This window comes from Sinomonas terrae, assembly GCF_022539255.1.
GTDB lineage: Bacteria > Actinomycetota > Actinomycetes > Actinomycetales > Micrococcaceae > Sinomonas > Sinomonas terrae.
Window position 1 is genome coordinate 1932404 of sequence record NZ_JAKZBV010000001.1, and the last position, 230686, is coordinate 2163089.

General features: G+C 67.4%; 214 protein-coding genes and 6 pseudogenes (2 of these 220 cut by a window edge). 135 read left to right on the forward strand and 85 right to left on the reverse strand.

What is annotated here, in order from left to right:
* On the reverse strand, positions 1–31 hold the 5' end (the start) of the coding sequence (locus L0M17_RS22255; RefSeq protein WP_255731819.1) for a hypothetical protein. Its footprint begins 98 nt before the window's first position; only the first 31 of its 129 coding nucleotides appear in the window; its start codon is at positions 29–31; its stop codon lies beyond the left edge, outside the window.
* 138 nt (positions 32–169) lie between these two features.
* On the opposite strand from L0M17_RS22255, the gene L0M17_RS09015 reads away from it, so the two are divergent.
* A complete protein-coding gene (locus L0M17_RS09015; RefSeq protein ID WP_241053630.1) occupies positions 170–1057 on the forward strand; it encodes a fumarylacetoacetate hydrolase family protein in 888 nt (295 codons plus the stop codon).
* Complete coding sequence (locus L0M17_RS09020; protein WP_241053632.1) at positions 1057–1860, forward strand: SDR family NAD(P)-dependent oxidoreductase; 804 nt, start codon at positions 1057–1059, stop codon at positions 1858–1860. Before L0M17_RS09015 ends, L0M17_RS09020 begins: the two co-directional genes overlap by 1 nt.
* Before the next feature lie 144 nt (positions 1861–2004).
* On the opposite strand, the gene L0M17_RS09025 is transcribed toward L0M17_RS09020, so the two are convergent.
* Both L0M17_RS09025 and L0M17_RS09030 read right to left on the reverse strand, forming a co-directional pair.
* The gene (locus L0M17_RS09025) at positions 2005–2709 is read right to left on the reverse strand and encodes a FadR/GntR family transcriptional regulator (RefSeq protein WP_241053633.1); all 705 of its coding nucleotides are present in this window, start codon (positions 2707–2709) and stop codon (positions 2005–2007) included.
* Positions 2710–2830: 121 nt separating this feature from the next.
* Positions 2831–4585 carry an L-lactate permease gene (locus L0M17_RS09030; RefSeq protein WP_241053634.1) on the reverse strand — a complete coding sequence of 585 codons (1755 nt, stop codon included), beginning with the start codon at positions 4583–4585 and terminating at the stop codon, positions 2831–2833.
* Positions 4586–4798: 213 nt separating this feature from the next.
* Here L0M17_RS09030 and L0M17_RS09035 point away from each other — a divergent pair, with 213 nt between their 5' ends.
* A complete protein-coding gene (locus L0M17_RS09035) occupies positions 4799–7684 on the forward strand; it encodes an FAD-binding and (Fe-S)-binding domain-containing protein (RefSeq protein ID WP_241053635.1) in 2886 nt (961 codons plus the stop codon).
* Positions 7685–7819: 135 nt separating this feature from the next.
* Here the strand turns inward: L0M17_RS09035 and L0M17_RS09040 are convergent, their stop codons facing one another.
* Positions 7820–8002 carry a hypothetical protein gene (locus L0M17_RS09040; protein ID WP_241053636.1) on the reverse strand — a complete coding sequence of 61 codons (183 nt, stop codon included), beginning with the start codon at positions 8000–8002 and terminating at the stop codon, positions 7820–7822.
* Between L0M17_RS09040 and L0M17_RS22905 the strand changes: the two are divergent.
* The 7 genes and pseudogenes from L0M17_RS22905 to L0M17_RS09070 form a co-directional block, all read left to right on the forward strand.
* Positions 7977–8039 (forward strand): annotated as a pseudogene (locus L0M17_RS22905) (hypothetical protein); the annotation flags it as partial. The gene L0M17_RS09040 and the pseudogene L0M17_RS22905 overlap by 26 nt on opposite strands.
* Before the next feature lie 47 nt (positions 8040–8086).
* Positions 8087–8569 carry an enolase C-terminal domain-like protein gene (locus tag L0M17_RS09045; protein WP_241053637.1) on the forward strand — a complete coding sequence of 161 codons (483 nt, stop codon included), beginning with the start codon at positions 8087–8089 and terminating at the stop codon, positions 8567–8569.
* A gap of 325 nt (positions 8570–8894) precedes the next feature.
* Complete coding sequence (locus L0M17_RS09050; protein WP_241053639.1) at positions 8895–9503, forward strand: hypothetical protein; 609 nt, start codon at positions 8895–8897, stop codon at positions 9501–9503.
* Positions 9504–9722: 219 nt separating this feature from the next.
* Positions 9723–10481, forward strand: coding sequence for a hypothetical protein (locus L0M17_RS09055; protein ID WP_241053640.1), 759 nt, complete (start codon positions 9723–9725; stop codon positions 10479–10481).
* Between the two features lie 67 nt (positions 10482–10548).
* Positions 10549–11316 (forward strand): class F sortase, encoded by a 768-nt coding sequence (locus L0M17_RS09060; protein ID WP_241053641.1) that lies wholly within the window; start codon positions 10549–10551, stop codon positions 11314–11316.
* Between the two features lie 51 nt (positions 11317–11367).
* Positions 11368–11811, forward strand: a complete 444-nt coding sequence (locus L0M17_RS09065) for a cupredoxin domain-containing protein (RefSeq protein ID WP_241053642.1) — start codon at positions 11368–11370, stop codon at positions 11809–11811.
* 147 nt (positions 11812–11958) lie between these two features.
* The gene (locus tag L0M17_RS09070) at positions 11959–12141 is read left to right on the forward strand and encodes a hypothetical protein (protein WP_241053643.1); all 183 of its coding nucleotides are present in this window, start codon (positions 11959–11961) and stop codon (positions 12139–12141) included.
* Positions 12142–12189: 48 nt separating this feature from the next.
* Here L0M17_RS09070 and L0M17_RS09075 read toward each other — a convergent pair whose 3' ends face one another.
* Positions 12190–12459, reverse strand: coding sequence for an Rv3202a family protein (locus tag L0M17_RS09075; RefSeq protein WP_241053644.1), 270 nt, complete (start codon positions 12457–12459; stop codon positions 12190–12192).
* Positions 12460–12633: 174 nt separating this feature from the next.
* On the reverse strand, positions 12634–13191 hold the full coding sequence (locus tag L0M17_RS09080; protein ID WP_241053645.1) for a GNAT family N-acetyltransferase: 558 nt from the start codon (positions 13189–13191) through the stop codon (positions 12634–12636).
* Positions 13192–13346: 155 nt separating this feature from the next.
* Here L0M17_RS09080 and L0M17_RS09085 point away from each other — a divergent pair, with 155 nt between their 5' ends.
* From L0M17_RS09085 to L0M17_RS22690, 3 genes are all read left to right on the forward strand, one after another.
* Positions 13347–13949, forward strand: a complete 603-nt coding sequence (locus tag L0M17_RS09085; RefSeq protein ID WP_241053647.1) for a TetR/AcrR family transcriptional regulator — start codon at positions 13347–13349, stop codon at positions 13947–13949.
* Positions 13946–15223 carry a glycosyltransferase gene (locus L0M17_RS09090; protein WP_241053648.1) on the forward strand — a complete coding sequence of 426 codons (1278 nt, stop codon included), beginning with the start codon at positions 13946–13948 and terminating at the stop codon, positions 15221–15223. The genes L0M17_RS09085 and L0M17_RS09090 overlap by 4 nt, the downstream gene beginning before the upstream one ends.
* Positions 15224–15383: 160 nt before the next feature.
* Positions 15384–15572, forward strand: a complete 189-nt coding sequence (locus L0M17_RS22690) for a cysteine hydrolase family protein (RefSeq protein WP_308196846.1) — start codon at positions 15384–15386, stop codon at positions 15570–15572.
* A gap of 144 nt (positions 15573–15716) precedes the next feature.
* Here the strand turns inward: L0M17_RS22690 and L0M17_RS09100 are convergent, their stop codons facing one another.
* The 3 genes from L0M17_RS09100 to L0M17_RS09110 all read right to left on the reverse strand — a co-directional run bounded on the left by L0M17_RS09100 (position 15717) and on the right by L0M17_RS09110 (position 18966).
* Entirely contained in the window at positions 15717–16325 is a 609-nt protein-coding gene (locus L0M17_RS09100; RefSeq protein WP_241053649.1) for a DUF2510 domain-containing protein, read from the reverse strand.
* A gap of 195 nt (positions 16326–16520) precedes the next feature.
* Positions 16521–17954, reverse strand: a complete 1434-nt coding sequence (locus tag L0M17_RS09105) for an APC family permease (RefSeq protein ID WP_241053650.1) — start codon at positions 17952–17954, stop codon at positions 16521–16523.
* A 34-nt stretch (positions 17955–17988) separates the two neighbouring features.
* Positions 17989–18966 carry a GlxA family transcriptional regulator gene (locus L0M17_RS09110; RefSeq protein WP_241053651.1) on the reverse strand — a complete coding sequence of 326 codons (978 nt, stop codon included), beginning with the start codon at positions 18964–18966 and terminating at the stop codon, positions 17989–17991.
* Between the two features lie 83 nt (positions 18967–19049).
* Between L0M17_RS09110 and L0M17_RS09115 the strand changes: the two are divergent.
* A pseudogene (locus tag L0M17_RS09115) lies at positions 19050–19847 on the forward strand (EamA family transporter); the annotation flags it as partial.
* Here the strand turns inward: L0M17_RS09115 and L0M17_RS09120 are convergent.
* From L0M17_RS09120 to L0M17_RS09130, 3 genes are all read right to left on the reverse strand, one after another.
* Entirely contained in the window at positions 19793–21898 is a 2106-nt protein-coding gene (locus L0M17_RS09120) for an FAD-binding monooxygenase (protein WP_372498059.1), read from the reverse strand. The pseudogene L0M17_RS09115 and the gene L0M17_RS09120 sit on opposite strands and share 55 nt — an antisense overlap.
* Positions 21899–22009: 111 nt before the next feature.
* Complete coding sequence (locus L0M17_RS22695; RefSeq protein WP_241053653.1) at positions 22010–22807, reverse strand: IclR family transcriptional regulator; 798 nt, start codon at positions 22805–22807, stop codon at positions 22010–22012.
* A gap of 127 nt (positions 22808–22934) precedes the next feature.
* Positions 22935–23378 carry a DUF1801 domain-containing protein gene (locus L0M17_RS09130; protein WP_241053654.1) on the reverse strand — a complete coding sequence of 148 codons (444 nt, stop codon included), beginning with the start codon at positions 23376–23378 and terminating at the stop codon, positions 22935–22937.
* Positions 23379–23597: 219 nt separating this feature from the next.
* On the opposite strand from L0M17_RS09130, the gene L0M17_RS09135 reads away from it, so the two are divergent.
* Positions 23598–23924 (forward strand): CHY zinc finger protein, encoded by a 327-nt coding sequence (locus L0M17_RS09135; RefSeq protein ID WP_241053655.1) that lies wholly within the window; start codon positions 23598–23600, stop codon positions 23922–23924.
* A gap of 116 nt (positions 23925–24040) precedes the next feature.
* Positions 24041–24919: an aldo/keto reductase gene (locus L0M17_RS09140; protein ID WP_241053656.1), complete on the forward strand. Its 879-nt coding sequence runs from the start codon at positions 24041–24043 to the stop codon at positions 24917–24919.
* Here L0M17_RS09140 and L0M17_RS09145 read toward each other — a convergent pair.
* The 4 genes and pseudogenes from L0M17_RS09145 to L0M17_RS09160 form a co-directional block, all read right to left on the reverse strand.
* A complete protein-coding gene (locus tag L0M17_RS09145; RefSeq protein WP_241053657.1) occupies positions 24883–25578 on the reverse strand; it encodes a cyclodeaminase/cyclohydrolase family protein in 696 nt (231 codons plus the stop codon). The genes L0M17_RS09140 and L0M17_RS09145 overlap by 37 nt on opposite strands.
* 78 nt (positions 25579–25656) lie before the next feature.
* A pseudogene (locus L0M17_RS09150) lies at positions 25657–26708 on the reverse strand (zinc-binding dehydrogenase).
* 138 nt (positions 26709–26846) lie between these two features.
* The gene (locus tag L0M17_RS09155; RefSeq protein ID WP_241053658.1) at positions 26847–27119 is read right to left on the reverse strand and encodes a hypothetical protein; all 273 of its coding nucleotides are present in this window, start codon (positions 27117–27119) and stop codon (positions 26847–26849) included.
* A gap of 93 nt (positions 27120–27212) precedes the next feature.
* On the reverse strand, positions 27213–27377 hold the full coding sequence (locus L0M17_RS09160) for a hypothetical protein (protein WP_241053659.1): 165 nt from the start codon (positions 27375–27377) through the stop codon (positions 27213–27215).
* A 341-nt stretch (positions 27378–27718) separates the two neighbouring features.
* On the opposite strand from L0M17_RS09160, the gene L0M17_RS09165 reads away from it, so the two are divergent.
* Positions 27719–28672: a beta-ketoacyl-ACP synthase 3 gene (locus L0M17_RS09165; RefSeq protein WP_241053660.1), complete on the forward strand. Its 954-nt coding sequence runs from the start codon at positions 27719–27721 to the stop codon at positions 28670–28672.
* A 66-nt stretch (positions 28673–28738) separates the two neighbouring features.
* Here L0M17_RS09165 and L0M17_RS09170 read toward each other — a convergent pair whose 3' ends face one another.
* Together L0M17_RS09170 and L0M17_RS09175 are read right to left on the reverse strand one after the other, a co-directional pair.
* Positions 28739–29779, reverse strand: a complete 1041-nt coding sequence (locus tag L0M17_RS09170; protein WP_241053661.1) for a YihY/virulence factor BrkB family protein — start codon at positions 29777–29779, stop codon at positions 28739–28741.
* Between the two features lie 14 nt (positions 29780–29793).
* A complete protein-coding gene (locus L0M17_RS09175) occupies positions 29794–31176 on the reverse strand; it encodes a M20/M25/M40 family metallo-hydrolase (protein ID WP_241053662.1) in 1383 nt (460 codons plus the stop codon).
* Between the two features lie 87 nt (positions 31177–31263).
* On the opposite strand from L0M17_RS09175, the gene L0M17_RS09180 reads away from it, so the two are divergent.
* Positions 31264–31869, forward strand: a complete 606-nt coding sequence (locus tag L0M17_RS09180; protein ID WP_241056379.1) for a TetR/AcrR family transcriptional regulator — start codon at positions 31264–31266, stop codon at positions 31867–31869.
* A gap of 96 nt (positions 31870–31965) precedes the next feature.
* Here the strand turns inward: L0M17_RS09180 and L0M17_RS09185 are convergent, their stop codons facing one another.
* The 6 genes from L0M17_RS09185 to L0M17_RS09210 form a co-directional block, all read right to left on the reverse strand.
* The gene (locus L0M17_RS09185; RefSeq protein WP_241053664.1) at positions 31966–32673 is read right to left on the reverse strand and encodes a hypothetical protein; all 708 of its coding nucleotides are present in this window, start codon (positions 32671–32673) and stop codon (positions 31966–31968) included.
* A gap of 62 nt (positions 32674–32735) precedes the next feature.
* Positions 32736–33815: a LacI family DNA-binding transcriptional regulator gene (locus L0M17_RS09190; protein WP_241053666.1), complete on the reverse strand. Its 1080-nt coding sequence runs from the start codon at positions 33813–33815 to the stop codon at positions 32736–32738.
* Positions 33816–34206: 391 nt separating this feature from the next.
* On the reverse strand, positions 34207–34761 hold the full coding sequence (locus L0M17_RS09195) for a recombinase family protein (protein WP_241053667.1): 555 nt from the start codon (positions 34759–34761) through the stop codon (positions 34207–34209).
* Complete coding sequence (locus L0M17_RS09200; RefSeq protein WP_241053668.1) at positions 34755–35132, reverse strand: HepT-like ribonuclease domain-containing protein; 378 nt, start codon at positions 35130–35132, stop codon at positions 34755–34757. The genes L0M17_RS09195 and L0M17_RS09200 overlap by 7 nt, the downstream gene beginning before the upstream one ends.
* Entirely contained in the window at positions 35129–35419 is a 291-nt protein-coding gene (locus tag L0M17_RS09205; RefSeq protein WP_241053669.1) for a nucleotidyltransferase family protein, read from the reverse strand. The genes L0M17_RS09200 and L0M17_RS09205 overlap by 4 nt, the downstream gene beginning before the upstream one ends.
* Before the next feature lie 424 nt (positions 35420–35843).
* Positions 35844–36962 carry a YihY/virulence factor BrkB family protein gene (locus L0M17_RS09210; RefSeq protein WP_241053670.1) on the reverse strand — a complete coding sequence of 373 codons (1119 nt, stop codon included), beginning with the start codon at positions 36960–36962 and terminating at the stop codon, positions 35844–35846.
* A gap of 176 nt (positions 36963–37138) precedes the next feature.
* On the opposite strand from L0M17_RS09210, the gene L0M17_RS09215 reads away from it, so the two are divergent.
* From L0M17_RS09215 to L0M17_RS09225, 3 genes are read left to right on the forward strand one after another with little or no spacing between them, the layout of a single operon-like run.
* The gene (locus L0M17_RS09215) at positions 37139–38182 is read left to right on the forward strand and encodes a hypothetical protein (protein ID WP_241053671.1); all 1044 of its coding nucleotides are present in this window, start codon (positions 37139–37141) and stop codon (positions 38180–38182) included.
* Positions 38183–38202: 20 nt separating this feature from the next.
* The gene (locus tag L0M17_RS09220) at positions 38203–38667 is read left to right on the forward strand and encodes a phage holin family protein (RefSeq protein WP_372498007.1); all 465 of its coding nucleotides are present in this window, start codon (positions 38203–38205) and stop codon (positions 38665–38667) included.
* Positions 38664–39260 (forward strand): DUF3618 domain-containing protein, encoded by a 597-nt coding sequence (locus L0M17_RS09225; RefSeq protein WP_241053672.1) that lies wholly within the window; start codon positions 38664–38666, stop codon positions 39258–39260. The genes L0M17_RS09220 and L0M17_RS09225 overlap by 4 nt, the downstream gene beginning before the upstream one ends.
* Positions 39261–39357: 97 nt before the next feature.
* Here L0M17_RS09225 and L0M17_RS09230 read toward each other — a convergent pair whose 3' ends face one another.
* Positions 39358–40641 carry an APC family permease gene (locus L0M17_RS09230; RefSeq protein WP_241053673.1) on the reverse strand — a complete coding sequence of 428 codons (1284 nt, stop codon included), beginning with the start codon at positions 40639–40641 and terminating at the stop codon, positions 39358–39360.
* Positions 40642–40750: 109 nt separating this feature from the next.
* On the opposite strand from L0M17_RS09230, the gene L0M17_RS09235 reads away from it, so the two are divergent.
* From L0M17_RS09235 to L0M17_RS09245, 3 genes are all read left to right on the forward strand, one after another.
* A complete protein-coding gene (locus L0M17_RS09235; RefSeq protein ID WP_372498008.1) occupies positions 40751–41668 on the forward strand; it encodes a cation diffusion facilitator family transporter in 918 nt (305 codons plus the stop codon).
* 40 nt (positions 41669–41708) lie between these two features.
* Positions 41709–42044 (forward strand): YnfA family protein, encoded by a 336-nt coding sequence (locus L0M17_RS09240; RefSeq protein ID WP_241053675.1) that lies wholly within the window; start codon positions 41709–41711, stop codon positions 42042–42044.
* Between the two features lie 92 nt (positions 42045–42136).
* Positions 42137–44425 carry an alpha-L-rhamnosidase gene (locus tag L0M17_RS09245; protein WP_241053676.1) on the forward strand — a complete coding sequence of 763 codons (2289 nt, stop codon included), beginning with the start codon at positions 42137–42139 and terminating at the stop codon, positions 44423–44425.
* A gap of 102 nt (positions 44426–44527) precedes the next feature.
* On the opposite strand, the gene L0M17_RS09250 is transcribed toward L0M17_RS09245, so the two are convergent.
* Entirely contained in the window at positions 44528–45277 is a 750-nt protein-coding gene (locus L0M17_RS09250; protein WP_241053677.1) for an SDR family oxidoreductase, read from the reverse strand.
* Between the two features lie 167 nt (positions 45278–45444).
* Entirely contained in the window at positions 45445–46842 is a 1398-nt protein-coding gene (locus L0M17_RS09255) for an MFS transporter (protein ID WP_241053678.1), read from the reverse strand.
* A 1420-nt stretch (positions 46843–48262) separates the two neighbouring features.
* On the opposite strand from L0M17_RS09255, the gene L0M17_RS09260 reads away from it, so the two are divergent.
* Positions 48263–49072, forward strand: a complete 810-nt coding sequence (locus tag L0M17_RS09260; RefSeq protein WP_241053679.1) for an IclR family transcriptional regulator — start codon at positions 48263–48265, stop codon at positions 49070–49072.
* 466 nt (positions 49073–49538) lie between these two features.
* Here L0M17_RS09260 and L0M17_RS09265 read toward each other — a convergent pair whose 3' ends face one another.
* From L0M17_RS09265 to L0M17_RS09305, 9 genes are read right to left on the reverse strand one after another with little or no spacing between them, the layout of a single operon-like run.
* Positions 49539–50579, reverse strand: coding sequence for an NAD(P)-dependent alcohol dehydrogenase (locus L0M17_RS09265; RefSeq protein WP_241053680.1), 1041 nt, complete (start codon positions 50577–50579; stop codon positions 49539–49541).
* Between the two features lie 21 nt (positions 50580–50600).
* Positions 50601–51758: a pyridoxal phosphate-dependent aminotransferase gene (locus tag L0M17_RS09270; RefSeq protein ID WP_241053682.1), complete on the reverse strand. Its 1158-nt coding sequence runs from the start codon at positions 51756–51758 to the stop codon at positions 50601–50603.
* Positions 51755–52666: an NAD(P)-dependent oxidoreductase gene (locus tag L0M17_RS09275; RefSeq protein ID WP_241053683.1), complete on the reverse strand. Its 912-nt coding sequence runs from the start codon at positions 52664–52666 to the stop codon at positions 51755–51757. Before L0M17_RS09275 ends, L0M17_RS09270 begins: the two co-directional genes overlap by 4 nt.
* Positions 52663–53460 (reverse strand): aldo/keto reductase, encoded by a 798-nt coding sequence (locus L0M17_RS09280; protein WP_241053684.1) that lies wholly within the window; start codon positions 53458–53460, stop codon positions 52663–52665. The genes L0M17_RS09275 and L0M17_RS09280 overlap by 4 nt, the downstream gene beginning before the upstream one ends.
* 13 nt (positions 53461–53473) lie before the next feature.
* Positions 53474–54604, reverse strand: a complete 1131-nt coding sequence (locus L0M17_RS09285; RefSeq protein WP_241053685.1) for a M24 family metallopeptidase — start codon at positions 54602–54604, stop codon at positions 53474–53476.
* A gap of 30 nt (positions 54605–54634) precedes the next feature.
* On the reverse strand, positions 54635–55312 hold the full coding sequence (locus tag L0M17_RS09290) for a 4-carboxy-4-hydroxy-2-oxoadipate aldolase/oxaloacetate decarboxylase (RefSeq protein WP_241053686.1): 678 nt from the start codon (positions 55310–55312) through the stop codon (positions 54635–54637).
* Complete coding sequence (locus tag L0M17_RS09295; RefSeq protein ID WP_241053687.1) at positions 55309–56364, reverse strand: 5-oxoprolinase subunit C family protein; 1056 nt, start codon at positions 56362–56364, stop codon at positions 55309–55311. The genes L0M17_RS09290 and L0M17_RS09295 overlap by 4 nt, the downstream gene beginning before the upstream one ends.
* Positions 56358–57083, reverse strand: a complete 726-nt coding sequence (locus L0M17_RS09300; RefSeq protein WP_241053689.1) for a 5-oxoprolinase subunit B family protein — start codon at positions 57081–57083, stop codon at positions 56358–56360. The genes L0M17_RS09295 and L0M17_RS09300 overlap by 7 nt, the downstream gene beginning before the upstream one ends.
* A gap of 24 nt (positions 57084–57107) precedes the next feature.
* Positions 57108–57890 carry a LamB/YcsF family protein gene (locus L0M17_RS09305; RefSeq protein WP_241053691.1) on the reverse strand — a complete coding sequence of 261 codons (783 nt, stop codon included), beginning with the start codon at positions 57888–57890 and terminating at the stop codon, positions 57108–57110.
* 127 nt (positions 57891–58017) lie between these two features.
* Here L0M17_RS09305 and L0M17_RS09310 point away from each other — a divergent pair, with 127 nt between their 5' ends.
* The 14 genes from L0M17_RS09310 (at position 58018) to L0M17_RS09375 (ending at position 72073) form a co-directional block, all read left to right on the forward strand.
* Positions 58018–58950 carry a LysR substrate-binding domain-containing protein gene (locus L0M17_RS09310; protein ID WP_241053692.1) on the forward strand — a complete coding sequence of 311 codons (933 nt, stop codon included), beginning with the start codon at positions 58018–58020 and terminating at the stop codon, positions 58948–58950.
* A gap of 86 nt (positions 58951–59036) precedes the next feature.
* On the forward strand, positions 59037–60068 hold the full coding sequence (locus L0M17_RS09315) for a 2-hydroxyacid dehydrogenase (protein ID WP_241053693.1): 1032 nt from the start codon (positions 59037–59039) through the stop codon (positions 60066–60068).
* Between the two features lie 8 nt (positions 60069–60076).
* Positions 60077–60784, forward strand: coding sequence for a GntR family transcriptional regulator (locus L0M17_RS09320; protein ID WP_241053694.1), 708 nt, complete (start codon positions 60077–60079; stop codon positions 60782–60784).
* Between the two features lie 96 nt (positions 60785–60880).
* Positions 60881–61633: an SDR family NAD(P)-dependent oxidoreductase gene (locus tag L0M17_RS09325; RefSeq protein WP_241053695.1), complete on the forward strand. Its 753-nt coding sequence runs from the start codon at positions 60881–60883 to the stop codon at positions 61631–61633.
* Positions 61626–62582, forward strand: coding sequence for a sugar phosphate isomerase/epimerase family protein (locus tag L0M17_RS09330; RefSeq protein WP_241053696.1), 957 nt, complete (start codon positions 61626–61628; stop codon positions 62580–62582). Before L0M17_RS09325 ends, L0M17_RS09330 begins: the two co-directional genes overlap by 8 nt.
* Entirely contained in the window at positions 62583–63371 is a 789-nt protein-coding gene (locus L0M17_RS09335; protein WP_241053697.1) for an SDR family NAD(P)-dependent oxidoreductase, read from the forward strand.
* A complete protein-coding gene (locus L0M17_RS09340) occupies positions 63364–64098 on the forward strand; it encodes an SDR family NAD(P)-dependent oxidoreductase (RefSeq protein WP_241053698.1) in 735 nt (244 codons plus the stop codon). Before L0M17_RS09335 ends, L0M17_RS09340 begins: the two co-directional genes overlap by 8 nt.
* Before the next feature lie 19 nt (positions 64099–64117).
* Positions 64118–65158, forward strand: a complete 1041-nt coding sequence (locus L0M17_RS09345) for a zinc-binding dehydrogenase (RefSeq protein WP_241053699.1) — start codon at positions 64118–64120, stop codon at positions 65156–65158.
* Positions 65159–65426: 268 nt separating this feature from the next.
* On the forward strand, positions 65427–66743 hold the full coding sequence (locus L0M17_RS09350; RefSeq protein WP_241053700.1) for an MFS transporter: 1317 nt from the start codon (positions 65427–65429) through the stop codon (positions 66741–66743).
* A gap of 47 nt (positions 66744–66790) precedes the next feature.
* A complete protein-coding gene (locus L0M17_RS09355; RefSeq protein ID WP_241053701.1) occupies positions 66791–67666 on the forward strand; it encodes an ABC transporter ATP-binding protein in 876 nt (291 codons plus the stop codon).
* Complete coding sequence (locus tag L0M17_RS09360; protein WP_241053702.1) at positions 67663–68478, forward strand: ABC transporter ATP-binding protein; 816 nt, start codon at positions 67663–67665, stop codon at positions 68476–68478. The genes L0M17_RS09355 and L0M17_RS09360 overlap by 4 nt, the downstream gene beginning before the upstream one ends.
* Positions 68475–69512, forward strand: a complete 1038-nt coding sequence (locus L0M17_RS09365) for an ABC transporter permease (protein ID WP_241053703.1) — start codon at positions 68475–68477, stop codon at positions 69510–69512. Before L0M17_RS09360 ends, L0M17_RS09365 begins: the two co-directional genes overlap by 4 nt.
* 1 nt (position 69513) lies before the next feature.
* Positions 69514–70440, forward strand: coding sequence for an ABC transporter permease (locus tag L0M17_RS09370; RefSeq protein ID WP_241053704.1), 927 nt, complete (start codon positions 69514–69516; stop codon positions 70438–70440).
* The gene (locus tag L0M17_RS09375) at positions 70433–72073 is read left to right on the forward strand and encodes an ABC transporter substrate-binding protein (RefSeq protein WP_241053706.1); all 1641 of its coding nucleotides are present in this window, start codon (positions 70433–70435) and stop codon (positions 72071–72073) included. Before L0M17_RS09370 ends, L0M17_RS09375 begins: the two co-directional genes overlap by 8 nt.
* Before the next feature lie 62 nt (positions 72074–72135).
* Here L0M17_RS09375 and L0M17_RS09380 read toward each other — a convergent pair whose 3' ends face one another.
* The gene (locus L0M17_RS09380; protein WP_241053707.1) at positions 72136–72579 is read right to left on the reverse strand and encodes a universal stress protein; all 444 of its coding nucleotides are present in this window, start codon (positions 72577–72579) and stop codon (positions 72136–72138) included.
* Between the two features lie 215 nt (positions 72580–72794).
* On the opposite strand from L0M17_RS09380, the gene L0M17_RS09385 reads away from it, so the two are divergent.
* Positions 72795–73058, forward strand: coding sequence for a hypothetical protein (locus L0M17_RS09385; RefSeq protein WP_241053708.1), 264 nt, complete (start codon positions 72795–72797; stop codon positions 73056–73058).
* A 116-nt stretch (positions 73059–73174) separates the two neighbouring features.
* On the opposite strand, the gene L0M17_RS09390 is transcribed toward L0M17_RS09385, so the two are convergent.
* The 5 genes from L0M17_RS09390 to L0M17_RS09410 all read right to left on the reverse strand — a co-directional run bounded on the left by L0M17_RS09390 (position 73175) and on the right by L0M17_RS09410 (position 77434).
* Positions 73175–73726 (reverse strand): gluconokinase, encoded by a 552-nt coding sequence (locus L0M17_RS09390; RefSeq protein WP_241053709.1) that lies wholly within the window; start codon positions 73724–73726, stop codon positions 73175–73177.
* 383 nt (positions 73727–74109) lie between these two features.
* On the reverse strand, positions 74110–74859 hold the full coding sequence (locus L0M17_RS09395) for an SDR family oxidoreductase (protein ID WP_241053710.1): 750 nt from the start codon (positions 74857–74859) through the stop codon (positions 74110–74112).
* Positions 74860–74920: 61 nt separating this feature from the next.
* A complete protein-coding gene (locus tag L0M17_RS09400; RefSeq protein WP_241053711.1) occupies positions 74921–75934 on the reverse strand; it encodes a 5-oxoprolinase subunit C family protein in 1014 nt (337 codons plus the stop codon).
* Entirely contained in the window at positions 75931–76653 is a 723-nt protein-coding gene (locus L0M17_RS09405; protein WP_241053712.1) for a 5-oxoprolinase subunit B family protein, read from the reverse strand. The genes L0M17_RS09400 and L0M17_RS09405 overlap by 4 nt, the downstream gene beginning before the upstream one ends.
* 1 nt (position 76654) lies before the next feature.
* Positions 76655–77434: a LamB/YcsF family protein gene (locus L0M17_RS09410; protein ID WP_241056382.1), complete on the reverse strand. Its 780-nt coding sequence runs from the start codon at positions 77432–77434 to the stop codon at positions 76655–76657.
* 221 nt (positions 77435–77655) lie between these two features.
* Between L0M17_RS09410 and L0M17_RS09415 the strand changes: the two genes are divergently transcribed.
* Together L0M17_RS09415 and L0M17_RS09420 are read left to right on the forward strand one after the other, a co-directional pair.
* A complete protein-coding gene (locus tag L0M17_RS09415; RefSeq protein ID WP_241053713.1) occupies positions 77656–78585 on the forward strand; it encodes a LysR substrate-binding domain-containing protein in 930 nt (309 codons plus the stop codon).
* Positions 78586–78729: 144 nt separating this feature from the next.
* Positions 78730–78951, forward strand: a complete 222-nt coding sequence (locus L0M17_RS09420) for a hypothetical protein (protein WP_241053714.1) — start codon at positions 78730–78732, stop codon at positions 78949–78951.
* Positions 78952–79088: 137 nt separating this feature from the next.
* Here the strand turns inward: L0M17_RS09420 and L0M17_RS22910 are convergent.
* The 3 genes and pseudogenes from L0M17_RS22910 to L0M17_RS09435 form a co-directional block, all read right to left on the reverse strand.
* Positions 79089–79298: pseudogene (locus tag L0M17_RS22910) on the reverse strand (hypothetical protein); the annotation flags it as partial.
* Positions 79299–79372: 74 nt separating this feature from the next.
* On the reverse strand, positions 79373–80056 hold the full coding sequence (locus tag L0M17_RS09430; RefSeq protein ID WP_241053715.1) for a 4-carboxy-4-hydroxy-2-oxoadipate aldolase/oxaloacetate decarboxylase: 684 nt from the start codon (positions 80054–80056) through the stop codon (positions 79373–79375).
* Between the two features lie 92 nt (positions 80057–80148).
* A complete protein-coding gene (locus L0M17_RS09435; protein ID WP_241053716.1) occupies positions 80149–81357 on the reverse strand; it encodes an aspartate transaminase in 1209 nt (402 codons plus the stop codon).
* A 197-nt stretch (positions 81358–81554) separates the two neighbouring features.
* Between L0M17_RS09435 and L0M17_RS09440 the strand changes: the two are divergent.
* Positions 81555–82612: pseudogene (locus L0M17_RS09440) on the forward strand (L-idonate 5-dehydrogenase).
* 12 nt (positions 82613–82624) lie between these two features.
* On the opposite strand, the gene L0M17_RS09445 reads toward L0M17_RS09440, so the two are convergent.
* Positions 82625–83425: an IclR family transcriptional regulator gene (locus tag L0M17_RS09445; RefSeq protein ID WP_241053717.1), complete on the reverse strand. Its 801-nt coding sequence runs from the start codon at positions 83423–83425 to the stop codon at positions 82625–82627.
* 71 nt (positions 83426–83496) lie between these two features.
* On the opposite strand from L0M17_RS09445, the gene L0M17_RS09450 reads away from it, so the two are divergent.
* From L0M17_RS09450 to L0M17_RS09480, 7 genes are all read left to right on the forward strand, one after another.
* Entirely contained in the window at positions 83497–84522 is a 1026-nt protein-coding gene (locus tag L0M17_RS09450; RefSeq protein WP_241053718.1) for a 2-dehydro-3-deoxygalactonokinase, read from the forward strand.
* Positions 84519–85124 (forward strand): 2-dehydro-3-deoxy-6-phosphogalactonate aldolase, encoded by a 606-nt coding sequence (locus L0M17_RS09455; RefSeq protein WP_241053719.1) that lies wholly within the window; start codon positions 84519–84521, stop codon positions 85122–85124. Before L0M17_RS09450 ends, L0M17_RS09455 begins: the two co-directional genes overlap by 4 nt.
* Positions 85125–85149: 25 nt before the next feature.
* The gene (dgoD, locus tag L0M17_RS09460; protein ID WP_241053720.1) at positions 85150–86298 is read left to right on the forward strand and encodes a galactonate dehydratase; all 1149 of its coding nucleotides are present in this window, start codon (positions 85150–85152) and stop codon (positions 86296–86298) included.
* Between the two features lie 23 nt (positions 86299–86321).
* Complete coding sequence (locus L0M17_RS09465; protein ID WP_308196913.1) at positions 86322–86678, forward strand: SDR family NAD(P)-dependent oxidoreductase; 357 nt, start codon at positions 86322–86324, stop codon at positions 86676–86678.
* Between the two features lie 119 nt (positions 86679–86797).
* Positions 86798–87727: a tyrosine-type recombinase/integrase gene (locus L0M17_RS22700; RefSeq protein WP_241053722.1), complete on the forward strand. Its 930-nt coding sequence runs from the start codon at positions 86798–86800 to the stop codon at positions 87725–87727.
* Between the two features lie 115 nt (positions 87728–87842).
* Positions 87843–88322 (forward strand): hypothetical protein, encoded by a 480-nt coding sequence (locus tag L0M17_RS09475; protein ID WP_241053723.1) that lies wholly within the window; start codon positions 87843–87845, stop codon positions 88320–88322.
* A gap of 246 nt (positions 88323–88568) precedes the next feature.
* Positions 88569–89381: a G1 family glutamic endopeptidase gene (locus tag L0M17_RS09480; RefSeq protein ID WP_241053724.1), complete on the forward strand. Its 813-nt coding sequence runs from the start codon at positions 88569–88571 to the stop codon at positions 89379–89381.
* A gap of 83 nt (positions 89382–89464) precedes the next feature.
* Here the strand turns inward: L0M17_RS09480 and L0M17_RS09485 are convergent, their stop codons facing one another.
* The gene (locus tag L0M17_RS09485) at positions 89465–89602 is read right to left on the reverse strand and encodes an IS3 family transposase (RefSeq protein ID WP_241053725.1); all 138 of its coding nucleotides are present in this window, start codon (positions 89600–89602) and stop codon (positions 89465–89467) included.
* 186 nt (positions 89603–89788) lie between these two features.
* On the reverse strand, positions 89789–90796 hold the full coding sequence (locus L0M17_RS22705) for a Tn3 family transposase (RefSeq protein WP_241053726.1): 1008 nt from the start codon (positions 90794–90796) through the stop codon (positions 89789–89791).
* Between the two features lie 67 nt (positions 90797–90863).
* Here L0M17_RS22705 and L0M17_RS09495 point away from each other — a divergent pair, with 67 nt between their 5' ends.
* Positions 90864–91277, forward strand: coding sequence for an SDR family oxidoreductase (locus L0M17_RS09495; RefSeq protein WP_308196914.1), 414 nt, complete (start codon positions 90864–90866; stop codon positions 91275–91277).
* Here L0M17_RS09495 and L0M17_RS09500 read toward each other — a convergent pair whose 3' ends face one another.
* A complete protein-coding gene (locus L0M17_RS09500; RefSeq protein ID WP_241053728.1) occupies positions 91278–93269 on the reverse strand; it encodes an APC family permease in 1992 nt (663 codons plus the stop codon). It lies immediately after the preceding gene.
* A gap of 302 nt (positions 93270–93571) precedes the next feature.
* Here L0M17_RS09500 and L0M17_RS09505 point away from each other — a divergent pair, with 302 nt between their 5' ends.
* Entirely contained in the window at positions 93572–94564 is a 993-nt protein-coding gene (locus L0M17_RS09505) for a hypothetical protein (RefSeq protein WP_241053729.1), read from the forward strand.
* Between the two features lie 191 nt (positions 94565–94755).
* Positions 94756–94929, forward strand: a complete 174-nt coding sequence (locus L0M17_RS09510; RefSeq protein ID WP_241053730.1) for a hypothetical protein — start codon at positions 94756–94758, stop codon at positions 94927–94929.
* Positions 94930–95031: 102 nt separating this feature from the next.
* On the opposite strand, the gene L0M17_RS09515 is transcribed toward L0M17_RS09510, so the two are convergent.
* Positions 95032–96066: an NAD-dependent epimerase/dehydratase family protein gene (locus L0M17_RS09515; protein ID WP_241053731.1), complete on the reverse strand. Its 1035-nt coding sequence runs from the start codon at positions 96064–96066 to the stop codon at positions 95032–95034.
* Between the two features lie 128 nt (positions 96067–96194).
* Here L0M17_RS09515 and L0M17_RS09520 point away from each other — a divergent pair, with 128 nt between their 5' ends.
* The 6 genes from L0M17_RS09520 (at position 96195) to L0M17_RS09545 (ending at position 100263) form a co-directional block, all read left to right on the forward strand.
* Positions 96195–96737, forward strand: coding sequence for a DedA family protein (locus L0M17_RS09520; RefSeq protein ID WP_241053732.1), 543 nt, complete (start codon positions 96195–96197; stop codon positions 96735–96737).
* Positions 96734–97552 carry a thioesterase family protein gene (locus L0M17_RS09525; protein ID WP_241053733.1) on the forward strand — a complete coding sequence of 273 codons (819 nt, stop codon included), beginning with the start codon at positions 96734–96736 and terminating at the stop codon, positions 97550–97552. Before L0M17_RS09520 ends, L0M17_RS09525 begins: the two co-directional genes overlap by 4 nt.
* Before the next feature lie 2 nt (positions 97553–97554).
* Positions 97555–98313 carry a lipoate--protein ligase family protein gene (locus L0M17_RS09530; RefSeq protein WP_241053734.1) on the forward strand — a complete coding sequence of 253 codons (759 nt, stop codon included), beginning with the start codon at positions 97555–97557 and terminating at the stop codon, positions 98311–98313.
* Between the two features lie 67 nt (positions 98314–98380).
* A complete protein-coding gene (locus L0M17_RS09535) occupies positions 98381–98614 on the forward strand; it encodes a hypothetical protein (protein ID WP_241053735.1) in 234 nt (77 codons plus the stop codon).
* Positions 98607–98948 carry a type II toxin-antitoxin system PemK/MazF family toxin gene (locus tag L0M17_RS09540; protein ID WP_241053736.1) on the forward strand — a complete coding sequence of 114 codons (342 nt, stop codon included), beginning with the start codon at positions 98607–98609 and terminating at the stop codon, positions 98946–98948. Before L0M17_RS09535 ends, L0M17_RS09540 begins: the two co-directional genes overlap by 8 nt.
* Before the next feature lie 58 nt (positions 98949–99006).
* Entirely contained in the window at positions 99007–100263 is a 1257-nt protein-coding gene (locus L0M17_RS09545) for an MFS transporter (protein ID WP_241053737.1), read from the forward strand.
* Positions 100264–100278: 15 nt separating this feature from the next.
* Here the strand turns inward: L0M17_RS09545 and L0M17_RS09550 are convergent, their stop codons facing one another.
* Positions 100279–101961, reverse strand: a complete 1683-nt coding sequence (locus L0M17_RS09550) for a sensor histidine kinase (RefSeq protein ID WP_308196848.1) — start codon at positions 101959–101961, stop codon at positions 100279–100281.
* Between the two features lie 175 nt (positions 101962–102136).
* Between L0M17_RS09550 and mgtA the strand changes: the two genes are divergently transcribed.
* From mgtA to L0M17_RS09580, 6 genes are all read left to right on the forward strand, one after another.
* Positions 102137–104857 (forward strand): magnesium-translocating P-type ATPase, encoded by a 2721-nt coding sequence (mgtA, locus tag L0M17_RS09555; protein ID WP_241053738.1) that lies wholly within the window; start codon positions 102137–102139, stop codon positions 104855–104857.
* Positions 104858–104969: 112 nt separating this feature from the next.
* On the forward strand, positions 104970–105140 hold the full coding sequence (locus L0M17_RS09560; protein ID WP_241053739.1) for a hypothetical protein: 171 nt from the start codon (positions 104970–104972) through the stop codon (positions 105138–105140).
* The gene (locus L0M17_RS09565; RefSeq protein WP_241053740.1) at positions 105137–105835 is read left to right on the forward strand and encodes a cytochrome b N-terminal domain-containing protein; all 699 of its coding nucleotides are present in this window, start codon (positions 105137–105139) and stop codon (positions 105833–105835) included. Before L0M17_RS09560 ends, L0M17_RS09565 begins: the two co-directional genes overlap by 4 nt.
* Entirely contained in the window at positions 105832–106545 is a 714-nt protein-coding gene (locus L0M17_RS09570) for a hypothetical protein (protein WP_241053741.1), read from the forward strand. The genes L0M17_RS09565 and L0M17_RS09570 overlap by 4 nt, the downstream gene beginning before the upstream one ends.
* A 17-nt stretch (positions 106546–106562) precedes the next feature.
* Positions 106563–106796 (forward strand): hypothetical protein, encoded by a 234-nt coding sequence (locus L0M17_RS09575; protein ID WP_241053742.1) that lies wholly within the window; start codon positions 106563–106565, stop codon positions 106794–106796.
* A 67-nt stretch (positions 106797–106863) separates the two neighbouring features.
* Positions 106864–107337, forward strand: coding sequence for a pyridoxamine 5'-phosphate oxidase family protein (locus L0M17_RS09580; protein WP_241053743.1), 474 nt, complete (start codon positions 106864–106866; stop codon positions 107335–107337).
* Positions 107338–107346: 9 nt separating this feature from the next.
* On the opposite strand, the gene L0M17_RS09585 is transcribed toward L0M17_RS09580, so the two are convergent.
* The 3 genes from L0M17_RS09585 to L0M17_RS09595 all read right to left on the reverse strand — a co-directional run bounded on the left by L0M17_RS09585 (position 107347) and on the right by L0M17_RS09595 (position 109431).
* Positions 107347–107976 (reverse strand): MBL fold metallo-hydrolase, encoded by a 630-nt coding sequence (locus L0M17_RS09585; RefSeq protein ID WP_241053744.1) that lies wholly within the window; start codon positions 107974–107976, stop codon positions 107347–107349.
* The gene (locus L0M17_RS09590; RefSeq protein WP_241053745.1) at positions 107976–109070 is read right to left on the reverse strand and encodes an S-(hydroxymethyl)mycothiol dehydrogenase; all 1095 of its coding nucleotides are present in this window, start codon (positions 109068–109070) and stop codon (positions 107976–107978) included. The genes L0M17_RS09585 and L0M17_RS09590 overlap by 1 nt, the downstream gene beginning before the upstream one ends.
* Before the next feature lie 100 nt (positions 109071–109170).
* Positions 109171–109431 (reverse strand): mycoredoxin, encoded by a 261-nt coding sequence (locus tag L0M17_RS09595; RefSeq protein ID WP_241053746.1) that lies wholly within the window; start codon positions 109429–109431, stop codon positions 109171–109173.
* Between the two features lie 196 nt (positions 109432–109627).
* On the opposite strand from L0M17_RS09595, the gene L0M17_RS09600 reads away from it, so the two are divergent.
* Complete coding sequence (locus tag L0M17_RS09600; RefSeq protein WP_241053747.1) at positions 109628–109972, forward strand: hypothetical protein; 345 nt, start codon at positions 109628–109630, stop codon at positions 109970–109972.
* 13 nt (positions 109973–109985) lie between these two features.
* Here the strand turns inward: L0M17_RS09600 and L0M17_RS09605 are convergent, their stop codons facing one another.
* The 7 genes from L0M17_RS09605 to L0M17_RS09635 form a co-directional block, all read right to left on the reverse strand.
* Complete coding sequence (locus L0M17_RS09605) at positions 109986–111962, reverse strand: APC family permease (protein ID WP_241053748.1); 1977 nt, start codon at positions 111960–111962, stop codon at positions 109986–109988.
* Positions 111963–112108: 146 nt separating this feature from the next.
* On the reverse strand, positions 112109–112786 hold the full coding sequence (locus L0M17_RS09610; RefSeq protein ID WP_241053749.1) for a response regulator: 678 nt from the start codon (positions 112784–112786) through the stop codon (positions 112109–112111).
* Between the two features lie 10 nt (positions 112787–112796).
* Complete coding sequence (locus L0M17_RS09615; RefSeq protein WP_241053750.1) at positions 112797–115316, reverse strand: DUF4118 domain-containing protein; 2520 nt, start codon at positions 115314–115316, stop codon at positions 112797–112799.
* Between the two features lie 45 nt (positions 115317–115361).
* On the reverse strand, positions 115362–115943 hold the full coding sequence (gene kdpC, locus L0M17_RS09620; RefSeq protein ID WP_241053751.1) for a K(+)-transporting ATPase subunit C: 582 nt from the start codon (positions 115941–115943) through the stop codon (positions 115362–115364).
* 24 nt (positions 115944–115967) lie between these two features.
* Complete coding sequence (kdpB, locus tag L0M17_RS09625; RefSeq protein ID WP_241053752.1) at positions 115968–118169, reverse strand: potassium-transporting ATPase subunit KdpB; 2202 nt, start codon at positions 118167–118169, stop codon at positions 115968–115970.
* The gene (gene kdpA, locus L0M17_RS09630) at positions 118166–119806 is read right to left on the reverse strand and encodes a potassium-transporting ATPase subunit KdpA (protein ID WP_241053753.1); all 1641 of its coding nucleotides are present in this window, start codon (positions 119804–119806) and stop codon (positions 118166–118168) included. The genes kdpB and kdpA overlap by 4 nt, the downstream gene beginning before the upstream one ends.
* A gap of 360 nt (positions 119807–120166) precedes the next feature.
* Positions 120167–120913 carry an SOS response-associated peptidase gene (locus L0M17_RS09635; RefSeq protein WP_241053754.1) on the reverse strand — a complete coding sequence of 249 codons (747 nt, stop codon included), beginning with the start codon at positions 120911–120913 and terminating at the stop codon, positions 120167–120169.
* Positions 120914–120977: 64 nt separating this feature from the next.
* Here L0M17_RS09635 and L0M17_RS09640 point away from each other — a divergent pair.
* The 6 genes and pseudogenes from L0M17_RS09640 to pdxS all read left to right on the forward strand — a co-directional run bounded on the left by L0M17_RS09640 (position 120978) and on the right by pdxS (position 129555).
* Positions 120978–124426, forward strand: a pseudogene (locus L0M17_RS09640) (DNA polymerase III subunit alpha).
* Positions 124427–124567: 141 nt separating this feature from the next.
* Positions 124568–125302, forward strand: coding sequence for a response regulator transcription factor (locus L0M17_RS09645; protein WP_241053755.1), 735 nt, complete (start codon positions 124568–124570; stop codon positions 125300–125302).
* Positions 125205–127226, forward strand: a complete 2022-nt coding sequence (thrS, locus tag L0M17_RS09650; RefSeq protein ID WP_241053756.1) for a threonine--tRNA ligase — start codon at positions 125205–125207, stop codon at positions 127224–127226. Before L0M17_RS09645 ends, thrS begins: the two co-directional genes overlap by 98 nt.
* A 1-nt stretch (position 127227) precedes the next feature.
* Positions 127228–127866 (forward strand): HIT family protein, encoded by a 639-nt coding sequence (locus L0M17_RS09655; RefSeq protein ID WP_241053757.1) that lies wholly within the window; start codon positions 127228–127230, stop codon positions 127864–127866.
* Positions 127856–128476 (forward strand): phosphatidylinositol phosphate synthase, encoded by a 621-nt coding sequence (gene pgsA, locus L0M17_RS09660; protein ID WP_241053758.1) that lies wholly within the window; start codon positions 127856–127858, stop codon positions 128474–128476. Before L0M17_RS09655 ends, pgsA begins: the two co-directional genes overlap by 11 nt.
* 116 nt (positions 128477–128592) lie before the next feature.
* Positions 128593–129555, forward strand: a complete 963-nt coding sequence (gene pdxS, locus L0M17_RS09665; protein ID WP_255731832.1) for a pyridoxal 5'-phosphate synthase lyase subunit PdxS — start codon at positions 128593–128595, stop codon at positions 129553–129555.
* 212 nt (positions 129556–129767) lie between these two features.
* Here pdxS and L0M17_RS09670 read toward each other — a convergent pair whose 3' ends face one another.
* Positions 129768–130490, reverse strand: a complete 723-nt coding sequence (locus L0M17_RS09670) for an 8-oxoguanine DNA glycosylase OGG fold protein (RefSeq protein WP_241053759.1) — start codon at positions 130488–130490, stop codon at positions 129768–129770.
* A gap of 208 nt (positions 130491–130698) precedes the next feature.
* Between L0M17_RS09670 and L0M17_RS09675 the strand changes: the two genes are divergently transcribed.
* Positions 130699–131601 (forward strand): Wadjet anti-phage system protein JetD domain-containing protein, encoded by a 903-nt coding sequence (locus L0M17_RS09675; protein ID WP_241053760.1) that lies wholly within the window; start codon positions 130699–130701, stop codon positions 131599–131601.
* A gap of 318 nt (positions 131602–131919) precedes the next feature.
* Here L0M17_RS09675 and L0M17_RS09680 read toward each other — a convergent pair whose 3' ends face one another.
* Positions 131920–132246, reverse strand: coding sequence for a hypothetical protein (locus L0M17_RS09680; protein ID WP_241056529.1), 327 nt, complete (start codon positions 132244–132246; stop codon positions 131920–131922).
* A complete protein-coding gene (locus L0M17_RS09685; protein WP_241053761.1) occupies positions 132191–133441 on the reverse strand; it encodes an alpha-amylase family protein in 1251 nt (416 codons plus the stop codon). Before L0M17_RS09685 ends, L0M17_RS09680 begins: the two co-directional genes overlap by 56 nt.
* 65 nt (positions 133442–133506) lie before the next feature.
* Here L0M17_RS09685 and L0M17_RS09690 point away from each other — a divergent pair, with 65 nt between their 5' ends.
* The 3 genes from L0M17_RS09690 to L0M17_RS09700 all read left to right on the forward strand — a co-directional run bounded on the left by L0M17_RS09690 (position 133507) and on the right by L0M17_RS09700 (position 135979).
* Complete coding sequence (locus L0M17_RS09690; RefSeq protein ID WP_241053762.1) at positions 133507–134172, forward strand: TetR/AcrR family transcriptional regulator; 666 nt, start codon at positions 133507–133509, stop codon at positions 134170–134172.
* 936 nt (positions 134173–135108) lie between these two features.
* The gene (locus L0M17_RS09695) at positions 135109–135375 is read left to right on the forward strand and encodes a PadR family transcriptional regulator (RefSeq protein ID WP_241053763.1); all 267 of its coding nucleotides are present in this window, start codon (positions 135109–135111) and stop codon (positions 135373–135375) included.
* Positions 135376–135400: 25 nt separating this feature from the next.
* The gene (locus L0M17_RS09700) at positions 135401–135979 is read left to right on the forward strand and encodes a hypothetical protein (RefSeq protein ID WP_241053764.1); all 579 of its coding nucleotides are present in this window, start codon (positions 135401–135403) and stop codon (positions 135977–135979) included.
* Between the two features lie 259 nt (positions 135980–136238).
* Here L0M17_RS09700 and L0M17_RS09705 read toward each other — a convergent pair whose 3' ends face one another.
* Together L0M17_RS09705 and asnB are read right to left on the reverse strand one after the other, a co-directional pair.
* Positions 136239–138251: a M3 family metallopeptidase gene (locus L0M17_RS09705; RefSeq protein ID WP_241053765.1), complete on the reverse strand. Its 2013-nt coding sequence runs from the start codon at positions 138249–138251 to the stop codon at positions 136239–136241.
* Positions 138252–138318: 67 nt separating this feature from the next.
* Complete coding sequence (asnB, locus tag L0M17_RS09710) at positions 138319–141009, reverse strand: asparagine synthase (glutamine-hydrolyzing) (RefSeq protein WP_241053766.1); 2691 nt, start codon at positions 141007–141009, stop codon at positions 138319–138321.
* A gap of 132 nt (positions 141010–141141) precedes the next feature.
* On the opposite strand from asnB, the gene pdxT reads away from it, so the two are divergent.
* The 9 genes from pdxT to L0M17_RS09755 all read left to right on the forward strand — a co-directional run bounded on the left by pdxT (position 141142) and on the right by L0M17_RS09755 (position 151412).
* On the forward strand, positions 141142–141822 hold the full coding sequence (pdxT, locus tag L0M17_RS09715) for a pyridoxal 5'-phosphate synthase glutaminase subunit PdxT (protein WP_241056385.1): 681 nt from the start codon (positions 141142–141144) through the stop codon (positions 141820–141822).
* Between the two features lie 2 nt (positions 141823–141824).
* Positions 141825–142580, forward strand: a complete 756-nt coding sequence (locus L0M17_RS09720) for a YebC/PmpR family DNA-binding transcriptional regulator (protein WP_241053767.1) — start codon at positions 141825–141827, stop codon at positions 142578–142580.
* Between the two features lie 41 nt (positions 142581–142621).
* Positions 142622–143206, forward strand: coding sequence for a crossover junction endodeoxyribonuclease RuvC (gene ruvC, locus L0M17_RS09725; protein WP_241056386.1), 585 nt, complete (start codon positions 142622–142624; stop codon positions 143204–143206).
* 129 nt (positions 143207–143335) lie between these two features.
* Positions 143336–143983 carry a Holliday junction branch migration protein RuvA gene (gene ruvA, locus L0M17_RS09730; RefSeq protein ID WP_241053768.1) on the forward strand — a complete coding sequence of 216 codons (648 nt, stop codon included), beginning with the start codon at positions 143336–143338 and terminating at the stop codon, positions 143981–143983.
* Positions 143976–145076 (forward strand): Holliday junction branch migration DNA helicase RuvB, encoded by a 1101-nt coding sequence (gene ruvB, locus L0M17_RS09735; RefSeq protein ID WP_308196849.1) that lies wholly within the window; start codon positions 143976–143978, stop codon positions 145074–145076. Before ruvA ends, ruvB begins: the two co-directional genes overlap by 8 nt.
* A 162-nt stretch (positions 145077–145238) precedes the next feature.
* Positions 145239–145676 (forward strand): preprotein translocase subunit YajC, encoded by a 438-nt coding sequence (yajC, locus tag L0M17_RS09740; protein ID WP_241056387.1) that lies wholly within the window; start codon positions 145239–145241, stop codon positions 145674–145676.
* A 69-nt stretch (positions 145677–145745) separates the two neighbouring features.
* Positions 145746–147539, forward strand: coding sequence for a protein translocase subunit SecD (gene secD / locus L0M17_RS09745; RefSeq protein WP_241053769.1), 1794 nt, complete (start codon positions 145746–145748; stop codon positions 147537–147539).
* Positions 147539–148543 (forward strand): protein translocase subunit SecF, encoded by a 1005-nt coding sequence (gene secF, locus L0M17_RS09750; protein WP_241053770.1) that lies wholly within the window; start codon positions 147539–147541, stop codon positions 148541–148543. Before secD ends, secF begins: the two co-directional genes overlap by 1 nt.
* A gap of 583 nt (positions 148544–149126) precedes the next feature.
* The gene (locus L0M17_RS09755) at positions 149127–151412 is read left to right on the forward strand and encodes a RelA/SpoT family protein (RefSeq protein ID WP_241053771.1); all 2286 of its coding nucleotides are present in this window, start codon (positions 149127–149129) and stop codon (positions 151410–151412) included.
* A gap of 5 nt (positions 151413–151417) precedes the next feature.
* Here L0M17_RS09755 and L0M17_RS09760 read toward each other — a convergent pair whose 3' ends face one another.
* The 3 genes from L0M17_RS09760 to L0M17_RS09770 all read right to left on the reverse strand — a co-directional run bounded on the left by L0M17_RS09760 (position 151418) and on the right by L0M17_RS09770 (position 154404).
* Positions 151418–152047, reverse strand: a complete 630-nt coding sequence (locus L0M17_RS09760; protein ID WP_241053772.1) for a type IV toxin-antitoxin system AbiEi family antitoxin — start codon at positions 152045–152047, stop codon at positions 151418–151420.
* 120 nt (positions 152048–152167) lie between these two features.
* On the reverse strand, positions 152168–153604 hold the full coding sequence (locus tag L0M17_RS09765) for a DUF349 domain-containing protein (protein WP_372498060.1): 1437 nt from the start codon (positions 153602–153604) through the stop codon (positions 152168–152170).
* Between the two features lie 29 nt (positions 153605–153633).
* Positions 153634–154404 (reverse strand): peptidylprolyl isomerase, encoded by a 771-nt coding sequence (locus L0M17_RS09770; protein ID WP_241056388.1) that lies wholly within the window; start codon positions 154402–154404, stop codon positions 153634–153636.
* A 129-nt stretch (positions 154405–154533) separates the two neighbouring features.
* Here L0M17_RS09770 and hisS point away from each other — a divergent pair, with 129 nt between their 5' ends.
* The 16 genes from hisS (at position 154534) to nusB (ending at position 171969) form a co-directional block, all read left to right on the forward strand.
* Positions 154534–155880 carry a histidine--tRNA ligase gene (gene hisS / locus L0M17_RS09775; RefSeq protein ID WP_241053774.1) on the forward strand — a complete coding sequence of 449 codons (1347 nt, stop codon included), beginning with the start codon at positions 154534–154536 and terminating at the stop codon, positions 155878–155880.
* Between the two features lie 122 nt (positions 155881–156002).
* A complete protein-coding gene (gene aspS, locus L0M17_RS09780) occupies positions 156003–157820 on the forward strand; it encodes an aspartate--tRNA ligase (RefSeq protein WP_241053775.1) in 1818 nt (605 codons plus the stop codon).
* Positions 157821–157850: 30 nt separating this feature from the next.
* The gene (locus L0M17_RS09785) at positions 157851–159332 is read left to right on the forward strand and encodes a replication-associated recombination protein A (RefSeq protein ID WP_241053776.1); all 1482 of its coding nucleotides are present in this window, start codon (positions 157851–157853) and stop codon (positions 159330–159332) included.
* Between the two features lie 191 nt (positions 159333–159523).
* A complete protein-coding gene (rpsD, locus tag L0M17_RS09790; RefSeq protein ID WP_043121199.1) occupies positions 159524–160147 on the forward strand; it encodes a 30S ribosomal protein S4 in 624 nt (207 codons plus the stop codon).
* A gap of 294 nt (positions 160148–160441) precedes the next feature.
* Positions 160442–160822, forward strand: a complete 381-nt coding sequence (locus L0M17_RS09795) for a DUF948 domain-containing protein (RefSeq protein ID WP_241053777.1) — start codon at positions 160442–160444, stop codon at positions 160820–160822.
* Between the two features lie 118 nt (positions 160823–160940).
* Positions 160941–161153: a hypothetical protein gene (locus L0M17_RS09800; protein WP_241053778.1), complete on the forward strand. Its 213-nt coding sequence runs from the start codon at positions 160941–160943 to the stop codon at positions 161151–161153.
* Between the two features lie 127 nt (positions 161154–161280).
* Positions 161281–163971 (forward strand): alanine--tRNA ligase, encoded by a 2691-nt coding sequence (gene alaS, locus L0M17_RS09805; RefSeq protein ID WP_241056389.1) that lies wholly within the window; start codon positions 161281–161283, stop codon positions 163969–163971.
* A gap of 9 nt (positions 163972–163980) precedes the next feature.
* Complete coding sequence (ruvX, locus tag L0M17_RS09810) at positions 163981–164559, forward strand: Holliday junction resolvase RuvX (protein ID WP_241053779.1); 579 nt, start codon at positions 163981–163983, stop codon at positions 164557–164559.
* 329 nt (positions 164560–164888) lie between these two features.
* Positions 164889–166568, forward strand: coding sequence for an endolytic transglycosylase MltG (gene mltG / locus L0M17_RS22710; protein ID WP_241053780.1), 1680 nt, complete (start codon positions 164889–164891; stop codon positions 166566–166568).
* Positions 166565–167458: a shikimate dehydrogenase family protein gene (locus L0M17_RS09820; protein WP_241053781.1), complete on the forward strand. Its 894-nt coding sequence runs from the start codon at positions 166565–166567 to the stop codon at positions 167456–167458. The genes mltG and L0M17_RS09820 overlap by 4 nt, the downstream gene beginning before the upstream one ends.
* Before the next feature lie 26 nt (positions 167459–167484).
* The gene (gene aroC, locus L0M17_RS09825) at positions 167485–168684 is read left to right on the forward strand and encodes a chorismate synthase (protein WP_241053782.1); all 1200 of its coding nucleotides are present in this window, start codon (positions 167485–167487) and stop codon (positions 168682–168684) included.
* Positions 168681–169250 carry a shikimate kinase gene (locus L0M17_RS09830; RefSeq protein ID WP_241053783.1) on the forward strand — a complete coding sequence of 190 codons (570 nt, stop codon included), beginning with the start codon at positions 168681–168683 and terminating at the stop codon, positions 169248–169250. The genes aroC and L0M17_RS09830 overlap by 4 nt, the downstream gene beginning before the upstream one ends.
* Position 169251: 1 nt before the next feature.
* Positions 169252–170355 carry a 3-dehydroquinate synthase gene (aroB, locus tag L0M17_RS09835; protein ID WP_241056390.1) on the forward strand — a complete coding sequence of 368 codons (1104 nt, stop codon included), beginning with the start codon at positions 169252–169254 and terminating at the stop codon, positions 170353–170355.
* Positions 170352–170864, forward strand: coding sequence for a tetratricopeptide repeat protein (locus L0M17_RS09840; protein WP_241053784.1), 513 nt, complete (start codon positions 170352–170354; stop codon positions 170862–170864). The genes aroB and L0M17_RS09840 overlap by 4 nt, the downstream gene beginning before the upstream one ends.
* A gap of 131 nt (positions 170865–170995) precedes the next feature.
* Positions 170996–171559, forward strand: coding sequence for an elongation factor P (gene efp / locus L0M17_RS09845; RefSeq protein WP_043121181.1), 564 nt, complete (start codon positions 170996–170998; stop codon positions 171557–171559).
* Positions 171559–171969 carry a transcription antitermination factor NusB gene (gene nusB, locus L0M17_RS09850; RefSeq protein WP_241053785.1) on the forward strand — a complete coding sequence of 137 codons (411 nt, stop codon included), beginning with the start codon at positions 171559–171561 and terminating at the stop codon, positions 171967–171969. Before efp ends, nusB begins: the two co-directional genes overlap by 1 nt.
* Before the next feature lie 31 nt (positions 171970–172000).
* Here the strand turns inward: nusB and L0M17_RS09855 are convergent, their stop codons facing one another.
* A complete protein-coding gene (locus L0M17_RS09855) occupies positions 172001–173179 on the reverse strand; it encodes a PrsW family intramembrane metalloprotease (RefSeq protein WP_241053786.1) in 1179 nt (392 codons plus the stop codon).
* Between the two features lie 162 nt (positions 173180–173341).
* Between L0M17_RS09855 and pyrR the strand changes: the two genes are divergently transcribed.
* The 13 genes from pyrR (at position 173342) to L0M17_RS09920 (ending at position 188554) form a co-directional block, all read left to right on the forward strand.
* Positions 173342–173995 (forward strand): bifunctional pyr operon transcriptional regulator/uracil phosphoribosyltransferase PyrR, encoded by a 654-nt coding sequence (pyrR, locus tag L0M17_RS09860; protein ID WP_308196850.1) that lies wholly within the window; start codon positions 173342–173344, stop codon positions 173993–173995.
* Complete coding sequence (locus L0M17_RS09865) at positions 173992–174963, forward strand: aspartate carbamoyltransferase catalytic subunit (RefSeq protein ID WP_241053787.1); 972 nt, start codon at positions 173992–173994, stop codon at positions 174961–174963. The genes pyrR and L0M17_RS09865 overlap by 4 nt, the downstream gene beginning before the upstream one ends.
* Positions 174960–176324 carry a dihydroorotase gene (locus L0M17_RS09870; RefSeq protein ID WP_241053788.1) on the forward strand — a complete coding sequence of 455 codons (1365 nt, stop codon included), beginning with the start codon at positions 174960–174962 and terminating at the stop codon, positions 176322–176324. The genes L0M17_RS09865 and L0M17_RS09870 overlap by 4 nt, the downstream gene beginning before the upstream one ends.
* Positions 176321–176854 carry a PH-like domain-containing protein gene (locus L0M17_RS09875; protein WP_241053789.1) on the forward strand — a complete coding sequence of 178 codons (534 nt, stop codon included), beginning with the start codon at positions 176321–176323 and terminating at the stop codon, positions 176852–176854. Before L0M17_RS09870 ends, L0M17_RS09875 begins: the two co-directional genes overlap by 4 nt.
* Before the next feature lie 3 nt (positions 176855–176857).
* Positions 176858–178054, forward strand: a complete 1197-nt coding sequence (carA, locus tag L0M17_RS09880) for a glutamine-hydrolyzing carbamoyl-phosphate synthase small subunit (protein ID WP_241053790.1) — start codon at positions 176858–176860, stop codon at positions 178052–178054.
* A complete protein-coding gene (carB, locus tag L0M17_RS09885) occupies positions 178054–181389 on the forward strand; it encodes a carbamoyl-phosphate synthase large subunit (protein WP_241053791.1) in 3336 nt (1111 codons plus the stop codon). The genes carA and carB overlap by 1 nt, the downstream gene beginning before the upstream one ends.
* 1 nt (position 181390) lies before the next feature.
* Positions 181391–182275, forward strand: coding sequence for an orotidine-5'-phosphate decarboxylase (gene pyrF, locus L0M17_RS09890; protein ID WP_372498061.1), 885 nt, complete (start codon positions 181391–181393; stop codon positions 182273–182275).
* Positions 182276–182403: 128 nt separating this feature from the next.
* Positions 182404–182721 (forward strand): integration host factor, actinobacterial type, encoded by a 318-nt coding sequence (gene mihF, locus L0M17_RS09895; RefSeq protein ID WP_241053792.1) that lies wholly within the window; start codon positions 182404–182406, stop codon positions 182719–182721.
* 139 nt (positions 182722–182860) lie between these two features.
* A complete protein-coding gene (gmk, locus tag L0M17_RS09900) occupies positions 182861–183469 on the forward strand; it encodes a guanylate kinase (protein WP_241056393.1) in 609 nt (202 codons plus the stop codon).
* Positions 183470–183510: 41 nt separating this feature from the next.
* Entirely contained in the window at positions 183511–183783 is a 273-nt protein-coding gene (gene rpoZ, locus L0M17_RS09905) for a DNA-directed RNA polymerase subunit omega (RefSeq protein WP_308196851.1), read from the forward strand.
* A 13-nt stretch (positions 183784–183796) separates the two neighbouring features.
* Positions 183797–185092, forward strand: a complete 1296-nt coding sequence (locus tag L0M17_RS09910; RefSeq protein ID WP_241053793.1) for a bifunctional phosphopantothenoylcysteine decarboxylase/phosphopantothenate synthase — start codon at positions 183797–183799, stop codon at positions 185090–185092.
* A gap of 76 nt (positions 185093–185168) precedes the next feature.
* Positions 185169–186401 (forward strand): methionine adenosyltransferase, encoded by a 1233-nt coding sequence (gene metK / locus L0M17_RS09915; RefSeq protein ID WP_241053794.1) that lies wholly within the window; start codon positions 185169–185171, stop codon positions 186399–186401.
* Positions 186401–188554, forward strand: coding sequence for a primosomal protein N' (locus tag L0M17_RS09920; RefSeq protein WP_241053795.1), 2154 nt, complete (start codon positions 186401–186403; stop codon positions 188552–188554). Before metK ends, L0M17_RS09920 begins: the two co-directional genes overlap by 1 nt.
* Before the next feature lie 33 nt (positions 188555–188587).
* Here L0M17_RS09920 and L0M17_RS09925 read toward each other — a convergent pair whose 3' ends face one another.
* The 4 genes from L0M17_RS09925 to L0M17_RS09940 are packed head-to-tail and all read right to left on the reverse strand — an operon-like array spanning position 188588 to position 192440.
* Entirely contained in the window at positions 188588–189709 is a 1122-nt protein-coding gene (locus tag L0M17_RS09925) for a glycosyltransferase family 4 protein (protein WP_241053796.1), read from the reverse strand.
* Positions 189706–190656 carry an alpha/beta fold hydrolase gene (locus tag L0M17_RS09930; protein ID WP_241053797.1) on the reverse strand — a complete coding sequence of 317 codons (951 nt, stop codon included), beginning with the start codon at positions 190654–190656 and terminating at the stop codon, positions 189706–189708. Before L0M17_RS09930 ends, L0M17_RS09925 begins: the two co-directional genes overlap by 4 nt.
* Positions 190656–191489: an aldo/keto reductase gene (locus tag L0M17_RS09935; protein ID WP_241053798.1), complete on the reverse strand. Its 834-nt coding sequence runs from the start codon at positions 191487–191489 to the stop codon at positions 190656–190658. The genes L0M17_RS09930 and L0M17_RS09935 overlap by 1 nt, the downstream gene beginning before the upstream one ends.
* Before the next feature lie 36 nt (positions 191490–191525).
* Positions 191526–192440 (reverse strand): sugar-binding transcriptional regulator, encoded by a 915-nt coding sequence (locus L0M17_RS09940; protein WP_241056395.1) that lies wholly within the window; start codon positions 192438–192440, stop codon positions 191526–191528.
* A gap of 201 nt (positions 192441–192641) precedes the next feature.
* Here L0M17_RS09940 and L0M17_RS09945 point away from each other — a divergent pair, with 201 nt between their 5' ends.
* The 6 genes from L0M17_RS09945 (at position 192642) to L0M17_RS09970 (ending at position 202475) form a co-directional block, all read left to right on the forward strand.
* Positions 192642–194432: a glycerol-3-phosphate dehydrogenase/oxidase gene (locus L0M17_RS09945; RefSeq protein ID WP_372498009.1), complete on the forward strand. Its 1791-nt coding sequence runs from the start codon at positions 192642–192644 to the stop codon at positions 194430–194432.
* Positions 194425–195942 (forward strand): glycerol kinase GlpK, encoded by a 1518-nt coding sequence (gene glpK / locus L0M17_RS09950; protein ID WP_241053799.1) that lies wholly within the window; start codon positions 194425–194427, stop codon positions 195940–195942. Before L0M17_RS09945 ends, glpK begins: the two co-directional genes overlap by 8 nt.
* Positions 195943–196150: 208 nt before the next feature.
* Positions 196151–198646: a leucine--tRNA ligase gene (leuS, locus tag L0M17_RS09955; RefSeq protein ID WP_241056397.1), complete on the forward strand. Its 2496-nt coding sequence runs from the start codon at positions 196151–196153 to the stop codon at positions 198644–198646.
* Between the two features lie 34 nt (positions 198647–198680).
* Positions 198681–199691, forward strand: a complete 1011-nt coding sequence (locus L0M17_RS09960; RefSeq protein WP_241053800.1) for a DegV family protein — start codon at positions 198681–198683, stop codon at positions 199689–199691.
* 148 nt (positions 199692–199839) lie between these two features.
* Entirely contained in the window at positions 199840–200676 is an 837-nt protein-coding gene (locus L0M17_RS09965; protein ID WP_241053801.1) for a helix-hairpin-helix domain-containing protein, read from the forward strand.
* Positions 200677–201599: 923 nt separating this feature from the next.
* Positions 201600–202475 (forward strand): ComEC/Rec2 family competence protein, encoded by an 876-nt coding sequence (locus tag L0M17_RS09970; protein WP_241053802.1) that lies wholly within the window; start codon positions 201600–201602, stop codon positions 202473–202475.
* A 36-nt stretch (positions 202476–202511) separates the two neighbouring features.
* On the opposite strand, the gene L0M17_RS09975 is transcribed toward L0M17_RS09970, so the two are convergent.
* Both L0M17_RS09975 and L0M17_RS09980 read right to left on the reverse strand, forming a co-directional pair.
* Positions 202512–203684, reverse strand: a complete 1173-nt coding sequence (locus L0M17_RS09975) for a serine hydrolase domain-containing protein (RefSeq protein ID WP_241053803.1) — start codon at positions 203682–203684, stop codon at positions 202512–202514.
* Positions 203685–203734: 50 nt separating this feature from the next.
* A complete protein-coding gene (locus tag L0M17_RS09980) occupies positions 203735–204103 on the reverse strand; it encodes a hypothetical protein (RefSeq protein WP_241053805.1) in 369 nt (122 codons plus the stop codon).
* A 122-nt stretch (positions 204104–204225) separates the two neighbouring features.
* Here L0M17_RS09980 and L0M17_RS09985 point away from each other — a divergent pair, with 122 nt between their 5' ends.
* Positions 204226–205422: a S53 family peptidase gene (locus L0M17_RS09985; protein WP_241053807.1), complete on the forward strand. Its 1197-nt coding sequence runs from the start codon at positions 204226–204228 to the stop codon at positions 205420–205422.
* Positions 205423–205503: 81 nt separating this feature from the next.
* Here the strand turns inward: L0M17_RS09985 and L0M17_RS09990 are convergent, their stop codons facing one another.
* Entirely contained in the window at positions 205504–206274 is a 771-nt protein-coding gene (locus L0M17_RS09990) for a hypothetical protein (RefSeq protein WP_241053808.1), read from the reverse strand.
* Positions 206275–206420: 146 nt separating this feature from the next.
* Between L0M17_RS09990 and L0M17_RS09995 the strand changes: the two genes are divergently transcribed.
* Positions 206421–206699, forward strand: coding sequence for a DUF2277 domain-containing protein (locus L0M17_RS09995; protein ID WP_241053809.1), 279 nt, complete (start codon positions 206421–206423; stop codon positions 206697–206699).
* Between the two features lie 43 nt (positions 206700–206742).
* On the opposite strand, the gene L0M17_RS10000 is transcribed toward L0M17_RS09995, so the two are convergent.
* The 3 genes from L0M17_RS10000 to L0M17_RS10010 all read right to left on the reverse strand — a co-directional run bounded on the left by L0M17_RS10000 (position 206743) and on the right by L0M17_RS10010 (position 209737).
* On the reverse strand, positions 206743–207945 hold the full coding sequence (locus L0M17_RS10000; protein WP_241053810.1) for a globin domain-containing protein: 1203 nt from the start codon (positions 207943–207945) through the stop codon (positions 206743–206745).
* Positions 207946–208043: 98 nt separating this feature from the next.
* Positions 208044–208574: a DivIVA domain-containing protein gene (locus tag L0M17_RS10005; protein WP_241053811.1), complete on the reverse strand. Its 531-nt coding sequence runs from the start codon at positions 208572–208574 to the stop codon at positions 208044–208046.
* On the reverse strand, positions 208571–209737 hold the full coding sequence (locus tag L0M17_RS10010) for a globin domain-containing protein (protein WP_241053812.1): 1167 nt from the start codon (positions 209735–209737) through the stop codon (positions 208571–208573). The genes L0M17_RS10005 and L0M17_RS10010 overlap by 4 nt, the downstream gene beginning before the upstream one ends.
* Positions 209738–209982: 245 nt before the next feature.
* Here L0M17_RS10010 and holA point away from each other — a divergent pair, with 245 nt between their 5' ends.
* Positions 209983–211011, forward strand: coding sequence for a DNA polymerase III subunit delta (gene holA / locus L0M17_RS10015; protein WP_241056398.1), 1029 nt, complete (start codon positions 209983–209985; stop codon positions 211009–211011).
* A 76-nt stretch (positions 211012–211087) separates the two neighbouring features.
* On the opposite strand, the gene rpsT is transcribed toward holA, so the two are convergent.
* On the reverse strand, positions 211088–211348 hold the full coding sequence (gene rpsT, locus L0M17_RS10020; protein ID WP_241053814.1) for a 30S ribosomal protein S20: 261 nt from the start codon (positions 211346–211348) through the stop codon (positions 211088–211090).
* 316 nt (positions 211349–211664) lie between these two features.
* Between rpsT and lepA the strand changes: the two genes are divergently transcribed.
* Both lepA and hemW read left to right on the forward strand, forming a co-directional pair.
* The gene (gene lepA, locus L0M17_RS10025; RefSeq protein WP_241053815.1) at positions 211665–213518 is read left to right on the forward strand and encodes a translation elongation factor 4; all 1854 of its coding nucleotides are present in this window, start codon (positions 211665–211667) and stop codon (positions 213516–213518) included.
* Positions 213519–213573: 55 nt separating this feature from the next.
* Positions 213574–214824, forward strand: coding sequence for a radical SAM family heme chaperone HemW (hemW, locus tag L0M17_RS10030; protein ID WP_241053816.1), 1251 nt, complete (start codon positions 213574–213576; stop codon positions 214822–214824).
* 75 nt (positions 214825–214899) lie between these two features.
* Here the strand turns inward: hemW and L0M17_RS10035 are convergent, their stop codons facing one another.
* Complete coding sequence (locus L0M17_RS10035; RefSeq protein ID WP_241053817.1) at positions 214900–215304, reverse strand: DUF4870 domain-containing protein; 405 nt, start codon at positions 215302–215304, stop codon at positions 214900–214902.
* A gap of 50 nt (positions 215305–215354) precedes the next feature.
* Positions 215355–216248 (reverse strand): DUF3097 family protein, encoded by an 894-nt coding sequence (locus tag L0M17_RS10040; protein ID WP_241053818.1) that lies wholly within the window; start codon positions 216246–216248, stop codon positions 215355–215357.
* A gap of 202 nt (positions 216249–216450) precedes the next feature.
* On the opposite strand from L0M17_RS10040, the gene hrcA reads away from it, so the two are divergent.
* Genes hrcA through L0M17_RS10055 form a run of 3 tightly spaced genes read left to right on the forward strand, consistent with a single transcriptional unit; the run spans position 216451 to position 219385 of the window.
* Positions 216451–217464, forward strand: a complete 1014-nt coding sequence (gene hrcA / locus L0M17_RS10045; RefSeq protein ID WP_241053819.1) for a heat-inducible transcriptional repressor HrcA — start codon at positions 216451–216453, stop codon at positions 217462–217464.
* A 12-nt stretch (positions 217465–217476) separates the two neighbouring features.
* On the forward strand, positions 217477–218607 hold the full coding sequence (gene dnaJ / locus L0M17_RS10050) for a molecular chaperone DnaJ (protein ID WP_241053820.1): 1131 nt from the start codon (positions 217477–217479) through the stop codon (positions 218605–218607).
* A 1-nt stretch (position 218608) separates the two neighbouring features.
* The gene (locus L0M17_RS10055) at positions 218609–219385 is read left to right on the forward strand and encodes a 16S rRNA (uracil(1498)-N(3))-methyltransferase (RefSeq protein ID WP_241053822.1); all 777 of its coding nucleotides are present in this window, start codon (positions 218609–218611) and stop codon (positions 219383–219385) included.
* Between the two features lie 20 nt (positions 219386–219405).
* Here L0M17_RS10055 and L0M17_RS10060 read toward each other — a convergent pair whose 3' ends face one another.
* Entirely contained in the window at positions 219406–220338 is a 933-nt protein-coding gene (locus tag L0M17_RS10060; RefSeq protein ID WP_241053823.1) for a GerMN domain-containing protein, read from the reverse strand.
* 219 nt (positions 220339–220557) lie between these two features.
* On the opposite strand from L0M17_RS10060, the gene L0M17_RS10065 reads away from it, so the two are divergent.
* From L0M17_RS10065 to L0M17_RS10085, 5 genes are all read left to right on the forward strand, one after another.
* The gene (locus tag L0M17_RS10065; protein WP_241053824.1) at positions 220558–221634 is read left to right on the forward strand and encodes a PhoH family protein; all 1077 of its coding nucleotides are present in this window, start codon (positions 220558–220560) and stop codon (positions 221632–221634) included.
* The gene (gene ybeY, locus L0M17_RS10070) at positions 221631–222104 is read left to right on the forward strand and encodes an rRNA maturation RNase YbeY (RefSeq protein ID WP_241053825.1); all 474 of its coding nucleotides are present in this window, start codon (positions 221631–221633) and stop codon (positions 222102–222104) included. Before L0M17_RS10065 ends, ybeY begins: the two co-directional genes overlap by 4 nt.
* The gene (locus L0M17_RS10075; RefSeq protein ID WP_241053826.1) at positions 222101–223426 is read left to right on the forward strand and encodes a hemolysin family protein; all 1326 of its coding nucleotides are present in this window, start codon (positions 222101–222103) and stop codon (positions 223424–223426) included. The genes ybeY and L0M17_RS10075 overlap by 4 nt, the downstream gene beginning before the upstream one ends.
* Entirely contained in the window at positions 223419–224408 is a 990-nt protein-coding gene (gene era / locus L0M17_RS10080; protein WP_241053827.1) for a GTPase Era, read from the forward strand. The genes L0M17_RS10075 and era overlap by 8 nt, the downstream gene beginning before the upstream one ends.
* Before the next feature lie 66 nt (positions 224409–224474).
* Positions 224475–225941, forward strand: a complete 1467-nt coding sequence (locus L0M17_RS10085; protein ID WP_241053829.1) for an LCP family protein — start codon at positions 224475–224477, stop codon at positions 225939–225941.
* A gap of 108 nt (positions 225942–226049) precedes the next feature.
* On the opposite strand, the gene L0M17_RS10090 is transcribed toward L0M17_RS10085, so the two are convergent.
* Positions 226050–228017, reverse strand: coding sequence for a M13 family metallopeptidase (locus L0M17_RS10090; RefSeq protein ID WP_241053830.1), 1968 nt, complete (start codon positions 228015–228017; stop codon positions 226050–226052).
* A gap of 273 nt (positions 228018–228290) precedes the next feature.
* On the opposite strand from L0M17_RS10090, the gene leuA reads away from it, so the two are divergent.
* Positions 228291–230045 carry a 2-isopropylmalate synthase gene (gene leuA / locus L0M17_RS10095; protein ID WP_241053831.1) on the forward strand — a complete coding sequence of 585 codons (1755 nt, stop codon included), beginning with the start codon at positions 228291–228293 and terminating at the stop codon, positions 230043–230045.
* A 69-nt stretch (positions 230046–230114) separates the two neighbouring features.
* Positions 230115–230686 carry the 5' portion of a DNA repair protein RecO gene (gene recO, locus L0M17_RS10100; protein ID WP_241053832.1) on the forward strand. Its footprint extends 226 nt past the window's final position, so 572 of the gene's 798 nt are visible here — the first part of the coding sequence; its start codon is at positions 230115–230117; the stop codon falls past the right edge of the window.

The following is a 230686-nucleotide window of genomic DNA, read 5'->3' on the forward strand; positions in this document are numbered from 1 at the left end:
CGGCCTGCTTGGGGGCGGTGATGAGGCTCATTCTGAGATGCTCCGAGATCGTTGGGGGACGAGGATGTTCCCTCGACAGCTAAACATCGGATGTATGACTTGTCAATCAAGGCGAAGTGGCAGAATACTGATCATTGAATCGCGCATACCTCTGATGTCAGGAGAGTCCATGAAGTTTGCAAGACTCGGCGAGCCGGGCGCTGAGCGCCCCGCCGTCCTCGCCCAGACGCAGGATGGCGTAGAGCGCACCTACTGGCTGGACTCGCTCACAGGCGACATCGACGGCGCTTTTCTCGCGGCGGACGGGGTGGGGCGCACCCGGGCATCCCTTGCTGCAGGCGAGCTCGTGGAAGCGCGTGAGGGGGCAGGCCTGCGCATCGGGTCTCCCATCGTCAGGCCTCAATCGATCGTGTGCATTGGCATGAACTATGCGGCGCATGCTATCGAGTCCGGCGCCGAGCCGCCCTCAATTCCCGTCGTCTTTCTCAAGCCGTCCAACACGGTGGCCGGCCCTTACGACGCCGCCCCGATCCCGCCGCTGAGCTCGAAGTACGACTGGGAGGTCGAACTGGGCATCGTGATCGGCCGCCCCGCGAGCTACCTTGCCGATCTTGACGAGGCTGTCGGCTGCATCGCTGGCTACGTGGTTGCCAACGACCTCTCTGAGCGCGAATACCAGCTTCCAGGAGCTGGCGGGCAGTGGACGAAAGGCAAGTCGCTGCCCGGATCCACGCCCCTCGGTCCGTGGCTCGTCCCAGCCGATGAGGTCGACCCTCGGAGCCTCCGGCTGCGTAGCTGGGTCAACGGAAGCGCCCGGCAGGACTCCACCACGGCCGATCTCATCTTCGACGCAGCGTCGCTTGTGCACCACTGCAGCCAGTACATGCTCCTCGAGCCAGGGGATGTGATCCTCACCGGCACCCCGGAGGGCGTCGCCCTCTCTGGCCGCTTCCCGTACCTCACCCAAGGAGACGTGGTCGAAGTGGAAATTTCAGGACTGGGACGTCAGCGGCAGGAGTTCTACCGCGCCCGTGCGGCGCGGGAGGCTTTGGTCTGATGCTTGAATTCGAAGGTCTCAAGGCCATTGTCACGGGTGGAGCGTCCGGGATCGGCGACGCCGTGGTGCGACGGCTCTTGGATCTCGGCGCGGCAGTCGCGGTCCTCGACCTGCAGCCCGAAGCAGCGGCGAACTCAGCTCTCGGCTTCCGCTGCGACGTCTCAGACGATGCCTCCGTTGTAAGGGCAGTCGCAGAGGCAGCAGAAGCGCTGGGCGGGATCGACATCGTCGTCAACAACGCGGGAGTGGGCGCGCAGGGGACCATTGAGGCGAACCCCGACTCAGAATGGCATCGCGTGTTCGACGTCAATGTGATCGGGATCGTGCGGGTGACGCGCGCGGCTTTGCCGTACCTCCGCACATCAAATGCAGCCGCAGTGGTCAACACCTGCTCCATTGCCGCAACGGCGGGACTTCCCGAGCGAGCACTTTACTCTGCCTCCAAGGGAGCCGTCCTGTCCCTGACGCTCGCCATGGCCGCAGACCATATGCATGACGCCATCCGCGTCAACTGCGTCAACCCGGGAACAGCAGACACGCCATGGGTTGGACGACTGCTCGACTCCGCACCCGATCCCGCGGCTGAGCGGAGGGCCCTCAATGCGCGGCAGCCGCATGGCCGCCTCGTCACCGCCGAAGAAGTGGCGGGAGCTATTGCGTACCTCGCAAGTCCCCTGTCAGGCTCGACGACCGGCACCTCGGTTGCTGTCGACGGCGGAATGCAGGGCCTCCGACTCCGCCCGAGAGAACAGGCTGGCACTACTCAAGAACCCCTCGTCGACGCATCCAACAGGAGGAACTGATCGTGCCGTCGGCTCGGCAGGAGCGCTAGAGCCGCGTCCGTTCCCGACCTTGTTCCGACGCCGATTCATGCCCCTGACGGCGTGTCGGACGGCGAGCCGCGGTTCGGCCTGAGGAAAGAAGGTCGGGAACGAGCGACGGCGAGGTCAGCTGGCGTGGCGGTAGAACCAGTCGATGTGCTCGTGGACGAGGCGGGCGGCGAGTTCGCCGTCGCGCGCTTCGACGGCCTCGAAGATCCCGCGGTGGTGTTCTCGGAGCACGTGGACCATCTGGTCCCAGGTGCCCCGGCTGGTCACGGCCTCGTCGATGAACTCGCTGATCGCCCCGCGCATGGAATCCATCATGGTGCTCACGACGGCGTTCCCTGCCAGGCTGCTCAGGGCGACGTGGAACTGGGCGTCGAGGAGCGTGAAGACCTCCGGGGAGAGGGCGTCGTCGTCCATTGCCTCCAGGAGGCGGCGGGCGTCGTCGAGCTGTTCCTCGTCCCACGGGGCCACGGCGGCGTGCTCGAGCGACCACGTTTCCATCATGATGCGCGCTTCGACCACGTCTTTGAGTGGAAGCCGGTGGCTGGCGACGTGCATCCGTAGCGCGCCGCCGAGGGCAGACGACGGGTCGGAGACGATGACCGTCCCCGAGTTGGGCCCGGACCCGGTGGCCGAGCGGACCACGCCCATGACCTCGAGGGAGCGGATGGCACCGCGCACGGAGCCGCGTGAGATCCCGAACTGTTCGGCGAGGGCCCGTTCGCCGGGCAGCCGGTCGCCGAGCCTGAGCTTCCCGGATCGCAGGCTCTCCTCGATGTGGCGAAGGACCGCATCATGGGCGCGGCCGGAGGCAGATTGGGGCATGGGTCCATCCTGCCGCACGCGCAGGGGATGAGGCGCGGGCGCCCCCGCATGGGTAGCGCGGGCGCCCCCGCATGGGTGGCGCGGGGCGCCCGCAACGGCCATCGCCGTGCCTGTGCGTCGGCTACGGGAGCATCCACCCCAGGACGGGGGTGGACTGCAGGAACACGATGCAGCAGAAGGCGAGCAGCATGCCCAGGCTCCACCAGATGACCTTGCGCAGGATGACCCCCTCCTGGCCGTCCATGCCGACTGCGGTCGCGGCGATGGCCAGGTTCTGCGGGCTGATGGCCTTGCCGACCACGCCTCCGGTGGTGTTCGCCGCCACCAGCAGCGACGGGTTGATCCCCGCGTGCTGGCCGGCGGTCTGCTGGAGGGTTGCGAAGAGCGCGTTCGCGGAGGTGTCCGATCCGGTCACGGCTGTGCCGATCCAGCCCAGGATCGGGGACAGGAACGCGAAGGCGGCGCCCGTGCCGGCCAGCCAGACCCCGATGGCGACCGTCTGGCCGGAGAGGTTCATGACGTACCCGATCGCCAGGACCAGGACAATGGTGAGCGCAGCGAAGCGCATCTTGGTGAACGTGTGCCAGAGCTCGGCGAGCGCGTCGGAGACCTTGAGGCGGAACCGGCCGCCGTCGTCCTTGAGCGAGTACACCACCGTGACCACCAAGCCTGAGATCAGCAGGAGGGTGCCGGGGCCGGAGAGCCACTGGAAGGCGTAGACGGTCGAGGAGACCGGCTTGCCGTCGCCGCCGAGCAGGGCCGAGTGCAACACCGGCCAGGGGATCTTGATGTCCGTGGCAGCGAGGGCGGCGGGCAGGTCCACTCCGAGGCGCCACAGCTTTGAGGCGGCGAACACGGCGATCACCAGGGCGTAGGGGAAGAGTGCCATCCAGACGCGGGCACGGCTCACGCGCCCGCCCTCGGCGCCAGAGGACGCGGCCGGGAGGAACCCCGGGCCGCCGGCCCGGGACGCACCGGCGGGGGAGAGGACGCGAACCCCGGTCGCTTCCGCCCGGCCGGGCACCAGGAGGAGGCGTTCGCGGGCGGCCTCGGCTCCGCGCGGCGCCCAGAACCGCAGGAACAGGATCACTGCGCCAAGGCTCGCCAGCGATGCCACGATGTCGGTGAGCTCGTAGGAGAAGTAGTTCGAGCACAGGAACTGGACCACCGCGAAGGCGACGCCGGTTACGAGCGCAGGCGCCCAGGCGTCGCGCAGGCCCCGCACGCCGTCGACGATCAGCAGGAGGACCAGGGGGACCAGGAACGCCAGCAGCGGCGTCTGGCGCCCCACGATCGCCCCGATGTGCTCGGCCGGAAGGCCGGTGAGCCCGCCGGCGGTGGTGATCGGAATCGCGATTGCGCCGAACGCGACTGGGGCGGTATCTGCCACGAGGCACATGGCAGTCACCCGCAGCGGCCTGAACCCGATCGACATCAGCATCGTCGCGGCGATCGCGACCGGCGCGCCGAAGCCGGCGAGTGCCTCAAGGAGGCCTCCGAAGCAGAAGGCGATGAGGATGGCCTGGATGCGGGGATCGCCGCCTCCGAGGCGGTCGAAGACCCCGCGCAGGTCCTCGAAGCGTCCGCTGCGCACGGTGAGCTGGTACAGCCAGACGGCGGTGAGCACGATCCAGAAGACGGGGAACGCGCCGAACACCGCCCCTTCGGAGGCCGCCAGGCCCGCGAGGCCGACCGGCATCCGGTAGGCCACCACTGCCACGGCGAGGGCGGCGAGCAGGGCGAACGCGCCCGCGACGTGCGCCGAGGTCCGCACGAGTGCGAGCAAGACGAAGAAGGTAACTAGCGGGATCAGTCCGATCAGGGCCGAGAGGGCGACGCTGCCGGCCACCGGGTCGGTCACGGGGGTGAAGGTCATGCAAGCTCCTGGGTGAACCGCGGCATCCTCGCCAGCGGGGTGTGGTTGGACCATTGTGGTACGACCATGTAAGCTACCACACGTTTCCGGCTTCGCTGTGACGTCACCCACAGCCGACTTGGCCGGATGTGACGAGCCCGAGGGGCGCCGTCGTGCTGCCGGCCTGCACTTGGCCGGCCCGCTGTTTCCCCCTCCCGAAGGAAGGACTTCCCCATGATGCTGCGCACGAGGACGGGCGCGGGCCCGGGTCCGACGGGGAATCCGCAGGGGAGCGACGGCAGCGTGGCCGAGCTCGCCGATGAGCTCGCCGCCGTGCTCGGCGCCTCGGCGGTGTCGGCAAGGCCGCTCGACCTGCATGCCAGAGCGCACGATGCATCCCACTACCTCCTCGTCCCGAGCCTGGTCGCTGCGCCTCGGTCCGCCGAGGACGTGGCAGCGGTGCTGGGAGCCTGCTCACGCCACCGGGTGCCCCTGACGTTCCGCTCAGGCGGGACGAGCCTGTCAGGGCAGGCGGTGACGGCAGGCGTCCTGGCCGACACGCGCCGGAACTTCGGCTCCATTGAGGTGCTCGATGACGGCGGGGCCGTCCGGGTCCAGCCCGGAGCCACGGTACGGGCCGTCAACGCCCGACTTGCCCGCCACCGTCGCGCTCTTGGCCCCGATCCGGCCAGCGAGATCGCCTGCACGATAGGCGGCGTCGTGGCGAACAATTCCTCGGGCATGCACTGCGGGACCGAAGCCAACACCTACAGGACCCTGAAGTCGATGCGCTTCGTCCTGCCCTCGGGGACCATCGTCGACTCGGCTGCCCCGGACGCGTCCAGGGAGTTCGCCGCCCGAGAGCCGCAGCTGCACGAGGGACTGCTGCGGCTGCGGCGCAGCATCCTTGATTCGTCCGATGCGGTGGCGAGGATCAGGCACCAGTTCTCGATGAAGAACACGATGGGCTATGGCCTCAACGCCTTCCTCGACTACGAGGACCCGCTGGACATCTTCGTCCACCTCGTTGTCGGCTCCGAGGGCACCCTTGCGTTCGTGGCCGAGGCCGTGTTCGAAACGGTCGAGGTCAAACCCCACATCGCTGCCGGGCTCCTGGTCTTCCCTGGCGTCCACGCTGCGGCCAGGGCCGTCCCGGAGCTGATCGCGGCAGGCGCCGAGACAGCGGAGCTCATGGACTCGATGTCGCTGCGCGTCTCCTCGCACTTGCCGGGCTGCCCGGAGCAGATCCGGACCTTGGATCTGCCCGACCCCGCGGCGCTCCTGGTCGAGTTCGCCGCGGCCGACGCCGAGGAGCTTGCGGAACGGTCCCATGCAGCCGAGGCCATCTTCGCGGGGCTCGGCCTCGCGCGCCCCATGGCGATGACCCGCGATGCGGGTGAGCGGGCAGCGCTGTGGAAGGTCCGCAAGGGCCTGTACTCGACGGTGGCGAGTGCCCGTCCCTCGGGTACGAGTCAGCTCCTGGAGGACATCGCCGTGCCGGTACCGGCCCTGGCGCAGACCTGCCACGACCTGGCCGGGCTCCTCGCCCGCCACCGGTACCGGGACCCGGTGATCTTCGGCCACGCCAAGGACGGCAACCTCCACTTCATGCTCAACGAGGACTTCGGCGACGGAAGCAAGACCAGCCGGTACGAGGCCTTCACCGAGGACCTCGTGGACCTCGTCCTCGGCGCAGGCGGGACGCTCAAGGCCGAGCACGGCACGGGCCGCATCATGGCCCCCTACGTGCGGCGCCAGTACGGCGACGAGCTCTACGCGATCATGCGCGAGCTCAAGCAGCTCGTCGATCCCCTCGGGATCCTCAACCCGGGCGCGGTCCTCTCTGACGAACCCCGCTCCTACCTCGAGCACCTCAAGGTCACGCCGACCGTGGAGGAGGAAGTCGACCGCTGCGTCGAATGCGGGTACTGCGAGCCTGTGTGCCCCTCGCGCTCGCTCACCCTCACCCCACGCCAGCGCATCGTCCTGCGCAGGGACGCCGCACACGCCCGTGCACAGGGCAACTCCGCCCTCGCGGAGCGGATCCTAGACGGCTACGACTACGAGGGAACCTCCACCTGCGCCGTCGACGGCATGTGCGGGACCGCCTGCCCCGTCGGCATCAACACCGGAGACCTCGTGCGCCGCCTCCGCGCCGAGGCCGCCGGGCCGATCGAGTCCGCAGCCTGGGCGGGTGCCGCGCGCGTCTGGGGCCCTGCCTCCCGCCTCGGAGGGGTGGCACTGAGCACGGCCAAGGCGCTCCCGAGCGGCCCGATCGAGGCAGCAACCCGCGCAGGGCGGAAGATCTTCGGGGAGGAGCTCCCGCAGTACGACGGCGGCCTGCCCGGCGGAGGCGCCAGACGCCCGCAGCGGCGCGATCCAGACGCCGAGGCAGTGCTGTTCGCCGCCTGCATCGGCACCATGTTCGGTCCAGAAGAAGGAGGCCACCCAGGGGGAGCCTCGGGCGCCTTCCTCGAGGTCTGCGACCGCGCTGGCGTCCGGTTGCGAACTCCCGAGGGGCTGGACTCCATGTGCTGCGGCACGCCCTGGAAGTCCAAGGGCATGCGATCCGGCTGGGAACACATGCGGGACCTGGTCGCACCTGCCCTTATCGAAGCGAGCGACGGCGGCCGGATCCCGATCGTCGTCGATGCCTCCTCCTGCGCCGAGGGCCTGGCGACCCTGCTCCAGACCGCGGCCGACCAGACCCCCGGGCTGAGGATCGTGGACGCCATCGAGTTCGCCGCCGGCCTCCTGCCCCGCCTCGAGGTGCACTCGCCCATCCCCTCGGTGGCCCTCCACCCCACATGCTCGAGCACCATCGCCGGAACCGCCCCCTCGCTGGCCCTGATCGCCGAACACATCGCGGACGAGGTCTACACACCGGTCGAAGCCGGCTGCTGCGCCTTCGCGGGGGACCGAGGCCTCTTGCACCCCGAACTCACCGAGAGCGCCACCAAGCCCGAAGCCACCGCGATCGACGCCGCGGAGCGGCAGCGGGGAGCCCTCTTCTCCGCCTACGCATCCTCCAACCGCACCTGCGAGATCGGACTCACCCGAGCCACCGGGCGGCCGTACCGCCACATCCTCGAACTCCTCGCCCGCGCCACACGGCCCTGACCCTCAGACGCTGTTCCGTCCCCGCCGTCGCGCCACGCCGTCGCGCGGGGGAAGGGGGAGTCCTTGCCCTGATGGTCAATGGAGGCCCTCTTCAAGGGGAGTCCTGATGGACCGTCTGGCCGTGGCCGGTTGGGTTCAGAGGAGCTTCTCGATGAGGGCGGCGGCCTCCTGCGCTTTCGGGGCGAGGGAGACGACGGCGGAGGGTTCGGTGAGGATGGTGACGCGGGCCGCCGAGGACAGCGGCGGAAGCCGGACCGCCGACCTCAGCGACGGGCTGCAGGTGCTAGAGCAGATCCGGGACGAGGTCGGCACCGGCATCAAGGTCTACCTCGAACTGCACTCTCAGTGGACCACGGCCGGAGCCGAGCGCCTCCTCCGGGCAGTCGAGCCCTTCGACATCGAGTGGGCGGAGGACCCCGTCCGCTCAGACCGCCCGAGGCCCTCGCGGCTCTCAGGGAACAGACCCCGATCCCGATCGCCGGCGGGGAGAGCGTCGGCACGGGCCAGCTCGGATACAGGTCGCTGTTCGAGCAGAAGGCCTTCGACGTCGCCATCCTGGATCTGGGCTGGTGCGGGGGCATCACGGCAGGCACCGCCATCACCGCCTTGGCCGACTGCCACGGGCTCACGGTCGCCCTGCACGACTGCACCGGACCTGTCTCGCTCGCGGTCGCCGCCCACCTGGCCACCACCGCCCCGAACATCCAGGTCCAGGAGGTCGCCAGGGCTTTCTACCACGGCTGGTACCCCCAGATCGCCCTCGGGCTGCCGGACCTCGATCACGGTCGCCTGTCCCTCACCGGGGCACCCGGTCACGGCATCGAGCTCAGGGACGAATGGCTCCAGCACCCCGGAACCTCCCGGAGGAAAACGCTGCTCGCCTGACGCGCGCGGTTCGCCTGGTTCGCGGACGACGGTACTCTCCCTTTGGGTCTGACTGGCCCGAATGTCGCCTCGAACGCCACGCGCTTCCCGGGCTCGAACGCGGTGACGCGTACGTCCGCGGATACGCTGCGACCGCCGGGTCCAGCGACGGTCTGCTCGTACTCCGTGGATGCTGCGCCGAACCGGGGGCTGCTCCAATCCGCCGCGGGCGCGGCTCCGAACCATGTGCAGCAGGGCCCGAGCCACCCGCGAGCCGGAGGTCGCGCGGGCAGCGAAAGGCGTCCTTGCTGCACGTGCAGGCAGGACTGGGGAGAGGCGGCTGAGGATGGGCAGGGTTCGGACTGGGAGGCTGGCCCGCGGGTTCCTGGCGCTGGCAGGCGTGGTGCTGATGGCGAGCGGCTGCGCCGCCGGGGAGGCCTCCGGGCCCACCCCGCCTTCCGCAGCCCCGTCGTCCGAGGCGCTCACCGTGCCGGCGCCTGCCGGGGCCTCTGAGCCGGGGGCCGCGACGCCGCCGTCGGAGGCGACGATGGTGTGCGGGGAGGAGATCAGGGGACGGATCGCCCAGATCCTGGCCTTGCCCTCCGTCCCGGCTCCCTCGTCCTCGTGGGCCGGGGGCCTCTACACGTGCTCCTACCGCCTTCCGGGAGGGCTCCTGGTGCTTTCCGTGAAGGAATCCGAGGATCCGGCCGCGGCCCGCGCCTACGCCACTGCCGCAGAGGGGCGCCTGCCCGGGGCGGTCCCGATCGAGGGGCTGGCCGCTCTGGGGCTTCCCGCCTACGGGAGCCCGGCCGGGGCTGTGGTGTTCGCCAAGGACAGCTTCACCCTCACCGTGGACGCCACGGGCCTGGGCGGGACTGTCGGGCCCCAGGGGATCTCCCGTAGCTCCTTCGCTTACCAGATCGCCACCGACGTGCTGGCCTGCTGGAGCGGATGAGCGCCCGCACCCGGAACCCCATTGCCTGCTGGGCAGGGGGTGCTGGAGCACCGTGCCGGGGCCCGCGGAAAGGGGCCCAGAACTTTTCCCGGCCGGAAACCAATCCGTGATCCGGACTGCACCGAATACCCCGTGCCGGACAGCTCCTGGGCCCGGCGACCGGCGCCGCCCGAGCGGGCAGCGCGAGAACGAGAGCACGATTCGAAGGAGAACACCGTCATGAAGAAGTCTGCTCTGCTGATCGCCCCGGCCCTCGCGTTCGGGGCCCTGGCCCTGTCAACGAACCCCGCCATGGCCGCCGACAGCGCCATGTACCAGGCCAACCTGGCCTCGATCAACGGCTCGAACGCCTCGGGGACGGTCATGGTCTCCCTGAACGGGAACCAGGCCACGGTGACCGAAAAGGTCTCCGGGCTGGCCGCGACGTTCGGCGGCAAGCCGTACCCGCACGTGCAGCACATCCACATCGGCGCCAAGGGCCAGTGCCCCGGCCCGTCCGCCGACACCAGCGGCGACGGGGTGATCAGCACCACCGAGGGCGCCCCGTTCTACGGCGCGATCGGGGCGACGCTCTCCACCAGCGGGGACACCAGCCCCGCCGCCGGGACCGACCTAGCCGTGGCCGGGATGGGATCGGACTTCACCTACCAGCGCACCATCACCCTGGACGCGAAGACCCTGGCATCGCTGCAGTCGGGCACCGCGGTCGTGGTCGTGCACGGCCTGGATCCGGCGACCCTGCCGGCGGCGGCGCAGAAGGAGCCCAGCGACCTCGTCCCGTCCCTGCCCCTGGCCGCGACTTCCCCGGCCCTGTGCGGGACCCTGGCTGCGATGCCCGCGGGAGCTCCCGGCACCGGGATCGCCACCCCGGCCCACCAGCAGGGCCCCGATGCCGGCCTGATCGCAGCCGGAGCAGGGCTCCTGGCCGCGGCCGGTGGAGTCTATGCTCTCCGGCGCCGCGCGACGGCGAAGGGCTGAGGACCGTCCCGCAGCAGGCGGAGTAAGGCCCAGACATGACCACGACCGCAGGAGGAGGCCGCAACCGATGAGAGCACCCGACCCCGCGCGGAATCGGCGCGCTCCCCTCCTGTCGGCCTTGGCCGCGCTGCTGCTGGCCTTGGGGCTGGGAGTGACCGGTCTCGGCCTGGCCCACGGCGTCCCCGCCGCGGGCCAGGCCCCCGCACCCCCCACCGCCGCAGCCGTACCCTCTGCCGTACCCCCGGCAGCAGGCCCGGCAGGTGGAAAGCAGGGCCCGCCGTCGTCTGCTCCGGCGTCGTCCCCGGCCCCCTCCGACCCGGCACCCTCGGCCCCGGCTCCCTCGGCCCCTTCCCAGTCGGGTCCGGTGCTGCCGGCGTCGGCGCCGGTACGGCTCCAGGCGCCCTCGATCGGGGTCGATACGCCCCTGATCGCACTCGGCCGCCAGCCCGACGGGGAAGTCGCCGTCCCCCCGGGCGCGCCGGGTTCCCCGGCTGGCTGGTATACCGGTTCCGTCGCCCCAGGGGTCACCGGCTCGGCGATCATCCTCGGGCACGTGAACGCGATTGGCACCCCAGTGGGGGTCTTCTACCGCCTCCATGTGCTTGCTTCCGGCGACCAGGTCACCGTGATCCGGGCAGACCGCACCGCGGCGGTGTTCACCGTGGACAGGGTGGACACCTACCACAAGGCCGCCTTCCCCACCGTGGAGGTCTACCGCAACGCCGACCGGCCCGAGCTGCGCCTGATCACCTGCGGCGGGTACGACCCCGCCTCCGGGGAGTACCTGGACAACACCGTCGTTTACGCCCACCTCACCTCCAGCCACCCCGCCTGAACCCCGCCGGCCAGGGCACGGCCGGCCAGCCCCCATCCTGGAAGGGACACCATGAGCCTCATCCGAGCCCGCGGCCGCCGCTTGGCCGCCGTGGCTTTCCTGACCGGCGTCGCCGCCCTGGGCGCCGCGGGCTGCTCCGCCCCCGGGGAGGGCGGACCCTCCACCGCCCAGGCCTCCCCGGCCCATGGCCATCCCACAATGGACCCCGGGATGGCCATGGGGACGCCGACCGGGAACGGCATGCCCGCGGCCGCCGTGACGATCCACATTCGTGGCTCTGCCTACTCCGACCCGGGCCCCGTCGCCCCCGGCGCCACGGTGACCGTGATGAACATGGACTCCCAGACGCACACTGTCACCGCAGACGACGGCTCCTTCCACGCCGTCGCCGCCCCCGGCGAGTCCGTGGCCTTCACCGCCCCCACCATGCCCGGCACCTACCCCTACCACTGCGAGTACCACCCCGGGATGCACGCAGCCCTGACCATCCAATGAGCACGGGCCCCGGCCCTGGGGCCGGCGGCCACCGGCGGTATGCAAGCGGAGGATTGGGGGGCGTGACCGGGCACGGGCACCGACGCCGACGGGCCGACGGCGTGCGCGAATCTAGGCCCTTCCGGACCGCGAACGAAGGAAAGGCCAATGGCCTTCGTGTCCATCCACACCATGGACGGGGACCCCGAGGAGCTCCTGCACCGTAAGGAAGCCGCAATCGACCCGGTCGTGGACGAGTTCGCGACCGCCTGCGGGGCCCTGCTCTCGATCACAGGAGGGGCGTCGGAGCCGCGGGGCTGCTCGGCACCGTCGCTGCAACGGCGGACCTAGGGCTTCGACCCGGGCCGAAGGCTGCGGTCGACGGAATGCGTGCGCGGGCTACTCCTCGGCCTCGCGGCCGGGCAAGGGAGGGTATTCCTCGTCCTCGTCCTCGGGCAGCGCGGTGGCCTGCTCGAGCAGGTCCGCCTCGGGACCTTCGACGTCCGCGATGGAGGGGGAAGTGCCCTCACCACCCTGCAGGGGCATCTGCTGCTCGAGATAGTCCGACTCGGGGGCTTCTGGGGGACGCGGACCGGCGGGGCCCGTCTGGGCCGGCCAGGCCGGAGTGCGCTGCTCCTGGGCGTCGGCTTCGGGCACCTTGTCGCTCATGCTCTGCCTCCTCGAGCTTGAAGGAATCGGGCATGCCCCAGCTTCCACCAGCACCCCGGTCGGCGCAAACCCCGAATCGAGTGCGCGCGCCGCCGATGCAGATGGCGTCGTCGCCGCCGCGACGATCGGCCGACTCTCGGCGTCTTCGCCCCGGGAGGGGATGCCGCACTGCTCCTAGTCGCGGATCGGCCACTCGGCGGGGCCACGTTCGTCGCGGGCGAGAAGGGCAGCAATCCAGCAGTCCTGTCGTCCAGAGCCAAGCCGGATCCCTTGCCGGAGGATGCCTTCTAATCTGAATCCGAGGCCCTCCGCCACGCGTGCCGAGGCGAGGTTCCCAACGGCAGCGCGCCATGCGATGCGAGCGAGGTCTAGCCCTTCAGCGGCGAAGCCGAAGTCCACCACCGCCCTTACTGCTTCCGCGGCATAGCCCCTGTGCCGGGCGTGTGCAGCGAGCCAATAGCCGATCTCGGCTTCATCCTCATTCACTCGCAGGCTCGTCATCCCGGTCAATACGCCCCCAGACCGGATTGCCCAGGTCAGCTCGTTCCCGGCTTCCCACGCCGCGGCGGCGTATTCAATGAAGCGAACCGCGTGCTTCCGTTCGTACGGATGCGGGAGGGGGATGAACCGCGCAATCTCTGGATCCTGACAGGCTTCAAAGATCGCCTGTTCGTCCCCCTCCTCGGGGGCGGACAGGTCCAGCCGCACGGTTCGAAGCACGTTGGGCACCATGGGTTCACCATACTGAGGGCGAAAGCCGCGGGGCCTGGGATTTCATCGAGCCCCGGAACTCTGGCGCGGCCTGAGCCCCCGAGGATGGCGTCAAGACGTGGAATGGCGAACCCAGGGTCTGGTGGTTCAGGTCAATTGGAGTTAGTCTTACTGACATGAAATCTCCGCCTTCGTCCCGGAGCTACGTGATGACGAAGCGGGCCGAGTCCGCCGCCGCCACTGCTGAGCGGATCCTGGACGCCGCGGCAGGCGAGTTCGCGGACGGCGCCCCCGTTGCGAGCATCACGCTCGACGCCGTAGCCAACCGCGCCGGGGTGAGCGTCCAGACCGTTCTACGCCGTTTCGGCGACAAGGACGGGCTCTTCGCCGCAGCCGCCGAGCGGCAGGCGACCAGAGTGGCCTCGGAGCGGGACCCGGCCGTGCCGGGGGACCTCGAAGGCGCCATCGAAAACCTCGCCGAGCACTACGAAAGAGACGGACGTCTGGCCCTGCGGCTGCTCGCAGAGGAGGCGTCGTCGCCCTTCATGGCGGCGGTCACGGGCGCTGGCAGGGCCTACCACCGGTCCTGGTGCGAACGCGTGTTCGCGCCCTCTCTCGACGGGCTGGAGGGTGCCGACCGCCGGCGCCGTCTGGCCCAGATCGTCGCCGTGTGCGACGTCTACGTGTGGAAGCTCCTCCGGCTGGACGCCGGGCTGAGCCCCCATGCGTATCGCGAGGCGCTCCTCGAACTCCTCGAGCCCCTGATCCGGAGGCCATGATGTCACGCATACTCGCCTATACCTCGCCCGCCATGGGCCACCTCTTCCCGCTCATGCCCCTCCTGCTCGAACTGCACGCCCGCGGCCACCGCGTTCACGTGAAGACCCTCGCCTCCCAAGTCGGGATGGTGCGGGCCCAGGGTCTGGAGGCCGAGCCGATCGACCCGCGCATCGAAGCGGTCCGCATCGAGGACTACGCCGCGAAGGGGCCCGTGCAGGCGCTCTCCGCGTTCGCCCAGGCGGTCTCCACGAGAGGAGCATTCGACGCCCCCGATCTCCTTGCGGCTGCCGATACGGTCGGTCCAGACGCGGTGATCGTCGACATCAACGCTTGGGGCGCGCTGTGCGCCGCGGAGGCCCGGGGCGGAGCTTGGGCAACGTTCAGCCCCTACACGCCCTCACTCCGCTCGCGCTCGGTTCCGCCCTTCGGCCCCGGCCTCCCACCCATGCCGGGACCGCTCGGCACGGTGCGCGACGCCGTCGTCCGTCGGCTCACCATCGGCGCGGTCGAGAAGGCTTTCATGCCTCGCCTCACACAGCTACGAGCCCGGCAGGGCCTGGGCCCCGTGCTGGACACGGACGAATTCTTCCGCCGCACGTCCCTGCTCTTGGTCATGACCTCGGAACCGTTCGAGTACCCGCGCACCGACTGGGAAGACAATGTGCGGCTCATCGGGGCACTGCCCTGGGAGCCGCCCGTCGCGGCGCCGGACTGGGTCAGCGATCCCGGCGAGCCGTTCGTGCTCGTCACGACCTCCTCCGAGTACCAGGCCGATGAGGCGCTGGCCCGGGCCGCGGTCGAGGGCCTCGCGGGCGAGCCGTACCGCGTCGTCGTGACGATGCCGGCTGGGGTGGCGGACCTCGGGGCGCTGCCCGCCAATGTGCGGCTGGAGCGGTTCGTCCCGCACGGGCCCGTCCTCGCACGCTCCGCGGTTGCCGTGACCCACGGCGGGATGGGTGCGACCCAGAAGGCACTCAGCGCCGGTGTCCCGTGCGTCGTCGTGCCGTTCGGACGGGATCAGCTGGAGGTGGCGGCGCGAGTCCGGCATGCGCGCGCGGGTGTGCGGCTCGCCAAGGGCAGGCTCACTCCGCACGGGTTGCGCGATGCGGTCGGCAGGGCGGCAATGATGGCCGACGGCGCCCGGCGCGTCGCGGCGGGCTACCGCGCCGCGGGCGGGGCCGGAGCCGGGGCGGACGAGCTCGAGTCGCTCCTTCGTAAGAGCCCGCGCAGCTCAGAGTCGGAGTCGACTCTGAGAAGCCCCGACGGGCCCTGAGAGCCCAGCTGCTCCTTCACGCACCTGGACTTCCTGACGGACGGCGCCGCATGACCACTTTGCAGGAGCGGCCGAACACCGCGTTGCTCGTTGTCGATGTGCAGAACGGCGTCATGAGTGACGCCTACCCCAGCTCCAGACCGCCGAGGGCGAGGCGCAGGTGCGCAAGCGCTTCGGCGACGCCTTCGAGGCCACTGACCTGGAGGACGTGCTCGCGCGCCAGAGCATCGGGCACCTTGTCCTCGTCGGCGCGCAGACGGATGCCTGTATCCGCTCGACCGCCCACGGGGCGTTACCCGAGGCTACGACGTCACCCTGGTCCGCGACGCACGCACCACGGAAGACCTGACGCCCTGGGGCGCCCCAGCCCCCGACCTCGTCATCTCCCACACCAATCTCTACTGGAGCTTCCAGACGGCTCCCGGGCGCACGGCCGCCGTCGTGCCGACCGCCGAGCTCGACTTCACCTGAGCCGGCCGCGGACGTCTTCACGTCAGGTCGAAATCGGATTGGAGCCTGAAGGGAGCATCTCGGCCATCTTGATTCCAACCACGACGACGGCGATGGCTGCGGTTGCGATGACTGCCCAGACGGGCGCGAGGCCGCGGGGCCGAGCGACCTTGCGCACGACCACGGACCGGCCGATCACATAGACCGCTGGCGCGAGGAAGGCCCACGCCCAGTTGAAGGGCCGCACGACCCCTTCGGACCCCAGTTTCTTCCAGTCGACGTACGCGAACCCGAGGCAGAGCACATACGAGAGCAAACCCATGACGAGCATCAGGAAGTACACGGGCGTGAAGACCGAATTCAGCTCGAGCATGCGGATCTGCTGACTGCCGCTCACGAGAGTCCGGTAGCTGAGCGTCGGCTTCCAGACGAGTTCGAGAAAGACGTTCGCGAGCGGCATGAGGGCTACGAGCCAGATCGCCCAGTTGTACACGGCTGCCCCAGGGCGCAGCGATGGCCTTCCTCTGGCACCTCGTGGGGATGTCTGAGGCTGGCGGAAGTCTCCCCACGAATTCCCGTCCCACCATCGCAGCTGCCCCCGAAGCTCCGGTGCGGGGTACCAGCCGGGAGGGAGCGATGACGAACCGGTCACCCTTGTACCCTCGGGCGGCCACCCACTGCTTGATTCCACTAATGTCCCCCCAGATTCCGAGTGAGTTGCGAGCCGTTGCGCTCGCCGGTACGGGCGATCCTAGACGACGGCACGCTCCGACATGGCGCGGGAAATGCAAGGATTTGCCAAGGATGGGGGGAAGGCCTTCGAAAGGAAGGCAAGTCCCCAACACCGCTATGTCAGCGTTTCGCGCGCTTGGCGACGGCGGTTGAGGGCACCGACGAGCAGGAATCCTGCGGAGATGGCAAGAGGCGCGAGCAGGAAGGGGCCAGTGGGGATCAGGAGCAGCGCGACGGCGACGGTGGCGACGAACGAAAGCCACCAGCCGCCGGAGCGGCGCGGCAGGAGACGCAGACCGGAGGAGAGGGCCACGAGATAGACAGGAACCTGCGATCCGGCGCATACGGCAACAAACCAGCCCGTGTCGATTGGCTCAACCGTCGCGAGGGTGAGCCCCACAGCGGTGAGGAACGCAGGTATCCCGACGGCGAGCCGATGGTCGCGTGTGGGCGGCTGCGGGGCCACATCGGCGAGGAAGTGCCGGCCGAGGCGCCGAAGGCTGATGAGATAGGCGGAGGCGTTTGCCAGGGAGAGCAGGGCCGCCAGGACGGCGGCGACGGCCGACGCAGCGGGACCGACTGCTGCGCGCAATACTTCGGCGACGGGCGCCTCGGTGCTGCCGGCGTAGGGGCCGAGCACCAGGATCTCCGGCATCGCTACGCACGCGTAGAGCACGACCACGATGATCAGGGTGAGCGCAATGACCCTGGACAGCCGAGCAGAGGGCGGCCTGAGCATCGATGCGAAATTCGTCGACGCTTCCCAGCCAGTGAGCACCCACATGAGGACGAGCAGAGCGGGCAGGATCGAGCCTGCCCCGTTCGGCGCCAGCTCCCCGATCCCCGCCGGGCGCCACTGCGGCGCGGAGGCCGCCGCGGCCCCGACGATCAGCAGCATGAGCGATCCCGTCAGCACCAACGACAGCGTGGCGCTCGAGCGACCCCCGGCTATCGATGTCGCGACGGCGACCGTGGCGATCAGCCAGGCTGCCGCGAGGGTCGTCGTGCGCCCACCACCGATGGCCGCGCTCACGTAGGAGCCGCCGATCAGTGCCAGCGCCGGCACACCGAGAGGGACGCCGAGGAAGAACCACGCCGAGACCAATCGGCCGGCGAGTGGCCCGAACGCTGCGGAGACATAACTCTGGATGCTCCCGGCGGAATCGCCGCCGTTGCCGCTAGCCGCCCTGTGGATGAAGACGAACGCGAATGCGGCGGGCACGGAGACGGCAAGGAGGATGGCGATGGCCACCAGCGACAGCGGGCCGGCGATCCGCGCCGCCGTGGCGGGGAGGGTCAGGATGCCCGGCCCGATGACCGCGCTGACGTAGAGCGCGACGCCGGCGGCCGTCCCCAGACCGCGGGCAGCAGTCGTGGTCGATGCGATGGTGAGAGTTCCCTTCGGGATGGTGGTGCAGAACGGAGCAGCGTCTCGGCGATGAGCCGGTATGAGACGATCGCCGGGGCCGCATGGGTCAATACCAGTGCAGCCGGATCCGTAGGCCGCGACAAGCGGCATAGATGCCGACATCCGAAAGATCTGCGCCACGAACTGGAGTCAGCGCTCGTGGAACTCTCTTCGTTCAGCTGGCCGTGGTGCCCGCATGCCGGAACGTTTCGCGATACGCGCCGGGCGAGGTGTGGAGGTGTTGGGCGAAGGCCTGGCGCATGCTCGTGGCGGTGCCGAATCCACTCCGGGAGGCCACCTGTTCGATGGAGAGCTCCGTGCTCTCGAGGAGCTGCTGTGCCCTCCTCACGCGCTCGGCGATCAGCCACCGGCTCGGGGTGAGTCCGTGTTCGCTCTGGAAGCGCCGGATGAGCGTGCGGCGGCTTACCCGGGCCTGTCTGGCGAGATCAGCCAAGGTGATGCGCTCCTGCAGGTTGCCGCGTGCCCACTCGAGCGTCGGGCCCAGCCTCGAACCGTTCGGGTCGGGGACCGGCACAGGGACGAATTGGGCCTGATCGGCTGCCCGGTGTGGGGGCACGACAAGCCTTCGTGCGAGCTCGTTCACCACGGCGGCACCATGGTCACGGCGCACGAGTTCGAGGCAGAGGTCGATCGCGGCCGCGGTGCCCGCCGACGTGAAGATGTTGCCTTCGGCCGTGTACAGAACGGCAGGGTCGACGTCGACGAGCGGATAGCGCCGCTTGAGCCTGTCCGCGTACATCCAGTGGGTCGTTGCGCGGCGTCTGTCGAGCAATCCGGCCTCGGCCAGGGCGAACGCTCCCGAACAGAGTCCGACGACGCGGGCACCCCGTTCGTCGGCGGCGCGGAGCGCGTCCACGAGGTCCGGAGACGGTGGCTCGTCGACGTCCGCGAAGGCCGGGACGATGACCGTGTCCGCCGTGGCCAAGTCCGCCAGCGACCCTGCCTGCGGTGCGAGGAAGCCGGAGGCAACCGAGGCGTCGGGGACGGTTGCGCACAGGAGGACTTCGTAGGCAGGCGAGATCAAGTCCGGGCGTCTCGCACCGAAGATCTCGCAGGGGACGGCGACCTCGAACAGCGGGGCGTCGGGCATGATCACGACGCCCACCCGATGGGCGGCGGATTCCTTGTGCATGTAGTCCATGGTGCCATCCAGGAGTGCCTTCCTTCCGTGGCGCGATTCTTTTGCCTCTCGGCACCACCGCCGATTGCCCTGAGATGCTCAAACGAAAGAATGGACCGGTGAAACCCCAGCATGCCGCCCTCGCTGTCCTCGTCGCCGTCATCTGGGGAGTGAACTTCGTCGCGATCGAGGTTGGGCTTCGAGACGTCCCGCCGCTCGTCTTCGTCGCGCTGCGGTTCGCGCTCGTAGCCGTTCCGGCCGTGTTCTTCGTCCCGAAGCCCGCGGTCTCGTGGCGCGTGCTTGCCGGGGTGGGCCTGTTCATGAGCGCGGGCCAGTTCGGCCTCGTCTACCTCGCGATGCATCTGGGGATGCCTGCAGGCCTGGCCCCGCTTGTGCTGCAGAGCCAGATGTTCTTCACCATCCTCCTCGCCGCCGCGGTGCTCAAAGAGCGGCCGACGACGGCGCAGCTCCGCGGAGTCGGTGCCGGGGCAGTCGGCCTCGTGCTCGTAGCGTGGGGGAGGGGCGCCATCGCGCCTCTCGGGCCGCTCCTGCTCGTCGTGCTCGCGGGCCTTTCGTGGGGCGTCGGCAACACGATCGCGAGATCCGCCAAGGGCGCCTCTGGGCTGGGCCTGGTGGTGTGGTCCGCTCTCGTCGTCCCTGCGCCGCTGCTCGCGCTCGCCGCAATCGTCGACGGGCCGCCCGCCGTCGTCGGCTCCTTCGCGCACCTGACGCCGGAAGCGTGGCTCAGCACGCTCTTCACCGTCGGCCTCTCGTCCCTCGTCGGCTACTCCGCCTGGAACTCGCTGCTCGGGCGGTACCCAGCGGCCGCCGTCGTGCCCTACACGCTGCTCGTGCCGCCGGTGGGGATGGCCGCCGCGTGGCTCGCTTTCGGTGAGCTGCCCCAGCCGCTTGAGGTGGGCGGCGGCGCGCTGCTTCTGGCGGGAGTCGTGACGACGCTGCACAGAGGCGCCCGATCGCCCCGTCTACACAAATCAGAGCTGTCGGGCAATCGCCGCTGAACCAGCATCGTCTGGGCGAAGAAGTTCCCGAGTTCCTGGTGGGCATCCAGGGGCAGGACGGCTGCGACGTACTGGTCGGGGCGTACGACGACGACTGCGCCGCGGGCGCGGTCGATGCCTCGGGCGTCGAAGATGTCCTGCCCGGGGGTGGGGTCGGGGGTGAACATCTTCTCGTAGTCGACGAGCCTGAAGGGGCCCTTGCGGGGCGTGAGGAACTGCGGCATCGTCCCAATCTCGAGGGTGTGGTGGTCCTGCTGGAAGACGGCCCGAACATCGAACACGGCATCGGAGTCCGCGCCCTCCGGGGTGAAGAGCCGGACCGGGGAGTGTTCGGACTCGGCGAGGAAGGCGCACAGCCGGGCGAAGCCGGATTCGGGGGACTGCGGGTCGTCGGCGTCGGCGAAGGCGTAGATCCGCCATCGTCCGTCGGCCTCGGCCACGTGGCCCAATCCGAGGGGCTTCGCGTCGGCCAGCCGGATGACGGGGGCGGAGTGGAAGCGCTGGCCCACGGGGAACCCGGTGGCCAGCGACTGGTGCTCGCCGGAGCCGGTGAGCGGGCCGGGGGCGTACTCGGTGGCGAATCCGGCGGTGAATCGGCCTCCTTCGGTGAACAGGCGTTGGCGCTCCTGTGCGTCGATGCCGCCAGCGCCCGGGGAGTCGGGGTCTTTGGGCTTGGCGGCCATCGCGGTGGACCAGCGCAGGTCGAAGTCGATCAGCTCCTGGGCGACTGCGCGGCGTTCCTGGGCGTAGGTGTGCAGCAGCGATTCCGGGCTGCGTCCCTCGAGGACCGCGGCGAGCTTCCAGCCGAGGTTGAATCCGTCCTGCATGGAGACGTTCATGCCCTGGCCGGCCTTGGCCGAGTGGGTGTGGCACGCGTCCCCGGCGATGAATACCCGTGGGCTGCGGCTGCCGCGCTCGGATTCGGGCACGTCGTCGAACCTGTCCGCGATGCGCTGGCCCACCTCGTACACCGACCACCAGGCGATGTCCTTCACCTCGAGCGTGTAGGGGTGAAGGATCCGCTGGGCGGCGCCGATGAGGGATTCGGGGGTGAACCGGGCGCGGGCGTCGCGGTCGCCGGGGTCGTGGTCGCCCAGGTCCACATAGAGGCGGACGAGATAGCCGCCCTCACGGGGGATGAGCAGGATGCTGCCGCCGTGGGCGGACTGGATGACGGACTTGAGGCGGATGTCGGGGAAGTCGGTGACGGCGAGGAGGTCCATGACCCCCCATGCGTGGTTTCGGGCGTCCCCCCGCAGCCCGATGCCGAGAGACCTCCGCACGGCGGAGCGTGCGCCGTCGCAGCCCACCACATACTTCGCCCGCACGACGACGTCCCTCGCCTCGCCGTCGTCGGCCGCGCCGCCGGTCCGCCGGAGGGTGGCCTTGACGGGGTGGTCGCCGGCGGGGAGGACCTCGATGGCGGTGGCCTCCATGCCGTAGTCCGGCTCGAGCCGGGAGGGGCTCTTGCGCATGTGCTCGAGGAGGTAGTCCTGCATCCGGGCCTGGTTGACGATCACGTGGGGGTACTCGGACAGGCCGTCGGCGACATCCTGCACGCGGCCCGTGCGCATCAGGCCCCCCTCGGGGGCGGGGCTCCAGAACGTGGTCTCGTTGACCCAGTAGCCCTCGCGCACGAGCTTCTCGGCCAGGCCGAACGCGTTGAACATCTCCACCGTCCGGCACGCCACCCCGTCCGCCTGCCCGAGCTCGAGAGGGCTCGTCCGGCGCTCGACCACCCTCGTCGTGATCCCGGGGAACTGGGCCAGCTGCGCTGCGAGCACCAGGCCCGCGGGGCCGGTCCCGACCACCAGCACGTCCACCTCCTCCGGCAGCTCCCCGCTGCCCGCGGGAGGTCGGGCCGAGGGGGCCGCGGGGCGGATCTCGGGGTCGCCGGGACGGTAGCCGTCAAGGTAGAACTGCACGAATGCTCCTAAGCCGCTCATCGGCCGACACTGGCCACTCGCATCACGGTAGGGGTCGGTGGCGAAGTGGAGCCAGCGCATTCTGTACAGAAGAATTTATACGACGGTCTTCTAACGGGCGCCCGAGAGCTGTTCAACTTCCAGCGCCGCTGCGATCCTCGTGGAGCATTCGCGGAGGGCGGAGTGCGTTTGCGGCGTATTCAGGGACTCCGCGCGGGAGAGCGGGGCGCTGAGGGAGATTGCGAGCCAGGCTGGTTCTGCGGAGCCGCGGATTGCCATGCCGATCGCGGCGATGTCGGGTTCGGTCTTGCCGACGTTGAGGGCATAACCTTGCGAACGGACGTTCACAAGCTCCTCTTGGAGCGCCGCCATCTCGTGGGTGGCGAGACGGTCGCCCTCGGTCTGAGCTGCCTGTCCGGAATAGAGCCGCCGCAGGGCCTCGTCGTCGAGGGTCGCAAGGATGGCCTTGCCGCCCGAGGAGAGCCGGGCGGGAAGGACTGTTCCCGTCCGGTCGCCCACGCGCAGCAGATGCGCAGACTCCACGCTCGTAAGAAAACGTACGCTGCTCCCAAACCGCGCCATGAGGTTCGCTGTCTCCCCGACGGCGGCTCGGAGTTCTTCCAGGTACGGATGTGCGGCAGAGGCGATTTCCTGCAGACGGCCTGAACGTGGGATGCCGTGCAGGGCCGGGCCTGCGGTATAGAGGCGTGATTCGTTCTGGAGCGCGAAGCCGCGGTACATGAGGGTTGCGAGAAGCCTGTGGGCGGTCGAAGGTGCCACATGGAGGCGTGCGGCGGCCTCGTTGACGCGAAGCTCATCCCGCTCCTGCAGCAGGAGGATGAGCTGCAGCGCCTTGTCCACGGACTCAATCGCGTACGCAGGCTTCTTCACAATCTCAAAGTTCTGCACAGCAGAATCTTACACATCCGCCCAACAATGTAGGCTCCTCTTCCTCGTTCCTGCCGCGCGGGCGGGTTTGTGTTGTCCGAGGAGGTCAGGCGCGGCTGGAGGCCTTTCGGGACCGCGAGGCAAGGCACTAGGGGGCGGATTCGCCGATAGCCTTGCGCACCACCGCCTCGATCGCTTCTTCGTCAGACGGCGAGATCTCTGTGATCGCAAAGGCGGTCGGCCACATGGTTCCCTCGTCGAGCCGCGCCGCATCGAAGAACGCGAGATTGCCGTATCGTGCTTTGAACTTCGCCCGCTCCTGGTAGAAGAGGATGATTTTGCCATCTTTATCGGCATAGCCGGGGCTGCCGTAGAACAGCTTCGGGACCAGTGATGGTGCAGCCTTGCTGACGATCGCATGGATGCGCTCGGCATTCGTCTTGTCTGGTTCATCGAGCGAGGCGATCTTGTCGAGCACCGACTTGAGGGCCTCCGCCGCGTTTTCCTGCGCCTTGAGTTCCTTGGCACGCTGCTTCATTGCCGCACGCTCTTCGGGAGTGAATTGAGGGGCGGACTGCTTGGATTGGGCCATGCATCGATCATCGCCCCAACGCAGCCCGGGGCGCTTCTTCAAACCTGCTTGATAACCAACGAAGCCAACTGAAGAGGACCCCCCAAAACATGCCTCTGGGGCAGCAGGGACGCCGGGTTCGTCCGGTCTATAAAGCCAGCAGGGAAGGACCACTAAACACCGGCGCATAGTGGGGTTGCTACAAAGCGGCCGCGCACTGCGCAGCGTAGCGTTCTTCCGGTGAGCGCGTCGACGAGGATCTTCGGCAGCACCGTGGACGACGAAACCCGGTGTATCCACTACCGCACGGCCAAAGATGTCATTGCCATCAAGTTCAAATGCTGTCTCCGCTACTACCCCTGCCATCTCTGCCATGGCGAGGACGCAGACCATGAGACGCAGACGTGGCCCAGAAATCAGTGGGCAGAGCTGGCGGTGCTCTGCGGCGTGTGCAAGAGCGAGATGGCCGTCCAGGCCTATCTGGCGACGACCTCATGCCCGAATTGCGGCGTTCCGCTCAACGAACGATGTGCGGCCCACAGACACCTCTACTTCGACACGAAGTGAAACACGCGGACCCGTCCGATCCGAGGGTGGGACTTGGAGGACCTCCCTCGCCTTCTCGAGTCGGCATACGGTTGACGGGTTGTTCCACAACCGAGCGTGAAGGGGTTAGCGGAGATATGCAGCAGCGCACCATCGGGAACGTGCCAGTCAGCGCCGTCGGGCTCGGCGGGATGCCGATGTCAATCGAGGGACGCCCAGACGAGAAGCAAGCCATTGCGACAATCCACGCCGCTCTTGATGCAGGGGTGACCCTGATCGATACAGCTGACGCGTATCACCTGCCCGGACAAAACGAAGTCGGCCACAACGAGGAGCTCATCGCCAAGGCGGTCCGCTCCTACGGCGGCGATGCTTCCCGCGTGATCATCGCAACGAAGGGCGGTCACCTCCGTCCTCAGGAAGGCCCCTGGGCACAGAATGGCGACCCGGCCTATCTCAAGGAAGCGGCCAAGGCCTCCGCTCGGCGTCTTGGCGTCGAAGCGATCGATTTGTATCAGTACCACCGGCCGGATCCGCAGGTTCCCTATGCGGAGTCAGTCGGAGCACTTGCCGAACTTCTCGACGAAGGCGTTATCCGTATGGCCGGCATCTCGAACGCGAATGTCGACCAGATCAAAGAGGCGCATGAGGTGCTCAGCGGGCGGCTGGCTTCGGTCCAGAATCAATTTTCACCGAAATTCCGTTCGAGCGAACCCGAGCTCGTCCTATGTGCCGAGATGGGAATTGCCTTCCTCCCTTGGAGCCCCCTTGGCGGAATATCATCGGCGCCAGATCTGGGTTCGCTCCATGACGAGTTCGCCGCTGTTGCGCAGACGCACGACGTGTCACCGCAAGTAGTCGCCTTGGCCTGGGAACTGGCGAAAGCCGACGTCGTTATCCCCATACCGGGCGCCTCGCGCCCAGAGTCCATTCGCGACTCGGCCTCCGCCCCCGAACTCGAGCTGGCCCCGGAGGAACTTCACCGACTGGACTCGGTTCCCCTCTCATCACGCTGATCGGCGGCGGCCGTGGGGGCGGCACGGTGATCGATGCTGGCGGTCAGTGTGTCAATACGGTCAAGCGCATCGTCGAACCGCCTGACAGTCGACCACAGCTCTGCGTGCTGCTCCCGAACCTCGTCGAGGTCTTTACCCCCCGAACGGAGCGAAGCGAGGTCGAAGCTGACGTTCGTGCGAGCGCCCGCAAGCGCAGCCCGAAGGGCGCCGAACGCGACGACGACATCAGAGACCAAGGCAGGATTGCCATGCAACGCGAGCCATGCGAGAGGGTCCAGGGCATCAAGGGCCAGCTCGCCGAGCACCGCGGACGACTTGGCCGCGTTCAGGGATGCGGCGCGTATGGCTTCCTGCCGTTCCGGGCCCCGTTCCAGACGGAATGCCGCACCGAAGGCCCGCGACGCCGAGGCATCTTCGTCCGCCAATCGGAGGGCAGCCTCGCGCAGCGACTGCGCGCGCATCCGGATCCTCTCGACTTCCATGGGGTCGCGTTCGTCCGCCTCGCTATAGCCGGCAACCATGGACATCAACGAGGCAGCGACGGCCAGCATCAGCCCCGTGCCCGCGCCGCCGCCGGGCGAGCCAGTGGATTGGGCCAATGCCCTCGTCCATTCTTCAACCGTCGAGCCATGGGTGCTGACCGCGTGGGAATCGTTCACGCCCTCAGTCTGCCCGTACGGGCTGCGCCGACACGACGTCGCGTTGCCTGGTCGGACTCCTGATGCCCTGCCTCCTGGCTAGGCCGTGATGACCACCTTGAGTGCATGCTCGGAAGCGGCGTTGGCAAAGGTGCCGTATGCCTCGGTGATTTGGTCGAAGGTGAATCTGTGCGTGACGAATTTGGAGGGATCGATCTCGCCGCGTGTGATCTTCTCGAGCAGGGCCGGAGCCGTGGTCGCATTGACCAAGCCAGTCGTGATGGTGATGTTGTTGATCCAGTCCCGGTCAATGGGGAACTCGACCGGCTTTCCGTGGACGCCCACGTTCGCGACGCGTCCGCCGGGGCGGATCGAGTCGAGTGCCGTTGCGAACGTAGCCGGGAGGCCGACCGCCTCAATGGCGACGTCGACACCAAGGCCGTCCCAGCTGAGCCGCTTGAGTTCGACAGGGACGTCGACTCCGGCGCCTGCGGTCACTGTCTGGGTTGCCCCGAACTTCTTGGCCTCCTCGAGCCGATACTCGTTTCCGTCCACGGCGATGACTTCAGACGCACCTGCCGGCCCGGCTGTCATGATCGCTGCGAGGCCCACCGGTCCCGAACCGATCACGGCCACGACGTCGCCCTGCTTGACACCGCCGTACAGGACCCCGATCTCGTAGCCCGTAGGCAGGATGTCGCTCAGCATCACACCCTGCTCGGCAGAAACGCCCGCGGGGAGGGGGATCAGGCCATGATCCGCGAACGGCACCCGGACATATTCTGCTTGCGTGCCATTGATGAGATGGCCGAAAATCCAGCCGATGCCACCGAGGGTCTGGCAGTGCGAGGTGAGGCCCGAACGGCAGAAGCCGCATTGCATGCATTTGCTGATGCACGAAATGATGACCCGGTCCCCGACTTTGATCTGGGTGCATTCGGGACCGACCTCGGTCACGACCCCCACCCCCTCGTGGCCAAGGTTCTTCCGTCGGTCACGGCGGGGACATCTCCCTTGAGAATGTGCAGGTCAGTGCCGCAGATCGTCGTGGTCTCGACTTTGACGATGGCATCCGTCGAATCCTCTATTGCTGGATCGGCTACGTCTTCCCAAGCCTTCTGGCCCGGGCCGTGATAGACGAGTGCCTTCATGGTCGAACCTCCTGGCGCGCAACGGATCTCGGGTAAGGCAGGACGAGGAGCCAAGGTGCCTCAAGCTCATGATCGGCAAGCGGCACGTTTTGCGATAGAGGCCGGACGTTTCGCAGTAGGGCCGGAGGTCAACGAGGCTCAGCCTGCCACGTCGCTGTACGACCTCCAGATGAAACGCGCGAGGAAGAATCCAAAAGCGCCGAGCACCACTCCCGCAAGCACCTTGCCCCAATCCGGCCCATACGGATCGAGGAGCCCAGGAAGGGCGAACATCGCTATGCCCTCAGCGCAGATCACAGCTCCGGTTCCCGTTGCGAGGGCCCGCGCAGCCTGCGGCTGGGAGCTGCGGAGCCGCCACGACCCGACCCCCAAGGCCACGATTGCGGCAACCCCAATAATGATCGCGGCCACCGTCATGACTCGGCGCTCACTTTGACGGATGGGTCAGCGGTGCCAGATCGGTCAGCGGCGCCTTCCCGCGCTCGTGGGCCGCAGCACGCTCCACTAGACGGGGACTTCGCGCAGCTGCAGGTGGTCGCCGCCGTCTTCGACCGGGCTTTGGCCGCACGAGTACACGAGCAGTTTCATCGGGCCCTTGAGCCCTGCGAACTGATGCACCGCCACGACCTGCATCGGCCGCCCGCACACGCACGTCATCTCGGGATCCATATTCAGAGCGTACGCCGGGGTCAGCGAGCGAGGTAGGCCGGGCTACCCCATCCCTTGGATGCCGGCCCGTCCCTTGGAGGACGACGACGAAAGCCGCCCCGCGCCGTCGTCGACCCTTTCGCTCGGTGCGCCTTCCGGAAGGCCCGATCGGAGCGATTAGCCGTACCCGAAACGGCGGTGGAGGGGATTAGCCCTACCCGAAATGGCGGTGGAGGGGAATAGCCGTACCCGAAATGGCGGTGGAGGGGAATAGCCGTACCCGAAATGGCGGTGGAGGGGAATAGCCGTACCCGAAACGCCGGTGTCGGCCTGTGACGGCGAGGGTCAATACGATGGTCAACATGGATCAGCGTTCACTGAGGGGCTCGGCCCTCAAAGGCCTTGGGCACTACCAGCCCGAGAACATTGTCACCAACGACGATCTGGCCCGGAGGGTCGAAACGAACGACGAGTGGATACGCACTCGCACGGGTATTCGGGAGCGACGGATCGCCTCTGATTCCGAGACCGTCGTCGACATGGCGTCGGCCGCTGCTCGAATGGCGCTCGCAGACGCGGGAATCGATGACGTTTCGCTCGTCGTGGTCGCCAGCACGACCTTGATGGATCGAAGCCCGAATTCGGCTGCTCGGGTCAGCGCTCAGCTCGGCTTCTCCGGTCCCGCCGTGCTCGACATCAACACGGCCTGCTCCGGATTCGAATACGCCCTCGCGCTCGCCGATCAGGCCATCAGCATGGGGACCGCCGAGCACGCGCTCGTGATCGGGGCCGAGAAGCTCTCGAGCGTGACCGACTGGACTGATCGACGAACGTGCGTGCTGACGGCCGACGGCGCCGGCGCCGTCGTCCTCGGCCCCTCATCCGAGCCGACGATCTCTCCCGTGGTGTGGGGGTCCGTTCCCGGGATGCTCGAGGCCGTCGTGATCGACAAGGAGACTCAGCTCTTCTCGCAGGATGGCCGCAGCGTCATGCGGTGGGTGCTCACCGAAGCGGCGGACCAGGCGAAGCGCGTCCTCGAGCGAGCCGGGCTCAGTCCTGCGGACATTGACGTCTTCGCGTTCCACCAGGCGAACCTTCGGCTCATCGAGCCGCTCGCGCGCGCCCTCGGGGTCACGGACAAGCAGGTCTTGATCCGGGACATCGAGGAATCGGGCAACACTTCGGCAGCGAGCGTTCCGCTCGGACTCTCGAAGGCCTGGCATCGGGGCGAGCTCCCGCGTGGCGGGCGCGCCTTCCTCTTCGGGTTCGGGGGCGGCTTCACCTTTGCTGGCCAAGTCGTGACGCTGCCCGAGTAGGCGGAGCTTAGGCCGCCGAACTGTGGGGGAGCAGTGGTTGGGGGAGGGGCCCGGAAGATGCGCGAATCAGCTATCCTCGCGCGTTTGCGGCCCTTCCTCCGGGCTGTCTGCTGATTCCTTGCCGCCCGGTTGGGCGGCTTCGTCGGGGGATCGCTCCCCGAAGGTGACATCGATCCGCTCGAATCCCTTCAAGCGCTGTGCCTTGGCCTGCCGGGTGTAGGACTTCCGGTCGCCGGCCGTGAGGTCCACTTGATCGGTGAACGGTGTGAGCAGGGCGCGCGGATGGAGCCGGTCGACCCGGACGACGTTCGCCTCGACGCACAGGACGATGGCGACCGCCGCGAGGTAGAGGAAGGCCAGCAAGCCGAGGACGACGGCGAACACACCGTTCATTTCGCTGGCCCGCCTGACGACCTGCGCGACATAGATAGGCCCCAGGGACTGCAGGAGTTGCCACGCGATGGCGGCACCGACTGCGCCGGGGAGGACCTGCCTGACGGTGAGGGGACGGACCGTGCCGATGCGGAAGGCGAGGATGAACGCCCCAGCATTCACCGCAATCGACAAGGCCAGGAAGACCGCTCGGCCCGCAGCACCGAGGGCGTCCGCGTAGCCTCCGAGGGCAGAGAGGACGGTGGTGCCGATCAGGGCCAGGCCAACGGTGCCTAGCAGGAGGAGGCTTCGGCCCCGGGACTTGATCGGATCCGGCCGGCTGTTGCGGGGGATCGACCATGCGGTGTTCATGGCGTGCTGGATCGCCTGAGCGACTCCGATCCCGCCGTAGAGAGCACCGAGGATTCCGATGACGACGCCGACCGTCCCCCCGCCGAGCCCCTTCGGCTCGGACAGTTGGGTGCCGATGACCGGGAACTCGGTGAGCGCCGACGTCATGATTTGGGTCTGGAGCTCAGGGTCGCCGGAAAGCACGAAGCTGAGCAGCGTCGAGAGCAGCAGAAGCAGTGGGAACAGCGACACGAAGGCGTAGTACGTGATCAGCGCGGCGAGGAACGGTCCCTGATCGTCGAGGTACTTGTAGAGCACGGCCAGGGGGTATCCGAGCCACGGATGCCTCTGCTGCAGCGTGTCGAATCGCCCGACCGATCCCATCGTCAGCCTCCGTCCTAACGCTCGTTGAGCTTGGACAGGAGCAGCACTTCCGCGAGGATCGAGCGCCGCAGTTCGTCGAGGTGGACGGATTCGTCTTCGCCGTGGGCCCGCGAATCCGGGTCCTCGGCGCCGGTGATCAGGATCTGGGCCTGCGGGAAGTGCCCGGCGAGCGCTGAGACGAGCGGGATGGAGCCGCCCACACCAACCCTGACGGGAGCGGATCCCCATGCCTCCTCCATGGACCACAGCGCGTCGCCGACTGCTGGGGACGAAAGGTCTGCGGCGTACGGCATGCTCGCCCGCCCGGACGTGACCGTCACTTCGGCCCCGGCGGGCGCGTGCATCCGCACATGCCGGCGGATTGCATCCATAGCATTCTCCGGGCTGTCGCCCGGCGCGATGCGGAGGCTGAACTTCGCCGTGGCCGTGGGTACGAGGGTATTGGACGCAGTGGCCACGGCGGGGGCGTCGAGGCCGATGATGGCGAGCGCGGGCTTCGTCCAGAGCCTCGAGGTGATGGTCCCCGTGCCCGCGAGCCTCACGCCCGGGGGGACCGACGCATCGGCCCGGAAGGTTCCCTCGTCGATGTCCCTCTCGGCAGTGTCGGCCGAGATCAGGCCCTCGATGGCGACAGCACCCGTCGCGTCGTGGAACGTTGCGAGGAGCTTGGCGAGCAGTGTGACCGCGTCCAGGACGGGACCTCCGTAGGTCCCCGAGTGGAGCCCGTGGTTGAGGGAGCGGAGTTCGATCGTTCCGTCGACGAGGCCGCGGAGGCTGGTAGTCAGGGCGGGCACGCCGATCTTCCAGACTCCCGAGTCAGCCACCACAATGATGTCGCTCTTCAGGAGCGCCGCATGCTCTGCCAAGAATGCACCGAGCGTTGCCGAACCAGATTCCTCTTCGCCTTCGATGAAGAGAGTGACTCCGAGACCGAAACGGTCGCCGAGAACGTCGGTGAGGCAGCGGAAGGCCGCGAGGTGGGTGACGATCCCGGACTTGTCGTCCGCTGCCCCCCGACCCCACAGCCGGCCGTCTCGTTCCTCAGGAGTGAACGGCCCTGAAGTCCAGAGTGCGGCGTCGCCCGGGGGCTGCACGTCGTGGTGGGCGTAGAGCATCACCGTGGGCCATCCCGGCTTGGGCAGGCGACGGGCGACGACGGCGGGTGCGCCAGAGGCGCCGTCAGGCCCTTTTGCCGAGAGGATTTCGATGTTGGGGTATGCGGACGACTCGGCGAGAGCCGCGACAAGGCCTGCGCTTCGAGCGAGGTCCGCGGGGTCGAATTCTGCCCAGGCGATTCCTGGGACCGCGACCAGTGCCTTCAGCTCATCGATCGTGCGGGCGAAATCCGCGTCGACTTTCTCGCGGAGCTTCTGTACGGGCACACTTTGAGAGGCCATGCGGTTCAGCCTAACTGCGCAGCAGGATCTGTTTGGGATATCCGGCCGCCGTTGATTCGCCTTTGAATTCTTGGGTAAGTGGCGGACATGGCAGGGAAGGACCGCGCTCAGGCGCCACCGAAGCCGGGCGCCCGGCAGCGGATCCTCGATGTCTCCTTTTCGCTGTTCGCCGAGCGGGGCATCCGGGATGTAGGCGTCGACGAACTCATCGAGCGTTCTGGCGTAGCCAAGGCCACTTTCTACAAGTATTTCCGCACCAAGGACGATCTCGTTCTGGCCTACCTTCAGCGCTGGTATGAGGAACGCAGTGCGGCGATCGACGAGGCCGTCAGACGCCACAACGGAAGCGAGACGCCTGCCCTCCTTGCCGTATTCGACGTCTTCGACGAGTGGTTCCGCCAAGGGTCCTCCGAAGTGAGTTCATTCCTGCACGTCCTCATGGAGATGGGGCCCGCCCATCCCCTCGGAAAAGCGAGCCTGGAATACCTTGCACGCACCCGCGAGCAGCTTGCGGGCATCGCACGGAACGCCAAGCTCAGTGACCCGGACGGGTTCGCATGGTCCTGTCACATCCTTCTGAAAGGCGCCATCGTCGCGGCAGCAGAGGGCGATCTGGATGCAGCCGCTCGTGCACGGCACATGGCCGCCCTTCTCGTCGCAGAGCGCCGCTCACCAGTGCACGAGGCCGATTGACCTTTCGGGGCCAACACCATTTCGTAGTCAGCCCAACATGATTTCGTGGCAGCGTCGCCGTAGCCCGGTGCGCCTGCGGCCCCGTTCAGGACATTGTCAGGGCCCGTCGGCGCCCTTCGGGACTTCGTACTCCCAACCTGTCTGGGGCTCTTCCTGCAGGCTCGTGTAGTAGATGCGCGTATCCGGATCGGGATGGACGAGTGCGAGACCGACTGAGTGGCCGAGGAAGGCAGGGTCGAGGCACAGCACCTTGCCTGCGGCGATGGTGGAGAAGGGCGCTGGCAACGGCGCTTCGACGTCCGAGCTGACGGCACCGAAGAGGACTCCGTATCCGGCCCGACTGTAGAGGTCTGCGGCCGAGTGCAGGAGGGCCGCGCCAGTTCGGGAGGACTCAGGAACGGTCATCCTGAGGACCTCGGCGGCGAAGATCAGGCTGAGCCGTTCGAGCTGAGTATGGCCGTGGAATGTGTACGGCTGTCGGAACGCCCGTACGGCAGGTGTTGCAACGAGGCTTCCGAGGGGCTCGCCGTCGGGCGCCAAGGCGATGAGCGCTGCGGAGACCGACGACAGGGCCGCGTTGTAGCCCTTGGCGTGGGCGGCAGCGAGCGTTTCGTGGAACCTCTGGGGGCCCGCTGCGGCCGCATCGAGGGATGTCGAAAGGCCTCCTTCGTCGAGGGCCCACGCGAGTTGGGGCGGAAGCGGCCCGAGAACCTGGGGATACCGTTCCGCGTCGTCGGGGACTGCGCGCCTGATGCGGACCGGGCCGAGCGCTTGAGCGGGACTAGAAGCGAGGGCGGAGGCCATGGGGGTCCTTCCGAGGAATGGCATAGGGCTTGCGGCAGGCTGGCAGCGAACTTGGGCCCGGGCTACGCCGGGCTTCCCGAGACCGGCCTGGAGCTCGTCCGGACGATGAGCTGGGGGAGGAGGAGGTTCGGGCCCTCCGTAACGCCGGAGGCTCCGTCGAGCTGGGCGAAGACGCTGCCCAGAGCGCAGCTCACCGCCTTCTCGATCGGCTGGCGTATGGAGCTGAGACCAAGGGCGGCGGCGGTGGGCGTGTCGTCGAAACCGACGACGGCGGCCTGACCGCCTCCCGCTTGGACGGCGCTGAGAGCGCCGATTCCGAGCGAGTCCGAGGCGCAGACGAAAGCCGTCGCTCCAGTGGCGAGGAGTCGAATGGCAGCATCGGCGCCTGCCAGAATCCCGTCCGGCTGCTCCGAATCAAGGGACTCGAGTCGGTCGGAGCCGATCCCGGCTTGGCCGAGGGTCTCTGCCCATCCGCGCCGTCGTTCGTCGCCCGTCTCGGATCCTTTTGGCCATCCGAGGAAAGCGATCTCGCGGTGGCCCAGGCCGAGGAGGTGGCTCGTGGCCTCTGCCGTGCCGGCCGCGCCATCGACGTCGACCCACGCGTGGCCTTCGTCTTGGGTTGGCACCTGTCCATGGCCAGAGCCTTCGTCGGACCAGGGGCGGCCGAACACGGAGAAGGGCACCCCGTGTTCGGTGAGCCATTGATAGCGGACATCGCCACGGTGCGTTTCGATGAGGATGAAGGCGTCGACAGCCTGGGCTTGGATGAGCCTTGAGAATTGGCTCAGCTCTGCCTCGTCTGAGTCCGCCGTGTAGAGCATGACGCGATAGTCCCGGCGTTCTGCCTCCACCGAAAGGGCATGGAGGAACGTGTCGAGGACCGCGCCGCCGATCCCGTCTCGGACCGGATCGAGCCTGTACGCGAGGACGCCGGAACGAGCGGTGCGCATCTGGCGTGCCGCTGCGCTGCGGACGTATCCCGTCTCCGCGATGGTGGCGAGGACCTTCTTCAGCGTGTCCGGCTGGAGTCGTTCAGGATTGTTGAGCGCATTGGACACCGTCTGGCGCGAAACTCCGGCCAGGAGCGCGACGCTAGAGACCGTGGGCCGGGAAACGACCGGCGATGGGCCTTCTCCGTTCACGCTTTGCTTCCGTCCCTCATTGGATCTTTCTGATCGTTCAACCCGTGCATCTTACTGGCGGATTTGATTGATCAAACACGCGATTCATCAATGTTCCGCGGTAGCGGTCAGTGTGTCAAGGATCACATCCCGATCCTCTCAGTGGGCGCACGTCCGATGGGCAGGCGCGGGTGCATCCGGGGAGTGAGGGGCTCGATTCAGGGCCACCGCGATCCTTCACCTCGATACGCCGGGGGGATGACGTAGCTCTCGGGGCGAGGGACCATTTCTCGGGATTGTTGATCTGGCCTTCCTGTTCGATTCAGAAATTGATCTTGCATCCCCGTTGACCCTCGCATCAGCTGATTCGCGGGTCACGGTCAAATTGTGAATGGCCCGAACGATCTCGTTCTCAACGGTCGGTGGCGGGGAGCCATCGGTAGAGGGTCGGGACAGAGACACCGAGGTTCTTGGCGACTTCGCGTGGTGGTGTGCCCTCGGCCAGCAGGGTCCTGGCGGATCTGATCTTGGAGGGTGTCATCTTGGGCCTGCGGCCCGGGGTGCGTCCGTTGCGGCGGGCGACTTCTAGGCCGGCACGGGTTCGTTCGGCGATGAGCTCGCGTTCCATCTCGGCCAGGGACGCCATGAGGTGGAAGAAGAACTTCCCTGCCGGGGTTGTGGTGTCGATCTGGTCGGTGAGGGAGCGGAATCCCGCCCCCATCTCGGCGAGGGTCTCAGTGAAGGCGATGAGGTGCTTGACGCTGCGCCCGAGGCGGTCGAGTCTCCACACGACGAGGGTGTCGCCTTCCCGGAGCTGGTCGAGGGCTTTCTCCAGGCCAGGCCGGTTGGCCTTCGTGCAGCTGGCGGTGTCTGTGAAGACCTTGGCGCATCCGGCGGCGTTGAGGGCCGCTTCCTGCATCACGGCGTTCTGGTCGGTCGTGGAGACCCGCACATAGCCGATCAGCACGGCGGGCTCCCGCCGGCATCGGGTTGGACCGGGACGTCCTCGAGCTGGGACAGGAGGTCCGGGAGGGCGGTGGTGACAGTGTCCCAGACGAGGTCGAGGTTGATCTCGAAGTAGCCGTGGGCGATGCGATTGCGCATCCCGCGCATAGCCCGCCAAGGCACTTCGGGATGCGCCTCGGCGTAGCCGGGGTAGGTGTCCATGATCTTCGCCGCGGCCTCACCGACGATGACCAGGCTCATGACCACGGCCTGCTGGGTGCGGCGGTCGCGGCCGAACCCGTCCCGGTCCATCCCGGCGGTGAAGTCCAAGGCGTCCTGTGCGGCCTGGCCGATGTGCTCCAGGTAGTCTTCGAGCCGGTTCGCCCGGCTCATACGGGCCGGGCCTCGGCGATCACCCTGGCGCGGAACTTCTGCGGGAGGTCGGCCGGGGTCAGGACGTCGACGTGGACGCCGAGGAGGTCCTCGAGCTCCTCGGCCAGGGCCCCCAGATCGAACAGGGTCGCCCCGGGCATCGCGTCCACGAGCAGGTCCAGGTCCGATCCGTCGTGGTCGGTCCCGTGGAGAACGGAGCCGAACACGCGCGGGTTCCCTGCCCGGTGGCGGGCGGGGGCCTCGCGCACCGCGGCGCGCCGTGCCTCGAGCGCGAGCGAGGGCCTCACCGCACACCTTCTTCCCCATAGCCGTTGGTTCTCGTTTCCCATTGCGATGGTAGTTTGCCGAGAACAGGGTTTCAAGAAAGGGTTGCGAGAATAGGGGACCCTAGGGGTCTCCGCGGGGAGCCTATGCCAGGGGCCGGGTTCTCTTGAGCCTGCCCAGCAGGGCGTGGAAGCGGTGGTGCTCCAGCTCGGTCTCGCCCCGGCCCCGGTGGGCCGAGTACGGGGCAGTGGCGAGACCCGGCGCGAGTACGCCTGCGAGCTCGAGGAAGCCCTCGGACTGATGACGTTCCTGCGCAGCTGGGGCGTGCTCCTGCCCAGTGCCGGCGTTGCTCGACTGCGGGCCGCCCGGCTTGCGGGGAGGCGGGCAGCAGACGCAAATACGCGCCCGGGGGTCGCTGTGGGGGACAGCTCCACACCGGACGCGCAATTAATTGTATGGCTGTTCTGCTTGTTCTGTCGCCTGCGGAGCTTCCTCTCCATGAGAGTGCCGCAGTTCGCGCGCGTAGTGGATGTCCTTTTCGACCTGCTCCTCGCGCTTTTCGATCTTGTCCGTGGACTTGGGCGGGAGCTGGATTGACTCTTCAGCGGGAATTCCGGCCTGGAGCTCTCGGCCCCGCTCGACCTCTGCGTCGAATTCCGCGCCGAACAGGAGCGACATGTTGAGCAGCCAAACCCACAGAAGCAGGATGATGACGCCACCCAGCGCCCCATAAGTCTTGTTGTAATGGCCGAAGTTGCCCACGTAGAACCCGAAGCCGAGCGTGGCGAGGGCGAAGATGACAAGCGCGATCAGCGATCCCATGCTCATCCACCGGAACTTGGGCTGGCGCACGTTCGGCGTGAAGTAGTAGAGGACTGCGATGAGGCCAATGACAAGCGCAATGGCGACCGGCCACTTGACAATGTTCCAGACCATTACGGTCGCTCCGCCGAGGCCGGCTGCATTCCCGACCGACTCGGCGACAGGGCCGCTGAGCACGAGGATCGCGGAGATAATCGACACCACGATGACTGCGACCACGGTGACCGCAAGCGTGGTGCCGCGGAGGCGGATGAAGGGACGCCCCTCGTTGATTTCGTAGACCCGGTTCATGGCCCGCCCGAAGGCCCGGACGTAGCCCGAAGCCGACCAGATGGCGCCAACCAGGCCGCCGATGAGGGTCAGGCCTGCGGCCGGGTTGTGGGCGAGGTCTTCGATGGGCTGGCGGATGGTGTCCGTGGTTGCGCCGGGCGCCACGCTCTGGACGATATTCATCATCCCGCTGACCGTGTTCTCCGCCTGCCCGAAGAGTCCGAGGAGCGACACGATCGCGAGGAGCGCGGGGAAGAGGGCGAGGATGCCGTAATACGTGAGACCCGCCGCGAGATCCATGCATTGGTCGTTGGTGAATTCTCGCAGGGTCTTCCGTGCGATATACCGCCATGAGGGCTTGGTGACGTCCTGTGGCCGCCGCGGCTTGCGAGCGTCGTTCGGCGGGGGCGCCTTTTCTGCCTTTTCCCAAGTGCTCTCGCGCTTCGCGCTCTCCCGCGTGTCATGCCGACTCAAAGTGAACTTCCTTCCCCGGATGCGATCGCGCTTCTCCCCAAAGGGATGCTGTCGCTTTGCTGCCCCTAAAGCGGCCGATCAAACCCCTGAAGCGGTAAGGCAAGGAATTGTGTGTGCTCCTCAACCACGGGTATCAGCCCGGCACCACAAGCACACCGAGTCGAGAGGAACCCACGATGGTCGATTTTCCATCGAACGGTCCCGGCACACCGCTGGGTGCCCCAGGAAGCAGCTCGCCCACCTCGCAGAGTTCCACTGCGGAGACGGCGAAGGATGAGGCTCGCGGAGTCGCCCAAGAAGCGGGCGCCTCGGCGAGCGCGGTCGGGCAGACGGCAAAGGACGAGGCGACGAATGTCGCCCGTGAGGCTCAGTACCAGGCCAAGGACCTCATCCACCAGAGCCGGCAGGAGCTCATGCAGCAGGCGTCCGCTCAGCAGGATCGGGCGGCCGAAGGTCTCAGGTCCCTTCACGAAGAGCTCAGCTCGCTTGCCTCGAAGAGCGACAATCCGGGCGTCGGGACCGATCTGGTCCGTCAGGCAGCGCAGAGGGCAGGCGCGTTCGCCGATTACCTCGGCCAGCGTGATCCCGGTTCGCTCGTCAACGAGCTCAAATCGTACGCGCGGCGGAAGCCGGGCACCTTCCTCGCTCTCGCGGCAGGAGCCGGTCTCCTCGCTGGGCGTCTGACTCGCTCGCTCGCCGCCGGCGCATCGAACGACGGCGGGGGGCAGCCGGCAGCCAGGGGGACCTCGCCGGAGGCCTACCCCGCGGGCCACGGCTATGCGGCTGGCACCACAGGTGCCTACTCAGGCACGACGGGCGCTTACCCGGGCACGACGGGTGCTTACTCCGGAACGAGCGGGGCCTACCCGGCCGGCGCCGGAACTCCGGGGAGCGGCGTTCCCGTGTCACCGGACGTGGAGCCTCCCGTCACCCCCGTGCCAGGGGGAATCGAGCCAGCCGTCCCGGGCTACGAACCGCGGCCTGACGGATACGGCCAGTCGAACACGGTCGAGCACTCGGCGTGGGACGAGGGTGCGGTCCAGGAGGGCGCTATCACGAGCAGTGCCGCGTATGGCGCTCCTCCAGGCGCGCGGCATGCGACCGCTCCCGGTGCTGACCTCGCGGAGAGCGATGAAGGCGGCCTCTTGGGCGAGGACGCGGATCCGGTGACGGACGAGATTCCGCCGGTTCCGCGCCAGGACCGGGGTGAGCTGCGATGAGCCACCCGTATGAAGCTCCGGTGGGCGGCACGCCTGGCTACCCGCCGCCGTCGTCCGCGGCCTCAGGTTCCCCGCCCACCCCGCCGGCCGAGGAAAAGGCTGCGAGCACCTCGATTGGCGACCTCCTGAGCGACGTGACCCAGGACCTCTCGACGCTCATGCGCCAAGAGCTTGCCCTCGCGAAAGCCGAGGCGACCCAATCCGCGAAGCGGGCCGGGCGTGGGGCGGGAATGTACGGGGGAGCCGGCATCGCCGGTCACTTCACGCTCCTGTTCCTCTCCCTCGCTCTCATGTGGGCGCTGGGTGCCACCGCGATAGGGCTGGGCTGGTCCGCCGTGATCGTGGCCGTCATCTGGGCGATCATCGCGGGCATCCTCGCGGCCCGTGCCAAGAAGGACCTCCAGTCGGTCAAGGGAATGCCCCGTACCGCCGACTCCATGAAGAAGATTCCGGAATCCCTCAAGCCGAGTGAGGAGCCACGATGAGTGAGAATCCCGACGCCATCCGAGCGGACATCGAACAGACCCGACAGAGGTTGGGCTACGACGTCGATGCAGTCGCCGACAAAGTCACCCCTTCGCACATAGCGCACCGCCAGACCGAGCGGGTCAGGGGCGCAGTCTCCGGGGTGAAGGACCGCATCATGGGCACGGCCGAAGACACGACGGACAGTCTTTCGGACGCTGCCGACAGCGCGCGCGGAGCGCTTTCGAACGCGGGCGACTCCATGGGGCAGGCCAAGCAGAAGGTGACCCGGAAGGCTCAGGGCAATCCGCTCGCCGCCGGTCTCATCGCGTTCGGTGCAGGCCTCCTGGTCTCGTCGCTCATCCCGCCGAGCCAGAAGGAGCAGGAACTCGCCCAGACGGTGAAGGAGAAGGCTGAGCCCGTGACTCAGCAACTCTCGGACGCTGCATCCGAGGCTGCCTCCCACCTCAGGCAACCCGCCCAGGAAGCGGTCCAGTCAGTCAAGGAGACGGCAACGGAAAGCGCCCAGAACGTGAAGCAGGAGGCGCAGCATCAAGGCGCTTCGGTGCAAGACCGCGCCCAGGAGGCGCAGGAGAACCTGCGCCAGAGTTGAGCCTCGCTTGGAGCGACGGGCGGTTCCCCTCGGGGAGCCGCCCGTCGGCGTGTCTAGAGGGATCGCAAAACCCGGCGGGCCCCCGAAACCCTGACGGCTACCGCGGGTTTCGGGCGGTGCCCGAGGCCTCGCGCCGCACACGCTGGCCTATGAGGCGGTAGACGATGCCGACGGCGAGGACAACGAGGCCTGCGACGATCGAGGGCAGCGGGAGGCACCCGGCCAACGCAACGCAGCCGATAGCCCCCAGGATCTGGAGGACCTTGGGGTACAGCCGGTGCCCGTGATCCTGTGTGAAGGCCGAGGCGTTTGCCACGAAGTAGTAGAGCAGAACGCCGAACGAGGAGAACCCGAGGGCCCCCCGGAGATCCGTCGTCACCACGAGGATGCATACGACGACGGCGAGGACGACTTCGGCGCGGTGCGGCACGTGGTACCGGTCGTGGACGGCAGCGAGCCAGCCGGGCAGGTCCTGGTGGCGGGCCATCGCGAGGGTGGTCCGGCCGATGCCCGCGGTGATCGAGAGGAGAGACCCGAGCGTCGCCGCGGCTGCCCCGAGCCGAACGATGGGCGACGCCCACACGGAGCCGCCCGCGGTGACCACGTCGGACAACGGGGCCGAAGAGGCGGCGAGCCTGTCCGGGCCGATGGTGAGAAGGCTCGTGAGTGCCACCGCCGCATAGACCACGAGGACGATGGCGAGCGCAACGATGATGGCGCGCGGGATGGTCCGCTGGGGTTCTTTGACCTCTTCGCCCATCGTCGCGATGCGGGCGTAGCCGGCGAATGCGAAGAACAGGAGCGCGGCCGCCTGCAGGATGCCGTACCAACCGCGGTCGAGCAGGCCCGTGGTGAGCGTCGATGGCTGCGGGTGCCCTTGGGCCAGCCCGAGCACGACGACGAAAGCGAGCACCACGAGGACGGCGGCGGCGAGCACTTTCGTTGCATTCGCCGTCCGGGTGACGCCGACATAGTTGACGGCCCCTACCGCGAGGACCGCGAGCACGGCGACAGGCTTCTCCCAGCCGGCCGGGGCGGCATAGGCCGCGAACGTTATCGCCATCGCGGCCGCACTCGCAGTTTTGCCGATCACGAAGCTCCACCCGGCGAAGAATCCCGGCCACTCGCCGAGGCGCTCCCGTCCGTACACGTAGGTGCCGCCCGACGTTGGGTATTGCGTCGCGAGCTGGGCGGAGGCCGTTGCGTTGCAGTAGGCGACTACGCCAGCGATCGCGAGCCCGATCACCAGCCCGGCCCCCGCCGAGACGGCCGCAGGGGCGAACGCGGCGAAGATACCGGCTCCCATCATGGACCCGAGGCCGATGGCGACGGCATCGAAAGTGCCCAGACGCCGCGCGAGTTCCCCCTGTTCGCTTGTCACACATGCTCCTTGAGGTATCTGGCTGTTGCTCTACTTTGTAGCAGTCGTCGCACGGACACTTCCCCTCGGGTACCTTCGAAGACATGAAGGTCCTCGAGGTGTACGCGGCGTGAACGATCACTCGCACGCGCATGACGTCGACCCCGTGAAGGACCGCAGACGGCTGCTGACGGTGTTCACGGTGACGGTCGTGATCATGGTGGCCCAGGTCATCGGTACCGTACTCTCCGGGTCGCTCGCCCTGCTCGCTGATGCCGGGCACATGTTCACCGACGCCTCCGGTCTCCTGATTGCCCTCATCGCCGCCTCGCTCGCGCTCAAGCCCCGCACTCCGGAGCGGACGTGGGGCTACCGGCGCGCGGAGATCCTTGCCGCTGCGCTGCAGGCCGGCCTCCTTCTTGTGGTCGGCGCCTTCGTGCTCGTCGAGTCCGTCCGCCGGCTTGTCGAGCCGCCCGAGGTGGGATCGGCGGCGATGCTGTGGTTCGGCGTCATCGGCCTCGCTGGAAACGTCGTCTCGATGGCCGTCCTCGCCTCGAGCCGCCACCGGAGCTTCAACCTCCGGGCGGCGTTCCTGGAGGTCCTCAACGACGCGCTCGGGTCTGTCGCAGTGATTGTCGCTGCTGCCGTCATCGGCCTCACCGGTTGGACCCGGGCTGACGCAGTGGTGTCGCTCCTCATCGGTGTGCTCATCATTCCGCGCACCCTGCGCCTGCTGAAGGACACGGCGGACGTGCTCCTCGAGTCCACCCCGAAGGGCTTGGACCTGCGGGCCGTCCGCGAGCACATCCTCGCGCTCCCGCATGTGCTCGACGTCCATGATCTCCACGCGAGCCTCGTGGGTTCCGGGACTCCCGTCATCACGGGGCACGTGACGCTTGAGGACCGCTGCCTGACCGACGGCCACGCCCAGGCCATTCTGGCCGACCTGCAGAAGTGCGTCGCCGAGCACTTCGAGCTCGCGGTCGAGCATTCGACCTTCCAGCTCGAGACCGCGGCGTACCGGGACCGGGAGCACATCCACCACTGACATCCCGCGCTTCTCTGCGGGCAACTGGGATGATCAGCCGGTGAACATCCTCAGATCCTCGGTGTTGTTCGTGCTTGCCGCGGTCGCGGAGATCGGCGGCGCGTGGCTCGTCTGGCAGTCCGTGAGGGAGGGGAGGCCCTGGTGGTGGGCCGGCCTCGGGATGCTCGCCCTCGGAACCTATGGCTTTGTCGCGACCCTGCAGCCGGACGCGCATTTCGGCCGCATCCTCGCAGCCTACGGCGGAGTCTTCGTCGCTGGATCTCTCGTATGGGGAGTTCTGTTCGATGGCTACCGGCCCGACGGGTGGGACATCTCCGGCGCGGCGATCTGCTTGGCCGGGGTGGCCGTCATCATGTTCGCCCCGCGCGGGAGCTGAGCCGCGAGCACCGGATGTGATTTGGGTCATGCTAACGTGAAGCCACGCTCGTGAATCGGTTCAAATCTCTTCGCTGACAACGGAGGCGCCCCTTGGGTTCTTGGCATTCCCGCTTCATTTCACCCGATGCCGGGTTCGGCGGTGCCCCGCTGCTGCGCGGCGAGTTCCGGCTCGAGGAGGGCCACGGGGAGGTGGTCTCGGCGAGACTGTTCCTCTCAGCCCTCGGGGTGGTGGAGGCGTTCGTGAACGGGGTCCGGGCCTCGGAGGACGTCCTGACGCCGGGCTGGTCGTCGTACGAGTGGCGGGTGCGCTACGCGGAGCTGGATGTCACCGAGCTGGTCCGAGCCCCCATGGTCGGGTCGTCGGTGGTTCTGGGCCTCGCACTGGGCAACGGCTGGTACGGGGGCCGGCTGACCTGGTCCGGCGGGTCGGCGTTCTACGGAGACGAGCTGGCTGGGTTCGCGGAGCTGAAGGTCCGCTTCGCGGATGGGCACGAGCAGGTGTTCGGCACGGACGGCTCGTGGACGGCGGGCCCGTCGGCGACGACGGCGAACGACCTCTACGACGGGCAGTCCATCGATGCCCGGGCGTACGACGACGCCTGGCTGGCCCCCGGGTTCGCCTCGCCGGAGTGGGCTGGCGTGCACGAGCTCGAGGACGACCTGGCCCGGCTCGAGCCGTACGTCGGCCCGCCGGTGCGGCGCCAGCAGGAGCTGGTGCCTGTGAAGGTGTGGGAGTCGCCGTCGGGGAAGGTGCTGGTGGACTTCGGGCAGAACCTCGTGGGCTGGGTCCGCACCGAGGTGACGGGGCCGGAGGGCTCGGTCGTGGTGCTGCGGCATGCGGAGGTGCTTGAGCATGACGAGCTCGGGACGCGGCCGCTGCGCTCCGCGGAGGCGACGGACCGGTTCACGCTCTCGGGCGGGGCGGACGTGTTCGAGCCGACGTTCACGTTCCACGGGTTCCGGTACGTGGAGGTCGAAGGCTGGCCGGGCGGCCTCGAGGGGCTGAAGGCCGCGGTGTCGGCCGGCAGTGGGCTGACCGCCGTCGTCGTCTCCTCGGACCTGCGGCGGATCGGCCGGTTCGAGACGTCGGAGCCGCTGGTGAACCGGCTGCACGAGAACGCGGTGTGGGGGATGCGGGGGAACTTCGTGGACGTGCCGACGGACTGCCCTCAGCGTGACGAGCGCCTGGGCTGGACCGGCGACATCGCGGCGTTCGCCCCGAGCGCGTGCTTCCTGTTCGACTCGCGGGACTTCCTGCGGGACTGGCTGCGGGATCTGGCCCTCGAGCAGGAGCACCAGGACGGCATGGTCCCGTACGTGGTCCCGGACGTGCTCAAGTACGTCGAGAACCACAAGGAGTTCGGCGCCCCTGACACGACTGCGCTGTGGAGCGATGCCTCGGTGTGGGTCCCCTGGGCGGTGTGGCAGGCGTACGGGGATCGGCGTGTACTCGAAGAGGCCTTCCCCTCGATGACGTCCCACGCGCGCCGTGTGCGCGGGAAGCTCTCCGAGAACGGCCTGTGGGACACCGGGTTCCAGTTCGGCGACTGGCTCGACCCCGACGCCCCACCCCACGCACCGGCAGAGGCGAAGGCGGACACAGGGGTCGTCGCGGCCCTCTGCGCCTACCGCACTGCCGATCTCGTCGCACAGACCGCGGCCGTGCTCGGCGACCCGGAGGCCGAGGCCGAGTTCCGGGAGATGGCCGAGGAGATGCGGGCAGCGTTCACCCGGCACTGCCTCCACGACGGGGTGATCGAGAGCGACTGCACCACCGTGTACGCCCTGGCGATCGTCTTCGGGATCCTCGGCGGGGCCGACCGGGAGTTCGCGGGACGGCGCCTGGCCGAGCTCGTCGAGGCCTCCGGCTACCGGATCTCGACCGGCTTCGCCGGCACCCCGTTCGTCACGGACGCCCTCACGGCCACCGGGCACCTCGATACCGCCTACCGGCTGCTGCTGCAGACCGAGAACCCCTCGTGGCTGTACCCGGTCACGATGGGCGCGACGACGATCTGGGAGCGCTGGGACTCCATGCTCCCCGACGGGACCATCAACCCCGGCGAGATGACCAGCTTCAACCACTACGCCCTCGGCGCGGTCGTCGACTGGCTCCACCGCACCGTCGGCGGCCTCGCACCCCTCGAGCCCGGCTACCGGCGCATCCTCATAGCACCCCAGCCCGGCGGCGACCTCGAATGGGCCGAGACCAGCCTCGAGACCCCGCACGGCCTCGCCTCGGTCCGGTGGGAGGTCGCCGACGAGAAGCTCCACCTCACGGCCGTCGTCCCCGAGGGCGCTGAGGCGGTCCTGCGTCTGGCCGGAACCGACGACGAGATCCTCGGGGCGGGCAGCCACAAGCGAGAGGCCGCCCGCTGAGACCTCGAGCGTCTAGGGCGTGCAGCCAGAGCAGCCAATCCTGCCGCACCCGCAGACGCCCATCACCACGATGTGCAGCGTCGCTTCTGTCAGGTTCACCAACTAGCGCCGGTCGAAGGTGAGGCCGCCGGGGACTTGGAAGGTGGGCATGATCTCGATCATGCCGATGTTGACGTGGCGTGGGGTCTCGATGGCGTAGTCGAGGGCGTTGACGATGTCGTCGGTGGTGAGGGACTCGTAGCCTTCGTAGTACGTCTGCCAGGCCTCCTCCATGGCCTCGGGGGAGCCGCCGAGGTTGCGGCCGAAGATCTCGGTCTCGACGCGGCCGGGGCAGATCTCGGTGACGCGGATGCGCTTGCCGACGGTGTCGTTGCGCAGCTGGCGGGAGATCTGGTGCACGGCGGCCTTGGTGGCGTGGTAGGCGGTGTGCCCGTAGAAGTTGTAGAGGCCCGCGATGGAGCTGATGTTCACGATGTGGCCGAGGTCGCGTTCGACCATTCCGGGCAGGGTCAGGCGTGTGAGCTGCAGGAGGGCCCGGAGGTTGACGTCGATGATCTCGTCGAGGTCCTCCTCGGTGGAGTCGAGGATGTTCCCGGGCCGGGAGACCCCGGCGCAGTTGACGAGGACGTCGACCTCGAGGGTGCCGAGCGCGGAGGCCAGCGCCGCCGTGTCGGTGAGGTCGAGCGCGTGGGGGACGGCGCCGGTGCGGTCCGCGAGCTCGGTGAGCCGGTCCTCGTTGCGGGCGACGGCGTGGACGGCGAGCCCGCGCTTGGCGAGCCGCTCGGCGATCGCGGCGCCCATCCCGGTCGAGGCTCCGGTCACGAGGGCGGTCTTGTAGTCAGCGAAGGGCATCGGTTCTCCGGGGAAGGACGAGGCTGTGCGCCAACGGCACGGCCAGATGGTCTGGTGTGGTCGGAAGCTGCGGCGGTGTCAGGGTGGTGACTTGAGCGGTCACTACCCTGACACCGCCGCAGCCGCACTGGTGGAACTGCTTGCGGGCTCGGACGGGCGACAGCCCGTCAGTCCACTGTGCGAGGCTTGGCAGCGAGATCGGAGGTGGCCCTGGTTGGGAGCTCGATCGCGGCAGTGATGACGGCCTTCTCCCGCTCGCTCTGCTGCACCTCGTCGAGCTCCTTGAGGGTGTACTTTCGGGTCTCCTTGCCGGTGAGCGCCGAGACCCCGGCGAAGAGCATGAACCCGATTGCGACCATGGACGGGCCGACCCAGTCCTTGAGGTTCGCTCCCGCGAGTGCTGTGGCGAGGACGGGGCCGATGACGCCCGAGATGGCGAAGCCGATCTGGGTGCCGAGGGCGAGCCCGGAGACGCGCAGCCGGCCGGGGAACATCTCGGCGAAGAACGAGGGCCAGGACGCGTTCACCATGGAGTAGAAGAGGGAGTAGTTGATGATGCCGAACAGGAAGATCAGTGCCCAGTTGCCGGTCGTGATCGACCAGAGGTAGGGCGCCATCGTGATGCCGACGCCGATCGTTCCGCTGAGGAACATCGTCTTGCGGCCGACCTTGTCCACGAGGAACCCTGCCAGGGGGGTGATCGCCAGGGCGATCACGGCCGAGACCGTCGTCGTCAGGAGCATGGTCGGCTTGTCCAGCTTGTACCCGGACGTTCCGAAGGCCACCGAGAAGGTCTGCATCATGTAGCTCGTGCCGGCGATGAGTGCGCAGAACACGATCCGGAGCACCGCGCGCCAGTGGAAGCGCAGGAGGTGTCGGAGCGGGGCGACGTTCGCCTTGGCGCGCTGGGCCTCGACGAACTCCGGCGGCTCCTGGACATGGCGGCGGATCAGGTAGGCGACCACCACCACGACGGCGGAGAACCAGAATGGAAGCCGCCAGCCCCAGGACAGCAGCTGCTGCGAAGGCATCGCGGCGATCGGGATGAAGAGCAGCAGCGTGAGCAGCGTGCCCGAGGATGCGCCCAGGGTCGTGAAGCTCGTGATGAACCCGCGGCGGCGATCTGAAGAGTGCTCCAGGCTCATGGTGATCGCGCTGGGCTGCTCGCCGGAGAGGCACAGCCCCTGGATGACGCGGATCGCCACGAGCAGGATCGGGGCAGCGGCACCGATCTGGGCGTACGTCGGCAGGCAGCCGATCAGGAAGGTGCACCCGCCGATGCCGAACAGCGTGATCATCATGACGAACTTGCGGCCGAAGCGATCGCCCATCGGCCCCAAGATGAGAGAGCCGAGGGGCCGCACGGCGTAGCCGACCGCGAAGGTGACCAAGGACAGCAGCACGCTGATGCCCTGAGGCAGCTGGGGAGAGAAGAAGAGGACGTTCAGGATCAACGCCGACGCGGTGCCGTACACCGCGAAGTCGTAGTACTCGAGCGTGGTGCCAATCCAGGCCGCGACTGCCGCCCTGACCGGGGTCTTCTTGGGAAGTATGGTTTCAGTCATTTCGTCTCCATTGGCGATGGGTGACCAGCGGCCCGCCGGTAACGTGGGCTGCGAAAAGAGATCTCCAGTGGAATGTCCGGTCGGCCCTGGTGTGGGCTCTCTCGCCTGACGAGTGTGTGCTTGTACGGCCTTGCGGACTGGTCTCGTCTTCAAAGTAGCGTTTGAGGTGTTGGTCACACAAAGACAGCTTTTGTGTTCCTACATAGCGATCTTTTATGGCAGGGCTGCGAACAGCGTTTCAATCCAATTTCGCTTGTGCTCCGCGGACCACGAGCCGATGTCCGGGGAGACCCTCAAGAGGCAGTTGCTGTCCCGCTAGGGCAGGGACGCCCCACCTGAGCTCGATCTGGACGACCTCCGTGCGAGAGCCTTATCCCGTCACTTCACTTTCATCTTATTCAGCGCCAATTACGCTGCCTACCATTGAGCTGCAGGCCGATTTGTCATCAGCGGACTCGCCAACGCAGCGCAAGGAGGCCTGGAATGAACAAGACCACCAATGCTGGGGGACAGATCGCGGGCAGTGGGGAGACCCAGTAAAGAGAAGTAGAGAAGAGGGGCGTCCCCGGCCCCACTGCTTCTCTTCCCTCCTGCTGGTTTCAGCGCCCGACGGGGTGTCCGGCCCGCTGGCCTTCAAGACATCGCGGGATCGTGAGGCGCCACTGAGCCGGAGGTCCGAAGCGCACGGCCGGGAGTCCGGGCCGGCACCCGCCTCGACAGCCAACCTTCCCGTCAATCCCTGAACCGGAAATCAGCTTCGACCGCTGAGTCGCACAGAGGCAAATCAGCAATAGTCCCGCGCGATTGCCGAACCATCGAGTGGCGGGTAGGGGGAGGGATGAGCGCAGGGGCCCTCTGCATCAGGCGGAGCAGACGGGTGTTCGGCGTCTCTGTGGGGACCTGCGCCCCGTATCGCCGGACCGGCGCCAGGGGGCGCGGGTCTTGTGCGGGTGGCGGCAGGAAAGGCCGGGGCGACACGCGATCCATAGCGCGGGCTTATCGGAACACTCGGTTTTGATCTTGTTCAGTTTCAGGCTGTCCTGCCTACGATTGTCCGACAGGCCATTTCGAAGGTCCGCGATCACACTCCAGTAAGCGCAAGGATGCCCTGAAATGAAGAAGATCAGCCAGGCCAGCTGGAATTTGAGGAAGCCCAGGAATCGGACCGTAGTCCCTACGGGATCGCATTGTCCAGTAACTGGGCTTTGGCGTCCGGTCGGTTCATCGGCTGAACCGGGTTTCGTCTTTGAAGGAAGCGTTATGCCGACGAACGCGGGAGAACGGACACAATGGCAGCTTGTCGAGATTCTCCGGAATCGGCTTGATGTGACCCATTGAAAGTGTCATGTCGTGCGTGAAGTGACGGGGAAGAAGCGGTTCGGCGGTCTGTGGCGGCCCCTCGGACCTGAGAGTGGGTGGAATGCGGGAATCCGACCGCTCGATTGAGTCGAGCCCGGCCGCCGCAGTCACTCGCGGGATCGAGCTGCTCGAGTTCCTGGCGCGCAGTCATGGACCGCTATCGCTGGCGGACCTCGCGAAGGGAATCGGCGCGGCCCGCTCGTCCACAAGGAACGTCTGCATTGCCCTTGAAGCCGGTGGGCTCATCCAGCGCACGGACGGCGGCTACCTGCTGGGTTGGCGGCTGGTCGAGCTGGGCGGGGCGCACCTCTCCTCCTTCGATCAGATCCGCGAGTTCTACCGCGCGTGTTCCGAGTCCCCGCTACTGGGGCACGAATTGGTCCAGGTTGCGGTGTTGGAGGGCTCCACCGATGTCCTCTATGTGGCACGGCACGAGGGACGCGCGCCGCTCCAGCTCTCTGCAGGCTTCGGTGACCGCTTCCCGGCGGCGCTCACCGCCGTCGGCCAGGCCCTGCTCGCGCTCCTCGGCGATAGGGAACTCGGTCATCGCTTTTCGGATACGCGCGTCTTTGAAGCGGGGACGCAGTGGAGGGTGCGGAACCTCGAGCAGCTCGTTGTGCGGCTCGGCGAAGTACGGGCGCGCGGCTACGCCGTCGATCACGGCGGAGTCCACCCCGCCGTGACCGGCATCGCCGCTGCTGTGCCTGGGCCAGGCGTGCCGCGCTTTGCAGTCGGCGTCTCCCTGATTGGGATCCGGGCAGATGGTGAAGATCTGGCCCAGTATGGGAAGGCCGTGAGGACGATGGCAGCGCAGATGGCTCTGCCGACTGGGCGGATGTCCAGAGCTCCTCGCCTCCAACGGCCCACCTGAAATGCTGCTTGAGCGGAACGAAGCAGCGGACTGGAGCATGTCCCCAGCTTCCGGCCAGTCTCGTCGCCCCCGCCCTTGCGGCTGTCGGACCGATGCGAGGCATGGAGCCCCCGTTGTTCCGCCGACCCTCCAGCGCGGGCCCCACCGTGGACAGCGACTTCGGCGCTGGGCCCTCCTGCAGGCGCTGAGCGGGCTTGGTCGGCTGAAGCGAGCGGGCTCCCTGCGCTCGTGAAGCGTGGGAGCCATCGCGGGATGCAAGGCTCTTTCGCCTCGCACTCATCGTGCCCACCGGGGCCTCCCGAGGGACGCGGGACTGGCGATCGATCCCAGGCCCCGCATCCCTCCTCGACGGCGGAACCGTAGGCCCTTGGTGCCTCCCGGTCCCGCGGCGCTTCGCTCCCTGGAGCCCGCCACTTGCCGCGTCACCCGTTCTCTGCTTCGACGGCCGGCACCAAGCCCGGGCTGACTAGAGCGTCGAGGTGTCGATGACGAACCGGTAGCGCACGTCGCTGGCGATGACCCGTCCCCACGCCTCGTTGACCTTCTCGGCTGGGATGACTTCGACTTCTGCACCGAATCCGTGCTTGGCGCAGAAGTCGAGCATCTCCTGGGTCTGGCGGATCCCGCCGTTCTTGGTTCCGGCGATCCGGCGTCGGACCCTGTGGAGGGACAGCGGATGGAATGTCATCGGTTTCTCGGGCAGTCCCGCGAGGACTAACGTGCCGTCGAGTGCGAGCAGCCCGAGGTAGGCGTCGAGGTCGAGGTCGGCGGATACCGTGTTGACGATGAGGTCGAAGCGGCCCTTGAGGTCCTCGAAGGCGCTGGTGTCCGAGCTCGCGTAGTAATGGTCGGCTCCGAGCCGGAATGCGTCGTCCTGCTTCTTCAATGACTGGCTGACCACGGAGACCTCGGCGCCGAGGGCGTGGGCGATCTTTACCCCCATGTGCCCGAGGCCGCCCATGCCGATGATCGCGACCTGCTTGCCGGGCCCGGCGCCCCACATCGTGAGCGGCGAGTAGAGCGTGATGCCCGCACACAGGAGCGGCGCGGCGACGTCGAGCCCGAGCGAGTCGGGGATGCGGACCACGTAGTTCTCGTCGACCGTGATGTGGGTGCTGTAGCCGCCGGCTGTGGGGAGGCCGTCCCGCCCGATGGAGTTGTAGGTGGGGATGTTCCCCTTGCAGAACTGCTCCCCGCCGTCCAGGCATGCCGGGCACTCCCGACAGGAGTCGACGAAGCAGCCGACGCCGACGCGGTCGCCGACGGCGTGCTTGGTGACCTCGGTGCCGACCGCTTCGACGACGCCGGCGATCTCGTGGCCGACGACGATGGGATAGGCGGGGCTGCTGCCCCACTCGCCGCGGGCGATGTGGATGTCCGAGTGGCAGATCCCGGCGAACCTGATGGCGATGAACACCTCGTTCGGGCCGGGCTCCCGCCGCTCGATCGTGGTCGGGACGAGCTCTCCGTCGGCGGAGGGCAGGGCGTAGGCGTGCGCTGTGGGCATTGGGGTTCTCCTTGGAAGTGGTCAGAGGCTTGAAAGGCCGGCGGCCAGGCGCTTGATGCCCTCGGTGATCTCCTCCTCGCTCGCGGCGTAGGAGAGACGGATGTGCTGTTCGCCGTGAGCGCCGAACTCGCTGCCCGGGCGCACTGCCACGCCAGCGGAGCGGAGGCGGCCCACGAGGTCCGATGACGGGATGTCGGCGTCGTAGCGTGGGAAGAGGTAGAACGCGCCCTCGGGGGAGCTCGCTGCGAGGCCGGGGATCCCGGCGAGGCCTTCGAGCATGAGGGCGCGCCGACGACGATAGGCCGTGAGCATGCGCCGCACGTCGGCCTCGCCTGTCCTGAGGGCAGCGAGGGCGGCGAACTGGTTCACTCCGCCCACCGAGCCGTTGAAGGTGGCGTGGACGCGGGAGGCCGCCGCGATGACGTCGCGTGGTCCCCACACGTACCCGACCCTCCAGCCGGTCATGGCGTAGCTCTTCGAGAATGTCTGGCAGTAGACGGTGCGGCCGCGGAGGCTCGGGACTCCGAGCGCCGACGTGAACGGCTCGGGCGTGTACACGAGGTCGCTGTACGCCTCGTCGGATAGCACGAGCGTGCCGGTTCCGGCCAGCATCTCGCCGAGGGCGTCGAGCTCGGCGCGGGTGTGCACGATCCCGGTCGGGTTCGAGGGGTTGCAGAAGACGAACATCCGGGCCCCCCCGAGCGCGTCCTCGAGGGCGGCCAGGTCCCAGTGCAGGTCATCCCGGAGCGGGACGGGGACGCATTCGCCGCCGGCCATGCTGATCAGGTCCGAGTAGAGCGAGTAGGTGGGGTCGGGGATGACCACATTGTCGCCGGGATCGACGACGCCGAGGATCACCGCGGCGAGGCCTGCGGTGCCGCCCTGGGTGACGAGGACGTCGGCCGGCTGCAGCTCCTCTCCGGCCTGGGCGGAGAGCTTCTCCGCGAGGGCCTCCCGGAGGGCGGGTTCTCCGGCGAGCGGCGAGTAGTGGGTCCTCCCGTCGTCCAGGGCGCGGACAGCGGCGCCGCAGATCTGGGCGGGCGTCTCGAAATTGGGCTCGCCCATGGCGAGGGAGACCAGGTCCGGCGTCGACTGCGGCTGCTGGACCCTCCTCGAGGTGCTTTCGATGCGGAGCACCGATTGGGAGGGGTGGAAGCGCAACTCCTCGTTGACGGTCATTCGGGTTCTCCTCGTTTCGATCTGAACAGTTCCTGGACGACTGAATGGTCCTTGTGGCCGAGGCCCAGGGCAACGGCCGTTTCGAATAGCGAAGCCGTTTCCCGTGTCACGGGGAGTTCGGCTCCCAGACGGTTCCCGAGGCTCAACGCGTACCGGAGGTCCTTGAGCTGGTTGACCGCGCTCCCGCCGGGTTCGTAGTCCCTTCTCAGGAGCTTTCCGGCCTTGAGCTCGAGGACGGCGCTGCCCGCGAGTCCGCCTCTGAGTACCTCGACGAGCTTTTCCTGGGAGAGCCCGGCACGCCGTGCGAGGTCGAGCGATTCGGCCAGGGCGACGAGGGTCCCTGCGACGACGATCTGGTTGCAGAGCTTGGCCGCTGAGCCAGCCCCCGTTGGCCCCATGTTCTGGACGGTCGAGGCGAACGTCCCGAAGAGCGGGCGCAGCGCGGCGAAGTCCTCCGGGTCGGCACCGACCATCAGGCTCAGGGTGCCGGCCCGGGCGCCGGCGTCCCCTCCGCTCATGGGGGCGTCGAGGACGCGGATGCCGTACGACGCCATCCGCGCCGAGAGCGAATGGACCTTCTCCGGGGAGGTGGTGCTCAGCACGACGAGGTACCGCGTGCCGTTGCGGGCCCACTCCTCGAGGACGCGCGACGGGGTCAGGTCGGTCAGCTGGTCGATGTCCGGGAGCGCGGAGATGACGACGTCGGCGGCGAGGTCCGCGGGATTCGCCGCAACCTTCGCGATCCCTTGGAACTCCTGGGCCGTGGCCGCGGTCCGGTTCCACACCTCGAGGGCGTACCCGTGCTCGGCGACGTGCCGCGCGATCGGGGCGCCCATGGGGCCGAGGCCGATGAGCGCCACTCTCCCCGCCCCGGCACCCAGCGTGCGCGATTCCGCTGCGCTCGTCATTCGAGTTCGCTGAGCGCGTCGAGGGCGTTCATCTCGTCCTCGGACAGCGTGAACCGCATGACGTCGAGATTGCTGAGCATGCGATCGCGGTGCGCCGACTTCGGGACCACGGCAACGCCGTGCTGCACGTCCCACCGGATGATGACCTGGGTGGGCGTGGCCCCGTGGGCCTGGGCGGTCTCCGTCAGGACAGGGTCGTCCAGTCGGGCGCTGCGCAGCGGGCTGTGGGCACCGACGACGACGCCGCGCTCACGGCACGCCGTCAGGTACCGTTCGCTGAAGTGGACCGGGCTCCACTGGAGCTGCGCCACCTCGGGGTATTCCCCGGTCTCCCTCTTGAGCGCGTCGAGGAGCCGGATCTGGTAGTTGCTCACGCCGATCGCCCGAACGAGGCCTTCCTCGCGGGCACGGAGGAACTCCCGCCAGCTCCCAGCGCCGGGGCTCCCGCCGGGAGGCCAGTGCATCAGCCACAGGTCCACATACTGGGTCCCGAGCGCTTCGAGGCTCTGCTCGAGGGTCTTCCGCTCGAAGCCGACGGCGTCCGGCGGGAGCTTCGTGGTAACGAAGATCTCCTCGCGCGGAATGCTGGTCTGGCGGAGGGCCTCGCCGACGGCGTCCTGATTCTGGTAGCGGGTGGCCGTGTCCACGCTGCGGTAGCCGAGGTCCAGAGCCTGGAGGATGGCGTCGGTGGCCTCCTGGCCGCGCAGTGGGTGCGTTCCGAATCCGATGAGGGGCATCGTCGCGCCTCCCGCCAGGGTGACGGTGGGGGTTGCGGTGGAAAGTGCTTGGGTCATTTTGCCTTCCCTGTCAGTGGAGCTCTATGAGGCGCATCGGAACGATGTTCAGCCGCTCGTTCCCGCGCTCCGTCACCAGGACGGTTGTCTGGTACACGACGCCGGGGCCCTGTTCTCCGGCGAGAGCGGTACGGACCGACAGCGCCATGCCGGGCTCGAGAACCTCCTCGGAGCCCGCCGAGAGCAGGGGACGCCCGACGCCGGCGCCGACCGAGTAGCCGATCACCGGATCGAGGCGGTCCGGCGAGACGGTGCCCTGCAAGGCCTGCCGGTGGGTCGCGAAGACCTCGTCAGCGCGGACGCCCGGACGGATGGCCTCGAGCGTGGTCTCGGTAGCGTCGGAGAGGGCCTCGGCGAGGCTGCGGAGGAGCGGCCCGGGCGCCTGGAAGACGATCGTGGTGCCTGCCGCGCCCGTGTAGTTCTCGCTCAGCGGGTAGAGCGCGAAGGGCAGTGGCTGGCCGGGATCCAGGGCGCCGGTCTCCACGTGCCGGCCGAGGAGGGTTGCGATGCTTCCCGCCGGACAGTAGCCGGCGCGCGTGACGCCGGCGACGTGCTCGAGCGGGGACCAGGCCTCCCCGCCCCCGGCCCGCCGGAGGGAGCGGTCGACGTTGCGGACGATCTCGTACACCCGCAGCTCGGGGGTCATCCTGTCGACGACGGCCGTGTAGCCGATGTCGGCGAGGTCGGCGGCGGCACGAAGGCGACGGATCTCGTCGTCGTCCTTGATGCGCATGGCCGCGCGGAGGACTTCTTCTGCGGCAATCCGTGCGGCCTCGAATGTCTGGACGCCTCGTTCCGCAGCGATGCGCGAAGACGTCGGGAGGCCGGAAATGTGCATCCGGAGGACGGAATCGCGGCGCTCCTCGGCGTCCTCGCCGAGGGGCCAGAAGTCAGTGAGGCCCTGGTAGCCGCTCGCCGCGATCTTCGGCTGGTCGGCCTCGGAGGCCAGGAGCGCGGTGTTCCCTCCCGGTCCGAGGATGAGGACCGTTCCGGGGGCGGTGAAGGAGCGGATGTTCAGGTCGGCGAGGTAGGCGATCGCGCTCGGGCTCGTGACCGCGAGCACGTCCGCACCGGCGGCCTCCAGATGCGTGGCGGCGCGGCGGACGCGGCGCTGGAGGGGGGAGAGTGTCGTGGTGGAAGTCATCGGTACCAGTCCTGTCGTCGGGGAAGGGGTTCAGTCCTCTACGAGCAGGCCCTTGGCCTTGAGCTTCTCGGCGAGGCCGTGGAGCTCGATGACGGTCTTGCCCCCGGCGCGGTGCTGGGCCATGATCTCGGCCTCGTGGTCCTCGCGTGCCTTGCAGGCGCGGATGACGTCCTCTGCCTCGTCCGGGCGGATGACGACGATGCCGTCGGCGTCGCCCTTGAGGATGTCGCCCGGGTTGACGGTCTGCCCGCCGATGGTGATCGGGAAGTTGACCGGTCCGAGCGTCTCCTTGACGGTGCCCTCGATGCACACCGAGCCGGAGAAGACGGGGAACCCGAGCCCGATGATCTCGGCGCTGTCGCGCACGCCCGAGTCGGTGACGAAGGCCGCCAGGCCCTTGGACTGGCACGCCGTCGCGAGGACCTCGCCGAACGACCCCGACTGCTCGAGCTCGCCCGCTTCGACGATCACCACATCGCCCGGCTGGGCGTAGGAGATCGCGACCTGGACCATGATGTTGTCCCCGGGCTGCGCCTTGACGGTGAACGCCGGCCCGCAGAAGGACATGCCCGGGTGGAGGGGCTTCAGGCGGTGGGAGAGTGCTCCCTTGCGTCCCTGGGCCTCGTGGATGGTGGCGGAGGAGAAGGCGCCGAGGCGTTCGACGACGTCACTTGCGGGCCGGTCGAAACGGGTGCGGACGTGGATCATTGGGGCCTGCTTTCTGCTGGTTGCGGTGGAGTGGGAAGTGGTGGGTCGCACGGGATGTGGGCCTGTGGTGTGGCGGGGAGCCCGACGCCGAAGGTCCTCACGCCGTGGGCGGCGAGGACCTCCCAGCATCGTTCCCGGAGCCGCGCGATCTCGAGGTGCTGCTCGAGCTGGCGCAGCGACGCCTGCTCGAGCGTCGTCGGGCGGAAGCGGACGCGCTGGCCTGGCCTTGCCTGCGCGATCGCATCCAGGGCGGGGAGGGTGAGCACGGCCAGGACCGGGTAGCCGGCGGTCACACCGCGCCCGCGGTGCAGCACGAGCAGCTCTTGGGTCGAGGGGACTTCGACGGCTCCGACGGGGACGCCGCGGGAGAGGACCTCGCCCGTGGACACGCGCTCGGGGAGGCGGCCGGCGAGGCGGAGGCCCACGTGGTTGCTGCGCGGGCTCACGACATACGGTTCCTCGAAGAGCCGCGAGGCCGTTTCTCCGAATTCTCCGATGTCCGGGCCGTCCGTCACCTCGATGAGCAGCTCCTGCTCGATCCGCCGGGCGATCTCGCCGAGCCGGAGGAGGGGAAGGTCCATCGACGGGTTCCTGAGCGGAGCTTGGCTGAGGTTGCATGCGAGGCGCTGGCCCTTCTCGAGGCGCAGGCCGAAACCGATCATGCTGTCCGGCGCGCAGCTGCCGAGCAGGAGGGGGACGGTGAAGGAGCCGTGGACCGCGAGGTAGCTCCGCAGACCCACCGTGCACGGGTCGATGGTGACGATCTGTCCGGTCTCAACCGAGACTGGGGTGTGGCCGGGGGCCGTGTATCCGTCGATCCGAATGCTCCCGCCCGCTCCTGTGACCGCGAAGAGCAGGTCCGTCTCGGCAGCGAACGAGAACCTGCTCGCGGTGATTTCCAGGAGGGGTGCGTTCTCATGGTTGCCCACGAGGATGTTCGCGATGCGCGCCGAATACTGGTCGAGGGCACCGTTCACGGAGAACCCGAGCGGGGGCGCCTGGAACCGGCCGAGATCCGTGACAACCGTCATGCCCGGAGTGAGGATCAGCATTCGTCCACCAGTTCCCCGAGTCTGATCCCGACGAAGTCGTCCCATTTGCTCGGAGCGATCGCACGGAAGCGGATGAAATCGCCGGGGCGGTAGGGGACGAGGGTGGCGCTCTCTCGGTCCATCACGTCCACGGGGGAGAGCCCGATGAGGCGCCAGCCGCTCGGGGCTGCGACCGGTCCGACCACCCCCTGCGAGCCGGCGACCGAGATCGCGTTCGGGGGTACCTGCAGGCGCGGGTCGGGAAGCCTCGGGATGGGGCGGGAGAAGGCGGGGCCGTCGATCATGCACGAGGCTGCGGGGCCGCCGAGGCAGCGCACCACGTACTCCTGGGCCGTGTGCAGCGCGACAACGTCTGCTTCGCTGACGTTCAGGTAGTCCGCTACCCAGCCGAGGTCGGGGCCCTGCTCGCCGCCGTACACGACTGGGAGGGTGAAGTGGCGCGGCCGGCGATGGGCCTTATTCCTGCCCGGCCTGTCGCTGAGCGCGTCGCGGAGGATGACGTCGAACAGGGCCGAGAGCATGGGGAATGTCTGGCGGGAGGGGTCGAACTCGACGAGCAGCGAGTCATAGGTGGGCACCACACCGTACACGCCGGGGACCGGGCGCGCGCCGATCCATTCGGCGATCCTGTGCACGGCCTCCCACTGGTGTTCGGGCGCGGCGTCTTCGACGAGGACGCGGAAGGCGGCTTCGCCGCAGGGAGCCAGACGTGTCTTCATGGTGGCCTTGTGCCGGAGCGGCTCTCAGGGCGCGGTGAGGGCGTTCGCCCCGGCCAGGGGGGCGATGGTGACGCCCGCGTCAACGAGGGCCTTCCTGACGCGACGGGCGACGGCGACGGCGTCGGGGCCGTCTCCGTGCAGCAGCACCGAATCGGTCGTCACGGCCAGTTCCTTCCCGGTGCGGCTGACGACGACGCCGTCGCGGACCATCCGGACCGTGCGCTCCACGATCGCGTCAGTGTCGTGGATGACGGCGTCCGGCTCACGGCGGGGGGTGAGGGTGCCGTCGTCCTCGTAGTTGCGGTCGATGACCCCGACCAGGCCGATCCTGATCCCGCGGCGGGTGGCGGCGTCGACGACGGCGCCTGCCTGGGTCAGGACGACCATCGAGGGGTCTACCTGGGCGACGGCCTGGACCATGGCCTCGGCGTAGTCCTGGCGGGTGATCACGAGGTTGCCGAGGCGGCCGTGGGGGCAGAGGTGGGTCACCGAGGTGCCGTGGGCGGCGGCGAAGGCCGAGAGCGCGCCGAGCTGGTACATCACATCCGTGCGTACCTCCTCCGCCGTGAGGTCCATGGCACGGCGGCCGAAGCCGACGAGGTCGGGGAAGCTCGGGTGCGCTCCGATGCTCACTCCGCGCCGGACGCATTCGCCCACGATGCGGTCCATGACCCGCGGATCGCCCGCGTGGAAGCCGCACGCGACGTTGGCCGAGCTGACAATATCGAGGAGAGCGTCGTCGTCGCCCATCGTGTAGGCGCCGAAGCTCTCGCCGAGATCGGCGATCAGGTCAACTGTGGCGGTCATCGAGGCTCCTGTACGGTGCGGGGGGTGATGCAAAAACCGTACGTTCGGTCGCCAGCCTGCGCTAATATGCGTTTCGCATAGATGTATATAGCTGCCTTATGGCAGGCCTCAAGAATCGGAGTATTTGATGGAAACGCGGCGTCTGCGGTATTTCGTGACAATCGTCGACAGCGGAACGATCACCCGCGCCGCCGAATTGCTGCATATTGCGCAGCCAGCGCTGAGCCAGCATGTCTCTGCTTTGGAATCCGAATTCAAGCAGCAGCTGCTCCTGCGCAGCCGAAGGGGAATTGTCCCGACCGCGGCTGGACGGTCGCTGTACCGCTATGCCCAGAGCATTCTCCGTCTCGAGAACGAGGCACACCACGAAATCGACTCGGAAGTCTCGAGCCCCTCGGGCACGGTCACGATCGGCCTCGCGACCTACAGCCTGGCCTCGTCCCTCACGATCCCGATCCTCCAGGCAATCCGCCTGCGGTACCCGCGGATCGTCATGCGCATCGTCGAGACGCTCACGGTCATCCACAGCCAGGCAATCCGCATGGGCCAGATCGACGCAGCCCTCGTCTATGATCCCGGGCCGATCCACGGAGTCAATTTCGAACGCATCTCGACTGACCCGCTGGTGCTCATTTCGGCTGCAGACCTCGAGATTCCGGGCGCGACTGAGGATTCCGTGCCGGTCCCGGCACTCGCGGAGCTCGAGTTCATCCTCCCGAACCGCACCCACACCCTGCGAAGCCTCATGGAGCAGACGCTCAGCCGCGCCGGCCTCGAGCTCAAGGTGGTGGTGGAGATGGAACACAGCCGCCCGCTCGGCGACGCGGTGGGGTTGGGGCTCGGGGTCACGGTTCTCCCACTCCCGGCGGCCGAGGCGAGGTTCGCAGGGGAGGGGTTCCGGCTCCGCCGCATCACCGACCCGGGACTGACAGCCGGATTTGCCCTCGCGACGCCGGACCACGAGGCCACCTCCGCCGCAGCCGACGTCGTCGTGCAGACCCTGCGGGAGATGCTCCTGGGGCCCGACAGCCCTTGGACCACCCCGGCCGGGACCGAGTGAAACCTGGGGGTTGACATCTCAGCCTCCTTCAAATTCTATATAATATTGAATCGCCTCGCTGGGGGCACGGAACGGACAGGGAGCCCATGGCGTATCGAGTCGCAGTCACGAAGGGCTATGCCGAAGAGGATGGCAGCACCATCTTCGGAGACATCGGACTGACCCGCCTGACGGAGTCCGGGCTCGAGTGGAAGGTCCTGCCCGAGAAGACCGGACACGTTGTCGCGGACCAGCTCGAGGGCTTCGATGCTGTGCTGGTCCTCGGCGCCGAGCGCGTCGACGACGCGTCGCTGCCCGCCAGCGGACAGGTGCGGCACATCGCCCGCTTCGGAGCCGGCTTCGATGCCGTCGACGTCGAGGCGTGCTCACGCCGCGGGGTGCTCCTGACGAACTGCCCCGACGCCGTCCGGCGCCCGGTGGCCGACTCGGCGATCGCGATGCTCTTCGCGCTGGCCCACAACCTCGTGGCCAAGGACCGGCTCGTCCGGGAAGGCCGCTGGGACGAACGCGCCGCGTGGCGCGGCTCGGGGCTCGACGGTGCAACCGTCGGCATCGTCGGCCTCGGCGGGATCGGCCTCGAAACCGCCCGGCTCGTCCGCTCGCTCGGCCTCCGGACCGTCGCCTACAACCGCTCCGACCGCCGTCGGGAGGCCGGGGCCCTCGGCGTCGAAGTCCTCCCACTCGATGCGGTTCTGGCGCAGAGCGACTACCTCATCATCACAGTCGCCGCGAATGCCGGGACCCGCCACCTCATCGGAGAGCATGAGCTCTCGCTCATGAAACCCACGGCACGCCTGATCAACCTCGCCCGCGGCAGCGTGCTCGACGAAGAGGCCCTGACCCGCCGCCTGACGGACGGGCGCCTCGCCGGCGCCGGGCTCGATGTCTTCGAGCGCGAGCCGCTCGACCTGAACAGCCCCCTGACCAGGATGGACAACGTCATCCTCGCGCCGCACTCCCTGTGCTGGACGGACAGCTTCACGGCCGCCGTCTCGGGAAGCGTCATGGAGTCGATCATCGACGCGAGCCGAGGCCTCATGCCGCGGAACGCCGTTAACCCCGAAGCCTGGGCCGGGCGTCTCGAGCCTCAGGAGGCCGCGACAGGGGGTGTCGGATGATAGACCACATGAACCGACGGACCGTCCAGACCAGCTCGCGGCCTATCCGCAGATCCGGACTGCGCGAAAGCGTCTACGAGTCGATCCTCGAGATGCTCGTCGAGGGCGAGATCGCGGAGGGCTCTCCCCTCCGCGTCGAGGCCCTCGCCCAGCTCCTGGAGGTCTCGCCCACCCCGGTCCGCGAGGCCCTGGTGCAGCTCGAGGCGACAGGACTCGTGACGTACGTTGCGAACAGGGGCTACACCGCCGCCCCGCACCTCTCTGCCGACGAGAAGACGGCCATGATGGACGCCCGGCTTGTCCTGGAGGTGGCCGCAGTCCGCCGCGCCGCCGAACTCGGAGACCCCTCGGTTCCCAGCCACCTCCGTGCGCTCCTCGCGGGCCAGCGCGAGGCCGCCTCGCGCCTCGACGGACCGGACGGGGAGCAACAGAGGGACGCGCTCCGCGATTACCTCAGGATCGACCATTCCTTCCATGACGGAATCCTGCACGGGTGCGGCAACCACTTCCTGTTCCGCCTCGCCTCCACCCTCGACGCGCAGGCGCAGAGAATGCGGCAGTCCTTCCTCAACGGCATCCCGGATGCCGAGGATGTCCTGGCAGAGCATTCCGCGATCGCCGACGCCATAGCTTCGGGGGATCCGGATGCCGCCGAACAGGCGATGCGTGACCACCTCAGCCGCGTCCTCAGCCTCTCGCTGAGCCAGGCAGACTGACCGAGGCGGACTGCCCGGGCGGACGGGGCCAGGCCAACTCGGCCCAAGAGCGTCGGGGCCCAAGATTGTATAGATTATCTAATTCGAAGGAGAATCATGGCAGGCACAGCCGTCATCACAGGCGCCGGTTCGGCGCGGGGGATCGGCGCCGAGCTCGCCCGGAGGCTTGCGAAGTCCGGGTGGGACCTCGGGCTCCTCGACATCGACGAGAGCGCGGTCAAGGCACTCGCCGGCGAGATCGAGTCGGCCTCCGGCGTGCGTGCGCTCGGCGTCGGAGCGGACATCTCGGACGAGGCCGCAGTCGACGAGGCGATCGGCAGGTTCGAGCAGGAGCTCCCCGAGATCCGGGCCCTCGTCAACAGCGCGGGCGTCAGCTCGCCGGTCGCGTTCCTCGACCTCGACCTGGCCACCTGGGAGCGCGTCATGCGCATCAACGCCACGGGCACGTTCGTCATCACCAGGCGCGTGGTGCCCGGCATGATGGCGCGCGGCTACGGGCGGGTGGTCAGCCTGGGCTCGACCGCCATGCAGAACGGAGGCGGCACGTTCAGCAAGTCCGCCTACGCAGCCTCGAAGGGGGCAATCGAGGCCTTCTCCCGGGCACTCGCCCTCGAGATCGCACCGCAGGGCGTGACCGTCAACGTCATCGCACCGGCCACGATCGACACCGACATCATGGGCGGTCCCATCACCGAGGACCGCAAGCCGAAGTTCCTGGCCCAGCTCCCCGTCGGCCGCATCGGCACGCCCGGCGAGGTCGCCGCGCTCATCGAGTTCCTCCTCGGCGAGGAGGCCGGCTACATCACGGGCTCCACCTACAACATCAACGGAGGCCTCCGCATTGGCTGAGGACAGCCTGACCCCCAGCGCCGACTGGACCATCGCCGCGGCGATGCTCCAGTTCCCGGGCGTGACGCCCGACGGCGTTCCCGTCGCCGAACTGTCCTCTGAGGCCTGGCGGGAGCAGCTCCAGCCCGTCGTCGAGGCGGGCTTCACCGCCGTCGAAGTCTCCACGTCGTGGATCAGCATCGGCGACCTTCCGCCACGCCGCCTCGCCGAGCTGCGCCAGGTCCTGGCCGACGCCGGCCTCGAGGTCCCCGGCATCTCCGTGGTCCGGCGAAGCGTCATCCACCCGGAGCGGGGCGGGGCGAATCTGGCCCTCGCGCACCGCACGATCGACGCCGCCGCGCCCCTCGGCGTCCCCGTCGTCTGCCTCGGACTCCATGACGAGCTCCTCGCAGACCCGAAGCAGGCGACGTGGTTCTGGACCGTACCCGGTCCCGAGCGCCCCGTCGACGCAGAGGCCTACGGGCTCGCGGTGCGCCGCTACCGCGAGCTCGCCGAGCACGCCTCGGCCGTCGGCGTCGAGCTCTCCCTCGAGCTCTACGAGGACACGTACCTGGGAAGCGGGAAGGAGGCAGTGAGGTTCCTCGAGGACATCGGGCACAGCGCCGTCGGCCTCAATCCCGACGTCGGCAACCTCATCCGCCAGCAGCGGCCCATCGAGAACTGGCGCGAGACCTTCGCGCTCACCCTCCCGCACGCCAACTACTGGCACATCAAGAACTACGCCCGCCTCGAAGATCCCTCCCGAGGCCTGGTGCTCACGCACCCGACCTCGCTCGAACTCGGCATCATCGACTACCGCGAGATGGTCCGGGCTGCGACCGCCCACGGATTCAGCGGGGCCTTCGTGGTCGAGCACTACGGGGGCGACGGCCTGAGCGTCGGCGCCTCGAACGCCGAATACCTACGCAGCGTCCTTCCGGCGCGCACGATTTCCGAAGTGGAGAAGTAGATGGTCCTCCCCCCATACCCCGCCGCCCCATTCCCCCAGGACCGGACGGCCATCGTCACCGGCGCAGCGTCGCCCCGCGGCATCGGACGCGCCACAGCGCACCGGCTCGCGCGGCAGGGCTGGGCTGTCGCCGTCGTCGACCTCGACCGCGAGGCCAGCGAGAAGGTGGCCCTGGAGATCCAGGAGCAGCACGGCGCGGATGCCCTCGGAGTCGGCGCTGACATCAGCGACCGCGCCTCGGTCGACGCCGCGGTCGCGGAGATCGCGGCCTCGCTCCCGCAGGTCGTGGGGCTGGTCAACAATGCCGGGATCAGCTCCCCGGTCCCGTTCCTCGAGGTGAGCGACGAGGAATGGCGCCGCGTGATCGACGTCAACCTCAACGGGACCTTCCACATCACCCAGGCCGCAGTGAAGATCATGGCGGAGCACAGAGTGGGCCGGGTCGTCAACATCTCCTCCGCCTCCGCCGAGCGCGGCGGCGGGGTGTACGGCCGGGCGGCCTATTCGTCATCGAAGGCGGCCCTGCTCGGGATGTCCCGCACTCTCGCCCGTGAACTCGGACAATACGGGATCACCGCGAATTCCGTGGCACCGGGTTCCATCGACACCGACATCATGGGCGGCCGCCTGAGCGACGAACGCAAGGAATTCCTGCTCCAGGAACTTCCCGTGGGCAGGATCGGAACGGTCGACGACGTCGCTAACGTCATCGAATTCCTCCTCAGGGAGGAATCGGGCTACCTCACGGGCGTGACCTACGACGTCAACGGAGGATCCCACATTGCCTGACTTCAGCGCAGACCTCAGCGGGCAGACCGCCGTCGTCACCGGCACCAGCTCGGGCATCGGCCGCGCCGTCGCCGAGCTCTACCTGCGGAACGGGGCCGAGGTCATCGGCATCCAGCGCCGCCCCTCCGGCATCTCGCATGAGCGCTATCGGGACGTGACGGCGGACTTGGCGGATCCGGGCGAACTCGCGGACGCGACGCGGTCCATTCTCGAAAATGAAAGCGTGGACATCCTCGTGAACAACGCGGGCATCAATATCCGGCACAGATTCGAGGAATTTCCCGTCGGCGATTGGGACCAGGTGCTGCAGATCAACCTCCGCACCGTCATGGAGCTCATCCAGATCTTCGGCAGGCCCATGCTCGACCGCGGCCAGGGCACCGTGATCAACATGGCCTCGATGCTGTGCTTCTTCGGCGGCTTCACGGCCTCCGCCTATGCGGCATCGAAGGGCGCCGTCGGCCAGCTGACGAAGTCGATCGCCAACGAATGGGCTCCCCGCGGCGTCAACGTCAACGCCATCGCCCCGGGCTTCATCGACACCGAGATGAACGTCGCGCTCCTGGCCGACCAGACGCGGGAGCGGCAGATCCGTGAGCGTATCCCGGCCGGCCGATGGGGGCGCCCGGAGGACATCGCCGGCGCCGCCCTGTTCCTCGCCTCGGGCGCGGCCCGCTACGTCCACGGCGTCGTGCTGCCCGTCGACGGCGGATACCTGGCGCGCTGAAACGAAGGGAAGTCAATTCATGAAAGCAGTCATTGCCCACGGGGAAGGCGACCTGAGAGTCGAACCTGTCGACCCCGTCGCCGCAACTCCCGGTAACGTCCTTGTGCGAGTCGTCTACGGCGGGATCTGCGGATCGGACCTCCACTACGCCAAGGACGGCCGGAACGGCGCCTACGTCATCAAGACGCCACTGACCCTCGGCCACGAGGTGGTCGGGGTCGTGCATGAAATCGGGCCAGCCGCGGAGACCAGCCTCGGCATCGGGGCCCGGGTGGCGATCCATCCGGCCCGCCCGACGCCCCTCCCCGGCGGAGTCCACGGCGCGGGCTTCCACCTCATCGCCGGCGGGAGCTATCTCGGCAGCGCCTCGACCGACCCCCACACCCAGGGCGGCTTCGTCGAACTCCTCGCGGTGGCTCCCGAGCAGCTCCGCGAACTGCCGGAGCAGCTTCCGCTGCGCCGCGCTGCCCTCGCCGAGCCCCTTGCCGTCGCACTGCACGGCATCGGCCGGCTCGGGGAGCGGGTCCACGGGGCGAACGTCCTGGTCAGCGGCGCAGGTCCCATCGGCTGCCTCGCGATCATCGCGCTCCGCGCCGCCGGTGCGGGCCGGGTCGTGGCCGCCGACCTCCAGGAGCTTCCCCTGCAGGTCGCGCGCGAGGTGGGGGCCGATGACGTCGTGCGCCTGGGCACAGGGGAGCGGATCGAGCCGGGCGGCTTCGACGTCGTCCTCGAGGCCGCCGGAGCGGTGCCCTCGCTCGTCGCCGCGCTGGACGCCGTTCGGCCCGGCGGGGCCGTCCTCCAGCTCGGCATGCTCCCGGCAGGGCCCCTGCCGATACCGATGGCCGGGCTCATCGCCAAGGAGGTCACCCTCTTCGGATCGCAGCGTTTCGACGTCGAGCTCGATGCGTCGGTGGAATTGCTGGCCAACGACCCGCGGGCCGAGGCCGTCATCACCCACGTGTTCGGGATCGACGATGCGCAGGATGCATTTGCCTGCGCTTCGGACTCGTCCCGTTCGTCGAAAGTGCTGATCAACATTTCCGAGGATCCGGAGAAATAGGCCGGGGTTCGAATTAGGGTCGAAACCGAATAACGACAAGGAGCGACGCGGCGGTGGAATGCGTGGCGTCGCTCCTTCCTGCCTATCTGAGCCCTGACGGGCGGGATTCCGCGCCTGAAGGTCAACATAAGAATCCCGTTGGACGCCATGTGAAACGGCTATCGAAACCCCTCTTGATCCAAAGTGAGGTGTCTCACAGTATTTATTCAGGTCCTCCTGAATGGAGCGGGCGGACGGTCCCCACCATCCCTAATCTGAGGAGTGCTCCATGTCCCAAACACAGGAAACAGCATCCGTTGAGCGTATTGAAATCCGCTCGATCAGCGCGAAGTCGGTGATTGCCGGCCTCTCCGGGATTTTCGTCGAACTCTATGACAATGCCATCTACGGGTTCCTGGCGGGTACTCTCGCCCTCGTGTTCTTCCCCAGCAGCAACCCGTCGACGGGCATGCTGCTTACCCTCGTGGCATTCGGGATCCCGTTCTTCATCCGCCCGCTCGGAGCTGCAGTCGGCGGCCACTGGGGCGACAAGATCGGGCGCCGTCGGGTCCTCATCGCCCTCGTCACTACGATGTGCGGCGCCACCGGCCTGATCGGCGTCCTGCCCAGTGCCGCAAGCATCGGAGTCGTCTCGCCCATCCTCCTGGTCGTCCTTCGCTTCATCCAAGGCTTCTCGATGGGCGCCGAGACCGGAAACGGCAACTCCTACCTCTCGGAGAACGCCCCCCAGAACAAGCGTGGCCAGGTCGTCAGCTACGCGAACGCCGCAACATTCATCGCGATGATGATCGGTACGCTCTTCGCAGCCGCACTGACCGCCGGGCTCGGGAACTCGGCCATGACCGCCTGGGGCTGGCGCCTCCCATTCCTGATCGCGTTCCCGATGGGGCTGGCGGCACTGTGGGTCCGGTTCAGCGCGGGTGAGTCGCCGGAGTTCGAGAAGGTCGAGACGGACGGGCTCGTGGTCCGGAACCCACTGTGGGAGGCCTTCGCGAGCAGGGACGCTCGCCGCGGCATGCTCCTGACCATCCTGCTCCCGCTCTTCAACAGCTCCGGCTACTTCATCCTGTTCATCTACATGCCCAGCTTCATGACGTCCCAGCTCAAGTTCAGCGCGGTGCAGGGCCTCGTGGTGACGGGCGTTGCGCTCCTGGTCGGTTCGATCACCTCGCTCATTTCAGGGTGTCTGTCCGACCGTTTCGGACGCAAGCCACTCCTGGCCGGTTCGGCTGGCCTCATGGTCATCGGCGGTTTCCCCTGCTATTACCTGCTTACGCAGAAGTCCATTGGCCTCGCCCTGCTCGGCGTCGTGATCATGTCGGTCATCTTCTCGGGGACGTTCGGCGTCGTCCAGACGGCGATGACCGAGCTCTTCCCCACGCGCATCCGGACGGCGGCGTACGGCTTCGGCTACAACATCGGCACTGCGATCTTCGGCGGCGCGGCGCCCGCGGTCATCGCGGCCCTCATCGGACTGACCGGCAGCATCTGGGTCCCGGCGGTCTACCTCGTCGTCACGTCCGCCGTGGCCTGCGTCACCGCGCTGAAGATCCGCGAAACCGCCTTCCTCCCGCTGCCCGAGTAAGGAAGCAGTCCGGCAGTGATTCCGCCCCTGTCAGAGAGGACAGACCAGTGAATCGTCCTGCAGAACAAGCGCAGAGCGGCGGTGAAGCGATCGCAGTGGAGGGGTTCACGGTCGCCTACAGGACAGAGTCCGGCCTGGTTCCCGCCGTGTCCGACGTCTCCTTCGCCTTGAAGCGCTCCGAGCGACTGGCGGTCGTCGGCGAGTCGGGCTCCGGGAAGACGACTCTGGCGATGGCGATCGCCGGCCTGCTCCCGCACGAGACCGCCCGGGTCGACTACGGCGTCGCCCGGGTGGCCGGACGCCCCGTGGACATGAGCGCGAGCCGGAGCGTGATTCCGGTCCGGCACGAAGGCGTCTCGATGATCTTCCAGGACGCGATGACCTCGCTCGACCCGGTGGCGACGATCGCCCACCAGTTCCGCTCGGTCCTCGACGCCCGCGGACTCCGGCGGTCCCAGGTCCGGGCCGAATCGGTCGGGTGGATCGAGAAGGTCGGCATCCCGAACCCGGAGCGCGTCCTCAAGCTCCATCCCTACGAGCTCTCCGGCGGGATGCGGCAGCGGGTGATGATCGCCCTTGCGATGTGCAGCAGGCCGGCCGTGCTGATTGCCGACGAGCCCACCTCGGCCCTCGACATTGTCGTCAGCAGGCGGATCATGGACCTCCTGCTCTCGCTGGCGGTGGAGCTGGGGACGGCCGTCATCGTGATCACGCACGACATCGACCTCGCGCGCAAGTACACCGACCGGATGCTGGTCCTGTACCACGGCGAAGTCCAGGACCTCTGCGACACGGACAGCCTGACGAGCGCGGAACGCTCGGCGTACACGAGAGCACTGCTCGACTGCGTGCCCCGGCTGCAGGACTACGACCGGGAGTCACTGCCGACCCTGACCCGCAGCATGGAGAGGGCGGCGTCGTGACATCGGACGACGGGGACTTCGAGCTGACCCTCGCCGCGGTCCGGAAGGACTTCGGCCGAGGCCACCGCAGGATCACGGCCGTCCAGCCGGTCGATCTGAGCCTGGACGCGCACTCCGAACTCGGGGTAATCGGAGAGTCGGGCTCCGGCAAGTCGACCCTGGCCCGCATGATCGTCGGATTGGAGCACCCCACCAGCGGGCTGATCTCCTACCAGGGCCGATCGGTTGCCCAGTGGCTGTCGAGCCGCGCAGGCCGCATCGCCTACCGGCAGCAGGTCCAGTACGTCGCGCAGGACACCACCTCGTTCGACCCGCGCCAGACCTTCTTCGAATCCGTCTCGGTCCCGCTGCGGATCCTCCGCGGCGTCAGGGGGCGCCAGGAGATCCGGGAGCGCCTGGACGCGATCGCCGATGACCTCTCGCTCGACCCGACGCTCTTCTCCCGGTACCCCCACCAGGTCTCCGGCGGCCAGCGGCAGCGCTTCGCGCTCGCCCGCTCCCTCGTCGTCGAACCGCGCCTCCTGATCTGCGACGAGGTGGTCTCCGCCCTGGACGTCTCGGTGCAGGGGGCGGTCCTGAACCTGATCAAGCGGCACGTGGCCCGGCACCGGATGGGCCTGATGTTCGTCGCGCACGGGCTCCCGGCCGTGACCTTCATCAGCTCGGAGCTCCTGGTCATGAGGAACGGCGAGGTGGTCGAGCGGGGAGCCGTCGACCAGGTCGTGAACGAGCCGCAGCACCCTTACACACGCGAGCTGCTCGACGCCTACGTGGACTCGTCGAGCCCCCAACGGCGGGAGGCCGCATCATGAGCTGGTACCGGGCAAACCGTTGGTGGGTGCTCAGGCTCGCCCGCCTTCCCCTGGACATCTTCGTCTTCGGCACCATCGCGTTCTTCCTCGTCAGGCTGCTGCCGGGCGACCCGGTCAGCGTCGCGCTCGCCTCCCGCTCCGGAACCGTGACAGCGGAGTCCATCGCGGCCGTGCGAACCCAGATGGGACTCGACGGGACCGTGTGGGACCAGCTCGTCAGGTTCTGGGGCGGGCTCCTTCATGGAGATCTCGGGCACTCGCTCGTGACCGGCGCTCCGGTGGTCAACGAGGTGTTCTCCCGGCTCCCCTCCACCATCGAGCTGATCTTCCTGGGCCTGGTCGGAGCGTTCGTACTGTGCCTCGTGCTGGGGTTCCTGTACCTCCGCTTCGCGAACAGGGCCCTGCGGGCCGGGATAAGGGTCTACGCGTCCTTGGCCACCACGGTGCCGGTGTTCGTCGTCGCCATCTTCCTCATCGTCATCTTCTATGTGGTCCTGGATTGGCTTCCGGCGCCGTTGGGCAGGGTCTCGGGAGTGCTGCCGGTCGTCACGGGCTTCCCGCTCCTGGACGAGGGGCTCACCGGGAGCTGGGACATGTTCGGGCAGACCCTCGTGCAGTACATCATGCCGGTCGGGGCGATGGTGCTGACCTACACCCCGAACCTGCTCACGCAGTTCATCGGGGGCCTGGACCGCGAGCTGGTCCAGCCGACCACCCGGTTCCAGGTCGCGGCGGGGGTGCCCCGCAGGTGGATTTTCTTCAGCGTGTTCCGGCGGTCGCTCTCGAGCGTCGTGGTGGTGTTCGGGCTATTCTTCGGCTCCCTCATCGGCGGCGCCGTCACGATCGAGAGCCTGTTCGGGTTCGGCGGGATCGGCGCGCTCGGCGTCCGTTCCGTCCAGTCGGTGGACTTCACCGCGCTCCAAGGGTTCCTCGTCGTCGTCGCCGTCTGCCTGGTCGCGATGCTCATCGTCGACCTGGTGAACATGTGGCTCGACCCCCGCCGCCGGCCCGGCATCGAAAGCGAGGCGAACTGAGATGGCAGAGACCCTGATTGCCAAGCCCGTCCAGGCCCCCCCGGAACGCCCGAGCCGAAGGCGCGCCGGCTGGGTCCGAGCGGCGCTGGCGTTCCTGCCCCTGGCGGCGGTCCTGGCCGTCGCCGCCTTCGCCCCCCTGATCGCGCCCTTCGACCCCGTCAGCACCGTGGACGCCTCCCGCCTGCCGCCCTCGCCCCAGCACCTGTTCGGGACGGACTCCGTAGGCATGGACGTCTTCTCCCGCTGCGTCTACGGGGCGCGCGTCGCCGTCCAGTTCGGCATCACGGTGGCCCTCAGCAGCACGATCGGCGGGATCCTGATCGGGACCTTCATCGGCCTCTCCGAGAGCAGCCGGGGGATCGCGGGCTGGGTCGGACGCCTCCTGAACCAGATCAGCGACTACTTCATCGCCATCCCGTCCATCATCCTCGGCATCGTCGTCGTCGGGATCATGGGCTCCTCGGACTTCGCTCTCACCGTCGCCATCACGCTCTGCCTGATCCAGGCCACGATCAAGCTCACAAGGGCCGAAGTGCTCAGGGTGCGCCGCGAAGCGTACCTCGAGGCGGCCAAGCTCGCCGGCGAGAGCCCGCTGCGCTCCGCGCTCGTCCACGTCATCCCGAACTCGATCGGCCCCGCGATGCGCAACATGCCGCTCGTCTTCGGCAACTGCGTGATCATCCTCGCCAGCCTCGGCTTCATTGGCGTCGGAGTCAAGGCGCCCACCCCCGAGTGGGGCTACATGATCTCCTCGGCCCTGTCCTCGCTCATGCTCGGACGCTGGTGGCCCGCGGTCTTCCCCGCGATCTTCGTCGCCCTCTCAGTCCTCTGCATCGCCTACTCGTCCCGGGCGATCCCACAGGTTTGGCCGTATCTGTCGGCCAACATCAAGAAGCGGTATCGCTCCGAAAGGAAGAGTCGTGCCTAAGAAAAATATGATGGGAGCCCTCGCCGCAGCCGCCGCGGTCGCCCTCACTGCCGCAGGCTGCACCAGCCACGGCCCCAGCGGAGGCGGCAGCGCTGCCGCCAAGAACTCGCTCACGGTCGCCGTCGCGGCCACCCCGACCAGCTATGACCTCGACGGCTCGTTCGCTGCCTCGAACGAGAACTACACCATGTGGTCCCAGACCCAGATCGGCCTGCTGAACTACAAGACCACCACCAAGAACGGCGTCGTCACCACCGATTTCACCCACTTCGAAGGGGCCCTCGCCGACAAGGACAACCCCTACACAGTCAGCGACAACGGCCAGACCTACACCTTCCACCTCCGCAAGGGCGTGCTCTCTCAGGCCGGCAATCCCTTCACCGCCCAAGACGTCTACTGGTCCGTCCAGCGCAAGCTCAGCGACCGCGGTGTCGGGCTGACCCAGATCAGGAACTACTTCAACTCGATGGACCAGATCCAGATCGTCGACGACTACACGATCGCCTTCCATCTGCACAACGCAGGGAACGACAACGTCTTCCTCCCGATCTTCACCGGCCAGACAGGGCGCATCTACGACAAGACCGAGATGCTCAAGCACGCCACGAGCTCCGACCCCTGGGCGGTGAAGTGGGCGGCGCAGAACACGGGGTGGGGCTACGGCCCGTACACCGTCAGCTCCGTGACGCAGGGCCAGCAGCTCGTCCTGAAGGCGAACCCGAACTATCCCGACGGGCACCCCGCGTTCACGACCATCACGATGAAGGTCGTCCCTGACTCCGGCACACGCGCCCAGCTCCTCTCCTCCGGCAACGTCGACGTCGCCGAAGCCCTCGCACCCAGCGACCTGAGCTCGATCAAGGACTCGCCGAAGGTCCAAGAGCCCAGAGTCGACCACCCCATCGAGTTCGACGACATCTCGCTCGTCCAGAACAAGGCTCCGTTCGACGACAAGCTTGTCCGCCAGGCGTTCAACTACGCCATCCCGTACGACAAGATCATCAGCCAGGTCTACGAAGGCTTCGCCGTGCCCAGCCCAGGCTGGTTCACCCCCACCATGGGCGTCCCGGGCCTCTCTACCCAGCCCGCCTACACCTATGACGTGAACAAGGCCAAGGCCCTGCTCGCCCAGGATGGGAAGACGAACGTCAACGTCACCCTCTCCGTCTCCAACGCGATCCCCGACATCGTCGACACGGCGATCATGATCGGCTCCTACGCCAAGGCCGCTGGCTTCAACGTCACCGTGAACCAGCTCAACCCGGCCGACTTCGCCACCGGCCGCCTCAAGCAGACCCTCCAGGCCCTGATCGCGGCCAACCGGGTCCAGGTCCAGGTCCCATCGTTCGTGAACAACTTCTTCCTCCCCGGAGACCCGAGCAACAGCGGCGCCTTCGTCCCCAACCCCCAGTGGCAGTCGCTCCTGTCGGCCGCGATCAACGCCGGCCCCGGCACCAGCGAGCAGGCCGCCCCCTACTGGCAGAAGGTGAACGACTACATCAACCAGGACGCAAGCCAGCTCCCGATGCTCTACAAGCAGCCGAACCAGGCCTACAGCAAGTCCCTGGAGAACATGTCCTACCGCTACGACAGCACCGTGGACTACAGCATCCTCAAGCCCGCAGGGAGCTGACCGACAGGGCGTGATGGGTGGTCCCCCAGAATCCAGGACCACCCATCACGCCGCCCGTTCCCTCAGTCGGCGTCGCCGGTGGTGTTCACAATGTAGACATCGCAATCCGCTCCGTGCGCCACGCTGTTCGCGATGCTCCCCAGAATCCTTCCGATGCCCCGCATCCGTCGGTTCCCCACCACGACCAGCCGCGCCCGAAGGCGCTGCGCCTCCGCGAGGATGGCGTCGGCTGGCTTGCCGCGCCATGCGGCAGAAGTGACTTCCCCCGAGCCCCCCGGCCACCCCAGCGACGCGACCACATCCCTGGCCACTGCCTCCGCCCTCGACGGTCCGGACACGATCCATCTGTCGCTGCCGACCCCGAATTCCTCGGTGCGGTCGTCCTCGAAGGCAGTCACGACGTGCAGCCTCGCGCCGAATGCAAGGGCGATCTCGGCGGCGGCCTGTGCAGCGCGGAGGGCGGTATCGCTGTTGTCCACGCCGACGACGACAATGTTCTCTCCCATCAGATCCCTTCTCCCTGGGCTCGTCAGGCTCCCTTCTGGGCAGCCCCACTCGGGCACAGCCCAACGTTCCCCGAGTTGACCCTACTCTCAGGGCCTTTCTCGTCGGCCCAAATATCGTGCAGGATCTTCGGCGACGAGCGGCGACGCCCATGGGAAGCCTCCACGCCATCTCGCCGGCATGGCCTTCAAATCGAATGTGCCGACCTTGTAGCCGGGTGTTGGATCACCTGGGCGACGGCCGTCGCCGGCCAGCGCTCGGCCATGAGAGCGAAGGAGGCGCGTCCGCGCTCCCACAGCTCCGCGACGGAGATCGGCTACTGGGCGCGGAGGAGCTCGATGAACTCGTCGGCCATGCGGAGGAGTTCGGCCATCTCCTCCAGCGCGAAACCCTGCGGCTTCATTCTGCGATCGGCATCAGACGGGTGAAGTCGCGCTCCGTGTACAGGCGGAACCCGCCCTCCGTCCGGCCGAAGGCTTGAGTCCGGAAACCTCGGTGTATGGAATGCGCAGCCCGCTTGGGCACCACTGTAAGAGAAGCCGACAGGCCAGATGGGCGAGTGGGATCGCCGTGGTCACCTCCCTCCTGTTGCAAGGCTCAGGAGCCGAATATGCCGGATGCGGTTGTGAACGGCTCGGCAGTCACCCACGCTGAGGCCTCTTTCGCAATCCAGGCCGGCGCCTGGGCAATGTCGAGTTGGATTCCGGGTTCGTCGGAGCCGAGAGGCTCAAGGATAGCGAGCTGGGAATCGAGGAGCGAGAGAGGCATGAAGTGCCCCGGGCGGGATGCCATGCGGTCCGCGAGCAGCTCGCGGGTGCCGTGCAGGTGAACGAACAGGGTCTGCGGGGCAGCAGAGCGGATGAGGTCCCGGTAGGACCGCTTGAGTGCGCTGCAGGCGATGACGAGCGGTCGGTCCGAGGAGAGCAGCCGGCGTCCGACCTCCCGGAGCCACGGCTCGCGGTCGCCGTCGTCCAATGGGATGCTGGCCGCCATCTTGGCGACGTTGGCCGCGGGATGCAGCTCGTCGCCGTCGAGGAAGGCGCCGCCCACCTCACGGGCAAGCAGCGCGCCGACCGTGCTCTTGCCGCACCCGCAGACGCCCATCACCACGATGTGCAGCGTCGGGTCGGCGTTATTGCTCCCAGTCATATTGCTCCTGCCTTGAAAATCAACTGCAGCTCCAGCCGACCTGCCGTGGTGTCGCCGCAGCCTGCTGTGAACACTCTCGGGTGGAACACCTGCCATTCCCTGCAGATGCATCTCGTCGTGAATCCAATCGCGTAGGCCCGGGCGTTCAGAAGCTGCCGGCGCGCAGCGGGCGCCTGCACAACCTGCTCCTTGGACGGGTCTCCGGCGGAGCCTGGTCCCGGGAGCCCCTGCCGATAGCGGTACTTTCCGCCGCGTTCCTGATTCCGGCGCGCTTGCGCTTCAATCCCGCGGGCTATGCCACGCCTCCCGTTGTCGAGTCGGTCGCGACGCCACGGCCGAAGCAGCTGTACGCAATTGAACAGGGGCCTCGGCCGTACGCCGCGTCAGCGGCGGTCGAAGGTGAGGCCGCCGGGGACTTGGAAGGTGGGCATGATCTCGATCATGCCGATGTTGACGTGGCGTGGGGTCTCGATGGCGTAGTCGAGGGCGTTGACGATGTCGTCGGTGGTGAGGGACTCGTAGCCTTCGTAGTACGTCTGCCAGGCCTCCTCCATGGCCTCGGGGGAGCCGCCGAGGTTGCGGCCGAAGATCTCGGTCTCGACGCGGCCGGGGCAGATCTCGGTGACGCGGATGCGCTTGCCGACGGTGTCGTTGCGCAGCTGGCGGGAGATCTGGTGCACGGCGGCCTTGGTGGCGTGGTAGGCGGTGTGCCCGTAGAAGTTGTAGAGGCCGGCGATGGAGCTGATGTTCACGATGTGGCCGAGGTCGCGTTGGGCCATTCCGGGCAGGGTCAGGCGGGTGAGCTGGAGGAGGGCCCGGAGGTTGACATCGATGATCTCGTCGAGGTCCTCCTCGGTGGAGTCGAGGATGTTCCCGGGCCGGGAGACCCCGGCGCAGTTGACGAGGACGTCGACCTCGAGGGTGCCGAGCGCGGAGGCCAGCGCCGCCGTGTCGGTGAGGTCGAGCGCGTGGGGGACGGCGCCGGTGCGGTCCGCGAGCTCGGCGAGCCGGTCCTCGTTGCGGGCGACGGCGTGGACGGCGAGCCCGCGCTTGGCGAGCCGCTCGGCGATCGCGGCGCCCATCCCGGTCGAGGCTCCGGTCACGAGGGCGGTCTTGTAGTCAGCGAAAGGCATCGGTTCTCCAGTTCAGGGGTTGAGGGGACGACGGTGAGGCCGCAGGGAGGTGTCCACTGGTTCAGCCGCACGCGGCGGCAGGCAGGTCCTGCCAGCCGGCCGGGCGGTGGATGCCCAGGAGACCGAAGACCGTGGCAACGGATTGCCGGAGGGTTTCGAGTTGGAGCATGGAACGGCGGTAGGCCGCTGTTGCCTCGGTTACCGTCGTCGCCCTGAAGCGGATCCTGTCGCCCGGGCGTGCTTGGGCGAGGACATCGAGCCCGAGGCTCGTGGCGACTGCTAGGACAGGATAGCCCGCCGTCACTCCGCGGCCTCGGTGGAGTATGAGGAGCTCCTCGCGCGAGGGCACCTCGATCGCGCCGACTGGGACTCCACGGGAGAGCACCTCGCCCGAGGTGACCCTCTCGGGCAGGTTGCCGCCCAGCCGGAGCCCGATGTGATTGCTCCTCGGGCTGACCGTGTACTCCGAACTGAACAGGAGATCTGCCGAGTCACCGAATTCGGCGATGTCGGGCCCATCCGTCACGTCCACGAGAGCCTCACCTCCCGATGCCGGGCGCTGGACCCCCAGACGGAAGAGGGGCATGTCGTAGAACGGTTGGCGGAAGGCCGGAACGGGCCGCTGCACGCTCAGTGCGGTTCCTCCGGTGAGGCGTACGCCGAAGCCAACCACGCTGTCCGGCGCGCAGCTCCCGAGGAGCCTCGGCACCTCGACGGAACCGTGGACGGCGAGGTAGGCGCGGAGGCCGCCCCGAATCCCGCGGACGGCGACAGGCTCACCTGCCGCGACGGAGACGGGCTCCCACTGTGGATAGGAACGTCCTCCCACCGTAAGCTCCGCTGCGGCGCCCGTGACGGTGATCAGGAGATCAGCCGTCGTCGTCATCCTGAAGTCGAGCGCGGTGAGCTCGAGCAGCGGTGAGTTGTCGTCGTTGCCGACCAGGATGTTGGCTGCCCGTGCGGAGTACTGGTCGAGGGCGCCGTTCACGGGCAGTCCAAAGCGCGGGCCGCGGAACCGCCCGAGGTCCGTTACGACGGTGTTCCCCGCTTGCTGCACGATGATTGTGCCGCTCACGATGCCGCCTCCATCCGTGTCCCCGATCGGGCCTCGAACTCGCGTTCGGTGATGGGACGAAAGCGGATCGTGTCGCCCGGGCGGTACGGCACGAGGGGATCCCTCCCGAGATCGAGGAGGGAGAGCGGCGTCTGGCCGATGACCTGCCATCCACCAGGCGCGACGGCCGGCGCGATGACGGCCTGCCGGCCCGCCACCGACACGGCTCCGGCGGGGACACTGAGGCGGGGATCCTTGAGACGGGGAACCGGAACCGGGAAGTCGGGGCCGTCCATCATCGGCGAGCCGGCAGGCGCTCCGAGGCAGCGGATCACGTAGCTCTTGGTCGCATGGAGGCGCACGACCTCCTCGGCCGAGATCCCTTCGAGTTCGGCGACTGCCTCGAGATCGGGGCCGAAGGTGCCCCCGTAGACCACTGGAACGTCGAAGTGGCGGGAGGAGGCGCCATCGTCCCCGGAGAGCCCGAGCTGGCGGATACCGAGGTTGACGAAGGCTCGGACCTGGCGCGCCGACACAGTCAGAGCGTCGAATTCGACGAGCACGGAATCGTAGGTGGGAACAGCGCCGTGGAGGCCTTCCGCGCCGCAGGTTTCGAGCCAGTCCGCAAGGCGGTGGACCGTGCTCCAATTCTGTTCGGTGTCGGTGGAGACCGCGACGACGCGAAGGGCTGCGTCTCCGGACTCGAAGACGTCGATCGGGGAGGGCACGAGAGGAGGCATCTCAGACCACCGGATGCTGAGCTGCCAGGACGTCCGCAACGGGCGCGATCCGGACGCCGGCGGCGGTCAACTCGCTGCGGATGAGCCGGGCGAGGTCGACGGCGCCGGCATTGTCGCCGTGCAGGAGCACGGTGTCCGCCCGGATCTCAAGGTCCGAACCCGAAACGGTGGCGATCCTGCCCTCGCAGACCATCCGGACGGTGCGCTCCACAATGGCGTTCGGATCGTGCAGGACGGCGCCAGGGAGGCCCCGGGGCACGAGGGTGCCGTCTTCTTGGTAGGCGCGGTCCACGATTCCGACCAGCGCCACGCGGAGGCCACGCTCGCGCGCAGCCTTCGCGAGCTCGCCTTCTTGGGCGACGACGATGAGCTCGCCGTCCACGCCTGCCGCAGCGTCCGCCACCGCTGCCGCATAATCGGGACGCACGGCAACGAGGTTGCCGAGCCGGCCGTGGGGCGCGATGTGGGACACGCGGGAGCCGTGGGAGGCCGCGAACGCCGAGAGCGCACCGAGCTGGTAGATCACGTCGTTGCGGACTTCGCCTTCGGTGAGATCCATGGCCCGCCGACCGAAACCGCGGAGGTCCGGGAAGCTCGGATGGGCGCCGATGCCCACCCCGCGGGCCACGCACTGCGCGACCGTGGAATTCATGATGTCCGGATCGCCGGCATGGAAGCCGCAAGCGATATTCGCGCTCGAAACGATATCCAGAAGTTCTGAATCGCTGCCGATACCGTAGGCGCCGAATCCTTCTCCCAGATCCGCCACGAGATCGATCATCGGGTTCACGTGCTTCTCATTTCATGAGCTGGTGCCGCAGGAATTCTTATTCCACGCCCTGCATTTAACAGGGCCATCAAAGGACCGGTGTGATCCGCGTAATAAACTTAGCGTTCGAGGGCTCAGTCACGCAAAGACATGATCCCTGTCCCGGCATATGCTTGGCTTATGACGGTTGCTCTGCGGAGCAAGTGCAGCTACGGCGGTGAAGGGCGGAGACGGTGGACACGCGAAAGCTCGAGTACTTCGTGAAGATCGTCGATTCTGGCAGCATCACGAAGGCCGCCGCGGCCCTCCACGTGGCGCAGCCCGCCCTGAGCCAGCAGGTCTCCGCCCTCGAGAAGGATCTCAAGCAGCGGTTGTTGATCCGGAGCAAGCAGGGCGTAGAGCCCACCGCAGCCGGCCATGCGCTCTACCGTCACGCCCAGACGATCCTGCGGCTCGTCGACGAGGCTCGCCAAGACGTGGCGACGTCGGGCGATGCCCCGTCCGGCCGCGTTTCCATAGCCATCGCGCCATACAGTATGGCCTCGAGCCTGGCTCCCCAGATCGTCGGCGAGGTGAGGCGTCGGTACCCGGATATCATGCTGCACCTCACGGAGATCGTGGGCGGAGTGCTGAGCGAGGCCATCAAGAACGGCAAGCTCGACATGGCCCTCATCTACGAACCGGGGGAGATCCGCGGCGTGCGGTTCACCACGATGATCGTCGAGGACCTCTACGTCGTGACGAACCCCGAGGTTGAGCTTGAGGTCGACGCCAACGACGCCGTTTCCTTGCGCGAGGTGGCAAAGCTCGACTTCTTCCTGCCGGAGAGCAACCACACGATCCGTCAGCTGGTCGACAAAGCCCTTGCCGAACAGGGGCTCTCCCTCCGGCTTGCGGGCGAAGTGGAGTCCGTGCCCTCCTTGTGGCGCCTCCTCCGCGCGAATCTGGGGGCGACGATCCTGCCGAGGTCGGCAGCGGATGCTCTCTTTCCAGACCAGAACTTCAGAGTGCACCGGATCATCGAGCCCGCACTGCAGTGCAAGATTGCGCTCTGCACGGCGGATCATGAGCCTATGTCGGAGGCGGCCTCAGCCGTGCTCATCCTGCTAAGGGACATGGTCAAGGCTCAACTCCTCGCACACTACGGTTCCGACGCCGTCTGAGTCGAGTGGCCGATCCATAGCATCGGCTTATCAAGGCACTCCAGTTTGATCTTATTCTTCCGCGATTGCGCTGCATACCATTGAGTTATCGGATCAATTCCATAGACCGCCAGAGCCTGTTCTAGCAGCGCAAGGAAGCCTGAAATGAAAAAGATCAGCCACACCAGTTGGAATCTCCGGAAGTCGCACGAGGTCATTGCGTCCACCGGATCGCATTGCCCCGCCAACGGGCTGTGGCAGCCCCTCGATTCTTCGGTCGAACCGATGTTTGTCTTCGAAGGGAGCATTATGCCGGCGCATGCGGGTGGAAGTGTGGAGTGGATGCTCGTGCAGACCACGAATAGGATCCTCGAGCACTCGCTGTAAGCGAGCACTCGTTGTAAGAAATTGGAGTTTCGGAGGCTGAAGGGCGCCTTGCCCGAGCAAGGCGCCCTTCAGGTGCCTAGACTCCCCGGACCCCGTCCAGGAACTGCTGCGTGCGCTCCTTGAGCCCCTCGAGGCGTTACGTCGTTCTTCGCATACACGGCACGGCAGAGCTCGCACAGGACGGACCGGTTCTTCCTGGCGCCGCCCTCTGGCGCGCGCAGCAGGACCGAAGTGAACTTTGAGGCCTCGGAGCGACTGGCGTTGATGAAGGACGAGCGTGGCCATGAAGGCCGCCCCGCAATCCGCGGCACTGTGCACGCTGTGGGTGCGCATGCTCGACTCCTCATCCCCAAGGACCGTGCCTCGAGAGAAACGTGAAAGCTGATTTCCAGCCTTCCTAATCTAGTGCATCGACGCCGGTCTACTCCTCGACCAGCAGTCCCTTGGCCTTGAGGACCTCGGTGAGCTTGCACAGCTCGATCGTCGTTCCGCCAGCGTGGTAGGCCTTGATGAGTTCATCCTCCGCGTCCACGCGTGCCTGCGAGAGCTTGATGACATCCTCGGCTTCCTCCAGTCGGACGACGACGACGCCGTCCGCGTCCCCGCGGAGGATGTCGCCCGGGTACACGATCTCGTCGCCGAAGACGATCGGGTGGTTGATAGGGCCGAGCGTCTCCTTGACCGTTCCCTTGATGGAGATGCTGCCTGAGAACACGGGGAGCCCAAGATCGATGAGGTCCGCTGTGTCCCGGACCCCTGAATCGGTCACCATCGCGGCGATCCCCTTGGCCTTCATGGCGTTCCCGAGGACGTCTCCGAACGTGCCCGCCTCAGGGAATTCGCCGGCACCGACGAGGACGACGTCGCCGCGCTGCGCGTAATGGATCGCCACCTGGAGCATGAGGTTGTCACGCGGAGCGCAGCGCACGGTCACCGCGGGGCCGCAGAAGGACATGGAGCGGTCGATCGGCTTGATCCGCGAGCTGAGCGCTCCTTTCCTTCCCTGAGCCTCATGGATAGTCGCCGACGAGAATTTCGCGAGGCGCTCGACGACGTCCTCGGCGGGGCGCTCGAATTTTGTCTTGACGTGGATCAGCTGTTCCATGGTTCTCTCTTTGTGGATGACTCGAGGCTTTATGGAAGGCTCGAGGCGTTATGGAAGGGTCACGGCCTATGGATTGGTAGAGGCGTTATGAATTAGTTGAGCGCGCGCACGGCTTTGTCGATTGCCTCCACACCCGCCTTGATTGTTTCGAGCGAGGTCGCAAAGGAAATTCTGAAATAGGGGCCGAGACCATATGCCGAGCCTGGGATCACGGCCACCGACGCGGCGTCGAGCAGGTACAGGACGAAGTCCTGGTCGTCTTCGATGAGAGCCCCGCCAGGCGTCGTCTTTCCGATTGCGCACGCACACCTCACGTAGGCGTAGAACGCGCCGTCGGGGGAGGTGCAGGAGAGGCCGTCGATTGCGTTGAGACCGGCGACTGCGGCGTCGCGGCGTTCGCGGTAGGCGTTGACGCAATCGGCCACGAAGCTTTGATCGCCTGTAAGTGCCGCTGCGGCCGCGGCCTGGCTGATGGAGGAGGGGCAGGATGAGATCTGGGACTGGAGCTTGTTGATCGAGGCCACCAGCGCCGCGGGCCCGAGCCCGTAGCCGAGTCGCCATCCGGTCATCGCATAGGCCTTCGAGACGCCGTTGACCATGAGGATGCGGTCGCGGAGCGCTGGTGCGGCCGCGACCAGGCTCGCAGCTCGCCCCGTCCCGAAGTAGATCTCGTCGTAGATCTCATCGGTCAGCACCTGAACGTGGGGATGCTCCGCAAGAACGGCTGCGAGGGCCTCGAGCTCGCCTTCCGTGTAGACGACGCCAGTCGGATTCGAGGGAGTGTTGAGCACGAGCCACTTGGTGCATGGGGTAATGGCGGCTGCAAGGGCCGCGGGCGTCAGCTTGAAGTCCACCTCGTCTCCGCACGCGATGATGACCGGGCTGCCATCATTGGCGAGGACCATGTCGGGGTACGAGACCCAGTAGGGCGCCGGGATGATGACTTCGTCGCCTTCATCAAGGGAGGCCATGAATGCGGTGAAGATGACCTGCTTCGCGCCGCCTGCGATCGTGATCTGGTTCTCGCCGTAGGTTGCACCAGTACGGCTTTCGACGTGCTGGAGGATCGCGGACCGCAATTTCGGGGTCCCAGTGACCGAGGTGTACTTCGTCTCGCCGGCCTCCATCGCTGCGATGGCGGCCTGCTTGACGTGCTCGGGGGTGTCGAAGTCCGGCTCGCCGACCGTGAGGTCGATGATCGAGCGCCCTTGGGCCTTGAGCTCTCGGACTCGGGCTGCAGCGAGGACGCTCGCCGATTCCTTAATACGCGTGACCCGTGAAGCCGGCTGATATCCGGACATATCTCCTCCAGAGACGTGGGTAGAAGTCTAGAACTTCTCTCGAGCCTAGATAACCGATGGCGCTTCTGGATAAGACGTATATCAGGTGGGCGGATAAGAAGGTCTTATGACGTTCAACCGGCGTCGTCACCGTATGATTTTTAGGGCAAGATAACCCCCGAATTCTTGGTTCAATCATTCGTCGAAGAGAAGAGACAATGGCACATCCCAGTCACGGTGGCGTGCGCGCCGTCGTCGCCCACGGACGAGACGATCTGCGCGTCGACGTTCTCGACGAGCCGGCCCTCGGCCAGAACGAAGCCCTCGTGGCCATCGAACTCGGCGGCATTTGCGGCTCGGACCTCCACTACTGGCTGCGCGGGGCTGCGGGAGAGTCGATTCTGCGGGAGCCGCTTGTTCTGGGCCACGAAGTCATCGGCGAGTAGTGCGGGCGGCGGAGGATGGAACAGGGCCGCGTCCGGGCATTCGCGTCGCCGTCCATCCCGCGACCAAGGGGCCAACAGGCGGTCCGAGGTTCCCGTCCGACCGCCCGAACCTCTCGCCCGGTGGGACGTATCTTGGCAGTGCGGCGACGCATCCGCATCGGAACGGTGCCTTCGCGGACCTCGTCGCACTTCCCGCGCGGATGCTGCGTCCCATTCCCGACGGACTCGACCCGCGATCGGCAGCGCTCATCGAGCCGTTGAGCGTCGCGTGGCATGCAGTGAACCGGGCGGGCGACGTGCGCGGGAAGCGCGTCCTCGTGGTCGGGGCGGGCCCCATCGGCGCGCTCGTCGTCGTCGTCCTCGCGCACCACGGGGCGCGCGAGATCGTCGTCACGGATCTCTTCGATGCGCCCCTCGAACGCGCCGCGGGGCTTGGTGCCCATCGGAGCGTGGTCGCGACGGAGGCGGGGGAACTCGAAAGCCTCGACGCCGACGTCGTCATCGAATCCTCAGGAAGTGCGCCTGGGCTGCGCACGGCCATCAGGGCGGCCACTCGGGGAGGGCGCGTCGTCATGCTCGGTCTCCTGCCGCCTGGAGACCAACCAGTGCTGGTCTCAACGGCGATCGCGCGGGAACTCGAACTCGTCGGCTCGTTCCGCTTCAACGACGAGATCGACGAGGTGATCGCGGCTCTCAGCGCCGGGGAGATCGACCCCTCGCCAGTCGTCACGCACGTGTTCGGCGTCGACGAGGCGCTCGAGGCGTTCGCCACCGCAAGGGATGCCTCGGCATCTGGGAAGGTGCTGCTGCGGTTCGGCGCCGAGGGGTAGCCCTGCGCCCGCTCACCCGCTGTAGCCGAGTGACCGCGAGATGGATCGGGCGGCCTTCTGGACTACGGGGACGAGACCGCGCATCCGCTGGGCAGGCATGAAGGGCTTTGTCGCGGAAACACTGACGGCGGCGACCACCTGGCCGCCCGCGTCGCGAACAGGGGCAGCCACGCACCGGATCCCGGGCTCATTCTCTTCGAGATCCATCGCGGCGCCGTGTTGGGAGTACTCGTGCATTCGGCGGAGGAAATCCTCGACGGGACCGCCGTCCCCGGAGTGCTCGGCCTCGTAGAGCCTCTGCCAGTCGTCGCCGCGGTCGAGGATGAGGGCTTTGCCGATGCCGGTCCGTGTGAGTGGCATGCGGTGCCCGATTCTCGACCGCATCTCGGCGCCGCGCGTGCCTTCGATCTTGTCGAGGTACAGAACCTCGCCGCCGTCCACGATCGCAAGGTGGACGGTGTCCTGGACCTTCTCGGCGAGCTCTTCCAGGATGGGCCGCGCGACGACGGGCAAGGGGTTCTGGTGGAGCGCCTGGAAACCGAATTCGATGAGCGTTGGCCCGAGGGCATAGTCGCGCCCAGCGGCGACCCGGAGGTACCCGTACCGATCGAGCAGCTGGACGAGCCGGTGTGCCGTGCTGCGCCCGATCCCCGTCGCCTCAGCAACGCTCTTGAGATCGTGGGCGCCCTGGGCTACGGCTCGAACGACGTCGAGCCCTCTCGCCAGCGTCTGCGTGCCGGGCGGAAGCGACGGTTCGGCATCCCGCGCGAGCGGGCGGTTCTCTTGCGGCGGCAGGCCGGCATCGTGGGACACGTCCCTAGTTTACATCCCTATATCTGGGATGTAGTTCGACATGCTGGGACGAGGGGAGAAGACTTCCGAGCATGATCGAAATCCCTCCGCGCATGGTCGGCCTCGACTGGGGCACCACTTCCTGCCGGGCGTATCTCCTCGGCGAGGGCGGGGCCGTGCTGGACCGTCGGCTCGACGGTCGCGGGGTCCTCGCACTCTCTCACTCGTCCGAGAACCGCACTGCGGCCTTCGAACAGGAAATCGAGGGCCTCTGCGGAGATTGGCTGCGCCGCGACCCCGGGCTTCCGCTTGTCGCCTGCGGAATGGTCGGCAGCAACCAGGGGTGGGCCGAGGCGGACTACCGTCACCTCCCCGTGGACCTGACCGAACGACCGGAGTCCCTCACCGAGGTGCCGACCTCCCTGGGCTCGCTCTTCATCATCCCCGGCCTGTTCAAGGATGGAAAGGTTGGGAGCCCGAGCGAGCATCCGGACGTGATCCGCGGCGAGGAAACCCAGCTCCTCGGGGCGCTCCCCTCTCATGCGGAGGGTACAGACGACGACGGCGCGCGCTCACCCGCCGTCGTCGTCCTTCCCGGGACCCACACGAAATGGCTCCGCCTCGACGGAACGCTCGTCTCCGACTTCGTGACGACGATGACCGGCGAGCTCTTCGGCCTCGTCATGCAGCACAGCATTGTCGCGCGGCTCGCAGAGGAACCATCCGCTCCTGATATGGACGCCTTCGACCGGGGTCTCGACGTCGCCTTCTCCGCGGCCGGCCCGCTTCCTGCCCCTCCGACCGATATAGCGACCTCGCTCTTCTCCGCCCGGACCCTCGTCATGGCGGGAGAGCTCGAGCCGGCAGCCGTCAAGGACTACGTCTCGGGACTCATGATCGGGGCTGAGGTCGAGCGGTTCGCGCGCTGCTGGATCGGGGAAGAGGACAGGGCGGGCGGCCCGATCACGGTCTGCGCCAACGCCCAGCTCGGAAAACGATACGCGCGGGCACTGGAGCGAGCCGGCATCGCCTCGGCACTCGCGCCCGAGGACGCAGTGGTCGCAGGTCTGTGGCGCACCGCCGTCGCTCTGGGGCTCATCGAGAAGGAGAATTCATGACCACCGGACTCGTCGCCATCCTGCGCGGCATCACACCTCCCGAAGCCGAAGCGATCGGCCGCGTGCTGTATGGCGCCGGCTTCCGTTACGTCGAGGTTCCCCTCAACTCCCCGGATCCCCTGGAGTCCATCAAGCTCATCCGGGCCGCCCTGCCCGAAGACTGCGCGGTGGGCGCGGGGACCGTGCTCACGGTGGGGCAGGTCGAACTCGCGAAGGAGGCGGGCTCGGACATCATCGTCTCGCCGAATATGGATCAGGAAGTGATCCGGACAACGGTCGGGTCCGGGATGCGCAGCTACCCGGGAGTGGCAACCCCGAGCGAGGCGTTCGCGGCTCTCGCGGCGGGGGCGACGGCACTCAAGCTGTTCCCGGCGGATTCGGTCGGGATCGGCGGCATGCAGGCCTGGCGGCCGGTCCTGCCTGCGGGAACGGAAATTTTGCCTGTCGGCGGGATCTCGTCCTCGAACCTCGGCGAGTGGGTCGCCGCCGGGGCTGGCGGAGCCGGCATCGGCTCGACCCTCTACAAGCCAGGCCGCAGCGCCGAGGACGTCGGCCAGCGCGCAGCCGAGCTCATGGCCGCTTGGCGCGACGCCACCCGCTGACGGAATCAACTTCACTAGGAGAATCATGAAAGTCACGTCGTTGACGACGTACACCGTCCCCCCGCGCTGGCTCTTCCTCAAGATCGAGACCGACGAGGGCGTCACCGGCTGGGGCGAGCCCGTCCTCGAGGGGCGCGCGGCCACTGTCGCAGCCGCCGTCGAAGAGCTCGCCGACTACGTCGTGGGGCAGGATCCACGGAACATCGAGGACCTCTGGACCGTCATGTACCGCGCTGGCTTCTACCGCGGTGGGCCGATCATGATGAGCGCCATCGCCGGTATCGACCAAGCCCTGTGGGACATCAAGGGCAAGGCGCTCGGCGTTCCCGTCCACGAACTGCTCGGCGGCAAAGTCCGGGAGAGCATCCGCACGTATTCGTGGATCGGCGGGGACCGCCCTGGTGAGACGGCCGCGGCGGCCCGGGCCGCCGTCGACCGCGGCTTCACGGCCGTCAAGATGAACGGCACCGAAGAGCTGCAGTACATCGATACGTGGGACAAGGTCGAACGCTGCCTCGAGAACGTACAGGCGATCCGGGAGGCGGTGGGACCCAACATCGGCATCGGCGTTGACTTCCACGGGCGCGTCCACAAGCCCATGGCCAAGGTGCTCATCAAGGAGCTCGAGCCGTTCAAGCTCATGTTCATCGAGGAGCCGGTGCTCTCCGAGCATGCAAGCTCGCTGCTCGACGTCATGCGGAACACGCCCACTCCGATCGCCCTGGGGGAGAGGCTCTACTCCCGCTGGGACTTCAAGGAGATCCTGGCCACCGGTGCCGTGGACATCATCCAGCCGGACCCGTCGCACTGCGGGGGCATCACCGAAGCCCGGAAGATCGCGAACATGGCTGAGGCGTACGACGTAGCCCTCGCGCTGCACTGCCCGCTTGGCCCGATCGCGCTCGCTACGTGCCTGCAGATCGATGCCGGCTGCTACAACGCGTTCATTCAGGAGCAGAGCCTCGGGATCCACTACAACACGTCCAACGATCTGCTCGACTACGTCACCGACCCGTCCGTCTTCGACTACCAGGACGGCATGGTGAAGATCCCGGGCGGCCCGGGTCTCGGCATCGACGTGAACGAGGAGTACGTCGTGGAGCGGGCGGCCGAGGGTCATCGTTGGCGGAACCCCGTGTGGCGGCACAAGGACGGCTCGGTGGCCGAGTGGTAGGGGCGCCGGCGGTCGGCGCACGCGTGCTGTGGGTCACGGGCGGAGGCAGTGGAATGGGTCGCGCCGCCGCCGTTGCTGCAGCGGCTTCAGGCTGGAAGGTCGCCGTCAGCGGACGGCGCCCCGACGCCGTCGCCGCCGCGGCCGACGACGTTCGGCAGCAGGGCGCGGAGGCGCTCGAAGTTCCGGTCGACGTGCGGGATGCGGGGGCGCTCCGGGAGGCCCATGACCGGATTTCCGGAGCATGGGGCCCCGTGAACGGCCTGGTGGTCTCTGCCGGCCTGAACGCTCCCCGCCGTTCCTGGTCCGACCAGTCGATGGACGAGTTCGCAGACATTGTCGACACGGGGGTCGGGGAGCAGGCTCGCGAAAAGTGGCGCTAAGGAGTTACGGCAGATAGTGGCATACTATCTGCCGTAACCCGCGAATCGTCCTGCCGCGGCGACGGTCCCGCGCACGGGAGAGTCTGGAAACTATCTGCCGTAGAGTGGAAGGCGGTCCGGTGGGATCGGTGGGCACGCTTCCGGCCCGGGCGGCCGGGGTCCGGTTGGCGGACGCGGTGAGGGTATTCCTCGGCACGATCTCGGCGGCGAACACGCGCCGCGCCTACGCCGCGGCGCTGGATCGGATGGTACGCGACTTCGGCGCGGACGGCGATGTCGGGCTGTTGGACCCCGACCGGGTGTCGGGATGGTTCGACTTCGTGTGGGGCGGCAAGGCACCCAAGACGTACAACCTTCGGCTCACCGCGGTGTCGACGGCGTGCGCCTACTGGCGCGATCAGGAGTGGCTGACCGGCGATCCGGTGTCGCGGCTTCGGGCGCGGCCGACCGCTCCGGACAACAGCAGGGCTATGACCGCCGCCGAGGTCGAGGAGCTGCTGGGCACGGCCGCGCCGCTGCGGGAGCAGGTGTTCTGGTCGATGCTCTACGAGTCCGCCGCGCGGGCGGGGGAGATTCTGAATCTCGACATCGAGGATCTGGACACCGTGAACCGGTGCGCGACGGTCACCCGCAAGGGCGGCGCCCGGGACGTCGTCGACTGGCAGACCGGCACCGCGCGGCTGCTGCCCCGGCTGATGGCCGGCCGGAAGAAGGGACCGCTGTTCCTGACCGACCGCAAGGCCAAGCCGTCGATCGCCAAGGCCGACACCGACGGCTCGACCGGCCGCGCCCGCCTTTCCTACCGCCGCGCCGCGGCGCTCCTCGAGGAGCACACCGCCGGGATGCGACGCGGACCGTTCACGCTGCACCAGCTTCGGCACTCGCGGTTGACCCACGCCGCGGAGAAGGGCGCGTCCACGCCGATGCTGATGGCGTTGAGCGGGCACACGTCGGTGCGCAGTCTGGTGAAATACGCGAAGGTGTCCGCCGAGGCGCTGGGGCGCTGGCAGGCCCAGACGGATCCCGCCGCGCGGCGGCACTCGCGCTGAGCGCCGTTTGGGGTGGATTGAGAAAACGGAGAGCGGAGTACGGTAATCGGGTCCTACCACGGACATCCCTGCGGGGAATAGATCGCCCTCCGCCCCGCGCGGTACATTCAGGGATGTGCAGCGCGCTCTCCGAGGTTCCGTAGCCGCCATCGTGCTAGGCCTGCTCCTGACCGGATGCGGGTCATCCAACGCCGGGCAATCTACCGGGTCGCCCGGCGTCAGCGACATCACAGCCACCCCGGTCCCGAGCACGTCCCGCACCCCGCTCCTCCTGTGCGGGCACGACTACTTCGGCGCGATGATCCCGTACGTGGTGGACGCGACCTCATCGGATGCGATCACCATCCCGGCGAACGAGAAGATCGTCCTGCGCCTCAGCGACGACTGCGCCAACGGCGCTGCAGTGCAGGTGGCGCCCGGCTCCGCATTGTCGCTCAGCGAATACTTCCCGGACCAGAATCATCCCGTGGCCGCCTGGGCCAGCTCGCCGGCTGGCGACTCCACTCTCAAACTCACATCGGCCACTGGGCAGGTCAGGACGGTGACCGTACGTGCAGGGTCGGGTGTCACCAACTCCAGCCCCGCAGGTCCTTAGGATGGGAGCGACAACCGCTTCTGGCAGTTGTAGGCGGCCAAGACAGATTCTCAGGATCTTGTAAACAAATGGTCATTGACCTTACGGATCCTGTCAGATATTTTCACGGTCGTGAGATCCAAACGATGGATATACGCCTTTGCTGCCGCCTGCCTTGCGATGGCCGGAAGCCTATCAGCAGGCGCTAGCGCCGATGCCGCGGAACCCTCACCGGTAACGCATCAGGTATCGAACTGTGGCCGTCCGATGACGGTCACATCTCCTTCCTCCCCGGGGGCGGAACTCTCACCGACTCAGGCGGGCGCTCCAGCGCACTCGCCGATCTTCGCCAAAGCCGCCCAACTCCACGTCAGGTGGCTGCCCAAGGTCGACTGCAAGGAAGTCGCCGTCCACAGCCCCAAGGTTCCTCCCAAGACGGCCGCCACACCTTCCGGGAACTGGTCCGGATATGCGGCCTCAACATCTGCACCGAACTACGCGCAGGCCGAGTGGACCGTCCCTGCCGTGACGGAGAACGGCAGCGAGCCCGCCTACTCCAGCATCTGGCCCGGGATCGGCGGCATGGACCAGACGAATGAGCTGATTCAGGACGGCACCGAGCAGGACGCCGCAGCCAACGGACAAACCACTTACTTCTGGTTCGAGCTGTACCCCATCGAGAACCAGATGGAGATCACGAACCTCGTTCCAAACGTGGGCGACGACGTTGCAACCGACATCTACTGGGCGAACGGAACGGCAGACTTCACCCTCTGCGACTACACCCAGAACACCTGCGTGACAGGGTCGCAGTCTTCGCCAGCGCCCGGGAATACAGCCGAGTGGATCGTGGAAAGGACCTCGATCAACGGAACGCTTCCCGACCTCGCGAACTTCAACCTGGTCAACTTCACGAATTCCTACTACGACGTCGATGCCATGGGCAATGTCGAATACACCCCCGCGAATGGCGGAGATTCGGTCTTCATGCAGGACTCCGCCGGCTACACCATGGCCTACCCAGGCAGCCTTTCGCCGGATGGCACTTCGTTCACCGACTACTGGGAGTCATACAACTAGGGTTCTGAGCAAGCCTCAGTGATCGAGGAGGAGGGCCGGGTTTCTGAACTGGTCCCCGATAGTTGGACTGGCCAAATAGGATTCTAGGCCGCGAGGGCCTGGGCACGGTATTGCACCGGGCTCAGGCCCTCGAGCTTCGTGGAGATTCTTTCGGTGTTGTACCAGTAAGCGCAGCCAGACCGAATTCTCAGTCCAACTTCCGGGGAGCAGTTCAGTTTCATGGCCCTCCTCCTCCAATATCGCGGTGCGTGCGGGCTCTGGGATGGGCATCGAGCGCCGGAGAGCGGCGCTCTTGCGGGAGGTCTGTGAACGCGTCCGCGGTGTCGTCGGCCTGTATGCGGGCAGACCACGTCGGCGGCTTCGGTTCCGGAACGGTCCACCGCGGCAGCGCCGCCAGCTCGACTCGCCTATTCGTCCTCGGCGGCGTCCAGGTCGCGTAGCGGTCGGTGGACTCCGCCGAGGTCGGGCAGGTGGAAGCTGTAATGCCCGTCGATGCCGATGTGTGCGCGCACGAACGCCGACAGTCGCTCGACGTCGGCGTCGAGCACCGGGTAGCCCCCGGCACGCAGCGCTGCGAGGGCCCGGTTCTCGTAGACGGTGTTCCACACGACGATGCAGTTGAGCACCAGACCCAGCGCCGAGAGCTGGTCCTCCATGCCCTCGTAGTAGGCGCTGGTCATCTCGCCCTTGCGTCCGTGGTAGACCGTGCGCGCCAGGCCGTGGCGTCCTTCGACCAGGTTGGCCTGGGTCTTGCCCTCGCGCCGGTAGGGTTCGTCGTCGGCCAGGCGCAGGATGTGCAGGGTCTTGAAGATCCGCCCGAAATGGGCGATGGCCTGTCCCAGCCCGGTCGGCTGTCCGTCGCACGAGATCATCCGAGTGACCTCGTGCGCGGACACCTCGCCGACGTGGATCGACACCGCGATCCGGCACATATCATCCCAGTGCGCGGCGATCTTGGCCGTGTCGATCACCCCGCGCGCCGCCTTGTCCAGCGGCCCGTAGTCGCCGAAGATCGCCTTCGGGCCGTCCCCGGTCATCCACGCCTGATCAACGATCCATGCCGACAGTTCCGACTCCACCTCGCCGAAGGACTTCAGCCCGTACGCCTGCTGAATCTCGCGGGAGTGCTCGAATCGAGTCTCCCGCCGGTCAAGGTACCGCTTGACGCACCACGGGTCGGCGATGTCCAGTTGCTCGGCCAGGTACTCCACCAGCTGCGACGGAACACCGAGAGGGTCGGGTAGGAACATCCCCAGGTGACGCACAGTGACGACCTGAAGAGCGAAGCCCAGGCGGTTGTAGTCGCGCCGCCGCGCAGCAATCAGCCGCCGATCCTCGTCATCGAGGTAGCAGTAACGCTCCAGCTCCTGCCGAGACAACGTGCCGAACCGCCCGTAGCCGCCCTCATCAGTCACAGCGCTATGAAATCACTGCCTGCCACGACGACGCTCGCAGTTCGCTGCCTAACGCCACTTTTCTCAGATCTGCTCCCCATGCCCCGACACGAACCTCACGGGCGTAGCGCGCGTCGTCGACCTCGTTCTGCCGGGAATGAGGTCGGCCGGCGAAGGGAACATCGTGGTGGTCTCGTCGCGCTCGGCATGGCGATTCTCGCCGGGCGCCGGCGCGGCCTACATGTCGAGCAAGGCCGCGCTCGGCATGCTCGTCGCCTCGGTGAACGACGAGGAGGGCGTCAATGGGATCAAGGCCTGCCACCCGTGCCCGGGAGACGTGGACAGCGACTTCCTTGACCTTCGACCCAACGTGCCCGGCGATGAGCAGCGCGCATCGATGCTGAGCCCCGAGGACGTCGCGCGGTCGGTCCAATTCGTGCTTGAGGGCCCGCGCCACGTGCGCATCGACGAACTCGTCATCACGCCTGTGGGCCAGAGGTAGTCAGCCGACGTGGATCCGGGGCCGAAGCGCCGGATCGGGCTCGTTCTGGCGGATGATCTCGCGGACGACGGGCGGCGTATCGCCCCGCCCCAGCAGCAGGTAGCGCATGAGGTGGGCGAGGGGATTGCCCTCGGACCATTCGAAGTGTGCCTGCGGGATGGCTCCCGTCGCGTCCCGCATCGCGAACAGGATGGCTGCTATCGCATTGGGCGCCGCCGGGCTCGACGTCCGCAGGACCCGGTGGCGCCCCGCCACCTCGACGCCGTGCACGTTCAGCGTCCCACTGAAGTCGGACGGGTCCGCGATCTCGACCTCGAGGAACAGGACGTCGGCACCGCCCGGCACAGGATTCAGCTCGCGCTGGGACGCCTCCTTCGCGGTGTACTCCGCTTCGTCCTGGGTCTGAGGGCGATTGGCGATGATGTCGAGCCGGCCGTCGTATTCGAGTGACTCCACGATGAAGCGCCGCGCCTCGTCGTCGAAGAGGATGCGGTCCGCGCGGAGCTCGGTCGTCCGGCTCACCCGCGAGACGAGGGAGACGATGATGATCCCGGCGACGAACATCGCCGAGATGCTCAGTCCGTCAGGCTTCTCGATGATATTGGCTCCCAGCGCGTAGAGCAGGATGAGGCTCAGGATGGAGAAGGCGACGGCGGCGCCCTTCTGACGACGCCGTCCGGCGGAGATGCTCACGGCAATCGCGCCGGAGACCATCATGGCGAGGATCCCGGTCGCGTAGGCGCCGGCTTGGGCGTTGACGTCCGCGCGGAACACGAGCGTGATGATGACGCTGATCGCCGTGTAGACCAAGACGACCGGGCGGATGTGGCGCGCCCACTCTGGGGCCATGCCGTAGGACGGCAGATAGCGAGGGACGATGTTGATGAGCCCTGCCATCGCCGAGGCCCCCGCAAACCACAGGATCAGCACGCTGCTGATGTCGTAGACCGAGCCGAAGATGGGGCCGAGGCTCACGTGGGCGAGATACGCCAAGGCCCGCCCGTTGGCAGGAGCTCCCGGCTGGAATTCCGCCGGAGGGATGAGCAGGGTCGTCACGAGGCTGCTGCCGATGAGGTACGCGCTCATGATGACCGCAGCGGTCGTCAGGAGCTTGCGAGTGTTCCGGATGCGGGACTCGAGCCTCTCCTCCGGTGCCGAGCCTTCCGAGGCAACGAGGGGCATCATGCTTACCCCGGTCTCGAACCCGGAGAGCCCAAGGACCAGAAGCGGGAAGGCGAGGACCGACGTTCCGAGGATTCCCACGGGTCCGCCGCCCGAGGCGCGGGCGAGCGCTTGACCCCAATTGCCGACGACGACGGTGGGGTTGGCGAGGATCTGGGCGACCCCGACCCCGATCACCACAGCGTTCAGGATGAGGAACACCGCGACGAGCGGGATGGCGACCGCAACGGCCTCGGTGAAGCCGAGCAGGAACACCCCGCCGAGGATGAGCAGCAGGACGAGGGTGATCGTGACCGCTTGGCCATCCAGGAAGCGGGGCAGCAGGGGGTTCTCGACGAGGTGCACGGAGGCGTCTGCCGCGGACAGGGTGATCGTGATGATCCATGACGTCGCTACGAAGCCCAGCAGGACGAGGACGAAGATCTTCCCCCGCCAGAACGGCAGGAGGTGCTCGAGCATCGCAATCGAGCCCTGACCGTGCGGGCTCTCCTTGGCCACTCGCCGATACATGGGGAGCATCCCGATCAGGGTCAGGGCAACGATGAGCAGGGTCGCGATCGGGGAGAGCGCGCCGGCGGCGAGGGCGGCGATTCCGGGGAGATACGAGAGGGTGGAGAAGTAGTCGACGCCTGTCAGGCACATGACCTTCCACCAGCGTTGCTGGCTCGACTTGTCCTCGGGAGACTCGGGGCCTGCCGGCTGATGGACGCGCTTCTCCAGCAGCCACTGCTCGAATCGACCGCGTGTGCCTTGCTTACGCACCCGGCCGGGCACGCTCTCCGGCATGGAATACCGCACCGGTGCGCTCATCGCTCCTCCTTCAAGGCCCTGGAACCTCGGCATGCGCGTCTCGTGGGGCGCCCGTACGGGCACCCACACGGAATAGTTCCCGCTTCTGCGGAAGAGAATCAGCCCGTATAGTTCCCGCTTCTGCGGAAGAGAATCAGCCCGTATAGTTCCTGCTTCTGCGGAAGAGAATCAGCCCGTATAGTTCCTGCTTCTGCGGAAGAGAATCAGCCCGTATAGTTCCTGCTTCTGCGGAAGAGAATCAGCCCGTCTCAATAGGTGAGGTCTTCGGAGCCTCCGCGCCGACCGGCGCCTATGCTGGCCCCATGGATCTGGCCGCCGAAGCGTCGGAGCTCTATGCCTTGCTACCGGGCGAGTTCACGGCGACCCGGAACGAGCGGGCGAAGGCGGCGAAGGCAGAGGGGAATGCCTTGCTTGCCAAGCAGATTGGACGCCTCCCGAAACCGTCGACGGCGGCGTGGGCCGTGAACATGCTGGCCCGACGCCGTGCGGACGAGATCGGCAATGTTCTCGATCTCGGCGAGGAGCTGCGACGCGCCCAGGACGAGCTGGATCCCGCAAGCATGCGCGAGCTGGGCCAGCAGCGGCACCGCCTCCTGAGCGCCGTCGTCCGTGAGGGGCGCTCGGTGGCGGAGGAACTGGGGGTGGGCATCAGCGATGCCGCCGCCTCCGAAATGGAACAGACGCTGCGAGCGGCCATGGCAGATCCGGACGCTGCTGCCGCCGTCCGCAGCGGTCAGCTCGTCCGCACACTCTCGAGCAATGGCATCGAGCCGGTTGACCTCGCAGGTGCCGTCGCGGTTCCGGGGGCCCTCCCCGAAGGGGACGGCAGACGCTCCGGGGCAGCCGAGAAGCCAGCCAAGGGCGGTGCGAAGGATGCCGCGAAGGAGGCGGCCGAAGGCGCCGCAAAGGGCGCCACGAAGGAGGCGGAGAAGAGTGATCGAGAGTCCGAGCGGCGCGGCGAGGAAGCTGAGAGGCGGCGTGCCGAGGAGGCCAGAGAGCGTGAGCGCCAGGAGGCGCAGACCGAGCTTGAAGAAGCCGAGCGCGGGGCGGAGCAGGCAGCGGCGGAACTGGCGGAGGCAGAGCGGAGCGTGTCCGAAACAGCCGCGCGGCGCGAGGGAATCTCGAAGGAACTCGACGACCTGCGCGAACAGGTGGCCGAACTGGAGGTTCAGCTCGAAGCCGTCGAACGCGAAGCGGGCTTCGCGGAGCGCGCGCGGAGGCTTGCATCGCGACTCGCCGAGCAGGAGCGTCGAGCGTTGGATCGGGCGCGCGAGCGGCTCGACCGGCTTTCCTGACCGGCGGGAGGTGACCGCTGGACTCAGAACGTCACAAGGCCTGTGCCATCCATCACAAACGGCACGTGCGGGGGCTTGTGCATGGCAAAGTCGATAGTGCCGCGCTCAAAGAGGAGCCGGTGCCAGGTGCGAAATCGTCCACTAAGAGGCGGCCGCGCACCGGCCACGACCATCAAAGAAGGCAAAGGCGCATGAGCTTTGATAGCCACTCGGTAACCCTCAAGATCTGGGACCCCGCTACCCTCGACCACACGCTGGATGCAGCTGTCACCCATGTCTCGACCAAGTCAAGCGCTCCCCGCGAGCGGGTCAAGGTAACTCGGAGCGGGCCGGACACGTTCACCGTCGGTCTTTCCGAGGACTAGTCCCGGAGCCAAGACACAGATTCAAAAGGCGGAAGGCGGGGCGGCAATTGTGCCGTCCCTCCTTCCGCCTCTCAGGGTTCCGGGCAGAGTCCAGCAGCTCGCTCACTTGATTGCCGACTGCTGGCCAGGCCTCAGGGAGGGCGAGGCCTCGACTCCGGATGCTTCCTGCATCCCGCCGAGGACGGCAGCGATCGCTTCCTGTGACGTCCGCCGCGCTTCCCAGCCGAGCTCCTCGCGTGCGCGGCGGGTGTCCATGACTGGCACCTGGAGCGCCATGTCGATCCACCCGGGGTCCGAACGTTGGAGTCGAAGCTGCCAGGAAGCCCAGGCAAGGCTCCGCAGGGCGCCCTTGGGGATCGGGATCGAGCTGCGAGCGCCGACGACGGGCGGGAGAGTTGTGCTGTCGAGGACTGGTTCGGCGGCGATGTTGAACGCGCCCCTCGCGCCGGAGACGAGCGCGAGGCGGTAGGCCTCCGCGACGTCGTCCGCGTGGACGGCCTGGAAGACCATGCCCGGGGGCATCGGCAGGATTGGTGGGCGGAGCCTCGCCACCTGTACGGGGATGAACGGCCCAAGGAAGAATCGCCCGACCTCGGAGGCCTGACCCGACTGGAAGATGAGGCCGGGCCGCAGCCGTGCGATGGCCATCTCCGGGTGGGCCGCCTCGACGTCGTCGAGCAGGCGCTCGACCGCAGCCTTGTGCCGGCTGTAGTGGGACGTATGGATGCCGCCGGTGGGCCACTTCTCGTCGATGCGGCGGTCCTTGGGAGCCGGGCTGTAGGCGCCGACTGAGGACGCATACACGATCTGGCGGACACCCGCCGCTACGGCTGCGTCGAATACGTTCGAGCTGCCGGTGACGTTTGTGGCGAACAGTTCGGACTCGCGGTGGTTCGGTTGGATGAGCCAGGCGAGGTGGACGACGGCGTCGCAGCCCGCGAACGCCTCCTTGAGCTGCGCTTGGGCGGCGGGAGCGCTGATGTCGACGGATCGCCACTTCGCGTGGCGATAGGGCTCCGCGCCTGCATCCGGCGTGCGGCGCTCGATGCCGATGACGTCGTGGCCCCCCTCGGCGCCGAGGCGTCGCAGCAGCGCGGTTCCGACGTTTCCTGTGGCTCCCACGATGGCGATGCGCATGTGCGTGCTCCTTCGGAATCGGTGTTCTCCCCTTCTCCTGCCCAGTGCGAGGGCGGGCAAGCAACCGAAAGCGGGGCCGGACCTCGACTAGACTGGCTGTTCAGTGCTGTCGCGAGGAGGGGGAGAGGGTGTCGCTCGATCAGCTGCTCGAGCTGCCCTTCGAAGCCGCAGTCGCGGCCCTGTTCGCCATCGTCCTGTGCCGGACCAACGGCACGTACTGGCTCGGGAGGGGCCTCGCCGCCGGCTACGGAAAGACAAGATGGGCGAAGCGCTCGCGCCCCGGACGGCTCGCCCGTGCCCGTCGGCTCATCGAGCGCTGGGGACCGTTCGCCGTCGTCCTCACGTTCCTGACCGTCGGGCTCCAGACGACAGTGAACCTGGCCGCCGGGATGGCCCGCATGCCCCTCCGGTACTACATCCCCGCGACGGTTGTCGGGTCTGCCGCGTGGGCTTTCATCTACGCCACGGTCGGTCTCGCCGCCGTCGAGCTCGTCTTGGAGAATGCCCCGGCCTCGCCCTGGGCGTGGGCGCTCGCCGGCGCGGTGCTGGCCGCCGTCGTCGTCCGCTTTTCGCTTGCAGTGCGCCGCCGCGGGAAGTCCGCGGAAGCGGATGCCGTTAAGGTTGACGAGGCGCGCGAGGGCGCTGCGCCGGAGGAAAGGAACACCACGTGACAGAGACGCAGGAGGCGAGCGAGCAGATCGAGCTCGCGCAGGGCGACTTCTATTACGAGGACCTCGGTGGCGGCCGGTACCGGTCCACCATTCATGCCCAGGGCGCATGGAACGCGCACGAGCAGCACATGGCGCCCCCGTCCGGACTACTCGCCCACGCCCTTGAGCTCCACGAGCCACGCGAGGGCCTCCGGATCGCACGGATCAGCTACGAGATCCTCGGCCTGATCCACGCAGGGGACTGCGAGGTCACGACGGAGACTCTGCGGCCCGGCCGCACCATCGAGCTCATTCAGGCCGAGCTCTCGACCAAGGGCCGCGCCGTTATCCGCGCAACGGCCTGGCGTCTCGCCCAGAGCGACACGTCTTCCGTCGCAGCCATCGAAGATCCGCGGATTCCGATGCGCGAGGACTGCGAGCGCTGGGACGGGACGACTGAGTGGCCAGGCGGGTACATCCGCTCGCTCGAGATGTATCAGGCTCCGGATCACCGCTCCGGCAATGGGACGGTGTGGATCCGCACCCCGTACCCCCTGATTGATGGAGTCACGAGCCCGGATTGGGTGCGCCTCATGGGCCTCGTCGACACCGCGAACGGGATTGCGACCCGCGTCCCGCCGGGACCCGGGAGCTGGGCCTTCCCGAACGTCGACCTTCAGATCCATCTCTACCGGCAGCCGTCAGGCGAGTGGCTCGGGATCGACAACGCCGTCTCGTTCGGTGCCGATGGCATCGGCCTCACTTCCTCGATTCTGCATGACGACGACGGCCCGTTCGGCCGGGCGGAGCAGATCCTCACGATCCGGCGGACCTGAGCATGGCTGTCTGGAACGACGGCACAGTAGCGCCGCTCGCGATCATCGAGGACCGTGACACGAACGACGCCGCGGCGCAGCTCGCACGAGCGGCGGAGATCCTGGACGAGGTCAAGCGCGGACTGCGGGGACCGACCCTGCGTCTCTACCGGCCGCGCCCGACGATGGCGTTCGGCCAGCGGGACACTCGCCTTGCGGGCTTCGAGGCCGCGCGCGCTGCGTCCTTTTCCCGGGGCTTCGAGCCGGTCGTGCGGAAGGCTGGCGGGCGCGCCGCGGCGTATCACGAGGGCACGCTGATCGTGGACCACATCGAGCCCGCAGCAGAGGCGATGGTGGGACACCGGCGCCGCTTCGAGGTGTTCGGTGAGCTTTACGCGGACGTCCTCCGGAGCATCGGCGTCGACGCTCGGGTCGGGGAAATCCCGGGCGAATACTGCCCGGGCGAGTACAGCGTGCACGGGGTTCCGGGGGAACGGACGACGGCGGGGGGGTTCGTCATGCCCGCAGGTCCCGTCAAGCTCGTGGGGACGGCGCAACGCGTGGTCGCAGGAGCTTGGCTCTTCTCGTCCGTCTTCGTGGTGAGCGACGCGGCGCCCGTCCGCGAGGTGCTCACCGACGTCTACCGCGCACTCGAGCTGCCGTTCGAGCCGACCACCGCGGGCGCGGCGGACGACCTCGTCCCCGGCCTCACGGTCGACGACGTCGAGCAGTCACTCCTCGCGATGTACGCCGAGCAAGGCGCCCTCGCGGCCGCGCTCTGACCGGACTGACGCGGCGACAGACGCGCAGTTCCGATGCTGAGGTATCCCGATTCCGTATACTTCGGGTATGGCCGTCACAACGATCAAGGTCACGACAGAACTGCGTGACCGCATCTCGAGCGATGCCCGCAGTCAGCACCAGCCGGTTGGGCAGTTCTTGGCGTCGCTGCTCGACGACTGGGAGCGTCGTCAGCGTATGGAGGAGCTGGCCCGCTCGATCCAGTCGAGTCCGCCAGATGAGGCCTATTGGAGCGAGTTCGCGGCGTTCGATGCCATCAGCTCCGGCCTCGACCGTGAGTGAGCTCGTTCGGGGATCAGTCATCTGGGCCGCGCCGGACCCTACCGTCGGCCGAGAGCAGTCGGGCCGGCGTCCGCTCGTTGTGGTGGCGTCCGACGCCTACCTTGCAACAGTGACCGAACTGGTGCTCGCGGTGCCAGTGACAACGACGGCCAGAGGCTGGCCCAACCACATCCCGCTCACCGGTCCGACCGGTCTGCAGGAAGCGTGCTTCGCAATGACCGAGCAGATACGCGCAATCTCTCGGGCGCGGATCGACAGGATCGCTGGCACAGTGGACAGCGGGACGCTCGTCGGGATCGACCTGTGGCTCCGCGATTTCCTCGGCTTGCACTGACAGAGGTGGTGGTCGGTGAACTCTGCGCTTTCGGATCCATCTGTGAGAAAGGCGACCCTTGGCACCCCTGACTGAGCGATCGAACCGTCTCGGCCCGGTCGGCTTCGTACTCGCGTTCGGGATCGTGAGCATGCTCGCCGACGTGGTCTACGAGGGAGCCCGCTCGATCACCGGACCGTTCCTCGCCACTTTGGGCGCGTCGGGAGCCTTGGTCGGTTTCGTCACGGGCTTTGGCGAGGCCGTATCGCTCGTGCTGCGCCTGGGCACGGGGCCCTTGGCTGATAGGACCCGCCGGTACTGGCCCCTCAGCATCTCAGGGTATGTCATCACGATTGTTGCGGTGCCCATCCTCGCGTTCGCGCAGACCCTTTGGCAGGCCTCCGTCCTCGTGGTCGCCGAAAGGTTCGGCAAAGCGGTGCGAACGCCTGCCCGCGACACGATGCTCTCGCACGCCGGCGCCGTCATGGGGCAGGGTAAGGCCTTCGCGGTCCACGAGGCACTCGACCAGTCCGGAGCCTTTGCGGGGCCCCTGCTCGTTGCACTCATGGTCGCAGTGTCGGGCTATCAAGCAGGGTTCGGGATTCTCGCCATTCCCGGTGTACTGGCATTGGTCGCGGTTCTGTGGGTCCGTCGCGCCGTGCCCACACCGGAGCGCTACGACCACGAGCTGCCAGAGCGCCCTGATCAAGCGGACGGCGGTCAGCCAGACGCAGGGCAGCCGCCAGCACTGCCCCAGCCAGCCAAGAGCCCTCTGCCCCGCCGGTTCTGGTGGTACAGCGCCTTCACGGCCGCCTCGATGCTCGGCTTCGCGACCTTCGCTGTGATCTCGTACCACCTCGAGGTGCGCCGGGTTCTTCCGGAGCCGCTGATCCCCGTGGCCTACGCAGTGGCGATGGGCGCAGCCGCCCTTGCCGCTCTCGGTTCGGGCGCCCTCTACGACAGATTCGGACTGGGCGGCCTCCTCATCGCTCTCCCGCTCGCGGCCGCAGTACCGTTCCTGTCCTTCAGCACCGATCCCACGCTCGTCTGGGTTGGCGCTGCCGTGTGGGGGGCGGCCATGGGCATGCACGAATCGACTCTTCGCGCCGCCGTCGCGGACCTCGTGCCCAGCGCTCGCAGGGGGACGGCCTATGGCACCTTCACAGCGATCTACGGCGTCGCATGGCTCGCCGGCTCGACCATTATCGGGGCGCTCTACCAGACCTCGATTACGGCCGTCGTCGTCTTCACCCTCGCCACCCAAGCGCTGGCTCTGGTTCTCATGATCCCGCTCCTGCGGGGCGGGCGCCGGGGCCTCAAGGGGTCGGCGGGCTGAGGGGGCGCATGGCCGCTAGTGGGTGGGTGGGAGTGGGATCCGCCAGCGCACCGTGGTTCCGCGCTCCGAGGTCGACTCGATGACGCAGTCGCCTCCGAGGGACTCTGCGCGATGGCGCATGTGGTCGAGTCCGCTGACTCGTCCGGGGTTGTCGAAGCCCTGTCCATCGTCCTCGACAAGGACTTCGAGGGCTGCGGCCTCCGCGGCGAGGGAGACAGTGAGATTGGCGGCGCCCGAGTGCTTGACGGCGTTGCTCACCGCTTCGGAGACGACGGCGAGGACTTGACGCGCTATGGGCGAGGGGATGTCGTCGACCCGGCCGGCAATGTTGAACCGCGGAACGACGGATGCGTCGCGGACGGCCCCGGTCACGAGGTCCACGAGGGCACGCGAGAAGGCCTGTTCGCCAGGCTTGGTTCCTTCCCCCAGTGAATAGATGGTGCTGCGGAGCTCTCTGATGCTCGCATCCAGTTCGTTGGTGATGGCGGCGATCTTCGCTTCGCTCCCGGAACCCGCTGTAAATCCGCGGAGGCCCTGAATGCTGAGACCGACCAGGAACAGGCGCCTGATGACCAGATCGTGGAGGTCAAGGGCTATGCGATCACGGTCGAGCCCGATTAGCACCTCTTCCCTCCGGCGGCGCGCTCGGTTCAGGCCGAGGGCGAGGCCCACCTGCGAGCCGAATACCACCGCCGACTCCAGATCGGTCTGGCTGTACTGGCCGGTACCCGCCCGGCGGGCCAGGAGGAGGATCGGCCCCTGCTGGCTCGCATGCCCCAGTGGAATGACGAGAACATCGCCGAGCTTCTCGGCAGTCCCCCCATCGAAGAGGGCCGAAGGATCGTGTATGAGCACGGGTCGTCCTTCTGCCACGGCGTTGGCGAGGGCCGGCGGGCTGGGCAGGCGGGCACCCTGCGGGAGAGCGAGGTCACCCACAAATGACTTAGCCGAAAGGAAGCCCTCGTCCCCACGGTCCTGATCCGCCATGATCGCAAGGACCGACTCGGAAGCCTGAAGCGCCCATTCGGCGACCAGATCCAAGTCTTCTTCAGGAGCCCTGCCGCCGTTGGAGATGAGCTCTTCGCTCGTGGTCATTCCCGCCTCTAGCCACCGTTGCCTCCGCCGGCTCACGTCGTAGAGCCGCGCGTTCTGGATGGCGACCCCGGCTGCGGCGGCAAGGGCAATCGCGAGTTCTTCGTCCTCGACCGTGAAATCCTGTCCGTTCGCCTTCTCAGTGAGGTAGAGGTTGCCGAAGATCGCCTCCCTCACCCGAATGGGGACGCCGAGGAAGGTCTTCATGGGCGGATGGTTCTCAGGGAACCCGACGGAGACCGGATGCTGGTGAAGGTCGTGCAGCCGCAGGGGCTTGGGGTCCCGAATGAGCTGGCCCAAGACTCCGTGGCCCGTCGGGAAATCGCCGATCAGGCGCACTTGGTCGTCGTCGATCCCCACGGTGATGAAATGGCTGAGCCTTTGATCCTCGCCGAGCACCCCGAGCGCGCCGTACTGGGCTCCGACAAGCTCGCAGGCGGACTGCACGACCCGTTCGAGTACCGATTGGAGCGAGAGGTCCTCGGCAATCGAGATGACCGCGCCTATGAGGCTGTTCATATGGTCTTGGATGCGGACGAGCTCTTCGGCGCGCTCGACGAATTCGCGCAACAGGTCCTGGACCCGTCTGGGCATCTCGCCAGACACTGGACCTCCATTCGCCGCCGTTCCGCGGCTGTGCCGCCTCGGAGCCCTTCCATTGTCATGGGGAGAGCCATCTGCTTGAAAGGCGCAAATGATGTGAGCCTCCGCTAGCAGGCAGAAGCCCCCTCGTTCCGAATCACGGTCCCGCGCCGTGACACTTGGCCGTAGAGTGTGCCTCGTGAGCGTCCAGACCTCCCCGGCGCTGGTTCAGATACCTGCGGCGCGCGCTTCGGCGATGACAGGCGCCGCCGTGTTGGGCGCACTGGGCTCCACGCCCTCCGGACTCGGCGAGGCCGAAGCCGCGCAAAGACTCGCACTCGGGGCGAACGTCCTCGAGGCAGGCCGGGTCAGCTGGCCGCACGTGCTTGCCCGCCAGTTCGCGAGCCCCCTTCAGGCTCTTCTCGTAGCAGCAGCAGCGATGTCCTTCTCGACGGGCGATCGACTCAACGCGAGCATCATCGTGGCGATCCTCGTCGGGAGCGGTCTGCTCGGCTTCGCGAACGAGATCCGGGCAGAGCGCACGGCGGCGGATCTGCATGAGCGGATCAGCCACACGGTCGTGGTGCTCCGCGAAGGCAAGGAGCGCTCGCTCCCGGTGCGCGAACTCGTCCCCGGGGACGTCATCCGTCTGAGCCTGGGCAACATCGTCCCCGCGGACGGTCGCCTCCTCGAGGCCATCGATCTCGAGACGGACGAGGGCGTCCTCACCGGAGAGTCCTCTCCCGTCGAAAAGGATCCGACGCCCGTCGCCGAAGGCTCCAGCCTCGGCGACCTCACAGACTGCCTCCTCATGGGAACCGTCGTCCACGCGGGCTCGGCGCGCGCCGTCGTGACCGCCACCGGGAACGCCACGGCCTTCGGACACATCGCCGAGGGGCTCGCCCAAGGCCTGCCGGAGACGGCCTTCCAGCGGGGCCTCAAGGAGTTCTCCATGATGCTCCTGTGGGTCGGCGTTGCGCTCACGGCCGGGATCTTGGCCGTCAATCTGCTCCTCGCGCGGCCGTTCCTCGACTCGGTCCTGTTCTCCCTCGCCATCGCCGTGGGCATCACGCCCCAGCTGCTCCCCGCCGTCGTGAGCACGAGCCTCGCCGCCGGTTCTCGACTCCTCGCCAAGGACGGCGTGCTAGTCAAGCGGCTCCTTGCGATCGAAGACCTGGGCAATCTCGACGTCCTAGTCACGGACAAGACCGGGACCCTGACAGAGGGCAGGATCGGCTTCGAGGAGGCACAGCCTGCCCACGTCGACGAGCCAGGATCCTCCGAACGGCTCGCTGAGCTCGCGGTGCTGTGCTGCGAGGCAGATCCGTCTGAGCCGGGGGCCTCGGGCGCCGGGCAGAATCCGATCGATGCCGCCCTCTGGGAAGCGTTCCCGGAGCTGCCTGCCCGCCTCGCAGCCCGACGGCGCCTCGGCCTCCGCCCCTTCGATCACGAGACCCGGGCCATGGAGACGCTCGTTGACTGGGATGGAGGAAGCGGCCCGCTGCGCATCCTCAAGGGCGCGCCGGAGGCGGTCCTCGAACGCTGCGCCGACGTCACGAATGAGGCTCGACGGCGCCTTGAGGACCTGTTCCGCCGTGGAGCGCGCGTGGTGGCGGTCGCGAGCGGCCCCGACGCAGGTCCTTTCCGTCTCGAGGGCTTCCTGAGCTTCCTCGACCGCCCGAAGGCCGACGCGCGGGATTCGCTGGACCGGCTCGCCGCCTTGGGCATCGAGGTCAAGATCGCCACCGGGGACAATGCACTTGTCGCCGAGCACGTGATGTCCGTTCTCGGCATGACGAGCGGCGGCGTTCTCACCGGGGTGCAGGTTGCTGCGATGGACGACGACGAACTCGCCTCCGCGGCGATCGGCGCCAAGGCCTTCGCCCGAGTCTCGCCGGAGCAGAAGTCGCGCATCGTCACCGTGCTGCGGCGCACCCACGCTGTGGGGTTTCTCGGCGATGGCGTCAACGACGCCCTGGCGCTGAACCGAGCCGACGTCGGAATCTCCGTGGACAGTGCCGCCGACGTCGCAAAGGACGCTGCCGACGTCGTCCTCCTTGAGAAGGACCTCGGTGTGCTCGCCGACGGAGTGGTCGGCGGCCGGCGCATCTTCGCGAACACCATCAAGTACCTGCTCATGGGCACAAGCAGCAACTTCGGCAACATGTTCTCCGCCGCCGCAGCGAGCGCCTTCCTGACGTTCCTCCCGATGCTGCCCGGGCAGATCCTCCTCAACAACCTCCTCTACGACTCGAGCCAGCTGGCCATTCCGACGGACAAAGTGGACCAGGACCAGCTCAGAAAGCCTGCTCACTGGGACATCGCCCTGATCCGGCGCTTCATGGTCGTCTTCGGCCCTGTGTCGTCGCTGTTCGACTTCACGACGTTCGGGCTCATGCTCGGCGTCTTCCACGCGGCCCCCGAGGAGTTCCGGGCGGGCTGGTTCGTGGAATCGCTCGCGACGCAGACGCTCATCGTCTTCGCGATCCGCACGCGGCACATCCCGTTCTTCAGAAGCGCAGCGTCGAGGGCGCTCACCGCGAGCGTCATCGCCGTGGTCGCCATCGGAGCGGCCATTCCTTACACGCCGTTCGGGACGGTCATCGGCTTCAGAGCGCTGCCGGCCCTGTTCTTCCTCGCCCTTGTGGGCATGGTCGTCCTGTACCTCGTTCTCGTCGAGGTGGCGAAGCACTTCTTCTACCGGGCGGCAGACCTGCGCGCTGTCCGAGAGCAGGCCGCACGGGACCGGGCTGCCCGCGAGCAGGCAGCCATCCAAGGGGTTCCGGCAGGTCCGACGATTCCAGCTCACGCAGTCCATGCCTCACACGCACGGGTACACCGGCGGGCCGTGCCGTTCCTCGTGCACACCGGGCGCGCTCGCGTGCGGCGGGCAGGCGGCGTGGCGGGCGGCCGGCGCTGAGCCAGACCGCGCTGAGCCTGATTCCGCTGGGCCTGACCCCGCTGAGCCAGACCGCGCTGACGCGGGCCCAAGGGCTCTAGCTGAATTCGCCCCGCGCGTACACGATCATGTCGTGTATCCGTCAGCAGTTCGGGCGGCGGCCTCGATCGCGGCCCAAGGCATCTTCCTCGGATGGGGACCGTTCACCGTTCAGCTCGGGAACTTCCTCGTCATCGTCGCGATGGTCGTACTGTTCGTCGCGGCGCTCTTCCTGCCATTTCCCGGAGGACGGGGCCGGAAATGAGCGCCGAGCAGAGCGGCGGCCGCATCGTCTCCTGGACCGGACGTCTTCGGGAATGGTCGCTTGAGAAGCTTCCGCCCGAGAAGCTTCTCCCCGAGAACCAGCCGAGCTACGTCGCCTCCTGGATCTACGTCTTCGGCATGGCGTCGATCGCGGCGCTCGGCTACGTGATCGTCTCCGGGTTCGTCCTCGCCCTCAACGGGCCCGTCTGGTACCACGTCTCCGCCTTCGGGCATTTCATCAACAGCACGCACCTGTGGAGCGTCGAGCTGTTCTTCATGTTCATGGTCATCCACTTGTGGGGGAAGTTCTGGATGGCCTCGTGGCGCGGTGGCCGGGCCCTGACCTGGATCACAGGAGTGCTCGCGTTCGTCGTGTCGATCGTCACGGCGTTCACGGGCTACCTCCTCCAGACGAACTTCGACTCCGAGTGGATCGCCTTCCAAGCCAAGGATGCGCTCAACGCGGTCGGGATCGGGGCCTGGTTCAACGTGGACGATCTCGGTCAGATCCTCATGTGGCACATCGTCCTCTTGCCGCTTGGGGTGGGGGCCGTCGTCGTCATGCATGTGCTCCTGGTGCGGGCGCACGGCGTCGTCCCTCCTCTCGAGGCGGCTGAGACGGACGCCCAGCTGCGCGACATTCAGCTGCGCGATGCCGCCGGGACCTTCGAGACGGGGGAGGGGGATCTGTCATGACCACGATCTCCCGGCGGCCCACGTCTGGCCGCGAACAGCCGAAGCGCAGCCGAGACCTCGACCGGGAACCCTGGCGCGGTGCGGTCCGCGAGTACGACCTCGTCAAGGAGCTCGTCTACGCACTCGTCGTCGTGGGCCTTCTCACCGTCGGGCTCGCCGCCGTCGTCGGCTCCCCGGACGACGCACCGGTGACGCTCAAGCAGTGGGCGACGACGGCGCCGTCGGATTTCGTGGCGACGGCAACCGCCGAGCTGGGCGGGACGAGCGATACCGCCCAGTATGGTCCGCCCTACAACTCGACCCAGGGGGCTAGCCAAACCCTCGGGTCCATCGACCTACAGAGTCTTTCAGGGGTCCGCCGGCCCATCGACACGGCGCAGGACTTCGTCGTCGGGCCTCTCGAGAAACTCCCGCAGCCGCCCGCCGCCCTCGCCGTGTGGAATGCCGCGAACGACGCCCAGCGCGCTGCGTGGACGTCGGCCTACTCGGACGCCCTCTCCAAGGCGCCCGACGGCGATCCCGCCAAGGTCGCCCCCGGCGACTACGGGCCGGTTCCGGCCTTGGATTCTGCGCTGCTCGCGATGGCGCAGAAGGGCACGCTCGAGGGCGCGCTCGACGGCGGCACTCAGGCGGGGCTTGACCGCACCAAGAGCGTGCTGTTCCTCGGGGACGGTGCGTACTTCCGGCGCTTGCCGACAGCCAGCATCTGACCGGCGACCAGTGGGGAATGATGAACGAGACGGGGAACTACCCCGGCCAATCGTGGCTCTGGCTCTTCTCGTTCTGGTACCAGATCCCGCCGTTCAACGGCCTCGCGAACGCGGATCTGGTGATCGTAGGGATCATGGTGCTGCTCACGCTCGCCCTCATGCTGCTGCCTTTCATCCCCGGGCTCCGCTCGATCCCGCGGCTGCTCCCCGTCCATCGGCTCATCTGGCGGGATTACTACCGGCGGCGTTGAGGATGGGCCCGGAGAATAGGGCATTGAGCCCGTTCCTGCAGTGACCCGCCAGACCTACACTGTCGCCATGACAACCCAGCCCATGCGATACCCGAAGGTGCAGGAGCTCTCGAGCGAGGAGTGCTGGGCCAAGCTCCGCACGATGGTCCTCGGGCGGTTGGCGATCGCGGGCGAGGAACATCCTGAACTCTTTCCGATCAACTATGTGGTGGATCGAGGCACCGTGGTGTTCCGGTCCGACCCCGGGACCAAGATCGCCGCATCACTCGACAGGGCCCGCGTTGCCTTCGAGGTCGACGCCTTCGACCCGGCTACGAACGAAGCCTGGTCGGTGATCGTCAAGGGCGGCCTCGAGCCTGTCCTCGAGACCGCCGAGATCATCGATGCGTTGACGCTTCCTCTGTTCCCATGGCAGCACGGCGCGAAGGCCTTCTTCGTGCGGATCGTCCCCGTGGAGCTTTCCGGCCGCCAGTTCGTCGTCGCCGACCCTGGCCATTGGGCCTCCCAGCTGATGGGCATCCGTCCGGCGTCCGAGGAGTAGTCGGGCGCTTCAGTGCCCCCGGTCTATCCATTCCTGCAGGTGGGGGGCCTCGGCCCCGATCGACGTCGAATCGCCGTGGCCCGTGTTCACCACCGTCTCCGCAGGGAGCGTCAGGAGGCGCTCGCGGATGGAGTTGATGATGGTTGGGAAGTCACTGAACGAACGCCCCGTCGCCCCGGGGCCGCCTTGGAACAGCGTGTCACCAGTGAACACGGTGCCGAGGGCGGGGGCGTGGAAGCTGACCGAGCCGGGGGAGTGGCCGGGCGTATGCAGGGCCACGAGTTCGGTGCCCGCGATCTCGAAGCGCTGCCCGTCGGAGATGTCGGAGTCCGGACGGCTCTCGGGATAGACCGCCTCCCACAGCATCTGATCCGCGGGGTGCAGGTAAACCGGGGCGCCGACGCGGTCCGCGAAGTCCCGCGCGTGCCGGATGTGGTCGTCGTGGCCGTGCGAGAGGAGGACTGCGGTGACCGTCCGCCCGTTCACCGCCTGGGCGACCCGGGCGGCGTCGTGCGCGGGGTCGATCACGGCGGCGCTCTCATTATCGCCGACGATCCACACGTTGTTATCGACATCCCAAGTGCCGCCGTCCAGGGAGAACGTCCCCGAGGTGACGACGCGCTCGATCCGCACAGCCATCAGAGCTCCACCACCGAGCGGAGGGCTTCGCCGCGGTGCATCTTCTCGAACGCGGCCTCGACGTCCCCGAGGCCGATCCGCTCGGTGACGAAAGCGTCGAGGGGGAGGCGGCCGAGCTTGTACTGGTCGACGAGCATGGGGAAGTCGCGGCTAGGGAGGCAATCGCCGTACCACGAGGACTTGAGCGAGCCGCCCCGTCCGAAGACGTCGAGGAGCGGCAGTTCGAGCGTCATCTCTGGCGTCGGGACGCCGACGAGCACGACTCGGCCGGCGAGGTCCCGGGCATAGAACGCTTGCTTGTAGGTTTCCGGGCGTCCGACGGCGTCGATGACGACATCGGCGCCGAAGCCGTTCGTGAGCGCCCGGATCGCCTCGACAGGGTCCTGCTCGCGCGAGACGACGCCATGGGTCGCACCGAGCTTCTTGGCGGTTTCAATCTTGGCGGGGTCCAGATCGACGGCAATGATCGTCGTCGCCCCCGCGAGCTTGGCGCCCGCGATGGCCGCGCAGCCGACCCCGCCGCACCCGATGACGGCGACCGATTCGCCGCGCTGAACGGCACCCGTGTTGATGGCCGCACCGATTCCGGCCATGATGCCGCAGCCGAGCAGGCCGACCGCCGCCGGGTCAACGTCGTCGTCGACCTTTGTGCACTGGCCCGCGGCGACGAGGGTCTTCTCGGCGAAGGAACCGATGCCGAGGGCCGGTGAGAGCGGGGTTCCGTCCTGGAGGGTCATCTTCTGGGTGGCATTGTGGGTTGCGAAGCAGTACTGCGGCTGGCCCTTTTTGCAGGCGCGGCATTCGCCGCACACGGCACGCCAGTTCAGGATCACGCGGTCGCCCGGCTTGAGATCCGTGACGTCCGGCCCCACGGCACTGACGACGGCGGTCGACTCATGGCCGAGCAGATACGGGTAGTCGTCGCCGATGCCGCCGAGCTTGTAGTGCAGGTCAGTGTGGCAGACGCCGCACGTGAGCACGTCGACGAGAGCCTCGCCCGGACCCGGATCGGGCACCAGAATCGTCTCTACAGTCGCCCGCGCGCCCTTCTCGCGGACAACGACGGCCTTCACTTCGTGAACAGTCTGGGCCATGAAAAAACCTCCGGTGGTTCCCCGACAGATGACGGTGCCATGATGGCTTTGCCATCCTACGGGGAGCCACCAGAGGTGACGTAAATCACTCAGGGAGCGGTCAGGCTCCGAGCTTCTCCTTCACCTGGGCTGCAGACGGGTTCGTCGCGGCCGTGCCGTCTGGGAAGATCACCGTCGGGACGGTCCGGTTGCCGCCGTTGAGCTGCTCCACGAGCTCAGCCGTGCCCTCGACCTCCTCGATGTTGACCTCCGTGTAGCCGATGCCCTGGGCATCGAGCTGCTTCTTCAGGCGGTTGCAGTACCCGCACCATGTGGTCGAGAACATCGTGATTGTGCCGTCGGAAGGGGTGAAGTCGGTCATGGGTGTACTCCTCGAGCGGTTGGGTCTTCCGAATCGGAAAACGGCCTCTGACCCTCAAGTATTCCGGACCGCTGCCGAAGATCCTGACGAAGCCTTTACGCGCCGGGATCTGTACGCGCAATGCTGCGGGCGCGACACTGCACCCAATTAGAGCTCCCAACCACTAACCGCCCCTGGATCTGCCGGAGAAAAGGCGATGAAGTTCCACGGACTGAACGATCCACGACGGCCAGCCGTGCACTACGAAGCCCTGCCCGCTTCCTCGCCCGGCGCAGGCGACGCGGTCGAAGGTGACCTGCTCCGAGGCCTGGATGGCTATCTGTTCAAGGACGCGGAGGGACAGCGGTGGTGGGTCATGTTCTCGTCCCAAGAGGGCCAGATCCTCGCGTGCGCCAACGTAGACGACGAAGAGGAAGAGGAAGTGCGCGTCCTCGCGCGCAACGTGAGCCGAGCGAAAGCCGAAGAAGCCTTCCGTCAGTTCCCGCCCAGCTCGCTCGAAGAGGCCGCCCTGCTCGCCGAGGGTCTCGAGGAAAAGCCCTGAGGCCTCGGCTCACCTACCCGACGTGGACCCACGGCCGCTGTGTGACGTCGGGGACGGCCTGACGCAGCACTTCACGCGTGACGGGTGCAATTTCGCCTTCGCCGAAGAACATGAAGCGCAGCAGATTCCGAACAGGGTTGCCTTCGGTCCAGCGGAAATAGATGTGCGGCATGAGGCCGGTGACGTCTCTGATGTGCAGCAGGACTGAGGCGATCGTGTTGGGGACGACAGGCCCGTGAACCTCGAGGATGCGGAACCCGTGGCGCATGATGCCGTGGACCTCCAACGCCGTTTCGAAGTCCGAGGAATCGTCGACGATCACTTCGAGGAAAAGGACGTTGTCCCCGAGCGGAAGGTGGCTCACTTCGCTGACCGTCTGCAGCTTGTGGCGATAGGCCTCGCCTGTCAGCCTGAGCGGTTCGTGCGCGATGATCTGCAGCGGTCCCGAGTCGGCTTCGGCGACGAACTCGATGGCCTTCTCGTCGAAGTGGATACTCGTCGCATGCAGTTCGAAGGAGCGCTTGGCACGTGAGAGGAAGGAGATCACGATGATGCCTGCGATGAAGATCGCCGCAATCTGGATGCCTTCGGGGCGCTCGATCATATTCGTCAGCGTGGTGTAGACGAAGACCGCCGCCACGATCCCGAACCCCACAGTGAGCCTGCGCTGCTGCCGGCGCCGAGCTGAGAGGGTCACCGCGACGGCAGCCGAGGTCATGAGTACGAGGACGCCGGTCGCGTACGCCCCGCCCTGCGCATCGACGTTCGCGTCGAAGATGAGTGTGATGAGGAACCCGACCCCGGTGAAGACGAGGACGAGGGGCCGCGTGGCCTTTGTCCACTGCGGCGCCATGCCGTAGCGGGGGAGGTAACGGGGGACGAGGTTCAGCAGTCCCGCCATCGCCGAGGCCCCCGCGAACCAGAGGATCGCGATCGTGCTCAGATCGTAGACCGTGCCGAAGGCGACGCCCAGGTATTCGTGGGCAAGGAGGGCGAGGGCGCGTCCGTCGGCCGCGCCGCCCGGCTGAAACTCCTTCTGCGGGATGAGGACCACGGAGGTGAAGCTGCTCGTGACGAGGAAGGTGCTCATGATGAGGGCCGCGGCGGTGAGCAGCCGCTTCGCGCCGCGGATGCGTCCGGCGGGATGCTCTTCGGTGTCGCTCGCATCGCCGTGGATCTGCGGCATGACCGCCACGCCTGTCTCGAAGCCCGACATGCCGAGGGCCAGCTTGGGGAAGACCAGGAGGGCGACGCCGACGATCAGCGCGGGATTGCCGTGGGACGCGGTCAGCCCCTGCCACCAGTCGGCCACCTGGATTGGGTGAGTGAGGGCCTCGCCGAGCGTGAAGACCACCAGAATCGCGTTCAGGATGAGGTAGATGCCCACGAGGACGACGGCGACGCCGATGGCTTCCTTGAACCCCCGCAGGAACACCGCTGCCAGAAGGGCGAGCAGGAAGAGGGTCACGACAATGTTCTGCCCTTGGAGCCAACCCGGTGTGAGCGGGTTGGCGATGAGGTGCGCGGCCGCATCCGCTGCCGAGAGCGTCATGGTGATCATGAAGTCCGTGGCGGCGAAGCCGAGGAGGGCGAGCACGAAGAACTTCCCGCCCCAGCGGGGCAGCAGGCGTTCGAGCATCGCGATCGACCCGGAGCCGCTGTGGCTCTCCACCGAAACCCTCCGGTAGACGGGGAGGGCCCCGAAGAGGGTGACGGCAACGAGCACGATCGTCGCAAGTGGGGAGAGCAGGCCGGCCGCGACGACCGCAATGGCCGGCGCGTAGCCGAGTGAGGAGAAGTAGTCGACGCCGGTCAGGCACATGACCTGCCACCACGGATGCTTCTTCTCGTGTTCTCGGGGAATCGCGTGGGGACCCTGATGGAGGGCCTGCGTCTGATGGAGGTCATGCAGCAGCCAGGCCTTGAACGAACGGCCCGGCGTGGCTCTGGTTGGCCTCGGCTCAGCGGGAGGCCGACTCAAGGTTGTCATCGCGTCTTCCTTATCGTTGCCCTGCACCTGATCGCCGACTTGCACACACTGCGATGGCTGAGACGATAACGCGACTGGCCGGGCGCATTACAGCGCATTTACGGAACCCTTACGAGCAAGTGCAGATGCGGCTGATCTTCCGCCCCTTAGCTGGTCTCGAACCTGTACCCGCGTCCCGACTCAGTGATGAGGTGGCGCGGATTGGCGGGATCGCTCTCGAGTTTGCGCCGCAGCTGCGCCATGTAGACCCGGAGGTACTGTGTCTCCTCCCCATACGCAGGTCCCCAGACCGTCTGCAGGAGCTGCCGCTGGGTGACGAGCTTCCCACGATTGGCAACGAGCATCTGCAGGACGCCCCATTCCCGAGGCGTGAGGTGGACGCGTTCGCCCTGTCGGGTGACGGTGGCAGCCCCCAGATCGACGAGTAGGTCACCGGCATCGATCAGTCCGTCGGTCGGGGCGTGGGCAGAGCGGCGTTCGACGGCGCGGAGGCGGGCGAGCAACTCGTCGAGCCCGAAGGGCTTTGTCACGTAGTCGTCCGCGCCGGCGTCGAGGGCCTCGACCTTGTCCGTCGAGCCGTGGCGGGCCGAGAGCACGACGATTGGCAGGTCGGACCACCCCCGGATTCCTCGGATGACTTCGGCGCCGTCCAGATCAGGGAGCCCGAGGTCCAGGACGAGCACGTCAGGAGGCGTGGAAGCGGCGAGACGCAAGGCCTCCCTGCCGCTGGCCGCGACGATGACGGCGTAGCCTTCGGCCCGGAGGTTGATCTGGAGCGCTCGCAGGAGCTGTGGCTCGTCGTCCACCACGAGTACGCGCTTCACGGTCGCCTCCTTAGTCCCGCGGCCCAGCGTACAGAGGCATGCGGATGACCATGGTCAGGCCTCCGCCCGGAGTGGGTTCGGCGCCGAGTTCGCCGTCCATCGCCTCGATGAAGCCTTTCGCGACGGCGAGGCCCAGGCCGATGCCGGGTCCGGTCCCTTCGTCGCCCAGACGCTGGAACGGTTGGAACATCGCCATGACACGTTCGGGCGGAACTCCGCTGCCGTGGTCGACAACCCGCAGTTCACTCACTGGTCGGTCTCCGATGCTCGGCGCCAGGAGGCCTCCGGTCGTCGCGACGATGACGACGTCGCTGTTCGGCGCATATTTGACCGCGTTCTCGACGACGTTGGCGAGGGCCCTGACGAGCAGGCCGCGGTCGCCGTCGAGCGCGGGGAGGTTCGGGGCCAGATCCACCCGGACGGCATCAGGCGGCAGTTCGGACAGGACCTCAGACACGACGTCCAGCCACGTCACCGGTTCGTGCAGAACCGACACGGCCGCGCTATCGATACGGGACATGTCGAGGAGATTCGCGACAAGGTTGTCTAGCCGGTTGGAGTAGGAGTCGATCGTGTCGAGCATCTCTGCATGCTCCTCGCGCGTCATCTTGTCCCGCTGGCGCTTGAGCGCCGTGACGGCGAGGCGGATGCCGGCGAGCGGAGTGCGCAGGTCGTGGGAGACCGCCCTCAGGATGGAGGTCCTGATGCGATTGGCTTCGCCGAGCTTGACCGTCTCCCGGAGGCTGAGTGTGAGCTGCTGGCGTTCGAGCAGCGCGGTGAGGTGGGCTTCGAACGCAGAAAGGAGACGGCGCTCGCGCCCGCTGAGGGGGCGTCCCTTCCACACGAGCGACTGCTGCGCGTCCAAGGGATCGGCACCGTCGGCCTCTTCTGGGCGCGCGGGGGCATCGCCGCCAGCGCTGGCTCGGACCTTCCATGTGCCGTCACTGGCTGAGAGCAGGCTGACGGCGTCGAGCTGGAACTCGGCCCGAAGCTGCTCGAGGAACTCGTCCGCGCTCTGGTCGCGGGCGAGAGAGCTGCTGGCCAGTTCGCTCAGCGTGCTCGCCTCAGCCCGCGCGGCCACTGCATCCCGGGACCGTCGGGACGAGACGCCGACGACGAGGGAGAACGCGACTGCGACGGCAAGGAATGCCAAGAGGGCGAAGAAGTTCTGCGGATCATCGATGGTGAGGGTGCCGACGGGCGGCGTGACGAAGTAGTTGAGCAGGAGCGAGTCGAAGACCGCAGCGACGACCGCAGGCCAGAGCCCACCGATGAAGGCGACGAGGACGACGGCGCAGAGGTGCGCGAGCACGTGGGTCGTGAGGTTGAGCTGGGGGAACGGCAGGAGCGCCGCCGTCATGAGGATCGGGACGACGAACGCGAGGATGTACCCCGCGATCGCTCGGTTACGCCCTAGGAGGGGCGTGAGCCGGAGGCGAGGTCCGCGCCCGGCGAGCGGGTGGGTCACCATATGGACGTCGATCTCGCCCGAGTCGCGCACGACGGCGCTGCCCACCCCTCCGCGGCCGAGGAACTGCTGGAGCCGGTTGTGCCGGGAGATGCCCACAACGATCTGGGTCGCATTGACGCTGCGCGCGAACTCCAGCAGCGTCGACGCGATGTCGTCTCCCGCGAGTTGGTGGTAGCTGCCGCCGAGGTCCTCGACGAGCCGACGCTGCGCGGTGAGGGACTGCTCTGTGCCTTCGGCGAGGCCGTCCGGGGTGCGTACGTGGACCGCGAGGAGATCGCCGCCACTCACGCGGGAGAGGATCCGCGCGGCCCGGCGGACGAGCGACTCGCCCTCAGGGCCTCCGGTGAGGGCGACGACGACGCGTTCACGAGCGGGCCAGGTCTCGTCGATCCGGTGCCGTTGGCGGTACTCGGCAAGCCCCTCCTCGACCCGGTCGGCAAGCCAGATGAGCGCGATCTCTCGAAGTGCCGAAAGGTTGCCCAGCCTGAAGTAGTTTGCGAGGGCTGCGTCGATCTTGTCCGGCGCGTAGACGAGGCCGGAACTGAGCCGCTGGCGCAACAGTTCGGGTGGGATGTCCACAAGCTCGATCTGGTCGGCCTTGCGCACGATTGCGTCGGGAATCACCTCCTGCTGCCGGGTCCCCGTGATAGCCGCGACGACGTCGTTGAGGGACGCGAGGTGCTGGACGTTGACTGTCGTGAGCACGTCGATGCCAGCCTCGAGGAGCTCGTCGACGTCCTCCCAGCGCTTGGCGTGGCGGCTGCCGGGAGCGTTGGTGTGGGCGTACTCATCGACGAGCGCCGTGTGCGGCCTCCGGGCCAGAACCGCGTCGATGTCCATCTCGGGGAGCTCCGTGCCGCGGTAGTCGACGGCTCGCAGCGGCACCGTCTCGAGCCCTTCGACGAGCGCGGCCGTGGCGGCCCGCCCGTGGTCCATGACGACGCCGACCACCACGTCCGTCCCGGCCCCGGCGAGGCGGTGGGCCTCCTCGAGCATGGCGTAGGTCTTCCCGACGCCGGGTGCAGCGCCGAGGAAGATGCGCAGGCTCCCGCGGTCCATGCTCCCGATTCTTCCGCTATTCCCGGGCTTTCTCTCTCATGCGCACTACTTCAGCCTCGCGGCGATGGAGAGGTTGAGCCTGGTGGTGTTGACGGCGGGCTGGCCGAGCGTGCTCAGGACGGGGTTGCCCGTTGCGCCTGCGACCAGCTGCTGGACCTCGGCAACACTCAGACCGGTGGCCCTGGCCACGCGCGGCACCTGCAGCTGGGCGTAGGACGGGGAGATGTCCGGGTCGAGCCCGGACGCGGAGGCCGTGACCGCGTCCAGCGGGACCTCGGACGCGGGGACGCCTTCGCGGGCGGCGACCGCGGCGCGGGCGCTGGCTTCGGACTTGGCCAGGGCCGGGTCGTCGGGGCCGAGGTTCGAGGCGCCCGAGGTCGTGGGATCCCACTTGACGGCGGAGGGCCTCGGGAAGAAGAACCTGTCCTCCTTGGCGGGGACCGTCTGGGCGATGAGGGTGGATGCGGCGGGCTGCCCGTTCAGCTGTGCGATCGAGCCGTTGGCCTGGGCGGAGGCGATCGCTTGACCGACCCCGAACATGACGAGCGGGTACAGCACTCCGAGAACGAGCGTCGCGACCAAGAGGAACCGGAACGAGGTGCCGAGCTGGCGGAGGTAGGCGGTCACGGTCTTTGCGTTCCTTCCGGATGGTCAGTGCAGTCCCGGCACGACGGCCAGGACGAGGTCGATGATCTTGATGCCTACGAACGGGGCGATGATCCCGCCGAGCCCGTAGACGAGCAGGTTCCGGCGCAGGGCCTGCTGGGCGCTCACCGCCCGGTAGCGCACGCCCCGCAGGGCGAGCGGGACGAGCAGGACGATGATGATCGCGTTGAAGACCACAGCGGCCAGGATGGCGCTCTTCGGGCTCGTCAGGCCCATGACGTTCAGCAGGCCCAGGCCGGGGAAGACCGCGGCGAACAGGGCGGGGATGATGGCGAAGTACTTGGCGACGTCGTTCGCAACGGAGAACGTGGTGAGCGAGCCGCGGGTGATGAGCAGCTGCTTGCCGATCGCGACGACGTCGATGAGCTTGGTGGGGTCGGAGTCGAGGTCGACCATGTTGGCGGCCTCCTTCGCCGCCTGAGTGCCCGAGTTCATCGCGACCCCTACGTCGGCGGCGGCGAGGGCAGGGGCGTCGTTGGTGCCGTCGCCCGTCATGGCGACGAGCTGGCCGGCGTTCTGCTCCTGACGGATGCGGGTGAGCTTGTCCTCGGGGGTGGCCTCGGCCAGGAAGTCGTCGACGCCGGCTTCCTTCGCGATCGCGGCGGCGGTGAGCCTGTTGTCGCCGGTGATCATGACGGTGCGGATGCCCATGCGGCGCAGGGCGGCGAAGCGGTCCGCGATGCCGGGCTTGACCACATCGGCCAGGTGCACGGTTCCCAGCACCCGCGGCCGGCTGCCCTCGCCGTCGTCGACCGCCACGACCAGCGGGGTGCCGCCGCCGCCGGCGATCGCGTCCACATCGTCGCGCACGCCCGCGGGCAGGTCTCCGCCGAGCTCGCGAACCCAGTGGGCGACGGCGGAGGCGGCGCCTTTGCGGTAGCGGCGGTGGCCGTCGTCGAGCCCGCTCATCCGGGTCATCGCTGTGAACTCGACCGCTGTCACCTGGCCGTCGGTGCGGCGGTAGAGCTCGTCCAGACTGGGGCCGGGGGCGCCGCGCTCGGCGGCGAGGTCCACGATCGAGCGGCCCTCGGGGGTCTCGTCGGCGAGGGAGGACAGGCGCGCGGCCTCGATGAACTCGCCCTCGGGAACCCCGGGGGCGGGGAGGAACCCGACGGCGCGGCGGTTGCCGAAGGTGATGGTGCCCGTCTTGTCCAGCAGCAGCGTCGTGATGTCCCCGGCGGTCTCGACCGCCCGGCCACTGGTGGCCAGGACATTGTGCCGCACGAGGCGGTCCATCCCGGCGATGCCGATCGCGGGCACGAGGGCGCCGATCGTGGTGGGGATCAGGCACACCAGCAGGGCCACCAGCACCACCGGCGAGGGGATGGCGCCAGCGAGGTTCGCGAACGGCACGAGGGCCACCGTGACGACGAGGAACACGATCGTCAGGGCGACCAGGAGCACGTGCAGGGCGATCTCATTCGGGGTCTTCTGCCGCTCCGCGCCCTCGACGAGGGCGATCATGCGGTCGATGAACGTCTGCCCGGGATCCGCCGTGATGCGAACCACGATCCGGTCCGAGATGACCTTCGTGCCCCCGGTGACGGCTGAACGGTCGCCTCCGGATTCGCGGACCACGGGGGCAGACTCGCCGGTGATGGCGGACTCGTCGACCAGGGCCAGGCCCTCGGTGATCTCGCCGTCCGAAGGGACGACGTCGCCGGCCTCGCAGACGACGAGGTCGCCCTTGCGGAGCTCTGGGGCGGGAACGCTTTCCTCGGCCGGGTGGGCAGAGCCCGTCCCGGCTTTGAGCCTGCGGGCTAGGAGCCCCTGCCGGCCGGCCCGCAGGCTGTCGGCTTGGGCCTTGCCGCGGCCCTCGGCGAGGGCCTCGGAGAAGTTCGCGAACAGGACGGTCAGCAACAGCCAGAGGGTGACGACGACGCTGAAGACGACATCCGGGCTGTTCTGGCCGATCTGGATGATGCAGGCGATCGCCGAGACGAGCGTGCCGACGAGCACTGTGAACATGACCGGGGAGTGGCGCATCTGCCGTGGGTCGAGCTTGGCGAACGACTCCGGGATCGCGGCGAGGATGAGCTCGCGGTTGAACGCTTTCTGGACCCTGCCCTGCTTGTAGGCGTGGCCGGACAGCTCCGTCACGCGCGGGGCAGGCGCATGAGCGGGGCGGGCGGCCGCGGGCTCGGGCTGCCCAGGGGCCGGGCGGCGAAGGTCGTGGGACGTGCTCATCTGATGGTTCCCTCTGCGATGGGCCCCAGTGCCAGGGCCGGGAAGTAGTTCAGGGCGGTGAACAGGACGGTGACGGTGCCGAGCAGCCCGGCGAACAGGGGCCCGTAGGTCGGCAGCGTGCCGGGCGAGGGCGGGATCGGCTCTTGGCGGGCGAAGCAACCGGCCAGCGCCAGGACCAGTACCATGGGCAGCACCCGGCCGAGCCACATAGCCACGTTCATCAGCGAGGAGATGACCGGGTCGGTGGCGCTGAGGCCGGCGAAGGCCGAGCCGTTGTTGTTCGCCCCCGAGGTGAACGCGTAGAGCAGCTCGCTGAACTGGTGCGGTCCCTGGGACGGGGCGTCCGCGACGACAGATGGGATCAGGACCGCCGCGCCCGTGAGCACGAGCACGAGGACTGGGGTCACCAGCAGGTACAGCGCCGCGAGGGTCATGTGCCCGGCTTGGACCTTCTTGCCCAGGTACTCAGGGGTCCGGCCCACCATGAGCCCACCGAGGAAGACGGCCACGACGGCCAGGATCAGCATCCCGTAGAGGCCCGATCCGACCCCTCCCGGGGCGATCTCGCCGAGCATCATGTCGAACATCGCCATGCCCCCTGCCAGGGGTGGAAGGGAGTCGTGGGCGGCATTGACGGCGCCGGTGGAGGTCAGCGTCGTGGCGGTGGCGAAGATCCCGCTCGCGGCGGGGCCGAAGCGCTGCTCGAGGCCCTCGCCCAAGGTCGGCCATGCCGCCATCGCCCAGGCCATGCACCCCTCGGCGAGGAGCCAGATCGCGCCCATGACGGTCAGGACGGTGTAGCCCTGCCTCCGGCTCCTCACCATGCGCCCGAAGGTGTACGGAAGGGAGAACGGGATGGCGAGAAGCAGGAACACCTCGAAGATGTTCGTGAAGGCGTTGGGGTTCTCGAACGGGTGGGCGGAGTTCGCGTTGAAGTATCCGCCCCCGTTCGTGCCGAGCTCCTTGATGGCCTCCTGGCTCGCGACGGGGCCGCCCGGGATGGCCTGGGAGACGCCGGTAACGGCGTTGTGCATGCCGGTTGGCCAGAAGTCCTGCACGACACCGGCCACGACGAGGACGGCGGCGGCCGCCGCTGCGAGCGGCAGAAGGACCCTGAACGTGATCCGGGTCGTGTCGACCCAGAAGTTCCCCAGCGAGTCGGTGCCCTTGCGGGCGAAGCCGCGGATGAGGGCGAAGGCCACCGCGATGCCCAAGGCGGCGGAGACGAAGTTCTGCACCGCGAGGAACGCCATCTGGATCGCGACCCCGAGGGTCGACTCGGGGACGTAGGCCTGCCAGTTGGTGTTCGTGACAAACGAGACGGCGGTGTTCATCGCCACCCAGGGGTCCACCCCTGCGGTCTGGCCGCCAGAGAGGAGCGGCTGGAGGCGCTGGGCCAGGTACAGCAGGACGACGCCAGCGGCCGAGAGCGCGACCATGCTGCGGGCGTAGCCCTTCCACGTCTGCTCGCTGTCCGGGTTCACCCCGGTGGCTCGGTAGATCCAGCGCTCGAAGCGCAGATGCCCCCCGTCTTCCGCGGTCCGGGCGAGGTATGCCCCCAGGGGGCGGTGCACCGCTGCCAGTGCGACGACAAGGACCGCGATCTGCGTGATGAATGAGAGGACGCTGAACTGCATGGCCTACCTGCCTCCCGGACGGAACAGCTGGTCCACCAGATAGACGCACACGGCCGGGGCCAGCAGTCCGAGCAGCGCCCAGGCGACCATCCCAGAACTCATGCCCGGTCCACCAGCTTCGAAAGCGCCGAGACGCACCACATCACGAGACCAGCCAGTACCAGAAAGATCGCCACGACGGCCAGATCGGCCATGACACACCCCTTCCGCCAGGACTGCACCCTGCAGGTCCTTACGGCAACAGTGAATCTCCCGGACGGCGGCACCCCGGACGTCTTGACCCGTTCCTAACGCCGCCGATTGGTTTCTTAGCGGAGTCTTTGCGCGAGCGGCGCCGGAGCCGTCCTCGACGGCTCCGAGTCAGTTGAAAAGGCTCTTCTGACCCTCAGGCTCGGCCGGTGCGATGAGCTCGGGGCCGTTGTTCTGCACGCTGTTGACGAGGCTGCTGACCACCCTGGGCACGAGGTGCGGCTCAGGAATCGCGTCGATGAGGCTCCGGACGTCGCCTTCGGCGGTGATCTCTGGGTTGAGCCAATCGGCCCAGAGGTCCTTGGGGATGATGAGCGGCGTGCGGTCATGGATGTGCCCGAGCGTGTCCGACGCGGGGGCCGTGATGATGGTGCAGGTCCGCAGCCAGCGGTTTGGGTCGTCAGCGGCCGCTGCGGGATCCGGCCAGTTCTCGAACAGCGCAGCGAAGGCGAGCAGGCCTTCGCCCGGCGCGTGCAGATAGTTCGGGATCTTCGTCAGTTTCCCCGCGGTCTCTTCCTTCTGCCATTCGTAGTACCCGTCCGCCGGGACGAGCGCGCGGCGGTGCGATGCCGCCTTGCGGAACGAAGGCTTCTCCGTCACGGTCTCCCGGCGGGCGTTGATGAGCCTTGCGGCGCCCTTCGTGTCCTTCGCCCACGAAGGCACGAGTCCCCACCGCGCCGTCACGAGCTTGCGCGAGAGGTCCTTCGTCTCGCGATCGCGTCGCTCCAAGACGATCGGGACCGGGTCGGTCGGGGCAACGTTGTAGGAGGGCTCGAGGGGCTCGGCCAGGGTCTCATCGACGTCGAACTCCGCAACGAGGTCGCCCACCGCCCGGGCCATGACGTATCTGCCGCACATGCGGCCCATTATTCACCGTTCATAGGAACCGTGGGCGGGGCTTACACTAGCCGTGTTCGAAGATATGTTCGATGCAGGAGCGGTCCCCGTGGCAGAAGAGTTCACCCATCTGCACGTCGCGAGCGCGTTCAGCGCCCACTACGGCGTCTCGTGGCCCGAGGACCTCGCGGCCGCCGCGCTGGCCGATGGCGCGAGCGCGTTGGCTTGCACGGATCGAGACGGCCTCTACGGGGCAGTCAAGCACCTCGCCGCATGCAGGGGCGCGGGCATAGACCCCATCGTGGGCGTGGATCTTGCGGTCCTCGCCGAGCCGGACGACGACGGCGGAGCGCACCCGGGTGCCCCGAAGCAGCGGCGGGGGGCCGCCGGCGTGGCGGGCCGCGTCGTCGTCCTTGCCCACGGCCATAACGGAGGGGCAGGCTGGAAGGCGCTGTGCCGCCTTGTCTCGGACGCCCATGCCCACGCGAGCGGCAAGGCGAACAGCCCCGTCCCGGTCGGCGTCCTGCGCTCCGAACTGGCCGCACGATGCGTCGATCCGGACACGGGGCGTCCGGTCCTCACGGTGCTCATCGGACCAGATTCGGACGTGGGCCGGGCAATGTCCGGGCGTCGCTTCCTGCGGCCGCGGACCCTCTTCAGAGAATGGCTCGACGCCATGCCCGTCGGGGTCCTCACGGTCGAACTCGTCACGCACCTGAGTGCGCCCGGCCAGCCCCTCGGCACGAGCCATGCGGTCCGCATGCTGCGCCTCGCGAGCGAGCACTCGGTTCCGGCGATCCTGACGAATGCCGTGCGCTACGTCGAGGAGGACGGCGCTGCAACCGCCGACGTCCTCGATGCCGCACGCACGCTCACCCCTCTTGAGCGGCTCGGCGTGCCCGGTGATTCCCGCATGTCCCGCCCGACTCTGCGCTCCAGCCGACCGGCCAGGGCTGGCTCAAACCCGCGGCACTCATGCATCAGCTGGGCCGCGAGATCATCCGAGCGGCCGGACTCGGCACTCAGGACCTCGCGAACCTCCTCGGGAACACCGAACGCATTGCCGACCGCTGCCGCCTCGACCCGGCTGGCGACGCCGGCTGGGGTCAGCCCGTGGTCCCGGAGGCCGCCGTCATCGGAATCGCGGGCGAGCCGTATCAAGAGCTCGCCGAACGCTGCCGGGCCGGGATTGCAAGGCGCTTTCCGGGCCTCTCGGGGGACGGCGAGGAGCGCGTTCGGCGGCGGCTCGACCATGAGCTGCAGATCGTAGGCAACCTCGGCTTCGCGTCCTACTTCCTGACGGTGGCCGAGGTCGCCGAGATGATCCGGGGCATGGGGGTCCGCTCAGCCGCACGCGGCTCCGGGGCCTCGAGCCTCGTCAACTATCTGCTCGGCATCAGCCACGTCGATCCCTTGCGGCACGATCTCATCTTCGAGCGCTTCCTCTCCCGCGACCGTTCGACGCTTCCCGACATCGACATCGACGTCGAAAGCGCCGAACGGCACAACGTCTACCGCCGCATCTTCGAGCGCTTCGGGGCCCAACGAGTAACGCTCATGAGCATGCAGAACGGCTACCGCGCTCGCGGCGCCGTCCGGGATGCAGGGCTCGCGCTCGGCCTCGACGAGGGAGAAATCGGCGACATCGCGAAGCAGCTGTGGCGTTTCTCGGCGAGCCATTTCCGCGAGGCGCTCGCCGAGAAGCCCGAGCTCCGCGAGTTCTCCGCCCAGGTCGGCAAGGACCAGCAGCTCGAGCTGCTCGTGGACCTTACCGAGCGGCTCGACCGGCTCCCACGGCACATTTCGATGCACCCGTGCGGTGTGATCCTGGGCGACGCCCGGCTGCTTGACCGTACCCCCGTCCAGCCGAGCGGGATGGGCCTGCCGATGAGCCAGTTCGACAAGCACGATATGGATCCGATGGGCATGCTCAAGCTCGATGTGCTCGGCGTGCGGATGCAGAGCTCGATGGCCTTCGCCGTGAAAGAGGTTGAACGGATCGAGGGGACGGCCATCGACCTCGACGCGGTGCCGCTCGACGACGAGCCGACGTTCGAGCTCATCCGCTCGACGCACACGCTGGGCTGCTTCCAGATCGAATCGCCCGGCCAGCGTGAGCTCGTGGGGAAGATGGCGCCGCGCGAGTTCAACGATCTCATCATCGACATCTCGCTGTTCCGTCCGGGGCCCATGAAGTCGGACATGGTTCGGCCCTTCCTCGAGTACCGCCACGGCTTCGCCCCAGAACGCTACCCACATCCCGACATGAAGCCGTTCCTGGCCGAGACGCACGGGGTCACCGTGTTCCACGAGCAGGTTCTCCGAACTTTCGACCTCTTCACCGGCTGCGGCCTCGCCCACGCCGACGAGCTCCGCCGGAAGCTCGGGAACGCCGCCCTCGAGCCGGAGGTGGAGGCCTTCTTCCGCACCAACGCGAAGGCGAAGGGCTACGCCCCGGGCGTCGTGGACGCTGTCTGGGACACCCTCAAGGCCTTCGGCAGCTTCGGATTCTGCAAAGCGCATGGTGCGGCGTTCGCCGTGCCGACCTATCAGTCCGCATGGCTCAAAGCCCATCATCCCGAGGCCTTCCTTGCGGGGATCTTCGAGCATGACCCGGGGATGTACCCGAAGCGGCTGCTCGTCGCCGAAGCGCGACGCATGGGCATTCCGATCCTGCCCGTGGACATCAACGCGAGCAGCGACGAATACCGGGTCGAACGCATCGAGTTCGGGCCCGACGCAGGGAAGCTCGGGATCCGGCTCACACTCAAGGGGATCTACGGCCTCTCCGAGGCCGAGCTCCGTCGGATCGTGGGCGGCCAGCCTTATGCGTCGATTGCAGACCTCCGGGACAGGGCACGGCTCACGCGAGCGAGTGTCCGCCGGCTCGCTGAGCTCGGCGCCTTCGATTCCCTGCACAGGGAGGCGCGGTCCCAGGGCAGCCGGGCCGACCTCGTGGCGCACCTTGCGCAGCTTTCACCGCGGCCGTCGTCCAGGCGGAACGAACCCATCGAGGGGCAGCTCTCCCTCGACATCGGAGACGTGGAGCTTTCGAACCTCCGGGCCGAGCTACCTGAACCAGGGCTCGAGGAGAAGGTGCGGCGCGAGCTCGATCTCATGGCGGTCGACGCGAGCGCCCATCTCATGGACAGTCACCGGCCGCTGTTGCAGAGGCTCGGGGTGACGACGGCGGAGCGTCTCCTTGGTCTGCGGAACGGAACCGAGGTCCTCGTGGCCGGCGTGCGCGTCGCAACCCAGACGCCGCCCATGCGGGGCGGCAAGCGGGTGGTCTTCATCAGCATCGACGATGGGACGGGATGCGTCGATTCGGTCTTCTTCGCAGAGGCCCAGGAGAACGCCGGCCCGCTTCTGTTCGGCACGAGGCTCCTCCTCATCCGAGGCCGCACCCGCCGCACGGGACCCCGAGGGATCAGCCTGAGCGCGGACATGGCCTGGGACTTGGCCGGACTCGAGCGCGTGCTTGACCCGGCCAACCCCGTCCTGCCGGAGCCGAAGCGCACCCCCGCTGCTTGATGCCTTATGACCGAGCGGGTGCAGACTTCGGAGCGAGGTCCCACTCGGCGTCGTCCATCCGGAGTACTGCGACCGCGACTGCCACGCAGCACACGGCCGACCATTCCCAGGGGATCGCCTGCGAGCGCAGTCAGGATGTCCGTGATCGATCCCGCGCTGCAGTCGTTGAGCCCCAAGGACCAGACGAGGGCATCCGTGTTGACCGTCGCTGCGGAGAGCGCCCACGCCCAGAGGGCGAGAGCTGTACCGATGGTCCCGAGAAGGGGTGCGCCTGGCGCGCCACGTAGCCAAGGCCCAGCGTTCCACGTAGCAGGCGGACACTTCGCCTACCTCCTGAAGGACAGAGTCCTCGACGTCGATGACTTCCTTGACGTTCTCGAGCGCGTGCGGGCGGGTGGGACCGCCCTCGACCCCGAGGTCGTTGTCGAACTCCTTGCTGCCGCTCGGGCCGACACGCGCCTGGCCCGCTTGACGCCACGTGAACGGGACGTCCTCGTGCTCATGGCGGAGGGCCGGACAAACCTGGGCATCGCCCGCCGGCTCGTCCTCACCGAGCGGACTGTCGAGACCCATGTGAGCAGCATCCTTTCGAAACTGGGCCTTCCGGATGGCGAGGGCGATCACCGCCGCGTGCTCGCCGTCGTCGCCTATCTCGACTCCCGTCCGGACACGCATTGGCGCACGGGAGGCCGCGCCGTTTCCGATAGTCTTGACGATGGCTGGCTGTGGTCCCCGTATGCCACAAGCTATGAAGCCGAGAGATCAAGAGGAGACGCCCGTGTCAGATGCCCAGCAGATCACCATTTACGTAGACGGCGAGGAGCGGACCGTCACGCCGGGCACCACGGGAGCCGACCTCTTCGAGGGCCGCCGTGAGATCGTCGTCGTCCGGGTTGACGGCGTCCTCAAGGACCTTGACCAGCCCATCCCGGCGATGGCGGTTGTCGAGGGCGTCGACATTGCCTCTCAGGACGGGCTCAACGTCCTGCGGCACTCGACCGCCCACGTTATGGCGCAGGCCGTCCAGCAGCTCCGCCCCGACGCCAAGCTCGGCATCGGCCCCTACATCAAGGACGGCTTCTACTTCGACTTCGACGTCCAGGAGCCCTTCACGCCCGAGGATCTGCGGACTCTCGAGAAGATGATGCTCAAGATCGTCAATCAGAACCAGCTCTTCCGCCGTCGGGTCGTCACCGAGGTCGAGGCTGGGGCAGCGATGGCGAACGAGCCGTACAAGCTCATCATTCTGGGCGCGAAGGACAACCAGTCCGAAGGCGCGGAGAAGGAGGGCGCGAACGTCGAGGTCGGCGTCGGCGAGATCACCATCTACGACAACATCGACCGCAAGACGGGCGACGTCGTGTGGTGCGATCTCTGCCGCGGGCCGCACCTGCCGAACACGAAGCTCATCTCGAACGCGTTCGCCCTCACCCGCTCCGCAGCGGCCTATTGGCTCGGCAGTGAGAAGAACAAGCAGCTCCAGCGCATCTACGGCACGGCGTGGCCTACAAAGGAAGCGCTCAAGGAGTACCAGGAGCGCATCGCCGAGGCGGAGCGTCGCGACCACCGGAAGCTGGGCGCTGAACTGGACCTGTTCTCGTTCCCCGACGAGCTCGGCTCGGGCCTGCCGGTCTTCCATCCCAAGGGCGGCATCATCAAACGCGAGATGGAGGACTACGTCCGCCGCCGGCACATCGAAGAGGGCTTCCAGTACGTCGGGACGCCGCATATCTCGAAGGATGGGCTGTTCCACACTTCGGGCCACCTCCCGTACTACGCCGACACCATGTTCCCGCCGCTCCACGTCGACGAGGAGCGTGACGAGGAAGGAAACATCGTCAAGCCCGGGCAGGACTACCGCCTGAAGGCGATGAACTGCCCCATGCACAACCTCATCTACCGTTCGCGCGGCCGCTCGTACCGCGAACTGCCGATGCGGCTCTTCGAGTTCGGGCATGTGTACCGCTACGAGAAGTCGGGCGTGGTGCACGGCCTGACGCGTGTCCGCGGCTTCGCCCAGGACGATTCCCACTCGTATGTCACGAAAGAGCAGGCTCCCGACGAGGTCAAGCACCTTCTGAACTTCATCCTCTCCCTCCTGCGCGACTTCGGGCTCAACGACTTCTACCTCGAGCTCTCGACCCGCGATCCTGAGTCGGACAAGTTCATCGGCACCGACGAGCAGTGGGAAGAGGCCACGGCGGTTCTCGAGCGCGTGGCCCGCGAGACCGGCCTCGAGCTCGTTCCGGATCCGGGTGGGGCGGCGTACTACGGCCCGAAGATCTCGGTCCAGGCAAGGGACGCGATCGGCCGTACGTGGCAGATGTCCACCGTGCAGTACGACTTCAACCAGCCCGCACGGTTCGGCCTCGAGTACCAGGCTGCAGACGGGACGCGCCAGGAGCCCGTCATGATCCACGCCGCGAAGTTCGGCTCGATCGAACGCTTCCTCGGCGTCCTGACGGAGCACTACGCGGGGGCCTTCCCCGCGTGGCTCGCTCCCGTCCAGGTCGTGGCCATCCCGGTCGCCGAGGCCTTCAACGACTACCTGTACGACGTCGTCGCCCGCCTCAAGAAGGAAGGCATCCGTGCCGAGGTGGACGCCTCGAGCGACAGGTTCCCGAAGAAGATCCGCACGGCAAGCAAGGACAAGGTGCCGTTCGTGCTCATCGCCGGGGGCGAGGATGCAGAGGCCGGGGCCGTGTCGTTCCGCTTCCGTGACGGAAGCCAGGACAACGGGGTGCCGGTCGAAGAGGCGGTCAAGCGCATTGTCGAGGCCGTGCGGACGAGGGCTCTCTGATATGGCCGAGCCCACGGGCGCTCAGGATCAGGGGGCGCGATCAGTCACCGACGTCGAAGGATCAGACAGCGACGTGACGGATTCGTTCGAGCTGCCCGGAACGCCGGATGCCTTCGGGCGCCTGTGGACTCCACACCGCATGGCCTACATCAAGGGTGGACAGGGCCAGTACAAGGACAAGGAGTGCCCGTTCTGTGCTGCGCCGGGGCGGAGCGACGAAGAATCGCTCATCGTGCACCGAGGCAAGACCTGCTACGCCATCCTCAACCTGTACCCGTACAACCCCGGGCACATCCTCGTCTGTCCATACCGCCACGTGGCCGACTACACCGACATCTCGCGGGAAGAGACGGAGGAGATGGCTACGATGACGCAGACGGCCATGCGAGTGATCCGCAAGGTCGCTCGTCCCCACGGCTTCAATCTCGGGATCAACCAAGGCGATGCCGGGGGTGCCGGGATCGCAGCCCATCTCCACCAGCACGTGGTGCCCCGATGGGGAGGGGACGGCAACTTCCTGCCGATCATCGCCCAGACGAAGCAGATCACCCAGACTCTGGATGAGACGAGGGGCCTCCTCGCGGAAGCTTGGCCCGAGGACGGGGTGCTCGTGGAAGGAAAGGGCGCGGGTGCTCAATAGACACGCACGGGCGCTGTTCACGCGGCTCTTCACCCCGCTGGCCAACGCCCTGCTCCGCGCGGGGATCTCGCCGGACTTCGTGACCTTCGTCGGGACCGCCGGCGTCAGTGCCTCGGCGCTGATCCTGTTTCCGCTCGGCCACCTGTTCTGGGGCGTCGTGGCGATCACCGTGTTCGTCTTCTCGGACGTCCTCGATGGGATCATGGCGCGCCTCACGAACCGGAAGGGCCGTTGGGGAGGCTTCCTCGACTCCACCCTCGACAGGGTCCAGGACGATGCAATCTTCCTGGGGCTCGCGCTCTGGTTCTACGGCGGGGGGCACGACGGCGGAACTGGCGCCCTCGCCGTCGTCTGTATCCTCCTCGGAAATCTCGTCTCGTATGCCCGCGCGAAGGCGGAGTCCCTCGGATACGAGGCAAACGTTGGCATCGCTGAGCGCGCGGAGCGGCTTGTCTCGGTGCTGGTCGTCGCAGGCCTGTGCGGCCTCGGCCTCCCGACTCCGTTCCTGTTCTGGACCCTCGCGGTCCTTGCCGTCGCGAGCGCAGTGACGATCGTCCAGCGGGTGGTCGCTGTCCGCTCTCAGACGAGGGCGGAGTCCGGCTCGGCCTGACGCCGGTGAGCCTGTGCAGTCGCCTATCCCGGCCTTGCTGCGACTGTTGCGTCGCACCGATCACATCCCTGCTCGTGCGGCGATAGACTGGGAGCCACCCCAAGGATTTCCCTGTCATGACGGCCGGATCCCTCCGACCGTCCGCCAGCAGCCAAAAGAAAGACGAGCACGTGTCTACTGAAGCAAATTCCTCGGCACCGACCACCGGCAGTGACCGCGTCAAGCGCGGGATGGCGGAGATGCTCAAGGGCGGCGTCATCATGGACGTCGTCAACGTCGAGCAGGCGAAGATCGCGGAGGACGCCGGCGCCGTAGCCGTGATGGCCCTCGAACGCGTCCCCGCGGACATCCGAGCCCAGGGCGGGGTCTCCCGCATGTCGGACCCGGACATGATCGACTCGATCATCGAGGCCGTCTCGATCCCGGTCATGGCCAAGGCCCGCATCGGGCACTTCGTCGAGGCCCAGGTCCTGCAGTCCCTCGGCGTGGACTACATCGACGAGTCCGAGGTCCTGACGCCGGCCGACTACGAGAACCACATCGACAAGTGGCAGTTCACCGTCCCGTTCGTGTGCGGTGCGACCAACCTCGGCGAGGCCCTGCGCCGGATCAACGAGGGCGCGGCCATGATCCGCTCCAAGGGCGAGGCCGGCACCGGCGACGTCTCCAACGCCACCACCCACATGCGCAAGATCCGCGCCGAGATCAAGCGCCTGACCACCATGGCCGAGGACGAGCTCTACGTCGCCGCCAAGGAGCTTCAGGCCCCGTACCAGCTCGTGCGCGAGATCGCCGAGACCGGCAAGCTCCCGGTCGTGCTGTTCACCGCCGGCGGCATCGCGACCCCCGCCGACGCGGCGATGATGATGCAGCTCGGCGCCGACGGCGTCTTCGTCGGCTCGGGCATCTTCAAGTCCGGCAACCCCGCCCAGCGCGCGGCCGCCGTCGTCAAGGCCACGACCTTCTTCGACGACCCAGACATGATCGCCAAGGTCTCCCGCGGCCTCGGCGAGGCCATGGTCGGCATCAACGTCGACGACATCCCGGCGCCCCACCGCCTCGCAGAGCGCGGCTGGTAAACGCTGGTAAGCGAGGCGATTCAGGCCCACGCCGCCATTGTTTGGCAGCGTGGGCTTGTTCGTTTCGGCGCTGCGGTCGGGACTGATGCCGTGGTCCAAGATGGGTGTCCATCGACGCTCGGGATGCCTTGGTGCAACCGGACGCTCCATCCGAAGCAATTAGCGCGATTCAATTGGAGGACGAACCAGCTGACACGGTCTAGCAGGGAGCCCTAGCTTCCGTCGTCGCCGGAGAACAGGGCCCGCTCGATCTCATCCGGCCAGACCTCAGACTTGGAGCGGGCTGTTTCCTCGTTTGCCCACCTTGCGAGCAGTTCGCAGTAGCTTACGTACGTGTCCGTGTACCAGTTGTAGCTGTAGCTCGGACCCGAGTGAGGGAGTGACGTCCACCCTGCCTGGGCCAAGCGGCTGGCCACGCGGGCGTCGAGGATGAGGCATCGCGTACCCGTAGTGCCCTCCGAAGCGAAGTAGAGGAATTTTGTGAAGAATGCAGGCCCAAGGCCTGCGATCTGTCCGCCACCGCGTCGGATGAGCGAGCTGTAGGCTCCTGCGGGATCGCCGTCGAGTGCCAGCTCGGTCGCGCGCTTGAGAAGGGCCACGTTGCGCGCCCGGTCTGCAGGTCGTGCGAAAGACTGAATCCTCTTCTCATTCCCGCGCTGGCTAGCGCCGGTTCCCCAGGCCAGTACGTGCCAGAGGAATGTGAGCACGTCGTCTTCCGCAGCGAGAGGGGCAGAGGCGGCCCGCCCCAGCTGAAAGAGGTCGCCGCGCGTCAGGCGGCCAAGCTGACCGTGTTTAAAGACCTGCACCATCTGATGCAGCCCGTGGCTCGCAAGTCGTGAGTTCCACCAATCCACGCCAACGGTCTTTGCATCGAACCCGTGGTCGAGAACGTAGCTCTCTCGTGCGCCGATCCGGCGACGTATGCCGCTGGGCATCTCAAGATATGTGGGCGCTCACACGCCCGAGCATACGTGGACCGTAGCGCGCTTGAGACGATTTGGGCCCCTCTGAGGTTCTGAACCTCGAGGAGAGCGATCCAGAGCCCAGCCATGCAAGGCATTCCTGCCTAACCTCCGGTGAGAGCGAGGTCCACACGACCGCGAGGATTTCCCAGAATGTCAGCTGCAGAACCACCGGGCCGGCGTGCAGGCGCTCACCGGCCTCGACGACCTCGGGCTGCTGCCCGGCCATGCGCCACGCATTCACTTCACCTACCTCGACCCCGATCACCGCGCGGCCGGTAAGCGTGTGAACGACTCGGCGACCGTCGGCGACAGCTTCACGGCCGCCTATCTGCCCGATATCGTCGTTATCTCCGAGAACAAGGACACCGCCATCCACTTCCCGCCGCTCACCCGAGGCGTCTCGGTGGAGGGCGTCGGCAAGGGCGGGAAGACGCCAGCGGCGTTCGTGTGGATCCGGGAAGCGCCGGTGGTCATCTACTGGGGCGACATCGCCCGCGACGGCTTCGAGATCCTGAACGGCTACCGGATCGACTTCGATCGAGACATCGATTCGATCCTGATGGGCCCAGAGACGTGCGAGACTTACGAGGAGTTCGGCACCGACTACGACCAACACTGCAGGCTGCTCGAGCCCGGAGATCCGAAGCCGGTGGATCGGCTCCACGATGACGAGCGGTCCGTGTACCTCTGCATCCTGAACGACGGGCATGCAGGTCATCGAAGAGTTGAGCAGGAGCGGCTCCCGCTTAGCGTTCATCTGAAGCCGACCGTCGTCGTGCGGGAGGGCTGGCTTGTCGACCCAAGCGACTTCGTCGGCGACGTCGTTCTCGACGAGGTCGGTCCTCCGGGCGTTGACGTCGCCCGTTATCTGAACTACCACGAGGACCCGGGCGGGCTTTCGCAGGCGCTGGGGAGGAACGCTATCGAGAGCGTCCAGCAGGTCGCCATACCGCTCCCTGAGGCCTCGGACGGTCACTGGGTGAAGATGGCGGCCCCGGTCCTCGAGGGCGCTTCCGATGCCCCCGTCCCGGCGGCTGGCAGGCTGGCCCGATTCATGCCGCCGTCCTCGCCGCGTCAATGAGGGGGAGGATCCAGTGCGATGGGCTCGTCAGGCGAGCGGTCTGGCCGGCCTGGTCCTGGATCCTGCTCGCGCGCTGACGGCGCTCGACGGCTGGGATCGCCAGCAGGTGTAAGACGTTTCACCGCAAAGGCTCCCGGGCGCACCTTGGTCTGTCCGGAGAAGGAGCCCGGCATCGGCCGCGTCGGACCTCGACCGGAAGGAGAGCGAGGCTCGACTCGCCGCTGCCGAAGCAGAGGTCCGGAACCTGCGCCGGCAGCTCGACGAGGCGGAGGACGCTTGAATCCGTTGGTTGCTGCACGAACCGGTGCTGGATGCCCCTCAATCATCCCAGCGGCCCTGTGTCCGAGCAGCGAACTCCTCTCGGGTAAACGACTCGACACCGAACTCTGAGGCTTTCGCGCGGACGGCCTTGTCGTTCGACACGATGATCCAATTCGGGCCGAAGAGCTGGTCGGCGGTTTCCTGCATCCCGTCTAGGGCGCAGGCGACGAGTAGCGGGTCGGCTCCGCCCTTGTTCGCGTAGAGGTTCACGAGCGCCGTGTCGTCCTTTGGCACAGTGGCCATGACGGTCCGGAGGAATCCCCCGGGATCACGGGAATGCGAACAGGCGGCCTCCCTCCCTGCTATGGACAGCTGCTCGGGCACGATCAGTGAGGTCGAGTTCCACGCGCAGCGAGTCGCTGCCGTCGGACGCGACGGTCTCGTAGACGTACCGCTCGTTGGTCAGCTCCCGGACATGCGTGCGAGCCGTGACAAGCCACGGATGGCGTCGCCGGATCCCGATGAGGTTCTGGTGGATGCCCATCAGCCAGTATCCCCAATCCGCGAGGCCGTTCGGATCCGTCGGGAAGGCCGGACGTATAGCATCGTCGCCGCCGACACGGTCCTCTTTGACTCCGACGAATCCCTGTTCATCGCCGGCATAGATGGAGGGTATTCCGCCGGCGGTCATCAGCACGACGAGCGCAAGGACCGCGCCATCCGTGCCCACCTTGCTCGCGATCCGGGTGACATCGTGGTTCCCGACAAATGTCTGCGGGACGAACGTGTCGAGCATGCCGTTGTGGCGATCGAGCGCCCAGTCCAGCTCGAAGAAGTTCCGGTCGAGGATGCTGCTCCAGATCGCCTTCCAGAGCTCGTACTGGGTGACTGAGTCGACACCCGACTCCCGCACAATGCCACCGTAGTCTCCGTGGATGACCTCGGCCGCGAACCAAGTCTCGGGATATTCGGCGCGAACCGCGGGCAGGACTCTGGCCCAGAAGCGCGGATCGACTGTGTAGGCGGCATCCAGACGCCATGCGTCGATGCCCTTCGACAGCCAGAAGCGCATCACGTCGGCAACGTAGTCAGCGACATCCGGGTTCCTGTGATTCAACGCCACCAGGGAGTCATGACCCTCGAAGGTGGCGAATTCCGGAACGTCGCCCGCCCAGCTGATGTCGAAGAATTCCGCATATCGGCTCTTGCGTCCGTTCGTCCGCACATCGACCGCGAACGGATGGTCCCGGCCGACATGGTTGAACACGCCGTCGAGCATGATCCGAAGGCCCCGCCCGCGGGCCGCCCCAATGAACCGGTCGAAGCTTTTCAGGTCCCCGAGCCGGGGGTCGATCTGGAAGTGGTCGGTCGTGTCGTACCCGTGCGTCTGGGACGCGAAGACGGGACCGAGCAGCAGACCGGAGGCACCCAGCTCCACCGCATAGTCCAGCCAGCCGGACATCCCCTGCGCGCGGCCAGGATCTGCGTCTGCCTGCGCGCGGTCGCGGATCGGCGCGCCCACGAACCCGAGCGGATAGAGGTGCCACCACACGCAGTTACGAACCCAGTCCAAGTCCATCCAGTCTCCCTAGTGATTCAGACTCACTAAGATGGAGTCTAACGGCGGTGAGATAGGATCGCAAAGTGGTTCGCAGGGACAGGCATCCGAGGCGTCGCCTCGACCCGGAGGAGCGCCGCGAGGCCATCCTCGAGGCCGCAAGGCTGGCTTTCGCGGAGGCCCCCTACGATCAGGTGGCGCTGTCCCGAGTGGCAGCGGACGCCGACGCCTCCGAGGCCCTCGTGCTGAAGTACTTCGGCAACAAGGCCAGGCTCTACACGACCGTGGTCGAGCAGGCGATCGAGGACCTTTCTGCCAGACAGCGCGAAGCGCTCGCCGCCATCCCTCCCGATGCGACGCCCGGCGACCGTCTCCGTGTCGCGCTCGACGTGTACTTCGACCATATCGCCAGCCATCCTTCCGGCTGGGCTGCCCCGTTGCTTCCTGTGCATTCCGAACCCCACGAAGCAGCAGCGGTACGGGCGAAAGCGAGAAGCGAGTACGTCCAGCGGTTACGGCAGCTTCTGGCAGCTCCGCGGGGGCGCGAATACGACTACGCGCTCCGGGCCTTCTACGGTTTCCTCGACGCCGCGTGCTTGCACTGGGTGGGCGTGGGCTGCCCGCCAGCAGACCGGGGCATCATCGCCTCGGCCGCGATCGGCGCTCTTCAGGGGGCGTTGGGCGACATCGGTTCCGATCAGCGGGCGCAGACCGTGGAAGGCCCGTCTGCTTCAGCAGATACCCCTTATTGAAGCGCGCCTGGGCCTGGACGGGGCCTCCGAGTGGAATGTGCGCAGCGGCTGCGGTGAAGTGTGCAGTCAGTGCTGGCAAGAGGGTCTTGATCGCCTGGTGCTCTATGCGCCTCGGTCCTGAGCTCGCCGCTGGTCGGTGGATGCAGCAGCTCATGGAACTTGCTGATTGGTGATGGGCGTCCGGTTGCGATGTCCAGCGCCTCGCCCATGTTCTCGACGAAGGCCTTGGTGCGCTCGAACGTGGCTGGGCTTCCTGCATGCATGTTGGGCTGCATGGTGACTCCGCCGTGAGGTCAAGTTGCTACGGCTCGCCTGGATTCCGTGCCCGGCCTCGTTGATGTGCTCGGGGTCCAGGGAGATGGCCTGTAGAAGTACCACCCGCTCTTTCCCTCGCCCTCATCATCGAGTTTGGCTCGTGTGAACTGGCGGAACTCGACAGTCTATGAACAAGTGATGATCGCAGTGGAATGGGCCTGTTTGTGTTGAATTCGCAGGCAGTTTTTCCTCGTAAACGAACGCAAAACGTGTACATTACATACACCCCCGGGAGCCGGGAAGACTATGTGCTGAACGGCTCCAAGGGCGCTTCCCTGATGGCCAACGCCGCCGTCCTCATCCTCTATCTGATGAATCAGGACGTGATACGGATGGAGCTCGTGCAGGGTCCACCGGTTGTCAATCTTGGACCACGGGATCAACGTCGACGACATCCCGGCGCCCCACCGCCTCGCAGAGCGCGGCTGGTAAGTAGAGCCCCTACGAAAAGGACGCCACGGACTTGCTGTCCGTGGCGTCCTTTTCGCTGCAAGGGATCATGATGCTTTTGCATGAATCGCCGGCTCGACGCTCGCAGCCTCATCAAGACACTCCTGCTGCACCTCGGACGGGTACAGGGAACTCCGATTCTTCGTCTGTTCCTATATGTATAGTTTGAGCATGGGCACCTACCTGCGCCTCACGCCAGCGCTTCGGTCGGTTCTGACTTGCTTCCTCGAGTCGGACGGCGCGCAGTGGGGGCTCCTGATCTCCTCCAAGTCAGGGAAGCCCACTGGCACCGTCTACCCGCTGTTGGAACGGCTGGAGAGAGCCGGATTCGTTACTTCATTCTGGGAGGACGAAACGGGGCGTCCGGGTCCGCGAAGACGTCTCTACTCCCTGCTTCCTGAGGGCCGCGAATGGGCGATGGAGCGACTCGGACGATGATCGCGGAGAAGGCTGAAGGGACATTGTGAGCAACTCGGATGACCAGATTCGGCGGGCCATCAGGCACACTCCGGTGGACGATCGACCACGCTATGCCGAAGAGTGGCAGCGCGATCTGAACGAGGCCAAGGCGCGTGGCCCGGCCGCCGAGACGGAAGCCGGCCGCGGGGCGCTGCGGATGGCTGCACACCTCAGGGAGCGTTGGCTGGGCAGGCTGCTCCTGGGTGGCCTGGGACCGGTCCGGGCAATTCTCGGATGGGCCATTCTGGCAACTGTGGCTCTCGCCGCATTCCTGTTGGGTAACGTTGTGGTCCTCCTGGGTCTGGTCGCATTCATCGTGACCGCGCTTATCCTGGCCAGGGCCGGTGCCCATACGACGTGGAGCTACGCCGCGATGGTGCTGTCGGTCGTCCTCGGCACGGCCGCTGCAGCCTATGTCTGGTGGGTCCTAGGTGCGAAGATCGACGCGGCCGATGCCATGACGCCCGAGCCAGAAGCCGCCCGTTTCGGTGGGACGGCTCTGGTCGTGGTCGGGCTGAGCGTGCTGAGCTTCATCGTCTCTGTCATCTTCGCCGGGGCAAGGGAAGCCAGGATCGATCGGTAGAAGCGCAAGGAATGAGAACGGTGCCCGTGGGTCGTCGCCGCGGGCACCGTTCATTGCCGACTGCTAGTCAAACCAGCGGGCTCCGCCGGGATTGCAGCTGGACCGGCAAGTGACGCTGGCCCGCAGCATCAACGTCGACGACATCCCGGCGCCCCACCGCCTCGGCGAGCACGGCTGGTAAACGGCCCGGATCGGCCTCGAGATGGCGACGCCGGCCCGCGCCTGAGGAGTTCAGGTGCGGGCCGGCGTCGTTCTGGATTCAGGCGAGACCGCGGCGCGCGAGCAGCGGAGCGACGTCAGCGTCCCGGCCGCGGAAGGCACGGAACGAGTCAAGCGGATCCCGTGAGAATCCACGGGAAAGGAGTTCTGCGCGGAACGTCTCGCCGTTCGCCCGCGTCAGTCCGCCGTTCTCCTTGAACCATTCCACCGTGTCTGCGTCGAGCACCTCACTCCAGATGTACGACCAGTAGCCCGCGGCATACCAGCCACCGGCGAAGATGTGCTGGAAGTAGCCCGTGCGGTAGCGGGGAGGAACGAGAGGAACGTCGACTCCAGCACCCGCGAGGGCGCGCGCCTCGAACTCGAGCACGTCGCCGGGATCGTCGCCGGCAGCGAGCCCATGCCAGGCGAGGTCCAAGAGGGCCGCTCCCAAGTATTCCGTCGTCCCGTACCCCTCTCCCCAGAGCTGTGCGGCGTCGAGCGCCTCAATCTGGGAGGCCGGCAGCGGCTCGCCTGTCTCGTAGTGGCGCGCGTAGTTGGCGACGACTTCGGGCCAGAGCAGCCACATCTCGTTGACCTGTGAGGGGTATTCGACGAAATCACGTGGCACATTCGTCCCGGAGAACTTGGGGTACTCGACGTCAGAGAGCAGCCCATGAAGCGCGTGGCCGAACTCGTGGAAGGCGGTACGGGCCTCATCGAGGGTGAGGAGCGCCGGCTCTCCGGGAGCGGGCTTCTTGATGTTGAGGTTGTTGATGACGACCGGCCGCTCGTCGGTGGCCCGCGCCTGCTCGACGAGGGCGTTCATCCACGCCCCGCCCCGCTTTGTGGGCCGGGCGAAGTAGTCGCCGAGGAACAGCCCGAGGCCTGAGCCGTCGGCGTCGAAGACCTCCCAGACACGAACGTCTTCGTGGTAGCCCACCAGGTCGGTGCGTTCCTCGAAGCGGAGCCCGTAGAGCTGGCCGGCCGCGAAGAACACCCCGTCCTTCAGGAGCCGGTCGAGCTCGAAGTAGGGCCGGAGCGACTGCTCGTCGACCGCGTACCGTTCGCGCCGGACCCGGGCCGAGTAGAAGGCCCAGTCCCAGGGCTCGAGGTCATGCCCTGCCGTCTCTGCCAGGATCTGGGCCTCCGAGGCGGCGTTACGCACGGCCGGGGGAGTGAGCTGCCCGAGCATGGCGTGAACGGCCGCGCCCGAGGGCGCAGTCTGATCGTCCACGGCGAGGTCCGCGAAGCTCGCATACCCGAGGAGTTCCGCCTTCTCGGCGCGCAGGCGCACCATCTCGCGGACCAGGCCGAGGACGTCGGTGTCGCCGCCGGAGCTGCCACGCGCGATCGAGGCTTCGAAGATGCGGCGGCGGAGGCCACGGCTCTCGAGGACGGCGAGCACGGGCTGGACTGTCGGCTGGATGAACGTGATGAGCCATCCGCCGTCGTGCCCCGCAGCGCGAGCGGCCTGCTCCGCGCTCGCCCGATCGTCGGCGGACATGCCAGCGAGCTCGTCCTCGTCAGTGACGAGGACCGCAGCCCTGTTGATCCCCCTCGAAACGCGCTGGCCATATTCGGTGCCAAGCCGCGTGAGCTCCGCGTTGAGCTCACGAAGCCGGCTCTGCCCGGCGTCGTCCAAGTCCGCTCCAGCGCGACGGAAGTCATTGAGCCACTCCGCCACGAGCCTTGCAGATTCCGGCTCGAGCCCTGAGGTGTCGATAGCGGCAAAGCGATCCCGCAGCGCGCGGTTGAGGAGGATCGCGTCGTCATGGGCGCTGAGCTTGGGCATGATGTCGGTCTCGAGCGCGCGGATCGAGTCTGTTCCGTGGGACGAGACCATCGTCGTGAAGGAAGCGACCGCCCGCAGGAGCGTCTTGCCTGAGCGTTCGAGGGCCACGGCCGTGTTCTCGAACGTAGGCTCCTCGGAGCTTCCGGTGATGGCATCGATCTGCGCAAGCTGTTCCGCGATCCCAGCATCGACCGCTTCCGCATAGTGCGCATCGGTGATCTCGGCGAACGGAGGGAGGCCGTAGGGGAGCGTGCTGGGAACGAGGAGCGGATTGGTCATGAAAGGAGCCTTTCACGCAGTGCGGCCCCGGGCAAGGACCCGGGGCCGCAGTGGTGTTAGGCGGCAGTCAGTCCTGGGCGAACACGAGGGACATGGGGGTGGCCTGTGACCCTTGGCCCTGCGGATTGTCCTTGAACATCCCTGCGATCGTCTCCTTCGGCAGCTCTGTGTCGTGCCCCATGACGACGACGCCGAGGTCGTTCGCATCCATGATGGCGGTTCCGCCGAACGAGGCGACAGCCTCGGCCGGGAGCGCCGCGCGGATCGCCGCGCTGAGGGAGCGGGCGACGCTGTCGGGATCCTTGGGCGCGAGCTTCACCGAGTTGCTGGCGGCCCCGAGGCTGTAGGGGGTGGCGCCGTCGATCGCGTTGATGTTGTGGCCCACGACGTCGTAGAAAACGCCGCTCTTGCCCTGGACCTTCCCGACCACGGACGCCGCTGCGGCCTTGGCGATGAGCGGCAGGCCGACCTCATTGATCGCGATCTGCATCGACCAGGGGCTCCCGAGGCCGATCCCGGCCGGCGTACGGGTCACGAACTTGCTCAGGACGCGGGCCGCGGGGGAGACCTCGATCTCCCAGACGGGGAACGAACGGCCCTGCGTGATGGCGACGATCTTCTCGCTCACCAGCAGGTACCAAGGGTGCCCTTCCACCGCCTTCCGCGCGTCCTCCGGGGCCTCGGAAAGCCCACTGAAGAAGCGGTCCACGTAGCCGGTCACGGCAGGAGCAAGCTCGGTCGAGCGAGCGAAGACGTCCGTCTGGAGGGGGTAGCGGCGGAACGTGCGGTCAGCCGAGACGATGTCGAGCTCCTTGCCCGGATTGGCCTCGTAGTCGCTCTTGCCGGCCTTGACGTCGGCGGGCGCCTCGTCCTTGTCGATGAACTCGCGGAACCACAGCTCCACATTCAGGAGGCGCCAGAAGATCATCGTGTCGGCGTCGTTCTTGCCGTTGAGGTACTCCTCGAACGCCGTGAGGACCTGCTCGCGGTCCCAGTAGGGGCGGTTGTAGAAGGAGTTCGACATGAAGACCTTGTAGATCCGCTCCTTCATGAGCTTGAACCACTCCGCCTCGGGAGTCGTGAAGCCGATCTTGTTGCGGCGGTTGCTGATCTTCTCGGGAAGGAGGCCGCGCGTCGCGTCCCGCAGCACGCGCTTGTTCCAGCCCTCCTTGAGGATCGCCTCGTCCGAGAGGCTGAACAGGTACTTCACGACCTCCTTGTCGAGGAACGGCACGCGCCCCTCGAGCGAGAAGCGCATCGTGTTCTTGTCCTCGTAGCGCAGGAGCGAGGGAAGCGACTTCTCGAAGAGATCGTCGATGAGGCGCAGCTTGAGGTTTGCGGGGATGTTCCCGAACGACTCGCCGCCGAACTTCTGCGCCCAGTCCCGCTTGAGGAGCGTGCCCATCGAGACGGTCTTCTTGCCACTGGCCATTCCCCTTAGGCGGAAGCGGCCGAGGCGGTAGAAGATGTCGAGGCTCGACGACGACTCCTTGGCGAGCGTAGCGAAGTCGCCTTCGTCCTTGAGCTGGCGAAGATAGGCGAAGTAATAGGGGATGTAGCCCGCCATCATCTCGTCTGCACCCTGGCCGTCGAGGAGGACGGTGACGTGCTTGCTGGCCTCTTTCATGACGCAGTACTGCGCGTAGGGGCCGGAGGAGATGATGGGCTCCTCCATGGTCCGGACGAAGTCGACGAGGTCCGCGTCGAAGCTCTCGGGCGTCGGCTTGATCTTGTGTGCCTCGATGCCGCCGCGGCAGACCGCGATCGCCGCGTCCGCGTAGGCCTCTTCGTCGTTGATGGCGTTAGGGAACACGGCACTGAACGTGTTCTGCTTCGCGCCAACGGCCTCAAGGCCTTCCGCGTTCTCCTGCATGAGGCGGTTGATGGTCACGACGACGGCGGAGGAATCGAGGCCGCCCGAGAGCGCGCTGCCCACAGGAACCTCAGAGTTGAGCCGGATCCGGATCGCTTCCGTGAAGCGGCGGCGATACTCCTCGACGACGTCGGGCGTGTACGGCGTCTTGATCTGGGCGAGCTCCTCGAGCTCTTCACGAAGGCGTGTGTAGCTCGAGATGCGGAAGCGCCCGGTGGCGAGCTCGATCGTCATCATCTCGCCCGGGAGAAGCTTCTGCACTCCATCGAAGAACGTCTCGGCGGTATCGTCGTGGATCCGGAATCGCAGATACCGGTACAGGATGCGCTCGTTGGGCTTGGCCTCGATCTTCCCCGACGCGAGAATCGGCTTGATCTCGGAGGCGAAGAGCAGCTGCGGCTCGCGCTCGGTCCCCGCATTGGCCCAGTAGAGCGGCTTGATGCCGAAGTGGTCGCGCGCGAGGACGAGCCGGCCGAGTCGCCGGTCGAGAATCGCGAGGCCGAACATCCCGTTGAAGCGGTCGAACGCCTCGGTGCCCCACTCCTCATAAGCCTGGAGGACCACTTCCGTGTCGGACACCGTCAGGAAGGTCCGGCCGAGGTCCTCGAGCTCCGCGCGCAGCTCACGGTAGTTGTAGACCTCGCCGTTGTAGACGAGGACGGTCTCGCCGTCCGCGCTGATCATCGGCTCCTGGCCGTGGGCGCGGTCAACGATGGCAAGACGGCGGTGAGCGAGACCGACGCCGCCGTGGCCCTCCGAATCGACGAGGGGATCATCGATGAAGTAGCCCTCGCCGTCGGGGCCGCGGTGCTGGATGCAGCTGTTCATAGCGTCGAGCAGAGCCTGATCCTGACCGAACCCGTAGTAGCCGGCGATACCGCACATCGTGCAATCCTCAATCTGTTGTCGTCACACGGTCCGCCGTCCATGCTACCGGCGCGGCCCTGCTGACCCGGGGCCAGCGCGTTCCTGACGCGGCTCGGGTTCCGCCGCGACTAGACTGGATGGGTGAATTCGCTGCCCACTCCCGCTTTGGATCCAACAGCCGAGACGGCGCCGCGTGTCGGCGTCCTCGCGCTGCAGGGCGACGTGCGCGAGCACCTCGCTGCTCTCGAGTCCCTCGGGGCGCAGGCAGTCAAGGTGCGCCGCCCCGAGGAGCTTGAAGCGGTTGACGGCCTCGTGGTGCCCGGAGGGGAGTCGACGACGATCGACAAGCTTGCGCGGGCGTTCGGGCTCGCCGAACCGCTTCGCAAGAAGATCGGGGAAGGCTTTCCCGTCTTCGGTTCGTGCGCGGGGATGATCCTGCTTGCGGACGAGATCGCCGATCCGGCCGAGGACCTCACGGGCGCGCCGCAGGAGACGTTCGGCGGCCTGGACATCACGGTGCGGCGCAACGCGTTCGGGCGGCAGCGGGAGTCCTTCGAGACCGACCTCGACTTCAAGGACATCGACCAGTCCGGCGGACCTGTGCACGCGGTCTTCATCCGCGGCCCGTGGGTCGAGCGGGTGGGTTCTTCGGTCGAGGTACTCGCCGAGGTCGATCCAGAGCACGCGTCCCACACGGCTACGCTCGGTGGCCGGTCTAGAATTGTGGCAGTCCGTTCAGGAAACCTGCTCGCGACATCGTTCCACCCCGAGGTGACGGGCGAGCGGCGGGTCCATGAACTTTTCATTCGCATGATCAAGGGAGAAGCGTAGGCATGTCCGGCCACTCCAAATGGGCGACAACGAAGCACAAGAAGGCTGTCATCGACGCCAAGCGTGCCAAGGCGTTCGCCAAGTACATCAAGACGATCGAGGTTGCGGCGCGCCTCGGAGGCCCTGACCTGTCCGGCAACCCCGCCCTCGACCTGGCTGTCTCCAAGGCGAAGAAGAACTCGGTCCCGAACGACAACATCGACCGTGCCATCAAGCGCGGTGCGGGCCTGACCGGCGAGGCCATCGAGTACACCGAGATCATGTACGAGGCCCGCGGCCCCCAGGGTTCGGCGCTGCTCATCGAGTGCCTCACCGAGAACCGGAACCGCGCCGCGGCGGATGTCCGCCTCGCGGTCACCCGCAACGGTGGCAGCATGGCCGATCAGGGCTCCGTGAGCTACTTGTTCACGCGCAAGGGCGTCGTGAGCCTTCCGAAGAACGGCCTCTCCGAGGACGACGTGTTGATGGCGGTCCTCGACGCCGGCGCTGAGGAGGTCAAGGACGCTGGCGAGAACTGGGTGGTCTACTCCGAGCCGAACGACCTCCAGGCCCTCCGTGACGCGCTCAACTCCGCCGGGATCGAGTACGACACCGATGAGGCAGAGTTCGTGCCGTCCATGGAGGTCGGACTCGAGACCGACGCCGCCCGCAAGTTCGTCCGGCTCGTCGATGCGCTCGAGGATCTCGACGACGTCCAGAATGTCTACACGAATGCGGACATGAGCGAGGAGGTCATGGCGGCCCTCGAGGCCGAGTGACCTCCACCGTGGCATCGACTCACGGGGCCGAACCCCCTCAGCTGCGCGTCCTCGGCGTTGATCCGGGCCTTACCCGGTGCGGGCTGGGCGTCGTCGACGTCGCACGCGACCGTCGGGCGACGCTCGTCGGCGTCGGCGTGGTCGGGACCAGCGCCCAAGAACCGCTTGATGCCCGCCTTCTCCTCATAGCACGCTCTATCGACGAATGGCTCGATCGCTATGAGCCCGAGGTCGTCGCCGTCGAGCGGGTCTTCTCGCAGCTGAACGTGAGCACTGTCATGGGTGTTGCCCAGGCATCGGGCATCGTCATCGCGGCCGCTGCGCGGCGGGGCATCCCCGTTGCCCTGCACACGCCTTCCGAGGTCAAGGCCGCGGTCACGGGCAGCGGCCGGGCCGACAAAGCGGCGGTCACGCGCATGGTCACCAAGATCCTGCGCCTTGAGACTTCGCCCCGCCCGGCTGACGCCGCGGATGCGCTCGCGCTTGCCCTCGCCCATGCGTGGCGAGGGGCGGCACCAGGCTCGCCCTCAGCGGTGGGAAGGACGACGGCGATGACCGCCAACGCATTGACGCCGGCCCAAAGGTTGTGGGCAGAAGCGGAATCTAGGGCTCGTCGGAAGACCTAGCTGAGTGGGGAGCGCGGAGAAATGGCCAGCGGCAGAGTCGAAGGCGCGCCGACGCACCTCGCCTTTTCTGTCACCCAACCCCGGTAACTTGTTCGTAGATATGTTCGGACGGCAGAAGGAGCCCTCACCGTGATCAGCTTCCTCCGTGGCGCGGTCTCCCATGTGGGGCTCGGATCGGGCGTTATCGATGTCGGGGGAGTCGGCATGGCGTTCTCGGCCACGCCCCAGACCCTCGCCGGCCTACGAGTGGGCGAGGAAGGGACCGTCCATACGCTCATGGTCGTCCGCGAGGATTCGCTCACGCTGTTCGGTTTCGCCTCGCCCGAGGAACGCGAGGTCTTCGAGGTGCTGCTCGGTGTCGCAGGCGTGGGGCCTCGACTGGCCCTCGCGGTTCTTGCAGTGCACAGCCCAGAGGCAGTGCGCGTCGCGGCCCACTCGGAAGACGCGAAGGCGTTCACGAAGGTTCCGGGCATCGGCCCGAAGGTCGGCGCTCGCCTCGTCCTCGAACTCAAGGGCAAGCTGGTGCCGCTCGGAACAGGTGGTGAGCAGGCGCCGTCGTCCGCTGGACCCGCCGGGGCGGCGTGGAAGCCCCAAGTGGTTGAGGCGATGACCTCGCTCGGCTGGTCGGAGAAGGACGCCTCGTCAAGCATCGAACGGGCGCTCGAGGACCAGCCGGACCTCGCGGAAGCAGGGAACGTTCCGGAGATCCTGCGCGCCACGCTTCGCTGGCTGGGGCAGGGCGCGAGGACTCCTGTGAAGTCAGGCGCTCGTGGCTGAGCCGTCCCTCGTCGCGAGCGGGGAGGAGCCGGAAGAGCGGGCGATCGAGGCGGCCCTGCGGCCGAAGCATCTCGACGACTTCGTGGGGCAGCAGCGCGTCCGGCGGCAGCTCTCGCTCGTGCTCGAGGCGTCGCGGCTGCGGGGGCGGAGCGCGGACCATGTGCTGCTCTCGGGGCCGCCTGGTCTCGGCAAGACGACGCTCGCGATGATCATCGCGGCGGAGATGAATGCTCCCTTGCGGATTTCCTCGGGGCCAGCGATCCAGCACGCGGGCGACCTGGCTGCGATCCTTTCCTCGCTGTCCGAGGGCGAAGTCCTCTTCCTCGATGAGATCCACCGCATGTCCCGCCCGGCCGAGGAAATGCTCTACATGGCGATGGAGGATTTCCGGGTCGATATCGTCGTGGGGAAGGGTGCCGGTGCGACGGCAATTCCCTTGGACCTGCCTCCCTTCACTCTTGTCGGCGCCACGACGCGAGCAGGGCTTCTGCCTGGCCCGCTCCGCGACCGGTTCGGTTTCACGGGCCACCTCGAGTTCTATTCCGTGGAAGAGCTCGAACTCGTGTTGCGCCGTTCTGCCGGGTTGCTCGATCTGCGCGTCACGTCCGCGGGGTTCACCGAGGTCGCCGGCCGCTCGCGCGGAACCCCTCGCATCGCGAACCGCCTTCTGCGGCGTGTGCGGGACTGGGCCCTCGTCCACCGCATCGAGCAGATCGATGCGCGAGCTGCGGCAGCCGCTCTCGACATGTACGAAGTGGACGCGAAGGGCCTGGACCGGCTGGATCGCGGGGTCTTGTCTGCACTCGTGACCAAGTTCGGGGGAGGGCCCGTTGGTCTTTCGACGCTGGCTATCGCGGTGGGCGAGGAGCCCGAGACCGTCGAGACGGTGGCAGAGCCCTATCTGGTCCGCGAGGGGCTCATGGGGCGCACGCCTCGAGGGCGGATCGCGACACCGGCCGCCTACGAGCACCTTGGGCTTCCGCTTCCTCCTGACGCGGCGTTCGCCTACAGCGCAACCCTGTTCGGGCCCGGATCGGCCCCCGCGAGTGAGGATGACGCCAACGACGGCGAATTCCTCGCCGACTGGGGCTGAGACACCGCGCGCCTGACGGGAACTCTTGGGGACGCTTACCCGTAGACTGAGATAAGACATCCTGCACGGCGGGACGTCATGCCGTGCCCGGAAACAGCCGGGTCCGACGCGCACTCCTAGGCAGCGCGTCCCAGCAACAGATTGGACTCAGCCATGGACTTGATGACCATCCTCCTGCTTGTCATCTTCGCGTTCTTCATCTTCACGATGTTCCGACGCAACAAGAAGGCACAGGCACAGCAGGCCGAGATGCGCACGAAGTTCGTCCCCGGCGTCGAGGTCATGACGAACTTCGGTCTCTTCGGCAGGATTCTGTCCGTCGACGACGCCGAAAACAAGGTCGTCCTCGAGCTCTCTCCCGGCGCGACCGCAACGGTCCACCGTCAGGCCGTCTCGAAGGTCGTGGAGCCGCATGTTCCCGCGGAAGGCGAGGCGACCCAGACCGAGATCGGTGCTGAGGCTCCCGGCTCCGAGCCCAGCCTCGAGGAGCGCCCGGCACCGCGCCCCGAGATCCAGCGCCCCGAGGTCCAGCGCCCCGAGGCGCAGCTCCACGAGACGCCTGAGCAGACCCTGCGGCGTCTCGAAGGCGAAGGCAAGTAGGGCATTTCGCCTCCCCCGCGCGCGGGGCGACCGCGCGCGGGTTTCGTTTCCATCAGGAGTAAGGAACTCATGGCACGTTCCCGCAGCAAGCGGCCGGGAGTCAGGACGCTCATCTGGCTCGTCGTCCTGTTCGTCGCCCTCGTTTCGGTGCTCGGCGGCGGTGCCATCGCAGGTCAGGCCTCGTGGGCGCCGAAGCTCGCGCTCGATCTCGAGGGCGGGACGCAGATGATCCTCTCCCCGAAGACCACGAGCGGCGGCGCCGTGAATCAGGACCAGCTCAATCAGGCCGTCCAGATCATCCGCCAGCGCGTTGACGGCTCGGGTGTGTCCGAGGCGCAGATCAGCACGGAATCCGGGCGGAACGTCGTCGTGAACCTCCCCGGCATCCCGTCGGCTCAGACACGCCAGCTCATCCAGGCCTCGGCAGACATGAATTTCCGTCCGGTCCTGACGGCCGGGAATCCGGGCGCCGTGCCCCAGAACCAGCTCGTTCCGGACAATCAGCTGCCGAACCCGACCGCTGCGCCGAAGAACGCCAGTGATACCAACTGGATTACCGCCGCCCTGTACAAGCAGTACGAGGCGCTCGACTGCACGAAGCCGCAGAGTGAGTCGACGCAGCGCTCGGATCCCTCGAAGCCGCTGGTCACGTGCCAGCCTGCCGCGAACGGCAATCCGGCGGTGAAGTACATTCTGGGTCCCGTCGAGATCCCCGGTTCGGACATCTCCGGTTCGACATACGGTCTCGTGCAGGGCCAGCAGGGCGCTGTGACCAACCAATGGGCCGTGAACATCCAGTTCAACGCAGACGGCACGAAGAAGTTCAAGGACGTCACGCAGCGGCTCAACAGCTTCTACAGCGCAGCGAACAGCACGGGCAGCTCTGACCCGAGGGCCCAGTTCGCGATCGTGTTGGACGACAAGGTGCTCTCAGCGCCGCAGGCCCTCGCGGTCATCACGGACGGCAATCCGCAGATCACGGGCAACTTCACCCAGCAGACGGCTCAGACGCTTTCCGACCAGCTGCGCTTCGGTGCCCTCCCGATCAGCTTCGACATCCAGAGTGAACAGCAGATCTCCGCGACACTCGGGACCCAGCAGCTCGAGATGGGTCTTCTCGCAGGCATCATCGGCCTGCTCCTCGTGGTCGTCTACTCGCTGTTCCAGTACCGTGCGCTCGGCTTCGTGACGATCGCATCGCTCGTCGTCGCCGGCCTGCTGACTTATCTTGCGATCAGCATTCTCGGCTGGACGGAGAACTACCGGCTCTCTCTCGCCGGTGTCGCAGGCCTCATCGTGGCTATCGGCCAGACGGCGGACTCGTTCATCGTCTACTTCGAACGGATCCGCGACGAGTTGCGGGAAGGCCGGGGCCTTGTTTCTGCGGTGGAGAACGGCTGGCGTCGCGCAAAGCGCACGGTCCTCGCCTCCAAGGCCGTCAACCTGCTCGCCGCCGTCGTGCTCTATTTCGTCGCGGTCGGCAACGTGCAGGGCTTCGCCTTCACACTCGGCCTCACGGCGATCGCCGACCTCCTCGTGGTCTTCATGTTCACCCATCCGACGCTCCAGGTCATCGCTCGGACGAAGTTCTTCGGCGAGGGCCACCGCTTCTCCGGCCTCGACCCAGTCCAGCTCGGCGCCGTTCCGCTCTACCGCGGCGCGGGCCGTCTGAGGGAGGCCTCCGCGGCGGCCCAGTCGTCGCTCAAGCCGAAGAATGCGGCAGCTGCGCGTGAGGCGGGGCGCCGCATGACGATCGCGGAGCGCCGGGCAGCCGAAGCCGAGGCAAAGGGCGAGGGACAGGCGGATCTCGCTGCCGCAGGCAAGAGCACCCAGCGCAACGAGCGCTCCCAGGAGGAGAACTGATGTCGACGACCACCCTCGCCCGCTTCGGCAACGACCTCTACTCCGGCAAGCGCTCGTACGACTTCGTCGGCAAGAAGAAGCTCTGGTTCATCATCGCCGGCATCGCGGTGCTCATCGCAATCGTCGTGCCGATCCTCCGCGGGGGATTCAACCTCAGCATCGACTTCCGGGGCGGATCGCAGTTCACCATCTCGGCGGCAAAGACGAACGATACGTTGCCGGGCGAGAACGCTGTCCACGCCGTGGTAGCGGGCGGCGCCCCGCAGGTGACGACCGTCGCCGGCAACACGATTCAGGTCCAGACGGATCAGCTCTCCGAGGCACAGGCCCAGCAGCTCAGGGACAAGCTCGCGACTGCGTACGGCGTGAACCAGAACAATGTGACGTCGACGTTCATCGGCCCGACCTGGGGTGCTGACGTGACGAATCAGGCCATCATCGGCTTCCTGGTGTTCGTCTTGCTCGCGGCAGTCCTCATGGCGCTCTACTTCCGAACATGGAAGATGTCTCTCTCGGCGCTGAGTGGCATGCTCGTGACGATCTTCATCACCGAGGGCGTTTACGCGATCAGCAACTTCGAGATCAGCCCGTCCGCGATCATCGGCTTCCTCACGATCCTGAGCTACTCGCTCTACGACACGGTGGTGGTGTTCGACAAGATCCGCGAGAACACGGCCGACATCAAGACGTCCTCGCGGAGGACGTTTGCGGAAGAGGTGAACCTCGCGGTCAACCAGACCTTGGTCCGTTCCATCAACACGATGATGGTGGCGGTCCTGCCGGTCGCCGCGATCCTCTTCATCGGCGCTGGGCTCCTCGGGGCCGGTACGCTGCGCGACCTGTCGCTCGCCCTCTTCGTCGGCATCCTCGTCGGAACTGCAGCCACGCTGTTCATCGCGGCACCGATGTACGCGGCGCTTCGCCAGCGGGAGCCAGACCTCGTAAAGCAGGCCGAGAAGGTTGCTGCCAGACGGGCGTCCGCTCCCGCGACTGCCGCGGTCTAGGGACATCGACAAAGCGAACGACGACGGCTCGAGCCGCTCCCTCAAGAAGGGGACTTGCTCGGGCCGTCGCCGTAGGGGCCGTTCCCGTATGCAATTGAGCAACCGCTCGGAAGCCCTCGGCGAACACGTGTCTCGCGGGGGAATGGGCGCGATTCTTCCCGATGTTGCGACAGGCATAGACTGAATTAATCCTCTTACCCTTCAGGAGGCTCGCGTGGAGGAGCGCCCGACGCCCGTTCCGGCCCGGTCCGGCGCCCCGCAGTCAGCGGGGTCGGCTGGCAACGGCCAGCCGGAGCTGGTTCGCGCCCAAAGCCAGTCTCCTGCCCAGGGGGGCCAGTCTCCTGCGCAGCGGGGCCAGTCTTCTGCGCAGGGGGGCCAGTCTCCTGCGCAAGGTGGGTCGTCGTCGTCGGCCGCTCCCGCCGCGTCCGCCCCGACGGCATCAGCTACAGCTTCCAACTCTGCAGCTTCCAACCCAGCAGCTTCCAACCCAGCAGCCTCGGGCTCTGTGCCCTCCAGCCCAGGCCCGGCCGGCGCTGGTCCGCGCACAGCGTTGGCACCACCGCGGCCGCCCGCTGACTCTCCGGTGGGAGGGAATAGTCTCCTGGAGCGCCCTCTGCTGGGCCGGCGGGATCGTACCTTTTCGCGGCTGGCGCGGCTCACCGGCCGCAGCGTTGCGGCGCACTCGCCGATCCTCGAGCCCTTGCTCCGCACGGTCCGCGCCAACAACCCACGCGAGGACTTCGACCTCATCACGCGCGCCTATGAGGTAGCGGAACGTAGCCATCAGGGGCAGAAGCGGAAGAGCGGCGACCCGTACATCACTCATCCCGTGGCCGTGGCGACCATTCTCGCGGAACTCGGCATGACGGGCACGACCCTCGCCGCAGCCCTCCTGCACGACACGGTGGAGGACACGACCTACACCCTCGACCAGCTCCGCAAGGACTTCGGTCCCGAGGTCGCGATGCTCGTGGATGGCGTGACGAAGCTCGACAAGGTGCAGTTCGGCGACGCCGCGCAGGCCGAGACCGTCCGCAAGATGGTCGTGGCCATGGCGAAGGACATCCGCGTCCTCGTCATCAAGCTCGCCGACCGCCTCCACAACGCTCGGACTTGGCGCTTCGTGTCGCCCGAGTCCTCGGCGCGCAAGGCCCGGGAGACCCTTGAGATCTTCGCGCCACTGGCCCATCGCCTCGGCATGAACACCATCAAGTGGGAGCTCGAGGACCTTTCGTTCGCGGCCCTCTACCCCAAGGTGTACGAGGAGATCGTGCGCATGGTGGGTGCGCGGACCCCTGAGCGGGAGAAGCAGCTGGGCGTGATCCGCGACCAGATCGCGGAAGACCTGCGCGGAGCCAAGATCCGTGCCGAGGTTACCGGACGGCCGAAGCACTACTACTCGATCTATCAGAAGATGATCGTCCGCCAGAAGGAATTCGACGACATCAACGACCTCATGGGCGTCCGCATCCTCGTGGACTCCGTGCGGGACTGTTATGCAGTGCTCGGCGCGATGCACGCGCGCTGGAACCCCCTTCCGGGCCGGTTCAAGGACTACATAGCGATGCCCAAGTTCAACATGTACCAGTCGCTCCACACGACGGTCATCGGCCCGAACGGACGGCCGGTCGAGATCCAGATCCGTACCCACGAGATGCACCGCCGGGCCGAATACGGCGTCGCGGCGCACTGGAAGTACAAGGACCAGCCGAACCGCAACTCCCATACGCCTACGGGCAAGGCTGCCGAGATGGGCTGGCTTCGCTCGCTTGTGGACTGGCAGCAGGAGACGTCGGACCCGGGGGAGTTCCTCGATTCGCTGCGGTTCGAGATCAATGCGAAGGAAGTCTTCGTCTTCACCCCGAAGGGCGAGGTCATGGCCTTGCCCGCGGGTTCGACTCCGGTCGACTTCGCCTATGCGATCCACACCGAGGTGGGCCATCGCACCATCGGCGCGCGCGTCAACGGCAAGCTCGTTCCGCTCAACAGCGAACTCAACCACGGCGACGTCGTCGAGATCTTCACGTCGAAGGCCGAAGGGGCGGGTCCAAGCCAGGACTGGCAGAACTTCGTCAAGAGCGCTCGGGCCCGCAACAAGATCCGTCAGTGGTTCAGCAAGGAACGGCGCGAGGAAGCGATTGACAAGGGCAAGGAGCTGCTCACGCGCGCGATGCGCAAGCAGAACCTCCCGCTTCAGCGCCTTCTGAGCCACGACACGCTCCTGGCAGTCGCGCAGGAGTTCAGGTATCAGGACATTGCCGGCCTGTATGCCGGGATCGGCGATGGGCACGCGTCGGCGCAATCCGTCGTCGAGAAGCTCGTCGACAGCCTTGGGGGCGCGGCCGGTACCGCAGAGGACATTGCCGAGACAATCGCCCCCACGACCTCTGCCCCGCCGAGGTACTCGGATTCGGGCATCATCGTCAAGGGCGTGGACGATGTCTGGGTGAAGCTCGCGCGCTGCTGCACTCCTGTGCCGCCCGATCCGATTCTGGGCTTCGTGACCCGCGGTTCCGGGGTGTCCGTCCACCGAACGGACTGTACGAATGCGGCGGGGCTGCGCGCGCAGTCCGACCGCATCGTCGAGGTGTCGTGGGCACCGACGCAGTCGAGCGTCTTCCTCGTCGAGATCCAAGTCGAGGCGCTCGACCGTAAGAGCCTCCTCTCGGACGTCACGCGGGTGCTCGCCGAGAACCACGTCAACATCCTCTCGGCCCACGTCCATACGTCGAGCGACCGTCTGGCCATCTCGCGGTTCGCGTTCGAGATGGGCGATCCGAAGTACCTCAACCACGTCCTGAGTGCCGTGCGGCGTATTGACGGCGTCTTCGACGTCTACCGCACCACGGGAAACCGCCGCCGGACCTGAGGCCTTCACCGGCTGCCGGAATCTGCAGCAGCGAGGCGTGCAAGGAGATCTCGGGCCCGCTGCTTGTGGGGTTGGCGGGGCAGCGTCTCAACGGCCCTCCGGACGAGTGAGGAAGTGAGCCCGAGCCCGGGCTGTCCTAGCAGTCGCCTCAGCGTCTGCGCGGCGAGTGTGCCCTCCGAGTGGACTGCGATGTCGACGGCGGTGCGCAGCGGGCTCGTGACGAGAATCGCCCCGAACTCGCTGATGTCGAAGTCGCCCAAGACCACCTCGTGGACAAGGGCACCGTGCCCTCGGCCCGTCGACGAGAGCCGTCGCGGTGCCGGAACGAGCAGCACGGGCGCTGGCGGCGCGGGTGCGCAACCGTAGATCCAGGCCGCAGACATCCGGCCCACGACCGTCCGTCGCTTGAGGCGCGCGTTGAGCATGGCAGCGAGGCTAGCTGCCCTCAGCTCAGGGGTCGGCGTACTCGTGGCCGGGGCGTAGCTGTCGCCGACGAGTTGCTGGAGTACCCCGTCGTTCGCCATGGCTTGGAGTTCTGAGCTCGTGAACGGCCGGCCGGGCACGAGGATCTGGGGGAGCCGGCCAGCGGGCAGAGGCCGTGAAGACTTCGGCAGGGGGACGAGGGCGTGGCGCATGGAAGCCATCATGCCTGTTGGCGCAGGGTGATGAGCGCCCGAAGAGGCCGCATGTGGATAACGTGCGAAAGCCCCGGCCTCCATCCTCGTCGAATGGGGGCCGGGGCCTCTCAGATCAGGTCAGCCGAGCTCGCTCGCGGAGCGCCGAAGCGTCTCGAGCCAAGACTCGCGGGCCTCAAGCGCCTCGCGCGCTCTGGCCGCCTCCCGCGCGTCGCCGGAGGACTCGGCGCGGGTGAGCTCGTCCCGGAGGCTCGCGATCGAGGCTTCAAGCTGCGAGAGCGCCGAGTCGGTGCGGGCCTGGATCTCGGGGTCGGTCCGGCGCCAGTTTTCGTTCTCCGCGTGCTGGACGGCATCCTCGACCTTCCGAAGGCCCGCCTCCATCCGGCCCATGTCCGCGCGGGGCACCTTGCCCGCCTCCTCCCAGCGGTCACGGATCGACTGCAGCGCGCGCTTGGCCGCGCTTACATCCGTGATGGGAAGCAGCTGCTGGGCCTCGGCAAGGAGCGCTTCCTTGACACTCAGGTTGGCCGCGAACTCCCTATCGACGGCCTCGTTCGCGGCCTGACGCGCCTCGAAGAACACGTTCTGAGCCGCGCGGAAGCGCGTCCAGAGGGCGTCGTCCTCCTTGCGGTTGGCTCGCGGTGCCGCCTTCCACTCGTCCATGAGGCGGCGGTATTCGCCTGCAGCAAAGCCCCAGTCCGTGGAGGTCTGAAGCGCCTCGGCCTCGGCGATGAGCCGCTCCTTGACAGCCTTCGCCGCAGCGTTCGCGCTGTCCAGCTGGGAGAAGTACGCCCTACGGTGGCGGTCGAATTGCGTGCGGGCGGCGCGGAAGCGCTTCCAGAGGGAGTCTTCAGCAGCGCGGCCAAGCCGGAGACCAGACTTCTGCGACGTCTTCCACGCCTCGAACAGCTCGTTCATCCGGGCGCCGCTCGTCTTCCACTGAGTCCGCTGAGGATCCTGCTCTGCGATCGATTCAGCCTCTGCGACGATGGCCTCGCGGTTTGCCAGTTCCTCTGCCCGGGCCTTCTCATGGGCGGCCTTCTGCTCGGCCTCGGCTTCCGCGACCGCGGCGTCGAGGGCGTCGAGCCGGGCCTCCGCCGCGCGGATGTCACCGACCATCGCGCGCTCTGTGAGCTGGGCGCGCAGATGGCCTGACGCCTTGCGCACGTCGCCCGCTGCGGCATGTGACGAGACACGCTGCTCGAGGAGCAGGATCTGTGCGAGCACGTCTTCGAACTTGCGCGCGAAATACGCGAGCGCCTCGTCCTCGGACACCCCCGGGTACTGTCCGACCGAGTGCTCTTCGCCGTCGACCGTCAGGAACACGTGGCCATCTCCCTCGACGCGGCCCCATTTCCGGGCCTCGGCGAGATTGACCGCTGCGGGAGCCGCTGGAGCGGTGGGGGCAGCCGCCGGTGCGGGCGAAGGCACCGGACTCGGCTTCGCCTTGGCGAAGGCCGCCGGCGAGGGAACGGAGGGAACGGGAGCAGCCTGGGGGGCTGCGGCGTCGTCGGGTTGCTGACTTTCGGTCACCGCTAGAAGTCTTTCGCTTGTGATGGACTGGAGTTACGGGCGTAGCCCGCGGCTTAGTTCAGTGTGAATGAGTCTATCGTGACTGGGGTCACCGGGGACCCGTCATCCGCGGAGGAGCCGCCGGGAGCGACGCCCGCCGCCGCGATCTTCGTGATCACGTCGAGGCCGGACGTCACATGGCCGACGACGGTGTAGCCGCCCGCGGAATCGTTCGGGAACGTCGAATCCTTGTAGGCAATGAAGAACTGCTGACCGTTGCCGTAGGCATTGTTGGAGGTGCGGGCGACGGCGATCGTCCCCGCAGGGTACTTCTGGTCCGCTGGCGTGTTCTCGAGAGGGCCCCACGTGTACGTCGGGTCCGACTTGCCCGTTGCGTCCTCGGCACCGCATTGGAGGATCGACGCCGTCGAACTCGTCGTGAGCCGGTGGCACACGCGCCCCTTGAGCGTGCCCTTGTCCGCGAGCGACTTGAAGACTGCGGCGGCCTGTGGCGCCTTCGTCCCGTCGATCTGGACGCCGACAGTGCCGGTGTTGAGCACGAGGCTGCCGGTGAAGGTCTTCCCCGCCGCGGTGCTCGCCGCCGGGATGCCGGGAGCATTTGTCGCCGCAGCTGACGGCGTCGCCGACGCGCTGGCCGAGGCCGACGGCGATCCAAGCCCGGCTTGGACGGCAGCGTACTGCTCGGCGGTGGGATTCGACGCAAAGACCGTCGCCTGCAGGACGCCGGCCAGCGCGAGCGCTACGACGAGGGCGGTCGCTGCGATGATGTTGTCGCGGCGGCGACGAGCCTGCTGACCGCGCCGGAGGGCCCGCTTGGCCTCCATGAGCTGCACGCGGCGGCGCACCTCCTGGGCGCTGCGTTTTGGCACGCGGACCGACCTCCCTGGCTACCGCATAAACTTGGGCATCAGTCAGTCTACGCACGCCGTTCGCACTCAAGGAGCATTGACCCCATGGCACGTACCGCCTCGCTGTCCGGATTCCCCGAGTGGCTTCCGCAAGAGCGACTGGTGGAGCTTCATGTGCTCGACACGCTCCGGAAGACGTTCGAGCTCCACGGCTTCTCGTCGATCGAAACGCGCGCGGTCGAAACAGTGGGTCAGCTGCTGCGCAAGGGCGAGATCGACAAGGAGGTCTACGGCCTCAGCCGCCTCCAGGACGACGAGGACGCCGCAAGCAAGGCAGACGCAAACGCCCTCGCGCTCCACTTCGATCTGACGGTCCCGTTCGCGCGCTACGTCGTGGAGAACGCCGGCTACCTGGCCTTCCCCTTCCGCCGCTATCAGATTCAGAAGGTCTGGCGCGGCGAACGCCCGCAGGAGGGACGCGCCCGCGAGTTCACGCAGGCAGACATCGACGTGGTCGGTGACGGCACCCTGCCCTTCCGTTACGACGTCGAACTCGCCCTCGTCATCGTCGAAGCCCTCTCAGCGCTTCCGATCCCGCCGTTCCGTCTCCGCGTCAACAACCGCAAACTCGCCGAAGGCTTCTATCGCGGAATCGGCCTGACCGATACCGCTGGGGTGCTACGCAGCATCGACAAACTCGAGAAGGTCGGGCCCGAGCGTGTCGCCGAGCTCCTCCACGAAGAACTCGGAGCGACCCCCGAGCAGGCCAAGGCGGCACTCGAACTCGCCTCGATCCGCACGGACGACACATCATTTGTCTCGCGGGTGCGTGATCTCGGCGTACAGGACGAGCTGCTCGAGGAGGGACTCAATGAGCTCGAGCAGGTAATCGGCGCAGCGTCCGGGGTGGCGCCCGGGACCGTAATCGCGGACCTCAGCATCGCGCGCGGACTCGACTACTACACGGGCACCGTCTACGAGACCGTCCTCGTAGGCCACGAGCACCTGGGCTCGATCTGCTCTGGGGGGCGCTACGACGCCCTCGCGACGAAGGGCAATCGCAAATTCCCCGGCGTCGGCCTCTCGGTCGGGGTCACCCGGCTCGTGAGCCGGATCATCGGGGCCGATCTCGCAGCCGCCACGCGGTCCGTTCCGACGGCGGTCCTCGTTGCCCTCGCCGATGACGATTCGTGGTCGAGCGCGCAGCTGGTTGCCGCCCAGCTCCGATCGAGGGGCATCGCGACGGAGGTGGCCGCGAGCGCCGAGAAGTTCGGCAAGCAGATCAAGTACGCCGACCGGCGAGGCATTCCGTTCGTCTGGTTCGCGCATCACGACGGCACCCACGAGGTCAAGGACATCCGTTCGGGGGAGCAGGTCCCTGCCGATCCCTCGTCTTGGGCTCCGCCAGCGGAGGACCTCGTGCCGCAGATCCGTCCGAAGCAGGACAGGTAGACTTTCAGGGATATCCGACAGGTCCAGCATCCCGCCGTCGACGCACCCCATGGGCCAGCGGTACGGACGGCACGTCCCGGTCCTGACCGCATCGAAGACCAGAACTTCTGAAGAGGAGCGCCGTGCTGCGCACACATGACCTCGGTTCCCTCCGCGCCGAGCACATTGGACAGACCGTCACGCTTGCCGGTTGGGTGGCCCGCCGCCGCGACCACGGCGGGGTGGCGTTCGTCGACCTGCGGGACGCCTCCGGCGTTGCCCAGATCGTCGTGCGCGAGGAGGAGGTCTTCCACGGGCTGCGCAACGAGTTCGTCCTCCAGATCGTCGGGACGGTCGAGAAGCGTCCCGAGGGCAACGAGAACCCGCACCTCGCAACCGGCGAGATCGAGGTCATCGCGGACCGTGTGACCGTCCTCAACACCGCCGAGCCGCTGCCGTTCCAAGTGGATGAGCACGTAGAGGTCGGCGAGGAGGCCCGCCTGCGGCACCGGTACCTCGACCTTCGCCGGCCGGGGCCCGCGCGCGCGATGCGGCTGCGCTCGGACGCAAACCGGGTGGCCCGTGAGCTTCTGCATGACGAGGGCTTCGTGGAGGTCGAGACGCCCACGCTCACCCGGTCGACTCCGGAGGGTGCCCGTGACTTCCTTGTGCCTGCGCGCCTTGCCCCGGGTTCGTGGTACGCGCTCCCGCAGTCGCCCCAGCTGTTCAAGCAGCTGCTGCAAGTCGGCGGCATCGAGAAGTACTACCAGATCGCCCGCTGCTACCGCGACGAAGACTTCCGCGCCGACCGTCAGCCTGAGTTCACCCAGCTCGACATCGAGGCGAGCTTCGTCGAGCAGGACGACGTCATCGCGCTCGGCGAGCGCATCGTCGCCGCGATCTGGAGGCTCATCGGCGTCGAGGTCCAGACTCCGATCCGCCGCATGACCTATGCGGAGGCGATGGCGAAGTACGGCTCGGACAAGCCTGACCTGCGCTTCGGCCTCGAGCTGACGGACCTCACCGAGTTCTTCAAGGACACGACATTCGGCGTGTTCAAGGCACCGTACATCGGCGCCGTCGTCATGCCGGGGGGCGCCTCCCAGGCACGCCGCACGCTCGATGCCTGGCAGGAGTGGGCCAAGCAGCGCGGTGCGAAGGGCCTCGCCTACGTCCTCTTCAAGGAGGACGGCGAGCTCGCCGGGCCGGTCGCGAAGAACCTCACCGATGCCGAACGCGAGGGCCTGGCCGAGGCAGTCGGCGCGAAGCCGGGGGACTGCATCTTCTTCGCTGCGGGTGAGCAGTCGCCGTCGCGCGCACTGCTCGGCGCGGCACGGGTCGAAATCGGCCACCGGACCGGGCTCATCAACCCCGACGACTGGGCCTTCGTCTGGGTCGTGGACGCGCCGCTCTTCGAGCCGTCGGAGGCCGCTGTCGCTTCCGGCGACGTCGCTCTCGGCTACTCCGCCTGGACCGCGGTGCACCACGCCTTCACGTCACCCAAGCCCGAGTTCCTCGACACGTTCGATCAGGATCCTGCGAGCGCTCTCGCCTACGCCTACGACATCGTCTGCAACGGCAACGAGATCGGCGGCGGCTCGATCCGTATCCATCGGCGCGACGTGCAGGAGCGCGTGTTCAAGGTCATGGGCATCGATCAGGAGGCTGCGCAGGAGAAGTTTGGCTTCCTCCTCGAGGGCTTCAAGTACGGCGCCCCTCCGCACGGTGGGATTGCGTTCGGCTGGGATCGGGTCGTCGCGCTGCTCGCGGGGGTGGACTCCATCCGCGAGGTCATCGCGTTCCCGAAGACGGGCAACGGCTACGACCCGCTGACGGCGGCTCCCGCGCCGATCACCCCGGAGCAGCGCAAGGAGGCGGGCGTCGACACCAAGCTCGATCCCGCCAAGGAGCCTGCGGGCAACCCGCCGCAGAAGCCGGTGGGGGAGAAGGCGCGCGCCTGACTGTCGCCCCAGCGGCGTAGCGTAGTGCTGATGGAAGATCTGTTCGGGCTCGAGTCGGTTGACGACGGCGGAGTCGACCGCGTGCGCGAAGTCGAGTCCGGGTCCAGAGGACGTGAGGACCGGGCCGAACGCGCACGGCGTGAGGCGCAGCGGAGCCCGCTCGCGGTGCGGATGCGCCCGAGGAGCCTCGACGAGGTAGTGGGCCAGCAGCATCTGCTGGGCCCAGGCTCGCCTCTGCGCCAGCTCGCGGCTGGCGCGGAGGCATCGGGCGGCCCCACCGGTCCTAGCTCGGTGATCCTGTGGGGACCGCCCGGCACCGGGAAGACGACCCTGGCCCACGTGATCGCGCGCGGTCCCGGCCGGAAGTTCGTCGAACTCTCGGCGATCACCGCCGGCGTCAAGGATGTGCGCCGGGTCATGGACGAGGCGCTCACCGCACGGGATCTCCACCGCATCACAACCGTCCTGTTCCTCGACGAGATCCACCGCTTCACGAAGGCCCAGCAGGACGCACTGCTCCCGGGGGTCGAGAACCGTTGGGTCGTGCTCGTCGCGGCGACGACAGAGAACCCCTCGTTCTCTGTCGTTTCCCCTCTTCTCTCCCGGTCCCTGCTCCTGACCCTCCAGCCGCTTACCGAGGACGACATCCGCGGACTCCTCGAGCGCGCGGTGGAGGATCCGCGCGGGCTGGGCGGCGCCGTCGCCCTCTCCGAGGAAGCGTCGGAGCACCTCGTGCGGCTCGCCGGAGGCGATGCCCGCCGTGCTCTCACCGCGCTCGAGGCTGCCGCTGCGGTCGCCTTGGACGAGGCGGCTCGAGAGGGACAGGTCGGGGAGCGGGAAGGAGCCCACGACGACGAAGGCGGCAGAGGCGCGCCCGTCACCCTCGAGGTGCGCCATACGGAGAAGGCCCTCGACGTGCATGCGGTCCGCTACGACCGCCAGGGCGATATGCATTATGACGTCATCAGCGCCTTCATCAAGTCCATCCGGGGCTCCGACGTCGACGCAGCCCTGCATTATCTGGCGAAGATGGTCGAGGCGGGGGAGGACCCTCGTTTCATCGCCCGACGCATCATCATCTCTGCCGCCGAGGACATCGGCATGGCCGATCCAACCGCTCTGCAGACAGCTGTCGCCGCGGCCCAGGCCGTGCAGCTCATTGGGATGCCGGAGGGGCGGATAGTCCTGGCCGAGGCGGTTGTCCATCTCGCCACGGCGCCGAAATCGAACGCCTCCTACATGGGGATCAATGCTGCGATTGCAGACGTGCGAGCCGGCCGCGGCGTCGGGGTTCCCGCCCATCTTCGGGACGCCCATTACGCGGGCGCGCAGCGGCTCGGCCATGGAGCCGGCTACGTCTACTCGCACGACGCCCCGCACTCGGTCGCGACCCAGCAGTACCCGCCCGACGATCTCGTCGGCAAGGACTACTACGTACCGAGCGCCAACGGAGCCGAGCGGGACATCGCCGCGCGCCTCGAGCGGCTGCGATCGATCGTCCGGGGTTCGTGATAGGCTAGTTCACCGTCTGGCACGTCGCGTGTCTGTTTCTTCGCTACGGCGTTTCTCCTGCACAAGATGTCTTGTGCAGGGTCATGTCCAGCGAAGGCAGCGCGGATGGCAGCTGATGGCAGCAACGGGCCGAAGCTCTCCCACCTGGAGGCCAGGATTCACGCAAGCCGTTGCACTACGAAAGGACACACGTGTCGAGCACTCGTGCCCGCCGTCAGACGCGCCTCTCGCGCTCTCTCGGCCTCGCCCTCACGCCCAAGGCCGCCAAGTACATGGAGCGCCGTCCGTACGGCCCCGGTGAGCATGGCCGCGCCCGCAAGAAGCAGGACTCGGACTACGCCGTCCGCCTCCGCGAGAAGCAGCGTCTCCGCGCGCAGTATGGCATCCGCGAGGCGCAGATGACTCGCGCCTTCGAGGAGGCCAAGCGCACCAAGGGCCTCACCGGTGAGAACCTCATCGAGCTCCTCGAGATGCGCCTCGACGCCCTCGTGCTTCGTGCAGGCTTTGCCCGCACGATCGCCCAGGCCCGCCAGCTGGTTGTGCACCGTCACATCACGGTCGACGGCAAGCGCGTTGACCGCCCGTCATTCCGGGTGAGCGAGGGCCAGCTCATCGGCGTCCACGAGCGTTCCGAGACCATGGCGCCCTTCCAGGTCGCCGCGGCCGGCGCCCACCGTGACGTCCTCCCGGCCGTCCCGGGCTACCTCGACGTCAAGCTCGAGGCCCTCCAGGCACGCCTCGTGCGCCGCCCGAAGCGCACCGAGATTCCCGTGACCTGCGAAGAGCAGCTCGTCGTCGAGTACTACGCGCGCTGATTCCACTCGAGGTCCGAGGGGCATCGACCCCTCGAGCCGATTAGCAAAGGAGCCCGCGGCCGGGAGCGCCGCGGGCTCCTTTGCGCCCGCGCCCTACGTCTCGTCAACACCCGCGCGCCCCACGCCCCTTCGACGCCCGAGCGCCCCACGCCCGCGCCGTCACCGTTTGCGCCGTCACGTCCGCTGGGTGCGACCCAGCCAAGGTGCCGGCGCAACGCCATGGGCAGGCGCCTGCGGACGCCCGCTGTATGGTAGCCAAGGACGCCGTCCCGGCTGTCCCGTTAGGAGGAACCTGTGTCCGGAGCCGACATCGCCGGCCTTATCGCTGCCGGTGTGTTTGCTGTCCTCGTCGCGCTGCTCGCCGTGCCGATCATCAAGCTCGGCCGGGTATTCGACGAGCTGCGCGCATCGATCCGGACGCTTGCCGATGGTGCCACGCCGCTCATGGACGAGGTGACCTCGACGGTATCGACGACCCACGAGCAGCTCAAGAAGGTCGACGGGATCGCGGCGAACGTCTCCGACGCGACGGCAAACGTCTCCGCCCTCTCGTCGCTTGTCGCCGCGACGGTCGGTTCCCCCCTCGTCAAGGTCGCCTCCTTCACCTACGGCGTCCGGACCGCGTGGGCCCAGCGGGGCAGTACAGCGAAGCCATCAGGCCGCCGGAGCCGTTAGGCCCAGGTCATGCGTCCGGGTCATTGGGTCCGGGCCATTGGGTCTGGCCCATTGGGTCTGGCCGTCAGGTCCGGACTTCAGCAACCACAAAACCACCAGAGAACGAACGGGGCATGGCATGAGGAGTCTGATCTGGCTCTCCCTCGGACTGGCCGTGGGAGCGTTGGCCTACCGGGCAGCGCAGCAGCTGCGCGACGAGCCCCGGTCCGGTGGTCTCAATCGGGCTGCAAATCGCCTTGCCGACAGTACGGCCCACTTCGCGGAAGACGTCCGGCGGGCCATGGCAGCGCGGGAAGCTGAGCTGCGCAACGCCCTGGGCATAGAGGCCTGAGCGCGTCCGTTCGCGGCAAAGCGGTCGTACAGGGCACAATGGAACGTTGCGGCGGGAAGCCTGCCGCGCCCACACCGATCCGTAGAGACGCAGTGTGGACAATTTCGGAAGGGTTGAACAACTGGCCATGAAGTCGCACGAGATCACTCGACGCTGGGTCGACTACTTCGTCAGCAAGGGGCACACGGCGGTGCCCTCGGCGTCGCTCGTCTCCAGCGATCCCTCGCTGCTCTTCACGGTTGCGGGCATGGTCCCGTTCATTCCCTACCTGACAGCTCGGGAAGAGCCGCCTTACCCTCGCGCCACGAGCGTTCAGAAGTGCATCCGCACGGGTGACATCGAGGAGGTCGGCAAGACCGCCCGGCACGGCACGTTCTTCCAGATGTGCGGCAATTTCTCCTTCGGCGATTACTTCAAGGAAGACGCCATCAAGTTCGCCTACGAACTGCTGACCAAGAGCGTTGACGACGGCGGCTACGGCCTTCCAGCGGAGCGCCTCTGGGTCACGGTGTACGAGGAGGACGACGAGGCCGAGCGGCTCTGGCTCGCCAATACGGCCATTCCAGTCGAGCGCATCCAGCGGATGGGCAAGAGCGACAACTACTGGTCGACCGGCCAGCCTGGCCCCGCCGGTCCCTGCTCCGAGATCTACTACGACCGCGGCCCTGCCTACGGCGTCGAGGGCGGGCCCGCGGCGGACGACAACCGGTACATCGAAATCTGGAACCTCGTGTTCATGCAGTACCAGATCGAGAACGTGCGTTCGAAGGTCGAGTTCGACATCGTCGGTGAGCTGCCCAAGAAGAACATCGACACGGGCCTCGGCATGGAACGCCTTGCGATGATCCTCCAGGGCGTCGAGAACATGTACGAGACGGATCAGGTGCGCCCCGTCATCGACAAGGCTTCGGAGCTCTCGGGCAAGGAATACACCTCCGCCGAGACCGACGCAGACCCGCACCACGCCGACGATGTGCGGATGCGCGTGGTCGCGGACCACGTCCGCTCGGCGCTCATGCTCATCGCCGACGGCGTCACCCCCTCGAACGAGGGCCGCGGCTACGTGCTGCGCCGCCTCATCCGCAGGGCCGTCCGCGCTATGCGGCTGCTCGGCGTCGAGAAGCCAGTCCTTCCCGAGCTGCTGCCTGCCTCGCGGGACGCGATGAAGGGCGTCTACCCGCAGGTCGAGAAGGACTTCGACCGCATCAGCCGCATCGCCTACGCGGAGGAGAAGGCGTTTCTCCGGACGATCGCCGCGGGCACGACTCGGCTCGAAGAGGCGGTCAAGGTCTCGCAGGCGTCCGGAACCGCGCTCTCGGGGGAGGAAGCCTTCACCCTGCACGACACCTACGGATTCCCCATCGACCTGACGCTCGAGATGGCCGAAGAGGCGGGAGTCCGGGTCGATGAGGCTGGCTTCCGCTCCCTCATGGAGGATCAGCGCAAGCGGGCACGGGCCGACGCGAAGGAGAAGAAGAGCGGCCACGCCGATCTGACCGCGTTCCAGGATCTGCTCGCCGAGGGCCCCACAGTCTTCACGGGCTACACCGAACTCGAGGGGGAATCGCGCATCCGCGGCCTCCTGTCCCACGGCTCCCAGGTCAACCGCGTGCAGACCGGCTCCGAGGTCGAGATCGTCCTCGAAGAGACGCCGTTCTACGCCGAGGCAGGCGGCCAGGCCGCGGACACCGGGCTCATCAGCGGCGACGGCTTCGTCGTCGAGGTGCTTGACGTGCAGCGACCGGTCAAGGGCCTCAGCGTGCACAAGGGCATCGTCCGCGAAGGCGAGCTGCCCGCGGACGCGCTCGTGCGCACCGCCGTCGACCGCGAACGCCGTCACGCCGCGGAGCAAGCGCACACCGCGACCCACCTTGTCCACGCAGCGCTGCGTCAGATCCTCGGCCCCGAGGCTGTCCAGCGCGGCTCCTTCAACAAGGCTGGGTACCTCCGGTTCGACTTCGCCTGGGGCGAGCAGCTCAGCGGTGCCTCTCGGAGTGAGATCGAGGAGGTCGCGAACCTCGCGATCCGCGACAACTTCACCGTGAACACCTCCGAGATGCCCCTCGCTGAGGCCAAGGCCGCGGGAGCCATGGCTCTCTTCGGCGAGAACTACGGTTCGCGCGTTCGCGTCGTCGAGATCAACGGACCGTGGTCGATGGAGCTGTGCGGTGGGACGCATGTCGATTCCACCGCGCTCATCGGCTCGCTCACACTGCTCGGCGAGCAGTCCGTGGGCTCGGGCAACCGGCGCGTCGAGGCTTTCGTCGGTCTTGATGCCTTCCGCCACCAGGCTGCGGAGCGCGCACTCGTGTCCGAGCTCACCGAGATGTTCAAGGTTCCCTCCGCACAGCTCACTGAGCGCATCAGCTCCACCCTTGGCAAGCTCAAGAACGCTGAGAAGGAAGTTGAGCGGCTCCGCAAGGAGAAGCTGGCAGCCTCGGCCGCGGCCCTCGTCGGCACGGCGAAGGACGTCGCCGGAGTGCGGCTCATCACGCACGACGCCGGCGAAATCAGCTCGGCCGACGAGCTGCGGGGTCTCGCGCTCGATCTCCGTGGACGCCTCGGCACCGGCGCATCCGCTCCGGCTGCGGCCGTCGCGGTGGCCGGCGTCGCGAACGGGCGGCCGGTCGTTCTCGTCGTGACGAACGAGGCGGCTCGAGAGGCTGGCGTCAAGGCCGGTGCCCTCGTGCGGACCGCGGCCGCCGTCCTCGGGGGCGGCGGAGGCGGCAAGGACGACGTCGCGCAGGGCGGCGGCACGGACGCTTCCAAGGTCGTCGAGGCCTTGAGCGCCGTCGCAGCGGCCGTGGCCGCCCGCTGAGGGAGGCAGATGTCCTTCGGAATCCCTGACCCGCAGCCCCCGGCTGATCGGCAGCCCCCGGCGTTCGGCCGCGGGGTGCGGCTCGGCGTCGACGTCGGCACCGTCCGCGTCGGCCTCGCAGCCTCCGACCCGGACGGGATTCTCGCCAGTCCCGTGCGGACGCTCACCCGGGACCCGAAGAAGAACTTCGACGTCAGACTGGTCGCGCGCGAAGCAGTCGAACGAGGCGCCGTCCAAGTGTTCGTCGGCCTTCCGCGGGGACTGAGCGGATCGGAGTCTGGTTCGGCTGCGCTGGCACGCAGCTTCGCTGGCCTCCTCGCCGACCGGCTCGCCATGGACGGTTCAGGGTGCGAGGTTCGGCTCGTCGATGAGAGGTTCAGCACAGTCGAAGCACACCGTAATCTTCGCTCGGCTGGCCTGTCTACGCGAGACCACCGTAAGGTAGTGGATCAGGTGGCCGCTGTCGGCATCCTTGAGCATGCCCTGAACCTGCTCAAGAGTGGCCGTGGCGAAACCGGAGAACTTGTGCCGCCCGCGGCGGAGCACGGTGGGGGGATCCGCCGAGACGACCCGAACAGGAGTGCGTAGCCAGGATGGACCCTCAGGACCATGAGACCCGGCCCACGTCTGACCGGCCTCTGACCCGCCGCGAGCTCAGGGCCCGCGAGCGTGCAGTGACCGAGACCCAGCAGCGGAAGTCTGGAACGAATCCGACGCCGCAGTCCTCGGTGCGGCCCACCGCGTCCCCATCTCGGCCCGCGTCCACAGTGCCGACCCCGGAGAACCCCGACGTTGAGCCGGCTTCTGGCAGCGATCGGGGTGCGAGTGATGCTCGGCCCGCATCGAGCCCGTCCCGGGATACGGCTCCGCGCTCACGCCCGCGCACCGGCCGAACCCTCGCTGACTGGCCTGCGCCGGTGCCCGCCTCGTCCAGCCACCTCGCTGTGAAGGGCGAGCCCGTGTACGAGGCTGAGGAGCGCGTGGCGCGAGGCCTTCGGCGGCCGACGAACCCCACTGGCGGCAGCGATGCCCAGACCACCCGCTTTCTGCCCGCCGTCGACCCGAGCGCTCCGAGCGCCCGCAGCGAGGCACCGGAATCTCCCACTTCGAGCACTGCCCCCGGTGCGACATCGGCAGGGCCCCAAGCGCCCCGCCTCGCGGCCACGGGTTCAGCGGCTCCGTCCGTCATCAAACGGGCCGAAGCGGTCCGAGCCACCGCGCCGCAGGAGGCCACCTCTCGGGCTGGATCCGACGCTGAACGCCCGGGCACCGGCATGTGGGACTCCGAACCCAAGGAGGGCCTCGACGGGCGCCATCGGAATGCTGCGCTTCGGCACCAGGCAGGGTCGAGCGTCGACGTCGCCGATCCAGCACTGCAGCTCTCAGACACTGGAGCCCCAGGTGCCGGAGCCCCAGTCGGTGAGCCTGATGTCGTCGCAGCCGCCGATGCGCTCCTAGGCCAGTCGCCTTCGCCCGTCGGTCCGGAGGAGTCGACCGTCCATCAGGCCGTCTTCGCTTCTGCCGAAGTGGTCAAGGCCCCCCGGCGCCGCTCTCGGCAGTTCAAGGCGATCGTCTCGATGACCGTCGCGCTGGCGCTCATTGTCGGTGCATGCTTCCTCGGCGCGGCCGTCCTGCGCCCGTTGCTCGGTATGGACAAGGTCAGCGACTACCCTGGTCCTGGATCCGGACAGGTCAGCATCACAGTGCAGCCGGGATCCGGGCCGCGCGCGGTTGCTGACGAGCTGCAGAAGGACGGCGTTGTCGCGGACGCTGATACCTTCCTCAACGCCTTCACAGCCACTGGCGCCAGCCTCCATCCGGGTGATTTCACGTTCAAGAAGCAGATGAAGTCCTCGGATGCGGCGTCGATCCTGGCGGGGAACACGGCTCCGGTGATCTACTTCGCGCTCAGCGCGGGCATGCGGGTCACGGACTCGCTGGCGACGATCGCGCAGGCGGCAGGGCTGAACCCGAACGACCTGAACGCGCTGAACAGCCAGCCGCAGCAGTTCGGCCTTCCGCCGCAGGCGAAGAGCCTGGAGGGCTATCTGGCGCCGGGGGAGTACAAGTTGCCGGTGGGGACCTCGGCGAAGGACATCGTTTCGAAGCTGGTCTCGACCACGCTGGACGAGCTCAAGGCCGACGGCATCACGGACCCGACCAAGCAGTACCAGGACCTGATCGTGGCGAGCATCGTCCAGGCCGAGGGCGGGCGGGCCGACTACGGCAACGTCGCCGGCGCCATCTACAACCGGCTCAAGCCCAACGACCAGACCAACGGGCTCGTCCAGTCCGACGCGACGGTCACGTACGGGCTGGGGACCAAGACGGTCCAGCTCACGGACGCGCAGAAGGCCGATGCGAGCAACCCTTACAACACGTACGTGCACCCGGGGCTCCCGCCCGGGCCGATCGGCTCGCCGGGGGCGAAGGCGGTCGCGGCGGCGGCGCATCCGACGGCGAACAACTACCTCTACTGGGTCACGGTCAACCTCGACACGGGCGAGACGAAGTTCGCCTCGACCTACGCCGAGCACCAGGCGAACGTCGCCCAGTACCAGCAGTGGTGCACCGCCAACCCCGGGAAGTGCCAGTGACCACAGGCAGGCGTCGGGCAGCCGTCCTCGGCCACCCGATCGGTCATTCGCGTTCGCCGGCGCTCCATAGCTCCGCCTACGCGGTCCTGGGCGAGGACATCGACTACGGCTCGTTCGACTTGGTGCCGGAACAGCTCGGCGACTTCGTCGGCGATGTCCGTTCCGAAGACGGCTGGTGCGGACTTTCCGTGACGATGCCGCTCAAGGCGGCACTTGTGGGCTGGATGGACCGGCTCGAAGGCAACGCTGCTCTGCTCGGAGTCCTCAACACCGTCACCTTCGAGCGGGTTTCGGGGTCGCTTCGCCTTGTGGGCCACAACACCGACGTCGCCGGCATTGTCGAAGCGTTCCGCCACGCGGGCGTTGAGCGGGCCGTCGCTCCCGTTATCGTGGGCGCGGGCAACACGGCCCTGGCGGCGGTCGCCGCGATCGCCGAGCTGGGCGCGACCTCGGCTCGCTTCCTCGTTCGTGATCCCGCCCGCGCAGACGAGGCCGTGAGCCTCGCCGAGCGGCTCGGTCTCGCGGTCTCCCTTGAGGCAATCGACCGGGGAGCGCCAACGCTCGCCGCGGCCGACGTCGTCGTGAGCACGCTCCCACCCCGAGCCGCCGACGCCTTGGCGGCCGAGCTGGCTTCCCGTTACGAGCTGGCCTCTCCTTCTGCCGACGACGGCCATCCCGGCGTCCTGCTGGATGTCGCATATGACCCGTGGCCGAGCCAGCTCGGCGCGATGTGGGAGGCGCGTGGCGGGCGAGTGCTGCACGGGCTCGAAATGCTCGTCTACCAGGCAGTCGAGCAGATAGTCCTCTTCACGGGACGCGAGGACGCACGGAGCCTCGACGTCATAGATGTGATGTGTAACTCAGTCGGCCTTCCGCAGCGAGCTCGCTAGCGGGGGCACATGGCAGGATGGATGGCATGTTGCGTTGGTTGACCGCCGGGGAATCGCATGGTCCGGCACTCGTGGGGATCGTCGAAGGGCTTCCGGCAGGGGTCGAGCTGACCAGTGAGGACGTACGCCGAGCCCTGGCGCGTCGTCGCCTCGGGTACGGACGTGGTGCCCGGATGAAGTTCGAGCAGGACGAAGTGACGCTCGTCGGCGGCGTCCGGCACGGACTCACCCAAGGCGGCCCCGTCGCGATCCAGGTGGGCAACACGGAATGGCCCAAGTGGGAGCAGGTCATGTCGGCCGATCCCATCGACCCGGACGTGCTCGAAGGCGTCGCCCGGAACGCGCCCCTCACCCGGCCGCGTCCCGGCCACGCGGATTTCACGGGCATGCAGAAGTACGGCTTCGACGAGGCACGTCCGGTGCTCGAGCGTGCCTCGGCTCGGGAGACCGCCGCGCGCGTTGCGCTCGGCACTGTTGCTGCCAACTTCCTCCGTCAGCTCGGGATCGAACTCGTGAGCCACACCACGCAGATTGCCGGGGTCGCGGCACCCGAAGACGCGCCGCTTCCGCTGCCCTCGGACGTCGACGCCCTCGACGCCGATCCTCTGCGCTGCTTCCATGCTGAGACGTCGACGGCGATGGTCGCCGAAGTGGACGCCGCCCACAAGGAGGGCGAAACCCTCGGCGGCGTCGTCGAGGTGCTCGCCTACGGCCTCCCGCCGGGCTTGGGGAGCTACGTCCACTGGGACCGGCGTCTCGACGGGCGCCTCGCCGCCGCGCTCATGGGCATCCAAGCGATCAAGGGCGTCGAGGTCGGAGATGGCTTCCGCACGGCGTCCCGTCGGGGCTCGCTGGCCCATGACGAGATTGTCCGCGACGCGTACGGCAAGATCGTTCGGTCGACCAACCGTGCGGGCGGCATCGAAGGCGGCATGAGCATTGGTGACGTGCTGCGCGTGCGGGCCGCGATGAAGCCCATCGCGACGGTGCCCCGAGCCCTCGGCACGATCGACATCGCTACGGGCGAGGCTGCGAAGGCGCACCATCAGCGTTCCGACGTGTGCGCCGTCCCGGCCGCGGGCGTCGTCGCCGAAGCCATGGTCGCCCTAGTCCTCGCTCAAGCCGTACTCGAGAAGTTCGGTGGAGACTCCGTCGCCGAGACGAAGCGCAACCTAGAGTCGTTCCTCGAGAACATTCCCGCCGAGATGGATTCGATCACGCGATGACCTCTGCCGCAGCGCACCCGATTGTCGGACGAACGGTGCTCCTCATGGGGCCCATGGCTTCTGGCAAGTCGTCGGTCGGCTTTGCGCTCGCCCGGATCCTCGGTGCCGATTTCGCGGACACCGACGTGCGGATCGTCCGGGAGCACGGGCCCATCCCCGAGATCTTCGCCGCCCATGGCGAGGAGGCGTTCCGCGACCTCGAGGCCCAAGCGGTCGCCGATGTGCTCGCCGAGGAGCATCCGAACGGCATCGTCGTGGCGCTCGGCGGAGGTGCGGTACTACGCCGTGAGACGCGGGAGCGCATCAGCGGCCATCACGTCGTATACCTCGAGGTGGCGTGGGAAGACGTGGCGCCCCGCCTTGTAGGGAGCGAGGACCGGCCGCTCCTCCATGGCCAGGCCGAGGCGAGTTGGCGTGAGCTCATGGCGCAGCGACGCCCGGTGTATGAAACAGTAGCGACCCTGAAGGTCCACGCCGCCGGCGGAACGGCGGATGAGGTGGCACGGGCCGTCGCAGACCAGTTGATCCCCCTCCAGAAGGAGCTGACGCGTGAGCGCCGACACTGACATCAGCAGCGACCACACCGTCATCAAAGTCACGGGCTCACAGCCTCAGGAAAACTACGACGTCATCGTCGGCCACGGCCTCTTGGGGCGCCTTGCGCCTATTCTCGGCGAGCGGGTCAAGCGTGTGCTCGTCGTCCACCCGCGTGCTCTCCGTGCAACGGGCGACGCCGTGCGGGAGTCCCTTGAGTCCGACGGCTTCACGGCGCTCACCGCAGAGATCCCGGATGCCGAGGAAGGCAAGCACATCCAGGTCGCTGCCTTCTGCTGGCAGGTGCTCGGCCAGAACGACTTCACTCGCTCTGACGCGATCGTCTCGGTAGGCGGCGGAGCGGTGACCGATCTTGGCGGCTTCGTGGCCGCCACCTGGTTGCGCGGCGTCCGCGTGGTGCACATCCCGACCAGTCTGCTCGGAATGGTCGATGCCGCGGTGGGAGGCAAGACTGGCATCAACACGGCGGAGGGCAAGAACCTCGTCGGCGCGTTCCACCCGCCCGCCGCGGTGCTCGCGGACCTCGACGCCCTCGCGACCCTGCCGCGCAATGAGCTCGTCTCAGGACTTGCCGAGGTAGTCAAGTGCGGCTTCATCGCGGACCCCACGATCCTCGGCCTCATCGAGGGTGATCCTGAGGGCACCACGGATCCCGCTTCCGCCACGCTTCGCGAACTCGTTGAGCGCTCCATCGCCGTCAAGGCCGAGGTCGTCTCATCAGACCTCAAGGAGAGCGGGCAGCGGGAGATCCTCAACTACGGCCACACTCTCGGACACGCGATCGAGCTCGCGGAGCGCTACCAGTGGCGGCATGGGGCGGCCGTGAGCGTGGGCATGATGTTCGCAGCCGAACTCGCCCGCAGTGTGGGCCGGCTCGACGACGCTGTGGCCGATCGGCACCGCAGCATCCTGCAGGGGCTGGGCCTCCCGACTTCCTACCGCGGCGACCGGTGGCAAGCGCTGCTCGACGGCATGCGGAGGGACAAGAAGGCACGCGGCGACCTCCTGCGCTTCGTCGTGCTCGACGACGTCGCCAGGCCCGGAATCCTCGACGTCCCCGACACTTCCCTCCTGTTCGCTGCGTATCAGGAGATTGCCGAAGGAATCCCAGCATGATGATCGACCGGCGCGAGTGGCCCGACGCGGGCTTTCCCGGCATCGCCGTCGATCCTGACACGCTCAATGCTGTCGTCGTGGACGAGGAGCGGTGCGAGGCCGCCCTCGAGGCGAGCGGTTCGCTCGAGGACCGCGCCGTCGTCGAACTTGCCCGCGGCCACGTCAGCAAGGCCGCCGAGCTCATCGTCGAGGCCCGCTATCACGACCCCGAATCCTTCCGGCTCAAGGTGCTCGAACTCGACGTCCTGCGCCTCGGGAATCGAAACGACCGTGCACTCGAGCGGGTGCGTCAGATCCTTGCCGAGGTCAAGGGGACTGCCCGTGAGGCGACAGTCCAGCAATATCTCGGAATGATCCAGTTCACCCGGGGCCAGTATGCTTCCGCCGAGGATGCCTTCGCGAAGGCCCTCGAACTGCGCGTCGCGGCGTCCGCGGATGCGAGCCTCATCTACTCGAGCACCGTTGCGCTCGGGCGGGCGCGCGAGGAGCGGTTCGGCTCGTCCGCGTAGAGCGGTCGCGAGGCGGAGAGGCCGCCTCGGGGGAGTGCCCGCTCGGCCGCGGGTAGAATGGACCCCGGATTTCCGCGCGTGCTGCTGGCCCCTGTCTCGGTGGCGCCAGCACGCAGACATGAGAGGGATACGTGGCAACGACCAACGACATCAAGAACGGCACCGTGCTGAAGATTGACGGCCAGCTCTGGAACATCATCGAGTTCCAGCACGTCAAGCCCGGCAAGGGTGGCGCGTTCGTGCGTACGAAGATGCGCAACATCACTTCCGGCAAGGTCGTCGACCGTACGTTCAACGCCGGAGCGAAGATCGACACGGCGACTGTCGACCGCCGCGACTACCAGTACCTCTACAAGGACGGCACCGACTTCGTGTTCATGGACACGGAGGACTACGACCAGATCCACATTTCGGCCGAGGCCGTGGGCGACGCCGCCAACTTCATGCTCGAGAACCAGAACGTGCTCATCGCGCTCAACGAGGGTGCTCCGCTCTACATCGAGCTCCCGCCGAGCGTCACTCTCGAGATCACGTACACGGAGCCGGGGCTCCAGGGCGACCGCTCGTCCGCGGGCACCAAGCCGGCGACGCTCGAGACCGGTTACGAGATCCAGGTTCCGCTGTTCCTCGAGACAGGGACGAAGGTCAAGGTCGACACCCGCGACGGCAGCTACCTGGGACGTGTCAACGACTAGTGAGCGCCCGCGGCAAGGCCCGAAGCCGGGCCCTCGACATCCTCTTCGAGGCTGAGCAGCGCTCGGTCGCGCCGTCTGAGGTCATTCAGCGGCGCCTCGAGCGGACCGATCAGCAGATCAATCCGTACACCGAAGAGATCGTCTCGGGCGTGGTCGCGAAGCAGGGCCAGATCGATGAGATCCTGCGCACGTACGCGCAGGGCTGGACGCTTGAGCGGATGCCCGCCGTCGACCGCGTGATCCTGCGGATCGGCACGTGGGAACTGCTGTTCAACGACGAGGTTCCGGACGGCGTCGCGGTGAGCGAGGCCGTGGCCCTCGCCCGCACGATGTCGACCGACGACTCCCCGGCGTTCGTGAACGGCCTCCTGGGGCGGCTCCAGTCGCTCAAGCCGACGCTGCTCGCCTGAGAGACGGCAGTACAAGCCAGAACAGGCCGGGTCAGGGAGCGACGATCACGTCCCTGAGCCGGCCTGCCTCGTCTAGGTAACCCTTCTCGGCGATGGCATAGCCAGAGAGGTCGCGACCGCTCACGGCACGCTGCCGCGTGTAGGCCAGTTCGGTGGCGACCCGGATGAACTGTCTCATCGCGGGGGCACGCCCGCGGGAGGCGGCCCACCGGATTCCCGCGCGCCTGCCCCGCGGAGTCGCCAGCATGTCGACCTCGAGCGGCGTGAACCAACCGGCGACGGCGTATTCGGTCAGCCGTCGATGCGTCAGTCTGGCGTCGGCGCGGCGGAGGAGGTAGATCCCCGCGAGGGCCACGCAGAAGAGCGGAATCTGGACGGCGACGTACAGGAAGAAGAAGCTGTCGCCAGAACTGTTCCACAAGTGGTGCAGGAACATGGCGGGAATGAGCCCGACGACGAACGCCACAATGCCGAGGCCTGCGTTCCAGCGCCGCGCGGCGAATCCGATCACGGCGCCCAGCGTTCCGGTGAACATCGCATGCGTGAAAGGCGAAAGGATGCCCCGCAGCATGAACACCACCACGAGCCCGGTGGCGGAGCCCGTTCCATTGGCGAAGGCTCGTCCGAAGTACAGGATGTTCTCGGTGAAGGCGAAGCCGGCCGCGATCGTCATGCCGTAGACGACGCCGTCAACCGGACCGTCGAAGTACTTGCGGGCTGCGAGGAACAGCACGAGGAGACCGATTCCCTTCGAGACCTCCTCGACGAACGGCGCCTCCACCGTCGCGAGAAAGGACAGCGTGGCGTCACGATCAGCGTTCATGGGCGCGAAGACGGCCATGAAGACGGGCTGGGCGAGCGTCGTCGTGGCGACGGCGACGACGGACCCCCACGCGAGCGCGAACGCAAGCAGGCGCTTCGGTTCAGGCTCCCAGCGGTCCACGAACGCGACCGTGCCGAGGACGATGGCGAGTGGCACGAGCGAGAGCACGAAACCGATCGCTAGTCCGCCCGTTCCGGTCGAGGACAGCAGGAACGGCACGACGAGTGCGAGGCCCGCGAGGACGAGCACTCCACCGGCCAGCAGAAGCGCGGTGAGGCCGGGAGCCCGGTGGTGCGGCGGCTGCGGCGGGGCCGGCACATCCCAGAGGATCTGCGGCGGAAGTCCGGGACGCCCGTCTGGGGGCGGCCACGGCGCTTTGCTCGTCATGCCCCAAGGCTAGCTTGGGGCTGGTGTGGCGCGGGGGAGGGCCGGAATGTTCCGTGGCCCACATGGCCCGCGAGGGCAACCTCGGGCTGTGATAGTTTTGAAGGCGGTTCAGCCTTCACATCCTTTTAATTCCGTCCTGTGAGGCGGGGAAAGGGGTCTGGCGTGGCACCTGCCGCAGCAGACAACGGAGCGTCACGGACCGCAGCCCCAGCGCAGCACGCGCTCTCGGGCCGCGTCGTCCTGAACGCAGCAGATATCGATCGCGCACTCACGCGAATAGCGCATGAGATCCTCGAGGCCAACAAGGGCCCTCAGGATCTCGTCCTCCTCGGGATTCCGCGCCGCGGCTATCCGTTGGCCGTCCGCCTCGCGCGGAAGCTCGCCTCGGCGGATCCGAGCATCGTCGCCGAACAGATCGTCGGCCAGCTCGACATCACGATGTTCCGCGATGACCTGTCCAGACAGCCAACCCGCCCGCCGTCTCCGACGAAGCTCCCGGCGCAGGGGATCGATGACAAGGTCGTCGTCCTCGTCGATGACGTGCTGTATTCGGGCAGGACGATCCGCGCCGCGCTCGACGCGCTGGTCGATCTCGGGAGGCCGCGCATCGTGCGCCTCGCCGTCCTGGTAGACCGCGGGCACCGCGAGCTGCCGATCAGAGCAGATCACGTGGGGAAGAACCTCCCGACTTCTGCTGTAGAGAAGGTACGCGTGCGCCTCGCCGAAACCGATGGCCCCGCCGACGGCGGCTTCCTTGAGGACCACGTGGCGATCGAGTCCCCCGCAGGGGCGGACAGTGAGGATCAGGCACGATGAAACATCTCCTCTCAACCCGTGACCTGACCCCCGGTGATGCGATCGCCATCCTCGACACCGCCGAGGAGATGGCCGCCGTCAACGACAGGGAGGTCCGCAAGCTCCCCGCGCTGCGGGGCCGGACAGTCGTCAACCTCTTCTTCGAGGACTCGACGCGGACACGGATCTCGTTCGAGGCGGCCGCCAAGCGGCTCTCTGCCGACGTCATCAACTTCGCGGCCAAAGGCTCGTCCGTCTCGAAGGGCGAATCGCTCAAGGACACCGCGCAGACGCTCGAGGCAATCGGTGCGGACGCCGTCGTCATCCGCCACTCCGCTGCCGGCGCGCCGCATCGGCTCGCCATGACGGATTGGATCCAGGCCGCGGTGGTCAACGCCGGCGACGGCACCCACGAGCACCCGACTCAGGCGCTGCTCGATGCGTTCACGCTGAGGCGCCACCTCGCTCGCGTCTCGGGGACGCAGTCGGCTGGCGCCGATCTCGCAGGTGCGCACGTCGTCATCGTGGGCGACATCCTCCACTCGCGAGTCGCGCGCTCGAACGTGTGGCTCCTCACGACCCTCGGCGCGAGCGTGACCCTCGTAGCGCCGCCCACCCTGCTGCCCATCGGCGTCGAGCACTGGCCCTGTGACGTGAGCTACGACCTCGACTCGGTGCTCGACCAGGCGCCCGACGCGGTCATGATGCTCCGTGTGCAGGCCGAGCGCATGAACGCCTCGTACTTCCCCTCGACGGCTGAATACTCGCGCTTGTGGGGTCTCGGTGACGAGAGGTTCGACCGCTTCAGCACGCCGGCCTTCAAGGACACCGTGATCCTCCACCCCGGGCCGATGGTTCGAGGCCTCGAGATCTCCTCGACGGCCGCCGATTCGGACCGCTCGCAGGTGCTCCGCCAGGTCGCCAACGGCGTCTCGGTGCGAATGGCCGTCCTCTATCTGCTCATGTCCGCGAAGGAGTCTGCCCGATGACCACTGCGACCCCCGCATCAGCGGCCTCTGCCTCGAACAGCACGCGCTATCTGGTGCGCGGTGCCTCGCTCTATGGACGGGAGCGCGCTGACCTCCTCATCGAGGACGGACGCATCGCCCAGGTCGGCAGCATTGCGGACGCGTCTGGTGCGACCGTCGTCGACGCCGAGGGCCTCGTCGCGCTTCCGGGCCTGGTCGATGTCCACACCCATCTGCGCGAGCCTGGCCGGGAGGATGCCGAGACCGTCGAGACCGGATCGCGGGCGGCGGCGCGCGGGGGCTACACCGCGGTCCACGCGATGGCCAACAGCAGCCCGGTGGCGGACACCGCGGGAGTGGTCGAACAGGTCCACAGCCTCGGGCGCCGGGCCGGGTGGGTTGACGTCCGCCCCGTCGGCGCAGTGACCGTCGGGCTCGCGGGCGAGCAGCTCGCGGAGATCGGCGCCATGGCGAACTCGGCCGCTCAGGTCCGCATGTTCTCGGACGACGGGATGTGCGTGCACGATCCCGTGCTCATGCGCCGCGCCCTCGAGTACGTCAAGGCGTTCGACGGCGTGGTGGCCCAGCATGCGCAGGAGCCGCGCCTCACCGCGGGCGCGCAGATGAACGAAGGCGTCGTCTCGGCCGTCCTCGGACTTCCGGGGTGGCCAGCCGTCGCGGAGGAGAGCATCATCGCGCGCGATGTCCTGCTCGCGCAGCACGTCGGCTCGCGCCTCCACGTGTGCCACGTCTCCACCGCGGGCTCGGTCGAGATTATCCGGTGGGCGAAGTCGCGCGGCATCTCGGTCACCGCCGAGGTCACCCCGCACCATCTGTGGCTCACCGATGAACTCGTGCGAAGTTACGATCCCGTGTTCAAGGTGAACCCGCCCCTTCGCACCCAAGAGGACGTCGACGCGCTCCGAGCAGCCCTCGCCGACGGCACGATCGACGTCGTCGGGACCGACCACGCCCCGCACCCGAGCGAGCACAAGGAATGCGAGTGGGCTCAGGCGGCGATGGGCATGACCGGCCTCGAGACCGCGCTCTCGGTCGTGCAGCACACGATGGTCGAGAGCGGCCTGATCGACTGGGCGAGGGTAGCCGAGGCGATGTCCGTCATTCCTTCGGGGATCGGGCGGGTCGCGGATCAGGGGCGGCCTCTCGCCGAGGGCGAGCCTGCCAACATCGCCCTCGTGGATCCGTCCGCGCGCTGGACTGTCGATCCGTCCAAGCAGGCGACGAAGGGGCGAAACTCGCCGTTTGTGGGGCGGGAACTGCCGGGCCGCGTCGTCGCGACGTTCTTCCGCGGGCATCCGACCGTCCTCGACGGGACGCTGAACGCTCCGCGCCCGGAGTCGGCCGCAGTGGTGGCGCAGTGAGCGACCACCTCCTGACCTTCGTCACCTCGGTCATCTTCGTCGTGCTGCTCGTGCTGCTCGTCGCGCTGGGCTGGCGAGCACGCAAGCGCCGGCAGGCAGACGTGCCGGTTCCGCCGCCTTTCCCGGAGGATCCCGGCAGCGAGCTCTTCCGGGCCGAGGGGCAATACGTGACGACGACGTCAGCCGGAGACTGGCTGGACCGGATTGCGGTGCATGGGCTCGGGATCCGCACGCGAGCGGACGCCGTAGTGTGCGACGGCGGTGTCCTGTTCGACCGCGCGGGATCCGGTCCCCTGTGGGTCCCCGCGGCGGACCTCGCGGAGGTCCGGCTAGGCAGCGGCATGGCCGGCAAGTTCGTCGAGCGCGACGGCCTCGTGGTGCTCGAGTGGCGGCTCGGGGAGAAGTCCTTGGACACCGGGTTCCGAACCCGACGACCAGAAGAAAAGGCTGCCCTCGTGGCAGCGATCGAAGACCTCATGAGTGCGGGACGCCGGGACGGCAGCACGCCAGCAGACCAGGAAGAAGAGTGAACAGTGACTGATGTGACGAACGGGGCAGCGAACCACAGCACCCCGGCTGTGCTGGTGCTTGAGGATGGACGCGTGTTCCGTGGCCGTAGCTACGGGGCCGTGGGCACGACCCTCGGCGAAGCGGTCTTCGCGACCGGCATGACCGGATACCAGGAGACGATCACCGATCCCTCGTACGATCGTCAAATCGTCGTCCAGACTGCGCCCCACATCGGCAACACGGGCGTCAACGCCGAGGATCCCGAGTCCACCCGCATCTGGGTCGCCGGGTACGTGGTCCGGGACCCCGCACGCCGCCCGTCCAACTGGCGCTCCGAGGGAAGCCTCGACGACGAGCTCGCGCGGCAGGGCGTCGTCGGCATCCAAGGCGTCGATACGCGTGCCATCACTCGGCACCTCCGCGAGCACCGCACGATGCGCGCAGGCATCTTCTCCGGTGAGGCTGCCGAGCGCAGCGACAAGGAGCTGCTCGACGAGGTGCTCGGGAGCGCGCCGATGGAGGGCTCGCGCCTCGCGGAAGAGGTCAGCGTGGACGAGTCCTACACGGTCGAGCCCCGTGACCACGGCTGGGAAGACGAGCCGCGCTTCACGATCGCCGCCGTCGACCTCGGTATCAAGTCGATGACGCCGCATCGCTTCGCCGAGCGCGGCGTGCGGGTTCACGTCCTTCCCGCCAGCTCGACTCTCGACGACGTCAAGGCTGTCAGCCCCGACGGATTCTTCATGTCGAACGGCCCGGGCGATCCCGCCACGGCCGACGCGCAGGTTGCGCTGCTCCGTTCCGTGCTCGACGAGCATATCCCGTACTTCGGCATCTGCTTCGGCAACCAGATCCTCGGCCGGGCGCTCGGCTTCGGCACATACAAGCTCCGGTACGGCCACCGCGGGATCAACCAGCCGGTCATGGACCGCCGCACGGGCAAGGTGGAGATCACGTCCCAGAATCACGGCTTCGCGGTCGACGCACCCCTCGACGGCCCGACGACGGCGCCTGAGGAGCGCTACGGGCGTGTCGAGGTGAGCCACGTGAGCCTCAACGACCAGGTTGTCGAGGGCCTTGCCTGCCTCGACATCCCCGCATTCTCGGTGCAGTACCACCCCGAGGCGGCGGCCGGTCCCCACGACGCCGCCTACCTGTTCGACAGGTTCATCGATCTCATGGACAGCCAGAAGACCTCTCAGAGCGAGGAAGCGAAGTAATGCCGAAGCGTACAGACCTCAAGAGCGTCCTCGTCATTGGTTCCGGCCCGATCGTCATCGGCCAGGCTGCCGAATTCGACTACTCGGGGACTCAGGCGCTCCGCGTGCTCAAGGACGAGGGCCTCCGGGTGATCCTCGTCAACTCGAACCCTGCGACGATCATGACCGACCCCGAGTTCGCGGACGCGACCTACGTCGAGCCCATCACTCCGGAGGTCGTCGAGAAGATCATCGCGAAGGAGCGCCCGGACGCGGTCCTCCCGACCCTCGGAGGCCAGACCGCCCTCAACACGGCGATCGCCCTCGACAAGAACGGCGTGCTGACGAAGTACGGCGTCGAGCTCATCGGCGCGAACATCGAGGCGATCGAGCTGGGCGAGGACCGGGAGAAGTTCAAGGGCGTCGTCGAGCGGTGTGGCGCGGAGTCCGCGCGCAGCCAGATCGTGCACACGATCGACGAGGCTCTGGCTGCCGCGGAGTGGCTCGGCTACCCGCTCGTGGTCCGTCCCTCCTTCACGATGGGCGGTCTGGGTTCGGGCTTCGCGTACACGGAGGAGGACCTTCGCCGCATTGTGGGCCAAGGCCTGCTCTACAGCCCGACCACCGAGGTGCTCCTCGAGGAGAGCATCCTCGGCTGGAAGGAGTACGAGCTCGAGATGATGCGCGACAAGAACGACAACGTCGTGGTCGTGTGCTCGATCGAGAACTTCGACCCGGTCGGCGTCCACACAGGCGACTCGATCACGGTCGCCCCAGCGCTGACGCTCACCGACCGCGAGTACCAGAAGCTGCGGGACGTCGCGATCGCCGTCATCCGCGAGGTCGGCGTTGACACGGGTGGCTGCAACATCCAGTTCGCCGTCGACCCGAAGACCGGGCGCGTCATCGTCATCGAGATGAACCCGCGCGTCTCGCGCTCCTCGGCGCTGGCTTCCAAGGCGACGGGCTTCGCGATTGCGAAGATCGCCACGAAGCTCTCCCTCGGCTACACGCTCGACGAGATCCCGAACGACATCACGCAGAAGACGCCGGCGAGCTTCGAGCCGACGCTCGACTACGTCGTCGTCAAGGTGCCGCGATTCGCGTTCGAGAAGTTCCCCGCCGCGGATCCGACGCTCACGACCACCATGAAGAGCGTGGGCGAGGCGATGGCCCTCGGACGCAACTTCACGGAGGCGCTCCAGAAGGCGCTGCGCTCCCTCGAGCAGCGCGGTGCGCAGCTCGACTTCTCACCCGTGCCCGAGTACGAGGTGGCGCAGCTCGTCGAGCAGGCAAAGCAGCCGACGACGGACCGGCTCAAGCAGGTTCAGCGCGCCCTCCTCGGCGGCGCGAGCGCCGACGAGCTCTACGCTGCCACGGCGATCGATCCGTGGTTCCTTGACCAGCTCCAGCTCCTCAACGAGGTGGCCGCGGAGATCAAGGCCGCTCCGGCCCTCACAGAGGATGTCCTGCGCCTCGCCAAGCGCCACGGCTTCTCCGACGAGCAGATCGGTGCGCTCACCCACCATTCAGAGGACGTCGTCCGCGGCGTCCGCCAGGCTCTCGGCGTGCGCCCGGTGTACAAGACCGTCGACACGTGTGCCGCCGAGTTCGCCGCCTACACCCCGTATCACTACTCGTCCTACGACGAGGAGGACGAGGTCGGCCTGCACTCGAAGCCGTCGATCGTGATCCTCGGTTCGGGTCCGAACCGCATCGGCCAGGGCATCGAGTTCGACTATTCATGCGTCCACGCCTCGATGGCGCTCCGCAAGGCGGGCTACGAGACGGTCATGGTGAACTGCAACCCGGAGACGGTCTCGACCGACTACGACATCTCGACCCGCCTCTACTTCGAGCCGCTCACGCTCGAGGACGTGCTCGAGGTCATCGCAGCCGAGGAGCGCACGGGCGGCGTCATGGGCGTGTTCGTCCAGCTGGGCGGCCAGACCCCGCTCAAGCTCGCCCAGCAGCTCGCCGATGCCGGTGTGCCGATCCTCGGCACGTCGCCCGAAGCGATCGACCTCGCCGAGCATCGCGGCGCCTTCGCCAAGGTGCTCGACGACGCCGGGCTCGTCTCGCCCAAGAACGGCACAGCCGTCTCGTTCGACGAGGCCAAGCGGATCGCGGACGAGATCGGCTACCCGGTCCTCGTGCGGCCCTCGTACGTGCTCGGCGGCCGCGGCATGGAGATCGTGTACGACGAGCCGAACCTCCAGCGCTACATCGAGAACGCGACCGAAATCACGCCAGACCATCCCGTCCTGATCGACCGCTTCCTCGAGGACGCCGTCGAGATCGACGTGGACGCGCTCTACGACGGCCGCGAGCTGTACCTCGGCGGGATCATGGAGCACATCGAGGAAGCCGGAATCCACTCGGGTGACTCGGCCTGCGTCCTTCCGCCTGTGACCCTGGGCGAGGATGTCCTCGAGCGGGTGCGCGAGGCGACGGCGGCCATCGCCGAGGGCGTGGGCGTGCGGGGGCTCATCAACATCCAGTTCGCCCTCGCTGCAGACGTGCTCTACGTGCTCGAGGCCAATCCGCGGGCGTCGCGAACCGTTCCGTTCGTCTCGAAGGCGACGGGCGTGCAGCTGGCGAAGGCCGCGGCGCTCATCGGAACGGGGGTGTCGATCCACCAGCTCCGCACGGCGTACCACATGCTGCCGGAGACGGGCGACGGTGCGGCGATCAACCCTGATGCAGCAGTGGCCGTCAAGGAAGCTGTCCTGCCCTTCAGCCGCTTCCGCACCCCGGACGGCACCGTTGTCGACAGCCTGCTCGGGCCCGAGATGCGCTCCACCGGCGAAGTCATGGGCATCGACAAGCACTTCGACACCGCCTTCGCGAAGAGCCAGGCCGGCGCGAACAACGCGCTGCCCACGTCGGGCCGCGCGTTCGTCTCGGTCGCGAACCGCGACAAGCGCTCGGTCATCCTCGGCGTCAAGAAGCTCGCCGACCTCGGCTTCGAGATCTACTCAACCGGCGGAACCGCGGCCGTCCTCCAGCGCAACGGAATCCAGGCGACTGTCGTCCGCAAGGTGGGCGAGGGCGCGGGTTCCCATGGGGAGGGCACGATCGTGGACCTCATCAACGACGGGAAGATCGATATGGTCTTCAACACTCCGTCCGGCGGAGAGGCCCGTGGCGACGGGTACGAGATCCGTGCTGCGGCGACGTCGAACGGAAAGCCCTGCATCACGACGGTCGCCGAGTTCAACTTCGCAGTTCTCGCGATCGAGGCCATGCGCCAGTTCGAATGGACGGTGACGAGCCTCCAGGAGCATGCGGCACACCTTCGTGAGGCGCTGTCCAGCGGAACCGATGCAGCGGCTGCGGAGCCAGCGGGTGTCTGAGCTGGGCCACGAACCGGATCAGGAAGCGAGCCGTGCTGAGAGCCCTGCACTGCGCCGTGCGCCGTTTGGCGCAAGGCTCGCCGCCGCCATGGGGGAGCGGGGCCCCTTGTGCGTGGGCATCGACCCGCACCCCTCGCTCCTTTCGGCTTGGGGTCTTTCCGACGACGTCGACGGGCTGCGCCGCTTCTCCCTCGCCGTCGTAGAGGCGGTCGGGGACGTGGCTGCGGCCGTGAAGCCGCAGGTAGCGCTGTACGAGCGGCACGGTTCGGCGGGCCTCGCGGTGCTCGAGGATGTCCTCGAGGTCTCGGCAGAGGCTGGCGTCCTGACAATCGCGGACGCCAAGCGCGGGGACATCGGCTCGACCATGGCGGCGTACGCCGACGCCTGGCTCGGGGAAGGCTCACCCCTTGCGGCGGATGCCGTGACGCTGAGCCCCTACCTCGGGTTCGAGTCCCTTCGACCTGCGCTTGACGCGGCCGCGGCGACGGGGCGCGGAGCGTTCGTCCTCGCCCTCACGTCGAATCCCGAGGGAGCTTCCGTCCAGCACACGGGCGGCGCACACTCGGTCGCCAGGACCGTATGCGAGGCAGCGGGTGCGGAGAACGCACGCTATGCGGGCGAGCCGTTCGGCAGCGTCGGACTCGTCGTCGGCGCAACGGTGGGCGACGCCGTCGTGCGCCTGGGCCTGGACCTCGCGGCGATGGGCGGCCCGATCCTCGCCCCGGGCCTCGGAGCTCAGGGGGCGACGGGCGCCGTCCTCCGTTCGACGTTCGGAGCGGCCGCTCCGCGCGTCCTCGGGACTTCGAGCCGGGAGATCCTCGCGGGCGGCCCATCCCGCACGGGTCTCCGGGAACGGGCCGAGCGGGCTCTCGCAGACTTGGTCTGAGCTGCTTCCGCCGCAATGGGCGCACAGCGCTTCAGCCTGTGGAAATGCATTGCCACGTTAGAGCTCGCGGACTAGGTTCGGAGTCATCCGTGCGGGGGTGCGCGCGACATTTACGTGGGAGGCGAGCATTGGGACTCAACGCCTTGACCGCTGAAGAACGAAACCGGGCCGTGTCGAAGGCGACGGCTGCGCGTGCGCGCCGGGCCGAGGCGAAATCGGCCGTCAGAGCGGGAAGCCTCAGCCTTGACGAGCTCTTTCGGCAAGCCGACGAGGACGAGGCCCTCGCTCGCCTGAAGGTCACGGAGCTGCTTGAGTCATTCCATGGCATCGGACCCGTGCGTTCGCTCGCCATCTTGGAACAGCTCGGCATCGCGGCGAGCCGCAGGCTGCGAGGCCTCGGCATCCATCAGCGCCGGGCGCTGATAGATTTTCTCAGGGCAGACTGACGGCTTGGGCACGCTGGTCCCCAAGCAGGCTGGCGCCCCGACTAAGACGGGCACCGACACTACAACGCCCAATACAACGCCGGGTTGCGCCGGCGAAGGGAGCTAGGGACGAGGCGTGGACAGCACAACGAGCGCACCCATCGACGGAGGACGCGCGGAGGGCACCTCGAAGCACACGGGGCTCACCGTACTCGCGGGTCCCACAGCCGTCGGCAAGGGAACCGTCTCGACGTATATCCGCGATACGTATCCCGAAGTCTGGCTCTCGGTGTCCGCCACCACCAGGCCCGCCCGTCCCGGCGAGCAGGAGGGCGTTCACTACTTCTTCAAGTCGCCCGAGGAGTTCGATCGACTCGTCGAGGAGGGCGCCTTCCTCGAATGGGCAGTCGTGCACGGCAGGAACCGGTACGGAACGTTGCGTGCCTCGGTCGAGGACGCCATCGCCAAGGGCAAAGCGGTGCTCCTCGAGATAGATCTGCAGGGCGCGCGGCAGGTCAAGGCTGCCATGCCGGAGGCAAGATTCGTGTTCCTGGCCCCGCCGACGTGGGAAGAGATGGTGCGCCGGCTCGTCGGCCGCGGCACCGAATCGCCCGAGGAACAGCAGGCAAGGCTGGAAACGGCTAAAATAGAACTCGCTGCCGAACCGGAGTTCGATTTCACCGTCGTCAATGACGACGTCCGGCGCGCGGCAGACGAGCTTGTTTCACTCATGGGCCTGACCCCGCACGCGCGCCAGTCGGCGCGCTAGAGGGCTGTTCAGGCCAACCGCACAGTGCATTGGAGAATGTCGTGACTTCGAACCCCGAAGGAATCATCAACCCGCCGATCGACGATCTGCTGACGAAGTCGGACTCCAAGTACGGGCTCGTGATCTTCGGGGCCAAGCGCGCCCGCCAGATCAACGCGTACTACGCGCAGCTCCACGAGGGCCTCTTCGAGTACGTCGGCCCGCTTGTCGACACCAAGCTCAACGAGAAGCCCCTCTCGATCGCGCTTCGCGAGATCAACGACGGCCTGCTGGTCGCCAAGCCCACCGAGGGCGACGCCGAGTCCCAGGACTGAGGCCGGGGCCCGCGTGCGCGTTGTCCTGGGAGTCGGGGGCGGGATCGCCGCCTACAAGGCGGCCTTGCTCCTGCGACTTTTCACCGAGGCGGGGCACGACGTAACGGCCGTTCCCACGGAGGCTGCGCTCCGCTTCGTCGGCAAGGCGACGTGGGAGGCGCTCTCGGGGAAGGCAGTCCGCACCGAGGTGTTCGAGGCTGTGGAGACGGTCAACCACGTTCGCCTCGGCCACGAAGCGGATCTCATCGTCGTCGCGCCGGCAACCGCCGATCTGCTCGCACGCGCCGCCGGCGGGCACGCCGACGATCTCCTGACCAACACCCTCCTCATGGCCCGCTGCCCGGTCGTCATGGCGCCAGCCATGCATACCGAGATGTGGCGCCATCCGGCCACCCAAGCGAACGTTTCGCTGCTCCGCGAACGGGGCGTACACGTGCTGGACCCGGCGGAGGGCCGGCTTACCGGCAAGGACAGCGGCCCAGGCCGGCTGCCAGACCCCGAGGACATCTTCGCCGCAGCCCTGAGCTTCGCGAGCCAAGGGGACGTGGAGACAGCCCACGGCCAGACAGCCCATGGCGAGAGCACGCACGACCAAACCACGCACGACGACGGCGCCCTGCCTGAGAAGGGCGTGCTCACCGGGCGCCGGGTCGTCATCTCCGCCGGGGGGACGCGCGAGTCGATCGATCCCGTCCGGTTCCTCGGCAATCGGTCTTCCGGAAAGCAGGGGGTCGCGGTGGCCCGGGCGGCGCTCGAGGCTGGGGCGTCCGTGACGCTCGTGGCGGCCCACCTTGAGGTTGCGCCACCCGAGGGCGCCGAGCTTGTGAAGGTCGAGTCAGCGCTCGAACTGCGCGAGGCGATGCTCGAGCGCGCGGCTTCGGCGGACGCCATCGTCATGGCCGCCGCGGTCGCTGACTTCCGCCCGGCGCGCCGCAGCGAGGCAAAGATCAAGAAGCGCGACGACGCCCCGGACCTGCCGATCGAACTCGTACGCAATCCTGACGTGCTCGTCGAGCTCGTCAGGCAGCGAGATGCGGCCGGAACGCATCAGGTGGTTGTGGGCTTCGCGGCGGAGACAGGGGACGAGGGCGGAGACGTCCTCGCGTACGGCCGCGCGAAACTCGGACGCAAGGGCTGTGAGCTCCTCGTCGTCAACGAGGTCGGGACCGACCGCGTGTTCGGCCTCGACGAGAACAGCGTGACGATCCTCTCGAAGGATGGAGCTGCCCCCGAGCACGTGGCGGGCAGCAAGGACGAGGTGGCGCGCGCCGTCGTCGGCCGCCTTGCCCGCGCGCTCGAAACCCGCTGACGACCGCGCTTCAGCCGCCTTCGCCCAGCGCAACACATGCCCCGGCTCGTCGCTGGGCAGGAAGTAGAGTAGAGCCGTGACCCACGCTCGCTATGGTGCCGGACTCCCGGCCGACACGACCGCCCTCCGGCTCTTCACCTCCGAGTCCGTGACCGAGGGGCATCCCGACAAGATCTGCGACCAGATCAGCGACGCCATCCTCGATGCGCTCCTCGCCGCCGATCCTGAGTCGAAGGTCGCGGTGGAGACGATGGCGACGACCGGACTCGTCCACGTCGCCGGCGAGGTCACAACCGACGCTTATGTCGAGATCCCTCAGATTGTCCGCAACACAATCCTCGGTATCGGGTACGACTCATCTGCGAACGGCTTCGACGGGGCGCGCTGCGGCGTCTCGGTGTCGATCGGGCAGCAGTCCTCGGACATCTTCGATGGGGTTTTCAACTCTCTCGAGTCACGCGAAGGGACCCTCGAGGACGAATACGACCGCCAGGGCGCCGGCGATCAGGGCATCATGTTCGGCTACGCGAGTGACGAGACGCCGTCCTACATGCCGACGCCCATCTGGCTTGCTCACCGCCTGTCTGAGCGGCTCACTGAGGTGCGGAAGAGCGGCGAGCTCGCGTACCTGCGGCCGGACGGCAAGACCCAGGTGACCGTTGGCTACGACGGCGATGAGCCGGTCACTGTCGAGACCGTGGTCATCTCGAGCCAGCATGCCGAGGGGACGCAGCTGGCCCAGCTCCGCGCCGACCTCGCCGAGCACGTCATCGCCCCCGTGCTGGCTGCGAGCCAGCTCGAGAGCACGCACGTCCGGAGCATCCTCAACCCGGCCGGCCCTTTCATCATCGGCGGCCCAGTCGGGGACGCGGGCCTCACCGGGCGGAAGATCATCGTCGACACCTATGGCGGGTTCGCGAGGCACGGGGGCGGCGCCTTCTCCGGCAAGGATCCCTCGAAGGTGGACCGTTCGGGTGCCTATGCGATGCGCTGGGTCGCCAAGAACGTCGTCGCAGCGGGGCTCGCGCGCCGCGCGGAGATCCAGATCGCCTACGCGATCGGGCAAGCCCGTCCCGTCGGCATCTACGTCGAGACGTTCGGGACGGAGAGCGTGGATCCACTGCGGATCAGCGCCGCGATCAACGAGATCTTCGACCTGCGCCCGAGGGCAATCATCGACGCGCTCGACCTCAAGCGGCCGATCTACGCGAAGACCGCGGCTCACGGGCACTTCGGTCGCGATGACCCCGACTTCACGTGGGAGCACCTCGACCGCGTCCAAGCCCTCAAGGACTACTTCAACGACTGATGGCGAGAGCGAGGCCTAGCAGCGGGGGAAGCTCGGGCTCGGGAGCACAGCGAGTCGCGCAGCCTTCGCTCCTGCTCGGATTTCCCGAGCCAGTGCTCGCGCCCGCTACGCCTCCGGCGGCCAGCGAGCTTCCGGTCGCCCGAGTCTGCGTCGAGTCCCCACTCCCGCAGCTCGACCGACCGTTCGACTACCTCGTGCCGGAAGAGCTCTCCGAGACGGCCAAGCCCGGAGTCCGCGTACGGGTCCGCGTCGCGGGCCAGGAGCACAGCGGCTTCATCCTCGAGCGCGCCGAGTCGTCGGACGCGGGCGTGGCCCTGCAGCCGATCGCCAAGGTGGTTTCGCCCGCCGTCGTCCTGACACCTGAGGTCCTGAAGGTCTCGACAGCCGTCGCCGAGCGGTGGGCGGGCGCACTCGGTGACGTTCTGCGCTTCGCCGTGCCGCCCAGGGCGGCGCGGGTCGAGGCGGAGTATCTTCCCGGGCTTGCGGGTCACGCTCCCTCGGAAGGGACCGAACGCGGGGATGACGCAAGCGACGAGGAGGGCCCTCAGCAGCTGCAGTCCGCGCCGTCGCTCTGGGCCGAGCTTCGACGAGGCGCCGCGTTCCTTCGGCACTTGGCGGCGGGAGGCAGCCCGCGGGCCTCGGTGCAGGCGCTCGAGGGATACGGCCCGCGCGGATGGCCTCAGCTCGTCGCCGAGGCCGTACGGGCCGCCCGCCTCTCTGGGCGGGGAGCGCTCGTCGTCGTACCCGACCGTCGCGACCTCGAGCGCGTGCAGTCCGTTCTCGAGCAGGCGCTCCCCGGCGAGTCCGTCGTGCGCCTTGCCGCCGAGGACGGCCCCAGCCAGCGGTACCGCGGATTCCTGGAGCTCCTCTGCGGCCGTGCGCGCGTCGCGGTGGGAACGCGGGGGGCTGTGCTCGCGCCCGTGCGTGACCTAGGGCTCGTGGTGTGCTGGGACGACGGCGACGACCTCCACGCCGAGCCGCGCGCCCCCTACTTCCATGCGCGCGAGGTCTGCCTCCTCCGCTCCGAGCTAGAAGGCTGTGCGCTCCTGCTCGCCGGCCACAGTGTTTCCGCCGAGACACGACGGCTCCTCGACTCGGGCTGGCTCCAGAGCGTCGAGCCGGCCCGGCCGCTCGTCCGCAGTCGGCTGCCCCGAGTCATCAGCACCGCGGACAGCTTCGAGAGCGCACGCGATCCGTATGCCCGGATCGCGCGCCTCCCGCACGCGGCATGGCAGCTCGCGCGCGAGGCCCTGGCCGCTGGGCCGGTCCTGGTCCAGGTGGCCCGCGCGGGCTACGCGCCGTCGCTCGCGTGCGAGCGATGCCGGGAACCCGCGCGATGCGCCCACTGTTCTGGCCCGCTCGCTGAATCCCTTAGCCAGGGAAGCCGCACCGTCGCGTGCCGTTGGTGCGGGACACCGGCTGGTGCGTGGTCGTGCCCGCATTGCGGGGGGCGTTCGTTCCGCCGTTCCGCAGTCGGCGCGCTGCGAACCGCCGAAGAGCTGGGGCGCGCGTTCCCGGGCGCCGTAGTCATCACGTCCTCTGGCGAGCAGGTCAAGTCTGAGGTGCCAGACGCCCCTGCGCTCGTCGTTGCTACGGTCGGCGCCGAGCCCGTGGCGCCGACGGGCTATGCCGCAGCGCTCCTCCTCGACGGCGACTCCCTCCTCGCTCGCGAGACCCTGAGGGCAGGCGAGGAGGCGCTGCGGCGCTGGCTCAACGCTGCGGCGCTCGTGCGGGGAGCGGACGACGGCGGCCGCGTCGTCGTGACCGCGAGCGAACACGAGGCGGTCGGCGCCCTCGTGCGGTGGGACCCCGCGGGCTTCGCCGAGCGCGAGCTCTCGCTGCGGAGGAACCTCGGGCTGCCCCCCGCCGTCCGCCTCGCGGCCATCACTGGGACGCGGGCGGCGGTCGAGGCGTTCGCGAGCGCCGCGGCACCGGTGCTCACCCGGTCCGGCGTCCGAACCGCAGGCCCTGTTCCAGCCTCACCTGTCTCGAAGACCGCCGCGGAAGAGACTGCCTGGAGGTTCCTCGCGTTCTTCCCGATCGCCGAGGGACCGGAAGTGACACGCGGGCTGAGGGCCGCGCGGATCGCCTTGGCCGCCCGGCGCGGCTCAGAGCCCGTGCAGCTCCGGCTCGACGGCACTGACCTCATCTAGTTCGAACTCGTTCACACGAGCTTGCTTCCCGAGTTAGGTTCGCCCGGCCATGTGGTCCTTGCGGTTGGCGATGCCGCGCCGGGCCTGAAACTGCTCGATCGCCTCCTCGGCCGCCTCGAGCAGGGCTTGAGCCGAATGGTCCCAGCTGAACTTCTCGGCCTGCCGTACTGAGGCGCGGGAGGCTTCGCTCCACGTGTGCGGCACCTCGAGTTCGCGGACGGCCGCCGCAAAGGCTTCCGACGAGTCGGGGTCGACAAAGCGCGCCGCCTCGCCGCCGACTTCCCGGAAGATGGGGATCTCGCTCGCAATGACCGGCGTTCCGACCGACATGGCCTCCACGAGGGGCAACCCGTAGCCCTCCGATCGGGAGAGGGTCACGAGGGCAGTCGCACCTCGAAGGAGCTCCTCGTATTCGGCCTCGCTGACGCCCCCGTGGAATTCGACCGAAGCACCTGGCGGAACGCTCGACTCGAGCTCGGCTCGCCGGGCGGGGCTGATGCGGCTGAGGAGGTGGAGGGTGTAGTCAGGCAATGCCGCCATTCCGGCGATCACGGTCTCGACGTTCTTGTATGGCATGAACGAGCCCATGTAGAGCAGGCTTCGGCCTGGCAGTGCGTCGGGATCGCGAGGCACGAGGCCTCCTTGGGGAGCGTTGCCGACGATGCGCACCGGACGCTTCGTGAGCCGCTTCTCCGCCATGAGCCACTTGGTCGTGCGGCTCACGGTGGCGACGACGTCGGCCCGGTTGAGGAGGACCCGCTGCGGCCAGTACGCCTTGTGGTACAGGCGCCACAGCACGCGTACGGGGGCAGGCAGGAAGCCGGGCGGAGCGGGGTGCTCGTAGTAGATGAGGTCGTGGAGTGTGAGGATGAGCGGGTATCGGCGCCCCCACGATCCCATCGTCTGCATGGGGCAGAACACGACGTCCGGCTCGAGTCCGTTGACTCGCGCGGCGATGAACAGCTCGGCGGGGGAGAGCGGGCTCGTGACCTTGACGTGCGGCACGTTTGGCAGGAGGGCGAGCTGACGCTCGTCGCTGATCAGCATGGCTGTCTCGGTGCGGGACGCGACGGCTTCGATGAGGCTCGCGCCGTAGCGGCTGATCCCGTCGTGATGGTCCGTCCGCGTGAAGCGGGCATCGATCAGGAGCCTCATTGGCCTGCCTTCTCCTCGAGGTCGCCTAGGAACGCGTGGATCGCGTCCGCCGCTGGCTGGGGCGTTTCGTAGTGGATGAGATGCCCGACGCCGGGGATCACCGTGAGGCGTGAATCCGCGAGCCTTGCGTGGAATTTCCTCACGGCAGGCAACGGCGCCACCTCGTCACGGTCCCCGGCGATCAGGAGCACGGGCAGAGAGAGCTCGTCGGCGGCTTCCGCCGCCGTGTGCGAGACCGAGGCGCGGAAGGACTCGAGGAGCACGTCGCGGCTCGCAAAGCTCGAGAAGTACTGAGCGTGCTGGGCGTGGACGAACCGTCGCAATTCAGGATCGCGTGTCTTGGCCATGGCTTCGCTCATGACCCGGACGATCGCGGGGTGGCGAAGCAGCGCAGATCCGGCGCCCTCCGGTAGCCCAGCTCCGGCGCGATAGTAGCCGACCGCGAGGCGGCTCAAGATGCCTTGGGGGCCCTCGAGCGCCGGTGACGAGATCGGGTTGACGAGCACGAGCCGCGAGAACCGGCCCGGGTGCTCGGAGCAGACGCGGGCGGCCACGATGGACCCGAAGGAGTGCCCGAGCAGGACGGTGTCAGGACCGAGCCCGAGGGCTTGAGCGAGCGCATCCACCCAGGCGGCATAGCCGTCGATGTCATGGTGGTGGCCGCTCATCGGGGATGAGGCGCCGAAACCGGGGAGGTCAGGCATCACGATACGAATATCGGGCAGGAGATCGACGATGCGCAGGAGTCCGTGATGCGTTCCGCGGAAGCCGTGGATCGCCAAGATGGTGGGGAGCGTTCCGGCTTCCGCGGGCGTAGCCGCCCGTTCGCCCTCCACTGGATCGTACGTGAAGACGGCGGTCTCAGAGCCGAGCACTTCGACGGTTGTCCGCCGCTCTCGCGACTCGAGAGCTGAGGAGAGGAAGCCTTCCCCCGCTGCGACCGCCATCAGTTCACCTCATTGGGATCGGAGCCGGTCCGCTGTCCGCGTTCGAGGCCAGCGATGCGGTCGAGATCGTCGGCCGTGAGCTCGAAGCCGAAGACGTCGGCGTTCTCACGGATGCGCGCCGCGCTGCTAGCCTTCGGAATCACAATGTGGCCGCATTGCAGATGCCACCGGATCACGGCTTGCGCAGGGGAGACGCCGTGAGCTGCCGCGATGTCGGTGATCACGGGATCCTCGAGGATGCGCCCACGTCCGAGCGGAGACCACGCCTCCGTGCGGATCCCGAGCTCTGCGTGGACGGCCTTGAGCAGGTCCTGCTGGAGCCATGGGTGGAGTTCGACTTGGTTCACGGCGGGCATGACAGTGCACTCGGCGGCGAGAAGCCGAAGATGCTCTGGCTGGAAGTTGCTGACTCCGATCGCGCGGACGCGCCCGTCCTCGAGCAGACGCTCGAGCGCGCGATACGTCTCGACGAAGAGCCCGCGTGCAGGGCATGGCCAGTGGATGAGGTACAGGTCCACGTAGTCGAGGCCGAGCGCGGAGAGGGAACGGTCGAACGCCCGCAGGGTCGGATCGTAGCCCTGATCACTGTTCCAGACCTTGGTGGTGACGAAGACGTCTTCGCGCGGAAGGCCGCCGTCGGCCGCCTCCACGACGGCGCGTCCCACGCCTGCCTCGTTGCCGTACATGGCTGCGGTGTCGAGACTCCGGTAGCCCGCGGAAAGGGCCTCCCCGGCAAGCCGGGCGGCGTCCTCCGCGGGCACCTTGTACAGCCCGAAGCCGAGCTGGGGCATGTCGACGCCGGCGGACAGGGTCACGCTGGGGGACTGGGTCATGCTCCCGACTCTACCGGCCGCTCTCCTCAAGAGGCCTCAGGCTTCGAGCGCCAGGAGGGCACGCGCTGTTGCCTCGTCGATGACGAGCTGGGTCACGAGTCGTGCTCTGAGCGCGCCCCGCAGGCTGCGGGCCTTCGACGGCCCCGACACGACGCAGAAGCGGTGCTCGACCCCGCGAATGAGCGTGTGGTCCGGCCCTGTTGAACGCTCGTTGAGCGCAATCCCGTCGGAACTCCCATCCTCGCGGTAGAAGACGGTGGCGACATCGCCCACGACCCTCTCTTCGGCGAGGGACTGCAGATCTGCGCTGTCGAGATAGCTCCCGGTGTACACGTGGCTCGGCACATCGGCGTCCACCGAACCCACTCCGAACACTGCGACCGACATGTGGGCCTGGAGGTCGAGGACGCGACGAACGCTCCGCTCCTGCCACATGAGCCGCTTCGTCTCCGCCCGATCGAAAAAGGCAGGGACCGGGAATTCCTCCACAGCGGCGTCGTAGGCGCCACCAAACCTGCGCATGATCTCACTCGCGTATCCCAAGCCCATCGTCTGCGTGTTGGCCGCACCATTGAGCTGGACAACGGTGCTGCCATGAGTGGACTTGCGATTCAGGTACCGGCTCATTGCAGTCAGCGTCGAACCCCACGCCACTCCGAGCACGGTGTTCGAGCCAACGAACGGAGTGAGAGTACGGGCGGCATACATGGAAACGCGATCGAGCGTCTCGGCCTCGTTGAGGTTGGACACGTGAGGGACCACGTGGGCGCGGATGCGGTACCGCCGGGAGATCGCGGACTCGAGCTCCGCCGACGATTCGAGCGGATTCCAGATCTGGATCTGGACCAGCCCAGTTTCACGGGCGAACGTCAGGAGGCGCGAGACCGTGGAACGCGAAGTCCGCAGCTCCCGCGCGATCGCATCCATCGTGAGGTCCTGGAGGTAGTACAGCTGCGCGGCGAGAAGAGCCTCGCGCTGTCTTCGCGTGACGGGACTTTGTGCGGAATCGCCGGGATCAGTGGGGTCTGGAAGCGAAGCTGGGAGCGTCACGGACGACATTCTTGCACGTTTGTGCACCGGGCTTGAAGATTCTTCTCACGCTCTCGAAGAATGGTCCTCAGACCCGCATTCGCATGTTTGAGGAGGACCCCTTTGGCCCCGTACACGCCCACCGTTCTGCCCCGCTCGACGTCCCCTCGCCCTCTGGTCTCCGCCCTCAGGGCAACGCCCCGCTCGCAGGTCCTCATCATCGGAGGCGGGATCAATGGGGTAGGCACCTTCAGGGACCTTGCGCTGCAGGGGGTGGACGTGGCGCTCGTCGAGCGCGGCGACTATTGCGAAGGCGCCTCGGGAGCCTCCTCGCACATGATCCACGGCGGCATCAGATACCTCGAGAACGGGGAGTTCCGGCTTGTGCACGAGTCGGTTGTCGAGCGGAACCGCCTCCTGCGCATCGCGCCGCACTACGTCAAGCCCCTCCGGACCACGATCCCGGTCTTCACCACGTTCTCCGGGCTGCTCAACGCCCCGCTGCGCTTCCTGACCCATCGCTCCGGCAAGCCGAGGGCGCGGGGCGCACTCCTGATCAAGCTCGGCCTCGCCCTCTACGACGCGTTCTCCCGCGAAGGCGGCAGCGTCCCGAGGCACCGGTTCGTGGGCCGCCGTCGCGCCTTGGCCGAGCTTCCCCGGCTGCGCCCCGACGTGAAGTACGCGGCCACCTACTTTGACGCCTCTGTCCACAACCCCGAGCGCCTCACGCTCGATGTCCTGCGGGACGGGCTCGAAGCCAACCCCGCGGCGCGGGCAGTGAACTACGTGAGCGCCGTCGGGATGCACGACGGCGCGGTGCGGCTGCGCGACAAGCTCACCGGCGAGGAGTTCGACTTCGCCGCGGACGTCGTCGTCAATGCAACCGGTGCCTGGACCGACCGGACGAACTCTGCTCTCGGAGCGGAGACAGACTATATGGGCGGGACCAAGGGTTCCCACATCGTCCTCGACGCTCCCGAACTGCTGGCCGCAACGGGCGGGCGGGAGATCTTCTTCGAGCACGCCGACGGGCGCATCGTCCTGATCTACCCGATCGGCGACCGCGTCCTCGTCGGCACCACCGACATCGACGCGGGGCAAGACCTCACACCGGTCTGCACCGAAGAAGAGGTCAGCTACTTCTTCGAGCTGATCCAGCATGTCTTCCCCGGCATCACGGTCCGGCCTGACCAGATCGTCTACACCTTCTCGGGCGTCCGCCCGCTTCCTCGCCACGACGACACCGCGCCGGGATTCGTCTCAAGGGACTACCGCATTGAGCGTTCGGCTCGCAGTGACAGCGACCCCGTGCGGCTGAGCCTCGTAGGCGGGAAATGGACCACATTCCGCGCCCTCTCCGAGCATCTGGCAGACTCCGTGCTCCGCGAGCTGGGCATCCCGCGCCGCCAGAGCACCGCCGAGCTGCCCATCGGTGGTGGCGCGGGCTTCCCCGAGGGGCTGGCCGCACGGCGGGAATGGATCGCCTCGCACCTTCCAGGGCTGGCGGATGCCCGGGCAGAGGTGCTCTTGGAACGTTACGGAACCCGAGCCGAGGAGGTCGCGTCCTTCCTTGCCGAGGGGCCGGACAGGTTGCTCGACAGCACGCAAGAACTCAGCGTCCGCGAGCTTGCGTACATGGCCCAGCGCGAACAGGTCGGGCACGTCGTGGACGTCCTCCTCCGCCGTACATCGCTCGCCTTCCGCGGTCTGGTCACGCGGAAGATGGTCTGGGAGGTGGCCGAGGCGCTCGCGCCCCATCTAGGTTGGGATTCAGAACGTGTCCACGTGGAGGTCCAGGATGCCGAGCACACGCTCGCCGACCTCCACGGCGCCGTGGTCTCGGCGCTCAATCCCGCGGGAGCCGCCCCCGGGGAAGAAGGAGCGGTCACAAGCGAAGGAGCCGTGAATGTCTGAGCAGTACGTCGTGGCGATCGACCAGGGCACCACCAGCACGCGGGCGATCGTGTTCGACCACGGCGGCTCGATCGTTTCGACGGGCCAGCTCGAGCACGAACAGATCTTCCCCCGGGCCGGCTGGGTCGAGCACAGCCCGCGGGAGATCTGGGACAACGCGCGCGAGGTGATCGGCCAGGCCCTCTCGAAGGCGAACCTGACCCGGCACGATATCGCGGCCGTGGGGATCACGAACCAGCGCGAGACGGCGGTCGTGTGGGACAGGACGACCGGCGAGCCGGTCTACAACGCCATCGTCTGGCAGGACACGCGCACCCAACCGATCGCCGACGAGCTCGCGGCTGACGGCGGCGTCGACCGCTTCAAGGACAAGGTGGGCCTGCCGCTCGCCACCTATTTCTCGGGCACGAAGATCAAGTGGATCCTCGACAACGTCGAGGGCGCCCGCGCCAAGGCCGAGGCGGGGGACCTCCTCTTCGGCAATACCGACGCGTGGCTCATCTGGAATCTGACCGGCGGCGTCGACGGCGGCGTCCACGTGACCGACGTGACGAACGCGTCCCGCACCCTCTTCATGGACCTCAAAACCCTCTCGTGGGACCAGGAGATCCTGGACGTCTTCGGCGTCCCGGCATCGATGCTGCCCCAGATCCGGTCCTCCTCGGAGGTGTACGCCAAGGTCCACACATCCCAGCTCCTGCGCGAGGTCCCGATCGCAGGCATCTTGGGCGACCAGCAGGCCGCAACCTTCGGTCAAGCGGCCTTCGCCAAAGGCGAGGCCAAGAACACCTACGGCACGGGCTGCTTCCTGATCTTCAACACGGGAGAGGAGATCGTCCACTCCAAGAACGGCCTCCTGACCACCGTCGGCTACAAGCTCGGGGAAGCCGAGCCGCACTACGCACTCGAGGGTTCTATTGCCGTGGCCGGCTCGCTCGTCCAGTGGCTGCGGGACAACCTCGGCCTCATCACCAGCGCGCCCGAGGTGGAGGAGCTGGCACGCTCGGTCAAGGACAACGGTGGCGTGTACATTGTCCCGGCGTTCTCCGGACTGTTCGCGCCCTACTGGCGGGCAGACGCACGCGGAGCGATCGTCGGGCTCACCCGCTACGCCAACAGGGGCCACCTCGCCCGCGCGGCGCTCGAGGCGACGGCGTTCCAGACGCGAGAGGTCCTCGACGCCGTCAACCGGGACTCGGGCGTCCCGCTGAGCGAGCTCAAGGTCGACGGCGGAATGGTCGCCAACGATGCGCTCATGCAGTTCCAAGCGGACATCCTTGGAGTAGACGTCGTCCGCCCCAAGGTCATCGAGACGACGGCGCTCGGAGCCGCCTACGCGGCCGGGCTCGCCGTCGGCTTCTGGAGCGACCTAGGCGAGCTTTCCGCGAACTGGGACGAAGACAAGCGCTGGAGCCCACAGCTCGACCCCTCCGAGCGGGACCGGTTGATGCGCCAATGGAAGAAGGCCGTCACGAAGTCCATGGAGTGGGTCGACGCCGACGTCCGCTAGACCTCGGCGGGAGGATGCTGTGGCTGCGCTAGGATAGCTGTATGCACGGCATCCTCCTGCTTCCCTAGCCGCTCCAACGAGCGGCCGCCCCTCCCTGAGAGGGGCTTTTGTGTGTCAGGGGGCGAATGCTGTCGTAACGCCGAGGTGACGAAAAGTGGAGATAAGCAGGGTGAGCGAAGAGCAGGGCGCGAAGCAGGCGGCTGCGGGCGTGGCCGAGGCTACGGCTGCAGCAGAGGCTGCGTACAGCTTCGCCGCGATCGAGGCCAAGTGGCCAGCGGTGTGGGAGAAGCTGGGCGTCTTCACGCCCAAGGACGACGGGAGCCGTGAGCGCCGCTACGTCCTCGACATGTTCCCCTACCCGTCAGGCGACCTCCACATGGGCCACGCGGAAGCCTTTGCCATGGGGGACGTGGTGTCGCGCTACTGGCGCCTGCGCGGCTACGACGTGCTGCACCCGATCGGCTGGGACTCCTTCGGGCTGCCCGCCGAGAACGCCGCCATCAAGCGCAACGCGCACCCAGCCGAGTGGACCTACGCGAACATCGAAACCCAGGCGGCGTCGTTCAAGCGCTACGGGCTGAGCCTGGACTGGTCGCGCCGGCTGCACACCTCCGATCCCGAGTACTACCGCTGGACGCAGTGGCTTTTCCTGCGCTTCTACGAGCGCGGGCTCGCGTACCGCAAGAACCACCCCGTCAACTGGTGCCCGAAGGATCAGACTGTGCTCGCCAACGAGCAGGTCGTCAACGGCGCGTGCGAGCGCTGCGGCACGCCCGTGACCAAGAAGGCCCTCAACCAGTGGTACTTCAAGATCACCGATTACGCAGACCGCCTGCTCGACGATATGACGGAACTCGAGGGCCACTGGCCTGAGCGCGTCCTCGCGATGCAGCGGAACTGGATCGGCCGCTCCGAGGGTGCGCACGTCGACTTCGAGGTCGAGGCGACGGGTGACGGGAGCAAGCCCGAGCGCAAGGTCACGGTCTTCACGACGCGGCCCGACACGCTGTACGGTGCCACGTTCTTCGTCGTCGCGGCCGACGCCGACCTCGCGACCGAGCTCGTGGCGCCGGAGGAAGCTGCCGCCTTGGCCGAATACCAGGATCGGGTCAAGGCGCTCTCGGAGATCGAGCGTCAGAACACCGATCGCGAGAAGACCGGCGTGTTCCTCGGCCGCTACGCGGTGAACCCGTTGAGCGGGGAGAAGCTTCCCGTTTGGGCCGCCGACTACGTGCTCGCCGACTACGGCACGGGAGCCATCATGGCGGTCCCGGCCCACGACCAGCGCGACCTCGACTTCGCCCGTGCGTTCGGGCTGCCGGTGCGAGCGGTCCTCGACACCGGCGAGGACGACCCAGCTGCGAGCGGGGTCGCCACGGCCGGCGAGGGGACGATCATCAACTCCGGGCCGCTCGATGGGCTCTCGAAGGCTGAGGGCATCGCGAAGGCCATCGAGATCGTCGAAAGCGCAGGGACGGGAGAAGGGACCGTCAACTACCGGCTCCGCGACTGGCTCCTGTCGCGCCAGCGCTTCTGGGGGGCGCCGATCCCGATCATCCACTGTGAAGCATGTGGCGAGATTCCGGTGCCGGACGATCAGCTTCCGGTGCGTCTCCCCGACGACCTTCGCGGCGAGCAGCTTGCCCCGAAGGGAACGTCGCCGCTCGCTGCGGCCGAGCACTGGGTCAACGTCACGTGCCCGAACTGCGGAGGTCCCGCGAAGCGTGACACCGACACCATGGACACGTTCGTGGACTCGTCCTGGTACTACCTGCGCTATCTCTCACCGGACTACACAGAGGGACCGTTCGATCCGGAAGCTGCAAAGCGCTGGATGCCTGTGGCGCAGTATGTGGGCGGCGTGGAGCACGCGATTCTCCATCTGCTGTACAGCCGGTTCTTCACGAAGGTCCTCAAGGACATGGGGCTCATCGACTTCGACGAGCCATTCGCCGCACTCATGAACCAGGGGCAGGTTCTGAACGGCGGCAAGGCCATGAGCAAGTCGCTCGGCAACGGCGTGGACCTCAGCGAGCAGCTCGACCAGTACGGCGTCGACGCTGTGCGCCTCACCATGGTGTTCGCCTCGCCGCCCGAGGACGACGTCGACTGGGCCGATGTCTCGCCGTCCGGCTCTGCGAAATTCTTGGCTAGGGCATGGCGCCTCGGGCAGGACGTCACGAGCGAGCCCGGCGCGGATCCCGCGAAGGGCGACCGCGCCCTCCGCAGCGTCACTCACCGGACGCTCGCCGACTCCGCCGAGCTCCTCGAGTCGCACAAGTTCAACGTCGTGGTCGCCAAGGTGATGGAGCTCGTCAACGCGACGCGCAAGGCGATCGACAGCGGGCCGGGAGGTGCCGATCCGGCTGTACGCGAGGCGGTCGAAGCCGTGGCCATCATCCTGAGCCTCATCGCGCCGTACACGGCCGAGGACCTGTGGGCAGCGCTCGGTCACGAACCATCGGTCGCGAACGCCGACTGGCCCACCTACGACCCGTCGTTGCTTGTCGAGGAGACTGTCACGGCAGTGGTACAAGTCCAGGGCAAGGTCCGGGACCGCCTTGAGGTAGCACCTGACATCACCGAGGAGTCTCTGCGCGAACTGGCTCTCGCTTCGCCGAATGTCGAGCGCATCCTCGACGGCCGGGGCATCCGCACCGTCATCGTGCGCGCCCCGAAGCTGGTGAACATCGTTCCGGCATGAGATGCAGCCGGAGCGCCAGCGATCGGGGGACTGATTGACTGAGCGCGCCCCGGCGCCCTGGTGGCTGAGCGATCGCTTCCTCCGGGAGCGCCTCGGGCGGTTGAGGCTGTCGGTGCTGCGGCCTGCCAGCGCGCCGCGAGTCCGCACCGCCGTCGTCACGGACAGCGCGTGCGGGCTCCCGCGCGAATGGCTCGCCGCCGCGGAGGCTGAGCCGTGGTTCGAGGCTGTTCCGCTCTCGGTCATGGCCGGGGATGAGATCTATCCTGACGGGCCAGAGGCCGAGGCGGCGCTCGGAATAGCGCTGGCGGCTGGGCGGTCGGTGAAGACCTCCCGGCCCGCGCCCGGGGTCTTCGAGCAGGCCTACCGGCGGCTCGAGGCCGAGGGCTTCGAGGCGATCATCTCGATCCACCTCTCGGGGGCACTGTCCGGCACGGCGGACACGGCACGGCTCGCAGCGGAGCGCGTGTCGGTGCCGGTGGAGATCCTGGACACCCGGACGGCCGCTCTCGCACAGGGGTTCGCCGTCCAGGCCGCCTTCCTTGCCGCCTCAACGGGGCAGGACCCGAAGGGAGTGACCAGCGCGGCGCGCGAGACCCTCGATGGTGCCGAAGTCCGATTCTTCCTTCCGAGCCTCGAGCAGTTGCGGCGCGGAGGCCGTATCGGTGCTGCGGCCTCATGGGTGGGCACGGTGCTCTCGATCCGCCCCCTGCTGGCCGTCCAAGACGGCAAGATCGTCCCGATAGAAAGGATACGGACGAGCGCCCGAGCCTTGCCGCGGCTGCGCGAGCTCTCGATGGCGGACGCACGGAGGCGCGTCAACCCTCGGCTCGCCGTGCACTACTTTGGCAATCGATCCGAGGCCGAGGACCTCGCGCACGAGCTCGTCGACGAGCTGGATGCGCAGAGCGATTCCTCTGTGAAGGATGCAGAGGTCGTTGTCACGCCGCTCCCGGCTGTCTTGGCAGCGCACACGGGGCTTGGCGTCCTCGCAATTGTGGTCACAGGACGCCTGCGCGACATCTCGGAGGCAGCAGAAGCCCAATAGCGAAGCTCACCGAGATCACGCAGGGGTCGAGAACCGAACGGTGGGGGACTAGCTCGGGTTCGTCCTCCACACCCATCCTCACGCGCGTGCCGTCCACATAGCGGCTCCTGATGCCACCGGCCACGGCCGTTCTTGCGAAGGTGGCTGTATGGGACGACGGAAGCGCGGGGACCGCCTCCGGGCGCGGCACCGCTGGGACCGTGTCGTTGGACCGGGCTGGCATAGCGATGCTCACGGAAGCCCTCGGCCGGAAGCGGGTCTGCTGGCAGATCAGATCCCTGACTGCTCAGTCGCGGAGGAACTCGCGGCGGACCACGGACCTGCTGGCCCAACAGAACGACGGCGATGGGCCCTCTCCGGCGGGCTCGCCACCATTGTCCTATGCGTTCTCGGCCTGGGCGCAGGGCTCTGGTGGTGGTCGGCAGCCTCGTCGCCGCCCGAGGTCGGCCCTGCGCAGCCCCACAGCACGGCCCGCTCGACAGCCAGAGCATCAGGCGCCGGTGCGGGGGAAACGACGTCGAGTCGGGAAGCGGACGGCTCCCAGACCGTCGTCGTGCATATTGCCGGAGCCGTGGCCAAGCCGGGCGTCTACCGGCTCGACAAGGGGAGCCGCATCCATGACGCGATCAGCGCCGCCGGGGGAGCGCTGCCTGAGGGCGAAGCGGACCGTCTCAATCTCGCTTCACAGGTCGAAGACGGGGCGCGCATCGCCGTTCCTCGCCGCGGCGAAGCAGCAGAGGCCGGTGTGGGAAGCGGGGCCAAAGGCGGAGACACTCGTCAGTCAAGCGCGGGCTCGAAGGTCAATCTCAACATTGCGAGCGCCGAGGAGCTCGCTCAGCTGCCACGCGTAGGGCCGGTTCTCGCTCAGAGGATCGTCGAGTACCGCGAGCAGCACGGGCGCTTCTCCTCTCCTGAAGACCTCGACGCCGTTCCGGGGATCGGTGCCAAAATGCTTGAATCCCTCCTGCCGCTGGTGTCGGTGTGAGCAAGAGGCAGCCGGAACCCTCGTCCCTGAAGGCGTGGCAGCGCTATGTCGAATCGGCCACCGATCGTGCACCAGGGGATTCAAGAGGCGGCGGCGCGTCCGAGGAAGGCGCGTCCGGGGAAGGCCGCGGCCCGGACCGCCGCGAAGCGTTGCGGGAATGGTTGGCTCGCCGCGCGGCGCAAGGTCCGGCTGCGGATGGGAACGATCCTGGCCACCAGCACCAGGGGTGGAGGGACCTGCGGCTCATCCCGCTGGCCGTTGCCGTCTGGGTTGGTGCCGCGTGGCCGTTGGCGAGCGCCTCTCTTGGGCTCGATGAACGGGAGAGCTGGGCCTGGGCTCTGGGGGTCGGAGTCGCGGTTCTCCTCGCCGCGCTTTACGTGGCGAGGGCGTCGGCAAGAAGGCTTGGTCCAGGTAGCCGGAAGAGGGCGTGGATGCGCAGGTTCGGTCACAGGCCTGATCAGAGAACTTTCCGCAAGTGGGGACTGACGCTCGCGATGGTTGCTGCAGTGGCCGCAGTGTCAGGAATCGCGGGCTTCCTTGCGAGCGCCGCGCGCCTCTCGGCAGACACCGCCGGACCAGCCGGCAAGCTATTGTCCGATGGGGGAGCGGCGATGGCTTCGCTCGAAATCCTGTCCGAGCCTCGGCGTCAGGCAGTCACTGCTCGCTTCGCTACTGGGCCTAGATACATCACGGACGCACGTCTTCGCGCTGCAACCTGGGGCGGCCAGCGGTTCACGGCCTCGGCGCGTGTGATTCTGGCGGGGGGAGATCATCTTCGAGGCCTGGCCGCCGGGACCCGGATCGAGATACCGGTACAAGTCGCCGCGAGCGGACCCGGAACGGCGTTTGTCACAGCGCGAGGTTCGCCACGCGCCGTTGATCCTCCGGGCGGGGGAGCGGAGTGGCGGGCCACCGTCAGGGAGATGCTGCGCACCAATGCAGCGTGGCTTCCGGCCAACGCCGCCGGACTTGTCCCTGCCCTCGCTGTAGGCGACCGGAGCCGCCTCGATCCCGAACTCGAGGGCTCTCTGCGCGTCGCGGGCCTTACCCATTTGACCGCGGTTAGTGGCGCGAATTTTGCGATTTTGTTGGGGACGGTCGTGCTGGGCCTCAGGGCTCTCAGGGTTCCGCGGAAGGTGGTCCACGCTGTGTGCGGCGCAGTCCTGGTGTGCTTCGTCTGGATTGTGGGCCCCGAGCCCAGTGTTCTCCGAGCCGGGGCGATGGGCGTCGTCTCACTCGTGGCCCTGGCCTCGGGGCGGACCGGCGCCGGCGCGGCAGCTCTCTCGGCCGCGGTCATCGCGGTCGTGCTGACGGACCCTGCCCTCTCCGTCAGCTTCGGCTTCGCACTGTCTGTTCTCGCCACGCTCGGGATCACGCTCCTCGCTCGCCCGCTGGCCGCGCGGCTCTCTGCGCGGCTGCCGCCGTGGCTGGCGGCAGCCCTTTCGGTGCCGCTCTCGGCGCAGCTCCTGTGCGGCCCAGTGCTCGTCCTGCTCGGGCCCTCGTTCCAGACGTGGTCGCTCGCGGCCAATCTCGTCGTGGCCCCGCTCGTCCCTCCGATCACCGTTGCTGCAACTCTCGCTCTGGCGGCCGGACCACTGTGCCCGCCCCTTGCCTGGGCGGCGACGGCGATCGCAGGGCTTCCGGCAGAACTGCTGGCGGGTGCGGCCCAAGCTTTCGCGAACCTGCCGGGAGCCCGCCTCCCATGGGCAGAGGGACCTGTGGGTGCCGTGGCAATGGCGCTCGGCTCCGCAGCCACCACAGCCCTCGTGTGGGGTCTCGGACATCGCCGTCGAACGTAGCCTTCCGCATCCAAGGCGCGTAGAAGCGCTGGTGGTTCATCGCTCGGCGCAGAGGCTGTTGACCGTCTCGCTGAGGGCGGACTGCATCTGCTCGCCGATCGAGCTGCGCTGCCGGTCGCCGCTTGGGTCTTCCGGGGTTCCCGGCAGCGGGGGCGGGACGACGGCCATGGTTGCCGTGTACTTCCCGTCGCTGCTGGAGACCCCCGACGTGAGGGCGTCCTCCTGGTTGCCCGCTAGGTGGAAGGATCCGCTGCTCGTGCAGCCCTGTGGGCCCTTCCAGATCCCGAGGGCGTAGGGCGCGGGCGAGGCACCCTTCTCCATCGCCGCCACCGAGGTGGGTGAGAGAAGCCGGCCGCCGAAGAGGGCACCGAGGAAGGTGTCCACGTCGGCCGCGGTGGAGATGATGCCTTCGCTGGAGGAGCCGGCCTGGTGGATGTTGTCGGTGGTGTCGATCCTCTGGCCGTGCAGCGTCATGTACCCGTGGAGGATGTCCTTCTGCGACAGGTCGAGCCGGGCCGTGGACGTGTGCGCCAGGCCGAGCGGGGCGATGACCTCCTCGTTGAGCACGTCGGGGAAGGGCTTCTTCCGCAGCGTCTGGACGAGCAGGCCCAGGGCGATGTAGTTGGTCTCGTCCCATTGGAACTGGCCGACGCCGCTCGCGGGCCATGGCTGGCCACCGGCGTCGCGGAGGGCCTGCTCGAGCGTCAGCGGCTGGGCGAGGGCCGGGCGGAAGTCGACGCCGCCCATCGAGGCCGGGATGTAGCTGGGGATGCCGGAGGTCTGGCCGAGAAGCTCCCGGACGGTGATCGGCCCGGGCGGGTGCAGTTCTGCCTCGAATCCGGGGATGAGGCTGTTGACCGGGTCGTCGAGGCCGATGAGTCGGTCGTCGACGAGCTTGAGCACCGTGACCGCGGTGAACGTCTCAGTCACGCTGCCCACCGACACCCGGTCCACCGGCTGGGCCGGGTCCTTGGTCGCGAGATCCCGCACCCCGTAGGCGTGCGACCACTGGCCGCCGGGCCACTCCACTTGGACGACGGCGGAGACGGCACCGCTGCCGATGAAGAGCCGTGCCTGCTCATCGAGGGGAGCGATCGCGGGAGAAAGAGTTGGGCTCGGTGTGGATGACGAGGTCGAGCCCGAATACTGGCATCCTGTGAGCAGGAGCGTGAGAAGCAGGCTGGCCGCCGTTCGCGGTCGGAGAGCCATTGGGACCACCGTCCCATCGAAGAGGAACTAGTACAGGCGGCCACCCGCGCTCACAGCGCATGTTCCCGCGCCGACGCCCAGCGGGACCATGTTAAGCCCGGGGCCGTGCCGGCTGGAACGGCGCGGCACGAGGGCCGATCGAACTCAGGCACCAATTGCCACCTTCGAGCCGCCGATTCCCTCCCAGCAAGCTGGTCATCCTCTGGCATAGCAGCGACATCGGCCGGATCGACCGGTTCCGTGCCCAGATCGCCGATGGCCCCGGCGTCGCCGGCGACGCCGGTGGAGCCCTGAGCGGTCGCGAGGGGCGCGGATCTGGTGTAGTGGGCTGTCTCGGAGGATTCGGGGATGACAAGGTATCCGTTCTGGTCGGTGCCCTCGTCGACGAGGGGGTTTAGAGGCCCTGAGACGGCTTCCACCAAGGGCGATAATCCGGCTCACTCCATTCGATTTTGAAGAGCGCGAACGTGAGCCCTAGTCGCAACCCGTGAGCTCTGCAGATAATGCGGTACGAATTCCCTGCGTCCCCCGGAGGACACCAATGAGGAAGATCCTTGCAGCTGGGGCTACGGCTCTGCTGTTCCTAGGCCTCGTCGCCCCCACTGCCTGGGCTGCTCCGGGGCCGGACCCGCACTCCGAGCGCTCCCGTCCGATCTGTCCCGCGCCACTCACCAGCGAAGGTCAGTGCACGGCGCGTCAGGCGGTGGACGCGGCGGGGAGGGCGATCACGAACGCGGCTGCCCCGCCCTCCACGGCGCTCACCCCGGCCCAGCTGCAGGGCGCCTACGGGCTCGCAGGCCTATCGGCCGGCGGCAAGACCATCGCAATCGTGGACGCATACGGCTATCCGAACCTAGAACGTGATCTGGCTGTCTACCGGTCCCAGTTCAAACTCCCGCCCTGCACGACGGCAAACGGCTGCCTCACCATCCGCAATCAGAGCGGAGGCACAAAGCTGCCGCGCTTCGACCTCGGCTGGGCGCAGGAGCAGGCGCTCGACGTCGATGCCGTCTCCGCAGCCTGCCCCGACTGCAGCATCGCGGTGTTTCAGGCGAGTGCGCAGAGTCTCACCGACCTCGGCACCGCCGTCCAGACAGCAGCGCACCTCCCCGGCGTCGTTGCCGTCTCCAATTCCTACGCCTTCCATGACGCCCCCGACTCGACCTATGGGACCTACTACGACCATCCTGGCGTCGCCGTGACCGCAAGTGCCGGCGATTGGGGCTACAAGGGCGCGTACTACCCCGCGTCCTCGAGCTATGCCGTTGGCGTGGGCGGGACCTCGCTCGTGCAGGCCACGAACGCCAGAGGTTGGAACGAGACCGCATGGAGCGGAACAGGGTCAGGCTGCTCAAGCTTCAACGCTGCCCTGCCACCCGCATCGGCTTTCAACACCGGCTGCCCGGGTCGGGCCATGAACGACGTGTCGGCCGTGTCGGACCCGAACAACGGCGGCCTCGCCGTCTACTACCCGACCTCCTCCGCCAAGTCGACCTGGAGCCAACTCGGTGGCACGAGCGAGGCCTCGCCTATCATCGCCTCGGTGTTCGCCCTCAGCGGCAGAACAGGCTCGAACTCGACGCCCGCAAACTGGATCCCGTACACCAGCGCCTCGAACCTCTTTGATGTCACGGCTGGCTCAAACGGCGCGTGCTCGCCAACTCAATGGTGCACGGCTGGGGCTGGCTGGGACGGGCCCACCGGCCTCGGCACGCCTAACGGGGTAGGGGGCTTCTAGTGTCGGTGGGAGCCTCCTCAGCAGGAAGTCCTGCCGCCTTCGTGGCTTCGGATAGCGCAGGACGATCAGACTGTGGCCGAGTCAGGCGGCCAGGTCGGAGCGTCTTCCCTGCTCGGCGCAGTTGTTGTCCCGCCCGTCGTTGCGCGCATCGAATGCTTCGAGCGCGGCGGTAGCTGACTGGACGTCGTCGTCTTGGGCCTTGGCATTGGCGAGAACCTTCTCGGCAGCCGCCACAGCGAAGCGGTGCTCGAGCATTGCATCAGCGAGGCGCTCCCGGGCATCGCGGATCCGCCGAATCCACCGTGTCTCGGGGATCTCGAGGAGCCGATTAGCCAGATTCACGGCCGGCGCGCGCCGAGTAGGTCTGCTGAACACGAACTCTTGGGCGGCGAGCTCCTGGGCCGCGTCGTCCATTCCGAACGGCTCGCGGTCGAAGTCGATTTCAGGTTCCCACGCCGTGAGTGTGCCTTCTGGACCACGGACGGCTTCTGGACTGCTTCTTCGACCCTGCTCCTGCGCATGTTCGAGGAACATCTCAGCTGCTCGCAAGTGGACGTCGGCGCGGTTCATCTTTGCATTGAACTCGAGTTCGGCAGCACTGACCCGCTGCGCGTAAGCCTTCTCAGCAGAGTCCTTGGCCTCCACAAGCCGACGTCGCTCGCCTTGGACCTCCCGGTCTTCGGCGGGCTCGTCCTGGGTCGACTCCCGAACTGGCGTTTCCCCGGCCAACGCTGACGGGCCGTCCTCGAACGGCACGGTTGCAGATCCGCGTCGGTCTATGCTCACGGCCGTCAGACCCAGGAGTCCGATGATGCCCGCGATGACGGTCAAGATGATGCCGTTCGAGTCCATGCGACCCGCTCCCTCGCCCTTGGGGTGGTCTTTCACAGACAACTGTCCCAAGGCGTCGTACTTGCCGGCCACACTTGCCTGTACTCGAATCTGGCGAGGGCTGGGGTGGCTGAGCACCCGAACACGGGGGAGCGTATCGTCAAAGCATGTGCCGCAACATCCACACTCTCCATAACTTCGAGCCGGCAGCCACTTCAGAAGAAGTGCATGCGGCCGCTCTGCAGTATGTGCGCAAGATCGCTGGCACGACGAAGCCGTCGAGGGCGAACACGGAGGCGTTCGACCGCGCCGTGCACGAAATCGCGCACATCACCCAGCATTTGCTCGACGATCTGGTCGCGACGACGCCGCCGAAGAATCGCGACGAGGAGGCTGCGAAGGCGCGGGCTCGGGCCGCACGCTCGGGTCGTTACGCGACAGCCTAGTCGTCGTCTGAACCCGCGCGGCCCGGCCCGCGCTCCCGCTGGCCTACTCGGTGTCGGCCTGCCAGAGGTCGGGGCCGAACACCTCGTACTGGATCTTCCTGGCCGGGGTCCCGCGGCTGATGAGCTGGCTGCGAACGGCCTGCATGAAGGGCAGGGGCCCGCAGAGGTAGTAGGTTGCGTCCTCGGGCAGTTCGAGGACGGAGAGGTCCATGAACCCTTCGTGCTCGTTGTCCGCCAGCGCGCTGTCTGGCTTCTCGTACCACACGTGGAGGCGCGCGTTCGGCAGGGACTCGAGGTCTTCGGTGACCTGACCGCGGAGGGCGAAGCTCTCCGGGGACGTCCCGGCGTGCAGGAACAGCACCTCGCGCTGCGAACCTTGGGCTGCGAGGTGGCTGAGCATCCCGGCGTACGGGGTGACGCCGATGCCCGCGCTGGCGAACACGACCGGGCCGTTGCCCTCGGCCAGGACGACGTCGCCGAACGGTGCCGAGAGAATGATCTCGTCACCTACCGTCAGGGAATCATGGATGAGGGTGGACACCTCGCCCTCGGGCCTGCCTGCGTCGTCCACTCGCTTGACGGCGAACGTGCGGTGCTGGCCGTCGTCCGCGCGGGTGAGGCTGTACTGGCGCGGCTGGTGCAAGCCGTCCTTGGTGGGCATCTGGAGGGTGACGTATTGGCCGGGAAGCGAGGGGTATACATCGCGCTCGTCAGTCCGCTCGACCACGATTGATACGACTTCCTCCGTTTCCGGCCGCTTCTCGGTCACACGCCAAGTGCGCCAGATGTTCTCGGGCTTGCCGCCGAAGTCGGCGTAGAGGCCGCGTTCGAGATTCATCAGCGTGTTGGCCATGAGCCAGTACACCTCGTCCCAGGCCGCGGCCACCTCGGGGGTGACGGCGTCGCCGAGCACGTCGGCGATGGCCCAGAAGAGATGCTCGTGGACGATCTTGTACTGCTTCGGTTCAACCGCGAGGGCGGCGTGCTTGTGACTGATGCGCGAGAGGAGGGCCTCGGGGACCTCGCCGGGCCGATCGAGGAGCATGGACGCGTAGGCGGCGATGGAGCCAGCGAGGGCCTGCTGCTGGTGGCCGTCGGCCTGGTTCCCACGGTTGAACACGCCGTCGAACAGTTCGGGGTGCGCCTCGAAGAGGTGCTCGTAGAAGCGTTGGGCGATGGTCTGGATGTTCTCGCCGACGGCGGGGAGGGTTGCCTTGACGATCGGGGCAGAGGTTTCAGAGAGCATGCGTTTACTCCTCGTGCAGTTTGCGTAACTGCGTTCGGGCGGAACTGATCTGTCGTTCGGGCGGAACTGATCTGTCGGGGATGGGGGAGTCGCGCGGGTCAGGCCGAGGCCGGGGCGGCCGCGACCTCGGGCCGTGCGCCGGGGACGTCGCCGAGCCGGTCCACCTGCTCGGCCAGGGCGTCGATGACGGCGCGGAGCTGGACTTGGGCGACCTTCGTGTACGTGCGGACGTACTCGATCTCCTCGATCGGGGTGTGATACTCCGGGTTGCCTTCCGGTGATGCGCTCGCACCCGTGCCGGGGGCGGAGTTTCCCGCTGCTTGCTCTGCTCGGCGCAGGATCTCGCTGTATTGGGTCCGCGCGCTGGCCACGAGATCCTTGGAATATTGTTCGGCCTCGGCGACGAACTTCTCCGCCAGGACCTGGGCCTGACTGATGATCTTGACCATCTCGTCCTTGCCAGCCGTTTCTCGTGCCTCGAGCTGGACGCGGTCCGCGCTCATCTGGTCGGAAACGGCCTGGAGGAACTGGTGGACGGCCTGAGGGTCGTAGCCGTACTCCACTTGGGCGAACGTAGCGGTTCGGACCTCGGCGGGGCTGATCCGGGTTCCGTGGGTGCTGGTACTCATCGTGTCCCTTCTAGCTGCTCTTCTCCGGTTGGGGAGGAGTTGTCCTCGATGCCGGTGTAGTCCTCGTATCGGATGTCTCCGCGCGGTACCCCGGACCCGACAAGCTCACTGACGGCGTGGGCCACCATTGGGCCCGAGCCGCAGACCAAGGCCAGTCGGCCCGACGACGACGCGTGCGTCGCCGCGGCGCTGCCGACCTTCCCCTTGAGGCCCGGGAAGGTCGCGTCGTCTGAGACGACGGGGTGGAACGAAAACCAGGGTTCGTGTGCGGCCAGGGCCGTCAGACGCGGCTGGTCGTAGAGGTTCCAAGGCACCCGGGCCCCATGGAAGAGATCCACCCGGGGGCCGGAGCCATTCTCGCGCCACTGGGTCGCGGCGCTGTCGAGCACTGCAGATAGCGGGGCCAGGCCCGTCCCGCCGGCGACGAGGAGGAGGTCCCGGCCAGCCTCGGCCTTGAGCTGGTCCCCGACGGGGGCGCCGATGCGGAGAACGTCGCCAGGATTCGTCTTCCGCACCGCGGCGGTGCTGAAGAGCCCGCCCGGGACAAGCTGGACGTGGAACTCGACGGTCCCGTCCGCCCGCTGCGCGTTCGCAGGGCTCAGGTACCGCCAGGTGCGGGGCAAGGCTGGGACCTCGACGGCGGCGGACTGGCCCGGAGCGTAGGCGAAGTCGTGGGGGAGGCGCACCTGCAGGACGGCGACGTCGAGGCTTCGGCGTTCGACGGCGGTCACTTCCCCATCCCACCAGGGCGGAGTTTCGTCCGAGGCGTCCTCGGCGGCGATGACCATGACCTTGGCGATGAGCCCGTAGGCCTCCGCCCAGTCCGCCGCGACCTGCTCGGTCCACTCGGCTCCCACGAAGCGCTGGAGGGTAGCCAGGAACGAGGAACCCAGCATCGAATAATGCTCCGGGACGACCGCGAATCGTCGGTGGTCGCGTCCGAGCTGGCCGAGGAATCCGTTGACCTCATCGATCCGGTCCACGCGGCTGATGATATGACCCAGTGCAGCAAACAGCTTGTCCCGCTGGGCGCCCATCGCCACCGGGAACATCTCCCGCAGCTCTGGGTGGTGGGCGAAGAGGTGCGAGTAGAAGTACAGCGGAACCTCGTCCCCCTGGGCGGTCGCGATGGACCACGTCCGCTTCAGGGCATTCGAATCCATGTAGCCGTCCCTTCCGCGCTGTACGCGCGTTCTCTGCCTGAGGTCCAGAAGGGCTCCTTCGAGCCCAGGTCCCCCAAGCAGCCAAGGGCCGCTCGCAGAAAGCTACACGCTCCGGCTGCGCCAATACCAATCGGGACGGCGCACGCCCGGTTGTCGGTGCCTTCGAGCGGCTGGCAAGTTGGCCGAAGTCCCGGCACATGGCAAGGTTGGTCTGTGAACTCCACGGCGCTCGGAGAAGGATCATGATGGCGGCCGCAGGACGGCGAGCCCCGAGATCGGGGCCCTCGAACTCCTCCGCAGCTGGGATCGATTTCAGGAGCGCCGCTCCCGCTCCGGTTGTTCTCGTCTCCGGGCCCGAGGACTACCTTGCGGCGCGAGCCATGGATTCCATACGGAAAAAGGCGCGCACCGCGCATCCCGATCTTGAGCTCACGCGTCTCGATGCCCAGACGTACGCACCCGGCGCGCTCCTGCTCGCGGCGTCCCCGTCACTGTTCGGCGAGCAGAAGTACATCGAGGCGAGCGGCCTCGAATCGATGAACGAGGACTTCCTCAAGGACGCTCTGGCCTACCTCTCCGCTCCGGAGCCGGACATTGTCCTCGTCCTTCGGCACGCCGGCGGAACCCGCGGGAAGAAGCTCCTCGACGCCGTGCGCGGCTCGGGGGCGCCAGTCGTCGACTGCCAGCCGCTCAAGAGGGACGCGGACAAGGCGGCCTTCGTCGCCGCCGAATTCAAGGGGTCCGGGCGCCGGATCGAGCGCGAGGCAATCGACGCCCTCGTAGCAGCAGTTGGCAGCAGCCTGGCGGAACTGGGGGCGGCATGCAGTCAGCTTCAGCTCGATTCGACGTCGACCGTGGACGTCGCAACCGTCGAGAAGTACTTCGGCGGACGGGTCGAGGCGACCGCCTTCAAGGTGGCTGACGCCGCACTCGCCGGCCGCGCCGCCTTAGCGCTGTCCACCTTCCGACATGCCGTCGAGACCGGAGTGGACCCCGTTCCGATCGTCGCCGCCGTCGGTTCGAAGCTGCGGACGCTCGCGAAGGTGGCGGGCGAGAACGGCTCTGCCCAGAGCATCGCGCGAACGCTCGGTCTGCAGCCTTGGCTTGTGGAGCAGGCTCAGCGCGACATCCGGGGGTGGACACCGAAGAGCCTCGCGACGGCCATCCGAGCCGTCGCCGAGGCCGACGCCGAAGTCAAGGGACTCGCCCGGGACCCGGCTTACGCCGTCGAGCGGGCCCTCGCCGTCGTGAGTGCATCCGCGCGAGCCCGCTGAGCCCGGGGCCCACTTAACCACCTGGGGCCGGGCATCCATGCGGATGCCCGGCCCCAGCTGTTGCCTGACGGGTGTGTCAGAGCGCGTTGACCTTCTTGGCGATCGCCGACTTGCGGTTCGCCGCCTGGTTCTTGTGGATCACGCCCTTGCTCACAGCCTTGTCGAGCTTCTTGGTCGCACGAAGCAGCGCCGAGTTCGCGGCGTCCTTGTCGGATGCCTCGACGGCCGCGTTGACCGAGCGGATGAGGGTCTTGAGCTCGGACTTGACGGCCATGTTGCGCTGGCGGGCCTTCTCGTTGGTGAGAATCCGCTTCTTCTGGGACTTGATGTTCGCCACGTGTGAACTTTCTTGTTTCGCTAACAGGGTCTAGAGGGCTTTCAGGCCGGCCTCGACTGAGCGGCGTGGGGATGCCTATGGCAGCCGACCATCAGTGCCCGTCGACCTGCACGGACACACAGCAGTCAATCGTAGCAGACCGAGGCCGTCCCGATCCCTTCATCCCGCACGGCGCGGCGCGGGCTCCGGGCTCTGCGGCAGGACAGGATCCGTGGGAGACTGGGAAGTCAGCATTGCCCCGCTGGCACAGGATAGCTGGATAAGCAGTAGCAGCGCACGAACAGCATGCCGCACAGAGCAGTAGAGGACGTACAGGGTGTCTCCACAGGCCCGCACCGCACCGGTGCCCGCCGCGACCGATCCGTCGATCATCCGCAACTTTTGCATCATCGCCCACATCGACCACGGCAAGTCGACCCTCGCGGACCGCATGCTGCAGTTCACCGGGGTCGTGCAGCCGCGCGATATGAAGGCGCAGTACCTCGATCGCATGGACATCGAGCGCGAACGCGGGATCACGATCAAGTCCCAGGCGGTCCGCATGCCATGGGAGGTCGAGGACGTCTCGTATGCGCTCAACATGATCGACACCCCCGGCCACGTCGACTTCACGTACGAGGTGTCGCGATCACTGGCCGCGTGCGAGGGAGCGGTTCTGCTCGTCGACGCTGCGCAGGGCATCGAGGCCCAGACGCTTGCGAACCTGTACCTCGCCATGGAGAACGACCTCCATATCATCCCGGTCCTGAACAAGATCGACCTCCCCGCGGCCCAGCCTGAGAAGTACGCCGAAGAACTCGCCAACCTGATCGGTGGCGATCCGGCTGAGGTTCTGAAGGTCTCGGGGAAGACCGGAGTGGGCGTGGAGGGCCTCCTCGACCGCATTGTGCAGGACATCCCAGCCCCCGTCGGCGATGCCAAGGCTCCCGCCCGGGCGATGATCTTCGACTCGGTCTACGACACGTATCGGGGTGTTGTGACCTACGTGCGCGTGGTCGACGGCGCGCTCTCGCCGCGCGAGCGAATCCAGATGATGTCCACGAAGGCCAGCCACGAGCTCCTCGAGATCGGGGTGATCTCGCCCGAGCCCATCCCGAGCAAGGGCCTCGGGGTTGGCGAGGTCGGCTATCTCATCACGGGCGTGAAGGACGTGCGGCAGTCCAAGGTCGGCGATACCGTCACGAACCTCTCCCGCCCGGCGGCGCAGTCCCTCGGCGGCTACGAGGACCCCAAGCCGATGGTCTTCTCGGGCCTCTACCCACTGGACGGCTCCGACTACCCCGATCTCCGGGATGCCCTGGACAAGCTCAAGCTCAACGACGCGGCGCTCGTCTACGAACCCGAGACGTCGGCGGCGCTCGGCTTCGGCTTCCGCGTCGGCTTCCTCGGGCTGCTGCATCTGGAAATCGTGCGCGAGCGCCTCGAGCGCGAGTTCAATCTCGACCTCATCTCGACTGCTCCGAACGTCATCTACGAGGTCACCCTCGAAGACAAGTCGGTTGTCACGGTCACCAACCCGAGCGAGTTCCCGACGGGCAAGGTCAAGGAAGTCCGGGAGCCGATGGTTTCGGCCACCATCCTCGCCCCGAACGAATTCGTCGGCGCGATCATGGAGCTCTGCCAGGGCCGTCGCGGCCAGATGAAGGGTATGGACTACCTGTCCGAGGACCGCGTCGAGCTGCGCTACTGGATGCCTCTCGCGGAGATCGTGTTCGACTTCTTCGACCAGCTCAAGTCGAAGACACGCGGGTACGCCTCGCTCGACTGGAAGGCCGAGGGAGAGCAGGCCGCGGACCTCGTCAAGGTCGACATCCTCCTCCAGGGCGAGCAGGTCGACGCCTTCAGCGCCATCACCCACCGCGACAAGGCCTATTCGTACGGGGTCATGATGACCTCGAAGCTGCGCGAGCTCATTCCGCGTCAGCAGTTCGAGGTGCCGATCCAGGCGGCGATCGGCTCCCGCATCATCGCGCGCGAGAACATCCGCGCCATCCGCAAGGACGTCCTCGCAAAGTGCTACGGCGGTGACATCACCCGCAAGCGCAAGCTCTTGGAGAAGCAGAAAGAGGGCAAGAAGCGCATGAAGATGGTGGGCCGCGTGGAGGTTCCCCAGGAGGCGTTCATCGCGGCGCTGACCACGGACGAATCGAAGGACAAGGCCAAGAAGTAGGTACTACCCAGGTGCACGTTTTCACTGCGGCCCACCAGAAGGCGGTGGCGTAGGTTTGGCCAGCAGCCTTCCGCTCGGGGACCCGGCGCCGGCCGACGGCGTCCTGCCGCCCCAGGCGGCCCTAGACGCCGAGGCGCGGAGCTTCTCGCTCTACGCCCACATCCCGTTCTGCTCGGTACGCTGCGGCTATTGCGATTTCAATACGTACACGGCGGCCGAGCTGGGCGGGGGAGCTTCGCAGAACGAGTACGCGCAGACGGCCGTCGACGAGGTGCGCCTCGCGGCTCGCGCGCTCGACGCCTCAGGGGTGCCCCGGCGTCGTCTGTCCACTGTGTTCTTCGGCGGAGGCACTCCGACGCTCCTGCCTGCCCACGACCTCGCCGCCATCCTCAAGGCAGCGGTCGGCGAATGGGGCCTCGCGCCGGGCGCTGAGGTGACCACGGAGGCCAACCCCGACTCGGTGACCCCTGACTCCCTCCTTGCCCTGCGGGAGGCCGGATTCACGCGCGTATCCTTCGGCATGCAGTCAGCGGTCCCGCACGTCCTCCGTGTTCTGGACCGCACCCATACTCCAAGCCGTGTCCCTGAGGCCGTCCGCTGGGCTCGGGATGCCGGGCTCGACGTGAGCCTCGACCTCATCTACGGCACCCCCGGGGAGAGCATGGATGACTGGCGCTGGTCCCTCGATGCCGCCCTCGCCTCCGAACCAGATCACGTGAGCGCCTATGCCCTCATCGTGGAGGAGGGCACGCGCCTTGCCGCGCAGATTCGCCGCGGTCAGGTCCCTGACGTCGACGACGACGACCACGCGGCCAAGTACGAGGTCGCCGATGCGGTCCTCGGCAGCGCCGGCTTCCACTGGTACGAGGTGAGCAACTGGGCACGGAGCGCAGAGGGCGACAGCCCCGATGCGGGCAGGTTCGAGTGCCGCCACAACCTCGCCTACTGGCACGGCGGGGACTGGTGGGGCGTGGGGCCGGGCGCGCACTCGCACGTCGGCGGGGTCCGCTGGTGGAACGTCAAGCATCCGCGCGCCTACGCCGCACGTCTGGCCCAAGCGGAATCGCCGGCCGCAGGACGTGAGACGCTCGACGACGCGACGCGCCTGGAGGAGCGCATCATCCTCGAGCTCCGACTCGCCGCTGGCCTCCCGATCGGCGTCCTCCCCGCGTCGTCAAGACACGAGGTCGCGGGGCTCATTGCCGAGGGTCTCGTCGACGGACCCTCCGCGTTCCAGGGGCGCCTCGTCCTCACCCTTGCGGGGAGGCTCCTCGCGGACGCGGTGGTGCGCCGCCTCATGCCCTGAGCCGGGCACGCCACCTTTGCCCGGACCGGACCTGCAGGGCCGGGTCCGGGCAGATCGGCGTCTACTCGAACAGGCTCACTTGATCCACCGCAGATTGAATCGGTAGCGGAACGGCTGCCCGCGGTTGACCTCGATGCCTGCGGTCACGGAGAGGATCGCGAGCCCCACCCAGATGAGCGTCGCCACCACAGCAAGGTAGACACCGATCACGGGGATGAACGAGAACAGGTTCAGCACCAGCGCGGCGAGCGTCGGAGGCAACGTGAAGTTGAGCGCTTCCTTTGATTCCTGGGCCGTAAAGGGGCCTCGATCCTTGAAGCAGAGGTAGACGAGCAGGGAGGGGACGCAGCCGAGAATCCCGCCGAAATGTGCGAGGGTGGCCCACTGACGGTCTTCGCTGGCGGTAAAAGGCTCGCTGCCTCCGACCTTCCCGAGCCTGCCCCCTTGGGGCTCACGGTGATCCTGCCAGTTCTGGGACACAGCACTTCCTTGCGTTCGGGAACAGGGTCTTGGCCCTCAGAATACCGAACTCAGGCGGTCAGGAAGTCGATGACCTCTTCGACTCTGCCGAGGAGTGCGGGCTCGAGATCGGCGTACGTGCGGACGGCGCCGAGGAGGCGCTGCCATCCAAGGCCGAGATCCTCGGACGTTTCGTGAGGCCAGCCGAAAGCACGGAGAATGCCGGTCTTCCAGTCGAGTCCGCGGCGGACGGTCGGCCACGCAGGGATCCCGAGGGTCTGCGGTCGAATGGCCTGCCAGACGTCCACGTAGGGGTGCCCCACGATCAGGACGTTCCCCCTGGCCCCGGGCACCGCAAGTGCCTTCTCGGCGATTCGCGTCTCCTTCGAGCCTTCGACAAGGTGGTCGACGAGGATGCCGAGGCGTCGCTCGGGACCGGGCTGGAAGTCCGCGACGGCGGCGGCGAGGTCGTCTACTCCGTGGAGAGGCTCGACGACGATGCCCTCAAGGCGCAGGTCGTCGCCCCAGACCTTCTCGACGAGTTCTGCGTCGTGCTTGCCCTCGACCCAGATGCGACTCGCCCGCGCCACTCTCGCCCGAGCGCCGTCGACCGCGACTGATCCCGACGCGGTCCGTTTGGGAGCCGCCGCCTTCTGCCGTGGGGCCGGGGGAGCGAGGCGGACGGGTCGCCCCTCGAGCAGGAATCCGTAGCCGAGTTCGAACGAGCGGGTCTTGCCGCGCCGATCCTCGAGGCTGAAGACGTGCATTCCGCCGGACTTCTCGACCCGTGTGACCGCGCCCACCCACCCCGTCTGGCTGTCCTCTAGCACCATGCCCAACTCGATGGGCACATCTGGCAGGACGGTCTTCTTGGGGGCGGCAATGTCAGCCGGCCCCCACTGGTCGTAGTAGGACACCCGGTCCTCGCCTCCTCGCACTGCTGCCCAGATCTGGATCGGCTTCATGCTACTGGCGAGACGGCGTCGGCTCGGGGCCTTCCGGCCGCGTGTCCCGATGCCCTGGGTGGACGTGCGGGGGGCGCATAATAGATTTAGCACTTGGGTAGAGAGAGTGCTAAGGAATTGAGGAACGTCCTGTACGGGAAGCGCGTTGCGCAATGAGTACTGTCCGCAGGACGCAGCGAGCAATGTCCGCAGGGGAGGTGGAATGAACGAGCCGCGCAAACTCGAGGTGCTGAGGGCAATCGTCGAGGACTACGTCCACTACCGGGAGCCAGTTGGATCGAAGGCCCTCGTGGAGCGCCATCGTCTCGGCGTCTCGAGCGCGACGATCCGCAACGACATGGCCGCCCTCGAGGACGATGGCCTCATTGTTGCCCCGCACACGAGTGCGGGCCGGGTCCCGACGGACAAGGGCTATCGCGTCTTTGTCGATCAGCTCGCGGCAGTACGGCCGCTCTCTGCTGCGGAGAAGCACGCGATCCAGTCCCTCCTGGAAGGTGCAGACGATCTGGACGACGTCCTCGAACGCACCGTGCGGCTGCTTTCGCACCTCACGAACCAGGTCGCCGTCGTCCAGTACCCTCAGCTGGGCCGCGCGCGAGTGCGCCACGTCGAAGCGGTGGGCCTCGCCCCCCGTCAGGTCCTGCTCGTGCTCATCGCAGACAGCGGCACCGTCGAACAGAGGGTCGTGACGTTGGGAGAGGACCTCGACCACGACAGGCTCGCGGTGCTGCGCCAAGGCTTTCTTGCGGCAACGGCAGGCAAGCCGGTCGCGCAGGTCGGGGCGAACGTGGCGGGGATCATGGACTCGCTCCTCCCGGAGGACCGTGCCGTCGCGGCAGAGCTCGCCGCAGGGCTTGCTGCCCTTGCCGCCTCAAGCCGCGAAGAGCGGATCGTGACGGCAGGCACGGCCTACCTCGCGCGGTCCAACAGCGACTTCCTCCTGAGCATCTCACCGGTGCTCGAAGCCCTTGAGGAACAGGTTGTGCTCCTGCGCCTCCTGTCCGAGATGGCAAGCGATGCGCGTGGTGTCGCAGTGGCAATCGGCCACGAGACCGCCGCCGACTCGCTCGCCGAGACCTCGGTCGTGGCAACGGGGTACGGACGGGACGACGCCAAGATCGGCGTTCTCGGCCCGACCCGAATGGACTACCCGGCCACGATGGCAGCGGTACGCGCGGTCGCGCGATACCTCTCGAAGATCCTCGCCGGAAGCTAGAGAAAGAAGACAGTGAGCAGCCATTACGAAACCCTCGGCGTGTCACCGGATGCGAGCGGCGAGGAGATCAAGAAGGCCTACCGGAAGCTGGCGCGCCAGTTCCACCCGGACGTCAACCCGGGCGAGGAAGCATCGGAGCGCTTCAAGGCCGTGACCCACGCCTATGAGGTGCTCTCCGACCCCGAAAAGCGCCGCGTCTACGACGCGACAGGCAACGAGAACGGGACGGACAACGGGTTCTCGGGCGCCTACAACGGGGCGGGCTTCGCCTTCCAGGACATCTTCGAGACGTTCTTCGGAGGGGGAGGGGCGCAGACGGGCCCGGCTTCCCGGGTGCGACGCGGCCAAGATGCCCTGATCGCGGTCCGGATCGAACTCAAGGACGCAGTCTTCGGAGTCAACAAGAAGATCGAGGTCGACACAGCGGTCCTCTGCACCCGCTGCGAGGGATCCTGCTGCGAGCCGGGCACACAGCCCGTGCGATGCAGCGTCTGCCACGGCAGCGGGCACGTCCAGCGCGCGGTGCGCTCGATCCTCGGCCAGGTCATGACGACGGCGACATGCCCCTCGTGCGGCGGCTTCGGCACCGAGATCCCGAGCCCCTGCAACGAGTGCGGCGGGGAGGGCCGCGTCCGCAGCCGGCGTTCCCTCACGGTCAAGATCCCAGCCGGCGTTTCCACGGGTACCCGGATCCAGCTCGCCGGCCAAGGCGAGGCAGGTACGGCGGGCGGGCCGACAGGCGATCTCTACGTGGAGATCCGGGTCGCCACGCACACGACGTTCTCGCGTGACGGCGACAACCTGCACGCGACCCTGAGCGTCCCCATGACGGCGGCGGCGCTAGGGACCGAGCTGACGCTCGAGACTTTCGACGGCGAACAGACCATCACGCTCCACCCGGGCACACAGTCCGGCGACGTGATCACGCTCCAGCACCTCGGTGTGGCACGCCTGCGGGGCGCCGGCCGCGGAGATCTGCTGGTGCACGTCAACGTCGAGGTCCCCACCAAGCTCGATGCGGAGCAGGAGGAGCTCCTGAGGCAGCTCGCCAAGCTCCGTGGAGAGCATGTCGCAGAAGGGAAACTCGTCGGCACGGGCGGGGGAATGTTCGCGAAGCTGCGAGACAAGTTCGGGAACCTCTGACGTGTCCAACCCCGTCTTCTTCGTCGACCCGGGCTCGCTCGAGGCGCTGGGGGAGGGCGACGTCGTCACCGTCAGGGGAACCGAGGGCCGCCACGCGGCAACGGTCAAAAGGCTCGCACCCGGGGAACCGGTCGACCTCGTCGACGGGTGCGGCGTGCGTGGCCGGGGCCGGGTGGCCCGTGCGGAAGGCGATCTCCTCGCCGTCGTCCTCAACAGCGTAGAGCGCGAGCCGCGGCCACCATACCGGCTCGTGCTCGTGCAGGCGCTCGCCAAAGGCGACCGCGACGAGCTCGCTGCCGAGGCGGCAACCGAGCTAGGCGCTGACGCTGTCATCCCTTGGCAGGCAGAACGCTCGATTGTGCGGTGGAAGGGTGAGCGGGGCGCCAAATCGCTCGCGAAATGGCGCGCGGTCGTCTCGGCTGCAGCAAAGCAGTCTCGGCGGGCTTGGGTGCCGGAGGTCGAGGAAGCGCACGACGACGCGGCACTCACCGCGCGCATCGCGGCGGCGTCCCTCGCCGTCGTCCTGCATGAGGAGGCAGTGGAGAGTCTCAGCTCCGTGCTTGATCATTTCAGCGCGGGCGAATCGCCGTTCGAGGGGGAAGTGCTCTTCCTCGTCGGCCCCGAAGGCGGGATATCGGCCGCTGAACTCGATCGTTTCGTCTCGGCCGGGGCCAAGCTCGCGCTCCTCGCGCCCCACGTGCTGCGATCGTCGACCGCCGGCCCCGCGGCCCTCGCGATCGCGGGCGACCGCCTCGGGCGCTGGCCAGCAAAGAACTGACGTTCGAGCAGTCACGCCGCCTAACGGGTGACCGTGAAGTCCTTGGAATCCCATGCAAGCGCTGCGGGATCGCCGGCTCCAGGATCGTTCGGGAAGACGCGCAGCACGTACTTGCCCGGGGGCAGGGCAATCGAGAAGCGATACTGCCCTTGATTCTGGCCCGAAGGGGCGGACACTGTGTGGCCGCTCGTGACGACCGGTGCCTTGTCCGTCTTGATATCGGCCCGCGAGACCTGCCAGAAGACCTCGGAGCCGGGCGCCGTCGTCCGTCCGTCCGCGGTGAGCTGTCCGTGCGGTGAGGCCGTGCCTGCCTGGGGGTCGATGATCCACATGGGCGCCACCATCGCCGGGTCGCGCTGCATCAGCTGGCCCAACTGCACGCGGTTGAACGCGAGTTGGTCGGTGCGTCCGTCGACGAGGAGCATGACTTGGACTGGCTGGTTGGCGTCGATGACTCCGGCACTGGCGGCTGCGGCGCTGGCAGTGTAGACGAGCTGCTGCACCGCCAACTGCGCGGTCTGCTCGTCGACCGAACTGTTGAAGGCGTCGGAGGAGACGTCGACCGTGATGACATTGGTGCCGGAGATCGACGCCGCGAGCTTCTTCGGCGACTGCCAGGGGCTGAACAGATTCGGGTCGAGGGGCTTTGCAGACATCATGAGGCGCAACGCCTTGGCGACGGCGTTGTCGCTCCCGGGGGCGTCGCGGAACTCTCGGTAGAGGTAGACCCCATCCCGAGCGCGGCCAAGCCAGTAGACGGGAGACTTGGTCGAGGTCTGGGAGGTCTCGAGGGGGACGTTCGCGGAGGCGGAGATGCCGGGTGAGGCACCTGCGGCCATAGTTGGCTGGGGCTGGCCGCTCGCAGTGCAGGCTGCCAGGAGCACGGCCACGAGCGCGGCACCGACGGCCAGCACCATGCGGCGCGGCGCGGGGCTCGGTCGGCTGGCAGCCATGAAAGTGATCCTCCGGACTGATCGGCAGGGCGCCCCTCCGGCACCCACATCGCAGGGCTGCGCTCGGACCCCAATCGGCGCCTCCCCTGGCACCATCCAGCTTGGCACAGCGAATCTGGGGGAATGTCCGATCACGGGCTTTCGTTGCCCAAGTGATGCCCGATTGATACCTAGCGGTAGCATGGACCGGCAAGCACCCCACGAGGAGAGAGAAGGCATTTGACAGCGGAGTTTCCGCACACAACTCCTACGACCCGGACCGAGGTTCTCCGCTTCGCTTCCGGTGAGGACATGGTGCACATCCTCGGACCGCATGATGAAGCCCTCCGCTACGTCGAAGAGCAATTTCCCTCCGTGTCGTTCCACGTTCGGGGCAACGAGCTGACCATCGTCGGCCCCCCTGCCGAGGCCCCGAATATCCGACGGCTCTTCGAAGAGATCGCATCGCTCGCCGAACGTGGAACCCCTGTGACTCCCGCCTCTCTCGCGCAGCTCGTCACAATGCTGCGGGACCAGACCGTCTCGAGTCCCTCGGACGTGCTCACCCACAACATCCTGACCAGCCGTGGCCGCAGCATTCGCCCGAAGACGGCCAACCAGAAGAGCTACGTGGACGCCATCGATGCGAACACTGTCATCTTCGGCATTGGGCCCGCGGGTACCGGCAAGACGTATCTCGCGATGGCAAAGGCAGTCCAGGCGCTGCAGCACAAGGACGTCAGCCGAATCATCCTGACCCGTCCGGCCGTCGAGGCGGGGGAGCGGCTTGGGTTCCTCCCCGGCACGCTGAATGACAAGATCGATCCCTATCTGCGGCCGCTCTACGACGCGCTGCACGACATGATCGATCCCGAGTCGATCCCGCGGCTCATGGCGGCGGGAACGATCGAGGTTGCGCCGCTCGCCTACATGCGTGGCCGCACGCTCAACGACGCATTCATCATCCTCGACGAGGCGCAGAACACGACCCCCGAACAGATGAAGATGTTCCTCACGCGTCTGGGGTTCGGCTCGAAGATGGTGGTCACGGGCGACATCACCCAGGTCGATCTGCCGTCCGGCTCGTCCTCAGGGCTCCGGGTCGTACAGGACATCCTCGAGGGAATAGAAGACGTGAGCTTCACCGTCCTCGACGCATCCGACGTAGTCCGCCATCGCTTGGTCTCGGACATCGTGGCGGCGTACGGGCGGTGGGACGACCATCAGCGTGCGAGGGCCGAGCGGGCGCGCGTCCGCGCCGATCGGCAGCACGCCGCGGGAGCCGAGCGCGCCTCGGCGTCTAAGCTTGAGCCGTGAGCATCGAAGTAAACAACGAGTCCGGCGTTGCGGTCGACGAAGAGGCCCTCGTTCGCCTCGGTCGTTTCATCTTCGACCGCCTGTGGCTGCATCCGCAGACTGAGCTCTCGATCCTGCTCGTCGACGAGGCCGCGATGGAGCGGCTGCATCTCGAACTCATGGACGAGCCCGGCGCCACGGACGTTCTGTCCGTCCCGATGGACGAGCTGACGCCGGGGACCCCCGGTCGCCCCACCCCCCAGGGGATGCTCGGCGACATCGCAATCTGCCCCCAGGTCGCCGCTGAACAGGCCAGACGAGGGGGCCATTCGCGGGACGACGAGATGCTGCTGCTCGCGACCCATGGCGTCCTCCACCTCCTCGGCTTCGACCACGCGGAACCGGAGGAGCGCCAGGAGATGTTCGGGCTCCAGCGCGAGCTGCTCACCGAGTTCCTGGGCAGGCCGGCCCCGAAGGAGACGATGGCGTGACGATCGCCGTCCTGCTGGCCATGGCGCTGGCGTTCACGGCGCTTGCTGCCCTGCTTACTGCCGCTGACGCGGCCCTCGCCTTCCTTCCGCGGCACGATGCAGAGGAGTACGTCGAGGACGGTCATGGGAGGTCCCTCGAGAGAATCCTCTCCGATCCCGTCCCGTTCGCGCGTGCGCTCCGCTTCTGGCGGATCTGGTTCGAGACGGCGTCCGCGGTCGCGGTCGCCGTTCTCATGACGATCTGGATCGAGAATGTCTGGCTCGCCGGGCTTGCCGCTACCATTGTCATGGCGATCATCGGCTTCCTCCTCGTCGGCGTCTCGCCTCGGCAGCTCGGCCGGCGGCACTCCCTCGCCGTCGCCGCCTGGACCGCGCCCCTGACCGTGGCGCTGCGTGAGGTCCTCGGCCCGATCCCGGGGTGGCTCGTATCGATCGGCAGTGCCGCCACGGGTACGGATCCCCAGCAGGAGGACGCGATCTACTCGACGGACGAACTCCGCGAGTTCGTCGAGCGCGCGAGCGATTCCGAGGACTTCGAAGAGGCGCAGGCCGAACTACTCCAGTCCGTGTTCGAGCTCGGCGAGACGCTCGTTCGGGCTGTGATGGTGCCGCGCACCGACATCATCGGCATCGAAGCCGGCTCGACGCTCCGCCAGGCCATGTCCCTGTTCCTGCGCTCCGGCTGTTCGCGCCTCCCGGTCTTCGTCGAGAACCTCGACGACGTCCGCGGCATCCTGTATCTCAAGGATGTCGCAGCCCGATTGCACCAGGCCCCCGGCGCGGGCACCGAAGCCGTTGAGGATCACGTGCGCGAACCGCGCTTCGTCCCTGAGTCGAAGCCCGTGAACGAGCTCCTCAAGGAACTCCAGCGCGAATCGACCCACCTCGCCATCGTGGTGGACGAATACGGCGGAACGGCGGGACTCGTCACGCTCGAAGACCTCATCGAGGAGCTTGTGGGCGAGATTGCCGACGAGTATGACGAGGACGACGTCGAGGCCATCGAGGTCGAGCCGGGGGTGTACCGCGTCCAGGCCCGCATGAGCTTGGACGACTTGGGAGAGCTCTTCGACGAGGACATCGAGGACGACGAGGTCGACAGCGTCGGAGGCCTCCTTGCCAAGACGATCGGGAGAGTGCCGATCGTCGGAAGCACCGCGGTGGTGGAGGGCATTCGGCTCACGGCCGAACGGCTCGAGGGGCGCCGCAAGCGGGTGAGCCACCTGCTTGCCCAGCGCACCGAGCCCTCGGGCGAGGACCGAGGACGGGTGCGCGAGACAGAGCGGCACGATTCAGAAGCGACAGGGAGACAGCATGGCTGATCAGGACGGCGGCAAGGGCGGACGAGGGCCGCAAGCAGGCGGCTGGCCGCAGGCGGACGACGGCGGATACCGCGCAGGCTTCGCGGTCCTCGTGGGGCGGCCCAATGCGGGGAAGTCGACCCTCACCAATGCGTTGGTCGGGCAGAAGGTGGCGATCACGTCGGCCAAGCCACAGACGACGCGCCACACCATTCGGGGGATAGTCCACCGGTCCGACGCCCAGCTCATCCTCGTGGACACTCCAGGTCTCCACCGGCCCCGCACCCTCCTCGGTCAGCGGCTCAACGACTTGGTGGCCGAGACGCTGTCCGAAGTCGACGCGATCGGCTTCTGCCTTCCTGCCAACGAACGCATCGGGCCCGGCGACCGCTTCATCGCGAGCCAACTGGCCGCCGTCGGCCGCAAGCCCATCGTGGCACTCGTGACCAAGGCAGACCTCGCGGACCGGGCCGCGCTCACCGAGCAGCTCCTCGCTGTGACGGAACTCGGCCGGGAGGTTCTCGGCGGCGAGGGCTTCGCGGACATCGTCCCGGTCTCCGCGAAGGACGGCTATCAGGTCGAGACGGTCGCCGACGTCCTCATTTCGCACATGCCGCCCTCGCCGCCGCTCTACCCGGACGGCGAGCTCACCGACGAGCCCGAGGCGGTCATGGTGGCCGAGCTGGTACGCGAAGCAGCCCTCGAGGGTGTCCGGGACGAGCTCCCGCACTCGCTCGCCGTCGTCGTCGACGAAATCGTCCCCCGTGAGGGGCGCCCAGAGGACAACCCGCTCCTGGACGTCCGCGTCAACCTCTTCGTCGAGCGGCCGTCGCAGAAGGCCATCATCATCGGCCGGGGCGGGGAGCGGCTGCGCGACGTCGGATCGCACGCGCGGAAGGGAATCGAAGCTCTGCTCGGAACGCGCATCTATCTCGATCTGCATGTGAAGGTGGCCAAGGACTGGCAGCGCGATCCCAAACAACTCGGGCGTTTGGGCTTTTAGCACATACAGGCGTCTCACAGAAGCCTCTGTAGACTAGATAGCAGTATCACCTACCGGAGGCTCCATTTGGCAACAACAGGGAACGTCCCGCGTCACGTGCGGATGCGCCGCAAAGTTCCCCTCTGGGTCAAAATCCTCGGCAGCGTCGTGGTGCTCGGAATCGTGGGTGTGGTCGCCTTCGCTGGCTACTGGGCCTGGCGCCTGCAGAGCAATATCCACGAGGCGCCGCTGAGCGCCGGCCACGGGACCGCAGACGCGACGAATGACGCCACGGACCCGCTCCAGATCCTGATCATCGGCACCGACACGCGTGCGGGCGCTGATTCCAACTACGGCACCACAGCGGACAGCTCTGGCTACGGCAACTCCGATGTGATGATCCTCCTGAACATCTCGGCGGACAACAAGGTCGTGTCCATGACGAGCTTCCCCCGCGACCTCATGGTGCCGATCCCCGCCTGCCACGATCCTCAAACCGGCAAGGACTATCCGGCACAGCCCGTCGGCCAGATCAACTCGGCCATGATGGAAGCTGGCCCTGGCTGCGCGGTCGATACGGTCAACCAGCTCACGGGACTCCAGATCGACCACTTCATGGTTGCGGACTTCAACGCGGTCAAGGACCTCTCGAACGAAATCGGCGGCGTGCAGGTCTGCGTCAACGCCCCTATCGACGACCCGTACTCGGGACTCAAGCTCCCCGCCGGCACCTCGACGGTTCAGGGCGAGATGGCCCTCGCCTTCCTGAGGAGCCGCCACGGCGTCGGCGACGGCAGCGACCTCTCGCGTATCAAGTCGCAGCAGGAGTTCCTCGCGTCGCTCGCGCGGAAGGTCAAGTCGGACGGAACTCTCACCAACGTCCCGAAGCTCCTGAGCATCGCCGATACGATCACCCAGAACCTCACCGTCGACTCCGGGCTCGCCAATCCTCAGGCGATGATCACGATCGCCTCTCGACTCCGTTCCGTCGACTTGTCGAAGGTCGCCTTCGTGACTGCACCGTGGGAGCCGTACAGCGGAGACCCGAACCGGGTCCAGCTCAAACAGCCTGACGCGGCCGCGCTGTTCGAAGCGCTCCGGCAGAACCGTGACCTCACGGCGCCAGCCACGAACACGGCCGCGAGTGCCTCGGCATCGCCCAGTGCCGCTCCGACCACACCAGCCGCTCCTGCGTACGACAAGACGATCCAGCCCGTCACAGTCGCAAACGGCACAGGGGTTACCGGCCGAGCAGCAGAACTCGCAACCTTCCTCAAGGGCCAGGGCTTCGCGCAGAGCACGGACTTCAACGCAGCCCCGACCGACACGACCAACGTCTACTACAGCTCCAACTTCGCGGATGTCGCGAAAGACGTTGCTGCAGCGCTCGGCATCCCGTCCTCGCAGGTCCAGCCCGCGAACAACATCAACGGGGTCCAGGTCTACGTCGGGTCGGATTTCACCTCGGGAACCCACTACACGCCTAAACTCCCCGACAACGTGGTGTCCCAGACGGCGGCCCAGGCGACATGCCAGACGGCGTTCGGCCAATAGTCCGGAAGCAAGCCTGAGAGCCCGATGGGGCCCGGAAGAAATTCACATATAGAAGAAGGTCCCGGCATCCTCGAGGATGCCGGGACCTTCTGGCCGTCTGAGTGGGTTTTACCAGATTTCCACGCGCTCGTTCGGCGCGAGCCACATGCCGTCGCCCTCTGCGACCTCGAACGCCTCGTGGAACGCCGTGAGGTTCTTGACGATCGTGTTGGTGCGGAACTCGTTGGGGGAGTGCGGGTCGATCGCGAGCCGGCGGATGGACTCTTCGGGGCGGCACACTTGGCGCCATACGGTTGCCCACGAGATGAAGAAGCGCTGCTCGCCGGTGAGTCCGTCGATGATCGGCGCCTCTTCGCCGTCGAGGTGAAGACGGTACGCCTTGAACGCGATTCCGAGGCCGCCAAGGTCCCCGATGTTCTCGCCGAGCGTCAGCTTGCCGTTCACCGTGTGTCCAGGGGCCTCGCTGGGGGAGAGGACTTCGAACTGCTCGACGAGACGCGCGGTCAGCGCTTCGAAGGCCTTCCTGTCCTCGTCCGTCCACCAGTTTCGCAGAGCACCAGTCCCGTCGAACTGGGAGCCCTGATCATCGAATCCGTGCCCGATCTCATGCCCGATGACCGCCCCGATGCCGCCGTAGTTGACGGCGGCATCGGCACCCGGGTGGTAGAACGGCGGCTGGAGGATCGCGGCCGGGAAGACGATCTCGTTCATGAGCGGGTGGTAGTACGCGTTCACAGTCTGGGGCGTCATGAGCCACTTGATGCGGTCCACAGGCTTGCCGATTTCGTCGAGGAGCCGGTCCAGTTCCCCTGCGTGCGCGCGGCGAACGTTGCCGAGGAGATCCTTCTCATCGATGTCGACGGCGGAGAAGTCGATCCACTCGTCGGGGTAACCGATCTTCGGGCGGAAGGCCTCGAGCTTCTCGAGTGCGCGCTCTCGGGTCTCGGGGCCCATCCAGGAGAGGACCGAGATGCTCTGCCCGTACGCCTCGACGATGTCAGCGACGAGCTTCTGCATGGACTCCTTGTGCTCTGCAGGGAAGTGGCGCTCGACGTACAGCCGCCCAACGGCCATCCCAAGCCCGTTCTCCACAGTCGCCACGCCGCGCTTCCAGCGCTCCTTGTTCTCCGGGGTTCCGCTCAGGACCGTGCCGTAGAAGGCAAAGTGCCGATCAACGAATTCGGGGGAGAGGAACGGCGCGGAGGCGGAGACCACATGGGCTGTGAGCCAGAGCTTCCAGTCCTCAAGGGGAACCTCGGCTAGCATCGGGCCGAGGCCAGAGAGGAAATCGGGATTGCCGACGACGAGCTCTGCCCGCGCGGGCTCCGCGACCCCCGTCGCCTCCGCCCATGTGAGGAAGTGCGGGAAGACGGTCGTCGCCTCCTCCTGGGTGAACAGGTTGTAGGTCTTCTGCGGATCCCGAAGCGTCACGCGGTCCCAGTGCAGCCCGGCGAGTCGCTCTTCGAGCCGGACGACGGCGGCCGCAGCCTCCGCGGCCGGCCCCCTGCCGACCAAGGTGAAGATGTCGGTGAGATAGGAGCGGTAGGCCTCGCGGGCCTCGGCGAAGCGCTCCTCTCGGTAGTACGACTCGTCAGGGAGACCGAGGCCGCCTTGCGACAAATACAGCAGCACGCGGTCCGGGTTCCCAGCGTCCGGAGCGGCGTAGTACCCAAAAAGTCCTTCGCTGCCCCCGCGTCCGAGCCGCGCCGAGGTTCGCACGAAACCTTCGGCATCGGTGACGGCGTCGACCTCGGCGAGCAGGGCTTTGAGCGGCTCGGCTCCGAGTTCTGCAACACGGTCCTCATCCATGAACGAGCGGTACAGCGCCCCGATCTTCTCCTCGTCGGAGCCGGCTGCATGCTCGCTCTCGGCGAGCTCCTCGATGAGGCCTCGCACGTCTTCCTCGGCTCGATCGCGAAGCTGCACGAACGTACCGACGAGGGCGCGGTCCGAGGGGATCTTCGTCTCGCGGAGCCACGCGCCGTTGACGTGCCGGTACAGGTCGTCCTGGGCTCGGACAGTCTCGTCGAAGAACTCACGGTCGACGCCGGACGGCGCGACAGGGCTGTCGGTCATGGTGCCTCCTCAGGCATGCTCGAATGCGTTCATCTTAGGCAGCCACCCTGTCAGGGAAAGGCTTCCATGCCGTGGACGCTCCGCCAGGCCGTGCTATCGTGACAAAGTGCCACACGCGCAGCGCCTTCTCCTTCTTAGCTGCCGTGGCGGGGCCCAGTAGCCAACTGAGGGACACGAGTTCCGAGAATGGCGTAGGCCGGATCCCCGCCGCGGAGTTTTCTGACGCCCGGCCGCAGAGGATCCCAGCTTTTGAGAAAGGCCTACAGTAAAACCATGCGCAACGCACAGAAGCCCTCGGGTATGCCCGTCCACCGCTACCTCCCGTTCCACGAGCAGATCACGGTCGAACTGCCGGATCGGACTTGGCCGGACAAGCGCATCGAGAAGGCGCCCCGCTGGTGCGCCGTGGACCTCCGGGACGGCAACCAGGCGCTCATCGACCCCATGAGCCCAGCCCGCAAGCTCAAGATGTTCAAGCTCCTCGTCCAAATGGGCTACAAGGAGATCGAGGTCGGCTTCCCGTCGGCCTCCCAAACCGACTTCGACTTCGTCCGCCAGCTCATCGAGGGCGGCCACATCCCGGACGACGTGACGATCCAGGTGCTCACGCAGGCGCGCGAGCACCTCATCGAGCGCACCTACGAGTCCCTCGCCGGAGCGAAGAGTGCGATCGTGCATCTCTACAACTCGACGTCTGTTCTGCAGCGTCGAGTCGTGTTCAACTCCGACGAGGAGGGCATCCTCGACATCGCTGTGCAGGGCGCACTTCTGTGCAAGAAGTACGAAGAGACCCTCCCGGACACCCACATCACGTACGAGTACTCGCCGGAGTCCTTCACGGGGACAGAGCTCGAGTACGCAGCCCGCGTCTGCAACAAGGTCGCAGAGATCTTGGAGGCGTCGGCGGACAGCCAAGTGATCATCAATCTTCCCGCCACAGTCGAGATGGCCACACCCAACGTCTACGCGGATTCGATCGAGTGGATGAGCCGGAACCTCAAGCCTCGCGAGGGCATCATCCTCTCCCTCCACCCGCACAATGACCGCGGCACGGGCGTCGCGGCCGCAGAGCTCGGCTATCTGGCCGGCGCTGACCGGATCGAAGGCTGCCTGTTCGGCAACGGTGAGCGCACCGGCAATGTCGATCTCGTGACCCTCGGCCTGAACCTCTTTGTGCAGGGCGTTGACCCGATGATCAACTTCTCGAATATCGACGAAATTCGCCGCACCGTCGAGTACTGCAACCAGCTTCCGGTGCCCGAGCGTTCGCCCTACGGCGGCGATCTGGTCTTCACGGCCTTCTCCGGCTCCCACCAGGACGCCATCAAGAAGGGGTTCGAGGCCCTCGAACGCGACGCCGCGACCGCCGGAGTCCCGGTCGACGAGTTCGTATGGCAGGTTCCTTACCTGCCCATCGATCCGAAGGACGTCGGCCGCTCGTACGAGGCCGTCATCCGGGTCAACTCCCAGTCTGGCAAGGGCGGCGTCGCCTACCTGCTCAAGAACGAGCACAATCTCGACCTTCCGCGCCGGGCCCAGATCGAGTTCTCGCGCGTCATCCAGCAGCACACCGACACGGCGGGCGGTGAGGTGAGCCCGTCCGTCCTCTGGGACATCTTCAGCGACGAGTACCTCCCGGCGTCGTCCGTCGACGGCGGCAAGGCGTGGGGCCGCTATGCCCTCTCCTCGGTGAGCACGGAGACCGCCGACGACGGCACGATGACGCTCGAGGCGGCGCTCCGCATCGACGGCACGCTGGTCCGGCGCACGGGAAGCGGCAACGGTCCGATCGCGGCGCTCCTCGACGTCTTCTCGTCGGAGGGCGTCGACGTCCGCGTCCTGGACTACACGGAGCATGCACTCTCGGAAGGCGGCAGCGCGCGTGCGGCCGCCTACGTCGAGTGCGGGATCGGCGAGCGGATCCTGTGGGGCGTGGGCATCGACGCGAATACGAGCCTCGCCGCCCTCAAGGCCGTGATCTCCGCGGTCAACCGCGCCCTGCGCGACGCGGACGCGGTCGGGGTCTAGGCCGACCCGCGCAGCGCCCCTACCTGTTTGGTCGGGGCGCTGCGCATGTGGGGTGGGACAATATGATCCATGGCTGAATCGACGTTTGCTGCGCGGAGCTACCGCGACGACGGCGTCGTCCTCCGCACCCATCGTCTCGGTGAGGCCGACCGGATCATCGTGCTCCTGACCAAGCATCACGGGCAGGTCCGCGCCGTAGCGCGTGGCGTGCGGCGCACCGGGAGCCGCTTCGGCGCGAGGCTCGAGCCGTTCATGGTCGCGGATGTCCAGTTCGTGCGGGGCCGTTCGCTCGAGGTCGTGGGTCAGGCGGTTGCACGAGGCACGTACGGCCAGGAGATCGCAGCGGACTACTCCCGATACACGGCCGCGGCGGCGATGGCAGAGACCGCTGAACGAATCACAGCGAACGACGGCGAGGCCTCCCTTCCGCACTACCAGCTCCTTGTCGGGGCCCTTGCCGCGCTGAGCCGAGGCGCACACGCCCCGGAGCTGATCCTTGATTCGTACCTCCTCCGGGCGCTTTCGACGGCCGGATGGGCACCGAGCTTCACTGACTGTGCCCGCTGTGGGGAGCCGGGACCGCATTCGGCTTTTTCTGCGGCGCTCGGCGGGATCGTCTGCCACGGATGCCGACCTCCGGG

Excerpts from the sequence above, each read along its gene's own strand:
- L0M17_RS09320 (WP_241053694.1), top strand. The coding sequence starts at position 60,077 with ATGAACCGACGGACCGTCCAGACCAGCTCGCGGCCTATCCGCAGATCC.
- L0M17_RS09225 (WP_241053672.1), top strand. The coding sequence starts at position 38,664 with ATGAGTGAGAATCCCGACGCCATCCGAGCGGACATCGAACAGACCCGA.
- L0M17_RS09655 (WP_241053757.1), top strand. The coding sequence starts at position 127,228 with ATGGCCGAGCCCACGGGCGCTCAGGATCAGGGGGCGCGATCAGTCACC.
- L0M17_RS09335 (WP_241053697.1), top strand. The coding sequence starts at position 62,583 with ATGGTCCTCCCCCCATACCCCGCCGCCCCATTCCCCCAGGACCGGACG.
- L0M17_RS09935 (WP_241053798.1), bottom strand. The coding sequence starts at position 191,489 with ATGACCCAGTCCCCCAGCGTGACCCTGTCCGCCGGCGTCGACATGCCC.
- L0M17_RS09265 (WP_241053680.1), bottom strand. The coding sequence starts at position 50,579 with ATGCCCACAGCGCACGCCTACGCCCTGCCCTCCGCCGACGGAGAGCTC.
- L0M17_RS09015 (WP_241053630.1), top strand. The coding sequence starts at position 170 with ATGAAGTTTGCAAGACTCGGCGAGCCGGGCGCTGAGCGCCCCGCCGTC.
- L0M17_RS09975 (WP_241053803.1), bottom strand. The coding sequence starts at position 203,684 with ATGGCTCTCCGACCGCGAACGGCGGCCAGCCTGCTTCTCACGCTCCTG.
- hrcA (WP_241053819.1), top strand. The coding sequence starts at position 216,451 with ATGAACGAGCCGCGCAAACTCGAGGTGCTGAGGGCAATCGTCGAGGAC.
- L0M17_RS09035 (WP_241053635.1), top strand. The coding sequence starts at position 4,799 with ATGATGCTGCGCACGAGGACGGGCGCGGGCCCGGGTCCGACGGGGAAT.
- L0M17_RS09285 (WP_241053685.1), bottom strand. The coding sequence starts at position 54,604 with ATGACTTCCACCACGACACTCTCCCCCCTCCAGCGCCGCGTCCGCCGC.
- L0M17_RS09575 (WP_241053742.1), top strand. The coding sequence starts at position 106,563 with ATGATGAACGAGACGGGGAACTACCCCGGCCAATCGTGGCTCTGGCTC.
- L0M17_RS09160 (WP_241053659.1), bottom strand. The coding sequence starts at position 27,377 with ATGGATCCCGAGATGACGTGCGTGTGCGGGCGGCCGATGCAGGTCGTG.
- L0M17_RS09920 (WP_241053795.1), top strand. The coding sequence starts at position 186,401 with ATGGCGAGAGCGAGGCCTAGCAGCGGGGGAAGCTCGGGCTCGGGAGCA.
- L0M17_RS09510 (WP_241053730.1), top strand. The coding sequence starts at position 94,756 with ATGAGCTTTGATAGCCACTCGGTAACCCTCAAGATCTGGGACCCCGCT.
- L0M17_RS09760 (WP_241053772.1), bottom strand. The coding sequence starts at position 152,047 with ATGCGCCACGCCCTCGTCCCCCTGCCGAAGTCTTCACGGCCTCTGCCC.
- L0M17_RS09990 (WP_241053808.1), bottom strand. The coding sequence starts at position 206,274 with ATGGACTCGAACGGCATCATCTTGACCGTCATCGCGGGCATCATCGGA.
- L0M17_RS09040 (WP_241053636.1), bottom strand. The coding sequence starts at position 8,002 with ATGCCGGTGCCGACCTCGTCCCGGATCTGCTCTAGCACCTGCAGCCCG.
- L0M17_RS09260 (WP_241053679.1), top strand. The coding sequence starts at position 48,263 with ATGCGGGAATCCGACCGCTCGATTGAGTCGAGCCCGGCCGCCGCAGTC.
- L0M17_RS09870 (WP_241053788.1), top strand. The coding sequence starts at position 174,960 with ATGACCACTGCGACCCCCGCATCAGCGGCCTCTGCCTCGAACAGCACG.
- L0M17_RS09325 (WP_241053695.1), top strand. The coding sequence starts at position 60,881 with ATGGCAGGCACAGCCGTCATCACAGGCGCCGGTTCGGCGCGGGGGATC.
- L0M17_RS09535 (WP_241053735.1), top strand. The coding sequence starts at position 98,381 with ATGGCCGTCACAACGATCAAGGTCACGACAGAACTGCGTGACCGCATC.
- L0M17_RS09965 (WP_241053801.1), top strand. The coding sequence starts at position 199,840 with ATGGGACGACGGAAGCGCGGGGACCGCCTCCGGGCGCGGCACCGCTGG.
- L0M17_RS09695 (WP_241053763.1), top strand. The coding sequence starts at position 135,109 with ATGGGCACCTACCTGCGCCTCACGCCAGCGCTTCGGTCGGTTCTGACT.
- L0M17_RS09025 (WP_241053633.1), bottom strand. The coding sequence starts at position 2,709 with ATGCCCCAATCTGCCTCCGGCCGCGCCCATGATGCGGTCCTTCGCCAC.
- L0M17_RS09405 (WP_241053712.1), bottom strand. The coding sequence starts at position 76,653 with ATGCCTCCTCTCGTGCCCTCCCCGATCGACGTCTTCGAGTCCGGAGAC.
- L0M17_RS09075 (WP_241053644.1), bottom strand. The coding sequence starts at position 12,459 with ATGAGCGACAAGGTGCCCGAAGCCGACGCCCAGGAGCAGCGCACTCCG.
- L0M17_RS09670 (WP_241053759.1), bottom strand. The coding sequence starts at position 130,490 with ATGCCCAGCGGCATACGTCGCCGGATCGGCGCACGAGAGAGCTACGTT.
- L0M17_RS09580 (WP_241053743.1), top strand. The coding sequence starts at position 106,864 with ATGACAACCCAGCCCATGCGATACCCGAAGGTGCAGGAGCTCTCGAGC.
- L0M17_RS10010 (WP_241053812.1), bottom strand. The coding sequence starts at position 209,737 with ATGGATTCGAATGCCCTGAAGCGGACGTGGTCCATCGCGACCGCCCAG.
- era (WP_241053827.1), top strand. The coding sequence starts at position 223,419 with ATGGCTGATCAGGACGGCGGCAAGGGCGGACGAGGGCCGCAAGCAGGC.
- L0M17_RS10000 (WP_241053810.1), bottom strand. The coding sequence starts at position 207,945 with ATGCTCTCTGAAACCTCTGCCCCGATCGTCAAGGCAACCCTCCCCGCC.
- L0M17_RS09635 (WP_241053754.1), bottom strand. The coding sequence starts at position 120,913 with ATGTGCGGCAGATACGTCATGGCCCGGGCGGTGGGCGACCTCGTTGCG.
- L0M17_RS09130 (WP_241053654.1), bottom strand. The coding sequence starts at position 23,378 with ATGGCCCAATCCAAGCAGTCCGCCCCTCAATTCACTCCCGAAGAGCGT.
- L0M17_RS09065 (WP_241053642.1), top strand. The coding sequence starts at position 11,368 with ATGAGCCTCATCCGAGCCCGCGGCCGCCGCTTGGCCGCCGTGGCTTTC.
- L0M17_RS09365 (WP_241053703.1), top strand. The coding sequence starts at position 68,475 with ATGAGCTGGTACCGGGCAAACCGTTGGTGGGTGCTCAGGCTCGCCCGC.
- L0M17_RS09565 (WP_241053740.1), top strand. The coding sequence starts at position 105,137 with ATGAGCGCCGAGCAGAGCGGCGGCCGCATCGTCTCCTGGACCGGACGT.
- kdpA (WP_241053753.1), bottom strand. The coding sequence starts at position 119,806 with ATGCAGTTCAGCGTCCTCTCATTCATCACGCAGATCGCGGTCCTTGTC.
- L0M17_RS09435 (WP_241053716.1), bottom strand. The coding sequence starts at position 81,357 with ATGTCCGGATATCAGCCGGCTTCACGGGTCACGCGTATTAAGGAATCG.
- L0M17_RS09615 (WP_241053750.1), bottom strand. The coding sequence starts at position 115,316 with ATGGACCGCGGGAGCCTGCGCATCTTCCTCGGCGCTGCACCCGGCGTC.
- aroC (WP_241053782.1), top strand. The coding sequence starts at position 167,485 with ATGTTGCGTTGGTTGACCGCCGGGGAATCGCATGGTCCGGCACTCGTG.
- L0M17_RS09515 (WP_241053731.1), bottom strand. The coding sequence starts at position 96,066 with ATGCGCATCGCCATCGTGGGAGCCACAGGAAACGTCGGAACCGCGCTG.
- alaS (WP_241056389.1), top strand. The coding sequence starts at position 161,281 with ATGAAGTCGCACGAGATCACTCGACGCTGGGTCGACTACTTCGTCAGC.
- L0M17_RS09530 (WP_241053734.1), top strand. The coding sequence starts at position 97,555 with ATGGCTGTCTGGAACGACGGCACAGTAGCGCCGCTCGCGATCATCGAG.
- L0M17_RS09380 (WP_241053707.1), bottom strand. The coding sequence starts at position 72,579 with ATGGGAGAGAACATTGTCGTCGTCGGCGTGGACAACAGCGATACCGCC.
- L0M17_RS09605 (WP_241053748.1), bottom strand. The coding sequence starts at position 111,962 with ATGACAACCTTGAGTCGGCCTCCCGCTGAGCCGAGGCCAACCAGAGCC.
- L0M17_RS09840 (WP_241053784.1), top strand. The coding sequence starts at position 170,352 with ATGATGATCGACCGGCGCGAGTGGCCCGACGCGGGCTTTCCCGGCATC.
- L0M17_RS09390 (WP_241053709.1), bottom strand. The coding sequence starts at position 73,726 with ATGACTGGGAGCAATAACGCCGACCCGACGCTGCACATCGTGGTGATG.
- L0M17_RS09255 (WP_241053678.1), bottom strand. The coding sequence starts at position 46,842 with ATGACTGAAACCATACTTCCCAAGAAGACCCCGGTCAGGGCGGCAGTC.
- L0M17_RS10040 (WP_241053818.1), bottom strand. The coding sequence starts at position 216,248 with ATGAAGCCGATCCAGATCTGGGCAGCAGTGCGAGGAGGCGAGGACCGG.
- L0M17_RS09595 (WP_241053746.1), bottom strand. The coding sequence starts at position 109,431 with ATGACCGACTTCACCCCTTCCGACGGCACAATCACGATGTTCTCGACC.
- L0M17_RS09085 (WP_241053647.1), top strand. The coding sequence starts at position 13,347 with ATGAAATCTCCGCCTTCGTCCCGGAGCTACGTGATGACGAAGCGGGCC.
- L0M17_RS09315 (WP_241053693.1), top strand. The coding sequence starts at position 59,037 with ATGGCGTATCGAGTCGCAGTCACGAAGGGCTATGCCGAAGAGGATGGC.
- L0M17_RS09505 (WP_241053729.1), top strand. The coding sequence starts at position 93,572 with ATGGATCTGGCCGCCGAAGCGTCGGAGCTCTATGCCTTGCTACCGGGC.
- L0M17_RS09310 (WP_241053692.1), top strand. The coding sequence starts at position 58,018 with ATGGAAACGCGGCGTCTGCGGTATTTCGTGACAATCGTCGACAGCGGA.
- L0M17_RS09215 (WP_241053671.1), top strand. The coding sequence starts at position 37,139 with ATGGTCGATTTTCCATCGAACGGTCCCGGCACACCGCTGGGTGCCCCA.
- L0M17_RS09865 (WP_241053787.1), top strand. The coding sequence starts at position 173,992 with ATGAAACATCTCCTCTCAACCCGTGACCTGACCCCCGGTGATGCGATC.
- L0M17_RS09140 (WP_241053656.1), top strand. The coding sequence starts at position 24,041 with ATGCAGCAGCGCACCATCGGGAACGTGCCAGTCAGCGCCGTCGGGCTC.
- L0M17_RS09585 (WP_241053744.1), bottom strand. The coding sequence starts at position 107,976 with ATGGCTGTGCGGATCGAGCGCGTCGTCACCTCGGGGACGTTCTCCCTG.
- L0M17_RS09110 (WP_241053651.1), bottom strand. The coding sequence starts at position 18,966 with ATGCACAAGGAATCCGCCGCCCATCGGGTGGGCGTCGTGATCATGCCC.
- L0M17_RS09970 (WP_241053802.1), top strand. The coding sequence starts at position 201,600 with ATGCTGCGCACCAATGCAGCGTGGCTTCCGGCCAACGCCGCCGGACTT.
- L0M17_RS09590 (WP_241053745.1), bottom strand. The coding sequence starts at position 109,070 with ATGGCCCAGACTGTTCACGAAGTGAAGGCCGTCGTTGTCCGCGAGAAG.
- L0M17_RS09165 (WP_241053660.1), top strand. The coding sequence starts at position 27,719 with ATGGATCAGCGTTCACTGAGGGGCTCGGCCCTCAAAGGCCTTGGGCAC.
- L0M17_RS09770 (WP_241056388.1), bottom strand. The coding sequence starts at position 154,404 with ATGGAGGCCAAGCGGGCCCTCCGGCGCGGTCAGCAGGCTCGTCGCCGC.
- yajC (WP_241056387.1), top strand. The coding sequence starts at position 145,239 with ATGACCATCCTCCTGCTTGTCATCTTCGCGTTCTTCATCTTCACGATG.
- L0M17_RS09800 (WP_241053778.1), top strand. The coding sequence starts at position 160,941 with ATGAGGAGTCTGATCTGGCTCTCCCTCGGACTGGCCGTGGGAGCGTTG.
- L0M17_RS09350 (WP_241053700.1), top strand. The coding sequence starts at position 65,427 with ATGTCCCAAACACAGGAAACAGCATCCGTTGAGCGTATTGAAATCCGC.
- leuA (WP_241053831.1), top strand. The coding sequence starts at position 228,291 with ATGCGCAACGCACAGAAGCCCTCGGGTATGCCCGTCCACCGCTACCTC.
- carB (WP_241053791.1), top strand. The coding sequence starts at position 178,054 with ATGCCGAAGCGTACAGACCTCAAGAGCGTCCTCGTCATTGGTTCCGGC.
- L0M17_RS09020 (WP_241053632.1), top strand. The coding sequence starts at position 1,057 with ATGCTTGAATTCGAAGGTCTCAAGGCCATTGTCACGGGTGGAGCGTCC.
- L0M17_RS09090 (WP_241053648.1), top strand. The coding sequence starts at position 13,946 with ATGATGTCACGCATACTCGCCTATACCTCGCCCGCCATGGGCCACCTC.
- L0M17_RS09705 (WP_241053765.1), bottom strand. The coding sequence starts at position 138,251 with ATGACCAATCCGCTCCTCGTTCCCAGCACGCTCCCCTACGGCCTCCCT.
- L0M17_RS09080 (WP_241053645.1), bottom strand. The coding sequence starts at position 13,191 with ATGGTGCCCAACGTGCTTCGAACCGTGCGGCTGGACCTGTCCGCCCCC.
- dgoD (WP_241053720.1), top strand. The coding sequence starts at position 85,150 with ATGAAAGTCACGTCGTTGACGACGTACACCGTCCCCCCGCGCTGGCTC.
- L0M17_RS09785 (WP_241053776.1), top strand. The coding sequence starts at position 157,851 with ATGGAAGATCTGTTCGGGCTCGAGTCGGTTGACGACGGCGGAGTCGAC.
- L0M17_RS09395 (WP_241053710.1), bottom strand. The coding sequence starts at position 74,859 with ATGCCTTTCGCTGACTACAAGACCGCCCTCGTGACCGGAGCCTCGACC.
- L0M17_RS09345 (WP_241053699.1), top strand. The coding sequence starts at position 64,118 with ATGAAAGCAGTCATTGCCCACGGGGAAGGCGACCTGAGAGTCGAACCT.
- L0M17_RS09855 (WP_241053786.1), bottom strand. The coding sequence starts at position 173,179 with ATGACGAGCAAAGCGCCGTGGCCGCCCCCAGACGGGCGTCCCGGACTT.
- L0M17_RS09500 (WP_241053728.1), bottom strand. The coding sequence starts at position 93,269 with ATGAGCGCACCGGTGCGGTATTCCATGCCGGAGAGCGTGCCCGGCCGG.
- L0M17_RS09370 (WP_241053704.1), top strand. The coding sequence starts at position 69,514 with ATGGCAGAGACCCTGATTGCCAAGCCCGTCCAGGCCCCCCCGGAACGC.
- L0M17_RS09925 (WP_241053796.1), bottom strand. The coding sequence starts at position 189,709 with ATGAGGCTCCTGATCGATGCCCGCTTCACGCGGACGGACCATCACGAC.
- L0M17_RS09060 (WP_241053641.1), top strand. The coding sequence starts at position 10,549 with ATGAGAGCACCCGACCCCGCGCGGAATCGGCGCGCTCCCCTCCTGTCG.
- L0M17_RS09430 (WP_241053715.1), bottom strand. The coding sequence starts at position 80,056 with ATGGAACAGCTGATCCACGTCAAGACAAAATTCGAGCGCCCCGCCGAG.
- L0M17_RS09480 (WP_241053724.1), top strand. The coding sequence starts at position 88,569 with ATGACGGTCACATCTCCTTCCTCCCCGGGGGCGGAACTCTCACCGACT.
- L0M17_RS09600 (WP_241053747.1), top strand. The coding sequence starts at position 109,628 with ATGAAGTTCCACGGACTGAACGATCCACGACGGCCAGCCGTGCACTAC.
- L0M17_RS09450 (WP_241053718.1), top strand. The coding sequence starts at position 83,497 with ATGATCGAAATCCCTCCGCGCATGGTCGGCCTCGACTGGGGCACCACT.
- L0M17_RS10090 (WP_241053830.1), bottom strand. The coding sequence starts at position 228,017 with ATGACCGACAGCCCTGTCGCGCCGTCCGGCGTCGACCGTGAGTTCTTC.
- L0M17_RS09175 (WP_241053662.1), bottom strand. The coding sequence starts at position 31,176 with ATGGCCTCTCAAAGTGTGCCCGTACAGAAGCTCCGCGAGAAAGTCGAC.
- L0M17_RS10005 (WP_241053811.1), bottom strand. The coding sequence starts at position 208,574 with ATGAGTACCAGCACCCACGGAACCCGGATCAGCCCCGCCGAGGTCCGA.
- L0M17_RS09720 (WP_241053767.1), top strand. The coding sequence starts at position 141,825 with ATGTCCGGCCACTCCAAATGGGCGACAACGAAGCACAAGAAGGCTGTC.
- L0M17_RS09295 (WP_241053687.1), bottom strand. The coding sequence starts at position 56,364 with ATGCTGATCCTCACTCCGGGCATGACGGTTGTCACGGATCTCGGCCGG.
- L0M17_RS09995 (WP_241053809.1), top strand. The coding sequence starts at position 206,421 with ATGTGCCGCAACATCCACACTCTCCATAACTTCGAGCCGGCAGCCACT.
- ruvX (WP_241053779.1), top strand. The coding sequence starts at position 163,981 with ATGTCCTTCGGAATCCCTGACCCGCAGCCCCCGGCTGATCGGCAGCCC.
- asnB (WP_241053766.1), bottom strand. The coding sequence starts at position 141,009 with ATGTGCGGTATCGCCGGCTACTACGGGTTCGGTCAGGATCAGGCTCTG.
- L0M17_RS09280 (WP_241053684.1), bottom strand. The coding sequence starts at position 53,460 with ATGACCCAAGCACTTTCCACCGCAACCCCCACCGTCACCCTGGCGGGA.
- L0M17_RS09070 (WP_241053643.1), top strand. The coding sequence starts at position 11,959 with ATGGCCTTCGTGTCCATCCACACCATGGACGGGGACCCCGAGGAGCTC.
- holA (WP_241056398.1), top strand. The coding sequence starts at position 209,983 with ATGGCGGCCGCAGGACGGCGAGCCCCGAGATCGGGGCCCTCGAACTCC.
- L0M17_RS10060 (WP_241053823.1), bottom strand. The coding sequence starts at position 220,338 with ATGGCTGCCAGCCGACCGAGCCCCGCGCCGCGCCGCATGGTGCTGGCC.
- L0M17_RS09830 (WP_241053783.1), top strand. The coding sequence starts at position 168,681 with ATGACCTCTGCCGCAGCGCACCCGATTGTCGGACGAACGGTGCTCCTC.
- L0M17_RS09420 (WP_241053714.1), top strand. The coding sequence starts at position 78,730 with ATGAAAAAGATCAGCCACACCAGTTGGAATCTCCGGAAGTCGCACGAG.
- secD (WP_241053769.1), top strand. The coding sequence starts at position 145,746 with ATGGCACGTTCCCGCAGCAAGCGGCCGGGAGTCAGGACGCTCATCTGG.
- L0M17_RS09685 (WP_241053761.1), bottom strand. The coding sequence starts at position 133,441 with ATGGACTTGGACTGGGTTCGTAACTGCGTGTGGTGGCACCTCTATCCG.
- L0M17_RS09185 (WP_241053664.1), bottom strand. The coding sequence starts at position 32,673 with ATGGCCTCCGCCCTCGCTTCTAGTCCCGCTCAAGCGCTCGGCCCGGTC.
- L0M17_RS09485 (WP_241053725.1), bottom strand. The coding sequence starts at position 89,602 with ATGAAACTGAACTGCTCCCCGGAAGTTGGACTGAGAATTCGGTCTGGC.
- L0M17_RS09930 (WP_241053797.1), bottom strand. The coding sequence starts at position 190,656 with ATGGCGGTCGCAGCGGGGGAAGGCTTCCTCTCCTCAGCTCTCGAGTCG.
- pdxS (WP_255731832.1), top strand. The coding sequence starts at position 128,593 with ATGACGGCCGGATCCCTCCGACCGTCCGCCAGCAGCCAAAAGAAAGAC.
- hisS (WP_241053774.1), top strand. The coding sequence starts at position 154,534 with ATGGCACGTACCGCCTCGCTGTCCGGATTCCCCGAGTGGCTTCCGCAA.
- L0M17_RS09055 (WP_241053640.1), top strand. The coding sequence starts at position 9,723 with ATGAAGAAGTCTGCTCTGCTGATCGCCCCGGCCCTCGCGTTCGGGGCC.
- L0M17_RS09250 (WP_241053677.1), bottom strand. The coding sequence starts at position 45,277 with ATGCCCTTCGCTGACTACAAGACCGCCCTCGTGACCGGAGCCTCGACC.
- L0M17_RS09275 (WP_241053683.1), bottom strand. The coding sequence starts at position 52,666 with ATGACGAGCGCAGCGGAATCGCGCACGCTGGGTGCCGGGGCGGGGAGA.
- L0M17_RS09050 (WP_241053639.1), top strand. The coding sequence starts at position 8,895 with ATGGGCAGGGTTCGGACTGGGAGGCTGGCCCGCGGGTTCCTGGCGCTG.
- L0M17_RS09455 (WP_241053719.1), top strand. The coding sequence starts at position 84,519 with ATGACCACCGGACTCGTCGCCATCCTGCGCGGCATCACACCTCCCGAA.
- L0M17_RS09305 (WP_241053691.1), bottom strand. The coding sequence starts at position 57,890 with ATGACCGCCACAGTTGACCTGATCGCCGATCTCGGCGAGAGCTTCGGC.
- secF (WP_241053770.1), top strand. The coding sequence starts at position 147,539 with ATGTCGACGACCACCCTCGCCCGCTTCGGCAACGACCTCTACTCCGGC.
- L0M17_RS09300 (WP_241053689.1), bottom strand. The coding sequence starts at position 57,083 with ATGAAGACACGTCTGGCTCCCTGCGGCGAAGCCGCCTTCCGCGTCCTC.
- L0M17_RS09290 (WP_241053686.1), bottom strand. The coding sequence starts at position 55,312 with ATGATCCACGTCCGCACCCGTTTCGACCGGCCCGCAAGTGACGTCGTC.
- L0M17_RS09170 (WP_241053661.1), bottom strand. The coding sequence starts at position 29,779 with ATGGGATCGGTCGGGCGATTCGACACGCTGCAGCAGAGGCATCCGTGG.
- glpK (WP_241053799.1), top strand. The coding sequence starts at position 194,425 with ATGTCTGAGCAGTACGTCGTGGCGATCGACCAGGGCACCACCAGCACG.
- L0M17_RS09200 (WP_241053668.1), bottom strand. The coding sequence starts at position 35,132 with ATGAGCCGGGCGAACCGGCTCGAAGACTACCTGGAGCACATCGGCCAG.
- L0M17_RS09180 (WP_241056379.1), top strand. The coding sequence starts at position 31,264 with ATGGCAGGGAAGGACCGCGCTCAGGCGCCACCGAAGCCGGGCGCCCGG.
- L0M17_RS09570 (WP_241053741.1), top strand. The coding sequence starts at position 105,832 with ATGACCACGATCTCCCGGCGGCCCACGTCTGGCCGCGAACAGCCGAAG.
- L0M17_RS09410 (WP_241056382.1), bottom strand. The coding sequence starts at position 77,434 with ATGATCGATCTCGTGGCGGATCTGGGAGAAGGATTCGGCGCCTACGGT.
- kdpB (WP_241053752.1), bottom strand. The coding sequence starts at position 118,169 with ATGAGCACGTCCCACGACCTTCGCCGCCCGGCCCCTGGGCAGCCCGAG.
- L0M17_RS09030 (WP_241053634.1), bottom strand. The coding sequence starts at position 4,585 with ATGACCTTCACCCCCGTGACCGACCCGGTGGCCGGCAGCGTCGCCCTC.
- L0M17_RS09270 (WP_241053682.1), bottom strand. The coding sequence starts at position 51,758 with ATGACCGTCAACGAGGAGTTGCGCTTCCACCCCTCCCAATCGGTGCTC.
- L0M17_RS09985 (WP_241053807.1), top strand. The coding sequence starts at position 204,226 with ATGAGGAAGATCCTTGCAGCTGGGGCTACGGCTCTGCTGTTCCTAGGC.